The following is a 223706-nucleotide window of genomic DNA, read 5'->3' as shown; positions in this document are numbered from 1 at the left end:
TTCACGACCATGGCAGCCTTCGGCGACACGCCCGAACACCGGCGTGCGCTGTACGACTTGAACAAGACGTGCTCCGCGGACATCCCCGGACGGGGTGAGTTCTATACGTTCGAGGAGTACGTGGCCCAGCGCATCGAGACCCCCACCTATGATCCCCACGGCGTCGTCCTTGCCCTGGACGGCGGGTCGTGGATCGGCATGGCAACCACATCGATCCAGCCCGAAGGCCATGCCTTCAGCGAGATGACCGGGCTGCTGGCCGGCCACCGGGGCAAGGGGATCTCCCTGGCCATGAAACTGCTGGCCATCGGCTTCGCACGCTCACAGGGCATGCACTGGCTGCGGACCCTCCACCACCCCGACAACGCGGCGGCCATCGGCATGAACCGTCGACTCGGCTTCGTCGACGACGGGCCACGAGCCACGACCACTTGACGGTCTCGAACGTCACGCCCAGCCGACCTTGCCCAGCCGACCCCGCCCAGCCGACCTAGCCCCGCTCCGGCTCAGGGACGCGGAGGTCGGGGGAGGGCGTATGGCTCACCCCGTAGACGCGGGCGAACCGGTTGGCGGGGCCCGGTGATCCACTGAGGCGCTCAAGGAAGAACGCGCGCGCCATCGACTGCATCTGCTCGCCGTTCACATATACGACCCACCTGTTGGAGGCGGCGTTGAAGCGGGCCGCCTCCACCGCTGCCCGCAGGCCGGACGCGGGCCCCTGGTGCAGTTGCCCACGCAGATCCAGGAACCGCCTCACGGAGTCCAACTCCGAGCGGCGCAGGCCCACTTGCTGCAGTCCCGGAGCCGGTTCCCCTGCGGGTGGGGGAGTGGCCCGTACCTGCGCGTAGAGGAGTGCGTCCCACCCGTCGGCCGTCAACTGCACAGCCCACGGGGTCGGTTGGCCCGCCTTCGCGGAGAGCTCCGACTGTTCGTCGCGAGGTGCCACCCGAGCCAGTCCCAGTTTCACCAGGGGGCCCGTGGTGCGTTCATCGAGGCCGGGCCCTGCCGCGGCCCAGCCATCGATGGTGCGCTGCACGTCAGCCACCCGTTGCAGCAGCGCGAAATGTCCAGCCGAGCGCCGCATACCTGCCCCTCCCGCCGAACAGTGCGTTGCCGCGACGCTAGCGTGCATCCCGGCCCGAAGGGGCGTTGTTGGCAGGGTCTCCCTCCCAAAGCGGCGTGGGGTGCGGAACGGTCGAACGGGCGATCGGGCCGGGCTCGGTGGTGCGGCTCAGGGCTCCCGGCGTGCCGTCGCAGCCAGTGAGCCGAGGAGCGCGAGCGCCTCGCTGCTGGGGGAGCCGGCCTCCGCGTGGTAGACGACGAGTTCCTGGCCCGGCGCCGCGCGCACGTCGAACGTCTGCATGGTCAACGTCAGCGGCCCCACGTCGCGATGCTCGAAGTCCTTGCGCTCCAGGGTCTTGCCCCGGGCGTCGTGGCGGGCCCACAGGCCGGCGAACTCCGGGCTGCTCTCCAGGAGTTCGCCGAGCACCTGACGTACCCGCGGATCGTCCGGCGCCGCGCCGTGGCCGAGCCGGAAACCGGCCACGGAGTTGCGCGCGACGGCGTGCCAGTCGCGGTAGAAGGCGCGTGCGGCCGGGTCGGTGAACACGACATGCAGGAGGTTGCGCGAGTGCGCCCAGCCGTGGAAGAGCGCGTCGGCGATCGTGTTGGAGGCGAGGACGTCGTACGCGCGGTTGTAGACGACGGCCGGATTGTGCGGCCAGGCATCCATGAGGGAAAGCAGGCTCGGCTCGACCCGGTCCGCCACGCCGGCGGCCCTGGGGCGCGGGCCGATGCCGGCCAGCCGGAACAGGTGCAGCCGACCGTCCTCGTCCAGCCGCAGGGCGGTGGCCAGTACGTCGAGCACCTGCCCGGAGGGTGCCCGCTCCCGGCCCTGCTCCAGGCGAACGTAGTAGTCGGCGCTGACCCCCGCGAGGATGGCCACCTCCTCGCGCCGCAGCCCCGGCACCCGGCGGTATCCCGTGACGATGAGGTGCGCATCGGCAGGGGTGACCAGGGCGCGCCGTGCGGTGAGGTGGGCGCCGAGCTCTGTGCGTGCCATGCCCCCATGCTAGGTCGCGGTCCGCCGCGCTTCCTGGGTGCGCCGCACCCAGGAGAACGCCGCCTCTGCCACGGACGTTCCGGCCGGTCCAGTCTCAAGGACATGACCACACAGCACAGCGAAACCATTGCGCCGAGCGACCGCAAGGTCGTCCTCATCACCGGCGCCAGCAGCGGTATCGGCGCGGCCGTCGCCACCCGGCTCGTGACCGAGGGACACCTGGTGGTGGCCGGTGCACGCCGCACCGACCGCCTGCGGGAACTGGCGGACGGTACGGCCGATGCGGCAGCCCGCTCCGGTGGCGGCCTGCATCCGGTACGGGTGGACGTGACGGACCGTGCGGACGTAGCCGCCTTCGTCCGGACTGCCCACGACCGCCATGGCCGCGTCGACGTCCTCATCGGCAACGCGGGTGTCATGCCGCTGTCGAGGCTGGACTCCCTGCTCGTCGACGAGTGGGACCGGATGATCGACGTGAACGTCCGCGGCCTGCTCCACGGGATCGCCGCGGCCCTGCCCGTGTTCGCCGCGCAGGGCTCGGGACACTTCGTCACGGTCGCGAGCATCGGCGCCCACGAGGTCGTTCCCACCGGAGCCGTCTACTGCGGCACGAAGTACGCGGCCTGGGCGATCACCGAGGGTCTTCGCCAGGAGCTGGATCCCTCGATCCGGGTCACGACCATCTCGCCGGGTGTGGTCGACTCCGAGCTCGCCGACACCATCACCGAGGCCGGCGCCGCCGAGGCCATGCGCGCCTACCGGGCTCACGCCATCGGACCCGATGCCGTGGCGAGCGCTGTCTCCTACGCCCTCGCACAGCCCGCCGACGTCGACGTCAACGAGATCGTCGTACGGCCCGTCCGCCAGCGCTGAGCCCACCGGGCTCGGCTGCCCGCGTTGTCAGAGGCGCCGCGTACGGTCGTCGCATGGTTGATCACAGCTCCGTGCCTGCGGTGTGCCAATTCGCGACCTGGGAGCCCCTGTTGAGGCTCTTTCAAGACAGCGGGGCGCAGGAGCAGGCTGCCCCTGCCGTCCGCGTGTCGGGGCGGATCAGCCGGGAGAGCTGGAGTCTGCCCCTGCGGCGACGGCTGCAGGCGTCCGGCCGGGCCGCTCAAGGCGAGGACATGCGGGACGAGACGGAGGCGGCGGAGCGGGTGCAGCGCGCGCTGGCGGATGCCGGTGTCGACACTGTCTCGTTCACGGGGAAGATAGCGCCGGACGGGAAGGCCGTACTGCGCCTGCTCGGCCCCAGCCCCGCAGTGGAGCCCGGCAGCAGCCCGCCGGGAACGCTCCTCCTGGTCGAGGGCGCCGTTCCGCAGCCCTGGCGCCGGCCTCCCGACCCGGTGGCAGGAGCTCAAAGTGCTCTACCGGGTGGCACGGCCATGGCCGCAGGGGCTGGCCGCCGATGACGAGGCCTCGGAACGTGCGTGCGAGGCGGTCGGCTGTGAACTCTTCGCCCTGGACGACCTGCACGTGGCCGATGCGTCGTCCCGCCCGTGCCCCTGGGCGTTCGCCGCGAAGGAAGCGGCCGTCACCCCGCCCGACGCGGCTGTGCAGGGCTTGGTCGGCTCGCCGGGCTGGATCGCCTTCGGGGACAACGGCGGTGGCGACCGCCTGGCGGTCGATCTGACACCGGGACCACGCGGACACGCAGGACAGATCATTCTTCTCAGCCATGAGGAGCACGTCGGGGCGTCCCTGGTCGCCGACTCGCTCACCGACCTCGTGAGGGGCCAGGACAACAGGCAACATCACGACGGGGACGGAGACCGGCCGCCGGCCGTGGCGCACGTCAACATCCGAAGGCTGCCGAGCGTCGAGGCCGCCGCGCACCCCGGCTTGGAGGCCCTGTCCATCGGCCTCTGGGACGCCGAGCCGCTGAGCCTCGCCCCGGTCGCCGCACTGCCCCGCCTGCGAACGCTCGCCGCCTACCCCGGCACGCTCGCCGACCCGCTGGAGATCGGCGAGCTCACCGCGCTGGAGTTCCTGGAGATCGGCCCGGCCGAATGGCGCGTCCTGCTCGACGCGGGAGCCGTCCCGCGCAGCCTGTCGGCCGCCGCCATCAAGGTGCACGGCGACGAGGACCGCCCATCGTGGCCCTCGCCAACGAGATCCTGGATCTCTGGGCCCGGCCCCACATCATCCAGCACCGCCTCGAAGGCACCGTCGGCCCCAAGCCTTGGCGGGCGGGGGAGTACCGGCACACTGTGTCCGGGTCTGCCCAGACCTCGCACGATCGGCCGACGAGGCCAGAATTGCGTCCGTTTGAGATCAACGCAGGTGGCTACCCGATCGCTGCGGAAGCACAGCGCTGTGCGACGTAGGCGCCGGTTGGTTGGGACAGACAGCCACCGGCGCTGCCGCATGCGCGGAATCGCAAACTATGGCCACGGATGTGGGGAATCTGCGATGCTCGATTCATCAACGGTTCTGCCGGCCCGACAGAGGCGGCCCGAGTAGACGAGAGGCGGAGCGGGTGGCTTCCTCACCGGACTCTCTCAACACATCGGCACTGACCCCCCGTTGCGATCCGGAGCAGCAGGCCCCGAACGATGACTGCGCGGAAGAGGTCGCCGAGATCAAGGCGCTGCGCACCGAGGTCAACGACCTGCATCGCGCCATGGAGTCCCATCCGCCCATAGACCAGGCGCGGGGCATGCTGATGACCCTGGGGCCGTGCACCGCGGAGGAGGCGTGGGAGATCCTGGTCGAGGTGTCGCAGCACTCCAACACCAAACTGCGCGCGGTGGCGGACGAGCTGATAGCGACCACGGATGGCGAGCCGTTGCCCAGCCCGATCCGCACGGCTCTTGCCAAGGCACTGAGCAAGCGCCAGGCGGCTACGGGCTGACGCGGGCGTCACCGGACGGAGGAGAGCTGCTCAGGCCCTCCGGCGCCCTCAGGCCCTCAGCTCGGCCAGGTCGGTGGCATCCAGGTGCAGACCGGCCGCCGCGAGGTTTTCGGTGAGGTGGGCGGGGGAGCCGGTGCCGGGGATGGCCAGCATGTTCGGCGAGCTCGCGAGCAGCCAGGCGAGCGCGACCTGTGCGGTCGTCGCCTCATGCCGCTTGGCGACGCTCTCCAGGCGGCCGTGCTCGATCGGGTCGAAGCCGCCGCCGAGCGGAAAGAAGGGCACGTAGGCCATGCCCTGCTCCACACAGCGCGCGAGCACGGCGGCATCATCGGGACGATGCACGTGGTACTGGTTCTGCACCGCGACAACCGGCGCGATGACCCGTGCCTCGTCGAGCTGCGCCACGTCGACATTGCTGACCCCCAGGTGCCGGATCAGCCCCTCCTCCCGCAGCTGCGCCAGCGCCGCGAACCGGTCGGCCACGCTCTCGCCGCCGGGCTCGCGCATGCCGCCGACCCGCAGGTAGACGAGGTCGAAGCGGTCGAGACCCAGGGCGCGCAGATCCGCGGTCACCAACTCGCGCAGCTGCTCGGGTCCCGCCTGGCCGGTGGGCATGCCGTCCGCTCCGGGCAGCGGTCCCACCTTGGTGGCGATCACCAACTCCGCCGGGTAGGGCGCCAGCGCCTTGCGGATCAGGTCGTTGGCGCGTACGTCCCCCCGAGCGTAGAAGCCGGCCGTGTCGATGTGGTCCACGCCCGCCTCGACCGCCTGCCGCAGCACCGCGGTGCCGGTCTGCGGATCACGTGCCGGCCCGGTGAACGTGCCGGCCGGAAGCCGCATCGCGCCGAAGCCGAGCCGGTTGACGCGGAGGTCGTCGCCGAGTGTGAACTGGCCGCTCGCGGCGGCCGTGATCTGTGTGGTCATGTCCCCAGCCTCAGCCCTCAAGGACCGTTGACGGGCCGAATGGCAACCTGTTGCCACGATCCTGAGTGAGACTGGGAGGGTGACGACCGACCAGATGACCCTGACGGTGCACGGCGAGAGGGAGCTGGCCGCGCGGACCGCCCAGTTGTTCGGCGAGACGACGCGGGAGTTTTTCTGCGCCGCCAACGACCTGCACACCTGGTCGCGGCCCGAGGCCAGGGCGGCGCTCGCGCGCCGCCTGCGCCCGCGGATCGCTGACGGCACGGTGGTGCGAAAGCTCTACACACCCGCCGTACTGGCCGACGAGGAACAGCGTCTGCACCTGTTCGCCATCGAGGCGGCTGGCGGGCAGGTGCGGGTCCGCGCTGCGACGCTGCCCCACGAGACGATCATCATCGACCACAGGCTGTTGATCCTGGCCGGTCGCAGCGGTGCCCGCGGCCGTGAGTTCACCATCACCACCGCGCCGGCTCTCGTCGGGGGTGTACTCGCGCTGATGCGTGCCACCTGGGATGCCGGCACCCCTCTCGCGGATTACCTGCGGACCGAGACCGAGGGGCTGGACGCCGACTCGCTCGCCGTGTTGCGCGCGCTGGCGGCCGGACTCACCGACGTCGTGGGCGCGCGCCGCGTCGGCATGTCGGTGCGGACCTACCGCAGAAGGGTCGCCGAGTTGATGACGGCACTCGAAGCCGACTCACGCTTCCAGGCAGGCGTCAACGCAAGCCGACGGGGCCTCACCGGCAGCTGACGACGCCCAACACCCGGTAGATCGCGCGTCGTTGCGCCGCGCTCCCCAGGGTGTCAGCCTGCCCGCCCACGCCGTATACGGAGAGCTGAACCAGACGACGCAGGTCCGCAAGCCGCGTCCTACGTATCCCAGTAATTGAGCGGCGCAGAGCCCACGCTGTGCCCCCTGCGATCCAGCACCCGCCCCACGTGCTTGACCGTGCGCAGCACCACCGCGCGCTCCGTGATGCGCAGATCCAGGTGTGCGAGGCGGCTGTTGAGGAGGGACTCGGTGGTGTGGACCTCGGACAGGGCGGGCAGCCAGATGTCGAGCACCAGATTGTGCGCGCCCGCGGTGATGCTGCACATGCGCAAGCCGGGCAGGGTCCGCAGCGCGCTCACCGTCTCGTCGAGATGCTGGGCGGGCACCGAGCCGAAGTAGACGACCGAGACGGGGAAGCCGGTCAGCGGTCTGGCCAGCGCGCAGCGCAGCGAGAGCCGCCCGCTGCCGGTGAGGATGCGCAGTCGGCGCCGGACGGTCGCGGCGGAGGCGCCGACCGCCTCGGCAAGGTCCGTCAGGGGCATCCGGCCGTCCGCGCCGAGCGCGAGGGCGATCCGGCGGTCGAGGGGCCGCAGCGGTTCGTCGGGCACCGCGGGCCGCTCCACGGACAGGGCGCTCCGCTGCCGCCGGGTGAGGCTGCGCAGCCGCCAGGAGGCCCCCTCGAAGGGCGCCGCGGTGATGACATGGCTGCGCACGGCACGTACACCGGGCAGGTGCGAGACCCGGTCGCCGGAGAGCCGGGCGAGACCGTCGAGGTCGGCGGCGCCGACGATCGCGAGCAGATCACGCCCGCCCGAGGTCTGCTTCAGGCTCAAGACATGCGGGTCGCTGGCGAGTTGCCCGATGGTTTCCTCGCTCAGCCGTCCGCCCATGTCGATCTCGACCTGGGCGTAGACCCCCTCGTCGTGGCCCGGCGAGAGGTAGCCGTCGACCCAGGCCACGCCCGCACGCACCATGCGCTCCCAGCGGCGGGCGACCGTCACCGCGTCGACCTCCAGGACCTCGCCCATCCGCACCCAGGGGATCCGTGGCTGGATCTGGAGCGCATGCACGATGGCCAGGTCCAGTTCGTCCAGGGTGTGCGCTCGCTGCGTGTCCATGGGGTGTGCCGAATCCTGCGTCGAGGGCGTCATGGTGAAGGATTCCGGCGATTTTACACAGCCGTGATCCCTGATACCGAGGATCGTCGGCCATGAGCCACGCACAGTTCTCCTCCCTGCGCATCATCCGAGCCCGCCTCGTCGACGGCACCGGCGCGGCACCCGTCACGGACGCCGTGATCGACATCGACGAGGACGGCACCATCGTCCACGCGGGACCGGCCGCCGCGGCACCGGAGGCGCCCGCCAGGGCCCGCACCGTGGACGCGGCGGGACGCACGGTCCTGCCGGGCTTCATCGACACCCATGTCCACCTCGCCATCGAATCGCCCCGGCAGATGGTCCGGCGCCACGAGACCGACCCGACCCTGGAGACCTTCCGCACCGCCGAGCGGCTGCGCATCACCCTGGAGGCGGGCATCACCACCGCCCGTGACCTGGGCGGTCTGCCGGCCGGCTACCGGGACGCGGTCGCCGCGGGACTCACCACCGGCCCCCGGCTGCACACGGCGGTCCGCATCCTCAGCCACACCGGCGGCCACGCCGACTTCCGTTCGGATTGCGGCTTCGACCCCAGCGCCGGGGTGGGCGAGATCGCCGACACCCCGGACGAGGTACGGGTCGCGGTGCGCCGCCTGCTGCGCTCCGGCGCCGACGTGATCAAGGTCTGTGCGACCGGCGGCATGAGCAGCCCCTACGACCAGCCCGACGACGAGGGCCTGACCGTCGAGGAGATCCGCACGGTCGTCGACGAGGTGACCCGGCACGGCGGCCGCCCCGTGGCGGCCCACGCTCAGGGCACCGCGGGCATCGTGAACGCGATCCGCGGCGGCGTCAGCAGCGTCGAGCACGGCTACGGCCTCACCGCGCAGGCCCGCGAACTGGCGGGCGAGCACGGCACGTTCGTGGTGCCTACCCTGTCGACGGTGTTCGACGGAATCGACCGTTCGACCATGCAGCCCTTCCACTACGAGAAGAAGGTCCGCTGGTCCGGCATCACCCGGGAGAACATCGCGGCGGCCATCTCCGACGGCGTACGGATCGCGATGGGCACCGACGCGGCGATGGTCCCGCACGGCCGCAACCTGCGCGAGCTCTCCCACCTCGTTTCCCTGGGCATGACCCCGGAACGGGCCATCGAGGCGGGTACCCGCAGCGCCGCCGAACTCCTGGGCCTCTCCGCGGAGATCGGCACGCTCGAAGCGGGCAAACACGGCGACCTGGTGCTGTGCGACGGCGATCCGCTCGCGGACATCTCGGTGCTGTCCGACCCGGCCGGCATCGTGCTCGTCGCCCAGCGCGGCGCCGTACGCAAGGACACGCTCGGCCTGGCGCTGACCGCCCCCACGGCGAGCGGCACACCATCGCAGGGAGTCGCCGGATGAGCACCTCGGTCACCCCCGCGAAGACACCGGCCGGCGGGCCACCGCGGTCCGTCCTCGACAAGGTCATGAACGGCATCGAGCGCGCGGGCAACAGACTGCCGCACCCGGTGCTGCTCTTCCTCGGCCTCTTCCTGATCATCGGCACGGTCTCGACGGTCCTCGCGGCCATCGGCACCACCGTCACGGTGCCGGGCGAGGACAAGACGCTCGCGGTCAAGGGCCTGTTCAGCGGCGAGGGCGTGCGCTGGCTGCTCGAGAACTTCATCCCGAACTTCACCGGCTTCCCCTCGCTCGGCACCGTCCTGCTGATGATGGCCGCGGTCGGCGTCGCCGAGAAGACGGGCCTGCTCGAGACCGCCGTACGGGCCTCCATCGCGCGGGCGCCCAGGAGGCTGCTGCCCTACCTGGTCGCCTTCGTGTCCTGCCAGGCGCACCTGATGAGCGACGTGGCGATCCTGGTGATCCCGCCGCTGGCCGCACTCGCCTTCAAGAACGCGGGCCGCAACCCGATCGCGGGCCTCATCGGCGGCTTCGCCTGCGTCTGCGCGGGCTACGCGGCGGGCTTCTCCATCGGCGCGCTCGACGCCCTCTACACCGGCATCACCCAGCAGGCCGCCGCCGTCGTGCCGGGCGGCGAGAGTGCCCCCACGCACATCCTCATCAACTACTTCTTCACCGCAGCGGCCAGTTGCCTGCTCGCCCTGATCGGCGGGTTCCTCATCTCCCGCGTCCTGGAGCCCCGACTGCCCCAGCCCCAGCCGGAGCCGGACCCGGACGCCGATGCGGAGAGCGGCACCGAGGCCGAGCAGGCTTCGCAAGAGCCCACCGCCCCTCCCGCCATCACGGTCACCGTCACCGCCAGACAGCGCACCGGCCTGCTGCGCTCGGGCCTCGCCGTCCTGCTGTACGCGGCCGTCGTGGTCACGTGCTGGCTGCTGCCGGGCTCCCCGCTGCGCGGCGAGGGCGGTGCGCTGGTCCCTTCACCGGTCCTCAACGGCATCGTGCCGCTGCTGTTCGTCGCGTTCGTCCTCGCGGGCGTCGTCTACGGCCGCACCGTCGGCACCCTCAAACGCGCCGACGACGCGCCCCGCATGATGGCCGAGTCCATCACCGGAATGTCCGGCTACATCGTGCTCATCCTGGTGATCTCACAGGTCATCGGCGTCTTCGACTGGTCGAACGTCGGCACCCTGCTCGCGGTGAACGGCGCGAACCTCCTTGAGTCCGCAGGTCTGACCGGCTTCACGGGTCTGGTCCTGTTCGTGCTCCTGGTGTGCGTCCTGAACCTGTTCGTCACCTCGGGCTCGGCGCTGTGGTCCCTGGTCGCGCCGGTCTTCGTTCCGGCGTTCATGCTCATCGGCATGGAACCCGCCGTCACCCAGGCGGCGTTCCGGATCGGTGACTCCGCGACCCAGATGATCACGCCGCTCAACCCGTACGTCTTCCTGATGCTGACGATCCTGCGCCGCTACGAACCCGGGGCACAGCTCGGCACGGTCCTGGCCCGGCTCTCGGTGTTCGTGGTCCCGTTCCTGATCGCCTGGCTGGCCGTACTCGGCCTCTTCTACGGCCTGGGCCTGCCCTTGGGCCCGGGAGCGGACATCCAACGCTGAACCGCTGAAGCGCCGACGTCTCGCGGTGCGCACCGGTGCCGCGTCGATGCGGAATTGCGGTTGCCGGTCCCGGCGGTGTGCAGCAGGATGCGGGGATGCGATTCTCGGTCAACATCCCGAACTTCGGTGACTTCGCAGATCCCAGGACCGTGGCGAAGCTGGCCGTGGCGGCGGAACAGGCAGGGTGGGACGGGCTGTTCGTCTGGGATCACGTGCTGCATCGCAAGCATGCGGGAAGGCCCTTCGGGGACCCCTGGATGCTGCTGACCGCCGCCGCGCTCGCGACCTCCCGGATCAGGCTGGGCACGCTGGTCACCCCGGTCGCCCGGCGGCGCCCGCAGCAACTCGCCCGCCAGGTGGCGACCCTGGACGTCCTGAGCGGCGGCCGGGTCACCTTCGGCGCGGGCCTCGGCGGGCCCATCGAGGACGAATACGGGAGCTTCGGCGACACCACCGACCCCAAGGTACTGGCCGAGCGGCTGGACGAAGGCCTTGACCTGTTGCAGCGCTACTGGTCGGGCGAGCCGGTGAACCACGACGGACGGCACTACCAGGCACATGACGTGGCGCTGCGGCCGGCGACGGCGCAACAACCCCGGCCGCCGATCTGGGTCGCGGGCTTCTGGCCGAACCGCCCGCCCATGCGCCGGGCCGCCCGCTGGGACGGCGCGGTCCCGCTGTTCGCGGACGCCAAACACGGGCATGTGCCACCGATCGGTCAGGTCCACGACCTGGTGAGCTACGTGGAAAAGCAGCGCGAGGGCCGGTCCGGCACCCCCTTCGACATCGTCCTGGGAGGTGCGTCGCCGGGCCACGACGCCGCCAAGACGCGCGACCTGATCGGCCCGCTGGCCGACGCCGGAGTCACCTGGTGGGACGAGCGGCAGATCCAGACCAACGAAGGACTCGACCAACTCGAACCGGTCCTGCGCCGCGTCGAGCAGGGCCCGCCGGTGTTGTAGAGGGGGCGACGGCCAGGGTCGCCCGGCCATCCGCTCATCAACGCCCAGGGTGGAGCAGGGCAAGACCGGCCGCCGGGCCCTTGTTCTCCGCGAGCGGTCAGGTCAGGCGGCTGCCCGCAGCGTGGTGGCTCCCGGCCCGTCCAGCTCGCCCAACGCCTCGCTTCGACCGGAGATGGCCAGAAGCAGGGAGAGTGCGGTTCCGCGCACTTCCGGGCCGTCGCCGATCGACAGGTCGGCGTCCGTCGGGGTCAGTCGGACCCCGGCGATCTTCTCCTTGGCTCCGCCGAAGGACGCCGAAGTACGAGCCTGCAGGCGGAGCGATCTGACGACAGCCTCCGGTCGGTAGGAGTGAGTGAGCCCCAAAGGGCGGCGGATGTCCTCGCCGTGGACGACCTCCTCGACGAGCCGGGTGTCGAGGGGCGCGGGAGGAGCCGACGTCCGCGAGGCCACCTGACGCAGGCGCTCCAATGTCTCCTGCGGTGAGGCGCCGCGCTCGCGCTGCATCCCGCGTGCGTTCTGACGGTCGAAGTCGAAACGAGCCCGGACCATGGAGCCCACGAATCCGAGGCGCGTGGTGCGAGCGGTGTCGATCAGATGGGCGACCACGTCGTGCACGGTCCACCCCTCACACAGCGATGGGTGATCCCACTGCTTGTCATCGAGGTGCGCGAGATCCTCGATCAGCGCCGCACGCTCCGCATGGACCAGTGGCCAGACATCATTCTTCACGGCTGTTCCTTTGCTCGGACCCCAGTGTCTGTCAGGGGAGACTCACGGCACGGCAGGAACTCATCGCGGGGTGACGAATCATGCTCAGACCCTCCAGGGTGCCGGGCGAATCCCGCGACGGGGGCAGGTCTAGGCTCGAGCTCGGGGAGTGCGCTCAGCGACCGAGGGGGAAGCCTGATGAAGGTAGTGCTGGCCGGAGGCACCGGACAGGTCGGGGCCGTGCTGGAGCTGGCGCTGACCGCTGCCGGGCACGATGTCGTCGTTCTGACCAGGAACCCCGTGCGCGCCCGCCAAGTGGCTTGGGACGGACGGACAGTGGGCCCCTGGGCCGCGGAGATCGACGGCAGCGATGTCGTGATCAACCTGGCGGGGCGCAGCGTGAGCTGTCGCTACACCGAGGCGAATCTGCGGGACATGATGGACTCGCGGGTCGAGTCGGCCGAGGCCGTCGGCAAGGCCATCGCCGCCTCGGTGAAACCGCCGGAGCTGTGGCTCCAGATGAGCACAGCCACCATTTACGCGCACCGATTCGACGCACCTCACGACGAGGCGACCGGTGTCATCGGCGGCACGGAGACCGGGGTCCCTGACTATTGGGAGTACAGCGTCCGGATCGCCAAGAACTGGGAACGCGCCCAGCAGGAGGCCGCCACCCCGCATACCCGCAAGGTCGCCCTGCGTGCCGCGATGGTGATGAGCCCCGACCGGGGCGGTGTCTTCGACGTCCTGCTGCGGATGGTCCGGCTGGGCCTCGGCGGCCCGGTCGCGGGCGGAGCCCAGTACCTGTCCTGGATCCACGACCGGGACTTCGTGCGCGCGGTGGAGTTCCTCATCGCCCGCGACGACATCGCGGGCCCGGTGAACCTGGCCGCGCCCGGTCCGCTCCCGCACCGCGCGTTCGTGCGCGACCTGCGGGCCGCGGCAGGCGTCCGGGTGGGCCTGCCCGCCACCAAGTGGATGGCGGAGATCGGCGCCTTCGTGCTCCGCACCGACACCGAACTGCTCCTCAAGAGCCGCCGGGTCGTCCCGGGCCGGCTGCTCGAAGAGGGCTTCGTCTTCGAGCACGGGACCTGGCCGGACGCGGCGACCGACCTCGTACGGCGCGCACGGGACGGCCGCTGAGCAGCCACACCCAAGGGCTGGTCACATCTAAAGGCGGGTCACACACCGAAGAGCCTGGCCGCGCACCGGATCTGCGAGGTGGGCTGTCCACCGGTGGTTGGTGGACAGCGTCCGGATCCACCTCTGGTGCGGCCGATTCAGCTGGTGGCGTTCTCCGACTGGGGTGCGGCGGCAGTGTCAGCCGGGGCGGCTGCTGCCGTGTAGAAGACGGAGGAACCCTGCTTGGTGCGCTGGGCCCGGCCCTTGGCGACCAAGCCCTCCACCGTGGTGCGCACCACGGTGGTCTTGATGGTGCGGTCCGGTCGGTCCTGCGTGAGTGCGGTGGTGATCTCAGCGGCGGAGCGCGGCTCGCTCTGCTTGCTGAGGTGGCTGTCGATCAGCTCGACGAGCGTCGGTCCTGTCGTCGGCTCGGCGGACTTCTTCGCCGCGGCCTTGGGCGCAGCCTTGGCTGCCTTGTTCTTGGTCCCCTCCTTGGCTCCGTCCTTGGTCACGTCCTTGGCCTTGGCCTTGGTGGCCGTGGGCTTCTTCGTTCGGGCCGCGGCGGAATTGTTCGTACTTGCCCGGGGGGCGGGTACGGCCTTCTTGCCGGTTGACGCGCGGCTCGACGCCTTCTTGGCGGTGGCTGCCGGCGTACCGGGGGAGCCCAGCGCCTGCTGCATGCTCAGCAGCACCGCGTGGTCACTCTGCAGCGCGTGCAACTGCTCCTGCAGCGCTGTCATTTCCACTCCGAGGCGTTCCTGTTCCTTGCTGTTGGTCTCCAGGTCCGCGGCTACGCGGGCGGCGTATTCGGCCTGAACTCCGGCGGTTTCCGACTGTACGTCTGGCATGGCAGTGACCTTTTCGTGAGCGCACATGGTCGTGCGGTTGGCGGATCGTGCTCACGACTGAGCACTCCTGATTGGGGGCACACATGGTGCACCCTTGAGTGTTGGCTGCCCAACCTGCAACAGCAGTAACTCATGTGTGGGCAATGAAGGCTACGTTCTGACGTCCGTCGACGAATGCATGAGATGAAAAGTGACCCTCACTTCCGCGTTAAGTCGATCCCGCGTTCGAAATTGACGGAGTTGGTGGGCCGAAAGGCAACGGAAGGCTTTGGGAGGCGGCGGAAGGCATCCGAAGGCAGTGGAAGGCGTGTGCCATGGGGGAGTTGGGCGGGGGAGTTACTGAAGTCGGTGGTGGTTTGCCCGCCATCAGTCGACCGCCGAAGCCATGCGCCGGACTGCCTCGGTGAGTACATCCGGGGAGGCGGCCAGGTTGAGACGGACGAATCCCTCGCCGCCGGTCCCAAAGGTGCTCCCCGAGTTCAGGGCGACGCGACCGCGCCGCAGGAGGACCTCGGCCGGGTCGTCGCCCAGTCCCAGCTCCCGGCAGTCGAGCCAGGCCAAGAAGGTGCCCTGCGCAGGCGTGTAGCCGACGGCGGGCACATGCTCGGCCAGCAGCGAGGCCAGGAGCCGGCGATTGTCGTCGAGGCCTGAGAGCAGCGCGTCGAGCCAGTCACCGCCGTCACGCAGGGCGGCCGTGTGGGCGATGATGCCCAGATGGCTGGGTCCATGGCTGACCTCTTCGGGGAGGCGGGCGAGGTCGGCGGCGGCCTCGGGTCCCGCGACGGCGAGGGCGGCCTTGATTCCTGCCAGGTTCCAGGCCTTGGACGCCGACATGAGTGACAGCCCGTTCTCCGCCCCTGGCACGCCCAGGAAGGGTACGAACGACACGCACGCCGCCACGATCGGGGCGTGGATCTCGTCCACCACGACGCGTACGCCGTGCTCCCGCGCCAAGCGTGCGACCTGCGTCAACTCGGCGGCGGTGTGCACGGTGCCGGTCGGGTTGTGCGGGCTGCACAGCAGATACACCGGGTTGTTCGCGTCCCGGGCCGCACGGCGGAACACGTCCTCCAGCACGGCGAAGTCGATCCGCAGCTCGGCCCCGAGCGGCGCCTCGACGACGGGGCGGTCCAGGTTTCCGACGAACTGGTAGAAGGGAGGGTAGACGGGCGAGTTGACGATGACGGGGTCGCCGGGCGCGGAGACCAGCTTGAGCATCTCTACGATGCCGAGCATCACATCGGGCACGATCGCCGTGCGCTCGACGGCAAGGCCGTCCCAGTCCCACCGCTTGTGGGCGAACTCGGCCAGCGCCTCGGCGTAGGCCGTCCCGGCCGGATAGCCCGTGTCACCGAGCGCCACGGCCTCGGTGATCGCCTCGGCGACCGGCTCGGCCAGCGGGACGTCCATCTCCGCCACCCACAGTGGCAGCACGTCGTGCGGATGCGTCCGCCACTTCAGGCTCGTACGCCGACGCAGCTGCTCCAGCGTGAGCTGACACAGCGGATTCGTGCTGTTCGGCACGACGGGATCACGCGACACATTGTCCATACGTCAAAAGTAGGCAGACTCGCGCAGATGCCTGCCCGCTTCGACGGGATCAGACGTCGTCCCGGGGCGATTCCACTGACTCACGGTTCAAGAGGGGGCACAGGCGGCTGCGCCTTTTCGGTCCAGTAAGGTGAGCCTAACCTGCCTGCTCGCCCGCATGTCCGCCTGCCTGCCGACCTTCGAGGAACCCCTGTGCCCGACGCCGCGACACCCGTAACCGTTCCGCCGTCGGGCGGTAGCGCCACGGCGCCGTACACCTGGCAGGAGCTCCGCTCGGACGACGAGCTGACCGAGCTGCTCGGCGAGCCGCACCCGATCGTCATCGACAAGGTCCACGACGAACTGACCGCCGACGACCTGGGAATCCTCTCCCGCTCCTCGTTCTGCCTCGTCTCCACCTCGGACGCGGAAGGGAACTGCGACACCTCCCCGCGAGGCGACGCACCGGGTTTCATCCACATACTCGACGCGCGCACCATCGCCCTGCCTGACCGCCCGGGGAACCGGCGCGGTGACAGCTTCCGCAACATCCTCGAGAACCCGCACGTGGGTCTGCTCCACCTGGTGCCGGGCAGCTCCGAAATCCTGCGCATCAACGGCCGGGCCCGCATCCTGACGGACGCGCCGTTCTTCGACGCGATGACCGTCAAGGGTCAGCGGCCCCGACTGGCGGTCCTCGTCGAGATAGATGAGATCTACCTGCACTGCTCACAGTCACTGCGACGCGCCGGCCTCTGGCGGCCGGAGACGTGGCTGCGGGACTCCTCCCGTCCTTGAGGCCCTAAGGCCTTGACGGCGACTGTTCCGCCGTCCCCGCTTCGGGCGTCGTCCCGGTGAGCAGGCTCCGTAGCGCGGAGGCGGCGTCGTCGGCAATACGGGTGGGTTCGTACGACTCCTGGGTCCACGGTCGGCCGTCCGAGACCCACACGCTGCGCAGGCCGAGGGCGTTGGCGCCCGCGATGTCGGCGCGCGGGGAGTCGCCGATGACCCAGGCATCGGAGAGGGAGCCCCCGACGGCTGCCGCCGCGGCACGGAAGATCTCCGGCTCCGGCTTCTTGTGACCGACTCCCTCGGAGATGACCCAGCCCTGCACGAGCCGGTCGAGTCCGGTACGACGGATCTTGGCTTCCTGCTGTGCGACGCGTCCGTTGCTGACGATGGCGCAGGTCCAACCGCCGGCCTGCGCTCGGCACAGGGCCTCGCGAGTAGCGCCCGCCAGTACGACGCGATCGGCGCCGCCGTCGTCAAGCAGGGCACGGACGGCGGCGGTTGGCACCGAGGCGCCGTACCGATCGGTCATGGACGAGGCGACATCGGCACGGGCCCTGTATCCACTGGCGTCGAGGGCCATCACCCACGTGAGTTCGGCGTCAGGCAAGCCGTGCTCGGCCAGAAATGCCCGGACCGCGGCGCGGAAGGCCGCATCGCGATCCACAAGGGTGTTGTCGAGGTCCAGCATCAGCAGCGACACGAGCGGCATTGGACCACACGGGCGCCGCGACCGGCCCGTCGAATTGCACCGAACTCAAGAAGTCCCGATAGGCAGGGAAGAAGTTCCCCTTGCCCGTGGGGCCGGAAGACGTCACGACCGTACAACCGGTTCCAGTCCGATCTGCCCCGGTCGTCCATGCCCAGCGCCGCGAGATCCGGGGTGCTTCCCTTGAGGGCGATCATGTCGCCGGTTCCGTCGAGGCCCGAGAACATGCAGTAGGAGCCGACGGCGAGCTTGATCATGGTGTTTGCCCTGCGCATACGGATCCGCCTTCGTCATCAGGCCCGCGGTCCGCGAGGTGCGGGTTCGAGGACAACGGCACGGCGGACCATGTGTGGCGACTGACCTGATTCCGACACATGCCGTTGGGGCGGTCCCTCCATGGAGGGACCGCCCCAACGGCATATGACGCGTGTATCGAGACCGTAAGTGCTCACTGCTCACTGCTGAGAGCTGAGCGTTCAGTGCTTGCCGACGTCCTTGGCCTTTTCCTTGGTCTCGCGGGCGTCGCCCTTCATCTGCTGGGCGCGGCCCTTGGCAGCCAGGCTTTCGTTGCCCACGGCGCGTCCGGCGGCTGCCGCGGCGGCGCCGGTCGCCTGCTCGAACTTCGCCTTGGCCTTCTCGTTGGCGGTCATGGTCCGCTCACGCTCCTTGGCATCGACGTCATGTGCTGTCAGTACGCCTGGCCGCTCAGTGCCCCGGCAAACATCATCACCACAGGAGATCGTCCCCAGGAGATTCCCGAGAAATTCCGCGCCGCGGATGTCGAGAACGTCCGGGCGGCTCCGTCCCAGGGGCACGAGCGGCCACGGACAGGTCACTCGACGACGACACCGCCGACGAAGGAGCGATCACCATGCAGCCGACGGAGATCACCGAGATCCTGAACCGACCGATCAGCCAGGAGCTGCTGGCCCGCGACCTGACCCGCCTGGCCTACGTCGCCAAGGACGGCACACCGCGCAGCATCCCGATCGCGTTCACCTGGAACGGCTCGGAGATCGTCCTGTGCACCGCGACGAATGCCCCGAAACTGCCCGCACTGCGCGCGAACCCGATGGTTGCCCTGACCATCGACACCGAGGTGCACCCGCCGAAGATCCTGCTCATCCGCGGGCGGGCCGAGCTGGACGTCGTCGACGGCATCCCGGACGAATATCTCCAGATGAACGGCAGCTACCAGATGACACCCGAGCAGCGCGTCGAGTGGGAGGCCGAGGTCCGCTCGCTCTACGAAGGCATGGTCCGGATCGTCGTCACCCCGACCTGGGCGAAACTCATCGACTTCGAGACGACCCTGCCCACCGCGGTGGAGGAGCTGATCCGGCAACGGGCCGAGCGCCGGCAGACCTGAGATCACCCGGCCGGATCTTTGTGTGTTTGTGGGGCGGATCTGCGAGCACTTGGTGGTCTGGAGGTTGATAACAATGGTTCCCCTGATTCTGGTGCTTCTTCTTGCTCTGCTCCTCTTCGGCGCGGGTTTCGCCCTGAAGGCGTTGTGGTGGATCGCCGTCATCGTGCTGGTCGTGTGGCTGCTCGGCTTCGTGGTCCGACCCGCGGCGAGTGGCGGTCGGAAGGGCCGCTGGTACCGATGGTGATGCACACCGCGCGTACTTGAGAGCCGCATAGAGCAGCACAGAGCGGCACGACGCCACGGGCGGTGGCGCGCGTGCCTGAAGGGTGGGCCCGGCCTGGGACGGCCGGGCCCACCCTTCTTCGTTCGAGTCGGCCCGGGGCCCTCAGGACGAGTGAAGCCGCCGGGATGCCCGGTCGGCCGTCAGGCGCGGCAGCGCAGCATCTCCAGCGGCAGGTTGGCGTTGAAGTCGGCCCAGTGCTCCGTACCGAACTCGCGCACGCCGGCTTCCGAGACCGTCAGCGGCACCCAGGTCAGGTCACTGAACCCGGCCGCCCCGAGGCACTTCTGGTAGACGTCGCGGCGCGGCAGGTTGGCGATGAACGAAACAGGTGCCGGATCGAGCAGCGCCGTGGTCCTCACCTGCGGCCCCGTCTCGCCTTCCTCGCCGGTCAGCTCGCTGCGGAAGCCGTACTTGTCCGGGCCGGGACCCTCGAACCGGAAGTCGGGCGACTGATTCAGCAGGAACAGCTCGCCGCCCGGCTTCATGTTCCGGCGGATGTTGCGACACATGCGTTCCGTCGTGGCGATGTCCGGTGCGTAGTTGAGCAACTGGACGGCCAGTACGACGTCGAAGCGCTCGCCGAGCGGCCGCAGTTCGGCCACGTCACCGACCTCGTAGCGCACACCCAGCGGATCACTTTCCTCCAACTGCTGCGCCACGGCCACCATCTCACCGGAGATGTCGATGCCGAGGACATCGGCGGCTCCCCGCCGCTTGAACTCCCTGCTGTAGAAGCCGGTGCCGGATGCCAGGTCAAGGACAGACTTGCCGCGCACGTCCCCGACCAGCGCCAGGAAGCTGGGCACTACCGCGTACTGCTCCAACGGCAGCGCCTTGAAACCCTCGTACGCCTCACCGATCTCGTCGTACTGTTGCTGCGCGCTCATGGTGCTGTCCTCCTCGGCTTGCACTTGGCCAGGGCCCCCGTCGCCGGGGCATGCCACGGCTCTTGCTTGGCAGTCTCTACGAGGCCAGGCGGGCGTCCGTATTGGCGGAAGACACGAAGATCCGGGCATCGTCCCGGCTCGGCGCACAAGGCGGTGGAGGCAGAGGGGCGGATGACACGCGCTCAGGGCATCAGGATGCCGGGGCGGGCTTGGGTTCGCCGGGGTTGACGACCACGACCCCGTCTCCCTCCAGTTTCAGCTGCACTGCCTCGCCGGAGCCGCCCTTCACCATCGACCCCACGCTCTGGGAACGGTGCAGCGACGTGCGCAGTTGCGGGGTCCAGGCGACGACGGCGTCGGTGTCCACGTGGACGGGCGCGTCCGGGGTCACCGGCAGCACCAGCGGGATGCCCGCGCTGGTCAGCGCCAGCCGGCCGGTGCCGGTGAACGTGCAGTTGAACAGGCCGCCGCCCGCCATGCCCGCGCCTTTGACGGTGGTGATGTCGTAGTCCAGCGAGGCGTCGAAGCACAGGATGTTCTTGCCGTTGACCGTGAGGCCGCGGTTCTCGTCCACGTCGACGAGGAAACAGTGCGCCGCGTCCGACGCGAACCATGCCTCGCCCTCACCGCTGACCGTCATCAGGGCCAGGCCCTCGCCGGTCACCGCCCGCTTGAGGAAGTTGCCCACGCCCTGACCCTGCCGCTCGAACTCCAGGGAGCCCCGCCAGGCGACCATCGTCCCTTGCCGCGCCCGTGCCTCGCCCTTGACGGTGTAGCGCACCGCCATGGAGTTTTCCTGCGTGAGCCCGGGGGTCGACGAGGGTTGGATGAAATTCTCGGGATCGAAGAGATTTCGCATCATGCATCTCCCGGTACCCCCTCAAGTAGCCCTCAGGCACGCCGAGTTGAGCCAGCCCCTTTCCGACTGGTCCTCGATCCGCGTTCTACGGCCCCATCCGGTGAACGGTGGCCGCGCGTAAAGCAGTTCGTGCCCATCGGGGCGGACGAGAACGCCTCGGACCTCGGGGCCCGGACACCACCACAACGTGCCCTCAAGCCGTTCAACGGCGTCCCGCTGGCGCTCCCGGTCGCCAGGACGATCAGCGGGCACAGCTCACCGGACGGGTCACGCAGGACGATACCGAGCCGAGCGCCCACGCCTTCCGACCACTCGATGCCGCTGACCGATCCTGTCCAGGTCGCGACGGCGAACACGGTGGTCGCGACGGCGCTGGTCACCAGCCACCGCAGGGAGCGGTTGCGATGGCGGGCCAGGGCATGGGCAGTACGCGGGGTGTGCGGAGCGGGTGGGCCCGAGCCGTCCTCCGCGTGGTCGGGAGCACGGGCGCCCGACTGCCACAAGCTGGGAGAGCCATGAGCGAGCGCAACGACGGTCTGACGAGATCGCACGTGCGGTGACGACAACACGCATGTGGCCGCCGTCGTGACGTGTCGTCGCGCTGTTCGCGGGTACCTGGTCGGGCCAAGAACCGAAGGGCCAAGGAGGAGACATCGTGGGCGAGGAATGGATTCCGTCTTCAACCGGCGAGGACGGCAGCACGCCCGTTCCCAGGGATCTCCCCGACCAGCAGGCGACGGACGAGCCGGACGCCTGGGATCTGGACGTGGGCAAGGCTGCCGACAGCGGCGGCGACAGCGACAAGGCGGCCGAGGTCCCCGATACGGACGAGGGGGGCACCGCAAGGCGCGGCGAATCCCGGGCCGTGGAGAGCCACGCGGAGGAGCCGGTTCCGGACGAGCCCACCGGGTGAGTACAGGTGCCACCGAATTCTCTTCCGCTCCCGAAGGCAATCCGACCCGGATGCAGCTCCGAACTCCCTCTGATCAACAGCAGCGGGGACATCGTCCACAACTGGTGGTGCCGCACACCTGAAGCCCGGGGCCTGACCTGACGACGGGCGGACCGCGACCGACTTCCGTCGGCGTGTGTCCGCCCGTCTGTGTGTCGGCCCCTCCGTGTGGTCAGGAGTGCCCGCCTGCCTCCAGTCGCCGCAAGCAGTCCTCCCAGCGCTCGCGCCGTTCGGCCGGTTCCTGTTCCCACCAGGCCGTACCGCGTTCCCCAAGTCCCGTCTTCGCGAGCTGCACGCGCGCTCGGGCCGCCTTCCGCGCGTCCTCGTCGTCGCCCGCGGCGGCGACGGCCCGGCGAGCCGCCATGAGGTGGTGAGTCAGGCGCTTCGCCTCATCGTCGGGTACGAGGGGGTCGGTGGCCCGCCAGCGTCGGCCCTTGATGACGATGAAATGGCCGTCCTCGGTGTACTGCGTGTCATCTGTCGCCACGAAGCCATCATCACCCGGCAATGACCCACTGCCGGGTGATCGCGGACATCGTCGGTCGCGTCATGCCCCCGACCGGGCGCCCCGTCATTCCTTCAGGTTGCCGACCGGAATTGCGTGAGCGAGCTTGGTGACAGCAGAGAGGGCTCTGGAGAGTGCGCCCTGCCCCATCCCAGCCCTTCGATTCTCAGGAGGAACGATGAGCAACCCCGAGCAGGATCCGAACCAGCAAGAGGGCCCTGCGGACGGCGGCGCGGCGGGTACGCCCGGCGTTCACGACGGAGGTGCCGACGGTGGCGCCGAGGGTCCCGCGGACGGCGGCGCGGACGGCGGTGCCGAGGGTCCCGCGGACGGCGGCGCGGCGGGTACGCCGGGCGTTCATGACGGAGGTGCCGACGGCGGAGCCGGCGTGTCCGACAGCGGCTCTTGAGCATCCCCGCGACTGAGCTCCAGGACGTCGGCGCAGCGAAAGGCGCCAAGGGCGCGAAAGGCGCCACGGACGCCACGGGCGCCGACGTCCTGGAGACACGGCTGACCGGCCTGAGCCGGGACGATTTCGCCCGCGACATCTGGGCGCGCACAGCGCTGCTCACGCGCCGCGCGAGCGACTTCTCGGACCTGTTCTCCGCTGACGCCGTGGACGAACTGACCTCGCGTCGCGGGCTGCGTACACCCTTCCTCCGCGTGGCCAAGGACGGCTCCACGCTCCCCGAGTCGTCCTTCACCTCCCCCGCCGGTGTCGGCGCCACCATCGGTGACCAGCTGGACGACACCGCTCTGTGGCGCACGTTCGCCGACGGCGCCACCCTGGTCCTGCAAGCCCTGCAGCGCACGTGGGGGCCGGTCGCGGACTTCACCGCCCGGCTGAGCACGGAGCTGGGGCATCCGGTGCAGGCGAACGCCTACGTCACTCCGCCGCAGAACCGCGGATTCGACGACCACTACGACGTCCACGATGTCTTCGTGCTCCAGATCGACGGCGCCAAGCGCTGGCTCGTCCACGAGCCCGTCCATCCCGATCCCCTGCGCGACCAGCCCTGGACGGACCGCCGCGGCGCCGTCGCCGAAGCCGCGAAGGGCGAGGCGTACATCGACACCGTTCTCGAGCCCGGTGATGTCCTCTACCTGCCGCGGGGCTGGCTGCACGCCGCCCGGGCGCAGGGCGAGGTCTCGATCCACCTGACGCTGGGGATCCACACCTGGACGCGCTACACACTGGCCGAACAGCTCGCCCAGTCGGCACTCGCGATGTTGCGTGACGACCCCCAGATGCGCGGCACCTTGCCCCTGGGCGTGGACGGGCCGGACGGCGAGCTCGACATCGTCCGCGACCGCCTCGTCGCCGCCCTCACCCAGGCTGATTCGGCTCCGCTCTTCCACCGCACCCGGCGAAGTCAGGCACGCCCCGCGCCGCTGGGACCGCTGGCCCAGCTCAAGACCGTCGACGGCCTCGGCCCCCACTCACGGGTGCGCCTTCGCGGGCAGCTGGAAGCGCGGCTGGAGGGCTCGCGCCTGTCCACGCGCGTGGGCTGGCTCGACTTCCCGGAGACCGAACTGCCGTCGGTGACCAGCATGCTCGACGGCGAGGCCCGCACCGCAGGCGAACTGGGCGTCGACCTCGTCGTCAGACTGCTGCGCGCGGGCGTACTGGTGCCCGCAGAACAGTGACGTGGCCACGGTGACCGCGGCAGAACGCTTCTTCTGCGCCGACGCTGCGCGCACACGCGGCGACTCACTGGCGGGCACGGCACCGTACGGCTCCGTCTGGGTACTCATCGAGCACCGCGGAGGCTGGCCGCCCAACGGCTTCGACGGCCTCGACCTCGAACCGCACACCAAGGGAATCGTGTTCGCCGCCGCCCACGCGGTGCGGGCCCGCGTCCTGCTGATCCGGAGGCACGGACGCCGCAGCCCCGAAGGCCCGAGCCGCTGGGCCGTGCTGCGCCACGAGAACTCCGGTGCCCACCGCCAGCAATGGGGCACATGGCACCGTGATCAGGACTTGGCGGAGATCGCCGACGCCCTTGATGCCTCCGCCCCCGGAGAGCTGGGCGGCCCGCCCGTCGTTCTGGTCTGCGCCCACGGTCAGCACGACACCTGCTGCGCCGTGCGCGGCAGGCCCGTGGGACGTGCCCTCAGCGAGCGCTGGCCGAACCTGGTGTGGGAATGCACGCACGTCGGCGGTGACCGGTTCGCCGCCAACGTCGTCGTCGCACCCGACGGCGTCTACTACGGCAATCTCGACGCCACGTCGGCGGTTACCGCAGTCGAAGGGCACCTGGCCGACCGGATTCACGCGGACCATCTGCGCGGATACACCGATCTCTTCCCACCGCAGCAGACCGCTGTCGCAGCTGTGCTCAAACGCTTCGGCCCGGCAGGCAGGCACGATTACGCGGTCGTCGACACCCACCGCGAAGACAACTGCTGGCGCATCCGCATCACCGGCCGCCCGCCCCTTCCGACGGCCCTCGACGTCGAGGTGCGGTCCCACCGCACACCGCCGAGTCAGCTGACCTGCCGAGGACTGTCGATGAGCTCCGCGGCCGTGTACGAGGTCACCGCCATCAGCGTTACCACCGACGTATCTCAACGACCAAACAACTGAGCGAGCGTGCCACCGAAAAGGAGGGTCGGCGGCACACTCGCTCAAACCGTTTCGAGCCGACAGGCTCTTCTACGGTGCGATACGGCTGATCAGCGGTTGACGCAGGTGTTACCGAAGGCCGGGTTCAGCAGGCCGATGACGTCGACGGTGTTGCCGCACACGTTCACCGGGATGTGGACCGGGACCTGGGCCTGGTTGCCCGAGAGCACACCCGGCGAGCCCACGGCAGCACCCTGGGCGCCGGCGTCGGCGGATGCGAGACCAGCAGCGCCCATCACGAGGCCACCGGTCGCCAGCACCACGCTCATCGTCTTCTTCATGGCAGACATACTTCTTTCTCCTTGGGTTCGTTCAGCCGGAAGGCGCCAAGCCAGCCTCAACAGACCTCGCGAGGCCGGAGCACCCCGCTTCGTTGGCGCCTGGGCTGATCAACGCCCTATCTGGTCTCCGGACACGCTGATTCCCCCAAATGCCGACTTCGGGGCTGAATCGTCCCCCGAGCGAGCAGCGCCATCAGCCGATCGGCCTGCCGTTCCACGGTGCCGGGCGGGTTCCTGACGTGCTCGTGATCGAAGGCCAGGAGAAACAGCCAGACCAGGGCGAGGAGCCGCCGGCACTCCCACAGCCGGGCCTCCTCGGCCGCCGTGAGCTCGAAGTGGCCCAGAAACGTGGGGACATCGAATGGGTGCTCCACCCAACTGCCCACATGCTCCGTGATCTCCGCGAGTTCGAAGGCGCGATCGCTGCGGCCCGAGTCCTCGAAGTCGACCACGCGAACCCGGGAGCCGTCCCACAGGTAGTTGGCGAGGTTGCCGTCCCCCGGGCCAAAGACCGGCCCGACCTGCGACGCACCTTCAGTGCCAAGGCCCGACCCTCCAAGCCATTGCAGTCCGAGGCCCATGGCTCGACCCACCGGTCCACCGACCCGGGGATGGACGGTCACCGCCCACTCATCGAGCTGGGCCACGAGATCGCCTTGCTGCCCGGGCCCGACAGGGACGTGCCGCAGCGCGTCGGCGGGCACTGCGGCATGCAGCTCGTTCAGCGCTGCCGCCAGCGCCTTGACCTGCTCTTCGTCCGGGGAGCGGCCCCGCAGGGGAGTACCGGCAAGACGGGACATCACCACCGTCGGTACTCCGGCTGCAAGGTGCATGCTCCTCGGGGCAGGCGCCAGGCCGGGTGCGTACTCGCCAAGCAGTGTCAGAGCACGCCATTCACGTTCCGCGCGCTTCTCGTCCCCGCGTGAAAACCGCTTGACCACTTGGGCAGCAGTTACCTCGACCGCATGCGTGCCCCACCCGTCCGGCCCCATGAGCAGCGATCATCCCAGGCAACTCGGCGTTGGTTCAACATCCTTGAGCCCCACGCCCGGGCAGTGTGATGTGCGTTCCCTCAGGCGCCAGGCCGGGTGCCGGTCCCGCTGGGCTCGTGGTCGGGGGCTTCGGCGCGGTCGGGATCGCTGAGCGGTGACCGACCCCGGGCGGCCGAGCAGTGGGGCAGCAGGTATCCGGTCAGCGCGGTGGTCAGTCCGGCCAGTCCGGCCAGTCCGGCCGCCGCGAAGCCGGCTGCCGGCACGGAGGCGTCGATCGCCACTCCGACGATCGGGGTCCCGAGCGCGAATCCCGCGCTCAGCGCCGAGGATCGCAGCCCTGTCGCCTCGCTGCGCACACCGGCGGGGGCGAGTTGCACCACCGCGGCGGCCACCGTGGAGAGGGTCGGCCCGGTGAGCAGTCCGGCACCGACCACGGCCACGCACAACCAGGGCGCGTCGTGGGCCAGTCCCGCGGGAAGGGTCACGAGTCCGAGCAGGCCGAGCAGCAGCCACGTGGGCAGGTGCCGGGACAGCGCGCCGTAGACAAGACCGCCGACGACGGAGGCCACGCCGTACGTCGCCACGACCACGGCGGCCCAGGACACCTGGCCGGCTTGTTCGAGGGTGGCGATGATGGCCAGGTCGGTGCCGCTGAGGAGCATCGTGCTGCCGAATGCCATCAACAGTGTGGCGATCATGTGCGGGCCCAGCCACTCCCGGCGACGGGGGCGGGTGCCGGTGTCGGCAGCCGCCTCGTCCTTGGTGCGCAGTGGCGGGTTCAGCAGGGCGATCCCCGCGCCCCCCACCACGATCGCGGCGCCGACTCCCCACGCCACCATGCCGGGAGACGCCTTCGCCGCGCAGAGGATCACGATCGGCGGGCCCACGATGTAGGACAGTTCGCCCTGCACCGACTCCAGTGCGAACGCGGCACGGCGCTGTCCCGTCGTGGTCATCGCGGCGATCGCCTGCCTGGTCACCGGCTGGGTCGGCACCATCAGCAGCCCCGCCACGAAGGCGGCGCCCAGCAGGATCCCGTACGGCAGGATCGGCACGCTCAGCCAGAACACGACCTGCACCGCGACGGTGACCAGCAGCACCGTTCGCAGACCCCGACGGTCGCGCGGTGTCAGCATCGGCCTCAACCAGGCGGTCCTGCGCTTCGGTTCGACGCTGACGCTGTTCTTCTTCCCCATCCTCAGCAGCGGCCTCGGCACGCATGTGTACTGGGTCATCCTCGTCGCCCCCGTCGTCGGTCTCGCCGCGCTCCTGGTGAAGCGCTGGGAACCGGTCGGCTTCGACGCGGACGCGGAGGAACGGGCCTGGCTGGAGACCACGCAGTCCAAGAGCTGAACCGACCCGCAGGACTCCGCCGTCAGGCCGGCTCGCCCTGCAGCGCGCGGGTCCCGGGCGCGCAACTCCTGCGCAGCTCGTCGAGCTCGGCGGCCGTCAGCTGCTTCTCGGCGGAGCCGCGGCGGCTGTCGTCGAGGCGGGCGCGGGCGCCCTCCAGCCACTGCGGCGATGGCTCGACGCCGACGAATGCCGCGAGGCGGGCTAGTTCCTCCCGAGGGGCGTCGAGGAGGTCCTCGTAGGAGAGGGTCATGCGCTGATCGGCAGGCAGGCCGTCGAGGAATTCCGTTCCCTGGATGACCAGTTCGGACCACAACGCGCCGAACCGCGACAGGGGAAATTCACGATCCCGTACGAGGGCGGGGTCGAAGCGCTCGTCGAGCAGGGGCGCCAGGTCCGGTGGCAGGGAGCGCACATGTTCTTCCGTCAGGTCGCTGAAGCTGTCGATGCCTGTCCGCTCCCTGATCTCGCGGATCAAGGTGATCGTGCGGTAGCCGGTGTGTCGGCTCATGGACAGGGCACAGTCCGGCCCGTCGCGATAGAGGTGCACGAACTTCGCGTACGGGAAGGCAGCCCGCAATCCGGGTGCCCAACCCGTCGAATACCCGGAGCGTTCCACGACGGCGGTGCCCCCCGTCCGTGCGCCGAGGAACTCGAAGAGCGCTTCGTGGTGTGCGGTGGCGGGACGGTCGGGCCAGTCGACGACCGCTGCGCGGATCTCGTCGAGGAGACCGTCGGGGTCGTCGGTGAGATGGGGCAACACCATGAGGGACAGCGCGGGGATGCCGGTGGTCTCGGCCGTGTAGCGCCCGGGACCGCGGGTGTAGAGGAACTCGGGCATCAGCAGGCCGCTGCGGATCATGTTCGCGAAGTACGGGGTGGGCCGGAAGAGGGCATCCCAGAACTCCGCTCCTGACACGAGGCCTTCGGGGAAGGCCGCGTCACCGACCGAGGCCAGGTACTCGTTGAGGCTGAGCACGTCGGGGTGGGTGTTGAGGATGCGGGACAGCGCGGTGGAGCCGCTGCGGCCCGTGCCGATGACGAAGGTCAGGCTGCGCAAGGTCACTCTCCGAGGCACAGGGCGGGTGTTCCAGGGCTTGGTGCACCTCAGCACACTCACGCCGGGGGCACCAGATGGCAGCGGCGTACGGGGTGGGACGTACGGAGTGCGGCGTCGTGCAGCGACCTACGCCATGGAGGTCATTGCCAGAACTGAGCGAGCACGCCCTCCTTGAAGGGAGCCGGAGAAACCGCGAGGTCGCCGGCGAAGGGATGATCCAAGGTCAGGCACAACAACAGACTCACACCGATCAGCGCCGCGACCGACACGACGAACATCAAGTTCGCGCGCAGGCTCTTGATGCCGTAGAGGAAGGTCAGGGGCAGCATGATGAGCGCGCCGCCGTAGACGAGGATGTTGAGGAGCGAGGGGAGGGACTGCTGGGCATCGGCGAGCCGGGTACGGCGGGCGCCGGCGATCTCGCCCAGCGTCGAGACCGACTGTTCGTAATAGGTCGTCTCGGCCTCGGTCTGCGGCTCGTAGTCCTGGAACACCTGGTAAAGCTGGGTCACTTCATGGTTGGTGACGCCGGGGTCGGGCCGTCCGTCGCGCATCAGCGGCCATTGCTTGTCGACGACGACATGGACGTAATCCCCAACGGCGCTGATCACTCGACGTTCCTGCGGGGGTGGGAACGCTGCGGCATCGCGCAGTACCTCGGCGGTCTGGCTGGCCTCAAGCGCGACGTTGGTCTCCGCCTCGTTGAGGCCTTCCCATTCGGCCACGACGACGAAGGCCAGGATGATGCCGTAGATCGCGGCATACATGCCGAGCACGACGCCGATCATGTCGTTGTGCGTGCCGTTCGCGTGGTGGGGAAATCTGCGCCGCAGCAGCAGTATGCCGCCCGCGGCAGCCAGTACGGCGCCGCCGCCGAGCAGCCCGGCAAGCGCGAGAGTGCTGAAGTTGTTGAGCAGCCAGATACCCACGGCCTCATAACGCCGGAGGGCCGTCCGGGTCACACCTTTGCTGTTCCGTTCCCCTGCTGTTCCCTTCCCAGCAGGAGGGGATGTCGGCGCAGGCTGTTGACCTCAGGGAGGGAAGCGGGGCGGGTTCGGCCCGGGCCGGCGCACGGGCCGTGTTGCTCGGCGTCCCGCCCGAAGGCGGTGCGAGGGCCGTCCGCGCTTACGGATTCACCGTGAGACCGATTCGATGTCACCCATGGCGATCACGGGGTGCATTCGGGGATCGAGCCATTTCAGGAGTTCGGACATCTTGTTGCGGGGGAGTGCGACGCATGCCTGTGTCGGCCCACCGTGTTCGATGTGGATGAAGATGCCTCCACCGAGTTCGGATCCCATGGGCCGATCGAGGTCTCTCGGCGGGGTGCCGGGAGTTCGGTTGTAGTTGATGGCCACCACGTGGTCGAAGGCTCCTCTGAGGGATTGCCCCATGGAGCCGACGCCGTCCTCCTCGTAGACGGGGGACTGGTCGTAGGGCAATTTGGAACCCGGGTCGGGCAGAAGCCCCCCGGCGTCGCTGAGGCCGAATACCCCCACGGGAGAACTCAAGTCGCCTGCCGTGTGCCGCGTGGTCCAGCCGCGTTGGCCGTTGCGGGCCGGCCATGGTTCGAAGACTCTGCGCCACTCGCCCTGGGCCCCGCGCTCGTACAAGTGAACCGTGGCGTAGCTGGAGTCGGGTGCGTCTCCTGACACCAGGACGACTTGCTTGGCGCCGAGCCGGTCCACGGACCTTTGCATCCGCTGGCCGAGCTGGGGGATTGTGCTGCTTCGATTCCTGAAAGAGAGGCTGCCATGGGCCTTGGGCGGCGCCGCTTTGGCATGGTTGCCCGACCGGCTGTCGTCCTGGCCGCTTTCGTTGCCGCACGCGCTGAGGGAAACCGCACAGAGGAGCAACGGAATGATCAGCCGGGGCAGCGTGGTATTGAGCACTCCCGCATTGTCTTCGGGTTCTACGATTTAGCGCGGAAGCGGACAGCGTGTCGACGCGAATGGCCACGGGTCATTCGTCCGTCCGACGGCCGGTCGCGAATGAAATGGCGGAGGAGGGCCCGGGGGTCTTCCTCACGGGCGCGGCCACGGGCGCCCGTCGATACGTTCGAGGTCGGTGTTGAAGCGCCGTAGGTAGTGGGCGAACGCGGAGATGTCTTCCTTCGGCCAGTCGGTCATGACCCTGCCCAGAGAACGGATCATGCCCTCGCGCTCCTCGTCGAGCAGTCGGGCGCCCTCGTCCGTGATACGGAATTTGCGGGCCATGCCGCCCGCCGGATCGGGGATCCGCCCCACGAGACCGGCACGCATCGCGGCGGAGGTCTGCCGCTGAAGGGTCGAGGCGTCCAGGTCGAAGGCGTCGCTCAGCTCGCCGATGGACATGGGGCCCTGGACGCGGATGCGGCTGAGGAGAACGTAGGCGCTGCGCTCCATCACGCCGTCCACGCGGCGACCTTTTCTGCGGGTCAGCAGCCCGTGACGGCTGAGCAGCATCTGCTCGTACTCGACCTCGCTCGTGGCCTTGTCCATGTGGTGGTGCCTCTCCTTGTAGCCGGGCCACCGCACTGTCCCTGGGCCTGTGGCTCCGCCCTCATCCCCCCACGTCCCCCGGGGCATGTATCGACCATATCTTATGCATAATACAAAAGGCGTGTACGGTGCACATTCGTCAACCCCAACCAACCCCTGAGGACTCGCGTCATGAACGCCTCTCAGCCTGCCGTCAGAACCGGCGGCGTGGTCACCACGCTGGCACTCGCCGGCACGGTGGCCGCAGTCATGCAGACCCTGGTCACCCCGCTCATCGCGGAACTGCCGCAGATCCTGGACACGTCGTCCTCCAACGCGGCCTGGGTGGTGACCGTCACGCTGCTCGTCGCGGGTGTCTGCGTACCCGTCTCGGGCCGTCTGGGTGATCTGATCGGCAAACGCCGGATGCTGCTGATCTGCGCCCTGCCCCTGGTCGTCGGCTCGGTGGTGTGCGCCCTCTCCTCCACCATCGTGCCGATGATCGTCGGGCGAGGTCTGCAGGGCATGGGCATGGGCATGGTGCCCCTGGGTATCGCCCTCCTGCGGGACGTGGTGCCCGCCGCGAAGCTCAGCGGCTCGATCGCGTTGGTCAGTGCTTCCATGGGCATCGGCGGAGCACTCGGCCTGCCGATCTCCGCAGCGGTCGCCGAATACGCCAGCTGGCGCGTGCTGTTCTGGGGCTCCGCGGTCCTCGCACTGATGATCGCCGCCCTGATCTGGTTCTTCGTCCCGGATGTCCCGGCCGGGGCCAAGGGCCAGCGCTTCGACGCCCCTGGCGCGACAGGCCTCGCGATAGGCCTCGTGTCCCTCCTGCTCGCCATCTCCAAGGGTGCCGACTGGGGTTGGGGGTCGGGCACCACGCTCGGCCTGTTCGCCGTCGCGGTCGTGGCGCTCGGCGTCTGGGGGCTCTACGAGCTGCGTACCCGTGACCCCCTGGTCGACCTGCGGACCACCGCCCGCCCGCGCGTGCTGTTCACCAACATCGCCTCGATCCTGGTGGGTGTCGGCATGTACGCCTTCATGCTGATCGCCCCACAGCTCCTGCAGTTCCCCGAGACCACCGGCTACGGCCTGGGGCAGTCGATGCTGGCTGCCGGGCTCTGGATGGCGCCCGGCTGCGTCATGATGATGATCGTGTCCCCGCTGGGCGGAAAGCTCATCAACGCCCGTGGTCCGAAGCTCGCCCTGGTCCTCGGCGCACTCGTGATCGCCGCCGGATACGGCCTGTCGCTGATGCTGATGGGCACCGCCTGGGGCCTGATGATCGTGGGACTCGTCATCAACAGCGGCGTGGGCCTCGCCTACGGCGCGATGCCCGCCCTGATCATGAGCTCCGTCCCGCTCTCCGAGACCGCCGCCGCCAACGGGTTCAACACCCTCATGCGGTCGTTGGGCACGACCATCGGCTCGGCCGTGATCGGCGTGGTCCTCGCACAGATGACCATCAACCTCGGCGGTGGCCACACCATCGCCTCCGAAGACGGGTTCCGGGTCGGACTGGCGATCGGCTGCGGGGTCGCACTCCTTGCCGCCGCGGTCGCCGCCGTCATCCCGGGCCGCGCCCGCCCCACGGAGGACGAGACCGACCGCGCGACCGCGGTGGAAGAGGCCACCGCCCGGAGCTGAGCGTCGCACTGTGAGGAGCGACAACTGAGCGCCGTATCAGACCCGTTCGGTCAGGTGCGGCGCTCAGCCTCCGCAGCGTGATGAGTGGCGCGGCAGCCGCGTGATCAGTTCGTCGGGCTCAGGGCGGCGTCGTACTGCTCGTCGGAGACCGGTTCGAGCCAGGTTGTCGCCGTCGCCGTCGCCGTCGCCGTCGCCGTCGCCGTCGCCGTCGCCGTCGCCGTCGCCGTCGACCATGGCCAGGTGGGCCGTGAGGCGGGAGCCCGGATCCGGGCGTCCACGGAGCCCTGGGCAACGCACCCATGGCGAACGCCTTCCTACGTGCCGGAAAGTCAACGTGGGGCGCGAGATCAACATGACGTGGAACTGACCCGCGCACGGATGTTCCAGGACGGTGTCAGCGGGACCCGAGTGGCGCGTGGTGTTCAGGGGTAGAGCGCGTTAGACCGGCGACAGTGACGAGACGACTGCCGGACACCTTGGCACCGCACGACCGCGGGGATCCCGGCGGCGTGCCGTGTGTCATGAACTGGACATGCGCATCCTCGTGATGCGCCTGGAGAAGGGCGACGACGCCATGAACAGATCCGTCTTCAAGGGCTCGTTACGGATGAGCCTCGCGCTCGGTGCGGCCCTGGCGTCGACCGTGCTCTGCACCCCCGCGAGTGCGAGCGCGGGCGTGCCCGGGTACGTCAGCGCCGGTACGGCAGCGGCCTCCGACGCCCGGGTGAGCACTGAACGCGACTGCCCCGTCGTGTACTTCGACCTGGGCGAGACACTGGTGCACACCGCCGACGACGGCAGCATCACCTATCAGCCCGGCGCGGCCACGTACCTGCGCGCCCTGCGTGAACGCCACATCAGGATCGGCCTGATCACCAATGTCCCGCCCTCCTGGGGTGCGACCGACGCCGAGCGCGCCGCCAGGCTGAAGAAGGAGGTCGACGCCACGTGGCGGGGTGCGCAGCCTTTCGCCTGGAAAGACTTCGGCGACCGGATTCTCACTCCCCGCACGGAGGCGGAACGTAAACCGGCCCCTGCCCTCTGGGAGCGGGCGAAGGCGGGCTCGGGCCACTGCCGGCTCGTCTACCAGGCGGAGACGGCCGAGGAGGTCCAGGTCGCGGCCTCGCTCGGCTATGTGCCGTACCAGGTGGACCAGCCGCACCGGCCCACGTTCCTCCCGGTCGGGCTGATCGAAGTCCTCGGCCGCCGGTCCGGCTGATCGACTTCCGCGCGCAGCGCTGCCGCTGAGGTGTGCTCCCTTCCCGGGTGCGCACCTCAGCGGGCGGTAACCGCTCCCCAGCCGTTACCTGTTGGCCCGCGGCCCGCCGCGCCTGCCTCCGGTCAGGCGGCCCGCGTCGTCGGCGTCCGCCGTCTCCGGAGGCGGCACCGCGGCCCGCTCCACCACCCCGCTGCGCAGGAGCAGTTGGAAGACCCCGAGCAGCACCGCCGTCGCGAGCGCGCTGTGCCACAGCAGGACGTTCAGATGCCCGGCGGAGAGATAGGCGCCCGCGGCGACCGCGGCCAGTGCGCACACCCCACGGTCCACGATGCTCTCGATCGACAGGAGGGTGGCGCGCGGTGCGTGCGCGGGCACCGCGTCGTTCACCAGCTTGCGCTGGATGGGGTACGCGAAGCCGGTCGCGGCGGCGAACAGGCAGAGCAGGGCGACCACGGCCCATGGCCCGCCCAGCGTCATGGCCGCCAGGGTGCCCGCGAGCGCCAGGCTCAGGATCGAGACCCAGGCGACCGGTGGCAGGCGGCGGCTCAGCCACTGGGGGCGGGCCGAGGCCACCGCCTCCGCCACCGTCATCGCGGCCAGCACTCCGCCGTGCGAGGCCTCCGCGATGCCGTGGTCGAGCAGGATCGGCTGGAAGAGGTTGACCTGGCAGATACGGGACAGAGTGAAGACCGCCACGCCCTGGACCATCACCAGGGTCAGCCACCGCGAGGAGGCGACGCAGCGCAGCGCATGACCCGCGTCACGCAGGAACGCGCCGCCTCTGCGCCCGCCGCCGGCCTTCTCCGTACCGCTGCCGCCGGCGCTGCCAGCCCCCGCCAGCCGGGGCAGCGCGATGGCGCAGGCGAGGGAGCCCGCCGCGCTCGCGGCACTGAGCACGTACGGCGCCGCGTGGGCGAGGGACATCAGGGGCCCGACCAGCGGCCAGCACACGACCTTCGCCGCGAGCCCCAGGGCCCGCGCGGTGCCCTCCGCCTTCAGATAGTGCTCGTCGCACTTCTCGGCCCGCAGCCCGTCGTACAGATAGGCGCTCGCGGCACCAGACGTGAGGGAGCGGCCCGCGGCGATGGCGAGGAAGTGGACGAGGAAGCCGGTGTACGAGGCGCTGAGGACCGGCGCCAGATTCGCCGCCGTCATGACCACCGCCCCGGCACGCAGGCAGTTGCGGGTGCCGATCCGGTCGGCGATCAGGCCGGTCGGGATCTCGAACAGGCAGAAGGCCACGTAGTAGATGCTCTGGATGCCGAAGATCTGCCCGTCCGTCAGCCCGGCCGCCTTCTGGTAGGCGTAGAACACGGGCATCCACCACAGCAGGTTGAACAGCAGCTGGAAGCCGTAGTTGAGCCGGATGATGCGGCGGGCGGTGTCCGTCAGGCCGTGGCCCGGCTCGCTGCCGATGCGCGGTCGGCCCAGTCGCGGGCTCACAGCGCGTACGGGCGGATCTGGACCAGCCGGAAGTCGCCCTGCTCGGTCATCAGCCACTCGATGTCCAGCGGCTTGTCCACCTCGGCACCGCCGAGCTCCGACCCGCTGAAGTGGGACTGCAGGAGCCGCCCGGCCAGGGAGAGGTCGGCGAGCCGGGCGCGGGTGGCGGCGGACAGTGCCTCGCCAAAGGAGCCCAGGGCGACGGTGCGGCCGCCGCCCTCCACCGTGTTGTAGAGGTATTGCTGCGGCAGGACCGATCCGTCGACGACCTGCTCCGGAGAGCCGGGGGAGCAGTTGAGGTAGACGTTGCGGAAGTCCTCGCGCCGTGTCGGGTTGCAGGTGACCAGGACACCGCCGAGGGAGGCGGGCACGTACTCCTGGATGATCACGCCCATGTAGGTGTCGTCCAGGGAGATGCCGACCTGGTGGCGCAGTCGCACGCTGCGGGGCGAGAGCAGGGAGGCCCACACCTGGCGTACGGCGTCCAGGAGTTCACCGGTGCCGTGCACGGTGGTCACGGAGTCGTAGACGCCCGCGGCGGAGAACCCGGGCAGGTCCTCGGCGTTGGACGAGGAGCGCACCACCAGGCGTCCGCCCGGGGTGGCGGGGAAGGCCTGGCTGATCTGCCGGGTGACGGACTCGGGGAGGGGAGTGTGCCGGATCAGGTGCTGGAGCTGTAGGCACAGGGAGTCCAGGACGTCGGTGGCGTCGAGTTCGAGTGCCATCTTGAGCTTGCCGATGCCCTGCTGGAGGGCGGGGGAGGAGGCGAGGAAGTGCTGCTGGAGCGCGAAGGGCAGCGCCACGCCTTCGGGGGCGCCGACCGTCGTGGCCACGAAGTCGGCCGCGCGGGCGCGTAGTTCGGCAGTGGAGGATGCGGCGAGGCCGAGGCGCGCCGCGAGGTGTCCGTGCAGGTCCTCGCGCGGGGGGCGGGGCTGCCCGTAGAAGGCGATCAGGTCGGCGCTGCGGCTGTCGAGTACGTGGTGCAGTTCGCCGAGGTTGGCCGCCTTGGTGCCGTAGCGGTCCCGGTCGGCGCTGCGCAGCCGGTGCAGGGCCAGCACCGGGGTGTCCTCGAGCAGGGGCGGCTCAAGGCGTATGCGCTGCTGGTGCCAGGCCGGGGCTCGCAGGTCGGGCTCGTGGTCGAGACGCTCAAGGAGGATCTCGTCCTCGCGCACCCGGTAGCGGACCCACGCGTCGCCCAGCTGGTCCCTGTCGACGAGCTGTTCCAGGTCGCGCACGATGGCGTTGGGTATGCCCCAGCCGGAGGCCAGTACGTTGGTGTGCGAAAGCGGCGTGATCGGGGCGGTGTTGAGGAAGCCGGCCACCCGGGGCACGTCGTCCGGCAGACACGGCATGGCCACGATGTCCGCCCAGCCGAGAGCGGCCTCGGCCGCCGCGTACTCCTCGTGCGTACGGAAGTACCGCAGGCGCCCGGTGGCATCGCCGGGGTTCAGCGGGGTCCGGGTCCGGGAGCCGAAGAGCTCGTGGCTCAGGATGCGCGGCACGCGCAGTTCGCTGATCGCCGCCAGCTCCTCCTCCTGCCCGTGGTTGGCGGGCTTGAGGAGTACCGGCAGCCTGCTGTCGACCCGTTCGCGCGTGAACTCGTAGAAGAACGCGAGCAGTTCGCCGTGCATGGTGTCGGCCTCGGTCGTTTCCAGGACGAGGAAGGTGCGTTCGCGGCCCTCCGTGTCCTGCTCGGTGTGCAGGGAGAGCACACCGAGCAGGAAGCGACGTCCGGGGTCCATGTAGACGGAGGCGTTGAACGCGTCCAGGTCCGCGTCCAGGGCGGCGAGTTCCATGCCCAGGACGCGGGTGGCGATGTAGTTGACGTGGAAGGGGTGCGCGGCCGTGTCGAGCAGGTGCCAGGTGTGCTCGGCGCGGTCGACGACGACCTTGAGGTACGGGTGACCGGCCAGGACACCGGAGAGGGTGCGGAAGAGCGGCAGGGAGAGGTGCTCGCCGATGACGGTGCGGTCCGTGCCCGGTTCGGCGGCGCCGGTGAACAGCTGGGTGGTCATGGGGAAGCCTCCTCGGACGGTGCGGGCTGTGTGGTCTGTGCGGATGGCGTGGTGTGCGTGGCCTGCGTGGACGGTGCGGCGGGCAGGACCTGCGGCAGCGCGTCCACCAGGGTCCTGAAGTCGCGGAGCACCGTGCGCGGGTCGGTGGCGGACAGCAGGCACAGGGCTGCCATGGTGTTGGCGCCCGCGGCCGGGTCGTAGACCGGCACGACGCTGCCGTCGGCGAGCGAACTCTCCGCGACCACCGACAGCTCGCTGCCCTCGCTCAGCGGTACCTCCGCCTCGACCGCGGAGAAGTCCCAGAGCCTGCGGTCGTGCCAGGCCTCGCCCTTGCCGTCGACCGCCAGGACGACGAGGGAGCCCGCCGCGCCGTCGGCCTGCGCCGGGGTCAGAGCCTGCTCGGGCCACGCGACCGTGCGGCCCAGGAGGTGGTCGACGAGCATGCCGACGAGGTCGAGTCCGAAGACCTCCTCGACCTGCGGCACCGTCATCGCGCCGCCGAACCGGGCAGCCGTCTCGATCAGCCACATGCCGCCGTCCGCACCGAGCTTGATCTCGGTGTGGATTCCGCAGTCGCGGAGACCGAGGGCGTCCACGGACTCCCGGGCCAGGGCCACGATGCGGTCCTGGGCGTCCTGGGGCAACAGGGCGGGGGTGATGCCCGCCCGCTCGGTGAACGGCTCGACCGTGGGCATCCGGCCGCTGAGGCAGACCGGGCGGAACACGCCGTCCGCCACGACGCCCTCGACGCTGACGTAGTCACCCCAGCCGGGCTCGTCGAACCAGTGCGCGGCGGAACCGGTCACGATCTGCTCGACCACGAAGTCCGCGTCGGCCTCGGCGACATGCAGCTCGGAGTATCCCAACTGGGCGGATTCGGCCATCACTTCGCGCGAGCGTCGCCAGGCGGCGGACACCTCGTGCGGGGAGCGGATGATCTGGTGCGCGGTGGAGCCCGCGCTCCAGGCCGCCTTGAGGAGGAGCGGGAAGGGCAGACGACCGGCTGCCGCGTGCAGCTCGTCCTCCGTGGCGACGGGGCTGAACTCGGGCTGCGGCAGGCCGTGTTCCTGCCAGGTGCGCCGCATCAGGCGCTTGTCACGGGCGAGCGCGGCGGCGCCGCCCGCCCCGGCGAGGCCGAGCTCCTCGCACGCCTCGGCGACGGCCACGACCGCGTACTCGGAGAACGTGAGCACCGCTTCCGCGCCCACGGCCTTGGCCTGCGAGACGATCAGGGACACCAGGTCGGAGCGCTGCGCGTCGGTGGGTGTGACCACCGAGGCGCACAGTTGCCGGGCGGTGCTCGCCACGGCGGGAGGAAGAGCGCTGAGCGCCAGCAGGTGTATCTCCGCCCGCACGGCCGCCCTGGAGAGGACGTGACCGAGCGGCGGACCACCCTTGGCATGCACTAACAGCACCTTGCTCACTGAAGTTCGTCTCCATTCGTCCGGTTGGTACGGGTCCTCGTACGCGTTGTCGTACGGACTGGTGACGCGCGTAGAAGGCGGGACATCACCAGGGGTACGTTGCGGGGCGTGTTCACCCGCACACTCAAGGGGACCAGGTGGCAGGTGCTCGTGGGGCCACCGTGGGCACTCGCTGCTCAGGCAAATGCCTGAGTCGCAGGCCGCGTTGGGATGTCTGCACGCTCCGCCGGGGCGTGTCGGCTTGCCGATGGGTGCGCGCGAGTGCCTCCCGGGCCGAGTGCCACTTCGGCCGAGAACTGAGCATGCGCGTGATCGGGACGGGATACGCATCGCGGGTGACTGCGCGTCAAAAGCCGTATACGGACGGAGAGAACCCTGTGGACGATTCCAGCCTCAAGGCACTGCTCGAGCACCTTCCCGTGTTCTGGTGGGAGGTCGAGGAGCCGTGGCAGGTGCTGGAGAGGGGAGGCGGCGCCTTCGCCGACACGGGTACGGCACAGCGCTTCCTGGACCGCATGCACCAGGAACTACCGGCCCCGGGGAGCCCGTTGGAGGACGGACGTCATCAGGCCCGCTTCGACGGCCGCACCTTCGACGTGAGCTGGACCCTGGACGAGAACGTCGCCCACAGCCGTACGCGTGGTCTCGCGGTGGAGGTCGACGCCCACCCCGAGGCCCCGCGCCGGTACGCCGCCTTCGCCGACCTCGTGGACCTGGCCCCGGCCGCCGCCTTCATCCGCGACCGGCATGGACGCTACCTATGGGCCAACCACGCCTACGCGCACCTCTACGGCACCACGGTGGAGGACCTCGCCGGCAAGTACATCGAGGACTTCGACGCCCCCGCCGAGGCCGACCAGTTCCGCGCCCTCGACCAGGAGATCCTCACCCGGGGCACGCCGGTGCGCCACACCCTCGGCTACCGGCGCCCCGACGGCAGCGCGGGCCAGGCGGTGGGCCACCGCTTCCCGGTGCGGGAGAACGCGCAGACCTGCGTCGCCGGAATCTACGTGGACATCACCGACCACCTCCGCACCATGGTCCAGCGGCAGGAGGCCGAGGAGAACCTGCAGGCGCTGCGCGACCACAGCGGACTGCCCTGCGCCCTGCTCTCGGCCGACGGACGCGTGATCGAGGCGAGCGCCGCGGCCGCCGAACTGTTCCACCTCGGCCTGCCCGACCTGGTCGGCCGCCGCGCCCACACCCTGCTCGCCCCGGCCCCCGCCCGCGACCTGGATCGACTGCACCGCAGATGGAACGGTCTGATAGCCCGCCGCACCAGACGGGTGGAGACCTCCGCCGTGCTCGTCGACACCCAAGGGCAGCAATGCCGCGCGCAGCTCCACCTCACGACGGTCGGTCACTCCGCTGCCCGCGCCCGGCACGTGTGGGCCGTCGTCACCCACCAGAGCCTGGCCCACGAAGCCCACCCCTCCCTCACCGCCGCGCAGATCCGCATCCTCTCCCTCCTGGCGGAGGGCAGCAGCAACAGCGACATCGCCACCTCGATGAAGCTGTCCCGCCAGACGGTCGACTATCACCTCAGCCGCCTGCGGCAACACCTGGGCGCCGCCACCCGCCCCGCCCTGGTTGCCCGCGCCTACGTCCTCGGCATCCTCGCCCCCCGCGCCTGGCCGCCGCGCTCGGCCACGGCGGCCCATCCGCTCAGCGCCGTCTGACGGGCCCGGGCTGTGTCAGTTCTCGGTGCGCGGGCGCAGGACGACCGGCAGCTCCCGGTGTCCATTGGAGATGAAGGACTCCCCGGGACGCAGTGCGGAGGCGGGGACGGCGAGGGCGAGGTCCGGGAAGCGGGTGAACAGCCCCCGAAGCGCGATCTCGCCCTCCATCCGGGCCAGGGCAGCGCCCAGGCAGACGTGGACGCCGTGACCGAAGGCGAGGTGCGTCTTGCTGACGCGGGTCACGTCGAAGGTCTCGGCGGTCGCGCCGTGGAGGTCGGGGTGACGGCCCGCTGCCGCGTAGGAGGCCAGGATCGCGTCACCCTGACGGATCGTGAGCCCCTGCGCCAGCGGAATGTCCTCGACCGCGAACCGCATCGGCAGGTGCGCGACGGGCGCCTCGTAGCGCAGCGTCTCTTCGACCACATCGGTCCACGCGCTCTTGCCCTCGCGCACCAGAGCGAGCTGATCGGGGTGGGTGAGCAGCGCCGCGATGGCCTGGTCCAGCAGGTTGACGGTCGTCTCGTAGCCCGCGCTGATCACGAGGAGGAGGGTGTCGAGGAGCTCCTGCTCGGTCAGTGCGGAGCCGTCACCGCCCTCGTCGTCGTCCCGGGTGGCGATGAGTACGGAGGTCATGTCCTCGCCGGGCCGGGCGCGCTTGGCGGCGACCATGTCGGCCAGGATCGCGTACAGCTCCTTGGTGTTCGCGGCCGCTTGATCGGGGCTGAGCGTGGTGTCGAAGACGCCGTCGACGGTACGGCGGAAGTCCGGCTGGGAGTGCTCGGGAAGCCCCATGAGCTCGGTGATGACCCGGATGGGCAGCGGATAGGCGAACCGCTCACGCAGATCGGCGGATTCCCCGGCGGGGGTGGCGGCGAGTTCGTCCAGCAGCGCCTGGGTTATCTCCTCGATGCGCGGCTGCAGGGCGGCCATGCGGCGCGCGGTGAAGGCGGGGCTGACCAGGCGTCGCAGGCGCCGGTGGTCGCCTCCAAAGGCGGTGAACATGTTGTCGACGGCCACCCACAGCGCGAGAGGCCAGGTGCCGAGGATCTGGTCGGGGAACAGCGGCCAGTGCTGGCGGGGGTCTTTGGAGACCCGCGGGTCGGTGAGGAGCTGTTTGAGCAGGGCCGGATCGGTCACGGCCCACGCCTCGACCCCCAGGACATCGACGCGTGCGGCCGGTCCGTGCGAGCGCAACGCGGCATCTTCGGCGTGCCGGTCGCTGCCGGCGGCGTCCAGGACGAGGATCTGCGGCTGGGCCATGGGAGAGCTCCTAGGGGGGTGCGGGCCTGGTGTGGAGAAGACGGGCAGAGCTGAGATCGGCTGACTGACCGATCGACCGTCTGGACCCTGTGGCGGCGGGCGGCACGGCACCGTTCAAGTCGTCCGATCGAGACGGGCAGGAGACACAGTAGTTGGCCATCTGCGCCTCGGTGAAGGGAACTTCGGGGCGCCTCGCGGGGGGTGGGAGCGGCTTCACCCTGCGTTTCCCGACGTCTCGCGGGCGGCCTGCGCTGTCCCCCCCCCGGCCACCCGGAGTGTTGGCGTAGGCCTGACGCTCTGTCACATCCATGCCGGGCATGAGCTGTGTCCCCGGCGGGCCCCGGGCAACGAGATCGGATCGCTGCGGCGCGTTGACCGTCAAGGGAAAGCAATATCGGTGGATCATCACAAGGTACGGCGCGGGCTCGAGCCCCCCGGTGACCTGGGAGGCGCTGGTCGAAGAGCGCCGCGAGAGGAACACGAAGAGAGCTGCGAGGGCGCCGAGCGCGACCGTCGCCGCGCGGAGGAAAGAGAATGCAATGACCGACGCCATCGTCGTGCTCGGAGTGGTCATCGGCCTTTCTGTGCAGATCCAGGCGGTGTGGGACCTGAGTCGTGCCCCTCTGGAGGGGGAGGACACCGATGCGGTGCAAGCGCAGGCCATCCTCCTGGCGGTGGCGGGAGGCCTGTTCGCCGTCGTCGCCCTGGCCGTGGCGCTGTTCGCCCCCACCGGGTCCTAGGGCCGCAGCTACGGGCTGCGGGCTACGGGCTACGGGTGGAGCACGATCTTGCCGTGGGTGCGGCGCTGTTCGAGGTCGTGGAACGCGTCCCGCACCTGGTCCAAGGGGTAGGTGCGGGCGATCGGCACCTCCAGCTTCCCGCGCGCGGCGAGCCGGGCCAGCTGCCCGATCACGACCGCGCACGCCGCAGCGCCTTCGCCGTGGGCGCGCGCACCGAACTTGGCCGCGGCCCGCCAATCGCGGATCGTATTGATCCGCTCCGGCCGCACCCCCAACGCCACCGCCAGCTCCACATAGCCGTCGCCGAACGTGTCGATGAACGCGTCGACCTTCCCGACGGAAGCCTCCCGGATCCGCTCGGCCACGCCCTCCCCGTGCGCGACCGGTATGACACCGCGTTCCTTCAGCCAGGCATGGTTCCGCTCGCTGGCCAGCCCGATCACCGTGGCGCCGGACCGCCGCGCGAGCTGCACGGCGATCGAACCGACGCCGCCCGCCGCACCGGAGACGACGACCGTGTCGTCCGCCTCTAGGTCCACCGCGAACACGCTGGCGTAGGCGGTCGTGCCGGCCACGTACAGCGACCCGGCCACATCCCAGGACAGCCCCGCCGGACGGGCGACCAAATTCACGTCGTCGACCACCACGAACTGCGCATGGCTGGCCCGCTTGTGGGTGAAGCCCAGGACCTCGTCGCCCACCGCGAATCCGCGTACCTGCGACCCGACTTCCACCACGACGCCGGCCAGATCGCTGCCCTGCCCGGAGGGGAATGTCGCCGGCCAGCGTTCGTGCAGCGCGCCTGTACGGATGTTCGCCTCGCCGGGCTGGATCCCGGCCGCCCGGACCTCGACCAGTACCTGCCCAGGGCCCGGCACCGGCCGCTCCACGTCCTCGACCCGGAGGACATCGATCCCGCCGTACGCGTGGAACCGCACTGCCTTCATCGCGTGATCACCGCACTTCGTCGTTCGGACAGGGCCTGGACGGTCATGTGCCGGATGGCCGGCAGCGACCGTGCCTTCGCATTCAAGTGCGCGGCAGGCGAAGGGTATTCCCGGGCGGTCACTGTCGGCGAGGGGCCGACCTCGCATACGGAGCGCACCCGACTGTTACCCGTGGGTAACTTGACGTAGGGTCTCCAGTCGCGGGCCGTCGGCCCGCCGGGCTGTACGACAGGCAGCCACCGCACGGCAGACGGGCTGCCGCACCACGCAGCCCGGGGAACAGAAAGGACCCGTCCTCATGACCGCCCCACGTCGGCTTCGCGCCACATTGCTCCCGCTGGCTCTGGTCGTCTCCGCAGCCACCCTGGGCGCCGGAGCCGCAATGGCCGTACCGCAGGACGAGACCTCCCAGAGCGCACCCAAGGCCGCCGCGCAACGCCCCACCTGGGCCATCGCCCACCGGGTGCTGACCACCGGCGGGGTGACCAGGGCGCTCGCCAACGGGGCCAACGCGCTGGAGATGGACGCCACGGCCTGGCGCAAGGGCTGGTGGGCGGACCACGACGGCACCCCCACCAGCTCCGGCGACACCATGTCCGACATGTTCGACCAGGTGGCCAAGGAGCACGAGGGCGGACGTCATGTCTCCTTCGTCTGGCTGGACATGAAGAACCCCGACTGGTGCGACAGCAGCGACCCCCAGTGGCGCCACTGCTCCGTGGCCGCCTTGCGGGACATGGCGCGCGAGAAGCTGGAGAGCAAGGGCATACGGGTGCTCTACGGCTTCTACGGCAAGGAGGGCGGCAGCGGTTGGAAGAACGTCCTCGGCGACCTGAACTCCAAGGAAGCGGTCAGCTACAGCGGCACCTACGCGCAGGTCCGGGACGGCTTCGCCGAGCACGGGCCGGATGTCCCCGGCGGCCAGCGAGTGATGGACAACGGGCTGTTCGACATGGCGCTGAAGTTCGGCAGCATCCGCAAGGAGCTCGAGGCAGGCAGGAAGGCCCGGGACGCCGGAGAACTGGCACAGACCGTCGGCTGGACGGTGGGCAAGGGCGACGGCGAGCGCACCGCCACCCTGCTCGACTCCTCCGACGGGAGCGCCGCCGTGGACAGCCTCATCTACGGCAACCGGATGTCGTGCTACCCCGACGGCGTCACCGGCCCCAAGGGCTGCGGCACCGACGACAGCGGGGTGCGGGAGTCACTCTCGTACATCACGGACTACGTGAAGGCCCACCCGGACACCCGCCGCATGGCCACCCCGAAGGACATTCCCTTCGGGAGCTGACACCACGAGCCGACTCGGGAGCTGACGCCGCGCGCCGCCCGCATGGAGCCGATCGGAGGGCAAAAAACAAAGGCAAGGAGAAAGAGCTCTCCTTGCCACTCTCAACTTATAGCGTGCTGGGGGGCTTGCCGCAAGGCCCCGGTCACGTCGCACAATCGTCGGCCGATGCCATAACCCCGACTCGGCAGAGGGACGGCAACCAGGGATGAGGACGTGCTCGACGTGAGGTTCGACAGTGTGGGAGGCGCCGGTCAGCCGATCGGCGACCGCAGGGCAACGGAGCACGGCTGCGTCGGAGGTAGCGCAATGGTCCAGCAGTACGTGTGCGAGCTGCAAGAGGCCGACGAGACGGATGTCGCGTTCGTCGGTGGCAAGGGCGCGCACCTGGGCGGGCTCTCGCGGATCGACGGCATCCGCGTGCCGGACGGCTTCTGCGTGACGACGGCGGCCTTCCGGCGGATCATGGCGGAAGCACCGTCGATCGACGACCGGCTCGACCGGCTGGCACGCCTGGACCCGGACGACCGGGAGACGATCCGCGCGCTGAGCGCGGAGATCCGAAGGACCATCGAGGACGTCGCCGTCCCCGAGGATCTCGCGGCGGCGATCACCCGCGCGCTGACCCGGCACGGCGAGCAGGCCGCCTATGCCGTCCGGTCCAGCGCGACGGCGGAGGACCTGCCGACGGCCTCCTTCGCCGGCCAGCAGGACACCTACCTGAACATCGTGGGACCGACGGAGATCCTCCGGCACGTCAGCCGGTGCTGGGCCTCGCTGTTCACCGAGCGGGCCGTGACCTACCGCCAGCGCAACGGCATCGACCACCGCATGGTCCACATGGCCGTGGTCGTGCAGCGGATGGCCTTCTCGCAGGCGGCCGGCATCCTGTTCACGGCCGACCCCGTCACGGGCAACCGGAAGGTCGCCACCGTGGACGCCGGATTCGGCCTCGGCGAGGCCCTGGTCTCCGGCCTGGTCAACCCGGACGTCTTCACGGTGCGGGATGGCGAAGTCCTCGCCAAGACGATCGCCGCCAAGGAGCGTGCCATCGAAGCCCTGCCCACCGGCGGTACGCAGGAAGTGGCGATCGACGCGCAGCGGCAGGAGCAGCCGGCGCTGACGGACGCCCAGGCCGTGCACCTCGTCGAGCTCGGGCGGCGCATCGAGGCGCACTTCGGCCGCCCGCAGGACATCGAATGGTGCCTGGTCGACGACGGCTTCCAGATCGTGCAGAGCCGGCCGATCACCACACTGTTCCCCATCCCCGTCCCCGAGGCGGGCGACGAGGAGAACCACGTCTACGTCTCCGTGGGCCATCAGCAGATGATGACCGACCCCATGAAGCCCCTGGGTTATTCCATGTGGCAGCAGACGGCCATGGTGGCGATGCACGAGGCCGGCGGGAGGCTGTTCGTCGACGTCACCCGGCGCCTGGCCTCGCCCGCGAGCCGCGCCGGTCTCCTGGACCTCATGGGGAAAGGCGATCCGCTGGTCAGGGACGCCCTGGAGACCGTCCTGGACCGTGACGACTTCATCCCGACGCTTCCGGACCCGGCTCCCGCCCCCGCCAGGCCGTCGACCGGCGGTGCGCCCGCCCCCATCGAGACCGACCCGGCCATCGTCACCGAGCTGATCGAGCGCAGCGAGACGTCCGTCGCCGCCCTGGAGCGCGAGATCCGCACGAAGAGCGGACCGGCGCTCTTCGACTTCCTGCGGGAGGCCTTCGACGAGCACAAGCGGGTCCTCGGCGACCCGTTGAGCATGCAGGCGATCATGGCGGGGATGGAGGCCACGTGGTGGCTCAACGACAAGCTGCGGGAGTGGCTGGGCGAGAAGAACGCGGCTGACACGCTCACGCTCTCCGCCCCCGACAACATCACGTCGGAGATGGGCCTGGCGCTGATGGACGTCGCGGACGTGATCCGCCCGCATCCGGAGGTCGTGGCCTATCTGCAGCACGCCAAGGACGAGGACTTCCTGGACGGGCTGGCGAAGGTCGCGGGCGGGACGGAGGCACGCGACGCCATCGAGGCCTACCTCGACCGGTACGGCGTGCGCTGCGTCGGCGAGATCGACATCACGAGGCCGCGCTGGAGCGAGAGCCCCGCCACGCTCGCGCCCGCGCTCCTCGACAACGTCAGGAACTTCGAGCCGGGCGCCGCCGAGCGCCGCTTCGAGCAGGGGCGACAGAAGGCACAGGAAAAGGAACAGGACGTGCTCTCACGCCTGCGGGCCCTGCCGGACGGGGACCGGAAGGCCGACGAGACCAAGCGGATGATCGACCGCGTCAGAACCTTCATCGGCTACCGGGAGTACCCCAAGTACGGCATCATCAGCCGCTACTTCGTCTACAAGCAGGCCCTGTTGGCGGAGGCCGAGCGCCTCGTGCAGGCCGGCGTGCTGCGTGACAAGGAGGACGCCTTCTACCTCACGTTCCCGGAACTGAACGACGTCGTGCGGTCGAACCAGGTGGATGAAGGGCTCATCCAGCAGCGCAAGGACGCGTTCCGCTCGTACCAGGCGCTGACACCGCCCCGGGTGCTCACATCGGACGGCGAGGCCCTCACCGGGGCGTACCGGCGCGACGACGTACCAGAGGGCGCCCTGGTGGGCCTGCCGGTGTCCGCCGGGACCATCGAGGGAAGGGCTCGCGTCATCCTCGACCTGGCGGACGCCGATCTCGAAGCGGGCGACATCCTGGTCACGACCTTCACGGACCCCAGCTGGTCGCCGCTGTTCGTCGGGATCGCGGGCCTGGTCACGGAGGTGGGCGGCCTGATGACCCATGGCGCGGTGATCGCCCGGGAGTACGGCCTGCCCGCCGTCGTGGGCGTGGAGCGAGCCACCCGGCTGATCCAGGACGGGCAGCGGATCCGCGTGCACGGAACCGACGGGTACATCGAGCTCCTGCCCTGACCTCGCCGCCGAGCGCTTCCCGTAGGCCGGACCTCAACTGAGGTTCGTCCATTGGGGTGCGGGGGTGGGTCCCGGCCGCGCGTCGATGGCCTCCCCCCGCCCCCACTGCCCGTACCGCACCCGGAAGGCGTCGTCGCCGGACCGTGAAGGCACCTCGATCTTCAGCGACTTGGGCAGGTCGTGCGTGGTGACGACGAGGGTGAAGCGCACGACTCCTTCGGGGCGCGCGGTCGCGTAGGGGCGGTAGAGGCCGCCGATGGTGGGGTCGGCGCCGAGTGCGTTCAAGGGGGTGCTTCCGGTGAGGGTACGGGTGGCGTCCGCCCGCTCGGTGTTCAGGTCGGTGGCGTGGTCGAGGAGCGCCACGATGTGCGCGGGCTGGGCCAGCCAGCGGGTCTCCAGGGCGTTGCGCACCGCGACGTCGTCCGCTGCCGCGGCGGACGCGTCGGCCTCGGTGCGGTACGCGCCCTGCGGGCCGAAATCGGGGCCGGTCATCTCCTTGGCCGGGGTGATGACGGCGCGGTTGCCGATCAGCACGATCTCCGGCGGGTACCAGGCGTGGCCTTCGCCCATGTCGTACAGGACGTGGGTCGCGGCCCTGGCGGTGGTGGCGTCGACCAGATCGAGGCGGGCCTGGCCGGTGAAGGAGTCGGGGTCACCGCCCTGGCGGGCGACGACCTCGACGCCGACCCGCCGCTCGGCCAGCATCGCGGAGCGGATGGGCTCGGCACGGGGGCCTGCCGTGGTTGCAGCGGTGGGGTCAGCCGTGGCGGCGGCCGACGGGTTCGCCCGGCTGTCGCCCTCAGCGTCGTCGGAGTCCAGCAGATGCGCGCCGACGCCTCCGAGGGCGCCGATCAGCAAGCCGACCGCGACGGCCACAGCGACCGCGAGGCGGCGTGGGCGTGTGGGTCTTTGAGGGATTCCTTCGTCGGACACGGTCCCGCCCCCGTTCGCACCGTCCCCGGCGACGCCGGAGAGGTCAGATCACCAAGAGGACTCCACGGTAAGGCTGTTCGAGGGGGTTTACGCCGCTTCCGGAACTTCCACCCTCTTCGTCATCGAGGGCGACCCGGGGATCAGGATTCTGCGGAGACGCCCTTCAGCCAGTGGCCGAGCACCCTTAGGTCGGTGTCCGTGAGGCCGGTCGTGGAATCGACGCGGTGAAGCAGGGCCTGTCCCTCGTGCCGTGCTGCCACCCACGCGCGATCGAGGTCGCTGATCTCGTCGTCGACCCAGAGGAAGGTGCGGCCCGCCGCGATCTCGACAAGAGCTCGCGTCTTCCAGTGCAGCACGCCCGTCGCGTCCTCCTCCGGAGCATCCGGCAGACCGGCCACCGGCAGTTCCGGCAGGCCGAGCAGTGGGGCGATCACCGCGTTGGCGTCGTGCATCCAAGCCGTGGCCCACATCAGGTCACAGGACAGGGCGAGGAGCCGCGGGCCGTGCCCGGGGATGACCTTGGCCAGCTGCGGGTTGGACGGGTGCTGCCACTGGCCCCACTGTTCGAGGGTCGACGGCAACTGTGCGCCGTCGTAGGGCAGGAGCGTTCCGTCGACGTCCAGGAAGAGCAGGGGGCGCTGCGCGGGATCGGCCATGACGGCACGGTATCGCCGGCAGTCCCGCACTGGCTTGAGGGCTGTGCGGGCCGCCCGCCTGGTGGCGGGCGGCCCGCAGGGAGAGTGAGTTCAGCTCGCGGGTTCGATCCAGACGTTGCGGAAGCGGACCTTGTTGCCGTGGTCCTGGAGCCTGATCGCGCCTGCTGCCGCGGACTCGGCGTCACCGGCTCCGGTCGGGCCGTCGACGGCCACGTTGTCGTGGACCTTCTTGCCGTTCCAGAGCACGGTGATCCTGGCGTCCTCGGTCTTCTTTCCGTCCGCGTCGAAACGGGCGGCGCGGAACGTGATGTCGTAGGTCTGCCAAGTCTCAGGCGCTGTAGAGGCGTTGAGGTCAGCGGCCTTCTTGGTGTAGATGGAGGCGGCCTCGTTCGCGGCGAGCTTCTCCACTCCGTATGAGTCCAGGATCTGGACCTCGTACCGCTCCTGGAGGTAGATCCCGCTGTTGCCGCGGTCCTGCCCGGTGACGTCGTCCGGCAGCTTGGGCACCCGGAACTCGGCGTGCAGCTTGAAGTCGCCGAAGGCCTGCTTGGTGCGGATGTCCCCGCAGCACACCTCGATCGACTTGTCGGCCGTGTGGGGCCATTCGACGCTGCGGCCGTCGGTGTGCTGCCAGGCCGAGGAGACGCTGCCGCCGGAGAAGAGGTCGATGCGGCCGCCGGGGCGGCGCACGTCGATCGCGTCGAGGTTGACGTGGCCCGTGTCTTCGGGCCGGTAGGTGTACTTGATGGTGTTGCGGCCCTTGCGCAGATCGAGTTTCTCGGTCTTGGTGGACCAGCGCTTCCACGTCTCGGTCGAGGGAAGGCTCGTCTGCCGCGCCGCCGCGCCGTTCACGCTGACCCCCAGGGTCTTGGTGCCGGCGGACGGGTTGGGGCCGTTGGAATAGCGCAGGCCCACGGCGTAGGTGCCCTTGGCCGGGACCTGGACGTCGAAGGTGGCGGAGGCGCCGGGTTCACTCATGCCGTCGACGAAGCCGCCGCCGGTGAATCCGGCGTGCTCGGTGTCGATGTCGGCGCCGCCGGACAGCCGCGCCGACTCGGCGTCATAGGTGGTGACCGGGTCGGTGTGGCCCGGGCGCGCGTTGAGGGTGTACCAGGCCTCGGTGGACCACAGCTGCTCGTCGTCGGCCGAGGAGAACGGGCGCGGGGAGCGCACGTGCACCACCCGGTCGCTCTTGAGGCCGGGGATGGTCAGGTGCACGGTCCGGCGGTCGTCGGAGACGCGGGCGTCGGTGACGGGCAGGGATTCCTCGTCGACCTTGGGGCCGCCGTAGGCGGGGGTGGGGGCGTAGCGCCACTGCTCGACGGAGTAGGCCCCGCTGGTCAGCTTCTCTACCGTCTTGTCCGACAGCGGCTTGGTGTAGGTGAGCTCGAAGCCGTCGCTGGTGGCGCGCATGGTCTTGATGTCGAAGGCGGTCTTGCCGTTCGGGGTGAGCTTCTGCAGACCGAAGCGGAGCTTGCCCTCCTGGCCCCAGTTGCCGTCCGCACCGAGCCCGCCCGTGTAGATGGCCCCGTCGGGCCCGGTGGAGATGCGGGTGATGCCCGACTCCAGGCCCTGGGTGTGGCGGAACACCGCGCCCTGGAACTCGCCGTTGACCTTCTCCAGGTCGGCGCGCTGCAGACCGCCGTAGGTGACGTCACCGAACATCAACTGCCCGGCGAAGGTCCCCTTCTTCACCGTCATGGGGGTGCTGGGGGAGTTGGCGATCTCGTTCTGCGGCAGCCACAGCACCGGCTTGGTGACGCTCTCGTCGTCGAACGGGCCCTCGGGGTTGGTGTAGTGGTTGAAGAACCGGTCCTGCTTGACGTGCACCAGCTTCGATGCGGGCAGCCAGCCGCCCTGGTTGTCGGTGACGAACAGCTCGTTGTCCGGACCGCGGCCGATGCCGTTGGGCGTGCGCAGACCGCCCGCCAGGTAACTGACCTTGCCGCTCTTCTTGTTCACCTTGATGGTGGTGCCGCGATTGGCGGCGGGCTGCGGATCGGTCGTCGCGCCGCCGTAGTTGATGGCGACGGACAGGTTCAGATAGAAGTCGCCCTTGTCGTAGAGCAGTCCGAAGGCGAACTCGTGGAAGTTTCCGCCGTACGGCCACTCGGCGATCTTCCGGATCTCGCCCGCCTCGTTGGTTCCGTCGAGGTCGGCGAGTTCGGTCAGCTGGTGCTTCTCCGAGACATACAGCTTCCCGTCCACGTACTTGATGCCCATCGGCTCCTTGAGCCCGTCGGCGATCTTCTCGTACGTGACCTTGTCCGGGCCCGTGTCGCCGGTGACGTTGTCCAGGACGTACACCGCGCCCTTGGTCTCCTGGCTGCCGCCCCAGGTGGTCACCGCGAGCCGGCCGTCGGGCAGCCAGTCCATCGCGGACACCTGTGGCTCGAATCCCTTGGGGCGCAGGTCGGTCAGCGTGTATCCGGGGTTGACCGACTTCAGCGGGAGGCCGTCGCCGGGCGTGTCGTAGGTGCCCTCGCACTCCTTGCGGCCCGGCGCGGTGACCCGCACGACGTCGGCGTCCGTGCTGAGCACGGAGTTCGGCACGAGGGTGAAGGCGTCGGCGCCCGGCGGCTTCCACTGCAGGGTGACCTGCTGGTCGTTGCCGCGGTCGAAGTGGTCGATGCGCAGGGGGTGGTAGCCCGGGTCGAGCGTGATCTCGCCGTCCTTGGGCTCGGCCCCGTGCAGTCCGTCGTGATCGATGACCTTCTTGTCGCCGATGAACAGACGGGAGCCGTCGTCGCTGATCAGGCGGAAGCTGTACGCGCCGTTGGCGGGCACGTTGATGTTGCCGATGATCTGCGACACGAAGTTGTCGGTGAACCCGAAGCCGTCGGTGGACGACCAGTCGATGGTGGGGATCAGCTTGTCGACGTTGGGGGTCTGGGCGGGCTTGAGGTCGCAGAGCTTGCTGAGCGGGGACTGGATGTCGAACACCCGCAGCGTGACGCCGGGTTCCTGCGGCGGCAGGTCGGCGAAGGGCTTCTCCTTGGCCCCGGCGGCCGGTGCGGTGAGGGCGCCGCCGGCGAGCAGCACCCCGAGGAGTACGCCGAGGGTCCTGCGTGGTCTCAGGCGCGTGCGTCGGTGGATGCGGTGTGGGCGCGGGGGGTTGTGGTGCTCGTGTGGCGTCACTCTGTCTCCTGCTGGGCGCTGCGAGGCGGCCCCGGGCCGCCTCGGCCCGCGTCCGCGGAGTGGAGGTGATGCACGTACCGGTGGTGCGGGCAGCGGCATTTGGCCGTGCCTTGCGCAGACTTCCGTACGAGAGCGACGCCCAGCGTACGAACAGTGCCGCACATCGTCCATACTTTGTCCTCAACAAGGAGAAAGTGGCGGGGAGTTGACCCGACGGGGAATCGCCTTCAACTCCTCGCGTGCGGCCGACGACACGGCCGTGCCGTTCAAGGTGCTGGCGCTCTACAGCGGCACCTGGAAGGCGGCGCACATCGACTTCGTCAAAGAGGGGAACGACTGGTTCCCCAAGCAGGCCGTGGCGAACGGCTTCACCTACAAGGCCAGCAACAACTGGGAGCTGCTCAGCAACGGCGGTGTCGACGCCTACACGACCGACGCCGCGAGCTGGCCCTGGTGCGGACATCGACACCCTGGCCTCCGTCGACCCCAGCAGCTTCCCCCTGGGCACGGACCCCGATCGGTCCTGGTGCAGCGGCTGCTACGAACCGGTTCCTGCTGGATGGCCGTCTCTGATCCGCCGTTCGTTGCGTCTCGTTGCTTGCCTCTACTTAGAGGTATCTCTACGTTTAGGGTCCTCTCTAAGTTTTGGAGGTGGGGCGGGGATGCCGGGAGATGGTGAGGGGCCGCGGGAGGGGCTGCGTGAGCGGCACAAGGCGCGGCGGCGGTCGCGGATCGTGGACGCGGTGCGTGAACTCCTGCGGGAGAGCCCGGAGTCGGCGGTCAGCGTCGAGCGGATCGCCGAGCGCGCCGGGGTTGCCCCGGCGACCGTGTACAACCTGATCGGGCCGCGCGAGAGGATCTGGGAGGCGCTCGCGGCCGGGTTCATGGAGGAGCTGGAGCGCCGCCTGACGGGGTCGGAGGCCGGTGACCCGCACGTGGTCGTCCGTACGACGGTGCAGCTGTTCGTGGGTGATCCGGTGGTCTCGCGTCGCATGGTACGCGCGTGGGATGAGAGCGGTCTGGTGCTCGACCGCAGTCCGCTCACCCGGCTCGCTGAGGCGATGGCGGAGGCTCGCACGCGGGGCCTGCTGCGTGCGGATGTCGACGTTGACGCGTTGGCCGCCGTGGTCGGCGCCGCGTGTGTGGGCGCGCTGCATCAGTGGGTGGCCGCCCTCATCGATGACGACCGGTTCCTCACGCGCGCGCTGTTCGCGCTGGACGTCGCGCTGGCCGCGGCGGCCTCGGATCCTTACCGCGAGGAGCTGGTGGCGCCGCTGCGATCCCGGGATACGGGGTGACGGCGGGGGCGCGGCCGAGGCCGCGAAGCTTCGTGGGCGGCGGCGGGGTCGTACTGGCGGCGGACGTGTGGGGTGAAGCGTCCGGCCCGCCGGTGGTCCTGCTGCACGGTGGTGGCCAGACGCGGCACGCCTGGGGTCGGACGGGGCCGCGACTGGCCGCGCTGGGGTGGCGGGTGATCGCCCCGGATCTGCGCGGGCACGGGGAGAGCGGGTGGTCGGCCGGCGGTGACTACGACCTTGATTTGTTCGCGCAGGACGTGAGGGCGCTGGTTGCCGAACTCGGCGGCCGACCGGTGCTCGTCGGTGCCTCGCTCGGCGGCCTGAGTGCGTTGCTCGCCGCCGGGGAAGCGCCCAGGGTGGCGGCTCGTGCTCTGGTACTCGTCGATGTCGCCCATCGGCCCGATCCCCGCGGGTTCCACCGGATCGTGGAGTTCATGCGCCGCGCTCCGAAGGGATTTGCCAGCGTGGAGGAGGCGGCTGCGGCGGTCGGCGCCTATCTGCCGCAGCGCTCGCGCCCGGAGGGCTCGGCGGGGATGGGGTACAACTTGCGGCGCCGGGGCGACCGGTGGGTCTGGCACTGGGACCCCCGCATGCTGGACAGCTTCGAGGGCCGGATGGACCCGCCAGGCATGGCGGAGCGCCTTCTGGCGGCCGGACGTCTCGCAGATGTCCCCGTCCTTCTTGTCCGCGGCCAGGTCAGCGACGTGGTGCGCGAAGACATCGCCGAGCAGTTCTGTGACTGGGTCCCGCGGGCGAGACGGGTGGAGGTGGCAGGCGCGGGACACATGGTGGCCGGAGACCGAAACGACCACTTCCTCGACGTGATCGTCCCGTTCCTGGACGGGCTCGGGTGAGCGCGGGACCGGGGCCTCGGTGCGTGGGGTTGGTGGCGGCGGTTGTGGGTGCGGCCGGGCGGCCACGGCGCGGCCGGGAGACCACGGTTCGGGTCCGGGGTGGGCCATCGATCGCCGCATCGGCAGGGCCGCGCCACCGGCCCTAGCCACGCCCGCCGAAACGTGCGGCGACCGCCTGTTCCAGGGACAGGCCGCTCGGGTCGTTCTCCGGTTCGAGGAAAGCGTGGATCACGGCGAGGGTGACGGTGCCGGTCAGGGAGCGGCGGCGGGCGTCGTCGACGACGCCGGATGCCGGGTCGCCGAGGGCACGCAGGGTGACGCCGTCGTTGGCGGCGGAGAGCGCGTTGGCCAGGTCGTCGAGGGTGAGGCCCTGGCGCAGGCGCAGGCCGCGCTCGCGCAGGACAGCGGCGTACAGCTCCTTCCATGAGCCCAGGTAGTCGGCGTAGATGCCGGAGGCGATCCGCGCGATCTCCTCGTCGGCGTCGGCCACCGTCATGAGGGCGAGGCCGAGCCGTACGGAGGGCATGTCCATCCCGTCCGTGGTGTGGCGGTGGGCGATGTCGTGGACGGCGCGCACGAAGTCGCGCCCGTCGCGTCCGTGCACGAGCCGTCTGGTGTTCGCGGCACGCTGGGTGCGGAACTCCGGGCGGTAGTTCTCCTTCCACATCGCGAAGTTGATCAGATCGACGATGTAATTCGAGTACGGCGTCCAGCGGTCCCGCAGCAGCCCCGCGCCGTCGCCGTGGCGGTCGAAGGGCTCGGGGTTGGCGCCGAACGCCTCGCCCACGCAGCGCTGCGACAGAGGGCCGAGGAGCAGGCTCTTGCTCGTGACCGGCCGCTCGGCGCACGGCCCGAAGTGCTGCTCCAGCAGCCGCATCCCTGCGGCCAGGAGCGATGCCGTCACACGGTGGTTGGCGAGCCGGGCACGGCCCCAGACGGTACGGCGGTTCAGGCGCGGCAGGATCCCTGACAGGTCCTGGTCGTAGGGGAAGGGCAGGTCCCGCTTCCTGCGGTGCGAGCGTGGCTCGCGCGTGTCGTCCAGGTCATCGCTGTCGTCCCGGTCCCAGTTCTCCATGCGCGCATGCTCTCCACCGCGGATGCGGCCAACAACCCCTCAGGCGCGTGGAGGTGGCACGGAGCCAGGGGTGCCCCCGATCCCGCGGAGGAACTCCACGCTCCTGCGGGGCATCGAACCGCGTGCCCACGGCGGTACACCAGGCAGCTCACCTCCCTCGTAGAAGGACGGTCAAGATGTTCACCTCCAGTACCGGCTGCCTCGCCCTGTGGCTCCTGGCCTGCGCTGCCGCGAGCCGCGCCCTGACCCGGCTGCTCATCGGCCTGCTCGCCGCACACGCCACCCGCAAAGCCCTCAGCCAGTCGGACACGCCCCGGGACGAGCCGGAGGCGGCGGAACGGCTCCGCACCCACCGCCTCGCGGTCCTGCGCACTCTCCTGAACGGCCTCAAGGCTCTCGGCCCCACGCACAGGCTTCGCCGGGGGGAATGAGTAATGGGCACATCGAGTGATCTACGACCGATCTCTAAAGCTAAACCTCAGCTTCAGTGTTGCCCGCATCCGCATCCGCATCCGCATCCGCATCCGCATCCGCATCCGCGTCCGGGTCCCCATCGAGCATGCCGACGATCCGCCCGAAGCGGGAAGTCATCTCCGCGGCGGTCTGCTCGGGGTGGTGGCGCCACCAGGCGACCGCTGCGCTCACCGTCCCGTACCAGAGGTGCGTGGCGAGGTCGGCGTCGAGCGGATCAGTGGCCGGGGTGGAGTGGAGGAACTCGGCGACTCCGACGGCTCCCAGGCGGTTGAGCTCGCGCCGGTGGACCGTGGCCGCGGTGTGGAGGTCGCCGTCGGCCGGCAGCGTCGAGTCGTAGACCAGTTCCCAGTCGTGCAGTCGCGATTCGAGTGCGTGGAAGATCGCCGCGAGGGTGCGGGCCGCGCGCGTGAGGTCGGACGGGCCCTCCTGCGCGCCCCGCACGGCCTCGACCAGGCGGGTGCCGGCCTGCTCCAGGCAGGTCAGGTAGAGGCCGTCCCTGGATCCGAAGTACTCGTAGATCATGGGCTTCGTGATGCCGGCCCGTGCCGCCACCTCTGCCGTCGACCCGCGCGCGTATCCCTTCCTGCCGAACTCGTCGGCCGCCGCGTCCAGGATCAGCCGCTCCCGGTCTTTGCGGGGCATTCCCTTCGTGCCGACGCCGCGAGCGGCGGCCTTCTCCTGCTTGCTCATGACCTCACCCTATGCCAAGGTGACCGCCAGGTAACTTACCCTGCGTTCAGATGGGCGGTGCGGGCCATGAGGGGCAAGACACGGTCGTGGTGGGGCTGGGGAAACGTCGAGGACGCCGTGTCCGGGGCGGAGCGCGACGAGCTCACCCGCCGCACGGCGGAACTGCTGCCGAAGGCCGATCTGACCGTCCATGAGGCGCCTCCGATCGAGGCGTTCGGCGTGCGCGCCAGCAGGATCGAGGCGCCCGGTCCCCTCGCCGCGATCGTCTCCGCGGACGTGCGCGACCGCCTGGCGCACAGTCACGGGCAGGCCTTCCGGGACGTCGTACGGGCGCTGCTGGGCACGTTGCCCCATGTGCCCGACCTCGTCGTACGCCCGACCTCGGACAGCCAGGTCATCGACGTGCTGGAGTGGTGCCACGACGCCGGCATCGCGGTCATACCCTTCGGCGGCGGCTCCTCGGTCGTCGGCGGTGTCGAACCCCGGGTGGGGGATCAGTACGCCGGAGTGGTCAGCCTCGACCTCACGTCGATGGACCAGGTGCTCGACGTCGATGCCACCAGCCGGGCGGCCCTCGTCCAGGCCGGTGTCCTGGGCCCGCACCTGGAGCAGCAGCTGCGGCCCAGGGGATACACCCTGCGCTTCTTCCCCCAGTCCTTCGAGTTCTCCAGCCTCGGCGGCTGGCTGGCCACCCGGGCCGGCGGCCACTTCGCCACGCAGCTCACCCACATCGACGACCTCACCGAATCACTGCGGGTCGTCACCCCCGCCGGAGTCGTCGAGTCGCGCCGCCTGCCCGGCTCGGGTGCCGGCCCGTCACCCGACCGCATGTTCCTGGGCTCCGAAGGCTCGCTCGGCGTCATCACCCAGGCCTGGGTCCGCCTCCAGGACCGGCCCCGGTGGCGGGCCGGTGCCTCGGTCGGCTTCGCCCACTACGACGCGGGCGTCCAAGCGGTCCGCGCCCTCTCCCAGTCCGGCCTGAACCCGGCCAACTGCCGCCTGCTCGACCCCATGGAAGCCCTGATCAACGCGGGTTCCGCGACCGCCGTCCTGGTCCTCGGCTTCGAATCCGCGGACCACCCCGTCGCCGCCTGGATGGAACGCGCGCTGGAGTTGTGCCGCGACCACGGCGGCACCCTGGCCGAGCCGCCGCGCCACACCGACAGTTCCGGCCGGGCCGCGCGCACCGCGGCCGTCGACACCTGGCGTTCCGCGTTCATGCGCATGCCGTACCAGCGGGACGCCCTGGCCGCCCAGGGCATGATCGTGGAAACCTTCGAGACGGCCTGCACCTGGGACCGGTTCGACGCCCTGCGCGCGGCCGTGAACGACGCCGCCCAGGACGCCATGCGCCAGGTCGGCGCCGAAGGTGTCGTGACCTGCCGGTTCACGCACCTCTATCCCGACGGCCCCGCACCGTACTTCGGCGTCTACGCGGCGGGGCGGTGGGGCAGGACCGTGGAGCAGTGGGACGAGATCAAGCAGGCCGTCTCCCAGGCGCTCATCGCCACGGGTGCCACCATCACCCACCACCACGCGGTGGGCCGTGACCACCGCCCCTGGTACGACCAGCAGCGCCCCGAGCTCTTCGCCGCCGCCCTGCAGGCCGGAAAGAGGGTCCTCGACCCGGCCGGGATCCTCAACCCAGGCGCGGTCATCGACCCCTTGCGCGCCGCCTGACTCCGCCGGCCCGCAGGGCTGGAAGGGGCTCTATGACTCCGTATGCCCGGCACCCACGGACGCAGCCGTTCCGCTCGGGTCCTGGTAGACGCGGTCAAGTGCCAGGTAGGCGCCGCCGCGTGCCGCCGCGCTGAAGCCCAGCGACGACAGCGTGATCTCGCAGCCGCCCGCTTCGGGGGCCATGACGCGGGCGGAGAACTCGGCGCGTACGCGGTCGATGAGGTAGTCGCCGAAGTGGGTGAAGTAGCCGCCCAGGACGACGGCCCGGGGATTGAGCACATCGGCGAGGAGCGCCAGTCCCAGTGCCAGACCGTCGGCGATCCGCTCCAGTGCGGCGAGGGTGGCGGCGTCGCCCGTGTCGGCGCGGCGGCGCAGCTTCGTCAGCCGCTGTTCCAGGTCGACGGTGGGGTCGTGGACCGGGTCGTGCGGCGGCGCGGCCTGGCGGAGCAGGGCCGTCAGGCCGACCAGGGTCTCCCAGCAGCCGACCCGGCCGCAGGCGCAGGGCAACCCGCCCGGGTCCAGGGGCATGTGGCCGATCTCGCCGGCGAACCCGGCCGAGCCTTGCAGCAGTCGGCCGTCGGAGATGATGCCGCCGCCGACGCCCGTCTCGCCGGTCACGTAGATCAGGTCGTGGATGTCGGACGACGCGGCGACGAGGTACTCGGCGATGGCGCCCAGCTTGGCGTCGTTCTCCAGGCCTATCGGTGGTGCTCCCGGGCCCAGCCGGGTGCGCAGTCCTTCGGTGACGGCGACGTCCTGCCAGCCGATGTTGGGGGCGTAGGAGACCACGCCGGAACCGGCCTTGATCACGCCGGGGGCGGCGACGGTCACCGCCACCGGGGTCACGCCCTGTGCGAGCAGGGTCGTGCGCGCCTCACCGATGGCCTGTGCCATCTGGTCGAGGACGGCGGCCGGTTCGGTGCCGCGGGTGTCCAGCGGGGTGCGGTGCCGGAGGGTGATCTCGCCGCGGAGGTCGATGGCGATCAGGCTCAGATAGGCGACGTTGATCTCGACGCCGATGCCGCAGACGGTGCGGCCGTCGATCTCGACGGTGCGGCTGGGGCGGCCGACGGAACCGTGGCGTTCCGTCTCTCCTTCGCGTACCAGGCCGCTCTCCATCAGCTCGGCGACCAGGTTGGTGATGGTGGCCTTGGGCAGGCCGGTCTCGGCGGCGATCCGGGTGCGGGGCCGTGGTCCGGCATCGCGCAGCAGGCGCAGCACCAGGCTGAGGTTGGACCGGCGCAACGAGGCGCGGTCGCCGGCTCGCGGTGTCCCCGTCCTGCCCAAGTCGCGTACGCCTGCGCCGCGTAGGTCTGCCTTCACCGGGTCCGCTCCTTGGTCCGTGCTGATGCTGATCGTCGCGTATAGCGGGTGCCCGTCAAATTACGTGGTGGGCGGGACGCGGGGGAGTGGGGGTGAGGTCGGAGCGCCGCATTTCTTGTCGTGAACCTGTTGACTAGGGAGTTTTTATTTTGGATCCTAGCCGAACTAATTACGGCTGAGGGCGTGTCAGCCGCGTTCGGCAAGGGGGCCCGCACAGATGGACACCGGCACGGAGCAGGGCCCGGCGAGGTCCCGGGCCGCGCGGCGAGCGCGCTATCACCTGCGGTTCCAACTGCGTCCCGGCGACGACCTCGCCGACCGTGCCCGCGCCCTGGCGAAGGTGTGCGGCGAGAACGGCGTGGAGGAGGTGGTGCTGTTGCTGGGCGCCGAGCAGCAGTACGCCGGGCACCTCGCCGGAGCGGACGAGGCGCGCTGGTTCGCGGCCGCGGGTGAGGCCCGTGACGTGCTGAGCGCGGCCGGTCTGGACGTCAGCCTCAACCCCTGGGTCACCGTCGGCCACGCGGACCGGGGCCGGGCCGGCACGCTCGGCTTCGCGCCCATGGTCTCGCCCACGGGCCAAGTCGCCGCCGCCCAGGCGTCCTTCGCCTGCCCCGCGTGGCGGCGCTGGCTCTATGCGCACTACGGGCTCGCCGCCGAGCTGGGCTTCCGGGTGCTGTGGGTCGAGGACGACTTCCGCTACCACAACCATGCCCCGCTCGACTGGGGCGGCGGATTCGAGCCGCTCATGCTGGAGCGGCTGGCCGCGGTCGTGGGCGAGCCGGTCACCCGGGAGCAGGCGGTCGCCGCCATCACCGCGCCCGGCCCGCCCCACCCCTGGCGCGCCCTGCTCCAGCAGGTGTGGCGCACCGCCCAGCTGGAGGTTGCCGAAGGCCTGGCGGAGGTGGTGAACCGGCGCTCCGGCGGCCGCTCCCACCTGGGACTCATGAGCTCGCTGCCCGCGATGCACTCCGTGGAGGGCCGCGACTGGCAGGCGCTGTTCACCGCGCTGTCCGTGGGGCGCGAGGTGACCCACCGGCCGCACTTCGCCCCGTACTCCGACACCCCCGCACGCGGCCTGGCCGCCGCGCTCTGGTCCCTTGAAGCGCAGCGCCCGCTCCGCCCGCGCGGCACGGCCTGCGAGCCGGAGATCGAGAACTGGCCGCACACCGCGTGGTCGAAGTCGGACACCCAGACCTGGTCGGAGATGGTGACCGCCCAACTCTGCGGAGCCGACGCGCTGTTGCTGAACCTCCACCCCACCCAAGCCGAGCACGCCGAGAACTTCCCGCGCATCGACCGGCTGCTGCGCCGCTCCCGCCCGGCCCTCGACTGGCTGGCCGCACACCGTACGGGCGAGGGTGAGGGGGTCCCGCTCGGCGTGGGGCTGCCATGGCGGCAGGACACCGCCGCCCGGCTGCCGGCCGAGACGGGCCGGATGCAGGACCTGGCGGCCGACCCGGCGCGGACCGCGGACTTCCTGCTCGGCTACGGAGTGCCGGTCACCGCGCAACCGGCCCCGGTCCAGGCCCTGTTCGGCCGCATGGTCCACGCCTTCGACGACGACGAGATGCACGAACTGCTGCGCGGCGGGCTGCTGTTGGACGGCGTGGCCGCACACACCCTGACCCGGCGCGGGTTCGCCGAACTCCTGGGCGGGCGGGCGAGTGAGCTGGTCGGTCGCGAGGACCCGGCGCTCCCCGGCCCGTACGCGATCGAGCAGGTCACGGGTGAGTGCGGCACGGAGGGGGGCGGTCCTCAGCGTCGACGTACAGCCCGCGCTGGCCCGCATCGAACCGCTGGCAGGCGCCCACGTCCTCACCCGGATACAGACGCCCGACGGCCGCCCCTGGGGCGCGGGCCGGTGCCACTTCGTCAACGCGCTGGGCGGGCGCGTCGCGGTCCTGGCCGCGACGACGCCCGCCGACCTGGCCCGCAGCGACGCAGGCCGCAGCCTGCTCCACACCACGGTCCGCTTCCTGGAGGGCGAACAGCCCCGCCTGCCCTTGGTGAGCGGCGCCCCGCACCTGATCCCGTACGCGACGCGTTCCGCCGAGGGGCACCGGCTCGCGGTGGCCAACGGCAGCGCCGACCCGGCGCACCCCCGCATCCACCCGCCTGGAACCGGCCACGACGTGAGCGCCACCCTGCTCGCACCGCTGGCCGAACCCGCAGAAGCCCGCATCGAAATGTCCGTCGCCCGGCCGGGCCCCGAAACGGCTACCCCCAGAACGCGGGCCGTCCCCGGGGCCGTTCCCGCCCTGGAACTCAAGACCCCGCTGCCGCACCGCGGCTGGGCGGTCTTCGCATGGTGAACCACCGCCTCGCGGGCGCACCGCCCCTGAGGTGTCCGGCCCCGAGAGGAGTCCTTGTGTCACTCCGTTCCAGAGCAAGAACCCTGGCCGCCTGCACGGCGGGCGCCGCCGTCCTGCTCGGTGTGGCAGCGCCCGCACCGGCAGCCTCCGACGCGCCCACCTACCAGGTCGCCGTCGGACAGAAGGGCCCCTGGACCCACCCCGACGACACCCCGGCCGCCACCTATATCGACAAGGACGGCTCGTTCCACTACCAGTCCGCACACGCCCTGTACGGCGCCAACGACCCGCGCAAGTGGACGTTCTACTCGGGCAAGGACTTCGACACCGCCACCCGTGACGCCAAGCTGAGCGACGCGGTCAGCCCCGCCAACTCCAAGGACCGCAACAACGACACCACCTGGCGCTGCAACAACAGCCCCACCGGCCGCGAGGCCACCTCGGCCCCGGACACCTCGCACTACGCGCAGAAGAACTACTGCGACCTCATGGGTGTGTGGGTCGACCCGGACACCGGCCACTGGTACGGCCTGGTCCACAACGAATTCACCCCGCAGCCCTTCGGTGACGGCCTGCACTACGACGCGATCGACTACGCCGTCTCCAAGGACCAGGGCAAGACCTGGAACATCAAGGACCACGTCCTCACCTCGCCGTACAGCACCAAGCGAGGCGACAACACGGCGTTCCCGCACGAGACGTACCACTATGGCAACGGCGACGCGCGCCTGTTCGTGGACACCGCATCCGGCTATTTCTACGTCTACTACAACTCCCGCGTCATCCCCAAGGGCGGCGTACCGGGCGCCTGGACGGACGGCAGCCGGGCCCATGTGGCCCGCGCCCCCATGTCCGCCAAGCTGGCCCCCGGCTCCTGGAAGAAGTGGTACGACGGCGCCTGGTCGCAGCCCGGCATCGGCGGCCTGGAGAGCAACATGGAACCGGTCGACGCCGACAACTCCACCGGCTACACCCCCGTGGAGCACGACTACGATCCAGTCACCGAAGGCTCCGTGCGGGAACAGCAGGCCGCCGGTGAACTGCCCGCCAAATCGGACCTGTTGACCATGAACATCGCGTACGACGCCCACCTCGGCAAGTACATCGGCCAGCCCGAGGCCCTCGTCCAGGACAGCACCCAACCGCAGCGCTTCTACGCCACCGACGACCTCGCCACCCAGAAGTGGGAGCTGATCGGCGACACCGGCGACTACCACTCCGGATCCTGGTACCGCTGGATGCTCGACTCGGTCAACAAGACCGGCTCGACGATCGTCGGCAAGAAGTTCCGCAGTTACTGCTCCTTCCAGTGCTCGGGCGGCACCGACGGCGAGTACTACGACACCACCATCGAGACCAGCAGCCCGGCCGCCCCCGTCGACACCGGCACCGCCTACACCATCAGCAGCGGCGCGGGACGTGTCCTTGCCCAGTCGGCCGGCGGCAGCGCTACGACCTCACGGCCGACCGGCGAGGACTCCCCGCGCGGCCACTGGCGCTTCACCTCCCAGGCCGACGGCTCGTACCGCATCGCCAACGCCGCAACCGGGCGGCTCCTGGGCGTCGACTCCACCACCGACGCCGGCCGCGCCTGGGCCGCCAAGCCCACCGTGACCGCGGCGCCCCAGGCCGGTCCCACTGTCGGCCAGCAGTGGTTCGTCGTCCCCGGCCGGGACGCCCAAGGCCGCGCCACGGACACCGCGCACCTGGTCAACCGCTACAGCGGCCTGGTCATCGGCCTCTCCGACGCCCGAGGGCGGCTGGCCGAGACCACCCCGACGCGTGCCTGGACCGACACCACCGGCGGCAGCGTCGGCGGAGGCAGGACCGCGGCCGAGCAGACACTCACCCTCAAGCCCGTGGGCTGAGCAATAGCACCCTTCCCCCCTCCTGCCGAGGGGGGAAGGGTGCGTCGGCCCCGCCCGCCTCAGGCCTCCGCGACGGCCTCCAGCGGGCTCAGCGCTGCCGCCCGGCGGGCCGGAAGAGCGGCCGCGAGCGCACCGATCGCCAGGGAGGCCAGGCATACGAGCGCCAGCGTCCCCCACGGCATCGACAGCGTGTACTGCTCCATCGCCCCGTTGGCCAGCGCACCGACCGCCCAGGCCCCGAACACCCCGCCCACCAGGCCGAGGAGGGTGCCGAGCGCGGCGACGGTCACCGCCTCCAGGCGGATCATCCGGCGGATTGCGGAGCGGTGCATGCCGATGGCGCGCAGTACACCGATCTCGCGGGTGCGTTCCGCGACCGACATGGCCAGGGTGTTCACGATGCCGAGCGCGGAGATCACGACACCGATGGCCAGCAGCCCGTACATCAGTGTCAGCAGATTGCCCACGGCTCCGGCCGCCTCGCGCACGAGTTCCTCGCGGTCCTGCACCTTCAGGAGCGGGCTGTCACCCACGGCCGTACGCAGTTCCTCTTGGGTCCCTGAGCTCGCGCCGTCGTCGGTGCGGACGAGGATGCGCTGCACGGACCCCGGCTTGAAGCTCTTCTGCTGCACCTCGCTGCGGGCGCCCAGCGCGTCGTGCGCGGTGGGGTTGTCCCGGTAGACACCCACGACGGTGTACTGCGTGACCTTCTGGTCGCGGCCCATGGACGCGGTGAACTTGCCGCCCACTCCCACACCTTGCTTCCGGGCGAGGGTGCTGGAGAGGGCGATCCGGCCCGGCCCGAGGCCGTCGAGCGAGCCGCTGACGAAGTCGAGCTTCATGGTCGCGCCGGCGGCCTGCGGATCGACGCCGGAGATCTCCTGGACGTGGCCGCCGACGAACAGGGTGGAGTCCGCGACCTCGGCCGCGGTCCGAACCCCGGAGGTGTCGGCCACCCGCCGCACGGCGGCCCGGTCGATGCCGGTCGTGGGGGTGCGGGTGCCGATCACGTAGTCAGCGCCGAGACCGGACGCGGTCTGGCGATCCAGCGCCTGCCCGGTGGAGTTGCCGATGACGGCGAGCCCGGCGACCAGCGCCGTACTGATCATCAAAGTGGCGGCGGTGGCAGCGGTGCGCCGCGGATCGCGCAGCGCGTTCTCCCGCGCGAGATGGCCACTCACACCGAAGCGTCCGGTGAGGCGCCCGGCCAGCCGGATCACGGGAGCGGCGAGCAGCGGCGCAAGGACGATCATGGCGACGACCAGGACGGCGCAGCCGAGCATCGCGCTCCGCAGGTTCTCCTCGGAAGCGTCCTCGGCCCCGGTGAGCGACACCAGCAGACCGGCGCCGAGAACCAGCAGGGCGAGCCCCGCCATGCCGCGCCGCCGGGATCGCGCGGCGCAGGGCGGCTGTTCGGCCACGCGCAGCGCCTCGACGGGGGCGACCTTGGCGGCCCTGCGCGCGGGCAGCCACGCGGCGAGCACCGTGACGCCCACCCCCACCCCGAGCGCCGCGAGGACCGGACGCGCGCCGATCACCAAGGGCCCGTCGGGCAGGGTGTCGCCGGTGGCGCTCAGGACGTCCGGGAGTACGGCGGCGATGCCCAGGCCGAGCAGGAAACCGGCCGCCGACGCGGCAAGGCCGGTCAGCAGGGCCTCCAGGAGGACGGAGCGCACCACTTGGCGGCGATCGGCTCCGATGGCCCGCAGCAGCGCGATCTCACGGGTGCGCCGGGACACCAGCATGGTGAAGGTGTTGACGACGAGGAACGAGCCGATGAACAGCGAGACCCCGGCGAAGATCATGGGCATCTTCTCGTAGCCACGGGTCATGGTGTCGATGTTCGTCGCCTGCTGGTCGGCCTGTGCGCTGCCAGTGGTCGCCAGGGCCCGGTCGGCGGGCAGGACGTCCTCTACGCGGCGCAGGAGCTCGAACGGGTCGGTGCCGTCAGCGGCGGTGAGGTCGATGCCGGTGTAGTGGCCGCGGGACGCGAACAGCCGCTGGGCGCTCGCCTTGTCGAACAGGGCGAGGGTGCCGCCGGCCGTCACCCGCGTGTCCTTGGTCGAGACTATGCCGACAAGTCGCTTTTTCATGACCGGGCCGTCGGTGGCCACCGTGACCAGGTCCCCGATGCCGAGGTGCCCGGCGGATGCCGTCCCGCTGTCCACGGCCATTTCCTTGCCGGTGCGCGGTGCGCGGCCCTCGGTCAGGGGATAGCGGTTGTCCTGGCCGTCCTTGCCCGGTACGTAGGCGGCGCCCAGGTTGGACCATGCCTTGTCGGCCCGCAGCGGCGTGCCGTCCGCCGCGTTCAGGACTGCCGAGCCGTCGGCCGCCGGGTGCGCCGCGGCGACACCGGGCACCCCCGCCAACTTCCTGACCAGGGCGTCGTCCAGTGCGGGGGAGTGCTCGTCGACAGGGGTTCCCGGCGGTGGGTCCTTCGGGGTCACGGTGACGGCGATACCCGCGAAGTTCTGGGAGGCGGTGGCGCGGTAGGCCGCGGCCGAGGAGTCGGCGAAGACGAGGGTGCCGCTGACGAACGCGACACCCAGGCAGACCGCGAGGACGGTCATGGCCAGGCGGGCCTTGTGCGCGAAGACGTTGCGCAGAGCGGTACGGAACATACGAGGCGGATCCTGGGAGGCAGGCTCGACGGGCGCGAGCGGTTGGCTGGTGGGGCGCGAGCGGCGCGGGTGGCGCGCTTCCGGGGTGCGGGTGTGTCAGCTGGTGCGCGGGCCGGTGTCGAGGGTCTTCATCAGGTCCAGGACCCGTTCCGGTGTGGGGTTCGCCATCTCGTCGACCAGGCGGCCGTCGGCCAGGAAGACCACGCGGTCCGCGTAGCCCGCGGCGACCGGGTCGTGGGTGACCATGACCACGGTCTGGCCCAGCTCGCGCACCGAGTCGCGCAGGAAGCCGAGCACTTCGGCCCCGGCCCGCGAGTCGAGGTTGCCGGTGGGCTCGTCGCCGAAGATGATCGCCGGCCGGGACGCCAGGGCGCGGGCCACCGCCACGCGCTGCTGCTGCCCGCCGGACAGCTGCCCGGGGCGGTGGTCAAGTCGCCCCGAGAGGCCGACCATCGACACCACGCGCCGCAGCCACTGCTCGTCGGGGCGACGGCCCGCGATGCTGAGCGGCAGCGTGATGTTCTCGATGGCGGTCAGGGTCGGCAGCAGATTGAACGCCTGGAAGATGAAGCCGATCCGGTCACGGCGCAGCTGCGTCAGCTGCCGGTCGTCGAGCGTGCTCAGCTCGGTCGTACCGATGCGTACGGAGCCGGAGCTGAAGGAGTCGAGTCCGGCGGCACAGTGCATCAACGTGGACTTGCCGGAGCCCGACGGACCCATGATGGCGGTGAACTCGCCCTCCCGGAAGGAGATGCTGACCTCGTCCAGGGCACGGACACGGGTGTCTCCGCTGCCGTAGACCTTCGACAGTCCGGTGGTGGCGGCCGCGATCCCGGTGGTCGCGTGCAGGTGGTGCGGGGCAAAGGATCCGGGGGTCACAGGAGAACTCCTCTTCGGTGCGGAAGGTGCACGTCGAAGGGTGTCCGGGGAACGTATCGGCGCCTGGGCCGCGACGTATCGATGGCCGCTTTGGTGTGCGTCGGTTGTGTAGTGGGTGGAGCGAGTGCGGTGCATGCGGTGTGCGCGGCTCAGGTGGGCAGGCGCAGGGTGGCGACGGCGCCGCCGTCCGGGGCGTTGTCCAGGCGAAGTTCGGCGCCGAGCAGCCGGGCCTGACCCAGCGCGATGGTCAGACCGAGGCCGTGTCCCGAGCCGCGCTCCGCCGCGCCGGTGTGGAAGCGCCGCGGCCCGTCGCGCAGTACGTCAGGGGGAAAGCCGGGACCGTGGTCGCGTACGACGACGGTGTGCCCCTCGACGGTGACCCGCACCGGGGTCTTCCCGTGCCGATGGGCGTTGACGACGAGGTTGCTGACGATGCGTTCGAGGCGGCGCGGATCGGTCTCCACGGTCTGCGAAGCCGGCTCTTGCCACGTCTTCTTTTGCGGCGCTCGCCGCTGGGGAGTGTGGCCCCCGGTTCCGTCGGCGACGGCGATCTCGGTGCCGAGGCCGGTGCGCGCCACCGCTTCGGAGACGACCGCGGCCAGCGGGACATGGGCCCGGACCGGCTGTTCGGCCCCCGCGTCGAGGCGGGAGATCTCGAGGAGGTCCTCGACCAGGCCGCGCAGATCGCGCACCCGGGCCCGCAGCAGATCCTCCGTCTCGCCCGCGGGCAGCAGGTCGGCGGCGGCCAGCAGACCCCCGACGGGGGTGCGCAGTTCGTGGGCCACGTCCGCGGTGAAACGGCGCTCGGAGCGCAGCTGCCGGGCAAGGCTGTCGGCCATGAGGTCGACGGTGGCGGCGATGTCGTCCACCTCGTCGCGGCCGTCGGCCGACCCGGTCCGGGCGTCCAGATCTCCGGCGGAGATCCGGCCCGCCGTCTCCGAGACCCGCCGTAGCCGGCGGCCGAGGAGCCCGGCCCCGTAGACCGCCAGGGGAACGGCCGCGGCGAGCGCCAGCAGCGAAGCCACCGCCATGACCACGTCGAGCCGCCGCAGCTCGTGCAGTTCCGGGCTCATGTTGACCCGGACGGCCAGCACCCGGCTGCCCGTACCGCCGACCCGCTGGGCACCCCAGTAGCTGGGCCCCAGGTTGTCATCGACGCGTTCGTCGTACGCCGTGTGCCGATCGCCGTCGGAGGGATGGCGCAGCGCGGCGGGCAGATCGTCCGGATCCAGCTCGGCGCCGTCCGCCAGTGACCCGGTGCGGCGGTAGACGTCCATCGCGGAGTAGACGGTGTTGAAGGCGGTCGCCTCTGCCCGGCTGCGGATGTCCTGCGCGGTCCACAGGTGCACCAGCACGCCCACCACCACCGCGACCAGACAGGCTGTGGCCGCTGCCAGCGCGGCGATCTTCCAGCGCAGGGCAACGCGGACCGGCCGCCGCCGACGGAACGATGACACGGGCCTCAACGCCTGAGCTTGTAGCCGAAGCCGCGGACAGTCTCGATGCGATCCCGTCCCAGCTTGCCGCGCAGCCGCTGCACACACAGGTCCACGACCCGGCTGTCGCCGTCCCAGCCGTACTCCCAGACGTTGCGCAGCAGAGTGTGCCGCTCCAGCACGATCCCTGGATGAGCGGCGAACTCGAGGAGCAGCTTCAGTTCGGTGGGGGTGAGTGCCACCGGCCGCCCGGACACCGATACCTCCAGGCCACCCGTGTCAATGGTGAGCTCCCCGAAGACCAGCATCCTCTCATCGGACGGCGCCGCCTCCTCGCCCCCGGCCGGGCCGGTCCCGTGGGCGGGCGCGTACGTCGCCCGGCGCAGCAGCGAGCGGATTCGGGCCACCAGGACGTAGGTGTCCACGGGCTTGACCACGTAGTCATCGGCCCCGCCCTCCAGACCGGCGACGACATCGAGGCCGTCGCCGCGCGCGGACATCATCAGGACCGGCACCAGGCTGGTCTCGCGGACCTTTCGGCACAGCCCGATCCCGTCGAGACCGGGCAGCATCACGTCGAGGATCAGCAGGTCGAAGCTCTCCTCGCGGAAGAGTTCGAGCCCGGCGAGCCCGTCGGCGGCGACCTTGACCTCGTAGCCGTAGCGCTCCAGGGCGACGGCGAAAGAGCGGCGCATCAGGTCGTCGTCCTCGACCAGCAGCACACGAACGGGCTGCGGGGCGGCAGGAGCCGGGGTGGGCGACGACACGGGGATCACTCCTGTTCGGACGGACGGACGGACGGACAGACGGCCGGTCGGCCGGTCGGACGTCGGGCGGGCCCCCGGGTACTCGCACCTGCGGCGACCGACGGCCCGCAAGGAACGATATGGCAGGCATCGGACGCGGCAACCGCGCCGCGCACCGGACACACACCGCACCTATGCCGGGTTCGCCGCTCGTAGACCCGCAGGTCAGGCGGACGAAACGGCACACAGACACCCGGCACGCGCTCCCTGGACCCCAGCCACCCAGGGGGCGGCGCCCCCGAACCGATGGCCGACCAAGCGCTCGTTGATACCCACTGGATACAAACCGCTGGACGGCGAGGGCCTACGGGGAGGTGGCCGGTGGTGCGAACAGTGCCTGGACGGTTTCGGTGGCCAGGTCGCGCAGCCAGGTGTGGGCGCGGTCGTCGTCGTGACGCTGGTGCCACAGCAGATACAGCGGCACATCGGGCATCTGGAGAGGCAGGGGCAGCGGCAGCGTGATGAGGCCGAGCCGGGCCCGGGCCGCGCGGGTGACCGCGTCGGGGAGGGTGAGCACCAGGTCGCTCTCGGGGGCGAGTTGCAGCGCGAAGGCGACGGTGGGCCCGGCGGCGACGACACGGCGTTCGAACCCGCACGTGGCCAGGGCATCGTCGATCGGGTCACGCAGCCGCCCGCGCCGCGAGACCGTGAGGTGCTCGGAGGCCGCGTAACGCTCAAGGCTCAGCGGGCCTTCGGTGAGGGGATGGCCGGGCCTGACGGCGACGACGAGCTGATCGTGGCCGACCAGGCGGTGGCGGATGTCGGGCAGGACCGGCGGACTGGAGCTCGATGCCAGGTCGACCTCGCCCCGGCGCAGCTCGGGGGTGTCCGTGCCGGGTTCGCCCGGCAGACGCAGCTGGACGCCGGGGGCTTGACTGCGGACGGCGGCGAGCAGAGCCGTCCCGCAGGCGCTGGTCAGGGCGTCGTGCCAGCGCACGGTGAACACCCGCTCCAGAGCCGGCAGGTCGAGCTCCTGCTGCTCGGACAGGAGGTGATGGGCCTGCTGCACGAGGGCGTGGACCTGGGTGCGGATGGCCAGCGCGCGGGTGGTGGGGACCATGCTGCGGCCGGTGCGGACCAGGATCTGATCGCCGGTGGCCTTTCGGATGCGGCCCAGCGAGCGGCTCATCGCGGGTGCGGTGACATGGAGGCGGGCCGCGGCGCCCGCGACACTGCCCTCTTCCAGCAGCGCGTCCAGGGCCGTGAGCAGGTTCAGATCCAGTTGCATGAGAGTAACTCTATGAGTGAAAAGCATGCACTTGTTGTTAATCACCGAGCGGCCTAGGTTCGAAGCACGGGAGCGGGCCAAGCCGCCCCGCCCGCACCACACCGAAACCCCTGGAGTCCGCCATGAGCACAGCCATGCCTTTCGACGCCGACGCGACGCTCATGTCCGAGGTGAAGGCCGCGGTGGAAACAGCCGGGCTGACGCTGCGCGAGCGCTACACCACGCACGCCCGAGGCGTGAGCCTGAGCGACGTCGTCGACGAGATCCACGCCAACGACGACGCGGTGCTGGGCGTGTTGCGCGAACCGCTGCTGCGGGCCCGGCAGGGATCGCGGTGGGCCGAGGACGAGCTGGCGGGCGGCGCGCTCCCGCCGGGGGAGTGGTGGGTCGTCGACCCCGCCGAGGGCAACATCAACCACGTACACGCCATGCCGGACTGGGCCGTCACCGCGACCCTGGTGCGCGACAACCAGCCGGTACTCACCGTCGTCCACCTGCCGCTGACCGGCGACACCTACACCGCCGTCGCAGGCGGCGGCACCCGCCTCAACGACCGTCCCCTGAAGGTGTCCGCCAAGACGGACCTGGGTGCCGCGCTCGTCGGCACCGGTCAGGCCAAGCCCGGTGAGGACAAGGACACCTTCCGGCGGATCGGCGACTCGGTCACCGCCATGCTCACCGGCGGACTCGTCGTGCGGGTGTCCGTTCCTGCCACGATGCAGCTCATCCACGTCGCCGCCGGACGCATGGACGCGTTCTGGCAGTTCTCCGACGTCCGCTCCGGCCTGGTCGCAGGTGCCCTGCTGGTGACCGAGGCCGGAGGCACCGTCACCGACCTGGCGGGCGAGCCCTGGAGCGCGGGCAGCCGAGACTTCCTCGCCGCCGCCCCCGGCATCCACGCCGCCGCCCTCGAAATCCTGAGGCCGATCGCCTGACCGCATCCTGGCGCCGATCGCCCGACAGCGCTGCGGCGTACTCCCGTCCCACCCGCACGACATCACCCGGGCGCCCAGGCATCTCACCCCGGGGCCCCGGCATCATCCCGGCATCACAAGGAGCATCACCTGATGACCAGCATCGGCATCCTCGGCGCAGGCCGCGTCGGCACCAACCTGGCCGACAAGCTCGCCTCGGCAGGCCACCACGTCACCCTCGGCGTCCGCAGCCCGAAAGGGCCGACCGCAGCGCCCGCCGCAGACACCAGCCCCCGCATCTCCTACTCCGACCAACGCACCGCCGCTCGCACCGCGGACATCGTGATCAACGCGACGCCAGGCGACAGCGCCTTGGACCGCCTGACCGATCTGCGTACGGAACTAGCCGGAAAGATCCTCGTCGACGTCTCCAATGCCACCCGCGACGCCGCCGACGGCCTGCCCGGCGACCTCTGCTACCCCGGCAGCAGCCTCGCCGAGCAACTCCAGGCCGCCCTCCCCGACACCCGCGTGGTCAAGACCCTCAACACCATGCTGTTCATGGTCATGACCGCCCCCGAAATCCTGGCCACCCCGCCGACCGCCTACGTCTCGGGCAACGACGAGCACGCGAAGGGGATCGTCACCGGCCTGCTCGCCGACCTGGACTGGCAGCCCGCGTGGATCGAGGACCTCGGGGACATCACCACGGCCCGTGCCACCGAGGCCATGATCCTGGTCGTGCCCCACCTTCTGCGCCGGGACGGCTTCAGGCCCTTCGCGGTCTCCCTCGCCCGCTGAGAGGCCCGGGGCGGACGGAGCGGCCCGGGAGGGACGGAGCGGTCCGGTGACGGACGGAGGGGAAGGGCCTATCGGGCCGCGTCACGCTCCTGGTTCCGCAGATAGGCATCATGCGCGGCAGGAGCGAAGAGTCCGGCGATGAACGCTGCCGGGCCGCCGTAGAGCAGCGGGGGCCCGACGTCGGAAATCCAGTCTCCGATGGCGAGAACCGCGATGGCATCTACGTAGCAGAACAGGAACAGAGCCCCCGAACCGACCTTCAGCATCCTTCACCCCGCTCGATCAGCGCATGCCTCCCATTGCATGCCCGGTCTGGTATCGACCAACACCGTTTGGAAGGCGGCTGGTTGACGCAGTGCCGTGGCGGCTACTTCGGGTCGCGGTTGAACTGGGTCATCGACCAGCGATAGCCGAGCGTGATCAGGGCGAGGCACCAGGCGAGCGCGATCCAGCCGTTGTTGCCGATCTCGGTGCCGAGCAGCAGCCCGCGGAGGGTTTCGATGGCGGGGGTGAAGGGCTGGTATTCGGCGATGGGCTGGAACCAGCCCGGCATCGTATCGGCCGGGATGAAGGCGCTGGAGATGAGGGGCAGGAGAATCAGCGGCTGTGCGCTGTTGGCGGCTGCTTCTGCGTTCGGGCTGGCCATGCCCATCCCGACCGCGATCCAGGTGAGCGCCGTGGCGAACAATGCGATGAGCCCGAAGGCGGCCAGCCACTCCAGGGTAGTGGCATCCATGGACCTGAAGCCGATGGCCACGGCGACGGCAGAGACGAGGACCACGCTGGCCATGCACTGCACCACGCTGCCGACGACGTGCCCGATCATCATGGAGCCGCGGTAGATCTTCATCGTGCGGAAGCGGGAGATGAGGCCCTCGTTCATGTCCATCGAGACGTGGACCGCGGCCCCGATGACAGTGCTGCCGATGGTCATCATCAGGATGCCCGGGACGACATAGGCGATGTAGTCGGAGCGGTCCGCGTCGCCGCCGCTGATGCCCGTGCTCATCACGTTGCCGAAGACGTAGACGAAGAGCAGCAGCATCATGATCGGCGTGAGCAGCAGGTTCAGGGTTCCGGACGGATAGCGCCACGCGTGCAGGAGGTTGCGGCGGAGCATCGTGGACGAGTCGCGCACGGTGAGGGAGAGGGAGCTCATCGGACGTTCTCCTTGGGCTGGTTGGGGACGGCGGCCGGGCCGGTGAGGGCGAAGAAGACGTCGTCGAGGTCGGGGGTGTGCACGGTCAGTTCGTCGGCTTCGATGCCTGCGGAGTCCAGCCAGTCGAGGAGGGAGCGCAGTTCGCGCTGGGTGCCGTCGCTGGGGATCTGCAGGGCCAGTGCTTCGTCGTCGCGGGTGACTTCGCGCAGGGTGGTGGCGGCGGACTGGTAGGCGGCCGGGTCGTCGAAGCGCAGGCGTACGTGGCCGCCGGGGATGAGCCGTTTGAGTTCCTCGGCGGTGCCTTCGGCGGCGATCTTTCCGTCGTTGAGTACGGCGATGTGGTCGGCGAGTTCGTCGGCCTCTTCGAGGTACTGGGTGGTGAGGAAGACGGTGACGCCGTCCGTGACGAGCTCGCGGATGATGGTCCACATGTTGTGCCGGGAGCGCGGGTCCAGGCCGGTGGTGGGCTCGTCGAGGAAGATGATGCGCGGGTTGCCGACCAGGGTCATGGCGATGTCCAGGCGGCGCTTCATGCCGCCGGAGTAGGTCGAGGCGGGCTTCTTCGCCGCTTCCACCAGGTCGAAGCGCTCCAGGAGTTGGGCGGCGACCCGGCGGCCCTCCTGCTTGGGCAGGTGGTGCAGGTCGGCCATGAGGAGCATGTTCTCCTCGCCGGTGATCAGGCCGTCGACGGCGGAGAACTGTCCGGTGACACCGATCGCGGCGCGCACCTTCTGGGGGTGCGTGGTGAGGTCGTGGCCCGCTACCTGGGTCTGTCCGCCGTCGGCGGTGATGAGCGTGGAGAGGATCTTGACGGCGGTGGTCTTGCCCGCGCCGTTCGGGCCGAGCAGCGCGAACACGGAACCGGTGGGGATGCGGATGTCGATGCCGTCGAGCACGGTCCTGTCGCCGTAGGACTTGCGCAGACCGACAGTGGAGATGGCAGCGGACGACGGTGGAGCGGCACCCTGTCTCGTTGTGGGCATGACAGACGAAGCAGAAGAAGGCATGGGCCCTCCCGTTCGGATCTTGAAGTTGCAAGGGGGTGGGGTGAGGTGAGGCATGAGGGGGCAGGGAATGGGGGGTACTCGGTTGCGCGGCGGCGGTATGCGCGGCGAGCGCCGCGAACGGTGCTCGCCATCACGGTCAAGCATCGCCACTGCGGAAAGGATGATCAACGACGTATCGTGCAACGAGAGTTAACTCAGCGGTTCACGAACCGCGGGCGGAAAGCGGGGAGCGGGGAACGTGGAGCTGCGGGAGATAGAGATCTTCCTGGCGTTGGCCGAGGAGCTGCATTTCGGCCGGACCGCTGACCGGTTGCACGTAACTCCGGCCCGCGTCAGCCAGGCCATCAAGAAGCAGGAACGTGTCATCGGCGCGGAACTGTTCAAGCGGACCAGTCGCAACGTTCAACTGACGCCCATCGGGAAGCAGTTGAGAGACGGCCTGGCGGATGGCTACCGGCAGATCCAGGAGGCGCTGGCCGCCGCGGCAGCCGCCGGGCAGGGCATGATCGGGGAACTCCACATCGGCTATGCCACCGCGTGGTGCGGCAATCTCATCGTGGCGGCCACCGACACCTTCCGGACCCGCCATCCCGACTGCCAGGTCCACATCTACGAGTCACCCATGCTTGACCCCCTGGGCCCGTTGCGCGACGGCAGTCGTGATCTCCAGCTCATCGAGCTGCCGATCGACGAGCCGGACATCGTCAACGGTCCGGTGCTCTTCTCCGAGCCGCGCGCACTGGTCGTCCCCGCAGACCACCCGTTCGCCGAGCTGGAGACGGTCTCGATGGAGGACCTCGCGGACGCCCCCTTGATCACCATCACCGGACAGCCCCAGTACTTCCTGGACCTGCACTACCCCCGGCGCACACCCAACGGCCGACGCATACCGCGCGGTCCGTCGACCACCGCCTGGCAGGAAGTGCTCGCGTTGGTCGGCGCCGGCAAGGGAGTTTCCCCGACCAGCGCACGCGCGGCCCAGTACTACTCCCGCCCGGACATCGTCTACGTCCCCTTCCGCGACGCACCGCCGGTGGAGTACGGCTTGCTGTGGTCGGCCACCGGGAACATCCCGAAGGTGCGCGCGTTCGTCCAGACCGTTCTGGAAACGGCCGCCGTGCGAACCGCTGCGGCGGGAGGTGGTTCAGCGGCGCCCAAGTCTCCCTGACCCTGGCGGTGGTTGAGATACCGGCACCGGCACGGCATCCTCGCCCGATGTGCTGTCAGCGGAGAGTGTGCTTGCACATGTGCTTGCCCTTGACGCCGCCGGGATCCTTGGCGACCTTCTTCCCGTCGACGGTGATCGAGCAAGGTGCTGCGGCGAACCGGCCGTCGGACAGCATGACCGATCCCGGCACGATGGACACGGTGATCCCGACCTTGCGTTCGGTGCTGTTCAAGGTGAGCGTGTCCGACTTCTTCCACGGCAGCGTGACCTGCTCGGAGTGGTTCGTGTCGAGGTTGTAGTAGACGTTGGACTTGCCCTTGCCGCCGACTTCGAAGGTGATCTCGTAGGACTTGTCCGGCCCACGGGGGGCCGGCTTCGACGGCGAGGCGCCCGTGCCCTTGTCGGCGCGTTCCGCCTTCGCACCGTCGTCCTTGGCGCCGCCGTCGCCACCGCCGCACGCGGTCATCAGCCCGGCCGCCGCTACGAGCGCCACTATCGTCGTTGTCCTGCGCATGTGTGTTGTCCCCCGTGGTGCGGATGTGACTTGGTGTGCGGCACTGAGCCGCACGAAGCATCGTATGCGTGACGCTTCCTGAGGCTGGCGGGCGGGCGGTCGAGTGCATCAGGCGCATTGCCAGGTGAACATGGCACGTTCGAAGCGTCGTTCGGCCAGGTCCTGCGGGCGGATCAGCCAGTACAGGGCTCCGCAGTCACCCCACATCATGTCCGCGGCGTTCTCGCTGTCGATCTGCGCCAGCAGCACCCAGCCACCCGCCTCGTCGGACAGGCGCGGATCGTCCCAGGACGTGTCGCCGCCCAGGGCCGCGTGCGCGATCTCGATCTCCACCGGGTTCTGGACCGGGTGGGCGTGGCCGCCTATCTGGTGGCCCACGGAGCCGTCGAAGTCCCACAGCGCTTCGAGGAACTCCTGGGCGCACACCGGGTGGTCGTATCGATGCCCCAGTGGAGCTTCCGGCGCGAACGCCTCCCGGACGCGTGGGTGCCAGGATTCGGCCGCCGTCATCTCCGGCCGGGCGGCCAGCGGTACCGCCGGATACGGCGTGAGCTCCTCAGGAGCGGCGCGCTCCACGGCCACCTCTCCGCCTGCCACGTAGAGCACGCGGGCGCCCGCCCAGCTCTCCGGGTCCTCGGGCAGGACGAGGGCATCCCCGTCATCAACCTGGCCGTCGAAGTAGAAGAACAGCAGGCACCCTTCCTCCGGCAGATCGATGTCCAGAACACCTGCGGGCAACATCGAGCAGTCGACCGAGGCGATGAAGGACAAGGGCCCGTACCCGTCCCACCACGGCCACTCCGCATGGGCCGGCAGCCTCGGCAGACCCCCCAGCTGACCGACTGCCTTGTCCGAACTCGTTCCAACGCCAAGACATACGCCGGGCCGGAGCAGACCGAGCCACCGTTCTGCCGTCTCGGGGGAGAGGTACTGCTGAGCGAGGGCGCGCAACTCCTCAGAGGATCCATGTGTCATGCCTGCGATCATGCACGGTGCCACTGACATGCAGGCGGCGCCCGTACTTGCCCCCCAGGGAAGCCGGGGAAGCCAGCGAAGCCCGGGGAAACCCAGGGCAGCCCACGAAGATCATGCGTAGGCTGCGCCAATGGTCACCCTGGAACCCGCGAGCACGGCTCTTGTCCTGGTCGACTTGATGCCCCGGATCATCGACCTGCCGCTCGGCCCTCGTTCCGGCACCGACACGCTGGATGCTGCCTGCGCTCTGGCCGAACGGTTCCGAGCCGGCGGTGCGTCGGTGGTCGCGGTGAGGACCGAACGACCGAACGTCGTGGAACAGCCGCCCGGCAGCGAACTGCACCAGCGGGTAGCGGCTTTGGCCGACGCAGTGGTCGTCAAGGGCACCATCGGCGGCTTCCACCACACCGACTTGCATGAGCTCTTGCAGGGGCGGGACGTCTCCACCCTCGTCCTTGCCGGCATCGCCACCAACATGGGCGTTGAATCGACGGCGCGCGCAGCATCTGACCATGACTACGGGCTGGTCTTCGTGGAGGATGCGATGACCGCCCTCACAACGGCGGAGCACCAGGCGGCGATCACCCTGAACCTGCCCCGCTTCGGCCAGGTGACGTCCAGTTCCGAACTCACCCTGAGGGTGGCCGCCACCCCGTCCTGAGATGTCCGCCGCGCCCTGCGATCCTCGATCGCCCCCGCTCGCCAGATGCGGCGCAGTTACCGTGGCCGTATGGATCAGGATGAACTGGTGCTTCACGCCTCGTCGTTCGGCGCAGCGGCGGCCGCATACGCCGAGCACCGTCCGGACTGCGCGCGGACCGCGGTGCGTTGGGCGCTCGAACCCGCTCCTGGCCCACGCGTGCTCGACCTGGGTGCCGGAACCGGCAAGCTGACGGCCACGCTGGTCGCGCTGGGCGCCGAGGCCATCGCGGTGGAGCCCGACGCGGCCATCTGTGGAACCTCATGGACGACGAGGTCGAGTGGGTTGCCGAGCTCGCACGTGTCAGCGGCAGCGCAGCAATCGGCCCACGTGGCACGCCCGCCAGCTGGCGCGCCGAGACAGCTGACGTGCACCTCTGCTCACCGGCGTACTGCGGGTCCGTCGGCCGTGAAAGAGGGTCGTTGGCACGAACAGGGCCCAGGAAGTGGCTCTTTCGGTCACTTTCACCCCCGCGTGGGGGTTGCTCGCCCGGCCCGTGCGGTAATCGCGCAAAGTACTCCGTATGACGACACCCGCAGAGCTGCTTCGTTCCTTCGCCCGCACCCGGGCCTCGCTCGACGGTGAGCAGGTCACGTACTGGTGGTCGGGAGACGTGTACTCCTGGGGCCCCGATGAGCCCTACCAGCGTCTCTTCGGCTTCGAAGGGCTCAACGTCGCCCGCCTCGTCCAGGACACCGAAGCCGGCCCCGACGCCTACCAACTGCTCACCCGCGAGGCCGCCTTCTACCTGGACCCCGTGTCGCGCGAGATCCTGGAGACCTGGCAGGACCTGCCGGTGGTGCACATTTGGAACGACCCGGCCAACCAGCGGTGGCGTCCCTTTCCCATACCGACGACCGATCTGGGCGGACAGGTCTGTTTCAGCCTGGAGATCCCGCTTGCCTACCCCTCTCCGCTGCCGGTCTCGGAGTACCCGCTGAACTCGGCCGACGACACGTACCGGGCCCTGGAGCTCTTCCAGTTCTTCGCGGACCGCGCCGACCTGGCGGGCTCGGCGCCCAGCATCCCGGCCAGCATGTCGTGGACCCGGATGTCCCAGTGGCTTCCGTGGATGGCACGCGGTCAGCGGCCCGGCGGCCTCACGTATCACTGCCGGGGTCGCAAGCTCGGCTCGTACGCCGAGGTCCCCGAGCGGACCCGGACCTACATCGCCGGCCACCACCCGCAGTTCGCCGAGGCCCCGGAGAAGTGGAGCGAGCCGAACGAGACGAGTTGGACGTACTTCCGGAAGCTCCACCCGCCGAAGTAGCCGAGACGCCTCACCGGCCCGGCGATGAGGCTCTCCGTCCGTCGGGGGCTGCTTCCCCTGGAAGTCGCTGTTCCGTGCCTGGAAGACGCCTCTATCGTGGTCACGATGAAGACTCGACTTGTCGACCCCCGGGACACCCAGTGGGAAGCGGACCGCCCTGCGTACCGTGTGTGTTTCTGGGACAGAACGGCCATGCACGCACACGAGCACGAAGTCACGGACGCTGATGCCGATGAGGTGCTGGCCTGGGCCAAGGAGCAGGCAGAGGCCGAGGGCTGGTCGTACACCGCGTGCGTAGTCGTGGAGTCCGACGGCGCGGTCGGGCTCGTACGGATCGGTGGCGTCGTCGGCGATCCGTGGGCTGGGCAATAGGACCGGCCAAGCGTTGGTGATGCCGGGACACCACGATGGGGGACATTGGCCGGTCGGGCTTATCTGGCCCTGAGTCGATCATCAACGCAGCCTTAAGGATCACGCTCTGGAGCCGACAGCGGGGGATCGGCGGCAAGTGGACGCTTACGTTCGGTCGTGTGAGTTTCCAAGCAGCAGTCCCAGACCCGTCCATGTACCCAGCGCTTTCCTCCTACCTGACGCGCACATCAGATCAACGTGTGCGCAAGGCGTTCGGGGCGTCACGCCCGGCGGACGGGCCCACGTACGCCGCGCCACCGAGCGGAGCACCCACTCCTGGCAGAGCTCCTGACAGCGCGGGCAAGGGACGCCATCGCGCAGCCGCCTCCGCACGTCGGCAGCCTCGCCTCCACGCCCTCCCTCGCCACGGTGCGATCAGACCCAGGAGAGGCATCCCACCGCTCTCCTACGGCTACGCCTCCGCAGCCCTGCTCGCCCTGACCGCCGCGCTCGTGGCCCCGCCCCACGAGCCCGCCCCCGTCACCCCGCATGCCGCGCCGCCCGCGCAGCAACCGGACGTTCCCCGTCACGTGTCTCCGCCCGCACCCGACAAGGAACCCTCCGCGCCCGCCCCGCCGAGCAAGCCCAGGCCACACCCGGGCTCCCCGGCGAACGCCGACGCCCCGCCAGCCCGATCGGCTGCGGCGGCCCACAGCGCACCGAGCGTGCTGCACCTGGGCAGCACGGGCAGCTCAGTACGGCAGTTGCAGGAGCAGCTGGGGCAACTGCGGCTCTACACAGGCCCCGTGGACGGCTACTACAGCCACGACGTCGCAGCCGCGGTCGCACGCATGCAACAGGCGCGCGCCATCCCCGAACCGCTGGGCGTCTACGGCCCGGGCACCCGCACCGCCATCACGACCGCGGCCATGTGACAGCGGCCGCATCCCGCCCGCCGCGCATGATCGCGACATGAGGTTCTACGCTGTGCCGAGGCTGCTGAGCAGGGGATCGACGATGAGCATGTACTTCGATGTCGGTGACGAGACCTTGTGGAACCCGTCGAATGGGGCGGGCCGCCTCTTCCTCCGGCACGTCGAGGTCTTCGAGGCGGAACTCGGGCTGCCCTCGGGAATCGGCCAGGGCGAGAACTGGTGCGATCCGGACACACTTGAGGTCGACCCGGTCGCCTACGAGGAGTTCGCGCGCGGCCTGGTCGCCTGGCACTGTCGGGTGGGCCACTCCGTGGTCCTCACACTCTCCGAAGGATTCGTGGCGACGGCACTCGCACTCGCGCGGCGCGCAGGAATCGAGGTCGAGTTGCCCGAACGGGGGGCTGGGGCCGACCGTGTTCATGATGGCGTCCAGCACGACGTGCAGTTCTCAGGCACTCCCCGGACCGCGTCGGAGGACTCCGTCACCGACGCGCTCGGCACCCTCGACGCTCTCGACGCCCGGGCGCGGCAGGTGGACAGCTGGATGCCTCGCTGAGCCCGTAGCCCATGAGCCCTCGCAGGCCGGGATCCGGTGTCGTGTCGTCGCCGGGTGGCGCACCATGGATCTCAGGGAACGACATCGCCTTGCGGGCGCGCCGAAGCGGGCGCCGTGGTGGAGGAGGCACGGTGGACGGGTATCGGTGGGAGGCGGCGGCCGCGGGACTGCGGGACGCGGTGTGTGCGCTGCTGAGCGTGCTGGAGCCGGAGCAGGTACGTGTGCTGCGCGCGGGGCCCGCCCACCTGGACGCACCCGAGCTGCGGGAGTGGACGTATCTGCCGGGCTCACGCCCGGGGCTGACCACTGAAGGCCTCGATGCTCGGCAGCGCGAGGCGGTCGCTGTTGTGCTGGCCGCGGCGCACAGCGCGGCGGGGGCGGAGTTGGCTCGCGGGGCGATCGAAGTGGAGCGGTATCGCCGCGCTGCGGCCGGCGGTACGGGTGCCGACCGCTACTGGGTGCGCTTGTCGGGCGACCCGGAGGGCGACGGGCCGTGGGGCTGGCGGATGAACGGCCATCACCTTGCCGTACACGTACTGATCACGGCGGTGGGCATCCGGGTGACGCCGCACTTCATCGGGGCGGAACCGGCGCGCATCGCGGACGGTCCGCAGGCCGGCCGCCGACTGCTGGGGCCGGAGGAGGATCTGGCGCGGCAACTGGTCACCGATTTGGACGACGGTCGGCGGGGCAAAGCTGTCTTCGCCGCTGCCCCGCCGGACGACATCTTGACCCGCCACGACCCATTCGCCGATCCGGACCTGCTGCCGACAGGCCTGGCCCATGGCGACATGACGCCCGACCAACAGCAGCTGCTCGAGCGCTTGGTGCGCCGCTACCTGGACCGTGCGCCCGCTGCGTACGCGCGGGAGTGCTGGTCCGACACCGAGGCACAGGGGCTGGATGCCCTCACGTTCGCCTGGGCCGGTGGCCGCGCGCCAGGGGACCGGCACTACTACTGCGTTCGCGCCCCGGACTTCCTCATCGAGTACGACAACACCCAGGACAACGGCAATCACGCCCACTCGGTCTGGCGGCACATGCGCCATGACTGGGGCGCCGACCTGCTGCGCGCGCATTACACGGAACAGCACAGGTAGACCGCGCCTGTTCGGCTGCTGGACCCTGACGGCGCTCCTGCACCGTGTGTACTGCAGGGAGCGTAGAAAGATCGCCTGAATGCGTGGGGTGTCATGCATGGGGCACTTGGGGCGCTGACCTGACACGGACTCAGTGCACCTATTGAGGAGTGGATTTGATGATCAGCGCAAAGTCCCGCACGTTCCGCCTGGCGCTGCTTGGCTCGGCCGGTCTGCTGGGGGCCACCGCGTTGACGGGCTGCGGTTCCGATGACGGTGACGGTGGCGATCGGGCGGCGCGGTCGGGGGGTGAGGGCAGCCCGCAGTCTGCGGCGCAGGTGGTCCAGGCGACGAACGCCAAGACGTCGAAGGCTGGTTCGGCCCAGGGGAAGCTGGAGACGACCGCCACTTCCGGCGGCCGCAGCGAAACCATCAAGGGCTCGGGCGTGATGGACTTCGGGGACGGTACGAGTCGGATCGAGCTGGGGCAGGAAGGCCAGCGGATCGAGCAGCGGATCGTGGACAAGGTGCTGCACCAGAAGCCCCCCAAGGGGAGCGGGGGACTGCCTGGAGGCAAAGCATGGATGAAGATCGACCTTGACCGGCTCCAGGCGGCGGGAGGGCCGGGCGGAAATCAGGTCAGCGATCCCGCGGACTCATTCGCCTACTCCAAGTCGCTGTCCGAGAAAGACGTGAAGAAGGTCGGACAAGAGCAGGTCGGCGGCGTGAAGACCACGCACTACCGGGTCGCGGTCGATGTGAGGAAGCTGGCCAAGGGCAGCCCCGAGCAGCAGAAGAATCTCCGTCAGCAGCTCGGCGACACGGTCCCGATGGACCTGTGGATCGACGGTAAGGGTCTGATGAGGCGCCAGCAGCTCAAGATGTCCATGCCGGGGAAGGCAGCTGGAGGCAGCACATCAAAGACGTCTGCCGAGAAGGTCAAAGCGGAGGTCGTGATGAACTTCAGCGACTTCGGCACCGACGTCACAGTGAAGGCACCTGAGCCCGCCGACACGGTGGACATGACGAACAAGGCCATCAAACAGGGCGAGCGGAACGCCTGAACATCCAGTTGCCGTCGGCCGGTGGTGGTGCCGAGAAGCGGAGCCTTGCAATGACTACGTTCGTGTTGGTCCACGGTGCCGGTGACGTCGGCTGGTACTGGCATCTGGTCGAGGCGGAGCTTCGGGCGCGTGGGCACGACGTGGTGGCTCCCGATCTTCCGGGTGACGATGACTCACTGACGCTGGACGACTATGCCGACGCAGTGGTCGAGGCAGTCGGCGACCGCCACGATCTTGTGGTCGTGGGCCAGTCGTTCGGCGCGTTCACCGCGCCCCTGGTCGCGGCCCGCCGTCGGGTCGAGGAGCTGATCCTGGTCGCCGGGATGGTCCCGGCGCCCGGCGAATCACCGGACCAGTGGTGGAGCAACACCGGCTACGCCGAGGCCGTGCGAAGCCAGGCCGCCCGGGACGGCGGGCTCACGGGCAGCGACGATCCTTACGTGGGGTTCTACCACGACGTGCCCCGCGCGCTTGCCGCGGAGGCGATGAGCAGGGAACGGGCTCACCCGTCGTCGGCGGCGTCAGCCCAGCCGTGGCCGCTCGATGCCTGGCCGGCGGTGCCGACCAGGTTCGTGCTGTGCACCCAGGACCGCTTCTTTCCTCCCGGTTTCCTGCGCCGGCTCGCGCTGGAACGTCTTGGAGTGGTCCCGGACGAGATCGCCGCGAGCCACTGCGTCGCGCTCAGCCACCCTGTGGTGCTCGCCGACATCGTGGCCGGTGCAGCCAAGAGCTGACGTGGTGGGGTGCGACTGCCGTCACCTGCGGCGTCGAGGATGCCGAGGCGGTTCACCGGTGCTGACCGCGGTAGCGAGGCGAGGTGAGTGCGCTGTTCCGCGTCAGGTGCTCCATCACACGACGCCGCAGACGCACGAGGAGGTACGCCGCTACCGAAGCCGGCACGAGCCGGCTGGTCAGCCAGATGAAGCGGTGCTCGATGTGCACCCAGGTCGTCCCTGCGTGCCAACCATGGGGGAGGCCCAGCAGGAGAGCTGAGGCAGCCAGGCACAGGGCCGTCGCAGCCAGTACTCCGAGGGCCAGGTACACGGCAAGTTCGATCCACCATGTCCTGCTGATGCGCTGTCTCACTCAGGCCCCCGTCGCCGTTGCGTGCCCCACCCGGCCGAGGCCCCAGCACCTCGCTTGTCCGGCACGGTACCGATGCGGAGCCGCGGATGGCGGGGAAACCGTTCAGCTCCGTACGGCTCTGTGCCTCCTGCCGGACCGCTGGGGGCGTCTTCGGCACCCAGGGTGCGATCGCCGTCATCTGCGGGCAAAGTTGATCGCGAGGTCATGCCAGTGGTGCACGTGGCGGAAGAGAGCTGAACTGACGCGAGGTGCTCTCGCGGAACCGGGGCGACCAATGTTCCGTTCGCAGGCGGCGGACGACGGTGACGAGCTGCTTGCCAGGCTCGGGGCGCTGACTGCCCGGGCACGGGAGCTCGCGGAGATGCAGCGCTCCCGGGTCGAGCTGGCGGTGGCCCTGCAGCGCGGCATGCTGCCTCACGACCTTCCGCACCCTCCGGGCGTCAGGCTGGCCGTGGGCTACATGCCCGCCAATCACGGGCTCAACGTCGGCGGGGACTGGTACGACGCCTTCACCATGCCGGACGGCCGTATCGGCCTGTCCATCGGAGATGTACAGGGGCACAACATCAAGGCCGCGGCGTTCATGGGGCAGGTCCGTGTCGGCCTGCGTGCGCTGGCCTCCGTCACGGGCGACCCGGGGGAACTGCTCGCTCGTACCAACGATCTCCTGGTCTCCCTGGGCGAGGACCTCTTCGCGACGTGCACCTTTCTCCGGCTCGATCCGGCCAGCGGCGTCCTGGAGTGCGCTCGGGCCGGCCACATCCCCCACATCTGGGCCACGGCCGACGGCCGCTCCGGTGTCGACGAAGGAGAGTGCGGCCCCCCGCTCGGCGTGCTCGAAGGCGCCGAGTATCCCGTGGTGTGCCACCGGCTCACCACGGATGGTGTCGTCGTGCTGCTGACCGACGGCGTGGTGGAGGGACCGTCGCTGAGCCTCGACGAAGGCCTGAGCCGGGTGATGCGGCTCGCCGAGATCACCACCGCTGCCGGGCTTGGCATCAACACTCTCGTAAGCGGTGTCATGCGGTTGGCGGACACGGTGGGGCATGAGGACGACGCCGCCGTCCTCGTCGTCGGCCACGACGGCGGCGCGCTGGGGTGATGCCCACCGGATTCCCGAGCCCGAGAGGGGCCGACAGGGGCGCGGACGGAGGCCCTCGCATGGCCGAAGTGGCCCGCTCGGTGTCTGATGGCTGCTGTGTTGGTGACTCGTCGGTTCCGGCTGTCCTTGGAGGTAGTGCTCAAGACACTGGCCGTGGCCGCCTGCTATTACGTGGCCGGGCGTCTGGGCCTGCTGGGCCGGCTCACGGTCGAGGGAGTCATCGTCACACCCATTTGGCCGCCCACCGGCCTCGCCGTCGCCGCACTGCTCGTCTACGGAATGTCGGTCTGGCCCGGTATCGCCGTCGGGTCCTTCCTCGTCATCGCCTCCCTCACCACTCCGCAGCTCCCCACACTCATCACGGTGGCGGGCAACACCCTCGCCCCGGTCTGCGCCTATCTCATGCTGCGGCGGGTCGGTTTCCGGGTCGGCATCTCACGTCTGCGGGACGGTCTCGCCCTGGTCTTCCTCGGCGGGCTCGGCGCCATGCTGATCAGTGCCACGGCGGGGGTCGGGCTGCAGGTGCTGACCGGTGGGCTGGCGAAGGGGGAGTTCTGGTCCGTGTGGCTGGCCTGGTGGGTGGGCGATGCGATGGGCGTCCTGCTCGTCACTCCGCTCCTGCTCGTACTGGTGGGAGCCACGGGGCCCCTGCGGCTGAGGCGCTGGAAGGAGATGCTGTTCCTGGGCCTCGCGGCCGTGATCGTCGTACCTCTGGCCGTGGTCAGCGAATTGAGCCTGCTTTTCCTCGTCTTCCCGCTGCTCATCTGGGTGGCGTTGCGCTTTCAACTGGCCGGGAGCATGTTGTGCGCGCTGTTCGCGTCCGTGATGACCACCCGCGCGGCGAACACGCAGCAGGGCGCCTTCCTCCATCTGTCGGCCATCGAGATCATGACCAAACTCCAGGCGTTCAACGGTGCCACCGCGCTGACGGCGCTCTTGTTGTCCGCCATGGTCGCCGAACAGCGCGCCACCCGACGGTCGGTGCAGAGTGCCTGCCGGGAGCTCGCGGAGGTACTGGAGCACCTGGCCGCGGGGGAGACCCCGCCCGAACTGTCACCCAGGCACGTCGCCGACCCTCAGGCCGACGAGAGGACGAAGGCGGCGACGGACCGCCTCCGGGAGACGTAGGACATGTACGAAAAGCTCGGCCACAGCGTTACCCATGCTCGGCGGTACGTGTGGTGAGGTCCTCGTCCGTGATGGGGCGGACCACTCGGCAAGGGGCTCCGACCGTGACGGTCATCGGGGGAATGCTGCGACTGACGACGCTTCCGGCGCTGATGACCGACCCGTACCCGATGCGAACGCCGGGCAGGACGACCGCGTTGGCACCGATCCACACCTTGTCCTCGATCACGATCGGTTCCGAGAACCGTCCGAAGTCGGCACGTCGCGAAGGATGCACCGGATGTCCCGTCGTCGTCAGTGTCACGCCGGGCGCGATCATGACGTCGTTGCCTTTGCGGATGTCCACGTCGTCGACGAACGTGAGGTTCACGTTCCCGAAGAAGCCGTCGCCGATATGGACGTCGCTGCCGAACCCGGCGGTGCGGCGGTGCGGCGGACCCGTGCCCGAGGGCTGCCTGTGCCCGAGTGGCTGAACGAAGGGGCGTACCGCTGTGACGCAAGCGGCGCAGCCAGGCCGCCCCGGGCTCGGCGAACATGCCGTCGGCGGCGAGCAGTTGGGTGCCGTACGTCCGGGCGAGCCTGCGCACGGCCTGCATCTTCGGGTCCAGGCCGATGCGCCATTCGCCCCGAAGTGCCAGTCCTCACCGACACAGGATCTCCCACCCCTCGCCGAGTTGGGGACACGAAGAGGCCCGGGGCGCGGGCTGATGCCGTGCCCCGGGCCGTAGCAGTGGCGTCCGGGCCCGCAGCGTGATGGTGAGCGGGGTCGTGCTTCGGACCCGCCATCACGCCGCGGTCGGTGGTTTGGTTCAGATGACGCCCTGGGCCAGCATCGCGTCCGCCACCCGCTCGAAGCCCGCGATGTTCGCGCCCGTCACGTAGTCGCCGGGGGCGCCGTAGCGCTCGGCGGTCTCGTGGCAGGTGGTGTGGATGTCGTTCATGATGTGCGTCAGTTCTTCCTCGACCCGGTCCGCCGTCCACGACGTACGCGCGTGGTTCTGGGCCATCTCCAGGGCACTGACCGCGACGCCGCCCGCGTTGGCCGCCTTGCCGGGCCCGAACGCGATACCCGCCTGCTGGAACAGGTCCACCGCATCGGGGGTAGTCGGCATGTTGGCGCCCTCCGACACCACCTTCACACCGTTGCCGATCAGGGTGGCGGCGTCGTCGCTGTTCAGTTCGTTCTGGGTGGCCGACGGCAGCGCGATGTCGGCCGGGACCTCCCAGACGCGCCCGCCCGGCACGAAGCGGGCGGAGGCGCCCCGGCGTTCGGCGTACGTGTCGACCCGGCCGCGCTCGACCTCCTTGATCTGCTTGAGCAGGTCGAGGTCGATGCCCTTCTCGTCGACCACGTAGCCGGACGAATCCGAGCAGGTCACGGCGTTGGCGCCGAGGGCGGCCAGCTTCTCGATGGTGTAGATGGCGACGTTGCCGGAGCCGGAGACGACCGCCGTACGGCCTTCGAGGTCCTCGCCGCGCTGGCGCAGCATCGCCGCCGCGAACAGGACGTTGCCGTATCCGGTGGCCTCCGGACGGATCAGCGAGCCGCCCCAGCCCTGGCCCTTGCCGGTGAGGACGGACTCCCAGCGGTTGGTGATGCGCCGGTACTGGCCGAAGAGGTAGCCGATCTCCCGGCCGCCGACGCCGATGTCACCCGCGGGCACGTCCGTGTGCTCACCGATGTGCCGGTACAGCTCCGTCATGAACGACTGGCAGAAACGCATGACCTCCGCGTCGCTGCGACCGTGGGGCTGGAAGTCGCTGCCGCCCTTGCCGCCGCCGATGCCGAGCCCGGTCAGCGCGTTCTTGAAGATCTGCTCGAAGCCCAGGAACTTGATGACGCCGAGGTTGACCGAGGGGTGGAAGCGCAGGCCGCCCTTGTACGGGCCGAGCGCACTGTTGAACTCCACCCGGAAACCGCGGTTGACGTGGACGCGCCCCCGGTCGTCCTGCCACGGCACCCGGAACATGACCTGCCGCTCCGGCTCGCACAGCCGCTCGATCAGTCCGGGCTCGGCGTACTCGGGGCGGGCCGCGATGACCGGCGCCAGCGTCTCCAGGACCTCGTGAACGGCCTGGAGGAACTCCGGCTGGGCCGGGTTGCGGTCCTCGATCTCGGTGAGCAACTGCGCGAGCGTGGTCTTCGTCTCGGATCGCGTGGTCAAGGGAGCCCTTTCTGGCACGGCTGACACCGGGGATCCGTCACGGTGCGCGGCGCACTGGCGGCGCACTCCGGAACGACCCGGTCGGGGCGCTCGGCGCCGTTGCCGTGCGCGGGACACTCAAGCGTTACGCGCATGTAAACACACTGACCAGCACCCGAGTCCAGGGTTCGACCACCATGCGAGACCAGGATCACGGCAGGCATGTGGTGGTCCACGTCAGGACGCCGACGCCGACGCCGACGGTGGCGACGGATCTGACGCGGGGTCCGTAGCCGTCTGCCTGCCAGGGGGAGAGGGAGGAAGCTCGGCGCCGGCCCCGGCGTCGAGGAGCGCGCGGAGTTTCCGCATCCCCTCTTCGCGGGTGTCCGCCAGGGGCAGGAAGCCGGTGACACCGGTGAGCTCGAGCAGGCGTTGGACGGCGCTGTGGAGGGGCCCGGCCAGGACGAAGGGGCGTTGTTCCTGCTCGTGGTCGATGCGCGCCTGCAGGATCAGGCCGAGCAGAGTGCTGTCCGCGAAGGTGAGCATGGAGAGATCGAGCAAGGTGGCGTCGGTCTCGCTGTGGCTGCGGGCGCGGTGGAAGACTTCGGTGACGGTGTGCGCGTCCTGGAGGTCGATCTCGTGGCGCAGTGCGACCACGGCGACCCGTTCGTGCGGGGAGAGTTCAACACTGTTGTCGTTGGGAAACATTTTACGACCTTGTCATACGTGCGCCTGAGTGCGCACGGACACCCCTGTTCCCAGCAGGGCGGAGTAGACAAAGTGGCGGCGCACCGGCGCATCCGGTACCCCGCGTACACGGATGAACACGCCGGACGTTGCTGGCGTCCTTTCGGGGGCCTCCTGAGCCACGTATGGACCACTAGGGAGGTCCTCAGTCACGTACATATGAACGGGGCTGGATCGGCTGTGTGGCCCACGTCTTGGCGTCGAGCGCCGCCACCTCTCCCCGGAGGGCCTGAACCAGTGTCATGACCTGGGGGTGATCGCGGCGCAGGATGGTGGCAACGCCGATGTGCCGTACAGGAGTTGGCGGAGAGATCGGGATGGTGCGTACGCCTGCGACCTGTGGGGTCTGTGCGATGGAGGGGATCAGTGAGACCCCCAGGCCCGCGGCGACGAGCGAGCGGGCGAAGAAGTAGTCGGTCGTCGTGCTGCGCACGTCCGGCTCGAAGCCGGCGCGCTCGGCGTAGCGGCGCAGATATGCCTCGGTCTTCAGACAGCCCAGCACCCATGGCTCGGCGGCCAGTTCGGCGATGTCGAGCGCCTCGCGGCCGGCCAGGGGGTGGACGTCGGGCAGGACGACATGCAGGGGGTCTTCGATGAGTGCCGTCCACGCCAGGCTGGAGCTCGGGCCGAGCTGACCGGGCAGCGGGCCGTCGAAGTGGTAGGCGAGGGCGACATCCACGGCACCTTGGCGGACCAGCGGCAGGCTGTGTTCGGGCTCGGCCTCCCTGACGTGGACCACGGTGTCGGGGTGGGCGGCGGTGAGGTGGGCGAGCGCGCCGGGCAGCAGGAGTCTGCCTCCGCTGGTGAAGGTGGCGATGGTGAGCTGGGTGAGACCGCTGCCGAGCTGGTCGACCTGCTGCTTGGCGTGCACGAGCTCCGCGGCGACCGATTCGGCGGCCCCGACCATGATCCGCCCGGCCGGGGTGAGGGTGACCCCGCGGGTGCTGCGCGCGACGATCTGGGCGCCGAGGCTGCGCTCGAGTGCGGCGATGTGCTGCGAGACAGCGGAAGGGGTGAGGTGGAGGGCCGCTGCCGCCCGGTTGAAGCTGCCGTGTTCGGCCACGGTCCGCAGCACACGGAGCCGCTGGACATCTATCAACAGTTTTCCTTAACACGTATCCAGTAGGTGGGTAGTTCTGCTGTCGACCCTAAGTGTTCAGGCTGGGGCGCATGCAAAAGATCTGCGTCATCGGCGGAAGCCGCTACTTCGGCAAACTCCTGGTACAGCGTCTGCGTGCGGCGGGCCACCAGGTCACTGTGATCAATCGCGGCTCCACGCCGCCGCCGGCCGGGGTCGAACACCTCGTCGTCGACCGCGATGACGAGGCAGTCCTGATCGCCGCGTTGGGCTCCCGCAGCTTCGACGTGGTCGTCGACCAGGTCTGCTACACCCCGGTGCAGGCCGCGATCGCCGCCCGCGCCTTCAGCGGTCGCACCCGGCGGTACGTCATGACCTCCACGATCGAGGTCTACGATCCGGCAACCGCCGCACTTCCCGCCCTCCCGCCGGGGACACCGGTGCCGGAGGAGACGGTGGACCCGGCCACGTGGCTGGTGCGGACGGACCTGCCCTGGCACAACGCGGCGTACCTGGAAGCGCATTACGCCGAGGGCAAGCGCCAGGCGGAGGCCGTCTTCGCGCAACACCAAGTGCTCGGCCACGAACACCAAGGATTCGACTTCGCCGCCGTACGCAGCGCCCACGTCCTCGGCGGCGGCTCCCAGGAGTTCACCGGCCGACTGGCGCACTACATCGAGCACATCATCCACGGCACGCAGATCCGGGTGCACGCCGAGGCGCTGCCCACGGTCTTCATCCACTACGAGGAGCTGGCGGAGCTGCTGGCATGGGCGGCCACGGCCACCGACTTCACCGGCCCGCTCAACGCCTGCTCCGACGGCCCGCTCGACGCCCGCGACCTGAGCGCTGTGATCGCCGCACAGATCGGCCGGGAGCCCCTATACCGCCTCATCGCCGAGGGGGAGCCGGCTTCGCCGTTCTCCTTCGACCGCCACTACGCCATGGGCAACTCCCGCGCGAAGAAGCTGGGCTTCGCCTTCTCCCACACCACCGACTGGCTCCCCGGCGCCGTCACCGCAGCTCTCGACACCTCCGAAGCCCCCGCCACCTGAGGAGCATCCACCATGCAGTACCGCACCATCGGAGACACCCCCGTGAGCGCCATCGGCCTGGGCGCCATGCCACTGTCCATCGAGCACCGCCCGGACCAAGAGCGGGCGATGGCCACCCTCCACGCGGCCCTGGACGCCGGGGTCACGCTCATCGACACCGCTGACAGCTACCAGTGGCACGCCGATGAGGTCGGCCACAACGAACTCCTCATCGCCCGCGCCCTGGCCCGCTACGGCGGCGACACCTCCCGCCTGCTCGTCGCCACCAAGGGCGGACGCGGCCGCCCCGGCGACGGCACCTGGACCGTCACCGCCACTGCCGCCCACCTCAAGCGCGCAGCCGAGGCTTCCCTCAAGCGCCTGGGGACGGAGACCATCGGCCTCTACCAGCTCCACAAGCCGGACCCAACCGTGCCCTGGTCGGATTCCGTCGGCGCGCTACGCGACCTGCTCGACGCCGGCACCATCCGTTCCGCCGGGATCTCCAACGTCACCACGGACCAGATCCGCGAAGCCCACGCGATCCTCGGCGACGGCCTCGTCTCCGTACAGAATCAGTACTCGCCCGCGGTTCGCGACAGTGAACCCGAGCTGCGGCTGAGCTCACAGCTGGGGCTGGCCTTCCTGCCCTGGAGCCCACTGGGCGGCATCTCCCGAAGCTCCCTCGGCGGCCCCTCCGGCCGGCAAGTCGCGGACACCGCCTTCCATCGCATCGCGGCCGAGCGTGGCGTCAGTCCCCAACAGATCGCCCTGGCCTGGCTGTTGACCCGCTCCCCGGCAGTGATCCCCGTACCGGGAGCCAGCCGCCCGGTATCGATCCAGGACTCTGCCAAGGCAGCCGATCTCAAGCTGAGCGAGGAGGAACAGACGCAGTTGGACGGCGCCGCATTGCCCAGCTGAACGGTGCGGGAGCGCGCTCCAGCAAATCCGCGGCGCAGCGCGCGCCCGGTCGTCAGCCGATGCGGAACTCGTCAGTCGATACAGAACTCGTTGCCCTCGATGTCCAGCATCGGGATGCACGAGTCATTGCCGTCGTACAGCGTTTGCACGTGTACCGCGCCGAGCGGGACCAGCCGTGATCGCTCGGCCTCAAGTGCGGCGAGGCGCTCTTCCCCCCTGAGGCCCGTGCCGACCCGCACGTCAAGATGCACCCGGTTCTTGGCGGCCTTTCCTTCCGGTACGCGCTGGAAGTACAGCCGGGGGCCCTCGCCTGAGGGGTCCACGCAGGCACACCACGCGTCCTGCTGCTCAGGTGGCAGGGAACGCTTGAAATCGTCCCACGTGGCAAACCCCTCCGGTGGCGGCGACAGGACGTACCCCAACACCTCGCACCAGAAGCGGGCGAGGCGCTCGGGTTCCGCGCAGTCGAAGGTGACTTGGAACTTCTTGATCGACATCATCGGGCCACCGTATGGGCACATGCTCCTCGGCAGGGAGGTGTCGGCACACTCAGTGGCTGTTCAGCGGGTTGCCGTACTTCTGAGCCGTGGAGAGGTACGGGAGGCCGAGTGTGCGGGGCGAGAAGGCCGCCGAGCCGTCGGCCGAGCCGTTGGGGAGGAGCCATGCGGCGCCCAGGGAGGCGTTCTCGCCCGGGGATCCGACCGTGACATCCGGTACGCCGCCGGTGTTGTAGCCGCCCGTGGCGACCGCCGTACCAAAGGCGTCGCCCGCCTCGGCGACGCCGGGGACACCGGGTGTGTCCTGGTTCCAGTCGACGGACGAGGCAGCGCCGTCGGCATCCAGCAGGCCCTTGGCGCCGCCGCGGAGCAGCCAGGCGGCGCCCGCCCCCGCTTTGCTTCCGATGGCCTCACCGGGAGCACCCGCGATCAGGTCGGAGCGGCCGTCGTGGTTGACGTCGGCGACGGCGAGGGCGGCGCCGAAGCGGTCGCCGTCCTCGGCCGTGCCCGGGACGCCCGCCGTGTCCTGGTTGAGGGTCTGGGTGCGGCCGAAGGGGCTGCCCTGGGGGCTTCCGTAGTGGATGTGGATGCCGCCCCCCTTGGCGAGCTTCTCGGGGCCGCACGGGTCGTCGATGTTCTCGTCGGCGATCTCACGGCATTCGCCGAGTGCCAGGTCGTCGCGGCCGTCGCCGTCGAAGTCGCCGACGGCCAGGGCGCTCACCCCGGCGTTGTCCGTGTTCCAGAAGTTGGCCATCTCGGACCGTTCGGGGTCCCACTTCCACAGGCGTACGTGGGACTGGGTGTTGGGGTCGCCCGCGGTCCAGTACGCCACGGCCAGCTCCGCCGTGCCGTCGCTGTCGAAGTCTCCGGTGGTCAGGACGGGGGCACGGCCGCCCATGGGGGCGGTGACGACGGTGGTGACCATGCTGTCCTCGCCCTGGATGACACGAGCGACGACCTTGTCCGTGCCGCCGATCACGATCGCTTTGTTGGCGCCGCCGGTCAGATCGGCCGCCACCACCGATTTGCCGTACGCAGCCGACGGCGACGGCCCGGTGAGGACCGTCGACCCCGGTCCCGGCCCGTCCTTCGAGCCGCCTACGGCGATCACCATGCCCGCGTCCGTACCGCGGTCGGTGACATCCTCGCCGGGGGCACCGGCGAGCAGCTCGGCGATGCCGTCGCCGTTGAGGTCCACCAGGGCCACGGACGCGCCGAAGCGGTCACCCGCCTCCGGGCTGCCGGGAACCTCGGCAGTGGCCTGCGTGACACGGATGCTCCCGTGGGCGCCGACGCCTCTCGGGCCGCCCCAGACGACATTCACGTACCCCGCCTTGGCCTGGCCGCTGACGGTCCCGTCCGGGACGCCGACAGCGAGATCCGCGTAACCGTCACCGTTGAAGTCGCTCGTGGCGGTACTCGGTGCGGCAGCGGTGGCGCCGGACGGGAACACGAACCCGGCAGTGGCCGCAGCGGCGGCCGCGACGGCGCATGCCAGGATGCGGCGGCTGTAAGACATGGAGGCTCCCACTCGGTCGACGGGGGTACGGACTACCTGGTGTGACCGCCGAAAGCCTGCGCCGGTTGTACGGATTCGAGGTGCGGTTCTTGCGCAGGATATCTGTGCGGCGAACTTCGCGAAGCCGTGAGCCCTGGCGCCCTGGCGCACTGCCGTGCTGCGGGAAGCCATGAGCCCTGCCCGGCCGCCGCGCTGCCCCGATACGGTGTGTTCCATGGTCGAACCTGACGGTGGCAGCGAATCGACGTGCCTACGTGGCATGGCAATCTTCTCCGCCGTTGTCACCGCTGCCCTTTACCTCCTGGGACTCTTGGCCATTGGCCTCGCTGTCAGCGAAGTAGGCGAGGGTGCGGATTCCACGCCCATGCGCGAGTGCCAGGAGGCCCCCCATGGCCCGCAGGGCGCACACGTGCTGGAGCACGAGGTGCGGTTCATTCCGTTGGACGTCATGTGCCGAACGACCGACGGCCGCCTGTTCGCCAGCCCGGTGGTGCCGTCCTGGCTCAACCCTGCCCTGGCGAGCTCCTTCGCGGGCACGGCCATCTTCACGGCCGGCGCTTTCGTGCAGGCGAACCGGCGGGCGTCGGCCCGCAACGAGGACCGTGGGGGGAGCGGCCCCGGGAAATCGCCTCGTCCGCGCTCACCTCAACTCCCGCTCTGAGAAAGGCCGTAGACCGCGGTTTCGCGCACGCACCTCCCGCCTACTGCTTGCGCAGCAGCGCGCAGACGAAGTTCTCCTCCACGGTCCGCAGCCGCTCAAGGAGTTTCGGCTTGTTCTTCTTGTTGACCTGGGTGGTGAGGGAGACGGTCAGCGACCGCTTGCCGTCCGGGGTGGCTGCGATCAGCTGCGTGTAACCGGGGAAGTTGCCCGTGTGGCCGTACACCACACCGCAGCGGGTGGCGTACCGGAAGATGGCCAGACCGGCCTTGTTCGTGCCGGGACCTGCGGGTTCGGATGCGCCGTTCACCCAGTTCCGCTGCTGATGGCGTGTCCGGTCGGAGATCAGCTTTCCACCGGCGTAGCCGCGGATGAAGGCCGTCATGTCCTTCGGTGTCGAGATGATCCCGCCCGACGCCCACACACCTGACGCACTCAGCACCTCGCTGAGGTCCTCGGGCGGATTCGGAGGGGTGACGTCGTAGCCGTGCATGTAGGGCTTGGGCATCCGGTAGCCCTGCGGCAGGCTGGTGCTGCGTAGACCCAACGGGCGGTACACGAGCTCGGCGAGCAGGTCTTCGTAGGGGCGGTCGGTCACTGCCTCCGCCATCAGTGCCACGGCGATGTTGTCGGAGTTGGAGTAGGTGTACCGACTCCCCGGGCGGAAGGCCAACGGCTCACCGGCCACGAAGTCCAGCAGCCGGCGGGAGTCGAAGTGGCGGCGCGGGTCCTCGGTCACCAGCTCCAGAAACTCCGGGTCCATGCTGAAGTCCGGGAGTCCGCTGGTGTGCTGCAAGAGCTGCCGCAATGTGACGCGATGCCATGCACGCGGCAGCCGGGGAAGAACCTTGCCGATGGTGTCGTTCAGGCGAAGCTTCCCGCAGTCGACGAGTTTGAGGGCGACCGCGCCGCTGTACGCCTTGGCCGTACTGGCGATGCGCATGTGGTCGGTGGCCTTGATCGGACGATCAGTGCCGAATTTGGCAACGCCGGCCCGGTAGACCTCGGTGCGGGACCCTCGCTTGAGGACGGCAATCGCACCGGGCGGTCCGCCGGGCGCGGTGGTCAGTTCCTGCAACTGCCGTCGCAGTGAGCCTGAGCGGTTGTCGTCGGCGGAGGCATCCGCGGCTTGGGCCGGGGCCTGCACCAACCCGGTGATGCAGGCAGCGGCGGCCAGCAGAGCGACAAGAGGCAGGCGGCCCTGCGGGGAGCTTGGAACCAGCACGGGAGGACTCCTGAAACGTGAGCGCGGTGGGACGTCCAGAGTCACCCGCGGTTCACGAACCCGCGCGCGACTGTGCTCCATCCAGCCGAGGGCGGTACGCGGGCACGGCCGGAGGCCGGCACCGTGCTGCTCTTCCCTGATGGCGTGCCAGTGACTGCACGTTCACTGCCGCCCTGACCGTTCGGGTGGCGTGTGCCGAGGGTGGTGTCGCCCTCCCGCCTTGCCGACAGGGCGGCGCTTTACAGTCGCAGGCGTGTCTCCGACCGCACACACCACGGCGCAGCGCTATCCCGAACGGGTCAACTACGACCGGGACGCCGTCTACGCGATCTTGGACGAGGCGCTCGCGGTCCATGCCGGGTTCGCCACCGACGACGGTCCGGTCGTCGTTCCCACTCTCCACATGCGCGAGGTCGACCAACTGCTGCTGCACGGCTCGGCCTTCGGCCGGTTCATGACCACCGCCGCTGGCGGCGCCCCGGGTCGTGGAGAGCGTGGTGCCGGGCCGGCTCTCGGGATGAAGGTACGTGCCGGGTTCGCCCGCGACCAGCCCAAGGACGACGAGATCGAGGCCTGGGTTGGTTACATCCCGCTGACCACCACTCCCGGCACGCCGTTCCCTGACGCCATCACCGGCACCCGCTTCATCGCACCTGTCTACGACCCGGCCGTGCACTGCTTCCGTCAGAACCCATGCCAGGCGGCCTGCCGGGCACACCAGCATGCTGCCGGTTGCCCGTCGGCGCGGTGCTGTGCAGAGGGAGCCGCCTGACGGAGCGAGCGCCGAACCGGGGCGGTGTGTATGGGTTGCACCTTCCGTAGCGGCATGTGGTCCGGTGGACTTACGCCCCGGTCCCTTGAGGAAAGGCCCCTGCTCATGCATTCGTCCTTCATGCCGCCTCGCCAGGTCAAGATCGGTGACGCGGCGGCCTTCGCGGGCAGCACGCCGCGGGCGATTCGCCACTACCACGAGATCGGCCTGCTCCCCGAGCCTGAGCGGGGCGGCGATGACCGTCGTCGCTACGGGTACGAGGACATGATCCGCCTGCTGTGGATTCGCAAGATGGCCGACGCCGGGATCGCCCTGGACGACATCCGTGACGCCTTTGTCACCGGCACGGATTCCGCCGGTGCGGACAGCGGAGACGGTATCGCGGGCATCCTGGAGCAGTTGGAGGAATCCCTCGCTGAACAGGAGGCCGAATTGCGGCGGCAGCGGACCGCCGTGCAGCGGATGCGCACCGAAGGCAGCCGGATGGGCCTGCTCTCCGACTTCGTCACCGACCGCCTCAAGAGCTTGCCCGATGGCTCCCTGCGTCAGGCGGACCTGGACAGTCTGCTGGTCACTGAGCGGATCTTCGGTCCGCTCGGCGCGGCCGTCCAGGCGACCCGCTTCGTCGTCCTGGCCATGCATCCCTCTCTGCGGGAGGATTCCGACCGGATCGATGGCGCCGAGGAGGCGCTCGATGACAGTGTCGCCGTCGATGATCCACGGGTGGCTCAAGTGGCCGTCGAGCGGCATGCCTTCGAAAGCGCCCTGCAGGCCGCCATCGAGGAGTCCGGCCTGGACAAGGACGACGATGCCCTCTTCGACGCCTGGGACACTTTGCACTCTGCCACCGCTGATGACGGCGAGGACGAGGCCGACCTCAGCTCCGGCAGGCGGAAGGCTGGCTCCATGAGCGCGTTCGAAGCCATTGGCAAGATGCCCTACGACTTCTCCCCGGCCCGCCTGCGCTGCATGGAACTGGCCGAAGAACTCTCCGCCCAAGACTCACCCCGTACCTAGAACACGGCCTGGGCCGGCCTGGGGAACAAACACGGTGTGTTCAGCGCCGAGCAAACCGTGGCGTGGCTTTCAAGGCTGTCGGGCCGCCAAGGCTGTGGGGCCGCTCGTCCGAATCCGGCGTCTAGTGCCCAGCGCTCTGTCCTCTTCAGCGCCGATGCCCTGCGATGCGCCCGTGGTGACGGTGACCTTCGGCCCCTGAACTCATGACTGAACACGACGCCGGCGATCGGATGGTCATGGAGACCGGCGCCGACGTGCCCGCGCCCACCACGATGAAGTCGAATTCCGGCACGTCCACCCCCACTTGGCCGCACGCGCCGACTCGGTCCGGCCATCGAACCACCCACCCCACAAACGCGGACGGAAAACGACGTCGCGTCTCAGGGGCCCGTCCCGTCGGTGCTGCCAAGGCATCGATTCTCCCGTTGCCCAGCGACGGGGCGCGAAGCCAAAACCGGCCAAGGGTCTGATGACCACGAGCCTTGGCGACCACGGGCCTTGGTGAGTGAGGCGTCGGGTCGCGAGCGTCAACGTCGACGTCAATGGCATGAGCTCAGCGACGGCCCTAACCGTGCCCCCATGTAGTGGAAGCGGCTGTGCATCGAACTCTTTGGGATGCACTTTCCCTGCCCCGCTGCCGACTCTCCCCGATGGTGCGCAAAATGCGACCATGGATCGGTTGGCTATCAGGGAGACATTGTCCGGTACCCCACAGTTTCTCACCCTCGTGCTGGTCGGTGAGTTGGACGTTTTCAACGTGAGTAAGCTCAGTGACACCGTCGTCCGTGAACTCGAAGCAGGCCAGCGGCACCTGCTGATCGACCTCGCCGGGGTCACACAGTGCGACAACGGCAGCCTCTACACCCTCCTTGGTATCCGGCACGCCGCGAGCCACGCCGGGGGCAGCCTTGCGCTCACTGCGGCGAGCGAGTGCGTCCAGGATGCCCTGGACCGAGCTGGATTACGTGCGCTGTTGCCCTTCGCAGGGCAACAAGGGGACCTTGACGCCGAACGTTGAGAATCCCCGGGGTCGCACGGTCACACCCATGCCTGCGCGTCGGCGCCGCCATGCCCGTCGGCCGCTCACGCACCATTCGGATCGCGCCTGAGGCAACTTCCCGCCGCTTTGTGGCAGCGGACGCACTAGGGGGGAGTCGCACATGTTGTCACAGGCGAAGCCGTCGAACTGGGCTCGGTCTCGCTGGTCGGGATGCGCCGCGTTTCGGTGCTCCGGGGCGAGGTCACATGGCCGCGGTGATGACGTTGATCGGGACCGGGTCGGGAGCCTTCAAGCGCGTGACCAGGCCTGACATAAATCGGCTGGGTGGACCCCGCCGGGGACATGAGTGCTGACAGGGGCATGATACTCCGTCAGCTGATGACCGAAAGAGCCCCCTGTGAGGTCACGGTTCCCGAGCGGCATGTTTGCATATGTTCATGATCATAGACGCGCAGAAGACAGATGAGCCGTGGACGTACGTGGACCACATCCTCGAGCACTGGCACCAGGATGAGGATGCCGAGGCGCTCGTCCAGGGCACGCAGCGGCTGACCCGGCGGGAGGCCAGGCAGCGCCTGTTCCGCTTGGGCCACGCGCTGCGCCGCCAGGGGCTCGAGCCCGGCGACGGAGTGGGCCTGTTCCTGGCCAACCGGGTGGACTCCGTCCTGGTGCAGCTGGCGGTCCACCTCGTCGGTTGCCGCGTCGTGTTCCTGCCACCCGAACCCGGGCCCGGCGAACTCGCCGCGCTGGTCGAGCAGTCCAGGGCGCGTGCCGTGGTCACCGACCCCCTCTTCGCGGAGCGGGCCGCCGATGCGGCCGGCCGCAGTGTCCACGCCCCTGTGCTGCTCAGCCTCGGACCTTGCGAGCAGCCGTGCGCGGACCTGCTGGCGCTGGAGGCCGAGTGCCCGGAAGTGCGCCCCGACGGTGTGCCCGCGCCGGGAGCGGACGAGGCCGTCACGGTGCTCTACACCGGTGGCACCCTGGGCCGCCCGAAGCTCGCCGCGCACAGCCACCGGCTCTACGACGCGCTGGTGGACCTGGTGAAGGGCGCCCCACAGGACTCCCGCCCGGCGGTCTTCCCGACCATGGAACCGGGCACGGACCGCGTGCTCGCCTCCACTTTGCTCACTCACGGCAGCGGGCACCTCATCGCGGTTCAGGCGCTGGTGACAGGGTCCGTCCTCGTCGTGCTGCCCGAGTTCGAAGCGAGCGCGGCGCTGACGGTGCTGCGCGAGGAGCGGATCACCGCCACCATGTTCGTGCCGCCGATGCTGTACGCGCTGCTTGACCACCCGGAGTGCGAGCCGGGGGTCCTCCCGGCCCTGCGGCGGATCGTCGTCGGAGGCGCGGCCTCGTCGCCCACCCGGCTCCAGCAGGCGGTCGAGGTCTTCGGGCCCGTGCTCAGCCAGGGCTACGGGCAGTCGGAGGCGCTCGGTATCGCAGCATTCGGTGCGGAGGACCTCGCCTCGGAGGGAGCTCAGCGGCCCGAACTCTGGCGCAGCTGCGGTCGCGCGATATCCGACACCGAGATCGAGATCCGTGCCGAAGGCAGCACGGCGGCGCTGCCCGCCAGGCAGGTCGGCGAGGTATGCGTCCGGGGCGAGACAGTGATGCTCGGCTACTACGAGGACCCGGAGCGCACCGCCGAGGCCCTTGACGACGGCTGGCTGCGCACCGGCGACTTGGGCTACCTCGACGCCGAGGGGTACCTCTTTCTCGTGGACCGGGCCAAGGACATCATCGTCACCGGCAGCACCAGCGACAACGTCTACTCCCGGGTCCTGGAGGACTTCCTGCTCACGCTGCCCGGTGTCCGCAACGCGGCCGCGCTGGGCGTACCCGACGAGGAGTACGGGGAAGCCGTACAGATCTTCCTGGCCACGGCCGAGGGCGTGGACGTCGACCCGGACGACGTCGCCGCCTTGGTGACCGCCGACCTGGGAGAGCTGTACACGCCCCGCAAGACGGTCCTGCTGGATCAGCTGCCGACGACCAAGGTCGGCAAGGTGGACAAGAAGGCGCTGCGCGCGGCGTGGACGAGCGCGACTCTGGAGCCGACACCGTAGGGCCGCTGTCGCCGGAGGCGCGGATCGCCTGCTGGGAGGAGGGGCGCTGACCGTCACCCCCGCCCGCGGGCGATCACGGCAGCGGCGATGCGCTGCGCCAGCGCGAAGGGCGCGTCGCGTCGACGTGCCCCCCGCATACGACCGGCGATGCCGTCCGAAGGCCGAACCGCATCGGAAGGCCTTCACGACGAAGCGCGGGCCTGCGCCCGGAACTGATTGCCCTGGGACGCGTCTTCAGAGTGGGATTGGCGGGTGATACTCGGCTACCCGTTCCGCCATGAGGTCATCGGGGATCCGTGCGGGCGTCGTAGACGGAGCGGGCATCGTCGATCCGGGCGAGGTGCGCGACGCTCCATTCGAGCAGGGGCGCGGTGGCCTCGCGCAGGGTGATGCCCATCTCCGTGAGCTCATAGCTGACATGTGGCGGCATCACCTCGTGGACGGTGCGGGTCAGGATTCCGTCGCGCTCCAGGCTGCGCAGCGTCACGGTGAGCATGCGCTGGCTGATTCCGTCGATGGCTCTTTTGAGCTCGGTGAAACGGCGCGGTCCGTCCCTGAGATTGCGCACGACCAGCAGCGACCACTTGTCTCCGACGATGTCGAGCACCACCCGGGTCCGGCACGCATCGCCGGGCTGCGCCGCCGACTGAGGATCGCCCTGTGCCGCGTCCATGGTTACCTCCAGAGAACCGGGGCACCGAAAAGTGCCTTATTGCCCGCGGCGCTTCGTGTGCACCAGCATGCTCTAGGTACTCAAACAGTACCGAGGCACGAAAGGTAACCGCCAGAGCCGCGAACCAGCGGCCTGCGCGTGACCGTGCTCTTCTGCTCCCGTGAAGGAAGATCGATGTCCACATTTCTGCTGGTACACGGTGCTTGGCACAACGGACGGTGCTGGGAGCGGGTGGTACCGCTGCTGGAGGCCGCCGAGCACCGGGTGTTCGCGCCGTCCCTGACCGGCTATGGCGACAAGGCACACCTGCTCGGGCCGGAGGTGGGTCTCGATACGCACGTCGACGATGTGGTCGGGCTGATCACCGAGGAGAACCTCAGCGACGTCGTACTCGTCGGGCACAGCTACGCAGGGCTGGTGATCTCCTCCGTGGCCAACCGGATTCCGGAACGCATCGCGCACCTGGTCTATCTCGATGCGATGGTCCCGGAGGACGGCGAGTCCGCAGTTGACGTCCAACCCGTGACACGGCAACTGATCGAGCTCGCTGAAGAGTCCGAGAGCGGCTGGCGCGTGCCGCCGATGCCCGAGCAGCCCGCGCCTTTCGGCCTGTTCGGCGTCACCGACCCGGTCGACGTCGCCTGGCTGCGCGGGATGCTCTCGGATCAGCCGGTGCGCTGTCTGCAGCAGCCGGTGCGACTGGGCAACCCAGCCGTCAACGCGATCCCGCGCACGCACATTCACAATGTCGGCGCCATGCCGGCGGGCGTCACCCGTCGTCCTGTCCCCTCGATCCAGCCCAACGGCACTGCCGCCCAGGTATGGGAGCTGCCGACCGGACACGACTGCATGATCACTATGCCGGGCGAACTCAGCGAACTGCTTCTCAAACTCTCCTAGCCAGGGGCTGTCATCAATGTGTGACGCCCACGTCAGGAACGCGGCGAGGGCTCGATGAAGTCTGCCGCTGACCTTTCGATGCGCATGCAATGGCGGGTAGAACCGACCCATGGAAGAGGAGCGACGTTTGCCCGGGGGCAGGACAGTTGGGGCGGTGCGCCGCGGTGACGCCGTGCACCGGCCCGTCCAGCCTTGGACACCCGCGGTGCACGCGGTGCTGCGCCATCTGGAGGCGGCCGGGATGGAGGGCGTACCCCGGGTCCTGGGAGTGGACGGCCAAGGGCGTGAGATCCTGACCCACCTCGAAGGCGAGACGGCGGGCGAGGACCTCCCGTGGCCTGCCTGGGTGTACTCGGAGACCGCGCTCGTGGAGGTGGGCCGATGGGCCCGCAGACTGCACGATGCGACCCGGTCCTTCGTGCCGCCGCCCGACGCTCGCTGGCTCGCCGGGCAGGCGTGGCGTCCCGGTCTGGTCATCGGCCACCATGACGCCGCCCCGTGGAACGCGGTCTGGCGCGAGGGAGGCCTGGCGGGTTTCTTCGACTGGGACACCGCCGGTCCGTCGACGCGTGAGTTCGACCTGGCCTTCATGGCGTTGACCTGGGTCCCGCTGTACGCGCGCCGGTTCGCCGAGCGGACCGGGTTCACGGCCTTCGAAGACCGCTCCCGGCGGCTGCATTTGCTGCTCGACGCCTACGGATACGAAGGCGACCGCTCGGCGTTCGGGACGGTGGTGGCCGCGCGGGCCAGGTCCAACGCGGACGTCATCCGCCGTATGGCCGCTGATGGCGACCCCGTCTACACCGCGCTGGAGCCGGTTGCCGCCGAGTTGGAACAGGCCGCCCGTGAAGTGGGCCTGCTGCCCGCCTCCTTCTGGGTCCCTCAGGCCCGCGGCTGACTGCCCTCAGACCGATTCGCACATCGTGATCGTGCCGAGAATCTTGGTGGGGCAGGCCCAGGGGCGGCGTGGCCACCGAGGCGGTTGCTGCCCGGTGTGACGCGTGCCCAGCGTGCCGCCGCCGAATGGGGGCTGTCGACCAACCGGCCCTGCCGCTCGGCGGAACCGGTTGGTCGACAGCCCGGAAGGCGCGACTCGGGTGTCGCCGGCTCGCTCCGCCAGAGCTAGTGGGAACCCTCCAAGCCCGGCCGATCATCGTTGTGCCGCCCAAGATCACCGTGCTCATCCGCACGGCCGCAGACTTGCGGGACGGGGTGGCCCAGGTGGCTGCCGCGTCCTTGTCCGTGACGACACCTGGGGCACCACACCATGAGCGAACGCGTCATCGCGCCCAAGAGCCGGGGCTTCCTGTTCCTCGACTCCCATCCCGGCGGCTGCCGACAGCTGGTGGACGACATGTGGCAGGCCGTTCCCACCCCGGTCGCCGCCGGAGGCGAAGGGCCGGTCGCTCTGGTCATCGGCTCGTCCGCGGGTTATGGCCTGGCCGCCACGATCGCGGGCCTGGCCCGTGTCGGTATCCGTGGCATCGGCGTGTGCTTCGAGAAGGCGCCCGGGCGGCGCACCGGCACGGCCGGCTGGTATCGCACCGCCGCCACCGCACGGCTCGCCCGACAGCACGGGCGGGACATGGTTTTCGTCAATGGTGATGCGTTCAGCGACACGGTGAAGGAGCAGGTCGCCGACATCCTCGCCGAACGGTTCGGCGGACGCCTCGACTTCCTGATCTATTCGGTGGCCGCGCCTCGCCGCACCGACCCGGACACCGGCAACGTGTATGCCTCGGCCCTCAAGCCGATCGGCTCGCCGTACACCACCAAGACCTTGGTTTTCGACGAGTCCGGTGCCCCGGAGGTGAAGGAGGTCACCACCGCGTCGGCCGAGGGCGACGATGTCGAGCAGACCGTGGCGGTGATGGGCGGCATCGACTGGGAACGGTGGATCACGTTCCTGGCCGACAAGTCCCTGCTCGCCGACGGATTCACCACCGCCGCCCTGTCCTACATCGGATCACCGCTCACCGCGGCGATCTACCGGCAGGGCACGATCGGCGCCGCGAAGTCTCATCTGGAAGCCACCGCACGCAAGTTGGACGAGCGCCTCGGCAAGACGCTGGGCGGCCGGGCCGTGACCTCGGTCAACGCCGCCGCTGTCACACAGTCCTCCACCGCCATCCCCGGCATCGCCCTGTACGTCGGGCTGCTGCGCGGCGTCCTCGGCGACGCCATGGTGGCTCCGATCGGTCAACTCGTTGACCTGTGGGCCCAGTTGACCGGATCCCGTCCCCTCGATCTTGACGACGAGGGCCGGGTCCGCCTCGACGGCTGGGAACTCGATCCCACCGTGCAGAACACCGTCGCCGAGCGCTGGAGTGCCGCCACCAGCGACACCATCACCGAACTCGCCGACCTCGACTGGTTCAGCAGCGAAGTCCGGCGCCTCTACGGCTTCTCCGTCCCGGGCGTCGACTACACCGCCACCGTCGAAACCGATGTCCCCTGGCCCACGCCCACCAGCTGACCCGCACGACGAACGCCCCGATCGCGTCGCATAGAGGCGGGCGGGGACGAGGCGCCGGAGCCGCGCTGATCCTGGCGATGGTCGCCGCCCTGGCCCTACTGCTGGGGCAGGCTTCGCCGGCGCTGGCGGCCGACGCGCCGCCTCGCGACGACAGTGTCGACGAACCGGTCATCATGATCCACGGCTTTCACGAGCGCCCCTGTCTGGGCAACCCGGTGCCCTGGGGATACGACTGCGCTGACTGGTGGAAGTCCGCTCGGGACGCGATGACCGCCCAGGGCTGGACCGGCGAGCTGCGCACCTACGGCTACTACCAGAGCGACGCGAACTGCGACTGGTCCTACACCGACGCCACTCCTGACGAGGAGAAGCAGCCCAAGCTCGGGGACCGCAACGGTAGCCGGCCGCGGCCACCCGAGCCCAAGCCTGTGACCACGAGATGGATCCGGCAGCCGTGATCAGTCACAAATCGATGGCCAGGCCATTACACGGCAGGAAGACTCAGCAGTATGCCGCGCTTCTTGTGTGACCACTGCCGACAGCCGCTCACCGGACCTGTTTCCAAGATCAAGGTTCCGCAGCTGGTCCCCATGTCAGAGGTACCCGGCGTCCGGACGCGGCCTGTACGCATGCCCCGCGGCACCTACGCCCCGAACTTCCGTCTGGAGGAGTTCGCCATCGACCTGCCGGGCTTCGTCGTCCATCCGGACGACGTCATCGGCACCGATCAACACCCCGACATCATGCGATGGATCGGTTGCTGCCAGGGGCCGGCGGGCGGTGACGGCCCGAACCTTGTCTGCTCGGGCTGCGGAGCCGAGGTCGCCACCCGACAGGCAGACTGCTACACCCAGGACCAGGTGGTCATGGAGCCTGCCGCGGTCTGCCTCTCCTTTGTCGACGACTGAACCCACGGACGGCAGCGCACGGCACGACCCGGTCCCCGAAGCTCAGTTCCCCGTCGGCGCAGAGGCCTCCACCGGCCGGGCCAGGTGCTCGGGTTCGAGTACGAAGACGGGGATCACGCGGTCGGTCTTCGCCTGATGGTCGGTGTACGGCGGATACGCGGTGACCGCGCGCTGCCACCACTGGGCCTTCTCGTCCCCGGTGATCTCACGGGCCACCATGCCCTGGCGTTCGGGACCGTCTTGGAGATCCACCTGCGGGTCGGCCTTGAGGTGGAAGTACCAGACCGGATGGCGCGGGAAGCCGCCCTTCGAGGCCACCGCCGCGTACTGCCCCTCGTGCTCCACGCGCATCAGCGGAATCTTGCGGAGCCTGCCGGTCTTCGCGCCACGCATCGTGACAATGAGGACCGGTGTCGCACCCGGTTCGTGTCTCCGCAGGGCATGACATCGCGAAGCGGCTTCCCTAGCATCGACGCACATGACAGCAGAGTCGCCCGCGCAGACCGTGCAACGCTTGTTCCCGCTGCTCGCCGAGGGGAAGACCGCGGAGGCGGCGGCCCTGTTCGCCGACTCGGTGTCCTTCTCGATTCCGCATCCACCAGGCATTCCGTGGGTGCCGGTGGTCGACTCGTCGGAGGGAATGCAGACGTTCTTCGAACTGCTGCGAACCCATGTCCAGCCCAAGGAGTTCGACCTGCAGCACGTCATCTCCGAGGGAGACGACGTGGTGTTGATCGGGCGCATGGTCTCCGAGGTCAAGAAGACGGGCAGGAACATCGACACAGCGTTCGCCCTGCACGCCACGGTCCGGGGCGGGCAGATCACTCGCTATCACCTCTACGAGGACACCTACGCCGTCGGCAAGGCCTACTTCGACGACTGACCGGCCAGCGGGTTCACTCACACGCCAGCCGCCCGGTCGATCTCCTTCAAGTTGGCCGCGTAGACCTCCGCTCCGGTGTGGTCCTCGTGTCGCCGGCAATCCTGCAAGGCCTTCCGCGTCCAGGCCCTGGCCTCGTCGTGTTCGCCCGCGTGGAAGTGGTTCAGCCCCATCAGGCCGCAGAGCTTGCCCAGGAAACGGCGGGCAGAGGCCTCCTCGGGGAGTGCGTCCAGCTCGTCGAGGAGCCGAAGCAGCACCTGGTTGCTTTCCGCGAACCAGGCTCGGTCGCTCAGCTGCTGCGCGTTTGTCAGGGTCTCCCGGCAGGCACCGAGCTGGCGTCCGTCGAGTGTGCCGCGCCGCAGTTCGCGGGCGGTGAGCAGGTCGTCCAGGACCGCCGCTGCTTTTTCCACTCCCTGATCCCCGGAGCGCAGCGCCAGGTCGTGAGCCAGGCGGGCATGGTCGACGGCCGTGTCGAGGTCGTCCTGCATGGCTGCGTTCCTGACCAGACGGGAGTGGATGGCTGCCCTCCGGACGTCGTCGCTCAGGCCCTGAGCGAGTTCTGCGTGGAGCAGCGCGTCAGCGGCCTCGTACTCCCCGTCCTCGGCGAGGATCTCCGCCTCCTGGATCTTCCCCAGCGGGTCTCCCGGCAAGTCGGCGCCCGACAGTTGACGGAGCGCGTCGGGGCGGCCCAGCTCGTCCAGCTCGCGCGCGAGCCGCTGAATGGTCTGGGGGTAGGCGAGCATGGCCTTCGTGTTGCGGCGGAGGGGCTCGCGCAGTTCCTCCGGAACCCGAAGCCACTCGTCCCGGCGGGCGTCGAGTTCGGAGGCGTGCTGTCGGCACAGTGCGCTGAAACCGACGCGGTCCCCGTCCCGGTCGGCCACGCTGAGGGCGCGCAGTACCCGTCCCAGCTCTCCCTCGACGAAATCCCCTACAAGTGGCGCCTTCACCGGACCGGGGCTCCCCACTGCAGCAGATGCTCGTACAAGTGCAGGTACAGCAGCCCGGCCGGATGTTCGTGCCCGGTGCCCCACCCGGACAGGAGGGCGCTGTGCGGCGCGTTGGGCGCGACGTCGCCGATGACCTGCTTCACGTTCTCGGCGGCGAGGTCCAAGGACACGGTGAGGACCGGGAGACGTGCCTCGTAGAGCACGCGGCACAGTGCCTGGCCCACGTCGTTCGCCACCAGCCCGGACTTTCCTGCCACCACCCATACGTCGGCCCGGACCGGCTGTGCCCGCAGTCGCCCATGCGGCAGATGCCCCACGGGGATGGGGTCCACGGCGGTCCAGCTCCCGGAAACGACTCTGACCCGCAGCAGCCTTTCGAGCTCCGCGTGATGCCGTCGTATCCAGGACGCGATGAGTACGGCCTCCCCTTCGCATTCGGCGACGACCGCGACGTGACAGGTCGGTGCGGTGCCGACGGCGTCCCGTCCCGGGGTGTGCCAGTACGGCGTTACGTCGGGAGCGCCGGCATCGGCGTGTCCCTCCTCGAGGTAACCGCGGAGGTTCAGACCGCCCCACGCATCCAGGGAGCCGATCACCTTGACCGGCAGCTTGCCTCCGATCGGCTGGGACCCTTTGTAGTCCGGTGCCGGAATCAAAACCCCGCCCTCTCCCATGTCAGGCAGCGGAACCACGCCCGTGACCAGGGCCTGCAGGCTCGTGCGGCCGTTCGGCACGGCAAGGGAGAGCATGCTGTCGTAGAGGTGGGGGAGGTCGCCAGGATCAGCCATGGACAGTCCGAGCCGGTGCACACACTCCTCGCGCGTCTGTAGCCGGAACAGTTCGGTGTCCAACAGCCCGCGCCAGATGACGAGTTGGCGGTCCTGTACGAGTCCGCGCAGCGACTCGGCGTGAGTGGTGGGGCCCGACGGCCGTGCCGGTCCGCCGGTGAGCAGGACGTCGGGGACTCCGCCCATCGTGTGCACCAGCGAGGTCGTTGCCTCCAGGCTGCACCAGGCCCGACTCAGGTAGTCGCCAACATCGTCCAGCAGTACCAAGGTGCGCGCGGCGAACTGCAGCAAGGACAGCGATTGGAGGGTGCGCCGGAACAGTGCTTGTTCCTCGGGGGTGCGCGGGGCCTGTGGCACGCAGCTGTAGTCGTACCAGAGATGGACCCGTTCCAGCAGCGGCCGCAGCGAGGGCAAGGCATCGAGCAGGCTGCTCAGGCGCCGCAGGCCGACGTCGTCGCATGCCTCAGCCGCACCGCGCTCGATCGCGTCCACACCTACCCGTTCCACCTCATGGGCCACCGGTGCCAACGTCGCGTCGTTCAACGTTTCCCGCAGGACCCCGACCAGCAGACACTCCGCCATGTCCGAACCGGCCATGCCGACCGGCATGTTCATCGCGGCGTGAGCCACCCGGCGAGGGGTGTGCAGTCCACGTCGGTGGGCGACTCGGACCGCCTCGCACAGCGCGGCGAACAGATGCCATGCGACCAGCCGTGCCTGGGTGCCGTCCGGGTCGGGCTGTTCGACGTCGAGCCAACGGTGCGAGACGAACACGTGATGCCGACCGGGGAAGACTCCGCGTGCCAGCCTGGAGGCCGCCTCGCGCATCGGGGGGAAGCGTGCGAGCCCGATGAGTTCGTCCAGGGGCAGCCAGCGCGATTCGGTCAGGTGCTGCCGGAGGGACATGGTGGGCTGAGGACGCATGTCCTGTGGCTTGGCGATGGCGTCCAGGGTGCGGTTGGGGACCGCCAGCGGAAACCTGCCGGTGATCTCGCCCCCGGGTTCGGCCATGACGTACAGCAGCCCTCGCTCGATGCCGAACCGGCTCTGTCCGTCAGGAACGACGAGGCGCCGGTGGGCCAGGAAGTCGTGCTGCTCTGCGAGCCGGGCGAGGTCAGGAGGCAGCCCCGCTCGCTGCGTGCGCCGTTCACGCACAGCGAGGCCCGCCAGAGTCTCGACGCCGAGGAAGGGAACCTGCGGGCAGGCGCTCAGGTAGCGGTGGGCGATGCCGTCGTACGTCCGTGGATTCCCTTCTTCGCCGGCGTCAGCGCCCTCGCGCCGCGCATAGGCCAGTGCCTTGGCTGCCGCCTCGCTGGCGCGCTCGACGTGCAGCAGCCTGGGATGCCTCCGCAACTTCTCCGGGGGGATGGACAGCATTGCCTCGACATCGTCGACCGGTTGTTCGCCTCGTGTCAATCAACTCACCTTCTCCCAGAGGGCATTGTGCCCTGCCCACCGATCAACGCACGTATCGTCTCAGTAGAGTTGGCGAACGTGACGACCGCGGGGAGATGCTGCCATGGCTGACATCAGTGAATCGCTGTGGAACAACGGTGTCGGTGCGGAGGACTACCGTGACGCGAAAGCCACTTATCACGCCGCGATCTTCGAGCAGTACAAGCTGTGTGTGGAGATGGCCGACCGGGTCAGCGCCCGGCGGAACCTCGCCAACACCTTTTTCCTGACCCTCCACACCGCCCTGCTCGCATTCTTCGGCGCGTGGCTGTCGCAGGATCCTCACCGTGAGGTGCCGGTCGTGGTCGCCCTCGCGGCTCTGCTGGTCCTGTTGGGGATGTGTGTCACCTGGTGGTTCACCGTCCGCTCCTATCACCAACTGAACCGGGGCAAGTTCGCCGTGATCGGAGCCCTGGAGGAGCGGCTGCCGGCCCGCACTTTCGTGGCTGCCGAGTGGCGAGCGCTCGGTGAGGGCCGGGACTGGCGCATCTATCTGCCGCTGAACCGGGTCGAGCGGTGGATCCCTTTCCTGTTCGCCGGTTCCTATGTGCTGGGTTTCGCTGCCGCTGCCGCACTGTGAATCCGGCCTACACGCGATAGCGCTAGATCAGCGCGCCACTGCCACGGGATAGAGTGACGGCCCCGTCGTCCGGTCCGGAAGGGGCCTACCGCGTGGTCACAGTCGCCGTCACCGGTCACATGGACCTGGCCACCGAGGCAACCGGGGTGGTGCGTACGGCGCTGCGCGACCTGTTGGTCGGCCTGCGCGGCGACGCACTCGTGGGGCGTTCCTGTCTGGCCTCCGGTGCTGACACCCTCTTTGCCGAGGAGATTCTGGCCCTCGGCGGCCGGCTGACGGCGATCATCCCCTGCAGGGACTACCGGGACGCCGTGGTGGCCCCGGCGGACCTCGTCAGGTTCGACGCGCTGCGTGATGCCGCCGACGAGGTGCTGGTCATGCCGTTCGAGCACGCGGAGCGCGCGGCCTACGAAGCGGCCAACCTCCGCCTGCTGCAGGGCGCGGACCGCCTGCTGGCCGTCTGGGACGGCAGCGCGCCGACCGGCCTGGGCGGCGGTACGGCGGACGCTGTGGCCGCTGCCCGCTCGGCGGGACTGACGGTCGATGTCGTGTGGCCTCCCGGTGCGCGCCGGTCCCGCGGATGAGGCTTCGCTCGGCTCCGGCGTCGGGCGGATCGTGCGATTGCCACAGCCCTTCATCCCTCCGGCAGGTGCCTCACTGGCTGATGGCCGCGAAGTTTCCGAAGCCCATCACCACCATGCCGTACAGGAGGAGCATGAGCCCCAGGCGCTGTGGATCGCCACCGAGGCGACCCGGGGCCTTGAAGTCCTGCGGAACACGGTGCCCTTTGAGGAGTTCCGTGCCCCACAGCATCCAGCGCAGTCCCCGGACGGCGACCACGGCTCCCCACCGGCAGAGGCTTGCGTGGTGCGGTCGGCACATCGGGGTCCTGGCCGCGCCGCAACCGCCACCACTCTTAACGTTTCCAAGCCCTAACACCACAGGGAAGGGCGATGCGCCCAATGCACCTCGCCATTGCGCGCCCTACCGCTGGTCGTTCCCATCTGAAAACGTGGTCAGCGTCGGAGCTGGCCGAGTTCGGTGACAGGGACAGCGCCGAACACGTGATGCCGAATCGGGTACACAGAATCACGCCAGCGTGCCTGTTCGCTGCACAAGCCTGCGCTGCCCCCGGGCTGCTGTGAGAAGAGGTGGAACGGACGGTCAACTTGTTCATGATGCGTAAGACATGTCCAGTAGTGATCACGCACGACTGCGTGACAGCAAGCTGTCGACCGGCTGCGGAGTCAGTCGAGGCCGGTTGCCCATGCCGTCAGCACGGCGAAGTCGGCGCTGGCAAGGCCGCGTCGCGGGTCGACCCGGTGCAGTAGGGCGGGACCGCCGTGGCGTTCCTTCACCCACGTGCGATCCGCCTCGGTGATCTCGTCGTCGACCCAGGCGAACGCACGGCCCTTCGCCCACGCGACGATCTCAGGCGTCTTCCAGAACACGCCACCCCCGGGCTCTGGCCGCGGCGAGGGCCAGGGAATGAAGGGCAGCTCGGGCAATCCGAGGACCGGTGCGACGAAGGCGTTGGCTTCTTCCTCCCAAGTCGTCGCCCACACCAGGTCGTAGGGGAGTCCGTCCAGGGCCGGGCCGTGATCGGGGTTGAGCCACACCCGCAGCGGCTTCACGGGCTTGTTCGGCAGCCCCCATTCAGTCAGCCGACGCCGCTCGGCTGCCTCCCACCGAGGGGTCAGCAAGCGGTGTGTCTCATAGCCCGCGGGTCGACGCTGCGGCTTTGCGGCGTACGGATTCAGCGGCCCGTCCACATCAACCATCAGCATGGGGCGCACCAGATCTTCCCCCCCCTCACCCTCCTTGGTCCTGCATCGCACCGTACCGGCCGGTGACGAGACTGCCGCACCGATTCCTGACAGGTGCTGATCTCCGAGACTGTGGACTTCGCCGCTATCTGCTGGGCGCAGCACGGCGGGATTATCCGGGCATGAGCGCGGTGGAGCGGATGAGTGACGATGATCCTGGGGGTCATCCGTCAACATGGCGGCGCTTCCGCGTATACACAACAGCGGTCGTGCGGTGGACACTTGGACGGTTGAGCCCTGCGTGTCACTGGTGCGACGGTATCTGTCGGGTCGGTGGTGCACAGGGGTGACAGTGGGCGACGCCTTGCAGGTCCCGGCTGGTTCCAGGGCAGGTCCCGGCAGGTCTCGAACAGACAGCACTGGTTTTCCGTCAATCGAAATGTCCCACTGAACGCACCGGCACGGCCGGCCGTATGGGCTCAGAGAAAGGGCGGCCGCGGGTTCGGTCGCCTTCGCTGTGCGGTCCTGGCTCATTGGCTCTGCTCACTGACCCTGCTCATTGGTCCTGGCTCATTGAATGAAGGGAATCCGAGGAACCATGCCCCCCGAGATTGTCAGTCATCAAGGCGCCCTGGCCGGTGAGCGGTTCGGCATCGGAGCGAAGCCCCTCACATTCGGCCGCAAGCCCGCGAATGACGTCGTGATCCGCGACGCGAGCATCTCGCGCTTCCATGCCGAGGTACGCCGCGAGGGCCACGGCTTCATGCTCTACGACCTGGGAAGCAGCAACGGCACGTTCGTCAACGGGGAGCGCATGACCTCCCGGGTGCTCCAGCCCGGCGATCTGATCACGATCGGCGAGGAAACGTTCCGTTTCCAGGCGGCCAGTCCGATGGAAACCATCATGGACCTCTCCGTGCTCGAGGCGCTCACGCCGCCGCCCGTCGAGCAGCCGGTGCCGGTGCTCAAGGTCACGGTGTCGGGCGGCGGGCCCGTGGGGCTGGCCTTCGCCCTGCTGCTCGAGTCCCTTCTCGGCCCCCGGGCCGCCATCACGGTCTACGACGGCCGATGGACCCGGGACGGGGGCAAGGTCATATGGAAGAACGAGAAGCAGGGCAACGTGCGGCGGCAGCAGGTCGTCACGGTCCAGAGCCGCCAGTACCTGGGTCTTCCCCAAGAGGTCCGGGACAGGCTGTTCAGGGATGGCACATACAGCGAGATGTGGCCTGCGGGCCCGGACTCGATCGACGGTCACAACCCGCGGAACATCCGCATCGCGTACGTGGAGGACACGCTGCTCGAGCTGGCCAACGAGAAGCCGGACCGCATCCGTCTGATCCCGGAGCGGTTCGACGCGGTCGGGAACCGCGAGACCGCGGCCGCGGACCATGTGCTCGCCATCTGCGAGGGAGGCCGCTCCCGGACGCGTGGGCACTTCGCCGAGAAGTTCGGCCAGGCCGACAAGTCCATCTACTCCCTGGAAGGCGCGCATCTGCAGGACGTGGTGCTCGGCCTCAAGGTGAAGTCCACGCTCCCGGATCCGATGTCCGTGCTGCTGACCGTGGCGCAGAACCGCTTCCTCCTCAACTCCCTGCGGGGCGAGGGCTTCCTCAACATGAGGCTCACCGACGAGGAGGCGAAGGAGGTCGTGGGGATCGACCCCGTACGGCAGGTGTTCGAGGAATGCATCGCCTCTCGCCCGTGTGTGATGAACCGGAGCGAGGACGGCGATTTCTGCTGTGACACCCACAGCACCCTGTTCCTGCCCGCCCTGATCAAGGGGTCGGCGCTGTGGAAGCGGGTCAAGGAGGGGCTGGCGCTGTTCGGCGTGCCCGAGTCCGACCTGACCGCCGTCACCGCATTCCGCCTCGACATGGTGCAGCGGCCGCGGTTCACCGCCCGGCTGTACCCCAGGACGTCCACCGACCCCGGCACGTACGGTTTCCTGCTCGGGGACGCCGCCAACGCCATCCACTTCTGGCCCGGGCGTGGCCTCAACAGCGGCTGGGGGTCGGTCATCTCGCTCGCCCGGTCGCTCAGCGGCACCTGGCGGGGGCGGCCGTTCCGCGACGCGGACTTCGTCCGCCATGAGGCGGCCATGTCGATGCTCCAGTACCGGCACAAGAGCCGCGCCTGGAACTCCATGATCACCACGGATGAGCACGGGGTGACCCGGGCCATCAAGGACAAGATCCAGCAGAGCATCTCGGAGTCCGCGGAGCGGGGCCTGGACCTGGACGTGGGCCGGCAGTCGGACCTCGAAGCACTCATGCGGCAACTGCGCGAGATCCGCGACCGACTGGCGCCGCGGCTCCCCGGGATGCCCGACGACGCGACGCTCCTGAAGCATCTGGACACGTTGAGCAGTCAGAGCCTGTACACCTTGGTCCGCAGCGGAGCGTGGGACACGCAGATCGTCGGTGGGGAAGAGGTCGACATCGACATCTTCTATCCAGCGGAGCGGCTGGACTCGGTCCCGGTGGGGTGAATCGGCATCAGGCAGCCCGCCTGGCTGTGGTCCACGGTCCTCGACCACTGGGTCTCGAATGCTGATCGAGAAGGCTGATCGAGAAGGCCGTGGGACACGGTCTCGATGAGGGTGGGTCGGGGGCGGCGTCGCGACGGTGGTCTCCGCGACGCGGCGAATGCCGCCTCGGAGGATGCCCGTCGCGACCTTGGGCGGGTTGAGGCTGAGCGGGAAGTCATCGTTCGCCCCCGCCCGGCTCGCTCGACTGATGTCGGGTGAGTTTCCGTCGATCCGGTGCTGTCGGCCGGAGTCGAGCGCTCGGTGGATCGGCTGGCTGCCGCCATCGATGAGCGCGCCGCTCGGCGGACCGAGGCCGCCGATGCGTTGCGGCCGATGGAGGCCAGCCGCGTCGCCGGGCGCCGAGCCCGGCCGCGTAGTCAGGTGACGCAGTTCCCGGCGTCCGCCCCGGCCGTCACTCCTGTCCCGCGGAGGGGGTCGGGAGGCGGTGAAGTGCCCCCAGGGCGTGACCCAGTTGCTCACCGTTCAGCGGACTACCGGGGAGGGGTTCGCTGTCCGCGTTGCGCAGCCCGTCGAGAAGCAGCGCCAGCAGCCGACGCCAGGATCCGGGGGCGGCCGCCTCGGTCGCGGGCAGGGCGCAGCCCAGCGCCGCGAGGGCGAGGAGCAGGTCCTCCACGGTCACGTCGTCCCGGACGGTGCCGTCGGCGCGGCAGCGTTCCAGCAGCAGGCGGTAGGTCTCCGCGTTGTGGGCGTGTAGCGCTTCGAGGGTGGGGACGCCGGTGATCCGTGTCGTCATGAGCTCGACGGCACCACGATCGGCGGCCAGGCCGGCGAAGACATCAGCGGCATACGAGGTGAGGCCCACCCATGCGTCGGTCGCGCGGCGCGCCTCCTCCCCAGCCTGCATCGCGGCCGTGAGGGCATCGTGAAAGACGGCTTCGACGAGCGCCGCGCGGTCGGGAAAGCGCCGGTAGAGCGTGGCGTTGCCGACGCCCGCGCGCCGGGCGATGACGTCGAGAGGAGCCTCGACGCCCTGCTCGGCGTAGACCTCCCGCGCGGCGGCCAGCACGAGTTCACGATTCCTCAGCGCGTCTTGTCTCACCGGCCCACCGTAGCGCAAGCGTGGAGGTGTCCCCACTTGCTGCTACGGTATGAACGACGGGAAGTGGGGAGTCCTCCCCACTTGTTCGTGAGCACCCCTTTGCCGCTCGCCCCTGGAGGACGTCATGCACGCACAGAACTCGGATTCGCCCGCTTCCGGCGGTGGGCCCGTGTCCGTCGGTGGGGCCGCTTCCGGAGGTGAGTCCGCGCCCGTCGGTGGGGCCGCACCCGGCGGTGCGGTCACCACGGAGGAGCTGCTGCCGCCCCTCTTCCCGGATCAGGCGCAGTTCACTGCTGACCCCCACCTCCGGTACGCACAGCTGCGTGCGACGCACCCCGTCCAGCGGGTCATGCTGCCGCAGGGCGCCCCGGCATGGATCGTCACCGGCGGCAAGGAAGTCCGCTCGGCTCTCACTGATCCGCGGCTGTGCAACGACATCAAGCACTCCGGCACCTGGGAGGCCGACGGCGGTTTCGCCATCGGCCTCAACATGCTGCAGGTCGATCCACCGGTCCACACTCGGCTCCGCCGCCTCGTGGCGGGTACGTTCACCCACCGCAGGGTCAAGGCGCTGGGGCCGAGGGTGGAGCAGATCGCCGAGGACCTGCTCGACGCACTCGCTCCCCTGAAGGGTGCGGACCTGGTCGAGTCGTTCGCCTTCCCGCTGCCGGTGACCGTGATCTGCGAACTGCTGGGGGTGCCCACGGCGGACCGCGCCGCCTTCCAAGCCTGGTCGGCGCTGATCGTCACGGCCACCGACCCGGAGGCGGCCGTGGTCGCCGGTCAGGAGATGACCAGCTATCTCACCGGTCTCATCAAGGACAAGATCGACGCGTCCACTCGTACGGTGAATGCCGACGCCGACGCCCCCGGCAAGGCGCAGACGGCGGCGTCCTCATCTCCATCCCCTTCCGCCACTTCCTCCGGCGAAGGCCACGACCTGCTCACCGCCCTCGCGCTGGCCGGAGACGGAGCCGATGCCGCGCTGACCCCGGAGGAACTCCTGGGCATGGCCTTCCTGTTGCTCGTGGCCGGACACGAAACGACCGCCAACCTCATCTCCAGCGCCGTATACCTGTTGCTGCAACACCCGGAGCAACTCGCGGCCCTGCGGGCCGACCCCTCACTGATCAGCGGCGCCATCGAGGAGACCCTGCGCTACGAACCCCCGGCCCTGGCCGTCACCTACCGCTACGCGTCCGAGCCTCTGACCCTGGGCGGCGTCGACATCCCCAAGGGGGACGCACTCATCCTCTCGCTCGCCGCTGCCAACCGGGACCCGGCGGACTTCCCCGACCCCGACCGTTTCGACATCCACCGCGACCCCGCCACCACGGCATCCCACCTGGCCTTCGGCCACGGCATCCACCACTGCCTGGGCGCACCACTCGCCCGGATGGAAGGCGCGATCGCCCTGCGCGCCCTCCTCCAACGCTGCCCGGATCTACGGCTCGACGGTACGAACGGCACTCCGGCCTGGCGCCCCAGCCTGCTGCGCGGGCTCGCGGCGCTCCCTGTGCGTTGGTGAGCCACGCGGAGATCGTTACCCGTTGCCGTCGTGAGCGCTGCCCGGAGTTTTCATCCGCGTAGTCCGGCTCCGCCGGCGGGGGAGAGGTCGATCCGCTCGGGCGGGCCAGCCAGGAGGGGGAGAGCTTGCCCGGTCAGTTCCTTGGCTCCGGCCGCGGACAGCGAGGCGGTGTGGTCGGCCTCGCTGCGCCAGATCTCGGTGACCCACACGATGTCTTCCTCGCCGGGTGCGGTGTTGACGATGTAGAGCTCACACCCGGGGGCATCCTGCGCGTGTTCCGCAGCCTCCAGGAGGAGCTTGACCAGGGCATCGCGTTGTCCTGGCTGGGTGCGGAACTTGACGTACAGCCCGACCTTGCCCATGTCTGTCTCCCGTCGCGTTGCGTATGAGGCTGCCGGGCCAGTCTCACAAAAACGGGGCACTTAGGTGACGTCAAGGCCATGGCCAGTCGCGGGGCCGGTCCCGGCGTTGTCGGTGATCCGTCGGTGGGATGTCGGTGGCCGTTGCGATCATGGTGCCGGGTTGCCCGCCGGGCGGCCGTAGCCGCCTTCAGCAGCAGGGGAGCCCCTCGCCATGTCGTCCACGTCCTCCACTCCGCCCTGGGACGTTCAACGGTTGCCTCGGGCCGACGGCAGCGTCGTCCTGGTCACCGGCGGCAACGCCGGCATCGGGTACTTCGTCGCGGAGCAGTTGTCAGCAACCGGGGCTGCCGTGGTGCTGGGCAGCCGGGACACCTCGAAGGCCGAGGTTGCGATGGCTTCGATCCGTGCGCGTGTTCCCGATGCCCGGGTGCGGGCCGTGCGGCTGGACCTGGCCGACCTCTCCTCGCTCGAAACGACGGTGGAAGCACTGGACGTGGAACGCCTCGACGCGGTGGTCCACAACGCAGGCGTCGCGCTCGACGACCCGCCACGAAGGGCGACTGCGGACGGTCACGAGCTCATGTTCGGCACGAACCACCTGGGGCACTTCGCGTTGACCCAGCGGCTCATGCCGCTGCTGTCGGCAGCGCCGACGGCCCGCATTGTGACCATGGGCAGCTTCGCGGCCAAGTCCGAGAGGCTGGATCTGGATGATCTGCAGTCCCAGAAGGAATACCAGCCCAAGCGCACCTATGGACGTTCAAAGCTCGCGCAGATGTACTTCGGTGTCGAGCTCGACCGTCGGCTGCGCGTCGCGGGCAGCACGGTGGCCAGCATCGTGGTCCACCCGGGCGGTGCGCTGGACTCTCTCACCCCGTCGCGACCGCCGCTCCACACGCGGACTCTTGGCGCACGGGTGAAGATGGCACCCGCGGCCCTTCTGGTCCAGGGCAAGGACGCCGGCGCCTGGCCCGCGGTACGAGCCGTGCTCGACCCGGCGGTGCGGGGAGGCCAGCTGTGGGGACCACGCGTCTTCGGTCTGCGAGGCGAGCCCCGACGCGAGCCGATGTGGAACCACCTCGCCGATACCTCAGTCGCGGCGCGGCTGTGGGAGGCGAGTTGTGATCTGACCGGCCTCGACCTCGATGCGGTTACTGAATAGCGCCGGCCACAAGCGCATTGACCAACGTGTGTTCACCGCGGCCGAGCTTGGCGAGCTGTGCGCCGACTGCGGCGGGCGGTTGGCTTCCCACGCCAGAAGGAACTGCGGGACTTCGACTTCGACGCCGACTCCGGCACGAACGAGAGCCCGGATCACCGGCCCGGGACCGCGCCGACCCGGGCCAGTACGTGGTCGGCCAACTCCCGTGGGCTCAGCTCGCCGTCCAGGAAGAGGGTGTCACGGGGCAGGGTGTCCACCGCGGCCATACACGTCTCGATCTTGGACTTGCACCACCCGCGCACCCGCTCATCCTGCGCGGGATCGTCAGGCGTGAAGCTTCGCCCGTCGATCCGCTTCACCAGCGCATCCTCGGAGACCTTGAGGAAGAAGTGGTGAACAGTTGCCCCCGTGTCCTGCAGCGCACCGAAGATCTCCTCGACATAGCCGGGGTCGACCAGGGTCATGGGCACCAGAACGGGCCGCTGATACTCCTCGACGAGTCCCTTGGCCAGGTCGGCGACCTGTCGCCTCCACAGCCGCAGATCCTGAAAATCGCCGGTCGGGACCTCCACGATCTCGCGCAGCACGAAGCCGACCATCTCGGGGTCGAAGACCAGCGCCTCGGGCAGGCGCGGACGCAGCTCATCCACCAGCGTGCTCTTCCCGCTGCCGAACGCGCCGTTCACCCAGATGATCACGGCATCTCCCCCTCGATGGATACCCCCACGGGCCACAGCCGTCCCCTGAACCACATACCGCGACGCCAGGGTGGGGCCAAAACACACTGACAGATCATGCCCGAACGATCGCCAAGTGGGTCCGAAACCTACTGACTGACGTGGTGCGGCGGGGGCTGTACTTTGGGGCAGAAGGTGATCGTGGGGGAGGTGGGGCAGGATCCCTGCTCGGAGTACCATCCCTGCGAGGTTGCCCGGTCGGCGCCCCGCAATGTGGCTTTCTCCGCACGCGCTTCGGGATCACGGCATCCGGCATCGACGCTTCGAACGGGCCCCCGCAGTGGCGCAGTCGTATGGGTATCCGTGTGAGAGGGCAGAGGGTGCAGAGGGCAACGAGTGTGGTGGAGAGCTGGTCCCGCGTGATGACTCTTCTTCGGCAGCACGCCCCGGCCGACCACGCGGATCTGCCTGGGCCCGCTACGGAACAGCTGCTCGCCGCCGCCGAGGAACGGATGGGTATCCCGCCGCCGCAGGATCTGCGGGCGTGGCTGGTGCAGAACAATCTGGATCTTCCTGAGGAAGATGTGGACGACGATGTGGCATGTTGCGGCTTCGCCGGGTTCCCAGATGAGGGAAGTTTCTTTCTGGGCATCCGGGCGATGGAGAAGCTCTATGCGAACCGCTCCATGCCCGGTGGATTCGACCCTCCGGACCAGCCGGACAATCCGTTCTGGCGTAATGAGTGGATCCCGTTCCTGTCGGACCAGGACGGCTGGACGGGAAAGTTCATCGACGTGCGGGACGGGCGCATCGGCAGGTGGTTCGTGGGCGAGACCACGGTCACGGGTGAGTACGAATCACTGGCTCACTACTTCGACTCCGTGGCGGAGATGCTGACGAAGATCTCCGATCGAAACCATCCGGTCTGTGAGGTCGCCGAAGGGCGACTCGTCTGGTCCTGAAACAACAGATCCCGTGTGCGTCCCAGTTCGGGCCGTCGCCCGTATGAACGCCGCGCCTCACCGCATGGCCGGGCCACGGCAACACGCCCGCCCAGTACGCCGGTTCACAGCCTTCCGTGACATGCTTCAGGTCTTGTGCCCCCAGGCGACCAGTCTGCATGTGCACGCGTGCGCCGCCCCTGGCGATGTGGCCAAGGTATTGACCCACACGGCCCCAGCCACTACTTTGCGGTGATCGTAGGTCCACGACTACCGAAGGAGGCGACCAGCGGATGTACACCAGCTCTGATCTCGGTCGCCTCGCCCAGTGCACCGTCTGGGTGCCGGGTCGGATCGCGCACGGCTGCTGACACGCCGTTCTGATGTGCCCGTCTGTGGCGCATTCCGGATTCTCCGTTGTCATCCACTTGTATTCACTGGCACGTCGTTGCTGCGTGCTGTCTTGCGCCCGCTCCTCTTGCGTGGCGCCTCTGAACACAGAAAGCTGCCTGACGTTGGCGAAGACGATGAATCGACCGCCCATGCTCCGAAAAGAAGGTTTGTGATGGTTGCGGCGCGTATCACGGTCAATGGGGAAGAAGCGTCGATTTCACCCGTTGCGCCCCACACCACAGCGCTGGACTTTCTGCGCGAGCGCGGGCTCACCGGCACCAAAGAGGGCTGCGCCGAAGGTGAATGCGGCGCCTGCTCGGTCCTGGTGGCCCGCCCCGGGGTGAACAAGCCCACCGACTGGGTGGCGGTCAACGCCTGCCTGGTCCCGGTCGCGGCACTCGACGGTCAGGAGATCGTCACCTCCGAAGGGCTGGCCACCGCCGACGCACCCGGTACGCCGCCCGTCCTGCACCCGGTGCAGGAGGAGATGGCGCAACGCGGCGGCTCCCAGTGCGGCTACTGCACGCCGGGATTCATCTGCAGCATGGCGGCCGAGTACTACCGGCCCAACCGCTGCGCGCACGCGGGCCCGGAGGGCAACGACAGCGCCGACGCCGACGCCGAGCATGGCCCCAACGGTTTCGATCTGCACGCGCTGAGCGGAAACCTGTGCCGCTGCACCGGCTACCGCCCCATTCGCGACGCCGCGTTCGCCGTGGGGACACCTGCCGACGAGGACCCGCTGGCGCAGCGTCGCGAGCTGGCCCCGCCCGCACCGGCCGCCACCGAATACACCCGGGACGGCAGCACCTTCGTACGCAAGAGCACTCTGGCCGAAACGCTGCGGCTGCTGCGCGAGCGGCCCGACGCGGTGGTCCTCGCCGGCTCCACCGACTGGGGCGTCGAGGTGAACATCCGCTCCCGTCGCGCGGATTGCGTGGTCGCCATCGACCGGCTGCCCGAACTGCGGGAGCTGACGGTCGCGTCCGACGTCATCGAGATCGGGGCGGCGTTGACGCTCACCGAGATCGAGCGTCGCCTCGACGGTGAAGTCCCCCTGCTGGCCGAGCTGTTCCCGCAGTTCGCCTCCCGGCTCATCCGTAACGGCGCGACCCTCGGCGGCAACTTGGGTACGGGCTCTCCCATCGGTGACAGTCCGCCCGCGCTGCTCGCGCTGGAGGCATCGGTGGTACTCGCCGACGCCGACGGTGAGCGCGAGGTCCCGTTGGCGGACTACTTCACCGGCTACCGGACGAGCGTGCGTCGTCCCGGTGAGCTGATCCGCGCGGTGCGCATTCCTTTGCCGCTGTCGCCGGTCGTGGCCTTCCACAAGATCGCCAAGCGGCGTTTCGATGACATCTCCAGCGTGGCCGCGGCCTTCGCGCTCGACGTCGAGGACGGGATCGTCCGCAAGGCGCGCATCGGCCTGGGCGGAGTGGCCGCCACACCGATCCGCAGCCTTGCCACCGAGGCCGTCCTGGAGGGCGAACCGTGGTCCGCGGAGACGGTCGAGTCCGCGGCCCGGGTGCTGCGGGACGAGGGCACCCCGATGAGCGATCACCGTGCCAGCGCCGCATACCGTTCCGCGATGCTGGGCCAGAGCCTGCTGAAGCTGTACGCGCACACCACCGAGGCGGTCTCGTCATGAGCCAACTGTCCCAGCGCCCCGACAAGCCCGTCGTCGGCGTCTCCATGCCGCACGAGAGCGCCACCCTGCACGTCACCGGCAAGGCGCTCTACACCGACGACCTGGTCCATCGCACGAAGGACGTGCTGCACGCCTACCCCGTCCAGGCCACAAAGGCGCACGGCAGGATCACCGCTCTGCGCACCGAGCCCGCGCTCGCCGTGCCCGGTGTGGTCCGCGTGCTGACCGGCGCCGACGTACCCGGCGTCAACGACGCCGGGATGAAGCACGACGAACCGCTGTTCCCCGACGAGGTCATGTTCTACGGGCACGCGGTCGCCTGGGTCCTCGCCGAGACCCTGGAGGCGGCCCGGCTGGGTGCGGCCGCCGTCGAAGTGGACCTCGACGAGCAGCCCTCCCTGATCACGCTGCAGGACGCGATCGCGGCCGACAGTTTCCACGGCGCCCGGCCCGTGATGCTGACCGGTGACGTCGAGGCGGGCTTCGCCGACTCCGCGCACGTGTTCACCGGCGAGTTCCAGTTCTCCGACCAGGAGCACTTCTACCTCGAGACGCATGCGGCGCTGGCCCATGTCGACGAGGGCGAGCAGGTGTTCGTCCAGAGCAGCACCCAACACCCCTCTGAGACCCAGGAGATCGTCGCGCATGTGCTGGGTCTGCACAGTCACGAGGTGACCGTGCAGTGTCTGCGGATGGGTGGGGGCTTCGGCGGCAAGGAGATGCAGCCGCACGGGTTCGCGGCCGTCGCCGCGCTGGGTGCCAAGCTGACCGGCCGGCCGGTCCGGCTGCGCCTCAACCGGACCCAGGACCTGACCATGTCCGGCAAGCGGCACGGCTTCCACGCCGAGTGGAAGATCGGCTTCGATGCCGAGGGCCGCATCCAGGCCCTGAACGCCACCCTGACCGCGGACGGCGGGTGGAGCCTGGACCTCTCCGAACCGGTGGTGGCCCGCGCACTGTGCCACATCGACAACACCTATTGGCTGCCCAACGCCCGCATCACGGGCAGGATCGCCAAGACCCACAAGGTCTCCAACACCGCCTTCCGCGGTTTTGGCGGACCGCAGGGCATGCTGGTGATCGAAGACATCATGGGCCGGTGCGCGCCGCTGCTTGGCCTGGACCCGATGGAACTGCGGGAGCGCAACTTCTACCGGCAGGACCAGTCGACGCCCTACGGCCAGCCCGTGCCCCAGCCCGAACGGATCTCCGCCGTCTGGAGGAAGACCCAGGAGAACGCCGCCGTCGCCGAGCGCCGCCGCGAGATCGACGCCTTCAACGCGACGCACCCGCACACCAAGCGGGCGCTCGCGCTCACCAACATCAAGTTCGGCATCTCCTTCAACCTCACCGCCTTCAACCAGGGCGGCGCGCTGGTGCTGATCTACAAGGACGGCTCGGTCCTGATCAACCACGGCGGCACCGAGATGGGCCAGGGCCTGCACACAAAGATGCTGCAGGTCGCCGCGACCACACTGGGTATCCCGCTGCACAAGGTCCGCCTGGCCCCGACGCGAACGGACAAGGTCCCCAACACCTCGGCGACCGCGGCCAGTTCCGGGGCGGACCTCAATGGTGCGGCGGTGAAGAACGCCTGCGAGCAGTTGCGCGACCGTCTGCTGCAGGTGGCTGCCACCCAGTTGGGCACGAACGCCGCGGACGTGCGCATCGTCGAGGGCCTGGCGCGCGGTCTGGGCAGCGACAAGGAGCTGGCCTGGGACGATCTCGTACGGGCCGCGTACTTCCAGCGGGTTCAGTTGTCGGCGGCCGGCTTCTACCGGACCGAAGGTCTGCACTGGGACGCGAAGACGTTCACCGGCTCGCCGTTCAAGTACTTCTCCTACGGCGCCGCCGCGGCCGAGGTGGAAGTGGACGGCTTCACCGGCGCGTACCGCATCCGGCGGGTGGACATCGTCCATGACGTCGGCGACAGCCTGTCCCCGATGATCGACATCGGTCAGGTCGAGGGCGGCTTCGTCCAGGGGGCGGGCTGGCTGACGCTTGAGGACATGCGCTGGGATTCCAGTGACGGTCCGCACCGCGGCCGCCTGCTGACCCAGGCGGCCAGCACCTACAAGCTGCCGAGCTTTTCGGAGATGCCCGAGGAGTTCAACGTCACCCTGCTGGAGAACGCCACGGAGGAAGGTTCGGTGTACGGGTCCAAGGCCGTGGGAGAGCCTCCGCTGATGCTGGCGTTCTCGGTGCGAGAAGCGTTGCGGCAGGCCGCCGCGGCGTTCGGGCCCAGCGGGGTCAGCGTCACGCTGGCCTCGCCCGCGACGCCGGAGGCGGTGTACTGGGCGATCGAGAGAGCACGCCAGGGCGATGCCTCCCGGGACGACCGTGCCGTGAACGGCGTCGACCCCGAGCGGCCGTCCGGCGACGTCACCATCCGCACCGGCGCAGTAGCGTTGAACAGTGCCTGACATGACGTGGGTCGCCGCGGTCGCACGGTTGCGAGCACGCCGGGAATCCGGCGTGCTGGTGACCGTCGTGACCGTGCGCGGTCACGCCCCGCGTGATGCCGGCGCGAAGATGGTGGTGGGGCGCAGCGAGACCTGGGGCTCGATCGGTGGCGGGAATGTCGAGGCTGTCGCGATCGACCGGGCCCGCGAGATGGTCACGACGGCGAAGCCTGAGCCGGAGCTGATCGACTTCGCCCTGAACGACAAGGTGACCAACGAGCACGGCGTGCAGTGTTGCGGCGGAACGGTCACCGTGCTGCTCGAACCGCTGTCCGTGGTACGGGCGGTGGCGATCTTCGGCGTCGGGCACGTCGGCCTGGAACTGGCGCGCATCCTGGCACGCCAGGACCTCGACCTCCATCTCATCGACACCCGCTCCGACATCCTCTCCGCGACGCGGCTCGAGGTGCTGGCCGACGCGGTGGCCCAAGTGCACGTACATCACACGCCGTTGCTGCCCGAAGAGGTACTTGAGGAGCTTCCGTCCGGCACCCACATCCTGATCATGACCCATGATCACGCCGAGGACGCCGCCCTGTGCGACGCAGCCCTTCGCACATCACATCTGGGGTCCATCGGTCTGATCGGGTCGGCGGCCAAATGGGTGCGGTTCCGCAAGCGCCTCGCCACCGAGGGCGATCACGACGAGGCCGCCATCGATCGCATCAAGACCCCGATCGGGCTGCCCGACGCCACCGGCAAGGAACCGGCGACCATTGCCGTGAGTGTCGCCGCCGATTTGCTGCGCACTTTTGAAACCGAGGAAAATTGACTCTGCGTTGATCGTTCCGCGAAGGGACGGGGGCCAACTCGCCGTCCTGCGCAGCGCGTTCGGGTGCACGCCTTTAGCGCGACGACCGGCGGGAACAAGGCCCGCACCCGGGTCACGCCTTCGCGTTGACCGCCGCCACGTCCCCGCCCGTCGTCCGTCGGTACCGCTGCGTGATGGCGGCGACCGAATCCCCGTTCGTCCTTTCGCGCATGCTCCGGTCCATCTCCCGATTCGCGCGCAGCACGTCCGCCGTCGGGCCGACTCGCGACGCCTCGTAACGGGTGAGCGCGGCGGGCACGCCGCCCCCGGCGGCCAGTTCCGTCGCGAGCGTCCGGGCGTCCAGGATTGCCTGGGAGGCACCGTTGGCGCCCGTCGGATAGACGGGGTGGGCGGCGTCGCCGAGCAGCGTCGCGCGCCCCCGACCCCAACGCGGCAGCGGATCGCGGTCCACCATGGGGTACTCGAAGATGGCGGGGGTGCTGGTGACCAGCCCTTGGAGGTCCACGCCGAGCGCGGCGAAGTCCCAGCCCTCAAGGTGGCGCAGTACGTCGTCGGCGCTCCCCTCGCGATTCCAGCCCACGTCCTCGATCAGCGGCCCCGGGCCCGCCTCCGGGGCCAGGCACACCCAGTTGACCAGCGGGCGCCGCGCCGAGATCGGGTAGACGACCAGTTGGATGTTCCGCGCGTCGTTCGCGATGATCGCGGACCGGCCCGTCAGAAAGGGTGCCGACTCCACGACGCCCCGCCACAACCGCACCCCCGACCACCGCATCGGCCCCTCGTTCGCGTGCAGCGCCGCCCGCACCGTCGACCGGGCGCCGTCCGCGCCGACCAGCGCCTGGGCCTCGATCACCGCGGGCAGCCCGGTCGCCCGGTCGGTTGCCCTGACTCGTACGGTGTCCTGTCCGTCGGCGAAGGACTCGAGCCGTGTTCCTGTGCGGACCGCGGCCGGGCCGAGCCGCTCCCGTACCGCGTCGAGCAGCAGGAGCTGCAATTCGCCGCGGTGGATGGCGTATTGCGGCCATCGGTACCCGGCCGCCATGCCGACGTCCTCGGCGAATCGGCGCCTGCCGCGTTCGTCGGCGTAGACCTGCTGGGCAGTGGCGACGCCGGTCGCGGCGAGCGTGTCCCCCAGGCCGAGCCGGGTCAGTTCGCGCACCGCGTGCGGCTGGAGGCTGATGCCCACGCCAAGGGAGGCGATCTGCCGCGCCCGTTCGATGACGGTCACCTTGACGCCTTGCGCGTGCAGGGCGAGCGCGGCGGTCAGTCCGCCGATTCCGGCCCCGACGATCAGCACGCCGGTCCTTTCCGCACTGCTGAGGTCGTTTATTTCCATGGACTCACTGTCGATCAGCAGGCGATCAGAAGTCCAAGTAGTTCTTCTTCGTCCAACTATGCTTCCCAGTTATGGAGTTGCGACAGCTCGAATACCTGGTGGCCGTGGTCGAGGAGGCCAGCTTCACCCGGGCCGCGGACCGGCTGCACGTCACCCAGCCGGGAGTGAGTTCCCAGATACGGCAACTGGAGCGCGAGCTGGGCCAGCGGCTGCTGGATCGCTCGGGCCGCACGGTCCGCCCCACCGAGGTGGGTGCCACCGTGCTGGAGTACGCGCGCTCCGCGCTCGCCTCGGTGGCGGGGGCCCGACTCGCGGTGGACGAGTACACCGGGCTGCTGCGTGGCCGGGTCGCGGTCGGCACGGTCACCATGGCGTCCGAGCTCGATCTGCCCGGGCTCCTCGCCTCCTTTCACCGCCGCCACCCGGGCGTGGACATCAGCCTGCGGGAGTCCAGCTCGGACGAGCTGGCCGCCGCCCTGACCGCCGGCGGGCTCGACGCGGCCGTGCTCGCCCCGGCCCATGCTCCGCCGCCCGGCATCCAGCTCCAGATCATCGCCGATGAACCGCTGGTGGCCGCGGTGAGCCGGGATGACCCGCTCGCCCTGTCCGGGCGGGACCAGCTCACGCTCACGGAGCTGGCCGACCGTACGCTGATCACCTTCACCCACGCCACCGGCACCCGAGGAGACATCGACGCCGCCTGCGCCGCAGCCGGCTTCCGGCCGCGCATCGCCTTCGAGGCGAGTGACCCGAGGGTGCTGGCGCGGCTCGCGGCGTACGGCATGGGCGTGGCGATCCTGCCCGAGCCGATCGCCCGTGACCATCCGGACGAGCTGCATGTGCTGTTCACCCACCCCGCCATCTGCGGTCGGCTCGCCCTGGCGTGGCGGGAGGCGGGTGCGCAGAGCCCGGCGGCGCGGGCGTTCCTGGCCCATGCCCGTACTGCCTTCAGGACTCCGGCCTGAGCAGGCGCGACATCAGTTCGGCGTTCTGCTGAGAGGAGGCCCGGATACAGGGCGTTCCGGGCCGGCGGTGACCGTCGGGGGTTTTCGGGTTGTCAGGCGCGGTCGTGGAGCGTGACGTGGTAGCCGTCGGGGTCGGCGAAGGTGAAGGTCCGGCCGAAGGGGCCGTCGATCGGCGCGGAGACGACGGTGTGACCGTCGGCGACGAGAGCATCGTGGATGGCCTGGACGTCCGTGGCGTGGAGCCAGATCGCGAGACCGATGCCGGGCTGGGCAACGGATGCGAGATCGGTGCCGGGGATGACGTCGCGGAGTGCGAACACGATCGGCTCCGTCTCGAAGACGACGGCGTGCGGAGGCCCGGCCTGTGAGCGGACAAGGCCGAGGTACTGCTCGTAGAACGCCTGCGAAGCGTTGAGGTCGCGTACCTGGAGCGAGATGAAATCGGGGCCGGTGACGGGCATGATGCTGCTCCTTCCGTCCGTGTCAGATTCCTGACACGGGTCAACGTATGTCAGACTTCTGACATGAGTCAAAAGGGTGTCGGCGTCGACCTGGACAAATCACTGGGCTACCTGCTGAAAGAGGCGTCGAGCGCTCTGCGCGCAGCCATGGAGGAGGTGCTGCGGCCGCTCGGGATGAGCGTGACGCACTACTCCTGCCTGGAGCTGCTGGCTCAACGGCCGGGCTTGTCGAACTCCGAGCTCGCGCGTGGCGCGTTCGTGACACGGCAGTCGATGAACGTGCTGCTCCAGAACCTGGAACGAGAGGGCTATGTGACCAGGCCTGCGGAGGCGCCCGTCGGGAAGGTTCTTCCCGCGCGACTCACGCCTCGCGGCCGACGGAGCCTGGAGAAGGCGAGCGTGGCGGTCCGGTCAGTCGAGGTCAGAATGCTGGCCGACATGACCGAGGCCGAGCAGTCAGACGCGTTCCGGATTCTGCAGGGCATGATCCATTCCCTGCGTGATGGCAACGACGGCGCATAGCTCGCTCCTCGGCGTACGTCTCGCCGGCCGCGACAGGCATAAAAACCGTTGGGATGCCCGACCTGCTTCAGACATGATCGGCTCGTGGACATCTACCTTCAGACCGAGCGGCTGACCCTGCGCCGCTTTACCGCCGATGACGCGGACCTGCTGATCGAGCTGGACAGTGACCCGGCGGTGATGCGCTACCTGACCGGCGGTAATCCGACCGCGCCGGAGGTCGTCCGCGAGCGGCACCTGCCGAACATCATGGCCGGCTACGACAAGTGGGGCGGAAACCTCGGACTCTTCGCCGCGCACGAGAAGGACGGCGGCGCGTTCATCGGCTGGTTCATCCTGCGCCCCGAGCCGGAGGGCCCGCTGGACGAAGTCGAACTCGGCTACCGGCTGCGGCAGCCGTCCTGGGGCAAGGGCTATGCCACCGAGGGCTCGCGGGCCTTGCTGGGCAAGGCGTTCAGCGAGCTCGGTGTGCGCATGGTGTGGGCTGAGACGATGTCCGTGAACCGAGGTTCGCGCAACATCATGGAGAAGCTCGGCATGACGCTCGCGGACACCATCCCTACCCCCTCCGACATGGAGATGGTCGAGGGCTCCGAGCACGGAGGCGTCCGGTACGAGATCACCAAGGAGCAGTGGGAGCAGCAGTAACCACGCTGCGAACGGCCCTTCTGCTTGCGAAGCCGACCACTTTCACTCGACCGGAACCGTGCCTCTCGATAGTCACGCGACGCATTGACCCCACAGCACCATCAAGGTTGCATGCTTGTGGCCCTCCGGTGGGGACCGGGAAGAGGGGCCATGACTTGTCTTGGGGGGAAAATGAGGGGAACCACGAACCGGCGCGGCATCAGACGTGTGCGGGCCGCCTTATGCGCCACCGTCGTGGTCTGCGCGGTCACGACGGTGCTGCCCGGAGTCGCTTCGGCCGAGCCCATGACCGTGGCGGGCGTCGCGAGCGAAAGCGGAGCCGGGGTCGAGCGGATCAGTGTCGCGCCCGACGGAACCCAGGGTGACGGTGACTCCACCGCCGCCACGATCACGACCAACGGCCGCAGTGTCGCCTTCTCGTCGTTGGCGAACAACCTCACACCCGACAACCCGGCGACACGGGAAAGGGTGTACGTCCGCGACCAGCGGATGAGCAAGACCACGCTGATGAGCACCCCCGTCCGCCCGGACCAGCCCCCGGTGATCAGTGGTGACGGGCAGTACGTTGCCATGTGGGGGCTGTGGATGAGAGACACGAAGTCCTTCCTGTCCCAGGTGAGTTCGGGAAGCACGATCGGCATGAACTGCGCGGGACTCAGTTGCAGCCAGTCATCGCTGAGTGCGGACGGCCGCTACATCGCCCAGGTCGCCACCTTCAACCGACCGCCGTCCCGGCAGCGCATCGAGGTACGGGACTGGCGCGCCAACACCACGGAGACCGTCTACGAGTTCGACCACACCGTCTCGTCCCGGCCCTCCATCAGCGGCGACGGCCGCTTTGTCGCCTACCAGGACGGCAAGGCGGAGGACGTCTTCGTGTGGGACCGGACCGACGACACCTCCGCCGGCCCGATCGAGGGCCCGTCCAAGGCAGCGAAACTCGTCCAGATCAGCAAGGACGGCAGCAAGATCGTCTACCTGTCGGGCTCCGACACCTACGTCCAGGACGAGAGCTCGGGCACCGACCAACTGGTGCCGAACGTACGGGGCCTGGCCATCGATCCCACCGGCCGCTATCTGCTGTACGCCCCGAACGACACGACCGGACCGTCGCTCGTGCTGCGCGACCTGCAGACGGGCACCGACGAGATCGTCTCGAACCAGCCCGCCACGGCCGGAACCGACACGGTCAGCGCCGATGGGCGCGACGTGGTCTTCCACTCCACGGCCGACGACATCGTGCCCGGCGACACCAACGGCAAGTCGGACGTCTTCGTCCGCCGCTTCTACTGATCGCACCACGACCGCCACGCTCTCCTGCTGCCCACCGCTCGTGCGCGAGCGGTGGGCAGCAGGGTTCGTATCGGAGCCCGCGCCGGTTCAGAGACCCGATCCGCACGGGGATTCTTCTACGGCTTGGGCACCGAGAAGCGGAAGAGCTTGCCGGACCAAGTGGCGTAAAGGGCGTCGCCGACGGCTTGCGCGGTCCAGGATCCGGAGCCGCCGGTGGCCCGGTAGTGCCAGACCTGCTCGCCGGTGTCCGCGCGGAAGGCATACAGACCCTTCGTGCCCGCGACGACGAACAGTCCGTGCAGGGTGACCAATTGGTCGAGGTCACCCAGTCCCGCCCCTGCCGTCCAGCGTTTCGCGCCGGTCTTGGCGTCGAGCCCGTGCAGGACCTTCTTGTCCAGGTAGCAGACGGTCGAACCGGCGCGTGCGTAACCGCGGTTGCCGCGGGCGGCGGTCTGTACCGTCCACAGGGTTTTGCCCGACGCGGGGTCGAAGGCGGCGAGCAAGCCGCGGGTCGAGCCGTTGAAGCCGGTGCTCGGGTAGCAGAACAGGGTGCCCCCGAGCAGGCTCATGGACCCGGCCCAGCCAAGGACCTCGCTGTTGGTGGGCGGGAGTTCGGTGGGTTTGCTCCAGAGAGTTCTGCCGTCGTCGGGATCAAGGGCGAGCAGCTTCATGCCGGCGTCGATGCCGTAGAGCACCTTGCTCTTGTCCTGCGGGCCCTCCGACGGGCGCTCGGGTGGGTACAGAGTGACGAGGTCCTTCGTCCATACGCGCTCGCCCGTCTTCCGGTCGAGGGCGGAGTAGCCCCTGAGCATCGCGGCCGGATTGACTTTCGACGCACCGCCCCAGGCGAGCAGCGCGCCTGCCGGTGTGGCGCCGATGACCATGCTGATGTCCTTCACGTCACGCGAAGTCCACCGCACCTCACCGCTCGACGCCTGAAGGGCCCGGAAGCGTCCGCCGCTCGTGGTCATGACCAACTCGCCGTCCGAGAAGTCCAGCTTGGGCGCGCTGTCTCCGGCCGGGGGCGCGTCCCACAGCTTCTTTCCGGACCGGCCGTCGAACGCGTGCACCTTGCCGTCGGTGCGCACGGTGTAGACGCGCTTGTCGTCCGGGAGGGCGTCGGTGTTCTGGCCTCCGAGGTCCTTCCACAGGAGTTTGCCGGTGCCCCGGTCGAAGCAGGCACCGGAGGCCTTCTCGGTGCACAGCAGCGTGGAGCTGGTGACCGCGCGCAGGAACATGCCGGGCTGCGGAAGCTCCTTCGCCCAGTCGAGAGCGGGGGCGGCAACCGTGTCCCCGCCGTCCTCGCCGCGTGAGCGAAGGAACCAGGCGGTACCGCCGGCTGCCGCGCTCACGGCGAGTACGGCGCCGCCGGTCAGCAACCGGCGGCGGCTGAGCAGCGGGGTGCGTAGGGCGCCCTGCAACATGCGCTGGTCCTCGGTCACCTGGAGCTCGACCGCGCCGAGCCAGCCGGCGGTGGTCTCCGGGCGCAGCCAGCTCTGGAGCTGCTCGACGGCGGGGCGGCGGGTGGGGTCCTTTTCGAGACAGGCGGTGATGATGCCGAGCAGGCCGTGGGGGACGCCGTTCAGCTGCGGCGCTTCGTAGGCGGCCCGGTAGAGCAGGGCGTGGACCGCGCCCGTACCGAAGGGCGGAACGCCGGTGGCTGCGAAGGCGAGTACGCAGCCGAAGGCGAACACGTCGCTCGCGGGGGTGAGTTCGCCCCCGCGCGACTGCTCGGGCGACATGAAGCCGGGCGATCCCGCGACCTGGCCCTCGGCGGTGAGCACGGTTCCGTCGACGGCCCGGCTGATGCCGAAGTCGATGACCCGGGGGCCGTCGCGGGTGAGGAGGATGTTGGACGGCTTGAGGTCGCGGTGGATGAGCCCGGCGCGGTGGATCGCGGCCAGCGCCTCGGCCAGGCCGCCGCCCAGGACGCGCAAGGTGGCCTCGGGCATGGGCCCGTGGGCGTCCAGGGCGTCGGTGAGGGAAGGGCCGGGGATGTACGCGGTGGCCAGCCACGGCTGGGGCCCCTCAGGATCGGCGTCGACGACCGGCGCGGTGAAGGCACCGGACACCGCGCGGGCGGCCTCGACCTCGGCCCTGAAGCGGCGGCGGAAATCGGGGTCGGCGGCCAGTTCGGGACGCACGACCTTGACGGCCACCGCACGGCCGCTGCGCGACGCGGCGAGGTGGACGCGGCCCATGCCGCCCGCACCGAGCTCTCGGATCACCCGGTAGGGGCCGATGTACGTGGCAGGGGCAGGGGAGGCGGCTTGCGGGGGAGGCGCGGACGGATTTGGTCCGGGCGGCGTTGGCCCAGGCGGTGTCGCTCCCGACGCCGCGGGTGCGGACGGCGGCACGGGTGGTGTGGGTGGCATGGTCACGGCGTGTCGCTCCGGAAGGCGTAAAGGGTGGTCTCGGATGCGGCGAAGAGGGTGCTGCCGGAGATCTGGAGCAGCCAGTTGCTCTTGCCCCCGGCTTTGGCGCCGGAGGGCTGGTGTGCCCATTGCGTCTTGCCGTCGGAGGCGCGCAGGACGACGAACCCCGGTACGTCACCGGTGGCCCAGGTAGGGATCGCCACTACGGACGAGGAGACGACGGGCCCCTGGTCCTGTGCGCCGCCGGTGGTCGTCAGGTGTACCGGGCTCTCGGTGTGCCACACCTGCTCACCGCTGCGCATGTCCAGGGCGAACACGGTGCCCGGTCCGTCGTGGAGATAGGCCCGCTTGCCGCGGACCCTGGCCGGGCTGATGGTGGTCGTCTCGTTGACGGCCGTCCACAGCTTCTCGCCGTCGGTGGCGCCGAAGGCCTGCACCTTGGTGCTGGTGACGAGCAGGGTCTTGCCGTCGGTGGACAGGTGGGGATAGGCGCCGGGCTTGATGACGTCCCGGACCTCCCACCGTTCGGCACCCGAGCGCAGGGCAAGGCCACGGAGCGTGCCGTTGTCCTGGAGGAAGCAGCGGCTTCCCACGGCGTGCGCCTGGAAATCGCTGCCCTTGACCTTGCGCGACCACAGCACCTCGCCCGAGCCGAGATCGACCGCGAGCACCCCATATCCCTTGTGACCGCTGGTGCCGACGACCGCCACCGAACCGGCGACGGACAGGACGCTCTCGACGAAGTCGGCGAACTGGGGGTCGGCGCCCTGCTCGGTGATCGCGTGGGTGAACTTCTGCTTGCCTGTGGCATCGACGCCGAACAGATAGCCGCGCTCGCCGCTCCAGGCCGAGGCGAACAGCGCCGGCCCGTGCACGCCCAGCCACTTGGGGTCCCCTGACGTGCCGGAGGGCAGGCGCAGCGACCCAGCCCAGAGTTCCTTCCCCGCAGTGGTGTCATAGGCGGTGGCGCGTCTCTGTTCCCAATGCACCAATACGTCGCCCAGGAGCTGGAGTTGGGCACTATCCAGCTTCTTCAGCGAGACCGTCCACCGCGGCTCCGGGCCATCCGGGACCTTGGGTTCGGGTCGGCCGGTGGTGCCCGCGCTGCCGCCGCCGCGGGCCGGTGTCGTGCTTGGCTTCGACCGCCACCCGGTCAGCGCCGCGGCCCCGCCGCCCGCGGCGACGGTGGTGGCGGCCGCGGAGATCCACAAGAACCTGCGGCGACTGGACCCCCTGGGGGGAGTGGTGGCGAACGGGTCCTCTGGCAGCCCAAGGGGCGTCATGGGTACGGGCGGCGCGGACACCAGAACGGCGGCGTGTGCCTCCCGCCGCGCCAGATCCTGCCGCAGGCCCTGCGTGAGCAGGGCGGCAGGGTCCGCGGTCCCCAGCGCGCCCAGCACTGAAGCGGCGGGCGGCCGGCGGGCGGGGTCCTTGTCCAGGCAGGCGCTCACCAGGGGCGTCAACGCCGAGGATATTCCGTCCAGTTGGGGCGGATGGTGGACGGCCCGGTAGAGGATCTCGGCCGTCCCTCCGGAGCCGAAGGGGCCGCGCCCGGTGGCCGCGAAGACCAGCACGCAGCCCAGCGAGAAGAGGTCGGCCGCCGGTCCGGCCTCGCGGCTCGAGGTGATCTGCTCGGGTGCCATGAACCCGGGCGTCCCCATTACGGCACCGGTCCGGGTCACCTGGGTGGCGTCCACCGCACTGCTGATGCCGAAGTCGATGACCCGGGGCCCGTCTTCGGCGATGAGTACGTTGCCGGGCTTGAGGTCACGGTGCACGATGCCGGCGTCATGGATGGCCAGCAGCGCCTCCGCGAGGCCGGTGGCAAGGGCCCGCAGGCCCGCCTCGGGCAGTACACCGAAGCCGCTGACGACCTCGTGCAGCGACGGCGCGGGGACGTAGGCCGTGGCCAGCCAGGGCTGCGGGGCGTCCGCGTCCGCGTCGAGCACCGGCGGGGTGAAGAAGCCGCTCACGCGGCGGGCGGATTCGGCCTCGCGCCGGAAACGCCCGCGGAAGTTCGGCGCCTCGGCGTACTCGGGCCGGATGACCTTCAGGGCCACCAGCCGCGAACCCGGCGACCGGGCCAGGAACACCCTGCCCATGCCGCCTTCGCCGAGGAGCTGGAAGACCTCGTAGGGGCCGATACGGGAAGGGCTCTGCTGGCCCGGGACTTGCCCCTGGACTTGCCCAGCGACCTGCCCAGGGATCTGACCGGGCGGCTGCGGGAGGCCGGTGAGAGGCCGGGTCGGGGCGACCGGAGGCTGGGGCACGGTGGTGTGCGCAGGCCGCGCAGCCGTGGGGTCGCTGCTTTCGTGGGGAGGTGTAGGCACGTCGTCGCCGCGGCGATCAGCTCAGCGAACCGAGCACATCACGGGCGGCGGCGATGGCGGCGTCCTCGGCCTGCTTCTTGGTGGTGTCGGAGTTCTCCCGGCTGTAGGTGAAGTCCACGCTGAGCGCGGCGTTGCCCTGCAGGACTACCACCTCTGACTGGGCCAGCGACCCGTCCCGGGCGTCGACGGTGTCCACGAGGAGGGACTCCTCGCCCAGCCCGCTCACCGGCCGGGAACCCTCCACCTTGCGTATGCCCTTGAGGTCGCTGGTAGCGGTCGTCTTCTTCGTGTCGTACTGGCCCTTGGCGCTCGCGCCGACCGTGAGGCTCACACTCAGGCTCTGATAGCTGCCGCCGTAGTCGGCGGGCTCCCACCTCGGCATCCTGCTGATCAGTGTCGGGAGATCCTTCTCGTCCATCAGGCCCGGCGTGCACTTGCCTCCGGGCGCGATCTTGTCGATGGTCGACGCCTTGATCAGCTCGCATCCCTTGGGGACCTTGGTGTACGCCTTGCCCCCTGACGGCGCCTTCGGCTTGGCGACGCCTGCCGGAGCGCCGGAGGGCTTGCCCTTCGCGGCGCTCTTGTCGTCGTCGTCCCCCGACGTGGCGACGACCACGCCGATGACCACGGCCGCGACGAGCGCCGCGGTGCCCCCGATCAGCCAGATGCGAGAACGGCCGCCACGAGGTCCCGAGCCGCCGGGGCCGCGGTGGCCGTCCGGTGGAACCGGCTGCGACCAGGCCGAGGGCGGGCCCGGCGCGTGCGGCGGGACCGGCGGCGGCGCCTGGCCGGGCATCGGGGGCGGCGCCTGGCCGGGGCCCTGAGGGCTGTCTCCGAAGCCCTGCGGGGGGCCCACCTGCGGGTTCTCGCTCACGAAACAGCTCGCTTTCCTACGGTCCAGGTCCTTGGGAGGGGCAGGAACCCACCCCAGGGGAAGTGGCCGGAACCGGTCGACCGGGACCGGACACGACGCGCCGAACCCTCTCGCGAGACACTGCAATGCTGATGAAATTCTGCTGAAGCAGAGGATTGGGTTTCCGCAGGGACTACGGGGAACCGCGGGAACTGCAAAGACCACGGGGGAGTTTGAAGTGGGCACCAACAGATTCGAAGTGGGCACGAACAGGGCTGACACAGCCGACACGGCCACGGCTCCTGATACGCCCGGTGCGCAAGGCGCGGAGAGCGCGGCAGGTCGGCTGCGTCTCGCCCTGCTCGGCCCGGTCGGCGCCCACCGCGGCGAGAAGCCCCTCGACCTGGGGCCCGTACGACGCCAGGCGGTGCTGACCGCGCTGGTCCTGCGGGCAAACACGCTCGTCACCCACCAGCAACTCCTGGACGACGTATGGGGACTTGAACCACCAGGAACCGGGCGCCAGGTCCTGCCCAGTTACGTCTATCCCCTGCGCAAGGCACTGGACGGGCCCGGCGCCCGCCCCACCACATCCGTGATCCGCGGCGAGCGGGGCGGATACCGCTTCATGCCCGGCGAAGCGCGCACGGACATCGGCGAGTTGACCGCACAAGCCGGCGTCATACGCGGCGCGAAGGCCGCGGGGGACCTCACTGCCGCCCTCGACGGCTGTACGCGGGCACTGAACCTGTTCCGCGGAGAGCCGTTGGCCGGCCTGCCCGGCCCGCTCGCCGACGCCGAGCGGCGGCGTCTCGCCCGGCAGCGGCGCACACTTCACCAGGAGCGAGTGGAGTGCCTGGTGCTTCTGGGCCGGTATACGGAGGCCCTGGACGAGCTTTTGGCCGCGCCCACGGCGCAGCCGTACGACGAACCACTCGCCGCTCTTCGGATGCGCGCCCTGTACGGCAGCGGCCGGCAGGCCGAGGCACTCGCCGCCTACCGGGAGACGCGAGACCGGCTGCGCGAGGAGCTGGGCGTGGAACCCGGCGAGGAACTGCAACGGGTGCACCAGGGCGTGCTGCGCCGTGATGACCCGCTGCTGCTGGGCCGGACCCCGCCGCCCCGCACCACGAACTCCACCACCTCGCAAGCAGCGTCCCCGGCAGCCGCCCCCACACAGCACACCCAGCCACCGGCGCCCGAGCGCTCCCCGTCCTCGCCGCGTCCCCGCCGTAACGAACTCCCCGGCGACACCGCCTGGCTCGTCGGCCGGGAGCCAGAACTGGCCCTGCTCACCGAACCGGTGCCCGCCGACTGCGTCTCCGTGGCCGCCGTGGACGGCACGGCAGGGGTCGGGAAGACCGCGCTGCTGGTCCGCGCCGCCTGGACGCTGCACGACCAGTACCCGGACGGCTGCCTGTTCGTGGACCTGCACACCTTTGGCGCTCCCCACGAGAGCCTGCGCCCGCAGCGCGCCCTGCATCAAATGCTCCGTGCCGTCAACGCTGCCGACGATGAACTGCCCGACGAACTCAACGAGTTGGTGTCAGCCTGGCGGGCGGCCACCAGCTCCTTGCGGCTGCTGTTGGTCGTGGATGACGCTCGCAGTGCGGAACAGGTGCGCCCCTTGCTGCCCGCGGGCCCCGGCAGCCGCGTCCTTGTGGCGGGCCGCCAGCGCCTGCCCGGCCTCGACGCCGACCGGCGGCTCACCGTGGAGCCGCTGGACACGGGTGAGGCGGTCACCCTGCTCACGCGCCTCCTTGGTCAGACGCGCGCCGGCCAGGAACCCGAGGCCGCGCAGGAACTCGCCCGCCGCTGCGGCGGACTGCCGCTGGCTCTGCGGATCGCCGGGGCCCGGCTGCAGAACCGCCCGTCCTGGACACTGGCCCACCTGGTCGGCCGGATGTCGGACGACGAACGCCGCCTGGGCGAGCTCCGGGCGGAGGACCGCAGCGTGGAAGCCGCCTTCCGGATGTCCTACGACCTGCTCGCCCCCGAACTGCGCCGCGGATTCAGGGCGTTGAGCCAGGCACCGACCGCTGAGTTCGACGGGCTCACCCCCGCCGTCATGCTGGGCCGCTCGCTCCAGGACACCGAGGACCTCCTGGAGCGTCTTGTCGACGCGAGCCTGCTGCAGCAGCCACGGCCCAGCCGCTACCGGTTGCACGATCTCGTACGCGACCACACGCGCCGCCTCGCCGCCGAGATGCCGGATGAGGCCGCCGCGGACCGCGCCGCCGTGCTGCACCTCTACACGGCCGCAGGGCGCATGGCCAGCGACTGGGGCCCCGAGGGCTACCCGACCGGCCCCGATGTCTCCAATTCCCCCTTCAGGGACTGGCGGGAAGCCGACGCATGGCTGGAGGCCGCGGGCGGCCAGCTGCTCGACGTGGTCGCTTTCGCGGCGGCCACCGGGCAGCGTGAGTACGCCTGCTGGATCGCCGAGTCCCTGGTCGACCCGCTGGTCCGCCAGGGCCGCTTCCACGAGTGCCGCTCGGCCCTGGAGCTCGCGCTGCCCGGCGCCGACCTGGCCGACGACCCGCGGATGCCCTCCTCCCTGCGCAACTGCCTGGCCATCGCGGACATCTATCAAGGACGCTTCCCACAGGCGCACGCCTGGTGCACCGATGCGCTGCGCCTCGCCCGTCACCAGGGCGACCTTCGCGAGCAGGCCCGGGCGACCGCCTCCATGGGCGCCGCGGAGCGTGCGCTGGGCCGTTTCCCTGAGGCGGCCGCGCACCTGAGCGAGGCGATGGGGCAGGCGGCCCGGCTCGACGACGACTGGCTGGCCGGGATGTCGAGCTGCAACCTCGGCGCCCTCCACGACCAGCAGGGGCGGCATGAGGAAGCGCTCGGGTACTACGCCACCTCCCTCACGTTCGCCGAGAAGATCGGCCGCCCCCGAATGATCAGCAAGACCCTGTGCTTCACTGCCGAGGCCCAGCTGGCACTGGGCCGGCATACCGAGGTCAAAGGCCTCGCACGGCGCGCGGCGGACCTGGCCCAGGAAGTCGGCGACCTGCAACTGCGAGCCACGAGCCTGTCCTTGCTGGGCGCCGCGGAACACGGCCACGGAGACCTGCCGTTGGCCATCACTCTCCAGCGGGAAGCCCTGGCGACGCTCACCGAACACACCAGCAGGCCCCTGGAGATGGAGGTCCGCCGTCGCCTCGGCCGCACCTACGAGGCAGCGGGCCACCCGGCCGAGGCCGAGCAGCAGTTCCACATCGCCCGGTCCTTGGCCGGGACGGCCTGATTCCCGCGCCGCGCGGGCGCCCGCTGCTGACCGGACCGCTCAGGAGAAGTCCGCGGCGGTGATGCCGTCGGGGTGTCCGGGGGGCCACTCCACCAACTCGATGCGGTAGCCGTCCGGGTCGGTGAGCCACGACGTCTTCGGGCCCGCGGGCCCGCCCGGGTACTGGACAGGCCCCGGCTCCAGGCCGGCGGCGGTCAGCCGCTCCAGGGCGGCGGCCAGTGTGTCCACCTGGATCGCGAGGTGGTCGAAACCTCTGCCCACGTCGACGCGTCCGCCGACGGGACGGTGGACCAGTTCGAGCGAGGCCGCCGGTTCGCCGGGGAACTTGAGGAGCACGAGATGACTCCCGTCCCCGGCGACGACCCTGCCCAGCTCGACGTAGCCCAAGGCGGTGTAGAAGTCGAGCGAGCGGTCCAGGTCGGTGACGCGGTAGGCGACGAAGAGCGTCTTCATGAGGCCTCATCAGGGCGGCGTACCTGGTAGCGGAGGTGCGTGACGTCTCGGTCCCGCAACACTCGGACGAGGTCGAGTTCGATGTGATCACCACCGAGGTGGTCGAAGAGCCGTCGGCCGCCCCCGAGAAGGACCTGAACCAGGTGGATCTCCATCTCGTCGAGCTGCCCGGCTCGCAGGAGCGCTTGGGCCGCGCCCGCCCCATGGACCATGATCGGCCGGTCCCCGGCGGCCGCGCGAGCCTGACGGGCGCAGTCCTCGACGTCGGTGACGAATCGGGCGTGGCCGGGTGGCACGTCCCCCTCGTCCGCATGGTGGGTGAGGACGAAGATCGGCACACCGTCATGGTGGTCACCCTGCCAACGCCCGGCGAGTTCGAAGGTGCGACGGCCTGAGATTACCGCGCCGGTCGCCAGCGCCTCGCGATAAACCTGTCCACTGGGACCGTCGGATTCCCGGTCGTCGAGCCAGTTGAAAAGACGTCCACCGGCGCGTCCGAGCTCCTGGCCCGGCCGATCGTCCGGACCGGCGACGTAGCCGTCGAGCGACATCGACATGTACAGCCGAATCGGATTGCTCATGCTGGCCTTCCTCCCTCTCTCCTCCATGACATGGGGACGCTCCCTCGCCCCGACGGGCGGTTATGTCACGTGGCGGACCTCAGGTAGCAGGCAAACTCATCGGCCCGTGGTGCTGAAGTCACTCCGGCCCTGGAGGGAGCCGGACGGCCCACGGGCGAATGCCACTCGCCGGGGCGCGCGGAGGTCACCTGGCGGGGCGCTCGCCTGACGGAGGCTGCCCGAGATGCGAGGCGAGGACCGCGGCCTGAACGCGGCGCTGGACGCCCAGTTTGGCCAGCAGCCGGGAGATATGGTTCTTCACGGTCTTCTCGGAGAGGTAGAGCTTCTTGCCGATCTCGCGGTTGGTGAGCCCGTCACCGATCAGGGCGAGGATGTCCTGCTCCCGCGGCGACAGGCTCGCCAGTTCCGGGGCGACCGCCGGTGCATCGGCGGGATCCGCCCGCAGGGAGCGCATGAGGCGCGCGGTCGTGGCGGGGTCGAGCATGGACTGGCCGGAAGCGACGGTCCGCACGGCCGAGACCAGGTCGGATCCCTTGATCTGCTTGAGCACATAACCGCTGGCCCCGGCCATGATCGCGTCGAGCAGGGCGTCCTCGTCGTCGAACGAGGTCAGCATCAGGACCGCGAGCTCGGGCATCTGGCTGCGCAGCTCGCGGCACACCGTGATGCCGTCGCCGTCCGGAAGGCGTACGTCGAGGACGGCGACGTGCGGTCGCAGGGCCGGGCCACGCACCAGCGCGTGCTCGACGTTCTCGGCGTCGCCGACCACCGAGATGTCCGGCTCGGCGTCCAGGAGGTCGGACAGGCCGCGTCGTACGACCTCGTGGTCGTCCAGCAGAAAGACCCGGATCGGCTCCTGTTCGGTGAAGGTGCGTGCCTCAGCCATGACGACCCCTTGTTCCCCGGCGACGGACGGACTGCGGGCTGTCCGTGACAACGATCATCACGCGTGGGAGGCTCACGCACTAGGGCCGACTGGGCCCTACACGCCACATCGAGCGCCCTGACCGGCCTCATACCCGTATCAGATCAGGGGACACAGAGACCGGTGGGCAGAAGGCCGCATCCCGTCTTTGCGCCATCGGGCCACGTCACCCCGGCCGACCGTCGCCCCCGCCTTCCCGCGCGTCCGCGTCCGACTCCCACGAGGAGCCGGGCACGGGGTCGCCGAGGTCGAAATCCACGTCCACGACGCCTTCGACGGCCCGGATCAGACGCGCGGCCACGGGGATCAGGGACGCGTCCCGGATGTGACCCGCCAGGGTCACCACGCCATCACGCACCTTGACCCGAACCGAGGGCGTCGGCGCGGGGAAGAGATACGACACCACCTCCCGGCGGATCTCCTCCGCCATCTCCTCGTCGGTGCGCAGGAACACTTTGAGGAGGTCGGCGCGGCTGACGATGCCTTCCAACATGCCCAGCTGGTTGACGACGGGCAGGCGCTTGACCTTGGACTGCGCCATGGTGCGGGCGGCCTGAGCCAGTGGTGTGTCGGCGTGGATGGTGAGGGCCGGGGAGGTCATCAGCTCGCCCGCCGTCAGCGCGCCGGCCTTGGCGAGATCAGCCAGGCGGCGCAGTTGCGTGTAGCGGTCGGGATCGCTGTCGCGGAACTCCTCCTTGGGCAGCAGGTCGGCTTCGGAGACGACGCCGACCACGCGGCCTTCGCCCTCCAGGACCGGCAGCGCACTGACCTTCCAGTCCTGCATCATGCGGACGATCTCCTTGAAGGTCGCCCCGCGGCCGATGGCGGCGACGGTATGGGTCATCACATCGCTCACGATGTGCGGGCTGCCGTGCATGGCCTCTCCTTGTCCTGGTTGCGGGATGCTCCCGGGCGGATTCGGGCAGCCGGTCAGCGGAGGTCGCCGCTGCCGTACGGGGCGTACAGGTCCAGCAGCCGGGTGCGGGCCGAACGCAGGCGGTGAGCGACGATGCCACCCACCCAGTGTGCGACCGCCATGCCGAGTGCCGGATCGTCCTGGCATGCCGAGCGGACGGCGACGGCATCGAACTCGTATGCCCGTACCGGCGTCGTCGTCTCGGCGCCGAGGTGCCACGCGTGGGGAGTGAACTGCCAGGACCAGCCGACGAGTTCGTTGTGGCTGAGGGTCTCGATGACGGCCGCCTTGCGGCCGGGCACGTGCATATCCAGTGCGACAGTTCCGGTGCGGATGATCCAGAACCGGTCGGCTCGTCCGCCTTCCTCGAAGAGGCGTGTGCCCTGAGGAAAGGACACCTCACGCGCCATCCGCATCAACCGCTGCTGGTGTTCGGCGGTCAACGCCCGGACCATGGCGTTCGCGGGGGGCGCGTTCATGATGTACCTCCAGGACGGGTGGACGAATCGGCCACTTCCAGGGTGTCGCCGTGCTGAGGGCGGGAACAGGGGCCACCAGGCCCCACAGCCGACCCGGCCGGCCTAGCGCGGAGGGCCGAAGGGGCCCAGGAAAGGGCTGTGCGGCCCCTGCACGCGCATCCGCTCCTGTACGAGGCTCGCCGGAAGGACAGGCAGAGCGCGATACGGGAGGTGTGCGTGATGCTCCGGCACGTTGTCACGGGGATCGACGGATCCACCGAGAGTCTTGCTGCCGCGCATTGGGCAGCCCGGGAAGCGCTGCGTCGCGGAAGTTCACTGACCGTGGTTCACGGCTGGGTATGGCATCCGCATGCCGGTCCCTCCGTACCTGCCGACAGCCTCCAGCGCGAGTGGGCCGAACAGACTCTGGAACGGGCGGAGAACAGCGTGCGGGCCGCGCACCCGGGACTGCAGATCGCCGCACAACTCGTGGGGGAATCCTCCGTCGCCGCTCTTCTCGCGGCGACGGAGGAGGCGGAGTTGCTGGTGCTGGGCTCACGTGGGCTCGGCGGTGTCATGGGATTCGTGATGGGGTCCGTGTCCCAGAGGGCCATCGCCAAGGCCACGTGCCCCGTCGTACTCGTGCGCGCCGGGGAGAGCGTTGCCGATGAGCATTTCCCGGCCCCGCACGGCATCTCGCCGGACGAGATAGTCGAGACCCCGTACCGCGACGTCGTCCTCGGCCTGGACACCAGCCACCCTTGCGACGGGCTGATCGAGTTCGCCTTCGACTCCGCACGGCGCCGCCATGCAGCACTGCACGCCATCCATGCCTTCGGTGCCGCACCGGATCACGTGTCTGACGGCGGGCCGGTACCGACGTCGGGACGGGAACTGCTCACGGAGAACGAGCGCACGGTGACCGCGGCACTGCGCGCCTGGCGCGAGAAGTATCCCGAAGTCCCCGTGACCGAGACCGTTTGCGAAGGCAGGGCCGCCACCGCCCTGGTCCGCGCGTCCGCCACAGCCGCGCTCGTCGTAGTGGGGCGCCAGCAACGAGACACCCGTGTCGGCATGCACGTCGGCCCGGTTGCGCACGCGGTGCTCCACCACGCGTCCTGTCCCGTCGCGGTGGTCCCGCACGCCTGAGTCCAGGGCTGTGGGACGTGCGATGAGCAGACCTCAGGCGGGCAGTTGCGTGTCGATGACGAAGCTGATCTCGATGACCTGGCCGGGCAAGGTCAGTTCAGTGACGCCCACGACCGTGCTGGCCGGGCGGTGGTCGCCGAAGTATCCCAGGTTGCCTGCCGCCGTCGCCGCGGCGTGCTGCCGCAGGTTCACCACGTACAGGGTCTGCGAGATGACCTGGTTCCGGGTGGCGTCGTAATGGTCCAGGATCCTGTCCATATTGGCGTAGGTCTGCTTGAGCTGGGCGGCGAAGTCGCCCGCGTAGAGGAACTCGCCCGCCTCATCGAACGAGAGCTGTCCGGAGACGTGGATCAGCTCGCCGGACTTGATCGCCTGTGAGTAGCCGAAGTCGCTTTCGGCCGGCACGTCGTAGGTGAAGACATCAACGGTGGCCACAGTGCTGGCCCTTCCTGTTCGCTCTCTTGTAGTTACTCGGAAACTGTAGGAGAGTGAACGTTGACCTGGAAGAACGCACTTTTCGGTGACTGAGGAACCTGATGGTGACCAAGCAGCTGCTCAAGGGCCTGCCGGAAGACGCTGACCTGCGGCGCGCGGACTCCCTGGCGCGGGAGATCTTCTCTGACGTGGCCAACAAATGGGCGCTCCTGATCATCGAGGCGCTCGGCGAGCGCACCCTGCGCTTCAGCGAGCTGCGCAACGAGGTCGAAGGCGTCAGCCACAAGATGCTCACCCAGAACCTGCGCATGCTGGAGCGCAATGGCCTGGTCGACCGGAAGGTGTACCCCACCGTCCCGCCGCGGGTCGAGTACACCCTCACCGAGCCGGGCAGGGCCCTGCGCACCGCTGTCGACGCCATATGCGGCTGGACCCACCAGCACCTCGGTCACATCGAGAGCGCACGCGGGCGTTTCGACGCCTGACGAGCACACGGCGACGTCCTCGCGCGTTGCGCGCAATTCCGCACGGCCAGGCCGTGTTGACGGTGCTGCGAAGAGTTGATCCTCGCGCGGGCGCCGGTGGTCGGGGCGAACGGTGTCCGGGAGCGTTCGTCGCCTTTACTCGGGCAGGCGGGCAAGGATCGCCTCCAGCCCGAAGGTGAAGCGGTCCTCGAAGGCGTCCTGCCGCATGTGCGCGGCGACCCGTTGCAGTGCTGGGTACGTACCGGCGTCCACGGCCTGGGCCAGCCGGTCGTCGGACTGGTCGGGCGCGGCCTGTTCTTCCTGGACCAGACCCAGGAGGAAGTAGATGACCGTCCACACCGTCCAGACTGCCTGTTCCTCGTCCGCTCCCGCTTCCAGCAGGGCGTCGACGAGGCGGTCGGCGAAACGCAGCGTGTGCGGCTCGGCCGGGTAGGTCCCGGTCACCAGGGCGGCGCCGTCGCGGTGCGCGAGCAGCGCTCGCCGGTATCGGCAAGCCAGTTCCCGCGCCCGCTGCCGCGGCTGGGAGGGCAGGCCCTCGTAGCCGATTCCGCCCACGACCGCGTCGGCCATGAGCTCCAGCATTCGCGCCTTGGTCTTGACGTGCCACAGGACGGTGTTCATGCGCACCCCCAGGCTGTCGGCCACCGCCCGGGTCGACAAGCCCTCCAGTCCCCGGTCCTCCAGCACCCGCAGTGCCGCATCGACCACGGCCGTGCGCGTGAGCTGGCCTGCGGCGTCTTCCCTGCCTTGCTTCTTGGTCACTGACCTAGTTTACTTCAGAACAGGTCTTGGTCGCTGACCAAGGCGATGGATGAAGGGGAAGAATCATGAACTACCAGGTCGCCGTCGCCGGAGGCGGGCCTGTCGGCCTGTGGCTGGCCGCCGAACTGCGCCGCTGCGGAATCACCGTTGCGGTCATCGAAACGCGCACCGAGCGCGACACCCGCTCCCGCGCCCTGACCGTGCACCCCCGCACCATCGAGACGTTCGCCTCCCGCGACGTGCATCACCCCTTCATCACCGAGGGCATGCCGCTGCCCGGCGGGCACTTCGGCGCACTGGACTCCCGGCTGGACTTCCGCCGCCTGTCCAGCCCCTTTCCGTACACGCTCGCCCTGCCGCAGGAGCGCACCGAGGCCCTGCTGGAGCAGCAGGCTCTCGAACTGGGGGCGACGATCCTGCGCGGTCACGAGGTCACCGGACTGAGCGAGGGGCCGGACGGCGTCCGCGTCCAGATCCAGGCCCCCGACGGCCCCTTCACCATGGAGGCGGCCTACCTGGTGGGCTGCGATGGCGCACGCAGCACCGTGCGCGGCGCGGCCGGCATCGACTTCCCCGGCACGCCGTCCACCGTGCTCGGCTGGCTCGGCGACGTCATCCTCGATGCGCCCCCGGCCCCCGGCCACAGCTACTTCGGGCCGGCAGGCAGCCTGATGGCCGTCCCGATGCCCGGCGGCCTCCACCGCATCGTCGGCATCACCCCCCGCGACATCACCACCACCTGGCCCGGCGACCTGACCCTGGAGGAACTGCGCGATAAGGTCATCACCATGGCCGGGACCGACTTCGGCATGCGCGATCCCGTCTGGCTCTCCCGCTTCGGCAACGCCACCCGCCTGGCCGCCCAGTACCGCAACGGCCGCGTCTTCCTCGCCGGTGACGCCGCCCACCAGCACTTCCCCGCCGGCGGAGTCGGCATGAACGTCGGTATCCAGGACGCCGCCAACCTCGCCTGGAAGCTCGCCGCCACCCTCAACGACTGGGCCCCCGACGCGCTCCTGGACACGTACCACGCCGAACGCCACCCCGTCGGCGTCACCCTCACCGAAACCAGCCGCGCCCAAGTCGCCCTCATGACCGCCTTCACCCCAGAAGGACTCGCCCTGCGCAGCCTGCTCAGCCAACTGATCACCACCCTGCCCGAGCTCAACGACCGCCTCGCCGCACAGGTCAGTTCCCTCGACGTCACCTACCCCCCGAGCGCGCCCGGCGCCCAGCAACTGACCGGGACCCGCGCCGACGGCCTCGCCGTTGACGACACCAGCCTGTTCGCCCTGCTGCGCGCCGACAGCCACCTGCTGCTCGACCTCACCAGCAGCCCGGACAAGCCCCTCCACCACCTCGTCCGGCCCGGCCTGCGCGTGCACACCGGCACCCCGCACCTGCTCCCGGCCCACTGGTCCGGCATACGCGCCGCCCTCATTCGCCCCGACGGCCACGTCGCCTGGGCAAGCGCGGAGGACCACGACACCACCCTCGTCGACGACCTCACCACCATCCTCACCACCACCCACCGGACGTAATCCGGCCCATGCACGCCCACCCTGAGAAGGCCCGGTGTCCGAGCTCAGACACCAGCCGCAAAGTAGGTCGCAGGTAGCAGGACGCGCCCCGCTTCGCGCCGGGCGAGCACGAGTTCGCCGTCACCACCGCCGCCCGACGCCTCGCCAGCGGGCGGCGTCTGTGGCCGAATCTCGGTAGTACGTCGGCGAGGGCCTGGGCCCGTTACACAACCCTTCCCGTGGATGGCACTCAGTGTCACAGTGTGGGCATGACTTCTCCCATCATCTCGGGGGCCTCGCAGGCTTGGGCGGCACTGGGTGCCGATTCTTCGCTGCTCGACCGGGTGTCCTACGGCGGTCCATCCGGAGGGCTGCCTGCGCGGCTGCCCGTCATGGAGCTGGCGCGGGCCACCGTCGCGGTGTGCTCGCTCGCGGCCGCCGAGCTCACTTCCGTACGCACGGGGCGCCCCGTGCCCCGCGTGCGGGTCGATGACGAGGCAGTGGCGACGGCGTTCCTCAGCGACCGGTTGGTGCGGGTCGACGGGCGAGCGTGGTCGACCTTCTCGCCCCTGTCCCGGTTCTGGCGGGCGACCGATGGATGGGTTCGTACGCACGCCAACTACCCGCATCACCGGGCCCGACTGCTCGCCGCGCTCGGGGTGCCGGAGTACGCCGACGAGGAGGCGGTGGACGCGGTATCCCAGGCGATCGCAGGGCTTACCGCGCTAGAAGTGGAGGAGACCGTGTACGCGGCGGGCGGTTTGGCCGTCGCGGCGCGCGGCCCCGAGGCCTGGGCCAAGAGCGAGCAGGGGGTCATGGCTGCCGGGCAGCCGCTGCTGACGACGGCGCGCATCGATGATGCCCCGGATCGACTGCTCGCTAATGCCGCCCTGCCGTGCGCGGGGCTGCGCGTCCTGGATCTGACCCGAGTACTGGCCGGACCGGTCGCCACCCGAACAATTGCGTTGCTCGGCGCTGACGTGCTGCGGATCGACGCACCACAGCTGCCAGAGAGTCAGGAGGCCCACAACGACACAGGGATGGGGAAACGCTCGACCACCTTGGACCTGCGCCAGGCCGCCGACCGTAGGCTCTTCGAGGAACTGCTCGATGCGGCAGACGTGGTGGTCACCGGTTACCGGCCGGGCGCGCTGGAACGGTTCGGACTGACGCCCGAGGCGCTCGCCGAGCGCCGTCCAGGTCTCGTCATCGCCCAGCTCTCCGCGTGGGGCCGTTACGGGCCGTGGCGCGAGCGGCGCGGCTTTGACAGCTTGGTCCAGGTGGCCACCGGCATCGCCGTGCTGGAGGGCTCGCCGGACTCGCCCGGTACTCTGCCCGCCCAGGCGCTCGACCACGGCACCGGCTATCTCCTCGCGGCCGGTGTCCTGCGCGCGCTCACCGAGCAGCACCGCACGGGCGGCACCCGGCTGGTCCGCCTGGCGTTGGCGCAGACCGCGCACTGGCTGGTCCACGACCTGGCACCCGCTCCGGGCGAGGATGAGGGCTTCGACGCCGAACACTGGCTGACCGAGACCGACACCCCCATGGGCCGACTGCGGCACGCGCTGCCGCCGGTGTCGTACGACGGGGGCCCGGCGAACTGGGCACGTCCGCCGGGCCCATGGGGAACGGACGCCCCGGTCTGGGGCGGCGCCTGACGCATACCTTCGAGGCGTGCGCCCGCCACACCGATGCAGTTGTCTCACGGCCGCCGGGAGATCGAACTCGCCGTGCTCGCCAACGAACTCCAGGCAGGTTGATCGATGCCGAAGCACGCGGGTTCGCCGAGGAGACGGTGATGGTCGTCCTGACGGAAGTGGACCGCCCGTTGTGGGACGCCAGGACTGTCGACGAGCGCGTACTCAGCGAACTCCGCCGCCACTGCCCGGGGGCAACGGACCTCTGAGCGGGGCACTTCACACAGGGCGGAGCCATAGGCGGAACGAGGCCACGGTGACTGTCTCATGGAAGACGTACGCCTTCTCCTCGTAGCGCGTGGTGATGGCTCGGAAGTTCTTGAACCTGTTCATGGTCCGCTCGACTTCGTTGCGGCGCGAGGAGTACGCCCTATCGTCCCCCGGCATGGTCGGGTCGGGGGCGCGGTCGCCCTCCAGCCTGCCGGGGCACCGGATCTCTTCCGACGCGGGAGCACCAGCGATGCCCTCCTCTGGCCGGGCGTGATGACAGACCCGTCGTAAGCCCAGCTATGTACGCGTCCACCGTCCGCAGGACGCTCGCTTGCCTCCATGGGCCGACCGGCCCCAGATCACGTCCGCTCAGCCCATCGGCCCCGCCCCGGCTCCGTCGGATGCTCGAAGCGTCGACTCCGGAAGAGGGTGCGGGGGAGGGCTGAGTACAAGGACGGCCTGCTGACCATCAGGGTTCCGGACAGCAGTTGGACTTCGGAGCGGCGCTCGTCACCCATCGGTTCGATCTGCACGAAATGCGGGAGGTGTCATGGCCGGTCGCGGGCGGGTGGGATGAGTGACCAGGCGGATGTAGCGTCCGACGGCCTTCCGGGCCAGGCGGGACAGTCCGCTGATGCGTGGCCGCCTTGGTGGACGGTGATACGTGGCCTCCTGCGGAACAGCGATAACGGGGCACCGGGCGTGACGCAGCACGCGACCGAGCACCGAGCCGAGCGGCGATCGGCGCGCATGGCGATGACTCCGGAGCCCCACAATCAGCCCGAGTGAATGCGCGGACTCCTGGGCCAGCACGTGCGCCACGGGGCCGTGGAGCAGCGCGTGATGGACCTTCACGGCTGGATGAAGGGTCTGCAGACCGGCCACGGTTTCCGAAAGCAGGCGGCGGCATTCACGCAGAGCCGCCCGCTCGTCCAGCACACCTGGGATCGGGGGATGCCACACGTGTACTACACGGAGTTCGGCACCGTGGTCTGCGGCCCTTGCGAATCCATGGTGGAGGGCGGCTGCGGAGGGTCGGCGTCCGAACCAGGCGACATCTGTACCAACGACGAAGAACGGCTGGTGACCACGTTGACCGTGGTGGGCGTGTTCGGGCACGACTGCAACCGGACACGGTGCGTGAGCTATGACAGCCAGGGCGTCGCGCCGTGGGCCGAAGGGGCTTCCGCGCCGATTGGGTCGCTGCGAGTCGAAGACCAAAGTGGTGGCGGTGCGGGCCTGTTCGCGAAGAACCGAAACAGGTGCGTCTGTGGCCAGCAGTGTGGAGACCTCCACCTGGGGGTGCCGGTTCTTCACGAAGGAGACGGCGTCGTGGAGAGTCTCTTCCGCGGTGTCAGAGGCTCGTTGTCCGGAAATGTGCGCGGGCTCTGTCGGCTTCCGGTGAGCCGAATGCCCTTGGGCGAAGACCAGTTGGAGTGGCAGGCTGAGCCGTAAGGCCTCATCGGCTCCCCAGGCCAAGGCGTGGCGGCGGGACGGGTCGGCATCAACCCTGACCACGATAGGTGCGCGCACGGCTGCCATGGCCTTCTCCGTCGTCGTCTCGGCGCCGGACCGCACAGGTCGGATCCGAAGGGCGAGCTCGTTCGCGACACTGCCATTCCCGGGCACCGGTGATTGAGGCGGTACGTGTGCCCGAAGAGGGCAACGTTTACGCATCATTGGCTTGTCGCGGTGGTCGAGTCCTGAGGCTTGTCAGCCCCCAACAGTCGGCGGAGACCGGGGGAGGGGCCGGGACCGGAACGCTGCCACCGTAGAGCGCGCGGCCAGGCCTGGCCAAGGTCGTTCTCGGTCAGCGTGCTCACGGTATACGACAAGGGACCACGCGGCCTGCATCTGACACACATGAACCAACTCAACGCCGATCTGCTGGAGTTCGTCAGCGGAACGGTGAAGTAGTTGAAGCAGTCGTCTCCGCATCGACGTCCGGCCCTGAGAAAGTAGGTCTCCCCGTACCCCCTGGAAGGCACGGCATGCTGAACCGGTTGCTTTACCGAGGTCCATCAATGGAAGTCCTGCATGAGGAGTATGCAAAGAAGAGGCGTCTGCGTACCGAGGAGTCCATGGGCGGACCGTTCCTCATCCTGTTCTTCTCTGACGCCAAACTGCACACGGCCCTGGAGAAGTGGCTGAAGGGCCTCAAGAAGGCAGTCGAAGCGTGAGAGTCGCCAAGCCGGGTCCCGTGAAGGACCGCAAATGGACCCCGCTCACCATCGCCAACGCGGCACTGGCCCTCGCCCTGGAGGGCGGGCTCCTGGTGTCACTGTTTCTCTGGGGCATGGCCACCGGTCCGGGCACCCTCTCCGGGATCGTCATCGGCGTGGCGAGCGCGGCCCTGGCGGCAGTGGTGTGGGGGACGTTCCTCGCGGCCGGGGGACCGAAGATCCCGCTGCCGGTCGGCCCGGAGATCATCATCAAGCTGGCGGTCTTCGGCGTGGCCGCATTCTCCCTTTCCGGCTTCGGGCACGGCACCCTGGGACTGGTCTTCGCGGGGCTCGCGGTGATCAGCGTCGCGGTGGAGTACACGGCAGTGGCTCCACCGGCGGAGCCCGGAGTGACGCCTCCCGAGGGTTCCTAGGTTGGACTTCAACTCGTACGTCTGTGAGGGCGCCGCTGCCGTGGGCGGAATCTGCGTATGAGGTGTGGCTCGGCAGCACGGCGCAGCCCCAGGACGTGGACTCGGCTGATCGAAACCACGTCGTTGTTGGAGGACCTCACTTCCCTGTATCCGTCCAGCCGGAGCGGTCCTGTTACCTTCGCCCGTCGGCGCTCGTCATAGGTGTGACGACCGAATACGAACGGTCGTCGGACCCACGAGTGAATCGAGAACCGGATGCTGACCAACATCATGTACGTGACGGTCTACGTCACCGATCAGGACCGCGCGCTGGAGTTCTACACCGAGGGGCTCGGCCTGGAAAAGCGGATCGACCATCCCGGACCTGACGGACGTTTCCTCACCGTCGGTGTTCCCCACAACCCCGTACAGATCAATCTGTGGTCGCAGGCGGCGGTCGCGGGACAGCCGGTCGGCGTGCCCGGTCCGCTGATCCTCGAATCCGACGACCTGCGAAAGGATTGCGAGGCCATGCGCCGACGCGGTGTCACCTTCGATGAGGCCGAACCCCAGGAGTATCCGTTCGGGCTCCGCATCGAGACGGTGGACCCCGACGGCAACCGGGTCTCCCTGCGACAGCCTCGCAAGCCGTGACCGCCCACCCGTCCGGCCTCCTCACCGAGGCGTTCGAAGCCCAGCGCGATCGGCTGCGCGCCGTCGCGTACCGCGTGCTGGGCTCGCACGCCGACGCCGAGGACGTGGTCCAGGAAGCCTGGATGCGTCTCGTCCGCCAGGACCAGACCACCATCGGCAACCTGGCGGGCTGGCTGACCACCGTGGTCGGCCGCATCAGTCTGGACCTCCTCAGATCCCGCCGGGCCCGTCCGGCAACCGACTACGAGCAACAGTTCGCGAACCTCGTGGTGACACCAGACGACGACCTCTCGCCGGACGAACAGGTGGCGCTGGCCGATTCGGTCGGACTCGCGCTGCTCATCGTGCTCGACTCGCTCACCCCGAGCGAACGTCTGGCGTTCGTCCTGCACGACATGTTCGCTGTCCCGTTCCACGACATCGGCCAGATCCTGGGGAAATCCGCCGACGCCACCAAGATGATCGCCAGCCGCGCCCGCCGCAAGGTCCGCGCCACGGACCGGCCTGCGGGCTCTGACCGTGAGCACCGACAGGTCGTCCAGGCATTCGGCGCCGCTGCCCTCAGTGGCGACTTCGAAGCACTCCTGCGCGTCCTCGACCCGAACGTGAAGCTGAGTGTCGACACCCCCGATGGCATGGTGGTCACGCTCGGCGCCACCAAGGTCGCCTCCGGTGCCCGCATGTTCTCCGGCAAGGCCGCCCGCCAACGACCTGTGCTGGTCAACGGCATCCCCGGCCACATGTCCTGGCGCCCCGACGGAAGTCCTCTCTCCGTCATCGCCTTCACCGTCGCAGAAGGCCGGATCATCGGCATCCACATCGTCATCGACCCGGCCAAACTCGCCTCGATCCAGCTGCCCGCCCCAGCCTGAACGGGTGTCGTCAGGCCTGCCCCCGCATGCGCAGGTCGGCCGTGGCCGAGCGGGCGTTTAACCTCGACTAGTGACAGAACGTCACATGCGTGATCGAAGTGTGTCGAGGGATCCAGTGTTGGAGCCGGTGTCGGATGACGATTCGCTGGGCGGTATGCGTCCGATCCTGGACGGGGATGATGCCGTCTTGGGTTATGAGCCCCAGGAAGGTTTCCCGGACCGTTGCTGGGTGCTGCACACCGTCACGGTGAGAGGCGAACGAGTTCGGTGGAACGACGTGTTGGCGCACGTCGGCAAGCACCTGGAGGACTGGAAGTACACCCCCTCCTTCAGGGTCTTCCAGGGGCGGGGCCTGCCCGAAGCCTTTGAGAAGCCGGACCTTGGGGAAATCGACCGTGGCAGCCTGGCACGCCTGGTCGAGGTCCTCACCCGTCACAGCCCTGAAGGGCCTCGTACGGAGTGCTACTGGGCCCAGGCGGCGATCGAAGACATGGGCCGCCCGGTTTTGGCCCGTCGGGGGCGGCTGGGTGAGGCACTCGCCCACCACGATGCCTGCCGATGGCCCGACCGGACGACCGGCACCCAGTTCCCCGCGCACTGGTGGCCGTTGGAGGGTTCCTGGTTCGTCCTGACCGACCGCGACCTGAGCGCCACCGAGGTCTTCGGTCCCCCGGCCCTGATCGCTGACCTTCTCGCCGATGACGGCCTGGATGCCGTGCGTCACCCGAGCATCGCCGAGGTGCAGGGCAACCGCGCGGAATGGCGCGACACTGCCAACTGAGCCCGGTCTATCCGGCCGACCTGCGTGATCTCGAACGGTGAGTCGTACGGGATCACTCACCTGAAGAAGGATCCCTATCGCTGAAATGCGCCTGGGGATGGGCCTCCTGGCACATGCCCAGACGACCACCGTCGCGGGCGCGGCTCAGGACCGCCGTAATCGCGGGGGATGACGCACGACGAACCGGGCGACGAGCGCCCCTTCGGCGTCCGCAGCCCGGGCGGGAAGCGCGTCGTCGTGCGGCTCATCAATGCAGTGCCCGACGAAGCCGGCCATAGTGGACATTGCATCGTGGGCTGGAGTGCGGCACCTCCGTAATCCCCGGTGCTCAGCGCTGCATCGGAAATTGCGTATGGCGCGTGCCGTCGAACCCCGCTCGGCAAGCGTGCCGTCGGTTGTGCGAGGAACGAGGACGCTTATCCTCGGTGCCTCCTCGCACGGGATGGCCTCCACGGTGGCGAGGCTGCGGGTTGCCCGATCGACACCGAGAGGACAGCGACTGGAGCCGCGCTGTCGGCGATGCGGCTCCAGTTGGCCCTGGCTGGGTTGAGGGGCGCTCCGAGGGCCGCGGCCGCAAACCCCACCAGGTGCTTGGCGGGGCTGATGAACGGGGGAGGCCTGACATCCCGATACCTCATACCCGATTGCTGAGGCCGTCATTCAAGAGCCTGACCTGGTTGATCGTAAGAGCGCCCGACCACGGTGAGTTGAGGATGGGCGAGCCCATGTCGGGGCCCAGCAGCGGCACTTCCGGCAGGACTTCCATGGAGTCGACGGCGCGTGCCTGGCGGCCTGGAGGATTTCGCCTTCGCGAGGGCGCACCGACGCGGCGGGGCCGGCCGGAGACGGGCGGTAACGTGCTGAGCGCCGCTGGTACGCAGTGAGGGTCCGACCGGTGTATTCCGGTCGGACCCTCACGTTGTTGTTCTGACGGCGGCGTCTGCCCGTCGGTCAGGCTGCCGCAGGGGCACCGAGCATCGCGGAAGCCTCTTGCCAGGGGCTGAGGACGCGCGTGGGCACGGCGGCCGGGGCAAGGTGGCGGCAGGTGAAACCGAGCTGGGTCATGGCCCGCAGGACTTCGCCGGAGCTGAAGTCGCGACGGTCCTGACGCGTGATGACCTGTCCTACCTGCTTGACGGGGTAGGTACGGCGGCCGATGATCACGGATTCACCGGAGACCTGCTCGGGCTTGATCCCCTTCATCGATTCCAGGACGCCGCTCTTGGTGAGGTCGAACGGGAAGCGGGCGATGACACAGCGCATGATGCCTCACAGGGAGAAAACGAACGAGGGGAGTGGTTCTGCCGTGGCTGAGACCGCGGTGGAGACAGTTCAGCCGGCAAGGGCGAGGACGCCCAGGGCGTTGCCGTGTTCGTCGACCACAGGCAGGGCATCGAGTCGGCTGTAGCGCATCGCGTGCTGGGCTTCGGCCACGGTGGCCACGGGCGAAGTGAACGGGCCGCGATCGCCGAGGATGTCGCGCAGTTGGACCCGGTCCGTGTACGCGGAGCCGTCTCGGGCCGCCGTGAGCTTGGCCTGGGTGACAAGTCCGGTGCACAGGCCGTCGTCGTCACAGACGAGCAGGTGTCCGGTGCGGGCACTGGCCATGACGGACAGGGCGACCTCGATGGTCATGTCGTCGCACACCTGCGGTCCGCCGGCATCCATGGCCTCGGCCGCTGTCCTGTGCGCGGGGGCGGCACGTGCGGGGCGGGGCTGCATCTGAACCAGTGTCAAAAGGTGCCTCCTGCAGTGGTGCGTCAGATTCCTGATCACGAAGCTTCTAGGCTGCCGCGTCGAAGGTGGTCTGCCGCACGTTCGCGCGCCGCGCCGCCGAGGCAGGGCTGCGCCGGCCGCGTGAGGACGTACCGCGCTGACGTCGCTCGACCACCGGCGCGGTGATCGTCACGGGGATGCCGGAGGGGGTCTGGGCGCCGGTGATCCGGCTGAGTGTCTCCTCGCCGGAGCGGACCTGGGCGGTCTGCGGGGTGATGCCCGCGGCGGCCATCAGGCGGGTCATGTCGCGGCGCTGGTTGGGGGTGACCAGGGTGACGACGCTGCCGGACTCGCCTGCGCGGGCCGTACGGCCGCCGCGGTGGAGGTAGTCCTTGTGGTCGGTGGGTGGGTCGACGTTCACGACGAGGTCGAGGTTGTCGACGTGGATCCCGCGTGCGGCGACATTCGTGGCCACGAGCACGGTGACGTGCCCCGTCTTGAACTGGGCCAGGGTGCGGGTGCGCTGGGGCTGTGACTTGCCGCCGTGCAGGGCGGCGGCCCGGACACCGCTGTTCAGCAGGTCCTGCGTCAGCCGGTCGACGGCGTGCTTGGTGTCCAGGAACATGATCACCCGGCCGTCACGGGCCGCGATCTCAGTGGTCGTCTTCTGCTTGTCCGCGCCGTGCACGTGCAGGACGTGGTGCTCCATCGTGGTGACGGCACCGGCGGACGGGTCGACGGAGTGGACCACCGGGTCGGTGAGGTAGCGGCGGACCAGGCGGTCGACGTTGCGGTCGAGGGTGGCGGAGAACAGCATCCGCTGGCCCTCGGGGCGTACCTGGTCCAAGAGCGCGGTGACCTGGGGCATGAAGCCCATGTCGGCCATCTGGTCGGCCTCGTCGAGGACGGTGATCGCGATCTGGTTCAGCCGGCAGTCACCGCGGTCGATGAGGTCCTTGAGCCGCCCCGGCGTGGCGACGACGACCTCGGCGCCGGCGCGCAGCGCGTTGGCCTGCCTGCCGATCGACATGCCGCCGACGACGGTGGCCAGACGCAGCTTCACCGCACGGGCATAGGGGGTGAGGGCGTCGGTCACCTGCTGGGCCAGTTCACGTGTGGGCACCAGGACCAGGGCCAGGGGCTGGCGGGGCTCGGCGCGCTGACCGGCGGTACGGGCGAGCAGGGCCAGACCGAAGGCGAGGGTCTTGCCGGAGCCGGTGCGCCCGCGTCCCAGGGCGTCGCGGCCCGCGAGGGTGTTGGGCAGGGTCGCACCCTGGATCGGGAACGGGACGCTCACACCTTGCGCGGTCAGCGCGGCCAGCAGTGGGGCGGGCATGTCGAGGTCGGCGAACGCCTCGACCGCGGGCAGCGCGGGAGTGATCGTCTTCGGCAGGGCGAACTCGCCCTGGACCGCGGCGGGCCGGCGGCCGTGGCCGCCGGGGCGGCTCGGGGCGCCGGAACGGCGCGGGGCGGGCGCGCCGAAGCGGGTGTCTTGCCTCGAACCGGCGCCGGACCCGAAAGAGGGGTTCTCGGTCCGGCGGGGGCGGGAGGAACGAGTGTTCGTACGTGCGGGGTTCATCGAGAACCTTCCTTGATACGGCGCGCATCAAGGAATTCCCGCAGCGAAAGAGCAGCGCGGGGAATCACAAGCACGAACCGAATGGAATGCGAAAAGGGATGCGAAAAGGAATGCGAAAGAGAATGCGCCTTGCACTGCACCCGTGCTGGATGCAAGCCATGAAGAGGAGACGCCATGGGGGCATAAAACCCCGGATGTGGTCCGTCGTAATGTCGTAGTTACGAAAGACGCTCATCCCGAGGGTGGGGCTGTCAGGCGTTGTTCCACAGGCGACACCACTGTGGGAAATGTTCGCAGCTGGGGTCCGCACCCCTAGGGATGCGGGCCCCAGCTACGAAGTGTGCGTCACCGTCAGGCGAGAGCGATGTTCTCGGCCGTCGGGCCCTTCTGGCTCGGCGCGATGTCGAAGGTCACCTTCTGGCCCTCCAGCAACTCGCGGAAGCCCTGGGAGGCGATGTTCGAGAAGTGGGCGAACACGTCAGCACCCCCGCCGTCCTGCTCGATGAAGCCGAAACCCTTGGCCGCGTTGAACCACTTCACGGTGCCTGACGCCATGTCATATCTCCTCTGGGGGCAGAACGCCGGGATCCGCGATGTGCGGATTCCGGGTCGCCGCGATGATGCCCCGTCCGGAGGGAAACCGGAAATACAAAGAAGCTTGCAGTAACGGGAAAATCCGGTACTGCGGCTTGAAGTTTTTGGGAACCACAACTGCAACTGAGATCGACAGTAGCATGGGATACCAGGCCGCGTACGGAAAATAACGCTGCTCGATTCTGGACCGAAAAAACACTTCGCGCCCTGGGTGGTAAACCCTCATATCGCGGTCACAGATATTTCCCCGCTCGGGGTGCAGCGTTTCAGAAATTCAGGCCCTACCCACGACTCGGAGGGCGCGTCCAATCCGGTGGCACAGGGTCCGTCGGCTTGGAGCTACCGAGCGAGGGCGGCGCTCACTGTCTTGCCGCCCGCTGACTGGCGGGTGACGGCGGTGGAGCGGGCGAGGTGGTTGACCATGGGCCAGCCGAAGCCTCCCGTGCCGCCCTTCAAGTCCGGGGAGCGCGTCCGCGGTGCTTCCGGGCTGGGGTCGTCGACGGCCACCTCGAGCGTGTCGGGGCGGGCGGTCAGGTGGAGAGTGCAGGTTCCGCCGCCATGGCGCAGGGCATTGGTGACGAGCTCCGAGACGACCAGGACCACGGCATCCGCAACTTCCCCTGCGAGAGGGCGGGTGAGACCGTCGAGGAAGTCCCGGGCGCGCTCGCGTGCGCCGGCGAGGGACCCCGCGAAATGGGCGGTTGCGACATCGAGGTTCATCGTGTCCATCGGGATCAGGTCCCCCTGGTAGCTGGTCGTCGTCGGTCGGCCCTGCCTGCCAGGGTGCGTGTGCCCTGCATCTGTGGCGCCAACCCGGCGATGCCTGCCGGGTGCGCCGTAACCCAGTGATGCCTGTCTTCCGCTGTGCTGTTCGACGGCGACTACCTCACCGTCGAACGCGCGAAAATCTATGTTGGCTGGAGTAGACATTGGGTGGTGGTGTGGTTATGGTTTCTCTCGTAGCCGAGATCAAGCAGGGCCCGGCAGAGATGAACTGCCGGGCAGCAGTACCCGCAGGTGCAGTTCGCAGGACGGTGCGGTGGTGGAGTTTCGAAGCCAGAGCGGTTGCAGGACGGCGACGGGGCTGACGACCGGACCGGGTGGCCCGCAGTGATCAGGGGCCACCACCAGCAGGACCGCAAGTGCAGTACAGGTAAGTGCAGTTCGCATCACCAGCAGTACGCAGGAGAGCAGTACTCGCAGTAGGCAAGTGATTGATCCCAGAGGGAAGAACGGAGGAGCCGAGCGCCATCAGGATCGCCCGGGCGGAATTCTGAGTCCGGGTACCGCAGGACATCGATAGTGAGGTGGTCTCCGGTCAAGCAACCGCGATCCCCGCAGCTCCGACGGCAGTTCGGTCGGGCAGGCGGAAACAGAAGGCCGGCGCAGTCCTAGGGCCGGCAGATGGTGTAGCAGTTCCTTCGGGGCCCTGGTGCGAGTACGGCACCAGGGCCCCTCCACGCGTTCCAGATGTTCCGGGCACATAGAGAGGTGCAATGACAGCAGACGACACGTTCGGCCGTCTCGATGACGACGACTACCCCGCATACACCATGGGCCGGGCCGCCGAGATACTCGGCACCACCCAGGGCTTCCTCCGCGCCATCGGCGAAGCCCGCTTGATCACCCCGCTGCGCTCCGCGGGCGGCCACCGCCGCTACTCCCGCTACCAACTGCGCATCGCCGCCCGCGCCCGCGAACTCGTCGACCAGGGCACCCCCATCGAGGCCGCCTGCCGCATCGTCATCCTCGAAGACCAACTCGAGGAGGCCCAGCGCATCAACGCCGAACACCGCCGCGCTGACGAAGCGGCGCATTCATAGGCCACTCACTGAAGTGCCACCCGTGCCCACTGAAAGCCCGGCAAGCTGCCAGTAGGTGAGGTACCAGGTCGTCCGGAGTGTCGGATTGGCCATGTCTGATCGGCCCACCGCCGCCGACGAGCGCTTGGAGCAGGTGCGCACCGCTTCGTCCGAGTCGCGCCGAGCGCCGTGCCGTGTTCGCCTTGCCACGCGCGCCAACCCGTTCCTTTTTGGTCTGGCAGGGTGCTCCGGTCGATGCGCTTGCGGGCATCGCCGTTCCCGGGCCGTTGTCGCGCACCGTTCCTCCGTCAAATGGGGCGTGTTGAAGTACGGAGTACGCGCACTACGGGTGCAGTGCCCTTCGCCCATGGCGGCCGCGTCAGCCCTGCAGTGCTTGCAGGGTGGTGTGGAGGTCGGTGGTGCGGGGCTGGTTGTGGGGGAGTTTCGCGAGGGCGGCGGCCATGCCGCAGGTGTCGGTGGCGGCGGAGAAGACCAGGCCGGTGCCAATGGCGGCGGACAGCCAGCGTGCGGGGCGCCAGCCGGTGCCGGCGGCGAGGCCGAGGACGACGAGGGATCCGGCGGCGAGGCGGACCTGGCGTTCCATGGGCCAGACGGCTCGGGCGTTGTCGGGGTGGTGGAGGGTGTGGCCTTCGCCGGCCCAGGCGGTGGTGCCGCCGCTGAGGGTGATGGCGGGTATGTCGGCGGCGGCGAGTTCGGTGCAGGCGGTGGTGGAGCGGTTGCCCGAGGCGCAGACCATGAGGAGGGCGGCGCGGGAGGCTGCGGCTTTGAGGGCGGGCAGTGCGGTGTGCAGGTGGTCGAGGGGGATGTTGTGGGCGCCGGGGAGGTGGCCGGAGGTGTATTCGCCGGGGGTGCGCACGTCGATGATCGCGTAGTCCTCGAGGCGGGCGGCGGCCTTTGCGGGGGTGATGGCGGTGGGCGTGGTCATGTACGGGGTCCTTCCGCGATGTTCCGGGAGCGGTCGCCCGAACCCGGTACAATACCCCTAGGGGTATTGATGGAGGTGGATGATGGAGCTGGAAATGGCGGCCGACGAGCTCAAGTCGGTCCTCAATCGGCTGCGGCGGGCTCAGGGCCAGATCGCGGGGATCATCAAGATGATCGAGGAGGGCCGGGACTGCGAGGACGTGATCACGCAGCTCGCCGCGGTCTCCCGTGCGCTGGACCGGGCCGGGTTCGCGATCATCGCGACCGGTTTGCAGCACTGTATGGCCGAGGGCGGCCAGGCGGTCGGTGACCGCGATCAGATGCGGGCCCGGCTGGAAAAGCTGTTCCTGTCCCTGGCCTGAGAGTCGTGGTGGCCGTGGTGTTCATACGATCACGTCGATCAGCATGAACACGGCTACCGCCAGAAGCGCACCGGCGAAGACTTTTTGCAGGCTGTTGCCGGAGACTTTGGTGCTGAGGCGTTTCCCGTCCCAGGCACCGAGGATCGCCGCTCCGGTGAACGGCCCGATCAACGCCCAGTCGAGGCCGTCACCCGTCCCGGTACGGGCGACCAGGGCGGCGAGCGAGTTGACGGTGATCACGAGCAGGCTGGTGCCCACCGCCCGCCGCATGGCCAGGCCGAGAACGCTCACCAGGGCCGGGACGGCGAGGAAGCCGCCGCCGACGCCGAGGAAGCCGGTCACCGCACCGAGTCCGGCGCCTGCCGCGGCCGACTTGCCGGGCCGTATGCGCTTGGGCGGCCGGGAAGAGGGCGGACGGAACATCCGTACCGCTGCCAGTGCGGCGACCACGGAGAACGTGATGGTCAAGGTCGCTTCGGGTACGCGTCCAGCGGCTGCCCCCGCGAGGTAGGCGGGGATGATGCCGGCGGCGGTGAACAGTGATCCGGTCTTCCAGGCGACGTGCCCGTCGCGGGCGTGGGCGTACAGGGCGGTGGCGGAGGTGGCGGCCACGATGATCAGGCTCGCCGTGGTGGCCGCGGACGGACTGAAGCCGAGCAGGTAGATCAGGGCGGGCACGGCCAGGACGCTGCCACCACCCCCCAGCGCGCCGAGAGCGAGGCCGATGACGGCCCCGGCCATGAGGGCGAGAACGATCGCAGTCACGCTATCTGGCCGCTGTTTCCGCGTTCGTCGACGACCGGATGCCCGGCGGCGATCCACGCGTTCATGCCGCCCTTGACGTCGACCGCCTCCCGGCCGCGCTGGGCGAGGAGTTTCGTGGCCTGCTGGGAGCGGTGTCCGCTGCGGCAGATCACCACCAGCGGACGGCCGGAGGCTTCGGCCGGCAGGTCGGCGCCGGCCACCAGTTTCGACAGAGGCACGTGGACGGCGCCGGGAGCGTGGCCCGCGTTCCACTCGGGTTTCTCGCGGACGTCGAGCAGGACGGTGTCCGGCCTGTCGCCGCTGGTGCGGCTGCGGGCCTGGTCCACGCTGACGCGGGGCTGGCCGCGGCGGAAGAGGACCATTGCGTTTTCCCCTCTCCTTCATGTGCGGTGGGCGGGGTGTCAGCCGGTGGTCAGGGGCAGGTTTGCCTCGGTGGCGGCGTCGAATCCGTCGTCGACGGCGACGACGTCGCGGCCTGCGGCATCGAGCAGGGACGCGGCGATCGCGGCGCGCATGCCGCCGGCGCAGTGCACCCACACCGTCCCCGGCGGAACCTCACCGAGGCGGCCGTGGAGCTCGTGGACAGGGATGTGCACCGAGCCTTCGATCCAGCCGTCCGCCCGCTCGGAGTCACGGCGCACATCCAGGACCACCAACTCGTCGCCGCTGTGGGCGGCGAGCTCGGCGAAGGTGGAGCGCGGGAAGGAGGCCGGGGCCTGCCCGGCGGGCAGCCAGTCGGTGGGGGTGCCGGTGGCGGCGGCGGCCGGGCGGTCGATGCCCACCCGCACCAGTTCGCGCTGGGCGTCGGCGAGCTGCTCGGCCGATTCGGCGAGCAGGGTGACCGGCTTGCCCCAGGGGATCATCCAGGCCAGGTAAGTGGCGATCTTGCCGTCGGCCTCGAAGTTGAACGTCCCGGCCACGTGTCCTTCGGCGAACGCGACGCGGTTGCGCAGGTCGACGACCCATTCGCCGACCGCGAGGCGGGCGGCGATCTCTTCGGCGTCCGCGAGGTCGGGCGGTGTCAGGTCCAGCGGTGCGGGGCCCTCGGCGTTGGCCGGGCCCATGTGCGCGTAGTAGGCGGGCACGTCCTCCAGGCCGGTAAGCAGGTCCTGGACAAAGGTGTCCACGTCGACGGTGAGCGCGGTATTCGCACTCTTCTCCTTGCCGATGGTGGTCGCCTCTCCCTCCGAGGGGGCCGAGGAGCAGAAGCTGCCGAAGCCGTGGGTGGGCAGCACCGCCGTCTCGTCGGGGAGATCAGCGGCCAGCCGGTGGGCGGAGGCGTGCTGGGCACGGGCCAGTTGTTCGGTCAGCCGCGGCTCGACCAGGTCGGGCCGACCCACCGTGCCGATCAGCAGCGACCCGCCGGTGAAGACGACCACCGGCCGCCCCGCCTCGTGCAGTGCGTAGGAGGTGTGGTGCGGGGTGTGTCCCGGAGTCGCGATCGCTGTCAGGGTCAGCCGGCTGCCGGGATCGATGTCCGCCGTGTCGCCGTCGGCGACGGGGACGCGGGCGAAGGCGACGTTCGCGCCGGCCGGCACGAGGTACTGGGCGCCGGTGATCCGGGCGAGTTCGAGGCCGCCGGTGACGTAGTCGTTGTGGATGTGGGTCTCCACCACATGGGAGATCCGCACACCGTGCCGGGCGGCGACCGCCAGGATCTGGTCGACATCGCGCGGCGGGTCCACCGCAACCGCGGCGCTCTCACCGCCGGCCAGGTAGCTGCGGTTGCCGAGACCTTCCAGCTCGATGGTGTCAACGAAGAACACGCGGAGACTCCTTTCGCCTGAAAATTACCCCGGGGGGTATCTGCTTTCCACCGTAACACTTGTACCCCCGGGGGTATATTTCACACTGGGCCCGGACCTGATCGGGGACGCGGCGGACCCTGGCCTCCGCAGCGCGCGACGCGAAGGAGGGCAACGGCCAGGACCTACGCACCCTGCACGTGGACGGCGGTTTCGACAGACGGTCACTGCCGCGCGCGAGGCACTGGCCGAGCAGGGCTTCGGGATCCTGGCCGAGATCGACGTGCAGTCCACGTCGAAGGAGGAGCTGGGCCACGAGATGGAGGACTACTTGATCCTCGGCGCCTGCAGCCCACTCCTGGCCCACCGAGCGATCGAGGCGGACCGTTCCATCGGCCTGCTGCTGCCCTGCAACGTCGTCGTGCGATCCGAGGGCGAGCGCATCGCCGTCCAGGCTCTCGACCCAGGCGCCATGGTCACCCTGACCGGACGGGACGCCCTCAAGCCCGTCGCGGAGGAAGCCACCCGCCACTTGGACGCCGCCCTGTCCGCGCTCACCGGCGGCAAGGAATAGCACTCGCGAAGGTGTCCGGCGGAGTGAGGGGTGTCGTCATGGTCGGCGGGCTTCTTGAACAGCTTCTTGAACAGCTTCTTGAACACACCCGCAGATCAGGTGCTGGTCCGAAGCCGGGTCTCGCCCCGCCGCCCCTAGGACGGCTTTGAACGTACTGTTCCGTCTGTGTAGCACCACCAATGCCGCCCTCGACGACACCCGGCACACTGAGGTGACGGCGGCCGCGGTTCTTTGGTTAGGCGGAGGCGGCAACCGCGCTTCCGATTCCGATGAACAGCCACCCCGACACGATGTCCCAGCGCCGCTGGCTCCTCGGTCGGGCCAGCAGCACCCGAGCGCGGCCGGCCACGGCCACGATTGCGCACCAGTAGACGACGCCGATCGCGATGTCGGCGGCCCCCAGAAGAAGGATCTGCTGCGTCGTGGTGCCGCTGCTGGTGTCAACGAACTGCGGGAGAACGCTCAAAAAGAACAGCGCCGCCTTCGGGTTGAGCACGTTCGTCAGGAACCCCTGCGTGAAGCTGCGCCGCCGCCCGTCCGGAGCCGTGCCCCCACCAGACGGGAGCACGCTCTTCACCCGCTTTTCGTGCGGGGGCGTTTCGGCGAGACGGCATCGGGCGCGTCGCGCGGTGATCAGCGAGCGGACACCGAGATAGATGAGGTAGGCCGCGCCCAGCAACTTGATGCTCTGGAAGACGGCCGCGGAGCGGGCGGCAAGCACTGACAGTCCCAGCACCGCGGCCGCCATGTGAACGACCAGCCCGCTCTGAGCTCCCAGCGCGGCCGCGCGGCCCTCGGCCCGGCCGTGCGTCGCCGCTCGTACGACGACGAGGAAATCAGGTCCGGGGAGCAGATACGCCAGCAGCACCACCCCGAAGAAGCCCAGCAGGTCCATCGACATTGATCCCACTCCTCACCAACCGGTCGGAAGCGCAACGCACACGCTGCCCCTCCGGTGAGGCGCAGCTCCCTCATCCGTCTACCCCCGAAAGGGCTTCACCCCGCAACTGCCCAACCACAGCCAATCGTCGGCCGGAGCCGAGACCGCAGAGCGGACCACCCCCGCAACCCCCTCGCTGGCCGCCCGCTATGTGGTGAGCAGGAGCCCGTGGTCGTCCAGCACGGCGCGGACTTCCGGCACGTGGTCGAAGTCCTGAAGCCGCCGGAGGACAGGTTCACATCGGCGCCCGCGGCAGGGATGCGGAACGCCTGACGACGGGTCGGCTTTGACGATACGCGGCGATCCAGGCGGCGGTCGCGCCTTCGCGGCTGATGCATGAGCCGCAGGCTAAAGCCCCGGCTGCTTGCAGCGATACCGGATTTCTGCCTGATCGAGCCTGGCAAGCAAGGTCGCACGCGGCCACTAGGCGGCGATCGGGACGGGGTACGCCGGGAGCTGCCAGTCGCCGCCGCGGTCCTCCTTGGAGAAGCGCGCGACCAGGTCGGGAATGTGGAAGAAGCAGGCGAGAGCAGTGGCGGTCTGGAACGCGCTGATCGCGCGCCCACTCATGGGCATGCCGACGCGCAACAGGCGGGGGTTGACCTCGGCTTGGATCTCGTTGACGAAAGGCCGCAGGACGCGGTCGTAGTTCGCCAGGGCGGCCGGCAGGTCGTCGGAGTGCCGGTTGATCTCGCCGGCCAGGACATAGGCGCCGACCAAGCCGCCGGAGATGCCCATGCCGCTGTAGGGAGAGGCGCAGTGTGCGGCGTCGCCGGCCAGGACCACACGGCCCTTGGACCAGGTGTCGGTGCGCACCTGGGCGATCTCCTGGGAGTAGAAGAACGGGCTCGTCCTCATGCCCTCGATGAAGCGCTCGGTCTGCCAGCCGGCGTCGCGGAAGCGGTCGGCCCAGAACTCCTGCTGATGGTCGATGGCCGCGCGGTGGATCGCGGTGGCTTCCGCCGACTCCTCGCGCATCACGAAGTACACCTGGGTCTCCGTCGCGTTGTGACTGCGCCGCATGATCTGACGACCACCCGGGACCATGTAGGTGTCGCGGATGTTGCTGTCGGAGGCGACGCGCGGGACGAACCAGTACGCCATGTGGATACCGGCGCGCCAGTACGGGTCGAAGCTCTCCGGCAGGAGCGCCTGCCGGATACGTGAGCCCTGTCCGTCTGCGCCGATCAGCAGGTCGTACTCTCCGGAATCGCCGCCCGAGAAGTGGGCGATGACGTGGCGCTCGTCCTGGTCGAAGCCGTCGACGCTCTTGCCGAAGAGGTACTCGATGTCGTCCTTGGTCGCGTCGTGGAGGATGCGGACCAGGTCGCCGCGCATGATCTCGTACTCCGAGGTGAGAGTCTGTCGGCCCTTGCCGGAGGTGTTCGCCATGATCGTCGCTCTCGGCTTCCCGCGGGCATCGACGAACGCGACGCCCGGCTCGTCCACGCGCTGATTGCGCACGTGGTCCAGCAGCCCCATGCGTTCGACTGCTTCGATGCCCTGCCCGCGCAGGTCGACCTGGGCGCCCGAGGCGCGCAGCGCCGGGAAACGCTCGACGATCGTCACCTGGTGACCGCCGCGGGCGAGCCAGAAAGCCAGCGCCTGCCCGGCGACACCGCCACCGGCGATGAGAACCCGCAGGCCACGCTTCGTGATCTTGTCCGTCATGGCGACCACCCAAAATCTATCGGTGATTGATTCCTTTCCAGATTCTTCTATCACCGATAGATTGTCAACGTGACCAAGATGAACCGCGAGACCGTCGTCACCGAGGCGCTGGACCTGCTCGACGAAGTGGGCCTGGAAACCGTGAGCACCAGGCGGCTGGCCAAACGGCTCGGCGTCGAACAGCCGTCGCTCTACTACCACTTCCGGACGAAGAAGGATCTCCTGGCGGCCATGGCGGAGGCCGCCATGGCCCCTCACGCCACCGCACCGCTCCCGTCGTCCGGGGACGACTGGCGCGAGTGGTTCCTGGAGAACTCGCGCAGCTTCCGGTGCACGCTGCTGCAGCGCCGCGACGGCGCGCGCCTTCACGCCGGCAGCACCCCGACCGGCGACCTCGACCGGATCCGGCACAAGATGGCCTTTCTCATCACCTCCGGCGTGCCCGAGAAGGACGCGCAGATGGCGATGCTGGCCGCCGGCCGGTACACGGTCGGCTGCGTGTTGGAGGAGCAGGCGGACGCGGGCCCAAGCGGAGACCTGCCCGCCGACGTCCCGATCATCGATCATCAGGCGGCATTCGAGGCGGGCCTCGCCCTCATCCTGGGCGGTCTCATGCAGCACACTCCGACCGGGTCCACGCTTCCCCCGGAACGCGAACGCTGATCATCGGGCCACGCCAACCCGCCCTCGCGCCGCCGTCGGCGTGGGCGCCGGTCACACCGCGGGCTGTCGGCGAAGCCGAGAAGAGAGCCGGGCCGATGGGTCCCTGCTCGTAGTGCAGCCAGCCCCTGTGCATCTGCGGGTCAGGCATCCAGGCGGCGCCCCACGAGCCAGGTGACGATCTCGGAGTCGTGGTGGTCGAAGAACAGGGAGCTGCCGGTGTCGAGGGTGGCGATCTGAGCCATCTGCCCGCCGGTGAGCCGGAAGTCGAAGACCTCGATGTTCTCGGCCATACGCTCGGCGCGCACGGACTTGGGGATGGCGATGACGCCGCGCTGGGTCAGCCGGCGCAGCACGATCGGGGCCACGGACTTGTCGTACTCCTTGCCGATCCCGGCGAGCAGCACGCTGGTGAACAGCTCGTTCTTGCCTTCGGCGAAGCCGCCCCAGGACTGGATCTGCACCCCGTGCTCGCGCATGAGGTCCTGGTAGCGGGCGCGCTGGAAGAACGGCTGGGTCTCGATCTGGTTGACGGCCGGGGTGATCTCGTTGTTGACGATCAGGTCGATCAGCCGGTCGGGATGGAAATTGGTGACGCCGATCGCCTTGGCCACGCCCTCGTGGTGGAGCGCCTCCATGGCGAGCTTGGTGTTGTCCTGGGCGGGGGCCTCCTGGACCCACAGCTTGGTGGTGACGAACAGGTCCTCGCGCGGGACGCCGCTGGACTTGATGGCTCAACCCACGGCTTCTTCGTTGCCGTAGGCGGCGGCGGTGTCGAGCAGGCGGTAGCCGGCGGCGAGCGCATCGGAGACGGCGCGTTCGGTGTCCTCGGCGGGGGTCTGGTAGACCCCGAAGCCGAGGAGCGGCATCTCGACACCGTTGTTCAAGGTCACGTACAGCATGGGGTAAGTCTCTTGTGGTGCAGGTGAGTTGGGGGTCAGGGGCGGATGAGGGCCTTGAGGACCTGGCGGTCGGCCATGGCCTGGTAGGCGTCCGGGGTCTGGTCGAGGGTGAAGGCCTGGTCGAAGACGAGGCCGGGGGCGATGGTGCCGTCCAGGATGTCGGGCAGCAGCTGCTCGATGTAGGCGCGGGCGGGGCTGGCGCCGCCGGTCAGCGTGATGTTCCGCATGAAGAGGGCCGGGCCGATGGGTCCCTGCTCGTACTGGGGGACACCGAGTCGGCTGATGGTGCCGCCGTCCAGGACCGCGCCGAGCGCGGTGTCCAGGGCCTGGCGGGTGCCGACGGCCTCGATCACCTTGTCCACGCCGCCGGTCAGTTCGTGGAGGCGGGCGATGCCCTCCTCGCCGCGTTCGGCGACCAACTCGGTGGCGCCGAAGTGCCGGCCCAGTGTGGTGCGGGTTTCGTGACGGCCGGCGAGCACGATCCGTTCGGCGCCGAGCCGCTTGGCGGCCATCACCGCGCACAGGCCGACCGCACCGTCACCGACGACCAGCACTGTGTCGCCGCGGCCGACACCGGCGGTGACGGCGCCATGGTGACCGGTCGTCATCACGTCGCTCAGCGCCAGCAGGGACGGCAGGAGCGCGGAGTCGGCGGCCGCCGGCAGCTTGACCAGGGTGCCGTCGGCGTGGGGGACGCGGACGGCTTCGCCTTGGCCGCCGTCCACGCCGTCGAAGCCGTACCGTCCGCCGTTGCGGCAGGAGATGTGCAGGCCCTTGGCGCAGTAGTCGCAGGTGTTGTCGCTGTAGGTGAACGGGGCGACGACCAGGTCACCGGTCTTCAGGCCGGTCACGTCCGCGCCGGTCTCCTCGACGACGCCCAGGAACTCGTGGCCCATGGGGCGGCCGGTGTCGGTGGCGGGCATCGACTGGTACGGCCACAGATCGCTGCCGCACACGCACGCGGCGAGGGTGCGCACCACGGCGTCGGTGGGCTGGACGATCTTCGGGTCGGGCCGGTCCTCGACGCGGACGTCGCCGGCTCCGTACATGACTGCTGCACGCATGCGAGAGGTACTCCAGACGGGATTCGGGCGGGGTGACGTGGATGATCAGCGTTCGAGCATCTGTGCCTGAGCCGCGGTGTGGGTGGCACCGGCCGCGGGCGGCAGACTGCTGAGCTGGTGAAGCTGCTCATCGGTGAGCGTGATGGCGTCGGCGGCGGTGTTCTCCTCGACCCGGCTGACGCGCTTGGTCCCGGGGATCGGGGCGATGTCGTCGCCCTGGGCGAGCAGCCAGCCCAGCGCGACCTGCGCGGGCGTGGCACCGGCCTCGGTGGCCAAAGCCTTGACCTCGTCGGCGAGCGCGAGGTTGCGCTTGAAGTTCTCGCCCGTGAAGCGCGGGTTGTCGCGCCGGAAGTCGCCTTCGTCGAACTGGTCGGGGGAGCGGACGGTGCCGGTCAGGAAGCCGCGGCCCAGCGGGGAGAACGGCACCAGGCCGATGTTCAGCTCCCGCAGGACCGGCAGGACCGGCAGGACACGCTCCTCGAGGTCGCGCGTCCACAGTGAGTACTCCGACTGCACGGCGGTGACGGGCTGGACGGCGTGGGCGCGGCGGATCGTGTCCGGTCCGGCTTCCGAGAGGCCGAAGGCACGGACCTTGCCCTCGGCGATCAGCTCCCTGACTGCGCCGGCGGTCTCCTCGATCGGCGTATTCGGGTCGACGCGGTGCTGGTAGTACAGGTCGATGTGGTCGGTGCCCAGCCGCCTCAAGGAGCCCTCGACCGCGGTGCGGACGTTGGCCGGGCTGGAGTCCAGGTTCCACGCGCCCTCGCCACCGTGTGAGACCAGACCGAACTTGGTGGCCAGCACCACCTTCTCGCGGCGCCCCTTCAGAGCCCGCCCGAGCAGTTCCTCGTTGGTGTACGGGCCGTAGATCTCGGCGGTGTCGATGAGCGTGACGCCCAGTTCCAGCGCCCGGTGCACGGTCCGGATCGACTCCGCCTCATCGGTGCCCGAGCCGGTGTAGCCGTGGGACATGCCCATCGCGCCCAGCCCGATCCGGGAAACCTTCAGGTCACGCAGCTTGATGTACCGCATCTCGCCCTCTTTCGATCCGTGGTGTACCTGGCCGCCTCGCCCTCACCCAGCCCGGCGGTCGCGCCGGGGATGACGGGAAAGAGACCGGGATACCGGCGTCTTGCTCCTTCACCTTCGCCCGGACCGCGCCCGGGTGGCAGGGCGGGCTCTTCAGGGGTAATGACAGGGCCCCCCTCGGCCCTGCGCGCCAGGTACCGGGCGGGTGAGACTGGAGCCATGGCATCCGAGAGCGCGCACAGCGAGGGCGCCGAGCTGGGCCGCTACCTGCGCGCCCGCCGCACCCAGACAAGGCCCGAGCACGTCGGCCTCACCGTCGGCGCCGGCATCCGCCGCACCCCCGGCCTGCGCCGCGAGGAGCTGGCCACCCTCGCCGGCATCAGCATCGACTATTACGTGCGTCTGGAGCGCGGCAAGGAGACCCGCCCCAGCCCCGCCGTCCTCGACTCGCTCGCCCGCGCCCTGCACATGGACGACCAGGAGCATCAGCACCTGCGTGAGCTCGCCGCCCGCGCGGCCCGTTACGTCGCCGAACCCCCGCCCGCGCCCAGCCGCACCGTGCGCCCTCACCTCAAGCTGCTGCTCGAATCACTGCGTCCGAACCCGGCCTACGTCATCAGCCGCAGCATGGACGTGCTGGCCTGGAACCCGGGCGGCCTGGCCTTGTACGCGGGTCTGGAGGACTGGCCGGTCAAGCACCGCAATCTGGCCCGCTACCTCTTCCTGCACCCCGCGGCCCGCGACCTCTTCCCCGACTGGGACCGGCAGATCACCGCGTGCGTCGCCCGCCTGCGCGCCATCGCCGGCACCGCCCCGGACGCCCCCGACCTCACCCAGCTCGTCGGGGAACTGCTCTTGAAAAGCCCGGACTTCGCGGGCCTGTGGGAACGCTACGAGGTGACCGGACGCAAACCCGCCCACAAGACGTTCCAGCATCCGCAGGTCGGAACCATCACTCTCACCTCGCAGTCCCTGCACGTCGAAGGCACCCCCGGCCAGCGCATCGGCGTCTACACCGCCGAACCCGGCACCCCCGGCCACGATGCCCTGCTCCTCCTCGACATGACCGCTGCGTCCGGCGCGATGCCCAGCACCACACCCCACAGGAGTTGACTGCTGTCCCAGCACCATCGCCATCTGGCGTAGGTGAGGCTGAAGTGGCCGACCTTGGGACCCAGGAGCCTGCTCGCGGGCGGGAGCCCACACTGAGACGTCGAGGCTCGTCGCGATCGGTCCCACGCCGCTGGCCGGTCGGGCGGCATGTGGCGGGCCTCGGGGACTCGCGGTGGGGTGGGACTGTCCTAGGGGTTTTCCCCAGGTTCAGCCTGGTTCGCGCTGTCGGTCGGGGCCGAGCCGCCGAGCGCGGATCGCCCCGGGACCACCTCGCTGGCGGCCCGCTTTGTGGTGCGGCGTCGGCGAGGGCAACCGCCAGCCATGAACGGTAGAGGGCCAGTTCGCGCGCGTGGGTGGCGGCGTACCGATCGAGCACGGCGGTGAGGAGCGGTACGGCCCGCAGACGTCGAGACCCGCCTCAACCCGCACGTCGCCACCCGCATCCGCAACGTGCTCGACGCACCCCGCTGAGCCGCGGGCGAGTCAGGCGAGTCAAGGGGGGGCTCACCAACTCCACATGCGAAGAAGCGCAGAGTCGTGTCACGTGACAGCAGGGGGATCTCGCGCCCGCTTGGCGACCAGGGGTGGGTTCAGGGCGGTGTGAGGGTGTCGAGTCGGGCAGCAAGGTCGGGGTGGGCGGCGGCCAGGTGGGGGCGGGTGGCGGCCAAGGGGGCGATGAGGTCGGTGGGGTCGTCGTGGGCGAGGGCCGCGTGGAGCTTGTTGAGCGGGCGGCGAGCGGCGGCGGGGAGGTCGGTGAGGGCGGTGATCTGCCCGGCGAGGCGACGCAGGTCGGCGGCGTTGTTGCGGGCCCAGGCGGCGGTGGTGCGTTCGGTGGCCCGGGCCTGGCGAGTGGCCGTCACGCGTTGCTCGCCGGTGGTCCCGGCGGGGCCGGGGCGGCCGCGCAGATAGCGGCGTTCGGCGGCCTGGCGGCTGGCGACGCCGAGTGGGTGAGCAAGGTCCGCCCAGCTGGCGCCCGCGTCGCGAGCGGTCTCGATCAGGCCGGACTCCCATCCGGCGAGCTGCTCGCGCACCTGCCGCAGCAGCATCAGGGAGGCCAGCGCCCGCTCCGGTCCGGGGCCGGGGCCTTGGGGCGTGTCCGGAGAGTCCCGCTGGGCGTCGCGCAGGGCGTCGTCTATGGCGTCGAGGGCCGCCGCAGCGGCGAGGAACGATGCCGGGCTGTGGGGGTTCGTGCTGGTCGTGGGCGGTTGGTCGGCTGCGGTCACGGATACCTCCCTCAGGTTGTCATCATGTAGACGACATCATGTTTGTCATCCAATGGATGACATGTTACAACAGTGTCAGTGCAGCGCATTGGCAGCAACTGCCTGAACCTGCTGGAGGTGTTCTCACATGTTGATGCGCACTGACCCCTTCCGCGAGCTCGACCGGATGGCACAGCAGCTGCTGGGCCCGGGAACGTCCCCCCGCCCGTCGGTGATGCCGATGGACGCCTACCGCGAGGGCGACCAGTACGTGGTGGCCTTCGACCTTCCCGGCGTCAGCCCCGAGGCCCTTGACATCGACGTCGAGCGGAACATGCTCACCGTCAAGGCCGAGCGCCGCCCGGCGGCAAAGGCCGATGACGTGCAGATGGAGCTGTCCGAGCGGCCGGTGGGCGCCTTCTCCCGCCAGATCGTGCTCGCCGACACCCTGGACACCGAGCGCATCCAGGCCGACTACGACGCGGGCGTGCTCACCCTGCGCATCCCGATCGCCGAGCGCGCCAAGCCCCGCAAGATCTCCGTCGGCGTCGGTTCCGGCCACAAGGAGATCGCCGCCTGACACGTGCGGAGGGCGGGCACCTGAACTCACCCCTCACCTTCACCCCGCCCTCCGCGGCCCGTGAGCAGTCCGAAGAGGAAGAGGTGACGGCCGAGATGACTCTGCGACGCGAAGCGTTCCTCGATCACGTGAAGGAACGCGGCACATACGGCACCGCGGAGGAGGCCGAGCGCGCGGCCCGCGTGGTGCTCGCCCTCCTCGGCGCCCATCTGGTCGGCGACGTCCGCGCCCATCTCGCGGCGCGCCTGCCAGAGGGCTTCGCCCTGATCCTGCTCAACCCGCTGCAGAGCGCCGAACCGCTGCCTCCTGAGCGGTTCTTGCGGGCGACCGCCGCCTGGATCGAGGGCGCCACCGAGCAGACCGCGGCCTGGGATGTCAGCGCGGTGCTGTCCACCGTCGCCGACGCGGCCGGCGACGACCTGCTGGGGCAGATCCTGCTCCAGCTCCCCGTCGGCTACGACCTCCTCTTCGGCCGCCCCCAACCCACCTGACCATGACGAGGGGTGCCGCACGCCCGGTGCCACCCCGTCCATCCTGGCTCCATGAAAGGAATGCACCGCAGTGATCTCCGAGGCGCGCGTACCGCTCGGGCACCGGCAGCCGTACGGAACGGCGTATGAGCAGATGCTGGAGAAGGTCCGCCACGAAGGCGCCTACCCCACCCGCGAGCGGGCCGACGAAGCCGTCCGTTTGGTCCTCGGGGGGCTGGGGCGCCGGCTGACGGGCGACGAGCGCGTCGATCTCGCCGCACGGCTGCCGTTGGAGGCCGCCCGTGTGCTCACCGCGCAGATCCCCGACCCCCGACCCATGACCGGCTGGGCCTTCGTCAAGGACCTTGCCGCCCGCGCCGGTAGCTCCCTGGCCACCACCCGTTGGGACACCGGATCCGTCCTCACCGCCGTCGCCGCCCATGCAGGCCCCGACCTCATCACCCGCATCCTGGGCCAACTCCCCACCGGATACGCCCTGCTGTTCGGCCGCGCCGAACTCACCCCCGCCGCGTAGACGGCGAGCTGCGTACTCGGGGCGGGCGCAACGACCGCCGCGTCTGCTGCGCCCGCTGGCCGGAGGGACACGACCGCACCGAGCGCCGGCAGGCTGCCCGCGACCAGCTACGGGCGGACCGTCCTGCAGGCTCCTACAAGTCCTCCGGCCGCGGCGGCTTCGGTGCGCCCGCCGGTGGGGCGAACTTCGCGTACTCCCGGGTCGTGGTCGGGGCCGAGGTCTCCTGGGCCTCGAAGGTTTCCCGCGCCTGCGCAGGCAGGAGCTTGTCGCGCGCGGCTCCCGGGTCCCAGCCGGTGTCGACGACCTTCTTCTGCCAGGCGATCGCGGCCACGAGGACGGCGACGCCGATCAGGAGCATGAGGACGATGCCGGCCACCGAGCCCGCCTTCGCCGCATTGCCGATGATCAAGCCGAACCAGCCGAAGCCAGCGTCCCCGAAAGTGGTGTTGGCCGAGCCGAACGAGCCGAGCACCCCGAGCAGGAACGCCGGCAGGAGCGTGATCAGGACGCCGTTGAGGAACGCGCCGACGGGCGGCCCCGCAGCGGCCGCCCGTCGCGTTGCCGAAGACGCCCGCCGCGCCACCGGTGAAGAGGTGCGGGACCAGGCCCGGCAGGACGAGGGCCGTGCCGAACGCCGGGTTGATGACCCCGGCCAAGCAGCCCCAGCGTCACCAGGCCGCCGGTGAAGGAGCAGATGAAGCCGACCAGGACGGCGTTCTGCGCGTACGGGAAGACGATGGGCGCGTCCAGGGCGGGGATGGCGCCGGGCATGACCTTGTGAGCGATTCCCTGGAAGGCGGGCACGAGTTCACCCAGGATCGTACGGACGCCGAAGAGGATGACGGCGACGGCGATGGCGAACTGGAGGCCCTGACCGAGCGAGGACATCAGGTAGTTGCCGATGCCGGTCGAGCCGGGGTCCCCTTGCCCGGCGAGTACGCCTGGAACGCCTCCGCCCTGCCTACCTCGGCCAGGAAGACAACGGCCATGATCATGTAGATGAGGACCATGGACAGGGCTGTCGCCACCATCGAGTCGCGCAGGAAGCGCAGGCCCTCGGGGAGGGTTCATCTCCTCCGCGGAGCGGCTCTTCTTGCCGATGGCCTGTCCGTCGCTCCGGAGATGATGTAGCCGGCTGTCCCGAAGTGCCCTATGGCGACGGTGTTGTTGCCGGTGACGCGTTTGGTCCAGGGATGGGCGAAGGCGGCATCGCGACCAGCATGCTGCCGAGCAGGATGCCGCCGGCCACCACCACGACCCAGGAGGTGACTCCCGCCGACCGCGACATGCTCGGCTCGGGACTCGCGGCCGTTCGCCTCTCCCACGCGGGTGAGCAGGGAGGCGTCCCGACTGGAGGCCAGGCCCGCGGCGGGCTGCGTGTGCCAGAAGTCCGAGCCGTCGAGCAGCTCTGCCTTCTCCTTGAGCGTGAGCCGGGCGATCAGCGCCGGGATGTCGAGCCGCGTGGTGTCTGCATCGAGGGCCGCATCGTGCGCTTGGTCTGGATTGGTCGTGGTGGCCCGGGGTGCCATGACGCGAGGTTCGGGCATGGCGGTGCCTCCTTTGAGGGCGGGTGTGTGCGTGTGGGTGATGAGCGAGGGGTGGTGTTGCTGAGATGGGTCTCTTGCCTGCCGGGTGCTCCGTGCTTGAAGATGCTTACACGTGTAATCATCTCTGTGGAAGGCCTTCCATCGATGAAGCTGAACATTCATGACAGCGGTTCCCGCGACGGTGCTACCGCTGGTGACAAGGTCGCGCTGCTGATCCACGGCGGCATGTCCGACCACCGCACCTGGCATGCGGTCGAGGAGCACCTCATCGGCCTCGGTTACCGGGTTGTGGCCCCCGATCTGCGCGGCCACGGCCACAGCCCGCGCGGCGAGTACCGGCCGGAGCTCCTTGCCGAGGACTTGGTGGAGAACCTGCCGACCGACGCGGACGTGGCGATCGGGCACTCGTTGGGCGGTCTGTCCCTCGCGCTGGCGGCCTCCCGGCTGCGGCCCAAGCGCGCCGTGTACTCCGATCCCGGTTTCCTGCTGCGCAACGTGCCGACCGGGGCGACGGCGGGCATGCGGCAGATGGTCGCCACCGCCACCGCCGAGAGCGTCCGTGCCATGAACCCGCGCTGGTCGCAGGAGGATGTGGAGACGGAGCTGGCGGGCTTCGCGCTGTTCGACCCCGGGTTCCTGTCTTCCATGGAGCACTTCGAGCAGGCCTACCTGCCGGAGTCGGCCGTGGTGCCGTCGCTGGTGCAACTCGCCGACCCCAGCCTGTGCATCGACTCGCGGGGCATGGCGCAGCTCGAGGAACGCGGCTTCGAGGTGTGCCGGGTGTGGCGGGCGGGGCACTGCATTCACCGCGACGACCCGCAGGCCTTCCTGAAGTCCCTGGACGGCTGGATCTGAGCTCACCTCTGGCATCAGGTCCTCGGCACCACATCGCAGGCATCGAGCCCGTGGTGGTGAGGCCCTGATGTCGTGAAAGGGCCCGGGCGCCCCCCCGGAGCGCTCGGACCCCGGCTCGTGGTGGTGGGGGGTGGAAGTGGCGGAATGGGCCGCGCCGCTCCCACCCCGGCCCTCAGTGCCCGCCGCGCACGAAGCGCTCCAGACCCCGGGTTGCCGGGCCGGTGTGCGTACGGTCCGGGCTGATCGGTGTCACGGTGACGTAGCCCCGCTGGAGCAGCGCGAAGTCCGCTCGGGGCTTGGTCTCGGGGCGGCAGTCCGGTGAGCGCGGCACGCACAGCTCCGAGCCGATGGTGAACGTGTCGCCCTTGGCCGTGTAGTGAAGGCCGACGATCTTCTGCGTGCCGACGGACGTCCAGGCCGTCCCCCGCGGACGCTGCCGTTCGGCACGGTGCGGATAGTTCACGTTGACCACGTACTTGGCCGTGAGCAGGCCGTGTTCGCGCAGACCGGCGATGAGCTCGGCCCCGAATGCGGCGGTCCTGCGGTAGGTGTGGTCCGCGACCTCGAAGGAGTCGGTCACGGCGGGGTCGTAGGCGCTGTTGAGGGCGACGGCGGGTACGCCCTCGTCGATCGCGGCGAGCGCGGCACCGAGCGTGCCCGACTCGTTGACGACAGAGGCGACGTTCGGGCCGAAGTTGCTGCCGGTGACGACCAGATCCGGGCCGTCCTTCCAGCCAACTTTGGCGGCGAGCCCGCCGTTGATGCCAAGGCGCACGGTGTCCGCGGGTGTCGCGCTCGGCGTGGACTGCCCGCAGGGCGCCGCGCCCTTGCAGACCCCGTACACAGCGCCGCCACCGTGCGTTCCCGAGCAGTTGTTCGCGTACCCCGCGGGCAGCGTGGTCCGGCGCTGGACGGTCAGCTGGCCACCGCTCGTGGCGCTGGTGCCCGCGCCGCTCTGGTTGGCCCAGGGAGCCATGACGACGACGTCGGCGCCGGCCGCGCACAGCGCGCGGCGCACCTCGTACAGGCCCTTGCCGTCGGAGGCGTTGGGGCGGGTCATCTGCATGGAGTCGTCGTTGCTGAGCAGGACGCGCAGGCCGGCGAGCGCGGGCCGCTCAGGCGTGGATCCCGGCCGGCCGTGGGCGGCCTGCGCCTGGGGGCAGGCGAACAGCATGGCGCTCGTGGCGGTCAGGGCGGCGAGTGTCTTGCATCGGTTCACGGTGAAGTTCCTCAGAAGGCGGTGACGGACGGGCCAAGTTCGGGAACAGCAGGCGGTGTTGTACTGGAGGGCCGACGGTTCACCGGACACCGCGGACGCGCAGCACGCCCAGCGCGCCGATGAGTGAGAAGAGGGCGGCGATCGGGAAGAGGGCCTCGTAGCCACCGGCGGCGACGATCCAGCCGGCGATGGAAGGGGCCAGGATCTGCGGGCCGGCATTGGCGATGTTGATGACGCCCATGTCCTTGCCCGCGTCCTCGCTGCGCGGCAGCACCTTGGTGATCAGAGCCATGTCGACGGCCATGTAGACCCCGAAGGCCAGCCCGCCGACGATGTTGTACGCGAGCATGCCGCTCTCGGTGGGCCACAGCATCGGCAGGGTCAGGGCAAGCGCGGCGGCGATGCCGGAGGTGAGCACGAAGGGCTTGACCCTGCCGACCCGGTCGGCGATCGGCCCCGCCAGGACGGAGGCGACCACCGTGCACAGGGCGTTGACGATCATCAGGAAACCGACCGTCGGCAACAGATCCCGCGGCGGGATCTTGATGTGTTCGGCGAGCAGGAACATGTTGTACGTGAGGACGATGAAATAGCCGAGCATGACGCCGAGGCGCGACAGGAACGCCCAGCCGAAGTCGGGGTGATTCCTGGGGCTGACCCAGAAGTTGGCGAGGAACGCCCTGAAGGAGAATCGCTTCCGGGGCAAGGTGCGTGCGTCCCGGTCCGGCGATACGACCACGAAGATGACGGCGGCTGCGACGACGGCCGCCGCGATCAGGTAGTACCCGTTCTCCCCGGCGAACCGGCCGCCGAAGCCGCCGATCACTCCGTCCAGGCCGAACTTCACGCCCGGCACACCGCCGATCACCAGCGCCGCGACAATCGTGCCGAGCGGTACGCCGAGACCCACCAGGGCGGAGAAGGTGCCGTACTTGGCGGCCGGGACCCGGTCGGGCATCGTGGCGGTCAGGGCCGCCTGATAGCCGTTCATGATGAACTGCACCACGCCCCAGCTCAGTCCGAGCATGGCGATGCTGGCGGCGTGGGCCTGCGCCACCAGGGCCAGAGCTCCCAGGAAGGCACAGAGCAGGATCCAGGGGGCACGGCGGCCGAGCCGGGAGCGGGTGCGGTCGGAGAGCTGGCCGAAGGCCGGGTTGCCGACGGTCGCGAGGACCGCGCCGATGGTGCTGGCCGTGGACAGGGCGGCGGTGTCGTTCGTGCCGGTGATCCGCGCGACCTGGAGAGGCAGCAGAAAGCTGCCCACGCCGAACCAGAGCAGATAGAGGGCGACGTTGGCGACCGGCAGCGTGAGCCGGAGCAGGCGCAGCCGCGAGGCGACGACGGGCTCGTCGACGTGCACGCCCGCGTGATCGGCCACGGCGGTTGCGGGCGCGTCTGCAGGAAGTGAATGACTCATGAGGGCCCCTTGAAAGGCGATGCCTAAGAGAACGGGACGCGTCTGGGGGCACGCGTTCCGCAGGAGCGTAGATGACACGTGTAACCCTGGAAAGGTGTCGTACCGCCCGGGATGGTTTCGTTACTTAGAACGGGGGCGCGCTCGCGCCAGGGATCATGTTGAGAAGTTGAAGGCAGTAGGTGGCGCGAGGCTCGCCGGGCGTCAGGCTGATTCGCGTACGACGAGGCGCGCGCGGAGCATGTCGTGGGTCTCCGGCGGCGTTTGTGGGGCGCCGATCAGCCGGTCGAGCAGCTCGGCGATCTCGCGCGAGGGCATGTAGTCGAGACGGATCGTCGTGAGCCGGGGGCGGAGCAGCCTGCCGATCAGCAGATCGTCCGCGCCCACGACCGCGATGTCCTCCGGTACGCGCACGCCGCTGTCCTGCAGTGCGCGCACGGCCAGCGCGGCGTACTCGTCGTTGTACGCGTACAGGCCGTCGACCCCGTCCGCTGTGCACTGCTGAACCCATCGCCGTGCCGCTTCCTCGTCGAGCGCGAGGTCATGCCGTACGACGGTGCCCGCGCCATGGGCCCGCACGGCCCGCTCGACACCGGCCAGCCGGGGCTCGGCGAATCCACGCAGCGAGGAATCGGCGGGCATGATCACGCCGAGGGTTCTGCGGCCGGTCGCCAACAGATGGGTCGCCGCGTGGAAGCCGACCTGCTCCTCGTCGGTGACCAGGGCGTGTGCGCCCGCGACCGGTGCAGGACCGAAGCCGAGTACGACCTCGACGCCAGCCTGGTGCAGCACGGCCACGGCGTCCTCGTCCAGGCTGTCGTCCATCAGTGACAGCACGGCGTCGGGCCGCAGCTCGGCCCAACTGCGGCCGGCCGCCGCACCTCGGGTCCCGGTCGGGCCGTACAGCACAGCCGTGTGGCCCAGTTCCGACAGCGCCTGCTGCAGCTCGGAGAACGCCCGCGCGAACAGCTGCCCCACCGTCACCGCCGGTGCGGTCAGCAAGACGATCCCGCTGCGCCCGGACCGCAGGGCCCGCGCTGAGGCGTGCGGCACGTAGCCGAGCTGCCGGGCCGCCGCCCGCACCCGCTCGCGTGTCGCCTCGCCGACCCGCCCGCCCTCGGTGTTGTTGAGCACGTAGGAGACCGTGGCCCGGGACACTCCGGCGGCACGTGCCACATCACTACTGGTGGGCGGGGTGCGGACAGGGCGGGGCGGGGGCGGGGCCATGCTGGTCATCTTCGCAGAGGAGGGGGTGCAGGCCTCGAAGGAGGTCGCGCCGCCACGCAGAACTCGGCGCCACGTAAAACTTGCGCCCACCACTCTTTCGGGGCCGGGAACGAGGCCACGGGTCAGGGTTTCCGTGCAAGTGCACCGAACTGGGGCAGCACGGATCCGGAGTTGGGTTCACGGCGCCATTGCGAGCATGACACGAGGCCGGGGGTGACTAGGTCCAGGCCGTCGAAGAAGGAGCTGATCTCCGCGCGGCTGCGGGCGGTGATGGGCGGGGTGGCGTTCTCGTTCCAGAAGGTCATGGCCTCGACGTTGCCCTCGCCGCCCAGGTCGGTGTCGGTGGTGGGGTGAGTCAGGGCGAGATAGCTGCCGGAGGGGACCGCGGCCATGACTCGGCGCACGATGTCCCGTGCCTCGTCCGTGTCGAGGACGAAGTTGAGGATGCCCAGCATCATGACTGCGACGGGTTGGTCGAGGTCGAGGGTTGCCGACGCGCCCTCCATGACACCGGCAGGGTCGCGGACATCGATGTCGATGTAGTCGGTGGCTCCCTGGGCGGAACTGGTCAGCAGGGTGCGGGCATGGACCAGCACGATGGGGTCGTTGTCGACGTAGACGATCCGGGATTCGGGCGCGATGCGTTGGGCGATCTCGTGGGTGTTGTCGAGGGTCGGCAGGCCGGTGCCGATGTCCAGGAACTGCCGTACGGCACAGTCGGCCGTCAGGAACTGGACCGTGCGGCCGAGGAACTGGCGGTCGGCGCGGGCCACGTCTCGGATCACCGGGAACATCGTGGCGACCTGGTCGCCTACTTGCTGGTCGACCTCGTAGTTGTCCTTCCCGCCGATCCAGTAGTTCCACACACGTGCGTTGTGCGCGACTGTGGTGTTCAGCCTGCCCGACACATCTGACGGGTACTGGCTCTCACTCACGTTTTCCTCTTTTCTCGTTCGCCTTCTCGTTCGCCCACGAGGTGTTCCAGGCAGGTGTTCCGTGCGCGGGGTGTTCTGGACGGGCGGCCGCCGCGGCGGCGACGCATTGTTCGCCATTGTGGAGTACGTGGATCACGGCGTCCGGGGATTGGGTGTTCCCGAGTGGGAGTGGCCAGCAGAGTGCCACGGGGCTCTCGTGCTTCTTTTGGGATTGCCTCGCCTGAGGTCTTGACAACTCGATTGGTCTGGACCAGCTTTGCGCACAGTAGCGGTGGCCACCGGCTCTCACCTTCGTCCTTCGCTTCTCCCTGGAGGCATTCCGTGGACCGTGTACGTAAGGGCAGATCCGGCGTTCGGCAGAGAATCGGCGCGGCGCTCGCCGTCGGTGCGGCCGCCGCGCTCGCCGTCACCGGTCTCGCCGCGCCCGCGCAGTCGGCGGACGCCGAGGCGGCAGACGTCAACGTTGCCAAGAATGCGGGGTTCGAGTCGGACCTGAGCAACTGGACATGCGCCGAGAACAGCGGTGTCGCCGTCACCTCCCCCGTGCACGGCGGCGCGAAGGCGCTCAAGGCGACCCCGGCGGGCCAGAGCAGCGCCGAGTGTTCCCAGATCGTCAAAGTGAAGCCCAACTCCACCTACAAACTGAGTAGTTGGGTGCAGGGCAGTTACGTCTACCTCGGCGCCCGGGGCACCGGCACCACCGACGTGTCGACCTGGACGCCGGGCGCCTCGTCCTGGCAGCAGCTCTCCACCAGCTTCACCACCGGCGCGAACACCACGTCGGTCACCGTTTACACGCACGGCTGGTACGGGCAGAGCGCGTACTACGCGGACGACATAAGCGTTCTTGGACCCGACGGGGGCGGCGGCACCGACCCGGTGGAGATACCGGCGGTGCCGGCCGGTCTCAAGGCGGGCACGACGACGTCCACGTCGGTGGACCTGTCCTGGACCCCGGTGTCCACGGCCACCGGCTACACCATTTACCGCGACGGTACGAAGGTCGCCTCGACCAGTGGTGCCTCCACGACCGTCACCGGCCTCACGCCGGAGACCACCTACAGCTTCCAGGTCAGCGCCTCGAACGCGGCGGGGGAGTCGGCGAAGTCGACGGCGGTGTCCGCACGGACCACCAAGGGCGGCGGCGGAGACGGCGGCACCGTGCCCAAGCACGCGCTGACCGGCTACTGGCAGAACTTCGACAACGGCGCCACCGTGCAGAAGCTGCGGGACGTGTCGTCGCAGTACGACATCATCGCCGTCTCCTTCGCCGACGCCACCACCACACCGGGCCAGATCACCTTCAACCTGGACCCGGCCGTCGGCTACTCCTCCACCGCCGACTTCAAGGCGGACATCGCGGCCAAGCACGCCTCGGGCAAGTCCGTGATCCTCTCGATCGGCGGCGAGAAGGGCACCATCTCGGTCAACAGCGACGCCTCCGCGACGGCGTTCGCCAACAGCGCCTACGCGCTGATGCAGGAGTACGGATTCGACGGCGTCGACATCGACCTGGAGAACGGCCTCAACCCCACCTACATGACAAAGGCGCTGCGCCAGCTGGCGGCGAAGGCAGGCTCGAAGCTGGTGCTCACGATGGCGCCGCAGACCATCGACATGCAGTCCACCTCCGGTGGGTACTTCCAGACGGCGCTGAACGTGAAGGACATCCTCACGGTCGTCAACATGCAGTACTACAACAGCGGTTCGATGCTCGGCTGTGACGGCAAGGTCTACAGCCAGGGCAGCGTGGACTTCCTGACCGCGCTCGCCTGCATCCAGCTGGAGGGCGGTCTCGATCCCTCGCAGGTCGGGATCGGCGTCCCGGCATCGACACGCGGCGCGGGCAGCGGCTACGTCGCCCCGTCGGTCGTGAACAACGCCCTGGACTGCCTGACCCGCGGCACCGGCTGCGGCGCCTTCAAGCCGTCCAAGACCTACCCGGGACTGCGCGGCGCCATGACGTGGTCCACGAACTGGGACGCGACGGCGGGCAACACCTGGTCCAACTCCGTCGGCCCGAAGGTGCACAGCCTTCCGTAGCGAACGGCGCCCTTGATCTCGGCTTCGTCGGTGAGCGTCTCGATGTCCAGCACCTCGCCTTGGGTGAGGTGCTGGACCGGGGCGTCTAGCGCGGGGGAACTCGTACCGGGGTGGCCGGTCGGCAGCATCCGGAGACGCTGCTTCTGGGTCTCCGGGCGGAGCAGCGTCCCAGTGGCCAGGGTCTTGGCCCGGCGGCGCAGGTCGTGCATGTTCCAGATCATCGCCTCGGCCGCTCCGGCCCGACTGGGGTTCCAGTCGGTCGAGTACTCGACCTCACCGCTCAGCGTCTGGTCGAGGTGGGCCGGGTGGAGCACCCGCCGGTGAATGACGTCGACGAGCTTGAGCAGGGCGGTGACCGTGAAGGTCTTGGTCTCGCTGCCGATCCGTGTGTAGAGGCCGGTGGTCATCGGTTCACCAGTGGCGGTGTCGGCCACCCCGCTCGCGCGTACGTAGGGGGGCTCCTGCGGTAGGCGTCCTCGCAAGCCCACTCGATCGGACCGAAGCTCCTCCGGCTCCCGAAGCGATCCGACTGGGGTGCCACAGCACGCCAGCCGGACCAGCCGGACCAGCCGCGCCGAGTCGCCGAGTCAGGGGCGAGCGCGCGGGGCGTACGGTGCGGGGCCCGGCGAAAACGTTGCCGGGCCCGGCCGGTATCAGCGCGCCGCGCTGTTCAGGGCTGCGAGGACCGCGCCGTACGCCTCCTTCTTCTGATAGCTGCCGTTGAAGAGCAGCGGGGTCTCCTGGGCGCGCCAGGAGTACTTGTCGGTGACGCCCCACACGGTGATGCCGTTGCACCGGGCGACGGCCACGCAGGCCTGGGTGACCTGCCGATACACATTGGCCTGTGCCGCGCCGGAGCCGCCGACGTCCAGCTCGGTGATCTGCACGTGTACGCCGAGGTCGGCGAAGCGCTGCAGATTCTGTCGGTAGGTGCTGAGGTTTTCGTTCGAGGCCAGGTGGCTTTGGAAGCCGACGCAGTCGATCGGCACGCCCCGGGCGCGGAAGTCCTTGACCATCCGGTAGATGGCGTCACTCTTGGCGTTGATGCCGTCGGTGCCGTAGTCGTTGTAGCAGAGCTTGGCCTTGGGGTCGGCTGCCCTCGCGGTGCGGAAGGCGTCTTCGATCCAGCCGTTGCCGAGCTGCTTCTGGAGGTTGGACTGGCGTCGGCTGCCGTCCCATTCGAACGCCTCGTTGACCACGTCCCAGGAATCGACCTTGCCCGCGTAGTGTCCAGCGACCTTGGTGATGTGGTTGCGCATCGCCTGGCGCAGGCTGTCGCCGGTCAGTCCCTGTACCCAGCCGGGCTGCTGGGCGTGCCAGACCAGGGCGTGGCCGCGTACCCACTTGCCGCGCGCCTTGGCGTAGTTGACGAGTTCGTCGCCACCACTGAAGTTGAACTGGTTCGGGCTGGGCTCGGTGGCGTCCCACTTCATCGCGTTCTCGGCGACGACGCTGGAGAACTCCCGGCTGAGAGTGGACTCGTAGTCCGTTTCACCGAGGTGGGGAGCGACCGCGGCGCCGAAATACCGGCCGCTCTGGGCGGCCGCGGCGCCGAGGCTGTCGGCGGCGTGAGCGTTGGGTGAGAACGCCAGGACGGCGGCTGCCGCCAGGGCGCCGGTGGCCCCGGTGGTGATCGCGGTCCGGATGCGTCGCGGGGCGCGCTTGATGGAGGATCTGTCGGTCATTGCAGTCCGTCTCTGATGGGGGGTGGGGGGATGCTGGGTCTGGATAGGTATGGCTGGCGGCCGTCAGGCCAGGGCGGCTTCCCAGCGGGTGCCGTCGGCGGAGGCGTCGGTGGGGAGACGGTCGCGGGCGGCGGTGTCGTCGTACAAACGCCAGCGGAACCAGTCCACGAGGGTGTTCTGGGTCTGGCCGAAGGTGCGGAACCCTGGATTCAGGTACGCGGCGTGGTCCGCGCCGATGTGGGTGAGGAATGCCTTGGGCGCGGAGCGTTCCTCGTACGCCCGCCGGGCCAGGGCGTAGTCGCAGGTCGGATCCTTGTCGCCGTGGATGAAGAGCACGCCCGCGGGGACCGAGGGGGCGGGGGCGCCCATGTCCACGCAGGCGACCGGGACCGCGGCGGCGATGCGGTCGTCGGGCCAGGCGGTCACAAGACCGTGGGTGGTCATGCCGCCCATCGAGTGCCCGGAGACACCGACGCCGGCCTCGCGGGCGATGTGCCCGGCGAAGGGGCCGCCCGGGGCGTCGTGGAGCGCCAGGGTCCGGGTGATGACCTCGGAGACGTCCCTCGACCATTCGCCTCCGTACACGGAGCCGAGGTTGGTGTTGTCGGAGAACGAGGGGGCGGGGCAGATGAAGCCGGCGGAGGCTATCGCGTGGGTCTGCGAGGCGTAGGAGTCGCAGTTGCCGCCCATTCCGTGGCTCCACTGGGCGATGGGGAACACGCCGTCGGCGAGTGGCGCGTCGGGAACGGGCGTGCCGCCGGGGGTGCCGGGGGTGGGGTAGAAGACCTTGGTGAACAGCGAGCGGGTGCCGCGGCTCCAGTGGTACTGGCGTACTCCGACGGCGAACTCACCGGCGGGCGACGGAAGTTCGGCACCGGATGCGGGATGCAGTGCGGAGCCGAGCAGAGGGGTGCTCAGGCCCGCTGTCGCGGCCCCGGTCAGGCCGAGGAAGGTTCGTCGGTTCAACGACATGTGTGGCTCCTTGTGTGGGGGACAGGGAGGACTCAGCAGGTGGAGTTGGTCTGGGTGGCGAGTCCGAGCCGTTAGGGCAACTGGAAGTACTCGCCACCGGAGTTGGGGTTGCGGGCCTGGTGCCTGGTAGAGGAGTTGGAGCAGGCAGGGGTCGATGGTCATGGTCTGGTGGTTGGTGGCGCGGATCAGCTCGCCGTGGCTGATGTCCTTCGTCCAGGCGCCGCCGGGGAAGGTGACGTTGGTGGAGCGGGCGAAGGGGTTGGCCTCGGTGGCGGCGAGCGGCTGCCAGGTGCCGGTCAGGCCCTTGGAGGTGAAGGGGCGGTAGTACCGGTTGCCGTCGCCGCCGATGGCTTCCCAGATCAGCAGGTAGGTGTCGGTGCCCTTGACGCGGTAGACGGCGTCATGAAGACGTGCCATCTGCCGTTCTTGTCCCGGACCACCGACGGGTCCTTGACGGCGACGGAGTTGCTGCCGTCCTGCTGCGGTGAGATGACCGGTCCTGTGGAGGACCACCGGAAGGGCATGGGCAGCTCCATGGCGGCTCGAATGGGACGCATGCGTCGTGCGGTTTGGCCGGCTGTACGGCCAGGGCCGGCTAGCCCTACGCGTGGTCGAAATACCGAACAGTGGCCGGGTCTTCGGACGTGAAAATAATGGTGCCGTTGACGGGGCCCGGTCAATGCTGTGTGCGCAACATTTTCGGCGATCATCCGAAAGTTTTGCGCTCCCATTTCCAGTGCGAAAGCTTCAACCCCTGTGGTGAGCGGGTCAGTTGGCGTACGCCTGGCCGCACCGGAAGCCCCGCCCGGGACGCCGCCGCGCTCAGCTCGCCGGCAGGGCCGCGCTCCGGCGGACCGCGAGCTTCGTGAAGATCTCCGGGCCGAGCTGCGGCACCCTCTCCCCGTGGTCGAGTGAGAGAGCCAACTCGGCGGCGGAGGAAGCCATTTCACTCAACGGCTGATACGCCGTCGTCAGCGGGGACCGGCCCAGACCGCGACCGGCATGTCGTCAAAGCCGACCACGCTCAGGTTTTGTGGGACGCGGCCCGGCCCCACGGGACGCCTGGTAGACACCAAGTGCCTGCATGTCGTCCACCGGGTCGAAGTACGCATGCGAGAACATCCCGCGCAAGCGCAGCCCAGCCGGAACTGCACCGGCTCATCGTCGGTAATGGGGGTGAGCGGCCGACGGCCGACGGTATGTTCTACGGTTTCCGGAAGGCGCTCGGAGGCTTTCGGGTGCACAGCTACGGAGGTGGGGACTGTGGCCGGGAAACGTGCCCAGCGCGATACAGGTACGCGGAGCCCGGTCGGGGCGGTCAAGGTGACGATCAGCGAGATCGCACGGGAGGCCGGGGTGTCCGTGCCGACCGTCTCGCGTGTCGTCAACGGGCGCTCCGACGTCTCGCCCGCCACCCGGGCCCGCATCGAGGACCTCCTGCACCGGCACGGCTACCGCCGCCGCCCGGTGGCACCAGGGGCCCGGGCGGCCCTGCTCGACCTGGTCTTCAACGACCTCGACAGCCCCTGGGCGGTGGAGATCATCCGCGGTGTGGAGGAGGTCGCGCACGAGCAGGGCGTGGGCACCGTGGTCTCCGCGATCCACGGCCGGGCGGGCGCTGCCCGCCAGTGGATGACGAACCTGCGGGCCCGCGCCTCGGACGGCGTGATCCTGGTGACCTCCGCGCTCGAACCCGGGCTCCATGACGAACTGCGGCGCCTGGGCGTGCCGTTGGTGGTGATCGACCCGGCCGGATCGCCTGCCACCGACGCACCCACCGTCGGCGCCACCAACTGGGCGGGCGGCATGGCCGCCACGGAGCATCTGCTCGGGCTCGGCCACCGCCGGATCGGGTTCATCGAGGGCCCGCCCCGGCTGCTGTGTTCCCGGGCCCGCCTCGACGGCTACCGTGCCGCGCTCGATGCGGCCGGGGCGCCGGTCGACGGCGAGCTGATCGTGCCCGGGGACTTCTACCACGAGTCCGGGTTCACCGGCGCGAACCGGCTGCTGGACCTGGACGTACCGCCCACCGCGATCTTCGCCGCCAGCGACCAGATGGCGCTCGGCGCGATCGAGGCGCTGCGCCGGCGCGGCCTGCGCGTGCCGGAGGACGTGAGCGTCGTCGGCTTCGACGACCTGCCGGAGGTGTGCTGGTCGTCCCCGCCCCTCACGACGGTGCGTCAACCCCTGGCGGACATGGGCAAGTTGGCGGCCCGTGCCGTGCTCGACCTGGCCCGCTCCGTGGAGCCGGCCTCGCCGCGGGTGGAGCTGGCCACGGAGCTGGTGATCCGCGCGAGTACGGCCCAGCCGCGCCGCGCGTAGCGGAGGGGCAGCCTCCCGGGGGTGTCAACGGCCCATGTTGGTAGGGACGTTGATGCACCTGCCGTTGACGCACCCTTCCTATGCCCGCAACTTCCGAGGCCATCGCCCGACAATTTTCGGATCGCTTCCGGAAGACCACTGTGCGGGTACTCAATACCCCTCACGGACGCCGGCCGCTGCCCCGTGCCGCAGTGGTGCCGGGGCGCGGGGCAGCGGCCCGACGACGGCGGGTCAGCCGCCGATCTCCGAGTCCTGCGCGGCGGCGACGATCGCGGTCGCGTCCTCCGGCAGCAGGTATCCGGCGTTCACGGACGTCTGCGCGGCCGTGCGCACCTTGCCCACGTAGCCGGCGTGGGTCGGGTAGAGCCGGCTGAGCACCGGCTCCGTGGTGGCCGGGAGGGACGGATCGGAGGGGTCGCCGTCGTCGTGCCGGTCCCAGGCGTCCGTGTCGCCGTTCCACGGGTCGCGGGCTCCGTACAGGCCGCAGAAGACGCCGCTGCCGGTGGTGTCGCGCGAACCGGTGAGCGTACGGGTGGGCACCGTGACATCCGGCAGGCGGACACCGCCGGTGGCCAGGCCGGTGGCCGGGTCACGCAGCACGGTGCTCAGCGGCTGACCGCTCGGCGGCCGCGCACCGCCCCGCGCCCAGACGGCCAGGTGACGCAGCGCCGCGTTCATCGCCCAGTGGCCGGGCCCGTCATTGAAGGGAGCCGAACCAGCGGCGCAGTCCGGCGACGGCGCGGCCGAGCCCGCCGATTTCTGTACGGTCGCGCTGCCGAGGTCGAAGGCCCACTGGTCGCCGTGCGCGGTGCCGGCCAGTTCCCAGTGCACGACGCTGCTGGTGTCCGGCTGCCGAGCGGTCGCGGCGCCCGGCACGTCGGTCTCGGTGAGCACCACGAAGGTCGGCACCGCCAGGTCGGTCCTGATCCGGGAGGGGTTGGGCATCAGCAGGGTGTCGGCGAGCACACCGCTGATCGGGGCGGCGATCGCGCTGTTGCTGTGCACCATGAAGCCGTCGTAGACCTTGGAGACCGGCTGGACGGCGTTGACATACGTCGTCATGAAGCCCGCTGACTGTGACTCGCCGTCGGCGAGCAGTGTGCGGACCGGGAGCCCGCCGAGCGGGTCCGGCCCGTTCGGGGTGCGCAGCGCCTGGCCCGCCTGGGAGAAGATGTCGTAGGCGAAGGCGTCACCGGGGTGGACGAGGCCGGAGTACCGGGCCGGGTCCCAGCCCTTCAGACCCTTGATCTCGCCCCGTCCGCCGTTGACCCCTACGGCCTGCGCCGAGACGCCGACCCAGGCGTAGCCCTCACGCAGCAGCTCGTCCCGCTCGAACCAGTAGTCCGGGGAGAGGTCGAGCTGGCCGCTGACGTTGAGCCACTCCACCACTACGGTGCCGTTGAACTTCGCCGGATCGGTGGGACGGCGCACCAGCAGACGGCTCTTGTAGTCGGCGGTGCCGGACGCGCGGACGTTCCACCGGCCGTCCGAGGTCCACAGGCCGGACTTGGCGTACGAGGTGGCGGTGCCCGAGAAGAAGTACTCGCTCTCGGTGTAGCCGAACGAGGCGAGGTCCTCCGCCGCGGCGAGGAACGGGAAGCCGTGACTGCCGGCGGGCGGGACGGTGACTGTTGGGCTCGCGGTCGTGGCGGGGGAGGCCGCGGCCGGGAGGGCCAACGGGTCGACGAGGAGGGCGCCGCAGAGCAGCGCCCCCAGCGCGGTGGCGGTGACGGACCGCCGGAATAACCGAGCAAGCATGCGCACGGGTTGCCTCCGTGAATGCGTGTCCCAATGGGTTGAGACCGCAGTCTCGACGGACCGTGCAGGGCTGCCATCGGCAAATCCACCGGTGTCCCGGGAGCGGTGACAGATGGCCGATGGCCGGTGACGGCCCGGCAGAGCGAAGGTACTTCTGGCAGACGTAGGCTGACCGGAGGGCTGGGTGGGTTGGCTGGGGTGGCGAAACATTGAGGTCAGCGCCGGGAACGCCGACGCTGAACACCTCAACTCCCGTCAGGAGAAGACCCCTCATGAGCAGCCTTCCCGCCACCTCGCACAACACTTCCAGCAGCGACAACGCTCCTGTTGGCTCCGATGTGTGGTTCGTGACCGGCGCCTCTCGCGGCTTCGGCCTGGCGATCGTCCGTGAGGCGCTGGCTCGCGGACACAAGGTGGTCGCCACCGCCCGCCGCTCCGACCACATCGCCGCCCTGCTGCCCGGGGCGAGCCAGAACCTGCTCGCGCTTGACGTCGATGTGACCGACGCAGCGGAGGTCACGCGGGCGGTCGACGCGGCCACCGAGCACTTCGGCCGGATCGACGTCGTCGTCAACAACGCCGGCCGTGGCCTGCTCGGCGCGGTCGAAGAGGTCTCTGACCAAGCGGTGCGTGCGGCCTTCGACGTCAACGTGTTCGGCGCGCTCAACGTCCAGCGCGCCGTCCTGCCGCAGCTGCGCGAGCAGCGCTCCGGGCACATAGTCAACATCAGCTCTGTCGCCGGAGTGGTCGGCATCCCGGGCTGGGGCCTGTACAACTCGACCAAGTTCGCCATGGAGGGCTTCACCGAGGCGATGTCCCACGAACTTGCTCCGCTCGGCATCAAAGTGACCCTCATCGAGCCCGGATACTTCCGCACCGACTTCCTCGACACTTCCAGCCTCAGCACGGAGCACAACGTCATCGACGATTACGCCGACACCGCCGGCGCCACCCGCACCCATGCCCAGGACGTGAACCACGCGCAACCTGGTGACCCGGTCAAGGGTGCCGAGGCGATCGTGAACCTCACCGAGCTCGCCCAGCCGCCGCTGCGGCTGGTCCTCGGCTCCGACGCCTACGGCTTTACCCAGGCCAAGCTCGAGACCCAGGTCGCCGAACTGCACACCTGGCGGAAGGTCTCCGAGTCCACCGACCACGAGGACCAGGCAGCCCATGCCTGATAGGCGGCCAGGGCCAGGCGCCTGGTGACGGCCGGCGGTTGCAGACAGGTACCGAGGAGCAGTCACGCTCTTCCGTTGCGTACGCCCACTGCCCGGCGCCGCACCAGATAGGCGCCGGCGGCAGCGGCCAGCAGCACCATGACGCCGATGAAGACAAGCCCGGCCTCTTCGAGCCCCAGTGGTTCGGAGAGCACGCCGATGCCGATGACGGGGATGGAGATGCCCGTGTACGCGACCACGAAGAGCGACGAGATGACGCCTGCCCGGTGCGTTTGGGGAGCGGCGTCCGCCACGGCTGCCACCGCGGCCCGCAGGGCAAGTCCCTGACCCGCACCGCCCACCAGCGCACTGACCACCACCAACGGGAGCTTCTCCCAGGCCAACGCCCCGGCCAGCAGGCCCAGACCGGCGATCAGCGCCAGGCAACCGAGCGGCAGCGCCCTTGCCACACCGAGCCGGCTGACCAGGAGTTGGCCGATGGTGGACGCGAAGAACGCCAGGAAGACGATCAGGCCGATGAGGGCCAGGTTCGTGACGTCGAGCGTCCGGGTGAGGAAGGCGGGGGACACCGAGGTGAACACCCCCAGCAGGGAGAAGCCGACGAACGCCGCGAGTGCGGCGGGCACGAAGACCGGCCGGACCTCCGGCGGCAGGCTGGGTCCCTGGGGGCGTGCCGTGCGCAGGGGCCGCGGGTCGCGCACGGTCTCGGCCAGTGACCAGATCATGGCGAACGCGACCGCCACCAGGACGAGATGAGTCACGAACGGCAGGGACAGCGGCATCGGCGCGTATTCGGCGAGCAGCCCCGCGAGCAGCGGGCCGCAGCCGAGGCCTCCCATGTTGGCCGCGGTCGAAGCGAAGGCGGCCCGCCCCTCTTTCCCGGGCGGGGCGCACTCCATCACATATGCGGTCGCCGCGCCGGTGAACAGTCCGGCGGAGAGCCCCGACAGCAGCCGTCCGAGGTAGAGGAACGGCAGGCCGCCCTCGGACAGGAAGCACACGGCACTGAGCGCGGAGAGCCCAAGGCCGCAGAGCAGGACCGGTCTGCGGCCGACGGTGTCCGAGACGTTGCCCGCGAGCAGCAGGACACCGATCACCCCCAAGGCATAGACGGCGAAGACGACCGTCACGATCAGCTCGGAGAAGCCGAGCTCGTTCTGGTACAGACCGTAGAGCGGAGTGGGGAGCGTGGTGCCGGCCATGCACACGGCGAAGGCCCCGGCGGCCCGGAGATAGCCACCCCGTCGACGGCCCCGAATGGCATTCTGACGATCAGTCACATCAGGAACCGTAGTCGCCGTCGGGAGGAGGTGGGCGTTTTGAGATGCTGGCGTGGTGTCGTCCTCCTGCAGGCTGCAGGAGGCTGTTGCAAGAGGTCCGTGCGCGAGGCCGTCGGGTAGCTGGAGGCGGTCAGCCGCGTCGTCGCACGCAACAAACCTGGAGACGTCGGCGATCACTCCCGGGATACTGCTCGCCCATGGATGAGGTCAAAGTCGTCGTCGCCCATTCCGAGCGCGCGACCCTGCGCGTCGGTGACGTGTTCTTGAAGGTGGACGCCGATCAGGCGCGCATCGACGCCGAGGTCGAGGCGATGTCGTTCGCACCGGTCCCGACCCCGGAAGTCCTGTGGCGCAGGCCGCCCGTGCTGGCGATCGCCGCACTCCCCGGGACGACGCTCGGGCGCCTCGGCGGGCCGTCGACCGGGTCGCCGGCGGCGTGGGCCGCGGCAGGCGCCGCTATCCGGAAGCTGCACGACGCGCCCCTGCCACCCCGGCCGGGCCGGGCCGGCCGGAGCATCGTCGCGCTGGCGGCGGAACTCGACGATGAGTGCGAGCTGCTCGTGACGAAGGGCGTCTTGCCCGCCGATCTGGTCACCCGCAACCGCCAGGTCGCCGAGGCCGCGCTCCGGCCGTGGACTCCGGCGTTCACGCACGGCGACCTGCAGATCGCGCACGTCTTCGTCGACGGCGACGAGGTCACCGGCATCATCGACTGGTCCGAGGCGGGCCAGGGCGATGCCCTGTACGACCTCGCCACCTTCACGCTCGGCCACGAGGAGCACCTCGACGACGTCCTCGCCGGGTATGGCGCCGACATCGACCTCGACGTGATCCATGCGTGGTGGTCGCTGCGAAGCCTCCTGGCAGTGCGCTGGCTGATCGAGCACGGCTTCGACCCCTTCTTGCCGGGTTGTGAGGTCGACGTTCTGAGATCCCGGATGTGAGGCCGCGCGGGACCGACCGCTGTGCATGGCGTTCTGACGCATCGAGCAGGCCACGACCTGGGGCGACGGACCCTTCGCCCAACAAGTGCGGTGCGCAGGACTTGCCGGCCTCATGTGCCCGTCAGCGCCGACGTCGGCTCTGGTTCAGCAGGTCCGTCGGCTGATCCTTTGTTCCTGCAATGCGGTGACGGACCGCGCGTCGAGGGGCAGATAACCCGATCTGTCCGACAAGCGACCTACATTTCCTCGACAGTGCAGGGTCCCGGACTCCGCTCGGGGCTCACCGCTTCAAGGAGATGGAAATGCTGGTTCGCAATGCCGTCAGCGGGTGTGTGGCCGTAGCCGTCGCCTCCGTGGCGATGACCGGTCTCGCACACGCAGATGCTCCCACCGGGCCGACTCCCCATACGGCGCCAGCCCCGCGGGTCACGGTCACTCCGACGGTGGCCAAGCAGAAGGCCACGGTCGCGGTAAAGGTCGTCGGCGCCCCGAAAACGTGTCGTTCGGTATCGGCGCGGTCCGATGCCTTCGTCAAGCCGGTGACGCTGGCGAAGAAGGGCAACCCGCCGGTGTACTCGGGCCCTGCAGGGGTGAAGGCGAATGCCGCCCCTGGTCCTCACCAGGTCATGGTCGGGGGAGTCGGCTGCGGAAAGTGGACGGCGAAGGCCAAGCTCACCGTTCTCGCACCGTCCCCGAAGCCGGTGAAGGGCAAGGTCATCTCAAAGACCGGCGTGCACGTACGCCAGCAGCCGACCTCCAGCTCGCGTATCACTGGCGCCTACCGGAAGGGTCAGTCCATCGACCTGATCTGCCGCAAGGTCGGTCAGCCCGTCGGCGGCAACCGCACCTGGTACCAGGTCAAGACGCCCAAGGGATGGGTCACCGCTCGCTACGTGAAGGCCAACGGCGCGGTTCCTCCTTGCAAGTGACCGAATCAGCGACTCGGTAGCCGTTCCCAAGTGCGCAGGCGAGGTCGAGTCCAGGAGGTGCCCACCGGGCCCACCCCTGGACTCGACCGTGCCGCGCGTCGAAACCCGGTGTCAGTCCCGGCGGTACTGCGCGGGCGACCCCTTGGTGTCCTCGTCCTCGTAGGAGCCGGCCTTGCCCCGGTCCACATGGAACGTCGTCAGCGTACGGACGGGCGAGCGCGGGTCGCGGCGGTCACCGACGACCCGCATGTGTGCGCTGAACCGCTCCGGCGTCACCTCGTACACGTCGTAGCCGTACCGGTTGCCCTCGAAGTACTTCAGGTGGGGATTGGCCTTGCCCATCAGCGGGCCGTTGGCCGCGTTCCAGTCCGCGGAGTACGCACCCGAGGTCACCGAGTGTGCGGTGAACTCCGTTCCCAGCAAGGGGGATTCGGGCTCGTCGAAGTCGGTGCGGATGTCATCGACGAACGCCGAGTGCCAGTCACCCGTGATGACGACCAGGTCCTCCAGACCGCTCTCGTGCACATGCCCGAGGACCTCCTTGCGCTCGGCGAGGAAGCCGTCCCACTGATCGGTGAACATGTACGAGCCGCCCGGACGGCCCCGGAGCTGGCTCAGCATGATCGAGTTGGCCCATATGTGCCAGGCGTCGGGGGCGCGGTCGACGGTCTTCTTCAGCCACGTCTTCTGCTCGGCGCCCAGGATGGTGCCGTCCGGCAAGTTCTGCGCCGAGCGGTACGAGCGCAGGTCCAGGACGGTGAGTTCCACCAGGTCGCCCCAGCGCCGCACCCGGTGGATCTCCGGGTCGGGCAGTGCGGACCCGCCGAAGGAATCACGGTGCGGCATGTGCTCGAACCATGCCTGGTACGCGGCTGCGCGGCGCCGCATGAACGGGGCCCCGCCGCCGGTGCCGCTGTAGTCGTTGACGACCTCGTGGTCGTCCCAGGTCAAGAACCACGGGTGGGCGGCGTGCGCCTCGCGCAGCGACTTGTCGCCCTTGTACAGGGCGTGCCGCTTGCGGTAGTCGGCGAGGGTGAGGATCTCCGGGCCGTCGTGGTCCCGGACATGCTCTTCGGGTACGCCGCCGACTTGGCCGTGCTCATAGATGTAGTCACCGAGGTGGACGACGAAGTCGACGTTCTCGCGGGCGATGCCGCGATGAGCGGCGAAGAAACCGTCGTGGAACGCCTGGCAGTTGGCGGCCGCGAAGGTGACCTTCGAGATGTGGCCGCGCGGCGCAGTCTTCGTACGCCCCGTGCGGGATGTCTTTCCGAGTGCCTTGAAGGCGTACCAGTAGTGGCGGCCCGGAGCCAGGCCGCTCACCGGGACGTGCACGCTGTGGCCGAGTGTCGCCGACGCGGGTGCCGTGCCCCGGGCGACGACGTGGCGCAGCCGGGCGTCCTTGGCGACGACCCAATCGACCTCGACGACGTCGGGAAGTCTCTGCTCGGCGGCGAGCGGTTCGGGGGCGAGTCTGGTCCACAGCACCACGGAGTGCGGCTGCGGATCACCCGAGGCGACGCCGAGCGTGAAGGGCGCGTGGTCGTACTCGGCACCCAGGTTCTCGGCGGCCTCGCGGGCCTGCGCCGGGGTGAGGCCCGGGGCGAGTGGCCAGGCGACGCTGAGCGCGCCGACGGCCGCGGCGGACTTGAGCAGGTCACGTCGGTTGACGGTCATCGGCGGCCTCCGGTGGTGCTGAGCGTGAGGGAAAGGGCGTCCGCGTAACCGTCGTTGGAGGTGCCGCTGCCGCTGCGCGTGAAGACGAGAAGGACCCGCGCCGAGCGGGCGGTGGGCGGCACGGCGGCCTCAGCCGTGCGCTCCAGGAGCCCGGTCTTGCCCTGCCGGTCGGCCGCGCCGACCGGTCCGAGGACACTGAGGGCGATCGGGGTGCCCCTGGAGTCACGGAACTCCACGGACAGGCGTGCGCCGTCCTCCTGCCCGGCGAAACCGCCGAGCCAGCCGGCCAGCGTGTAGCGGACCTTGCCCGCGTCGACGGCGCGGCGTCCGGTGGGACCGCTCCTGGGCAGGTCGACGTCCTGCATCAACGCGGTACGCGGGCTGTTGCCACCCGAGAAGAAGCGGCTGCCGCGGTGGGCCGGGCCGGGGTCCGAGGCGGTCGGGTAACCGCCGCCGAGACTGTAGTCGATGAGGGCCGGGGCTCCCTGGGTGACCTTCCAGCCGCGGACCTTCGAGACGGGGTCGGCACTGCCGCCGGACCCGCTCTCCGCGTCGCCGTTGACGACGAGATTCACGCACGCCTCCTGTGATCGGTGAGTTGAGCGCGGTCAGCCCACCAGCCCCGCATGAACCAGGAGAAGCATTCCGGCGAATTCTGTTACAGCCGTACGTCGCTGTACATCGCCGTGCATGGCTGTATGCCGCCGGTTCCCGGGGTCGCGCGTGCTTCGATCCCCTGCCGCACGCCTACGCAGATCGCGTCACCAACGCTCCGTCGGGGTTGGAGGTGAGACCGGCCGCAGGCCTGTGCGCAGGGAAGGAGAGGGAAGGGGGCCGGGCATTGACGTGGGAGCCGGGCCATGCGGGAGCGTCTGCTCGTCCGCGTTACGGCGTGGGAGGCCGCTGCGGGGAGCGGAGTACGAGCAGGGTGATCTCGCTGGGAGCGAAGATGCGGAACGGTGGGCCCCAGAAGCCGGTGCCGCGGCTGGTGTAGAGGAGGGTGCGGTCGCCGTGGCGGCTGAGGCCGGCGAGAGCGGGCTGGTCGATGCGGACCAGGTGGTGGAAGGGCCAGATCTGACCGCCATGGGTGTGGCCGGAGAGCTGGAGGTCGACTCCGCCGGCCACCGCGCGGTCGACGAACTTGGGCTGGTGGGCAAGGAGCAGGACGGGCAGGTCAGGGTCGGCGCCGTCCAGGGCTCCGGCGAGGTGCGCGCGATGGCCGGCCAGGCCGGAGGACTCGGCGGTCACGTCGTCCACGCCGGCGACCACGAGGGTGTCGCCGCCGCGTTCGAGCAGCAGATGGCGGTTGCGCAGCGGTTCCCAGCCCAGCGCGTCCATCAGGTCGACCCAGCCCTGGGCCTCGCTGTAGTACTCGTGGTTGCCGGTGACGTAGACCCGGGCCCGGGTGGCCCGTACGGTGCCGAGTGGGGCGGCCTGGGCGCGGCGGCGTTCGGCGGTGCCGTCCGCGATGTCGCCGGTGTGGCAGACCAGGTCGGCCTCCAGGGTGTTCACCGTCTCGCAGACCCGTGAGGACCAGCGGGCGCGGTCGAGCGGGCCGTAGTGGGTGTCGGTGATGAGGGCGACACGGGTGCCGTCCAACCCGGCTCCCAGGCGGGGGAGTTGCACGTCGAGGTGGCGCACCCGTGGTACTCGGCGGGCCTCGGCGTACCCCCAGGCGAGCAGCACGGCGGCCGTGCCCAGGACCGCCCAGGTGACGAACCGGGCCCGGTACTGCCCGTCGCCTGCGCCGGCCAGCGTAAGGGCAAGGCGCAGCAGGACGCCGAGCAGGACGGACCAGGTGAACAACACCCAGCTGACCCCGAGAAGGGAGTCTCCGACGATGGCCGCCCAGTCCTGCTGCCGTCGGCCGTGGCCACGCATCATCGCCAGCGGCATACCGGTCAGGCCGAGGGCGAATACGGCGGTGCCGCCCAGCAGGACGGCGAGCGGCCAGTGCTGGCCTGCGTACAGCAGCACCCAACAAGGCACGGTCCACAGCAGGACCGGCGCGATCAGGGGGATGTAGCGCATCAGGCGGCGCAGCCGGCTCTGCTGGGCCGCGTGTGCTGAATCGTCCCCGGCTCGTGCTTCGCTGGTGTCGGTCACGCTGCCCCTCCTCAAGTAGCCACCCTGTCAACGCGCGCAATGTATCTGGTCGCTGCAAGTGGCGTCTGGTCGCCACTGTGGCGGGGCAGCCGGGGCGGGGGAGTTACTAGCGGCACGGGCCATGGGCCCCGGTGACGACCGCGGTCGACGACCGGGGTTCCGGGTGAAGCGCATTCACCTGCGCGGGGTCATTACACGGCGGTGATGTCGAGAACGACCTTGCCTGTTGTCCGCCCCGACTCGATCCGGCGGTGCACCTCGGCGACGTGTGCGAGTGGCGCTGTTTCGACCTGCAGGTGCAGGTCGCCGCCGGCCACGGCGGCCACCGCCCGACGCAGCGCCCGCCCCGTCTCCTGGGGGTGCGCGGCGGCGAAGGCGGCGAGGTTGAAGCCTGACACCGTCTTGTTGGTGAACCACAGTTCGTTCGCGGAGAACGGCACGTCGTCGGCGTCGGAGGCATTCCCCATGACCACCAGACGACCCAGCGGCGCCAGGCGTTCCAGGCTCGCTCGCCGGGCGGGTCCGCCGACCATGTCGATGACGACGTCGAACTCGCCGGCGGACGAGACATCCTCCCGCAGGACGACCTCGTCGTACCCGAACTCCTTCGCCTGTTTCACCTTGGCCGCGCTGCCGACAGTGCCCACGACGCGTCCGGCACCCAGGAGCCGTGCCACCTGGCCGAGTTGACTGCCGACGCCGCCCGCCGCGGCATGGACCAGCACGCGCTCCCCGGCGGCGAGACGAGCCACCCGCTCCAGCACCAGGAACGCGGCGGTGCTGTTGGAGGGCAGCGCCGCAGCGGTGGCAAGTGCGGTGAGGTCCTCGGGCAGCGGCGCGACGAGGTGTGCGGAGGTGACGACCACCTGGGCGTAGCCGCCGCTGTCGACGATGGTCAGCGCCGCCACCCGCTGGCCCACCTCCAGCCCGCTCACGCCCGTGCCAAGAGCACGGACGCGGCCGGAGACCTCAATGCCGGGAACGAAGGGCAACGGCACGTCCACCACCCCGCGCCGGTAAAGGATCTCGGCGAAGTTCGCCCCCGCGTAGGCGACGTCGATCGAGACCTGGCCCGGCCCCGGGTCGGGCACCTGGCGGGTTTCGAGGCGAAGGACATCGGCGGTGCCGAACTCGGGGATGGTGACGGCGTGCTGTTCAACGGTGTGGTTCGTCATGGGAAAGATGATGATGCGGTGGGCGAAGGCAAGCCAGGTGGGAACTGATCCTGGGTCTGCCACCACCAGGATCACCACCAGGCTGCTGACGTGGACGGTCCCTGGCTCCGACACGGCCCTCGGCCCGACACGAGGCCCGTTCCCGGGTGGTGGCCAGGCTGTCCTGCGGGGCGCGTCCGACCGTGCCTGGTCCGCCGTATTCCTCGTCAGCCCTTTCCCGTCTTTCCCGGCAAGGCCTGATCGAGGAGGACTTCCGCCGCCGCCCGTGCGTGTCGGCCGTAGTCCGCTTCGTCCAGCACCATGGCACGGCTGGCCGCCCCGTCCGCGAGGGTGGCCAGTTGCTCGGCGAGTGGAAGGGGCCCGCGGCAGCCCAGCTCAGTCACCACCGCGACGATCAGTTGCACCATGCGCAGCTTCTGCTCCCGGGCGTAGGAGTGCACCGCGCTCTCCGGGTCGGGGAACTCCGCGGCGGCATCGATGAACGGACACCCGCGCACCGGAGCCGCGTCCGCCACCGGCTGGTCGAACAACTTGCGGATCCGTTCTCGCGGAGGGATGTCCTCGCGGGTCAGCACGCCTTCCAGGGTCGCCCCCGACAGTGCGAGGCCCTGCAAGTGGGCGATGACCAGATCGTTCTTGGTGCGAAAGTGCGCGTAGAGCGTCCGCTTGGACACCGGCGCTTGCTCGGCGACCTGTTCCATGCCGGTCGCGCTGATGCCCTGGGTCGCGAACAGTCGGGCGGCGGCAGCCAGAATGCGCTCCCGCCCGCCGCGCCCTCGCCCCCGGGATGCCGTGGCCGTCGTACTCACGGTCGTGTTCATGAAGTAAGTATACGCAATCGTTTACTTCGGCTGCCGCGCCGCGTTACGGTGACCTCCGCATGTAAACGTGAGCGTTTACATGAACTCTGCTGTCACCAAGGAGCCCCATGAGCACGTCCTTCCCCACTGAGCTGAGCAGCTGCGCGGAGAAGCTGATACGCGGCCGTCACGCGTCCCGCGCGTTCCGTCCGGAACCCGTTCCCGAGGACACGATGCGCAGGATCTTCTCGCTGGCCGGCACCGCGCCGTCCAACTCCAACGCACAACCGTGGCAGGTGGAGGTGGTGAGCGGCGCGGCACGTCAGCGCCTGGCCGGTGCCCTGCAGACGGCCCACGCCGAACGGCGCACCTCGGTGGACTTCTCGTATTCGGAGGGGATGTACGCGCCGGTGCACCAGTCCCGTCGGGCGGCGTTCGGCGCCGAACTGTACGGGGCGCTGGGCATCGGCCCCGACGATCACACCGCACGTGCGGCCTACGACTCGGAAAGCCTGCGCTTCTACGGCGCGCCGCACGCGGCCTTCCTTTTCGTCCACGGCGACGGAGAGGCCCGGCTGGCCGCGGATGTCGGCGCCTACATGCAGACGCTGCTCCTGGCGATGACCGCGTACGGCGTGGACAGTTGCCCGCAGGGACTGCTGAGCTTCTATGCCGACACCGTCCGCACCGAACTCGGCATCACCGGAGGGAAGTTGCTTGTCGGCATCTCCTTCGGCTACGCCGACGAGACGGCGCCGGTGAATCGGGTGAAGGCCGAGCGGGCTCCACTCACGTCGACCACGGCCTTCCACGACTAGGCAGTTTGGTGCGAGCCGGCAGGCGGAAGGTCACGGTCGTCCCGGGCGACCGTCCAGGGTGATCACCCACGCAAGCGCGGCGTCCGCGCGGTGGTAACGAAACCGCCCAGGTGTCGAGGTGTGTGGCAGTGGGGGAGGGGTGGCTGGAGGTTCGCGGCGTGGTGCGGAGCAACGGCGATGTGTGGGGCAATGCGTCACGTGGCGTATTGAGGGCCACGGTTTCGGTCCTGGGGGAACGGTGTGCGTCGCGTCGGCCCACGAGGGCTGTCGCAGGGTCACGGGGCCGACGGGATGCCGCTGTGGGTGCACGTCATCCGCTCGCCGCATCCTCGGCCTCCCAGCGCAGCAGGTCGCCCGGCTGGCACTTGAGTACCTCGCAGAGCGCGGCGAGCGTCGCGAAGCGCACTGCCTTGGCGCGGCCATTCTTGAGCACCGCCAGGTTGGCGGGAGTGATCCCGACGCGGTCCGCGAGGTCACCCACGGACATCTTTCGCCTGGCCAGCATCACGTCGATGTCGACGACGATCGGCATCAGATCACCTCGTCCAACTCGGCCTGCATCTGCGCCGCTTGGACGTCGCGGGCGACGGCCTGGGCGAGCAGCATCCGCAGTACGAGCACGATGAGAGCGACCCCGAGGATGGCCAGGCCGACCCCGCCCATGATGACGGTGACGCCCGGGTCGTCCCGCTGGCCCGGCGCGTTGAGGGCCGTGACCGTGAACCACAGCAGGGCGGCCGCCACGATTGCGCCGATCACGGCGTCCACGTACCGGAAGGCGGCGTGAGAGAACACGGTCCCGCGCCGCACCATCGTCACCAGCCGCCAAACGCTGACCAGGGCGACCTGCCCCGACATCATGCCCAGAATGGTGATCACGCGCAGTGGGGTCAGCGGGAGCGCCCCGCCCTCCGGGTCGCTCCCGCTGACCAGCACCCACACCATCCCGGCCTGTACCAAAACGGTGCCCGCGAGCACCACCACGAGCACGGCGCGAAGCGCACGCACAGCCAGCTTTCCCATGCCTCGCCTTCCATCGAATTGCGATGTGAATCTATCGAATCTCGATAGGCGGGGCAAGGGTTGGTCCGAAGGGTTGGTGGCGGTTGGGCGCCGCGTCGGGACACGGTCGGCTGGCCGACCGTGCTCGCGGAAGCCCTGCGACCGGTAGAGGCGCAGGGCGTTTTGATGTCGTTGCTCCTGGCGCCGATGGTCCGCCCGATGCTCCTGGCTGCGTGCCTGCCGGGGTGGTGTGTCAGTGCGCGGGGAGCCGGTCCACCAGTAGTTGCAGCCTCGCCTCGGCGTCTTCCGGGAGCAGTCGTCCTGTCCGGGCCAGGGTTGCCAGGCCGTGCAGGGAGGCCCAGAACACCTCGGTGAACAGCCCCGGGTGGACGCCGTTGCCGGTGACCTGGCCGAGGGTCTCCTCCAGGGCGGCGAAGGCGTCCTTCAGTGGCTGGGGGGTGTCTTCCTGTGCGTAGGGCAGGCCGCCGTCGAGCTGAAAGAGGGCGTCGTAGACGGCCGGGTGGTGTTGGGCGAAGTCGAGGTAGCCGCGGGCCAGGGCGGTGACCTGGGCGCGCGGGCCGCTGGCGGCGGAGGTGGCGGCCCGCAGGGTGCGGGCCAGTTCGGCGGCGCCTTGCAGGGCGACGGCGCCGATGATCTCGCGTTTGCCGCGGAAGTGGCTGTAGAGGACGGGCTGGCTGTATTCGATGCGCTCGGCCAGCCGACGGGTGGTGACCGCGTCCCAGCCCTGCTGCTCGGCGAGTTCTCGGGCGGTGGTCACGATGAGGCGCTCGCGTTCCGCCCGTTCGCGTTCCTTGCGTTCCTTGACCGACATAACTCGGATCCTAGCACCGCTAGACAAGAGAGCGGCAGTAGTACTAGCGTTGCCTCATCACCTAGCGACGCTAGATTCCTGGAGGGGTCACCACCATGCTCAACGCACTCGAGGTCATCACCACCGTGCTCGTCGGCCTGATGGTGGGGGTGGAACTCTCCGTCGCCTTCGTCATGAACCCCATCCTCAACGCCCTGCCCGACGACAGCACCCAGCTCGGCAACGCCCACGGCGGCCGGATGCTCGGCGCCCTGATGCCCATCTGGTACATCGGCTCCCTCGCCCTGGTCACCACCTGGGCCATCACCGCCCGGCACCACGAGGGCACCGGCCTGGTCATCACCGCCGGCGCCCTGCTGCTCCTCAGCGTGATCATGTCGGTCCTGCTGCTCGTCCCGATCAACAACCGCAACAAGACCTGGACCCCCGACAACCGGCCCGCCGACTGGAAGCAGCAGCTGAACCGCTGGAACCGCTACCACTACGTCCGCGTCGCCGTCATCATCACCGCTTTCACCCTCCTGGTCACCGCCCTCGCCTGAGCCCACCAGCCGACACCGCGCCGGTGGCGCACCATGCCGCTCCAGTGCGTCAGCGGGCCACTCGGATTCCGGCATCCGGTAATGCATCGGCCGCTCGGCTCCCGCAGCGGAGACCCGACAGGCAACGCCCTTCGATCAGCCGCGTGCGCACAAAAGGAGGGCGGATGTCGAAGAGCCGTACGAGAAAGATCGGGACTGCCGTTTCGCCCGGGGGCGCGGGCGAAACGGCAGTCCCTCGGCGCGCCCTCCGACGCAGGCCGGACATCGATCCAGCTGCTGTAAGTCCCCTCTGCGAGACGCGAGTTGTAGTCGACGGTCAGCGGGGTGGGGGATGGGGTCGGCCAAGGGGGCCGAGGCGTCACCGCGCCGCACCTGGCCTGCACGCGGCGATCCATCGCGATGCGAAGGCAGGTCTAAAGAGCCATGTGTCTCAGCGGAAGTACGGAGTTGAGTTCCTGACTGCGCGGAAAGCTGTGTCGTCGGCTCGGCCGGAGCCGCGGACGAAGCTCCCGCCGCGGCCGACGCGGCTCAATACGAACAAGCCGGGTTGGTTCGAACGTTCTGGCAGGGGGCTCGGTGCTGTGCTGGTCCAGCAGGGGAGGGGCCCGATATTCGGTGTGCGGCGGGGCCCGGGTGTGTCGTATCGTGAGCGGGTTCCTGTGCCGAGCTGTCGGTGGCAGGGACCGGAGTTCCTGTTCCTTCTGTGTCGTTCTTGAGGTGACGTCCTATCAACCAGGCCATGTAGTCGTCCGCGTTCCCCACGTGCTGTTTTGTCGCACGTGTCCGGGGGCGGACGTCGCGCTGGCCTGAGTTGCGTCACCCCCCCCCGCAGTTTTCTGTCTTTTCCCGGGTGCAGCTCTGCCGTCTGCCCCGGGCGCCGTGGTTTCCGCCCCCGGTGCGGCTGTCGGCAGGGCTCCCCGATTCCTTTGGATCAGGAGTTCCCGTCGTGTCTTCCTCCGCGCTCGGCAACGAGCCGCAGCACACCACTCGGCCTCCGGGCCACCGAGCACCTCACCACCCGAAAATGGCCTTGGCGGCCCGGATCGCTCTCTTGGTGGTGCTGGTCGCCGAGCTCATGGACATCCTCGACCAGTCGGTCGTCCTGACCGCCCTGCCCGCGATCCAGGAGTCGACCGGGGCTGGACCGGTCGCGGTGCAGTGGCTGACCACCGGCTATTCACTGCCCGTCGCCGTCGGGCTGATCACCGGCGGGCGCCTCGGTGACCTCTATGGCCGACGCAAGATCCTCCTCATCGGCACCGTCGTGTTCACTGCGGCCTCACTGCTGTGCGGCCTCGCCACCGGCCCGGGAGCGCTGAACGGCGCCCGCCTGCTCCAGGGCGTGGCAGTCGCGCTCATGATCCCGCAGGTCCTGGCCACCCTCCATGTCACCTTCGAGGGGCAGAACCGCAGCAAGGCGTTCGGCCTCTACGGGGCTGGCCTTTCGCTCGCCAATGTTCTGGGCCCGGTGATGGGCGGCCTGCTCACCGAGGCCGACCTGTTCGGGCTGTCCTGGCGGCCGATCTTCCTGATCAACGTGCCCGTCGGCCTCGCCGTGCTCTTCCTGGGACGCCGGTTCATCCCTGAGTCGACCGCCCAGAAAGCCGACCGGCTCGACCTGCCCGGCATGCTGCTGTCCGCACTTGCCATCGTCCTGATCATCTTCCCACTGACCGAGGGGCACCTCCATCACTGGCCGCTGTGGTGCTTCACCATGCTGGCCTCCGGTCTCCTTGTGCTGGGTGTCTTCCTGAGCCACCAGCAGCGCAAGCAGGACAACGCACCGCTCGTACCTCTGACCCTTTTCCGGAGCAGGCAGTTCTCCGGTGGCCTGTCCGCGCAGCTGATGCACGGCCTGCTCTGCGGGCTGTTCTTCATGACCTGGACCCTCTACCTCCAGCGCGGCCTTGGCATGAGCCCCTTCCACGCGGCCCTGGCCTTCGTGCTGCTCTCCCTCGGAGAACTGGCGGGCGCGACGATCGCGGCGAAGAGCGCCGGACGCCTCGCCCGCCGCCTTCCCCAGACCGGAGCCCTCATCGCGCTCGCTGCGATGGCCGCATACGGACGCCAGGCCGACGCAGGTCAGGCGGACCTGACCCTGCTGGCGATGACCGCTCCGGTGGTACTGATCGGCTTCGGCCTCGGAATGGTCAGCGGCCCGCTCGCCGACATGTCACTCGCCCGCGTTCCGCATCAGGACGCCGGTGCCGCCTCCGGCCTGTTCAATACCGCCATGCACCTAGTAGGGCTTGGTCAGGTCGGTTGTGGTGGCGCGTGTCCTCTGGGTCCGGTGTGACGTTAGGAGGGTGTGACTCCGGACGAGATTGCGGTGGTGCGTGGTGAGTTGGAGGCATTCGCGGAGGAGGTGTTCGAGCCCTTCGCGCGCAATGACCAGCGCCGTTGGGGGCAGGTCTACCTGCGCGGGCTGCTGACCGACGGGCAGCGCAAGTCGGTCGAGCCGATGGCTGCCCGGCTGGGCGAGGACGGCAATCGTCAGGCACTGGCCAACTTCATCACCACCAGCCCCTGGGATCCCGCGCACATCCGGGCCCGGCTCGCTTGGCGGATGGAGGAGGCGATCGGACCCGAGGCCCTGGTCTTCGACGACACCGGGTTCCTCAAGGATGGGAGTGCGTCGGCGGGTGTGTCGCGGCAGTACACCGGCACCGCGGGCAAGGTCACCAACTGCCAGGTCGGCGCCTCCCTCCACCTCGCGTCCGACCATGCCTCGGCAGCGGTCAACTGGCGGCTGTTCGTGCCCCGGACCTGGGATCCTGCCTCACCGGAGGCCGATGCGGACAAGATCGCCCGCCGCAAAGCTTGCGGCATCCCGGACGATGTCGGGCACGTGGAGAAGTGGCAGCTGGCCCTGGACATGCTCGATGAGACCCGCTCCTGGGGACTGGAGGTGCCGCTGGCCATCGCTGACGCCGGATACGGCGACGCCGCCTCCTTTAGGCACGGACTGCAGGCCCGCGGCCTGAACTACGTGGTGGGAATCTCCACCACGCTCTCCACCCAGAGCGCCGACGCGGTGCCGGTGACCGTGCCGTACTCCGGGACCGGACGCCCGCCGGCGGCGAAGTATCCCGACAAGCCGAGATCGGTCAAGGAGCTGGTCATCGCGGCGGGCCACAAGGCGGCCCGGCCGGTGCAGTGGCGGGAGGGCTCGCGGCCCGGCACCGGCCGCTGGGGCCGCAAGCGGATGTACTCCCGCTTCGTGGCATTGCGCATCCGGCCTGCCGGGCGCGAGGTCCGCCAGGCCACCGACGGTCCGCACCTGCCCGAGTGCTGGCTGCTGGCCGAATGGCCTGCCGGCCAGAGCGAGCCGGTCCAGTTCTGGCTGTCCGACCTGCCCTCCGGCATGCCCCTGACCACACTGGTCCGCCTCGCCAAACTCCGGTGGCGCATCGAGCACGACTACCGGGAGATGAAGCAGGCCCTGGGACTTGCCCACTTCGAAGGCCGCACGTGGAACGGATGGCACCACCACGTCACCCTTGTCTCCGTCGCGCACGCCTTCTGCACACTCCAACGGCTGGCACGAGCCCCAAAAGACGCGGCGCCGGCCTGAGCCTCTACCAAGTCGTCCGCGAACTGCAGACACTCCTCGCCCTCTGGTCCGGTGCCTGCCCCACCTGCCACCGCGACATACCCACCCCGATACGAACCTGACCAAGCCCTACTAGGCATCGCCCTCGGAACCGCGCTGACCGCCCTGGTCTTCTTTGCCACCACCGGCGGCTCACCCGACGCCGGACTCAACCGCGGCGCGTTCATCGACGTGCTGTGGTGGATCGGCAGCCTCCTCGCCCTGCTGTGGGCCCTGATGTTCTGCCTGCCCAAGCAGGCCAACAATCGGGCTGAGTGAGCCACCCCCAGGTCCCGGCCACGACGCCGGCCGGGACCTGGTCCCTCAGCCGTCTACGTCCTCGCTGTCTTCGGTGTCGTCCGGACCGCAACTGCCGGGTGCGGTCGTGATGCCACAACGCACCTGGCCCCGCGGTCACGTGGTACAGCGGATTCGTCGGGGTGACTGCCGGACACGGCTCCCGGGCGGCCCTTCAAGGGGCGGAAGACCCGGATGCGCAGTTGGCGGAAGGCCCGCAGACGTTCGGCTGCGACGCAGCCGAAGCCTAGTACTCCAGCCGTAGATCGTGATCTTTATCCCGGACCCTTGACGGAGTGAGCACTCACTCCGATGCTTTTCGCATGGCAACAGCACCCAGTCGGCAGAGGGCACCGGCGATGGATCCCGATCACCGCCGGGAGATGATCGTTCGCGCTGCTCTTCCCCTTGTGATCGAGCGCGGCAGTGCGGTGACGACACGCCAGATCGCTCGGGCCGCAGGCATCGGGGAGGGCACCATATTCCGCGTTTTCGCGGACAAGGACGAACTCCTGGACGCATGTGTGTCCGAGGCGCTCAGCCCGGACAGCGCCCTCGCGGAACTGGCCTCGGTGTCCTTGGACCAGCCACTCACCGCCCGGCTGTCCGAGGCGGCCTCGGCGCTGCACGCCCACCTGGACCGGGTCGGCGCGGTGGTCGGCGCGCTCCACGCGACGGGCGGGCGCGGCCGGACGGGTCGTCCCGGCAGTGCTGGGGGCACGCCTGACCGTGAGGCCAGTTCCGCACGAGTGCGAGAGGCGCTCTCCGAACTCTTCGAGCCAGAGCGGGAGTCACTGCGCCTGTCTCCCGAGGAGGCTGCGTTGATCTTCCTCGGCCTCCAGTTCGTCGGTGCCGGCAGGCCCACGGAAGGAGATGAGCAGGCGAATACGTCGCCGCAGCTGAGTGTCCCCGACCTTGTCGACGTCTTCCTGCACGGCATCCTGTCCCAGCCGATCGAGACCTGAGAGAGGGATCATGTCAATCACGCTGAACCACACCATCGTTCCGGCCATCGATAACGAGGCGGCAGCGCGATTCTTCGCCTCCGTCATGGGCCTGGACTACGCAGGCCCAGACCGGCATTTCGCCCCGGTGCGGGTCAACGAATCCCTGACGCTGGACTTCATGTCCGTCGAGAACCCCACGGGCCATCACCTGGCCTTCGACGTCGACCCCTCAACCTTCGACGTGATCCTCACCCGGCTCCGCGCCGCCGGGGTGCCCTACGGCAACGACCCCGGAGAGCCCGGCAACAGCCGGATCGACCACCCGCTGTGCGCCCGCGGCCTGTACTTCGTCGATGATGCTCGCAATCTCTACGAGGTCATGTCCCCGAGGTGACAGCCCCCTGCAATCGAAACCGCAGGTTGACCCGTGCACAGTGACAATCGTGCTCAGTCGCGCGCGGCCTGCTGTTGACGGTAGTGGCTGGCGCCGGCCCGGGCTTGGTGGCGTCGTCGCCAGTGGGACCAGGCGAGGTGATGTGCGGCTGGGCGGACGGCTTTGGTGATGAGTGCTGTGAACAGGTGCTGAATCTCGTTGCAGGTCAACGGGATCAGCTCGTCCGGGGCTAGGTGGTGGTCGCGTTCGCGTGCGGTGGTCGCGGCCAGGAAGGCATGGGCGATCATCGCGAGGGTGACCCAGCGGTGCCAGGACGTCCAGCGTCTGACCTGGTGTTCGTCCAGCCCAGCCAGGTCCTTGGCGGCCCGGAACGTTTCCTCGACGGTCCATCTGCGCCCCGCCACCCGCACCAGCGGGGTCAGCGGCACCGAGTCGGCCGAGTAGCAGCGGTAGAAGGCGAGTTGACCACTGCCGCGGTTACGGCGAACGAGCAGATGGCGGTGACCGGGCCCCTCGTCTGCAACGTCGGCCAGGGCCCAGTCGTGGAAGCGGTGCCCCTTGGGGCAGGCGCCTGCGGAGAGCTTCTGCCAGGCCCGCTTCGGCAGCCTCTTGACCAGGGCATCGGCCGTCACCTTCCCCACCCGGGTGGGGATCTGGTGATCGCAGGCGACCGCGAGGACGTAACCGACCCGGCGGTCTTCCAGAGCGCCTCGCGGCTGCGAGTTGCCTCCGTAGACCTCATCCGCGGCCACCCAGGGCGCACGGACCCCAGCATCCAGGGTCCGGTCAATCATGCGGACAGCGAGTGCAGGCTTCGTGGCGAAGCGGACGGTGTCGGGGATCCCGGCCGCACGGCAGCGGACCGGGTCCTCGGTCCAGGAGCGCGGCACATATGGTTCCCGGTCGATCGCCGCGTGTCCGCGCGGGCTGGAATAGGCGAGGCAGACGGCCACCTGGACTGGCGCGGGGGCCGGATGCGGGGTGCAGGTGTCGGTCAGGGTGCGGTATGGGTCAGTGAAGTCGGGCGCGGACAGGGGCAGGTCCAGGTCGTCGTCGACGAACGCGTGATGGCGGAGACGGCGTCGTCCATGGCCGTAGCGATCACGGCTGACGCGAACGGAATCAGCGGGCGGGCGCAGGATGCGCAGGGTGGTCCGCATGGCAGCCGCACGGAGCGGCCTGGTCACCGAGTCAGATGCCTACACGAAGGGGCACGGCATCCGCACGTCCGTAGGCGAGCACCTGGGCGAGGACTTCGCGGAACTGGGACAGATCGGCGGGCGGCGCTTCGATGACGGCCTCGATGTCACTGTCCTTCAACCGCAGGGCTTCAAGCGCTTGCGGGTTGAGGGAGATCCGCAGGATGTTGCTTGTCAGCGTGGCCTCACGGACACAGCCGTACGCGGTGCCTTGTCCGGCTGTGACCAGGCAGTGGGTGTCCATCCCCAGGGCGACCTCTTGATCATCGGGTTCCTCCTCACCTGCCATGAACATCAAGATGAAGCCGCTTCCGTCTGTTCCTTCTGCAAGGGCGGCTTCTGTGAAGTAGCCATCGGGATCTATCTCCGTCGTGGCGGCACGGGCAGTGAATCGATGCGTCATGGCGGCGTTCTACCACCGCTGCTCCCTCAGGAGTCAGGCAGGTCGGGTTCCGGATCAGGCGGCCTTGCGAGTCGAGTCGTACGCCAATTGCACGCCGTGCCCGCACGCGTTGTTGGAAACCAGCTGTGATTCTTGGAACGGCCGCCGCGCCCCGGGAGGCCCGAGCGGAAGTTAAGCTCCGCTCATGTCCGAGCCCGGCCCCGACCCTCGTCTGCAGTCTCTGATCAACAAGCTCCGGCCAGGTCCAGTGAGACGTGTGACCGTCGCAGGGTTCGACGGAGCAGACGTCCTCGTCCTCCTCGGGGAGTTGAGCGGGGAGTTGAACGGGCACGACAATGAAGTCGGCCGTATCCCCCGGCATGAGGCGTCGATCCGTCGCGTCGACCACCCGTCCGAGATCCTCAAGGTGGGCCAGCAGATAGAAGCCGAGGAGATCGGACGCTGGGGAGAGCAGCTGCAGCTCTCGGCCCGTGCCTGCGAGAACCCAGAGCTACGCGCCTTCCTGGTGGCCATTCAGCCTGAGCAGATCATCTCCGGGACGGTGGCGGCAGTTCACAACTTTGGAGTCTTCGTCCACCTCGACGGCGAGCCCGACGGGCTCTGCACGGGGTTCATCCGCGTGCCCGACCTGTCGTGGTCGTGGATCAATCACCCGTCCGATGTGGTCGAGGTCGGCCAGCGGATCACTGGTGAAGTGATCATCTCTGAGACGCGTGATGGCCAGGTCACGATCTCCTTGAAAGCGCTGCTGGAAGACCCCCTCGTGGGGTTCGCTGATCAAACAGGCCATGTCCTCAAGGGGACCGTCACGAAGATCGTCCCGCTCGGCGTGTTCGTGCGACTCGCCCCCGGCATCGAGGGGCTGCTGCAGGTATCCGAGATGACCAGTTCGCCAGCCCAAACCCCAGAGCAACTCGTGAGTGAGGGCGAGCAGATCACGGTGCGGGTCGCGGAAGTCGACCTCCAGCGACGCCGCGTCAGGCTCTGCGCCCACGACTACTGAGTCCGGGGCGCCGGACGGCACTGCTCAGCAATGGGGGTGCCCGTTGACTGACCAACCCGGGGCGCCCTTGGGCTCTCAACGAACCACTTGGCAATGTGGTGTTGAGAGTTCGCGCTGCCCGCCTACCCGCCTGCCCGCCCCGGGGCAGCAGGAGCCACCGACCGGCCCCCGCCCCTTCGCCGACCAGCATGCGAGGCATCCGTATGCTCCGGTCATGAAATTCTTCGGACGGCGCGCCGGGCGGGCAACTATGTCTCCCGTTGCCCCGGACCAAGACCCTGTATGAGGCCGGGCGGTGTGCCGAGGCCCGCGCCGTGGCCCGGTCGCGGCCACGCGATTGGCCGGTCGCGCCAACTGGCTTAGTGCTTCGCCCTGCGAGGTGTGATGGATCCCAGGTCAGCTTCCGCAATGACCTTCCGCCTGGGCGGGGACGCGACGGGGTACAACGTTTGGAAACCAACGAGAGGGGTGCGCCGAGTGGACGCCAGCGTTGCAGCGATACTTGGTGCGGCGATCGGTGCTGTCGGCGGTGTAGGCGGCGGACTGCTCACCCTCAGCACGCAGCTCAGGAGCCTCGACGCTCAGCATCGCGCAGAGGAGAAGCGCTGGCTCGCCGATGTGCGCCGCGAGACCTATACAGGCTTTGTCACCTGCGCGAAGCAACTTTCCAATGCCGTCTGGAAGGCGTCCGATCTGCTTCACGGCGAAGGTGGTGTCGACGAATGGGAGAGTGCCCGCAGCAGTGTGCATGACGCCTGGACTCAGTTCAGTGCCGCGGCAGCGGCGGTCACGATGGCGGGCCCCCACACGGTGGCCGCGGCCGCTGAGGATCTGCGAGAAGCTCTGAGGCAGTGGGAGCTGTTGACTAGCACCTGGATTCGAGCCGCGATCCAGCAGGGTACGGGGCATCTCGAGGAGCACGACCGGCAATTCATGGCTGGGTTCGAGGCCAAGAAGCCCCTGGAGGTGGCGTTCCAGGTCGCCGCACGGCGGGCGTTAGGAACCGATACCTGAGTCGCCAGAAGCCGGGGTGGCTCAGAACGACAGCAGAGCCCGGATGCGGTTGCTGAGTGTTTCGCCTCGCCCCGATGTCTCAGCGGCACGAGTTGGTGTCAGAGGCGTCGGCTACCTTGCGGGTCATGGGAAATTCAGGCGGATCTTTGGCGACTCGGTCCACAGGGGAACTGCAACAGCTCATGCGGGGAGCCGGGTTCACGGACGTCGACGCCACGCATGCGTTGGCGGAGGGCTGGCAGGTCATGGACTTCGCCGACGCTGGACGGAACAGCCTGGCGAACCTCGTCCAGAGAACGGGGACACCGGCCGTCATGGTGTCCTTCCACGACAGCGATGTGGGATTCATTGAGGGCCTCACGCCGGACGGCAATAGCTGGGAAGGCCTACTCAACCGTGAGGTGGCGGAGAGTTACGAGGTACCGCTGGAGCATTTCCCCATCGAACCCGCAGTGGCCGGCGCACTCGCCTGGTCGGCCGCGGCCGGACTGACACCCGACGAGGAAGCCATCCGGCAGACGCTCACCGGGTCGGCCGTGTTCGCTGAAGAACTCTCCGCAGCCCTCATGGCTGCCCTGGGGCTACCCGGCGCAACCTAGCCTTCTCACGCCAGGACCTGGGGAATTGCGTGACCTTACCCCTGGAAGTGGCGCGATCGGTCACAAACAGTTCCTGGCCTGCCGGTTTGTCGTTGCCGGGTGCTGGCTTCGGGCAGTTCTGCTGCCCGCTTCCCCTTGCCCCCTATGCCCGAATCGCTGGGCGGTGGCGAATGCGCGGTGGGCCCCCACCTTGAAGGTGGGGGCGCTCACCGCCGTACCGCGAAGAGGAGAGGATCAGGCCGCGAGAGCCCAAGTCTTCACATAGCCAAGCATGTCGCTGACCGAGGTCGGATCCGAGGTTCGACCTTCGCACTGGCCACAGATGGCGGCATGCGCGCAAGCCTGCGGTTGCGCCGCCTCGGGCTGGGGCTTGCGTGCGGTCAGCCAGACCGCAATGTAGGCAGGCCCGGTCGTAATCACTGCTATGGCAATCTCGGTGAAGGCCATCGGTCTCACCCCCCGGCATGCTGTCGAGTTCGTACCACCATAGGGGCGGGGGGTGTCCACGGGAAGCGGCTGGCCGAAAAGGAACAATCGGGGCTGGATCAGGGCCCATACGTGGCTGGATGCGGGTGCAGAGGAGCGCTGGTCGCTCCTCCAACAGGGCACTTGCAGCTGGCCTTCGTGGGCAGCCAGGGAGCAGTTGCCGCTCAGCGCCGGTCGGCGCCCAAGGCTTCGCTCTCGCGCAGTACCACGAGTGCGAAAGCGAGACGCTTGTCCAGCCAGCCTTCCCGGTTGACGAAAACCCCGCACCGGCAGTCGGACGAAGAAGCCCATCCGCTGACCTGGCCGGGGCCGGAGCATGCTGATCCGGCCTGGCCGGTGTGTTTGGAAGCCGAGCAGCACTTGTGCGAGCCTGCTGCCACTCCTCCGAAAGGACCCTGATGCTCGGCATGGTTGTCTGGGACGTCCGTTCTCGCGCTTCGACGCGAGAGCGTTAACGGCCACCTGCCTCAACGCACACGCCTGTCCGATGGACAGGCGTGGGTCCAGCCTGCTCTTCGTCGAAGTGCTCTTCGTGCCCCCGCACGTTCGACCACGAGGAGTACGTGGTGTCCACCATTCACTGGACCACAGGCAACACCCAACAGTCCGCCCGCTGGCATTCCGAGAGCGCCGTTCCCCTTCCACACCGGACCGTCGCCGCCGACGACCGGATGAAGGCCAACGACGCCTACCGCCAGGCATGTGAGGGAACGGCCCTGCTCTGGCAGGGCGACTTCCACAACGCCCGGCAACTGCTGCAGGCGATGGGACGCCGCATCGACGGCAAAACGCCCAGGTCCGGCACTTCCCTGAGCGAGTCCTTCCACCTGCACCGGCGCAGCAGCAGTCACCGTGCCCGTGTCCTCGGCAAGCTCCTGGTGCTGCTGGACGACGACTACAGGCTGGCGTTGCGTCGGGCTCCCGACGTCCGCCAGGCGTGCGTGGAAGCCTATGGACCCCCAACGGGGTCCATGGCGGTCTCTCTCCGGGAACTGCTGGGAGTGATCGGCGCGCACCAATGGCGTCTTAAAGGGGTCGACGTGCCGGCGCTCGGCACCCGCATCCACCCCCATTTCGGCGTGTTCGCCCCGGTCAGAGGCGAGTACGTCGACCTGGTCGCCCACACGCCTCTTCCGTCGGCGATCCGGCTCGGTCCCGCCACCAGCACAGCGTTCGATCTCGGCACCGGAACCGGCGTCCTCGCCGCGGTCATGGTCCGCCGCGGAATCAACCACGTCGTGGCCACCGACATCAGCCCACGCGCCCTGGCCTGTGCCAGGGACAACGCCCAGCGGCTGGCACTGACCGACCGTATCGAGGTGTCGGGCCCCGGCCTGTTCCCCGAAGGCCGCGCCGACCTCATCGTGTGCAACCCGCCCTGGCTGCCCGCCCGTCCGACCAGTCCCATCGAACAGGGCGTCTACGACCCGGACAGCGCCATGCTCCACAGCTTCCTCGCTGGACTTTCCGACCACCTCCGGCCAGGCGGTGAGGGGTGGCTCATCCTGTCCGACCTGGCAGAGCACCTAGGCCTCCGAACACGTCAGCAACTGCTGGAGAGCATCCAGGCAGCACACCTCCGCGTGGTGGGCAAGATCGACACCAAGCCCCGACATCCACGCGCCAAGGACGCCACCGACCCACTCCACAAGGCACGAAGCGCCGAGACCACGTCCCTCTGGCGACTGACAACATGACCGGAAGCCCGATCACGCCACGGCATCTTGGCTCTCGCCATCCCCCTGGCGGGCAGCAGATCGCGACTGACTGGCCAAGGCCCGCGCGGCCACGGGTCCCGCCGGTCGGGAGGGAGCGGAGGGAAAATCGTTGCTGCCAGGGCGAGTTGAGGGGCCGCCCACGGAGAGACTCGGGGGCAAGACGCGAAACAGGAGGGACTGTCATGCGTATCCCGGGACCCGAGTACCAGGAGGACGGCGGGCTGAGCGCCGTGGCGGCTGCGGGCGGGCTGCACCGATATCAGTTACGCCTGCACGAGGCGTACGGACCCGTCGTGCGCTTCCAACTGCCGGGCGCCGACACGGCCGTGTCGGTCGCCGATCCCGTACTTCTGGAGGCCACGGCGCACCTCGACAAGCGGCCCGAGGATCTGTTCGCGTTCCTGGACCCACTGTGCGAGGCGGGCAACCTGCAAGTGCTACCCGCCGACGAGCACACGCCCTGGCGTCGACTGCTGCTCTCGGTACTCGCCGGACGGCCGGCTCATGAGCGGCACTTCGCGCGCTTCACCGAGCTGGCGAGTGAGCTTGCCGACCGCTGGGCCCGGCAGGCCGACGGCGAACCCGTCGAGCTGCAACAGGAGTTGACCGCGCTGTCGCTCCGTATGATCTGCGGGTTCGCGTTCGACGGTGCGGAGACCGATACGGACCGTGTCGTCGCCGCGTTCGAGGAGGTGCTCACCGAGCACCTCGGGCGGCTCTACCAGGTGCCGCGGGCCGACCCGCGCTCGGCGGAGCGGGCCGAGGCGGCCCTCGCGTTTCTGCGCGCGACGGTCGACCGCATGGTGGCGGCGCACCGCTCGGGCGGCCGAACCGACCCCAGCGACCTGATCGGGGCGCTCGTCGAGGCCGGTCAGAGCCCGGCGCGGATCCGGGACACCGTCATGGTGACGCTGCTGGCCGCCCACCACACCACCGGTGTCGCCGTCTCGTGGACGCTGCACCTGCTGGGCCGCCACCCCGACGCGGCCGATCGCGTGGCCGCGGAACTGGACCAGGTGCTGGGTGAGCGCGCCACGCCCGACTACGGCGATCTGCGGCGGCTGACGTATCTGGACATGGTGCTCAAGGAGTCGATGCGCCTGTTCCCGCCCGGCCCGTACGGAGCACGCGAGACGACCGAGGACATGGTTCTGGGCCCGTACGAGATCCCGGCCGGGACGACGGTGTTCTATCCGTTCTGGGCGGTGCATCTGAACCCTGAGCACTGGCCCGACCCGGAGCGGTTCGATCCAGAGCGGTTCACGCCTCGGGAGGTGGCCAAGCGGCCGCGGCTGGCGTACGTCCCCTTCGGGATCGGGCCACGCAGCTGCGAGGGCGCCGCTTTGGCCACGGTCGAGGCCCAGCTTGTGCTGGCGGTCCTCCTCAAGCGCCTGCGCTTTCGGCCCGCGCCGGGGCACGAAGTGACGCCGGTGGAACGGTTCGTACTGTGGGCGCGGGAGGGGATCCGAATGACGGTGCGGCCACGGGACCTCTAGGGCCTGGGTGATGGCGTGCCCCGCGTGCCGACGGAGCTGGGGGGGCGAGGTCGCCGAGGACGGCGTCCGCTCGGCCTCTTCGCGGTTCGCGTCGGGTGCGCGGACATCTCCGGCGGTGACCCCCTGTGCACCCGGGAGACCGGCGGGCCGTCGTACCTCATGACCCTCATGCCGGTTCTCCCGCTCACCCGGGCCGACCGGTGGCCCGCCCGATCCCACGCCTTCGCCGCGCACCCGCACCCCGGCTGAGCTGTGGGCCCGCTGGCGCGAGCACCGCCGCCGGCCACCGGTCTGCCCCGGAGGCGCCTCAGGCAGGGACGAAGACGTCCTCGTGGGCCCCGTCGAGGATGAATCCGTTGTCGAAGCGGACCCGCACGCTCACGCGAGGCGCCCGTTCCTGGAAGGCGGTCCACGCGGGTTCCAGAGAGGCGACCTTCTCTTCGAGCTGCCTCCTGCTCCCCGTGGGCATCCCGCCCCCGAAGGAGTCGAGCAGCGACTTGAGCCGTTCGTACTCGCGCACGTCGTCGCTCTCGTCCTGGTGGCCGACCACCTGCTCGACGGTCCCGCCGGTGCCCGCCGCCAGGGACAGGAACCCGACGACGACCCCCGATACCTCGGCCGAATCGGTCAGCGGGGTGTCCGCTGCCAGCACCACTCGCTGGCCTGCCTTCAGAGTCATTTACTTCCCATCTCCCCTGTGTCGGCTACGACCGCTCCCTCCGCTACGTCCGCGCGGTGCAGGAACGCCTCGACGAGGCGGTCGGTGAAAGCCTGGTCGACGGGTTCCGCCGTCACCAGGACGCGGTGGTAGACCGGTCCCACGAGTTGGTCGATCTCCGCCGCCATGTCGAGTCCGGCGGCGAGCTGGCCGCGTTCCACCGCGCGTTCCAGCGGGAGGCGGTCGCGTCGGCGCTGTTCGTCGAGGTACGCGGACCGCAGGGCGGCGGCGAACGCGGGGTCGTGCTGGGCGTGTCCGATGAGGGCCTTGAAGACGGCACCCGCGTCGGACCGCGTAAGGAACAGGGCCAGTTGGCGCAGGTGGGCGCGCAGGTCCGGGGCCAGGTCGCCGTGGTCCGGCGGCGTCAGGGCTTCGGCCGCGTCCTGGAGGAAGGCGTCCAGGAGGACGTCGGTCTTGGTCTTCCACCAGCGGTAGACGGTCTGCTTGGCGACGCCCGCGCGGGCGGCGATGCCCTCGATGGTGACGCCGGTGAAGCCCTTCTCGACCAAGAGGTCGTCGGCCGCCTCCAGTACTGCCTGCCGGGCCTGTTCGCTGCGGCCGTGCCTGTTGCCGTGGTGGCGTACCGCCGGTTGCGGCCCGGCCGCCGCGGCGGCCGTACTTCCTCGTTCCATGTCTGCCTCCTGGGGTCAGAGTAGGCCAGAACCTCTAGACGCTACGCAACGGTGCGTCTAGCCTAGGTGTATGACACCAACCAACACCCTCGAAGACCGCCGCGTCGTCTCCGCCCTCGACCGGATGTTCCGGGCCGCCGAGCAGGACGAGGCGACCAGCGGGCGGCTCCGGGCGGCGTGGCCCCAGGGTTCCGCGCCCCTCGGCGCGCAGGAGCAGGCCGACGCCAAGGCGGAGGTGTACATGCCGATTTCCGCCCAGGGTGGCCGCCTCCTCTACAACCTGATCCGGGCCGCCCGCCCCGCCACCGTCGTCGAGTTCGGCACGTCCTTCGGCATTTCCACGCTCCATCTCGCCGCCGCGGTACGCGACAACGGGACGGGGCGGGTGATCAGTACGGAAATGAGCGCCGCCAAGGCCGCGGCCGCCCGCCGGACGTTCACCGAGACGGGCCTTGACGACCTGATCACCGTCCTCGAGGGAGATGCCCGCGACACCCTCGCCGCCCTCGCCGACTCCGCGGACTTCGTCCTCCTCGACGGCTGGAAGGACCTGTGCCTGCCCGTCCTGCGACTCCTCGAACCACGCCTCGCGCCCGGCACCCTCGTCGTCGCCGACGACGTCGACCTGGAGGACCTCGCGCCCTACCTCGACTACGTCCGTGACCCCCGGAACGGCTACCAGAGCGTCACCTTCCCAGTGGAGGACGGAATGGAGATCAGCTGCCGCCTCTAGACCTCGTGTGACGTCGCGATCAGTTGTGGGTACCGCTGCCTTCGGAGCAGTTGTCAGCCCTGCGTATCGATGAGTGGGGTCGAAGGTGCTGGGAGGGGATATAGCGGTTGCGTCAGGAGCGTTCGATCTCGGAGGCATCGGCGATGGATCCGGCCGATGCTGAAGCCCTCTCCCGGGCGCGATCTACCGTCTGCTCAAAGGGGACGGACACGAAGATGCGCAGGTCCCACCGGTCGATGAGTTCCGGGCGCAGGAGGAAGACGCCGTCGAAGAGCAGGACGGCGTCTGCGGGGGCGGCCGTGACCGGCGGCGACGGTGGAGTGTCGGATTCCGTGTCGTAGGCCGCGTGTTGGAACTGTCGGTCTCCGCCTGGGCCCAGCGGATCGAGCAGGACCCGGCACAGCGCGGCGCGGTCGTGGGCGTCGAAGTAGCAGCCTTCGGCCGAGTACTGGCCGCGCCGGTAGCGCTGCGCACGGGGGAAGAGGAAGTCGTCGATGCTCGCGCGGATGACGTCGTGGTCCTGCGTGCGCAGGATGACGGCGAGCTCGTCGGCCAGCGTGGTCTTGCCGGAGGCGGGCGGCCCGTCGATGGCGACCCGCAGCGGGTGCGCGGTCCTGACGGACCTGATCGCCTCGGCCAGCCGACTGATGAGCTCGCTGCGGGTGCCTTGGTCCATTGCTGCCTCTCACGGCGTCTCTGTCTGGTACCGCACCAGGCTGAGGTCGCCGCCTCGCGTTCGACAAGGACGCCTTGTTCGAAGCGGGCGTTGGCGCGGACGAGGGCAACGAGTTGAGGTGCGGTGATCGCCCGTCGGCGTTGGCGGGGAGAACGGCCTGTGGCTCCATAGTCACCGAGTCACCGAGTCACCGAGTCACCGAGTCACCGAGTCACCGAGTCACCGAGCCGCCCAATCGCCACGCTGGCGCGAGTACCGGCGGGAGACTCTCCTCGGAAACTCACGCACCGGACTCAACAGAACAGCCCCGGCATCCCTTATGTACTCAGGACCGACAAGCCGACTGCTGGCAGCGTGCCAGAAGAGGCAAGGGAGAGAGGGAGGACGCGTTGGCTGACATCGTGGCTGTCGCTGGGCCCGTCACCATCATGGTGCTCACGATGCTCATCCGGCTTCGGAGGGGGCACGGGAGGATCGGGCCGTGGGAGGTGCTGCGGGAACTGGCCCGCGGTCGTTCAGCCACTGCGGCGGAGCGTGAATGCAGGGCCACTGCTGTCGAGGTTCTCGACCGTTTGCCCGCTGGCGGCAGATTGGACATGGTGGACGATCGCGGACACCGGCGCACCTACCATGTGTCCCCCCGGAGCGAGGGAAAACCCGTGACCTCGGCGCGCGCGAACCGTACGGCACAGTGAGGACCGCATGCCCCAAGGACCACCCGGATTCGAGGAGTTCTTCAGGTGTTACCACTCCGCGGTCTGCCGATATCTGCTCTGGCGTGAGGCGGAACAGAGCGTTCTGGAAGACGCCGCTCAGCTCACGATGCTCGCCGCCTACCGCTACTGGGAACGCGTGGGCGCCATGAAAGACCCCCGCGGCTGGCTGTTCAAAGTTGCCGGGCAGCGCCTCGACGACGCCCGGCAGGCACGCCACCGTCAGGGCCTGCTTCTCGACGCCGCGACGTTACGGGGCCGGATCGCCGCACAGGACGAGGTCGCCGCCTGCGATCTGCGCCTCGACATCGTCCACGCCGTCCGCAAGCTCCCGGCACGCCAGCAGGAAGCTCTCGTCATGCGGCTGCAGTTCGGCATGGGGTACGAGGAAATCGCGCAAGTGATGGAAGCGACCCCCGCAACGGTCCGCTCTCACGTCCACGCGGGCAGAAAGACCCTCAGGGTGATACTCGGGGACGGCGACACGGAAGGAGACCGCGCATGAGCATCGAAAGGCGTCTTCGGGCTGCTGTCGAAGCGGTCGACGAGCTGTGGTCCGGCGAGGAGGAGGCCGCCGAGCGGTACCGGCTCTTCCTCACGTCCCTGCAGCCCGGCCCGCTGCCGGATCCTGTCAGGGCGTCCATCGGCAGGCTGCTCGACGGACTGCGCGAGGAGGTAGGGGCCGCGTTGTACTTCGCGGTCTACGAAGAGGGCGAGGTGCGGGTTGTCACCGAGTCTGCAGGGCCTACTACTCCGGCCGTCAGCGAGTGGGTTGAATTCGCTCAGACCGCCCACGCCCACTCGTTCGGCAAGTGTCTACTCGCCCAACTCGACGCTGATGCCCGGCGCGACCACTTCGTGCGCCACAGGACAGCAAGGCTGACGTCGCGCACCATCACCGACGAACGCGTCCTCGTTCACAAGCTGCTCAAGGATTCCCCGGGCTCGCTCTTCCTGGACCTGCAGGAGTACGCCGTGGGCTCGGTCTCCGTCGCCGTCCCCGTCGGTGCCGCAGGCCGCATCGGAGCTGTGGCCGCCTATCTCCCCGTGGAGATGGCCCATCGCCTCAGAACCGTGGGCGATACCCTCCTGCGCCTGGTCTGCCCGGCACTCGACCTTGCTCTCACGGGAAGGGGCGACACCCCGCCGGAGAGCGTTCAATTGGAGGATCGCTTGTCGCCGGGCGGCGACCGAAGGGTCGCGGACGAGCCTTCCCAGGTCGGCGGGGCGATGGCCAAGGGCTGCTGAGGCGGGCCGACCCGGTGGAGCAGTGGCCGGCCGATCACGCCTTGGTGAGAACGGAGCCCTGAGCAGCAGTTCGCTCGGGCAGGCGGAAACAGAAGGCCGGCGCAGGTGTAGGGCCGGTAGATGGTGCAGCAGTTCCTTCGGGGCCCTGGTGCGACCGGTAGGCAGTACAGATTCCTCGCCTCCGGACTCCGTGCGGGGCTGGTCAACCGGCCACCACCGCCGCGAGTGCCACCACAATCACCACGCATGCAATGCCGAGCATCATGGTGCGCACCGAACTGAGCCGCTCGTAGACGGGCGGCTCAGTTCGGTAGCTGCACTCCTTGCCGTCGACGTGGGGTGAGTCGAGCCAGTGCGCAGCAAGGAGCGGGCCGTGGGCCGGTGGCTTCGTATCGCCGGTAGTCATGCTTTGGCAACGCTTCCGCTTGCCGTTGCGCTACGGGTGGTCAACCGTGGCGAAGCAGGCTCACGCATCTGGAGGACGGGCACTATTCCTCAGCGTGCCGAGCGAGCGGCCCGAGGCCCTGGTGATGAGTCCAGAAGCGAGGGCGCGTACCCCTGGTGGCGGCACCCCTTTGGGTGGGCGTTACGGTCCTCCTTCAGGGAGTCGGCGGGCAGGGGGGGGCTGGAGCCATGGTGGGGGCACGTATGGCAGCCGTGACATTGGCTGTGTGGGGGGCGCTGGTCGTCCTGTTGCTTGCGCCTTCGTTGCTGCCGGTGGAATGGCACTACTACATCTATTCGCCTGCAAGCGTGGGCTTGTGGATGCTTGCGATGCTCATCTCACCTTTTGTGGTGTGCGCCATGAAGTGGGACTGGATCAGGAAAGGCGGCACTCGGCGGATCTGATTCCGTGCAGTTCGCGTCGTGCGGTGGGGCCATGGCCATCGGACGGCTGGGGACTGTGCTGTGGGTACCGCGGAGGAGAACGACCACGGGTTTGCGGAAGGCCCAGCGTTCGTCTTGTGATGAACCCGGTGTCCTCCTCGGGGCTGTCAATGACCGGGCGACTGGGTGAAGTGCGCATGTGCAACGACGACGGGCCTGGGCATATAGCCGTCTATATCCTCGACAGCGAGAACCAGGGCCAGAGATCGGGATGTGTCGAATCGCCGGGTGAGGTCCCGGGCATAGGCCGGCTCAAAGATCACGGGCGCCGCCAGGGTCGCCAAGAAGCCACAACCCGCCATCATGAGCAGCCTGTTCTGCGTCGCGAAGGGGTTGCGAGCCAGCACTATCAGAGCGTGGTCTCGAACGTGCCCGCCCGAGCCGGAGATGCCGAAAGACGCACCACCTTCACGGGCTTCGATCCAGTATCCGTTGTCATCGCGCCGGAACTCATAGGGGGCGTTGACCCTGTCGGCATAAACGTTCCATACCTCGTTCATGGCAGGCCCGCCGATCAGGACGATGTTCTCTTCTGCGTGACCCCTCATGTCGAAGGCGGACGACCTCATGGTCGTGACCGAATGGATCCTCAGATCACGCGCGAGGCCCTGACGGATACTCATGGCTGCCAGGGCGTCCGACTCCCAGAGCGCCTCGCGATCATGGG

Annotated in this window: 220 protein-coding genes and 8 pseudogenes (2 of these 228 running past the window's edge); 109 read left to right on the top strand and 119 right to left on the bottom strand. The window is 69.4% G+C overall.

Annotated features, from left to right (window positions below):
* A protein-coding gene (locus tag OG302_RS03090) for a GNAT family N-acetyltransferase (protein ID WP_371525233.1) crosses the window boundary here: on the top strand, window positions 1-435 show its 3' portion. 99 nt of this gene lie to the left of the window's left edge; only the last 435 of its 534 coding nucleotides appear in the window; its start codon lies off the left edge, out of view; it ends in the stop codon at window positions 433-435.
* Window positions 436-490: 55 nt separating this feature from the next.
* Here the strand turns inward: OG302_RS03090 and OG302_RS03085 are convergent, their stop codons facing one another.
* Complete coding sequence (locus OG302_RS03085; protein ID WP_371525232.1) at window positions 491-1036, bottom strand: DUF6417 family protein; 546 nt, start codon at window positions 1034-1036, stop codon at window positions 491-493.
* Between the two features lie 195 nt (window positions 1037-1231).
* Window positions 1232-2062: a helix-turn-helix domain-containing protein gene (locus OG302_RS03080; RefSeq protein WP_371525231.1), complete on the bottom strand. Its 831-nt coding sequence runs from the start codon at window positions 2060-2062 to the stop codon at window positions 1232-1234.
* Between the two features lie 102 nt (window positions 2063-2164).
* Between OG302_RS03080 and OG302_RS03075 the strand changes: the two genes are divergently transcribed.
* From OG302_RS03075 to OG302_RS03060, 4 genes are all read left to right on the top strand, one after another.
* Window positions 2165-2935, top strand: coding sequence for an SDR family oxidoreductase (locus OG302_RS03075; RefSeq protein ID WP_371525230.1), 771 nt, complete (start codon window positions 2165-2167; stop codon window positions 2933-2935).
* A 110-nt stretch (window positions 2936-3045) separates the two neighbouring features.
* A complete protein-coding gene (locus OG302_RS03070) occupies window positions 3046-3471 on the top strand; it encodes a hypothetical protein (RefSeq protein WP_371525229.1) in 426 nt (141 codons plus the stop codon).
* A complete protein-coding gene (locus OG302_RS03065; RefSeq protein ID WP_371525228.1) occupies window positions 3422-4522 on the top strand; it encodes an SMI1/KNR4 family protein in 1101 nt (366 codons plus the stop codon). The genes OG302_RS03070 and OG302_RS03065 overlap by 50 nt, the downstream gene beginning before the upstream one ends.
* 16 nt (window positions 4523-4538) lie before the next feature.
* Entirely contained in the window at window positions 4539-4913 is a 375-nt protein-coding gene (locus OG302_RS03060; protein ID WP_371525227.1) for an ANTAR domain-containing protein, read from the top strand.
* A 48-nt stretch (window positions 4914-4961) separates the two neighbouring features.
* On the opposite strand, the gene OG302_RS03055 is transcribed toward OG302_RS03060, so the two are convergent.
* Window positions 4962-5837, bottom strand: coding sequence for an oxidoreductase (locus OG302_RS03055; protein ID WP_371525226.1), 876 nt, complete (start codon window positions 5835-5837; stop codon window positions 4962-4964).
* A 79-nt stretch (window positions 5838-5916) separates the two neighbouring features.
* Between OG302_RS03055 and OG302_RS03050 the strand changes: the two genes are divergently transcribed.
* The gene (locus OG302_RS03050; RefSeq protein WP_371525225.1) at window positions 5917-6588 is read left to right on the top strand and encodes a DNA-binding response regulator; all 672 of its coding nucleotides are present in this window, start codon (window positions 5917-5919) and stop codon (window positions 6586-6588) included.
* A 119-nt stretch (window positions 6589-6707) separates the two neighbouring features.
* Here OG302_RS03050 and OG302_RS03045 read toward each other — a convergent pair whose 3' ends face one another.
* Window positions 6708-7727 carry an Lrp/AsnC family transcriptional regulator gene (locus OG302_RS03045; RefSeq protein ID WP_371525224.1) on the bottom strand — a complete coding sequence of 340 codons (1020 nt, stop codon included), beginning with the start codon at window positions 7725-7727 and terminating at the stop codon, window positions 6708-6710.
* Window positions 7728-7819: 92 nt separating this feature from the next.
* Here OG302_RS03045 and OG302_RS03040 point away from each other — a divergent pair, with 92 nt between their 5' ends.
* The 3 genes from OG302_RS03040 to OG302_RS03030 all read left to right on the top strand — a co-directional run bounded on the left by OG302_RS03040 (window position 7820) and on the right by OG302_RS03030 (window position 11687).
* On the top strand, window positions 7820-9112 hold the full coding sequence (locus tag OG302_RS03040) for an amidohydrolase family protein (RefSeq protein ID WP_371525223.1): 1293 nt from the start codon (window positions 7820-7822) through the stop codon (window positions 9110-9112).
* On the top strand, window positions 9109-10725 hold the full coding sequence (locus tag OG302_RS03035) for an AbgT family transporter (RefSeq protein ID WP_371525222.1): 1617 nt from the start codon (window positions 9109-9111) through the stop codon (window positions 10723-10725). The genes OG302_RS03040 and OG302_RS03035 overlap by 4 nt, the downstream gene beginning before the upstream one ends.
* A 95-nt stretch (window positions 10726-10820) precedes the next feature.
* Complete coding sequence (locus OG302_RS03030; protein WP_371525221.1) at window positions 10821-11687, top strand: LLM class flavin-dependent oxidoreductase; 867 nt, start codon at window positions 10821-10823, stop codon at window positions 11685-11687.
* A 102-nt stretch (window positions 11688-11789) separates the two neighbouring features.
* Here the strand turns inward: OG302_RS03030 and OG302_RS03025 are convergent, their stop codons facing one another.
* A complete protein-coding gene (locus OG302_RS03025; RefSeq protein ID WP_371525220.1) occupies window positions 11790-12416 on the bottom strand; it encodes a maleylpyruvate isomerase family mycothiol-dependent enzyme in 627 nt (208 codons plus the stop codon).
* Between the two features lie 177 nt (window positions 12417-12593).
* Between OG302_RS03025 and OG302_RS03020 the strand changes: the two genes are divergently transcribed.
* Window positions 12594-13538, top strand: coding sequence for an epimerase (locus OG302_RS03020; protein WP_371525219.1), 945 nt, complete (start codon window positions 12594-12596; stop codon window positions 13536-13538).
* A 137-nt stretch (window positions 13539-13675) separates the two neighbouring features.
* On the opposite strand, the gene OG302_RS03015 is transcribed toward OG302_RS03020, so the two are convergent.
* Both OG302_RS03015 and OG302_RS03010 read right to left on the bottom strand, forming a co-directional pair.
* Window positions 13676-14365 (bottom strand): hypothetical protein, encoded by a 690-nt coding sequence (locus OG302_RS03015; protein WP_371525218.1) that lies wholly within the window; start codon window positions 14363-14365, stop codon window positions 13676-13678.
* Between the two features lie 366 nt (window positions 14366-14731).
* Window positions 14732-15916 carry a MalY/PatB family protein gene (locus OG302_RS03010; RefSeq protein ID WP_371525217.1) on the bottom strand — a complete coding sequence of 395 codons (1185 nt, stop codon included), beginning with the start codon at window positions 15914-15916 and terminating at the stop codon, window positions 14732-14734.
* Between the two features lie 192 nt (window positions 15917-16108).
* Here OG302_RS03010 and OG302_RS03005 point away from each other — a divergent pair, with 192 nt between their 5' ends.
* Window positions 16109-16693, top strand: coding sequence for an MSMEG_1061 family FMN-dependent PPOX-type flavoprotein (locus tag OG302_RS03005; RefSeq protein ID WP_371525216.1), 585 nt, complete (start codon window positions 16109-16111; stop codon window positions 16691-16693).
* Window positions 16694-16697: 4 nt separating this feature from the next.
* On the opposite strand, the gene OG302_RS03000 is transcribed toward OG302_RS03005, so the two are convergent.
* The 3 genes from OG302_RS03000 to OG302_RS02990 all read right to left on the bottom strand — a co-directional run bounded on the left by OG302_RS03000 (window position 16698) and on the right by OG302_RS02990 (window position 18043).
* On the bottom strand, window positions 16698-17396 hold the full coding sequence (locus OG302_RS03000) for an HAD family hydrolase (RefSeq protein WP_371525215.1): 699 nt from the start codon (window positions 17394-17396) through the stop codon (window positions 16698-16700).
* Window positions 17375-17650, bottom strand: a complete 276-nt coding sequence (locus OG302_RS02995) for a peptidase inhibitor family I36 protein (RefSeq protein WP_371525214.1) — start codon at window positions 17648-17650, stop codon at window positions 17375-17377. Before OG302_RS02995 ends, OG302_RS03000 begins: the two co-directional genes overlap by 22 nt.
* A 219-nt stretch (window positions 17651-17869) precedes the next feature.
* A complete protein-coding gene (locus OG302_RS02990; RefSeq protein ID WP_361834912.1) occupies window positions 17870-18043 on the bottom strand; it encodes a CsbD family protein in 174 nt (57 codons plus the stop codon).
* A gap of 221 nt (window positions 18044-18264) precedes the next feature.
* On the opposite strand from OG302_RS02990, the gene OG302_RS02985 reads away from it, so the two are divergent.
* Both OG302_RS02985 and OG302_RS02980 read left to right on the top strand, forming a co-directional pair.
* Window positions 18265-18762, top strand: coding sequence for a pyridoxamine 5'-phosphate oxidase family protein (locus OG302_RS02985; RefSeq protein ID WP_371525213.1), 498 nt, complete (start codon window positions 18265-18267; stop codon window positions 18760-18762).
* A gap of 73 nt (window positions 18763-18835) precedes the next feature.
* Window positions 18836-19006 (top strand): hydrophobic protein, encoded by a 171-nt coding sequence (locus tag OG302_RS02980; RefSeq protein WP_361834918.1) that lies wholly within the window; start codon window positions 18836-18838, stop codon window positions 19004-19006.
* Window positions 19007-19185: 179 nt separating this feature from the next.
* On the opposite strand, the gene OG302_RS02975 is transcribed toward OG302_RS02980, so the two are convergent.
* Window positions 19186-19932 carry a class I SAM-dependent methyltransferase gene (locus OG302_RS02975; RefSeq protein WP_371525212.1) on the bottom strand — a complete coding sequence of 249 codons (747 nt, stop codon included), beginning with the start codon at window positions 19930-19932 and terminating at the stop codon, window positions 19186-19188.
* 190 nt (window positions 19933-20122) lie between these two features.
* The gene (locus OG302_RS02970) at window positions 20123-20794 is read right to left on the bottom strand and encodes an AIM24 family protein (RefSeq protein WP_371525211.1); all 672 of its coding nucleotides are present in this window, start codon (window positions 20792-20794) and stop codon (window positions 20123-20125) included.
* Between the two features lie 652 nt (window positions 20795-21446).
* On the opposite strand from OG302_RS02970, the gene OG302_RS02965 reads away from it, so the two are divergent.
* Complete coding sequence (locus tag OG302_RS02965; RefSeq protein WP_371525210.1) at window positions 21447-21704, top strand: hypothetical protein; 258 nt, start codon at window positions 21447-21449, stop codon at window positions 21702-21704.
* Window positions 21705-21915: 211 nt separating this feature from the next.
* On the opposite strand, the gene OG302_RS02960 is transcribed toward OG302_RS02965, so the two are convergent.
* Complete coding sequence (locus tag OG302_RS02960) at window positions 21916-22230, bottom strand: hypothetical protein (protein ID WP_371525209.1); 315 nt, start codon at window positions 22228-22230, stop codon at window positions 21916-21918.
* Window positions 22231-22426: 196 nt separating this feature from the next.
* On the opposite strand from OG302_RS02960, the gene OG302_RS02955 reads away from it, so the two are divergent.
* The 3 genes from OG302_RS02955 (at window position 22427) to OG302_RS02945 (ending at window position 24835) form a co-directional block, all read left to right on the top strand.
* Window positions 22427-22657 (top strand): hypothetical protein, encoded by a 231-nt coding sequence (locus tag OG302_RS02955; RefSeq protein WP_371525208.1) that lies wholly within the window; start codon window positions 22427-22429, stop codon window positions 22655-22657.
* Window positions 22658-22746: 89 nt separating this feature from the next.
* The gene (locus tag OG302_RS02950) at window positions 22747-23895 is read left to right on the top strand and encodes a cupin domain-containing protein (protein WP_371750004.1); all 1149 of its coding nucleotides are present in this window, start codon (window positions 22747-22749) and stop codon (window positions 23893-23895) included.
* A gap of 10 nt (window positions 23896-23905) precedes the next feature.
* Window positions 23906-24835, top strand: a complete 930-nt coding sequence (locus OG302_RS02945) for a sucrase ferredoxin (RefSeq protein ID WP_371750003.1) — start codon at window positions 23906-23908, stop codon at window positions 24833-24835.
* An 89-nt stretch (window positions 24836-24924) separates the two neighbouring features.
* Here the strand turns inward: OG302_RS02945 and OG302_RS02940 are convergent, their stop codons facing one another.
* The 3 genes from OG302_RS02940 to OG302_RS02930 all read right to left on the bottom strand — a co-directional run bounded on the left by OG302_RS02940 (window position 24925) and on the right by OG302_RS02930 (window position 27247).
* Window positions 24925-25155 carry a chaplin gene (locus OG302_RS02940; protein ID WP_371750002.1) on the bottom strand — a complete coding sequence of 77 codons (231 nt, stop codon included), beginning with the start codon at window positions 25153-25155 and terminating at the stop codon, window positions 24925-24927.
* 116 nt (window positions 25156-25271) lie between these two features.
* Window positions 25272-26147, bottom strand: a complete 876-nt coding sequence (locus OG302_RS02935) for a phosphotransferase family protein (RefSeq protein WP_371525207.1) — start codon at window positions 26145-26147, stop codon at window positions 25272-25274.
* An 80-nt stretch (window positions 26148-26227) separates the two neighbouring features.
* Window positions 26228-27247: an MFS transporter gene (locus OG302_RS02930; RefSeq protein ID WP_371525206.1), complete on the bottom strand. Its 1020-nt coding sequence runs from the start codon at window positions 27245-27247 to the stop codon at window positions 26228-26230.
* Here OG302_RS02930 and OG302_RS02925 point away from each other — a divergent pair.
* Window positions 27234-27500 carry a hypothetical protein gene (locus OG302_RS02925; protein WP_371525205.1) on the top strand — a complete coding sequence of 89 codons (267 nt, stop codon included), beginning with the start codon at window positions 27234-27236 and terminating at the stop codon, window positions 27498-27500. The genes OG302_RS02930 and OG302_RS02925 overlap by 14 nt on opposite strands.
* Before the next feature lie 22 nt (window positions 27501-27522).
* Here the strand turns inward: OG302_RS02925 and OG302_RS02920 are convergent, their stop codons facing one another.
* The 4 genes from OG302_RS02920 to OG302_RS02905 all read right to left on the bottom strand — a co-directional run bounded on the left by OG302_RS02920 (window position 27523) and on the right by OG302_RS02905 (window position 31037).
* On the bottom strand, window positions 27523-28563 hold the full coding sequence (locus OG302_RS02920) for a sulfotransferase (protein ID WP_371525204.1): 1041 nt from the start codon (window positions 28561-28563) through the stop codon (window positions 27523-27525).
* A 134-nt stretch (window positions 28564-28697) separates the two neighbouring features.
* The gene (locus OG302_RS02915) at window positions 28698-29486 is read right to left on the bottom strand and encodes a DUF4239 domain-containing protein (RefSeq protein ID WP_371525203.1); all 789 of its coding nucleotides are present in this window, start codon (window positions 29484-29486) and stop codon (window positions 28698-28700) included.
* A 204-nt stretch (window positions 29487-29690) separates the two neighbouring features.
* Window positions 29691-30449 carry a hypothetical protein gene (locus OG302_RS02910; RefSeq protein WP_371525202.1) on the bottom strand — a complete coding sequence of 253 codons (759 nt, stop codon included), beginning with the start codon at window positions 30447-30449 and terminating at the stop codon, window positions 29691-29693.
* Window positions 30450-30581: 132 nt separating this feature from the next.
* Window positions 30582-31037, bottom strand: a complete 456-nt coding sequence (locus tag OG302_RS02905; protein WP_371525201.1) for a MarR family winged helix-turn-helix transcriptional regulator — start codon at window positions 31035-31037, stop codon at window positions 30582-30584.
* A 171-nt stretch (window positions 31038-31208) separates the two neighbouring features.
* Between OG302_RS02905 and OG302_RS02900 the strand changes: the two genes are divergently transcribed.
* On the top strand, window positions 31209-32663 hold the full coding sequence (locus OG302_RS02900) for an MFS transporter (protein ID WP_371525200.1): 1455 nt from the start codon (window positions 31209-31211) through the stop codon (window positions 32661-32663).
* Window positions 32664-32767: 104 nt separating this feature from the next.
* On the opposite strand, the gene OG302_RS02895 is transcribed toward OG302_RS02900, so the two are convergent.
* Window positions 32768-32941, bottom strand: a complete 174-nt coding sequence (locus OG302_RS02895; RefSeq protein WP_371525199.1) for a hypothetical protein — start codon at window positions 32939-32941, stop codon at window positions 32768-32770.
* Between the two features lie 254 nt (window positions 32942-33195).
* Between OG302_RS02895 and OG302_RS02890 the strand changes: the two genes are divergently transcribed.
* Entirely contained in the window at window positions 33196-33882 is a 687-nt protein-coding gene (locus OG302_RS02890; RefSeq protein WP_371525197.1) for a hypothetical protein, read from the top strand.
* A gap of 84 nt (window positions 33883-33966) precedes the next feature.
* On the opposite strand, the gene OG302_RS02885 is transcribed toward OG302_RS02890, so the two are convergent.
* Genes OG302_RS02885 through OG302_RS02875 form a run of 3 tightly spaced genes read right to left on the bottom strand, consistent with a single transcriptional unit; the run spans window position 33967 to window position 38764 of the window.
* Complete coding sequence (locus tag OG302_RS02885) at window positions 33967-35325, bottom strand: MFS transporter (RefSeq protein WP_371525196.1); 1359 nt, start codon at window positions 35323-35325, stop codon at window positions 33967-33969.
* Window positions 35322-37340 carry a PEP/pyruvate-binding domain-containing protein gene (locus OG302_RS02880; protein ID WP_371525195.1) on the bottom strand — a complete coding sequence of 673 codons (2019 nt, stop codon included), beginning with the start codon at window positions 37338-37340 and terminating at the stop codon, window positions 35322-35324. Before OG302_RS02880 ends, OG302_RS02885 begins: the two co-directional genes overlap by 4 nt.
* Window positions 37337-38764 carry an acetyl-CoA carboxylase biotin carboxylase subunit family protein gene (locus tag OG302_RS02875; protein WP_371525194.1) on the bottom strand — a complete coding sequence of 476 codons (1428 nt, stop codon included), beginning with the start codon at window positions 38762-38764 and terminating at the stop codon, window positions 37337-37339. Before OG302_RS02875 ends, OG302_RS02880 begins: the two co-directional genes overlap by 4 nt.
* A gap of 377 nt (window positions 38765-39141) precedes the next feature.
* Here OG302_RS02875 and OG302_RS02870 point away from each other — a divergent pair, with 377 nt between their 5' ends.
* The gene (locus OG302_RS02870; RefSeq protein WP_371525193.1) at window positions 39142-40443 is read left to right on the top strand and encodes a PAS domain-containing protein; all 1302 of its coding nucleotides are present in this window, start codon (window positions 39142-39144) and stop codon (window positions 40441-40443) included.
* Between the two features lie 15 nt (window positions 40444-40458).
* Here OG302_RS02870 and OG302_RS02865 read toward each other — a convergent pair whose 3' ends face one another.
* Window positions 40459-41703 (bottom strand): cytochrome P450, encoded by a 1245-nt coding sequence (locus OG302_RS02865; protein WP_371525192.1) that lies wholly within the window; start codon window positions 41701-41703, stop codon window positions 40459-40461.
* Window positions 41704-42242: 539 nt separating this feature from the next.
* On the opposite strand from OG302_RS02865, the gene OG302_RS02860 reads away from it, so the two are divergent.
* Complete coding sequence (locus tag OG302_RS02860) at window positions 42243-42443, top strand: hypothetical protein (RefSeq protein ID WP_361834984.1); 201 nt, start codon at window positions 42243-42245, stop codon at window positions 42441-42443.
* 29 nt (window positions 42444-42472) lie between these two features.
* Here OG302_RS02860 and OG302_RS02855 read toward each other — a convergent pair whose 3' ends face one another.
* Entirely contained in the window at window positions 42473-43390 is a 918-nt protein-coding gene (locus tag OG302_RS02855; RefSeq protein WP_371525191.1) for an NADP-dependent oxidoreductase, read from the bottom strand.
* 298 nt (window positions 43391-43688) lie between these two features.
* Between OG302_RS02855 and OG302_RS02850 the strand changes: the two genes are divergently transcribed.
* Both OG302_RS02850 and rph read left to right on the top strand, forming a co-directional pair.
* Entirely contained in the window at window positions 43689-44681 is a 993-nt protein-coding gene (locus OG302_RS02850; protein ID WP_371525190.1) for a phospholipase, read from the top strand.
* Between the two features lie 306 nt (window positions 44682-44987).
* Window positions 44988-47597, top strand: coding sequence for a rifamycin-inactivating phosphotransferase (gene rph, locus OG302_RS02845; protein ID WP_371525189.1), 2610 nt, complete (start codon window positions 44988-44990; stop codon window positions 47595-47597).
* A 33-nt stretch (window positions 47598-47630) separates the two neighbouring features.
* Here rph and OG302_RS02840 read toward each other — a convergent pair whose 3' ends face one another.
* From OG302_RS02840 to OG302_RS02830, 3 genes are all read right to left on the bottom strand, one after another.
* A complete protein-coding gene (locus OG302_RS02840; protein ID WP_371525188.1) occupies window positions 47631-48530 on the bottom strand; it encodes a hypothetical protein in 900 nt (299 codons plus the stop codon).
* Between the two features lie 140 nt (window positions 48531-48670).
* A complete protein-coding gene (locus tag OG302_RS02835) occupies window positions 48671-49186 on the bottom strand; it encodes an HAD domain-containing protein (RefSeq protein WP_371525187.1) in 516 nt (171 codons plus the stop codon).
* Between the two features lie 90 nt (window positions 49187-49276).
* Window positions 49277-52282, bottom strand: a complete 3006-nt coding sequence (locus OG302_RS02830; RefSeq protein ID WP_371750001.1) for a family 16 glycoside hydrolase — start codon at window positions 52280-52282, stop codon at window positions 49277-49279.
* A gap of 247 nt (window positions 52283-52529) precedes the next feature.
* Between OG302_RS02830 and OG302_RS02825 the strand changes: the two are divergent.
* The 3 genes and pseudogenes from OG302_RS02825 to OG302_RS02815 all read left to right on the top strand — a co-directional run.
* Window positions 52530-52866, top strand: a pseudogene (locus OG302_RS02825) (hypothetical protein); the annotation flags it as partial.
* 120 nt (window positions 52867-52986) lie between these two features.
* Entirely contained in the window at window positions 52987-53622 is a 636-nt protein-coding gene (locus tag OG302_RS02820) for a TetR/AcrR family transcriptional regulator (protein WP_371750000.1), read from the top strand.
* The gene (locus OG302_RS02815; protein ID WP_371525186.1) at window positions 53619-54476 is read left to right on the top strand and encodes an alpha/beta fold hydrolase; all 858 of its coding nucleotides are present in this window, start codon (window positions 53619-53621) and stop codon (window positions 54474-54476) included. The genes OG302_RS02820 and OG302_RS02815 overlap by 4 nt, the downstream gene beginning before the upstream one ends.
* 142 nt (window positions 54477-54618) lie before the next feature.
* Here the strand turns inward: OG302_RS02815 and OG302_RS02810 are convergent, their stop codons facing one another.
* A complete protein-coding gene (locus OG302_RS02810; RefSeq protein ID WP_371525185.1) occupies window positions 54619-55551 on the bottom strand; it encodes a hypothetical protein in 933 nt (310 codons plus the stop codon).
* Window positions 55552-55727: 176 nt separating this feature from the next.
* On the opposite strand from OG302_RS02810, the gene OG302_RS02805 reads away from it, so the two are divergent.
* Complete coding sequence (locus OG302_RS02805) at window positions 55728-55982, top strand: hypothetical protein (RefSeq protein WP_371525184.1); 255 nt, start codon at window positions 55728-55730, stop codon at window positions 55980-55982.
* A 40-nt stretch (window positions 55983-56022) separates the two neighbouring features.
* Here the strand turns inward: OG302_RS02805 and OG302_RS02800 are convergent, their stop codons facing one another.
* Window positions 56023-56715, bottom strand: a complete 693-nt coding sequence (locus OG302_RS02800) for a TetR/AcrR family transcriptional regulator (RefSeq protein ID WP_371525183.1) — start codon at window positions 56713-56715, stop codon at window positions 56023-56025.
* 66 nt (window positions 56716-56781) lie between these two features.
* Here OG302_RS02800 and OG302_RS02795 point away from each other — a divergent pair, with 66 nt between their 5' ends.
* Entirely contained in the window at window positions 56782-58395 is a 1614-nt protein-coding gene (locus OG302_RS02795) for an FAD-binding oxidoreductase (RefSeq protein ID WP_371525182.1), read from the top strand.
* A gap of 30 nt (window positions 58396-58425) precedes the next feature.
* On the opposite strand, the gene OG302_RS02790 is transcribed toward OG302_RS02795, so the two are convergent.
* Window positions 58426-59718 carry an ROK family protein gene (locus OG302_RS02790; RefSeq protein WP_371525181.1) on the bottom strand — a complete coding sequence of 431 codons (1293 nt, stop codon included), beginning with the start codon at window positions 59716-59718 and terminating at the stop codon, window positions 58426-58428.
* A gap of 217 nt (window positions 59719-59935) precedes the next feature.
* On the opposite strand from OG302_RS02790, the gene OG302_RS02785 reads away from it, so the two are divergent.
* Window positions 59936-63898, top strand: coding sequence for an RICIN domain-containing protein (locus tag OG302_RS02785; protein WP_371525180.1), 3963 nt, complete (start codon window positions 59936-59938; stop codon window positions 63896-63898).
* 59 nt (window positions 63899-63957) lie between these two features.
* On the opposite strand, the gene OG302_RS02780 is transcribed toward OG302_RS02785, so the two are convergent.
* From OG302_RS02780 to OG302_RS02760, 5 genes are all read right to left on the bottom strand, one after another.
* The gene (locus tag OG302_RS02780) at window positions 63958-66519 is read right to left on the bottom strand and encodes an ABC transporter permease (protein WP_371525179.1); all 2562 of its coding nucleotides are present in this window, start codon (window positions 66517-66519) and stop codon (window positions 63958-63960) included.
* Window positions 66520-66615: 96 nt separating this feature from the next.
* The gene (locus OG302_RS02775; RefSeq protein WP_371525178.1) at window positions 66616-67398 is read right to left on the bottom strand and encodes an ABC transporter ATP-binding protein; all 783 of its coding nucleotides are present in this window, start codon (window positions 67396-67398) and stop codon (window positions 66616-66618) included.
* 149 nt (window positions 67399-67547) lie between these two features.
* Entirely contained in the window at window positions 67548-68855 is a 1308-nt protein-coding gene (locus tag OG302_RS02770; protein ID WP_371525177.1) for a sensor histidine kinase, read from the bottom strand.
* Between the two features lie 5 nt (window positions 68856-68860).
* Window positions 68861-69529 carry a two-component system response regulator CseB gene (gene cseB / locus OG302_RS02765; protein ID WP_371749999.1) on the bottom strand — a complete coding sequence of 223 codons (669 nt, stop codon included), beginning with the start codon at window positions 69527-69529 and terminating at the stop codon, window positions 68861-68863.
* Window positions 69530-69944: 415 nt separating this feature from the next.
* On the bottom strand, window positions 69945-70868 hold the full coding sequence (locus OG302_RS02760) for a LysR family transcriptional regulator (RefSeq protein ID WP_371525176.1): 924 nt from the start codon (window positions 70866-70868) through the stop codon (window positions 69945-69947).
* 122 nt (window positions 70869-70990) lie between these two features.
* Here OG302_RS02760 and OG302_RS02755 point away from each other — a divergent pair, with 122 nt between their 5' ends.
* Both OG302_RS02755 and OG302_RS02750 read left to right on the top strand, forming a co-directional pair.
* Window positions 70991-71803 carry an inositol monophosphatase gene (locus OG302_RS02755; RefSeq protein WP_371525175.1) on the top strand — a complete coding sequence of 271 codons (813 nt, stop codon included), beginning with the start codon at window positions 70991-70993 and terminating at the stop codon, window positions 71801-71803.
* Between the two features lie 132 nt (window positions 71804-71935).
* Window positions 71936-72583: an NADPH-dependent F420 reductase gene (locus tag OG302_RS02750; RefSeq protein WP_371525174.1), complete on the top strand. Its 648-nt coding sequence runs from the start codon at window positions 71936-71938 to the stop codon at window positions 72581-72583.
* Between the two features lie 68 nt (window positions 72584-72651).
* Here OG302_RS02750 and OG302_RS02745 read toward each other — a convergent pair whose 3' ends face one another.
* The 3 genes from OG302_RS02745 to OG302_RS02735 all read right to left on the bottom strand — a co-directional run bounded on the left by OG302_RS02745 (window position 72652) and on the right by OG302_RS02735 (window position 74725).
* Window positions 72652-72849 carry a hypothetical protein gene (locus OG302_RS02745; protein WP_371525173.1) on the bottom strand — a complete coding sequence of 66 codons (198 nt, stop codon included), beginning with the start codon at window positions 72847-72849 and terminating at the stop codon, window positions 72652-72654.
* A 101-nt stretch (window positions 72850-72950) separates the two neighbouring features.
* Window positions 72951-73742 (bottom strand): ABC transporter permease, encoded by a 792-nt coding sequence (locus OG302_RS02740; protein WP_371525172.1) that lies wholly within the window; start codon window positions 73740-73742, stop codon window positions 72951-72953.
* Complete coding sequence (locus tag OG302_RS02735) at window positions 73739-74725, bottom strand: ATP-binding cassette domain-containing protein (protein WP_371525171.1); 987 nt, start codon at window positions 74723-74725, stop codon at window positions 73739-73741. Before OG302_RS02735 ends, OG302_RS02740 begins: the two co-directional genes overlap by 4 nt.
* 262 nt (window positions 74726-74987) lie before the next feature.
* Here OG302_RS02735 and OG302_RS02730 point away from each other — a divergent pair, with 262 nt between their 5' ends.
* A complete protein-coding gene (locus OG302_RS02730) occupies window positions 74988-75917 on the top strand; it encodes a LysR family transcriptional regulator (protein ID WP_371525170.1) in 930 nt (309 codons plus the stop codon).
* A 55-nt stretch (window positions 75918-75972) separates the two neighbouring features.
* On the opposite strand, the gene OG302_RS02725 is transcribed toward OG302_RS02730, so the two are convergent.
* Window positions 75973-76431: a hypothetical protein gene (locus OG302_RS02725; protein WP_371525169.1), complete on the bottom strand. Its 459-nt coding sequence runs from the start codon at window positions 76429-76431 to the stop codon at window positions 75973-75975.
* 108 nt (window positions 76432-76539) lie between these two features.
* Complete coding sequence (locus OG302_RS02720; RefSeq protein WP_371525168.1) at window positions 76540-77406, bottom strand: YwqG family protein; 867 nt, start codon at window positions 77404-77406, stop codon at window positions 76540-76542.
* A 130-nt stretch (window positions 77407-77536) separates the two neighbouring features.
* Here OG302_RS02720 and OG302_RS02715 point away from each other — a divergent pair, with 130 nt between their 5' ends.
* From OG302_RS02715 to OG302_RS02680, 8 genes are all read left to right on the top strand, one after another.
* Window positions 77537-78067 carry an isochorismatase family protein gene (locus tag OG302_RS02715; RefSeq protein ID WP_371525167.1) on the top strand — a complete coding sequence of 177 codons (531 nt, stop codon included), beginning with the start codon at window positions 77537-77539 and terminating at the stop codon, window positions 78065-78067.
* 562 nt (window positions 78068-78629) lie between these two features.
* Window positions 78630-79376, top strand: coding sequence for a DUF1838 family protein (locus OG302_RS02710; protein WP_371525166.1), 747 nt, complete (start codon window positions 78630-78632; stop codon window positions 79374-79376).
* Between the two features lie 105 nt (window positions 79377-79481).
* The gene (locus OG302_RS02705) at window positions 79482-79748 is read left to right on the top strand and encodes a hypothetical protein (RefSeq protein ID WP_371525165.1); all 267 of its coding nucleotides are present in this window, start codon (window positions 79482-79484) and stop codon (window positions 79746-79748) included.
* Between the two features lie 704 nt (window positions 79749-80452).
* The gene (locus OG302_RS02700) at window positions 80453-80662 is read left to right on the top strand and encodes a peptidoglycan-binding protein (protein WP_371525164.1); all 210 of its coding nucleotides are present in this window, start codon (window positions 80453-80455) and stop codon (window positions 80660-80662) included.
* An 82-nt stretch (window positions 80663-80744) separates the two neighbouring features.
* A complete protein-coding gene (locus OG302_RS02695; protein ID WP_371749998.1) occupies window positions 80745-81218 on the top strand; it encodes a DUF6086 family protein in 474 nt (157 codons plus the stop codon).
* A gap of 131 nt (window positions 81219-81349) precedes the next feature.
* Window positions 81350-82318, top strand: a complete 969-nt coding sequence (locus OG302_RS02690; RefSeq protein ID WP_371525163.1) for a DUF3500 domain-containing protein — start codon at window positions 81350-81352, stop codon at window positions 82316-82318.
* 158 nt (window positions 82319-82476) lie between these two features.
* Window positions 82477-83361 (top strand): hypothetical protein, encoded by an 885-nt coding sequence (locus tag OG302_RS02685; RefSeq protein WP_371749997.1) that lies wholly within the window; start codon window positions 82477-82479, stop codon window positions 83359-83361.
* A 50-nt stretch (window positions 83362-83411) separates the two neighbouring features.
* Window positions 83412-84095: an alpha/beta fold hydrolase gene (locus tag OG302_RS02680; RefSeq protein WP_371525162.1), complete on the top strand. Its 684-nt coding sequence runs from the start codon at window positions 83412-83414 to the stop codon at window positions 84093-84095.
* 52 nt (window positions 84096-84147) lie between these two features.
* On the opposite strand, the gene OG302_RS02675 is transcribed toward OG302_RS02680, so the two are convergent.
* The gene (locus OG302_RS02675; protein ID WP_371525161.1) at window positions 84148-84447 is read right to left on the bottom strand and encodes a hypothetical protein; all 300 of its coding nucleotides are present in this window, start codon (window positions 84445-84447) and stop codon (window positions 84148-84150) included.
* Window positions 84448-84721: 274 nt separating this feature from the next.
* Here OG302_RS02675 and OG302_RS02670 point away from each other — a divergent pair, with 274 nt between their 5' ends.
* The gene (locus OG302_RS02670) at window positions 84722-85549 is read left to right on the top strand and encodes a PP2C family protein-serine/threonine phosphatase (RefSeq protein WP_371525160.1); all 828 of its coding nucleotides are present in this window, start codon (window positions 84722-84724) and stop codon (window positions 85547-85549) included.
* 87 nt (window positions 85550-85636) lie between these two features.
* Window positions 85637-86677, top strand: a complete 1041-nt coding sequence (locus tag OG302_RS02665) for an MASE1 domain-containing protein (RefSeq protein ID WP_371525159.1) — start codon at window positions 85637-85639, stop codon at window positions 86675-86677.
* 28 nt (window positions 86678-86705) lie between these two features.
* Here the strand turns inward: OG302_RS02665 and OG302_RS02660 are convergent, their stop codons facing one another.
* The 4 genes from OG302_RS02660 to OG302_RS02645 form a co-directional block, all read right to left on the bottom strand.
* Window positions 86706-87047: a DapH/DapD/GlmU-related protein gene (locus OG302_RS02660; RefSeq protein WP_371525158.1), complete on the bottom strand. Its 342-nt coding sequence runs from the start codon at window positions 87045-87047 to the stop codon at window positions 86706-86708.
* Window positions 87048-87486: 439 nt separating this feature from the next.
* On the bottom strand, window positions 87487-88842 hold the full coding sequence (gene gdhA / locus OG302_RS02655) for an NADP-specific glutamate dehydrogenase (protein ID WP_371525157.1): 1356 nt from the start codon (window positions 88840-88842) through the stop codon (window positions 87487-87489).
* 216 nt (window positions 88843-89058) lie between these two features.
* Window positions 89059-89529, bottom strand: a complete 471-nt coding sequence (locus tag OG302_RS02650) for an STAS domain-containing protein (protein WP_371525156.1) — start codon at window positions 89527-89529, stop codon at window positions 89059-89061.
* A 184-nt stretch (window positions 89530-89713) separates the two neighbouring features.
* On the bottom strand, window positions 89714-90667 hold the full coding sequence (locus OG302_RS02645; protein WP_371525155.1) for a LysR family transcriptional regulator: 954 nt from the start codon (window positions 90665-90667) through the stop codon (window positions 89714-89716).
* Between the two features lie 71 nt (window positions 90668-90738).
* On the opposite strand from OG302_RS02645, the gene OG302_RS02640 reads away from it, so the two are divergent.
* Both OG302_RS02640 and OG302_RS02635 read left to right on the top strand, forming a co-directional pair.
* A complete protein-coding gene (locus tag OG302_RS02640) occupies window positions 90739-91701 on the top strand; it encodes an NAD-dependent epimerase/dehydratase family protein (protein ID WP_371525154.1) in 963 nt (320 codons plus the stop codon).
* 12 nt (window positions 91702-91713) lie between these two features.
* The gene (locus OG302_RS02635) at window positions 91714-92601 is read left to right on the top strand and encodes an aldo/keto reductase (RefSeq protein ID WP_371525153.1); all 888 of its coding nucleotides are present in this window, start codon (window positions 91714-91716) and stop codon (window positions 92599-92601) included.
* 71 nt (window positions 92602-92672) lie between these two features.
* Here OG302_RS02635 and OG302_RS02630 read toward each other — a convergent pair whose 3' ends face one another.
* Both OG302_RS02630 and OG302_RS02625 read right to left on the bottom strand, forming a co-directional pair.
* A complete protein-coding gene (locus OG302_RS02630; RefSeq protein ID WP_371525152.1) occupies window positions 92673-93101 on the bottom strand; it encodes a VOC family protein in 429 nt (142 codons plus the stop codon).
* Between the two features lie 49 nt (window positions 93102-93150).
* Window positions 93151-94617: an FG-GAP repeat protein gene (locus OG302_RS02625; RefSeq protein WP_371525151.1), complete on the bottom strand. Its 1467-nt coding sequence runs from the start codon at window positions 94615-94617 to the stop codon at window positions 93151-93153.
* Between the two features lie 214 nt (window positions 94618-94831).
* Here OG302_RS02625 and OG302_RS02620 point away from each other — a divergent pair, with 214 nt between their 5' ends.
* A complete protein-coding gene (locus tag OG302_RS02620) occupies window positions 94832-95278 on the top strand; it encodes a hypothetical protein (RefSeq protein ID WP_371525150.1) in 447 nt (148 codons plus the stop codon).
* A 40-nt stretch (window positions 95279-95318) separates the two neighbouring features.
* Here the strand turns inward: OG302_RS02620 and OG302_RS02615 are convergent, their stop codons facing one another.
* Window positions 95319-96500 (bottom strand): serine hydrolase domain-containing protein, encoded by a 1182-nt coding sequence (locus OG302_RS02615; protein ID WP_371525149.1) that lies wholly within the window; start codon window positions 96498-96500, stop codon window positions 95319-95321.
* A gap of 253 nt (window positions 96501-96753) precedes the next feature.
* Here OG302_RS02615 and OG302_RS02610 point away from each other — a divergent pair, with 253 nt between their 5' ends.
* The 4 genes from OG302_RS02610 to OG302_RS02595 all read left to right on the top strand — a co-directional run bounded on the left by OG302_RS02610 (window position 96754) and on the right by OG302_RS02595 (window position 101355).
* On the top strand, window positions 96754-97272 hold the full coding sequence (locus tag OG302_RS02610; RefSeq protein ID WP_371525148.1) for a pyridoxamine 5'-phosphate oxidase family protein: 519 nt from the start codon (window positions 96754-96756) through the stop codon (window positions 97270-97272).
* 105 nt (window positions 97273-97377) lie between these two features.
* Window positions 97378-98289 carry a MerR family transcriptional regulator gene (locus OG302_RS02605; RefSeq protein ID WP_371749996.1) on the top strand — a complete coding sequence of 304 codons (912 nt, stop codon included), beginning with the start codon at window positions 97378-97380 and terminating at the stop codon, window positions 98287-98289.
* A 670-nt stretch (window positions 98290-98959) separates the two neighbouring features.
* The gene (locus OG302_RS02600; protein WP_371525147.1) at window positions 98960-99307 is read left to right on the top strand and encodes an STAS domain-containing protein; all 348 of its coding nucleotides are present in this window, start codon (window positions 98960-98962) and stop codon (window positions 99305-99307) included.
* A gap of 419 nt (window positions 99308-99726) precedes the next feature.
* Window positions 99727-101355, top strand: a complete 1629-nt coding sequence (locus OG302_RS02595; protein ID WP_371525146.1) for a class I adenylate-forming enzyme family protein — start codon at window positions 99727-99729, stop codon at window positions 101353-101355.
* A gap of 283 nt (window positions 101356-101638) precedes the next feature.
* Here OG302_RS02595 and OG302_RS02590 read toward each other — a convergent pair whose 3' ends face one another.
* Window positions 101639-102028, bottom strand: coding sequence for a winged helix-turn-helix transcriptional regulator (locus tag OG302_RS02590; protein WP_371525145.1), 390 nt, complete (start codon window positions 102026-102028; stop codon window positions 101639-101641).
* Between the two features lie 174 nt (window positions 102029-102202).
* Here OG302_RS02590 and OG302_RS02585 point away from each other — a divergent pair, with 174 nt between their 5' ends.
* From OG302_RS02585 to OG302_RS02565, 5 genes are all read left to right on the top strand, one after another.
* Window positions 102203-102928 carry an alpha/beta fold hydrolase gene (locus tag OG302_RS02585; protein ID WP_371525144.1) on the top strand — a complete coding sequence of 242 codons (726 nt, stop codon included), beginning with the start codon at window positions 102203-102205 and terminating at the stop codon, window positions 102926-102928.
* Window positions 102929-103082: 154 nt separating this feature from the next.
* Window positions 103083-103826, top strand: a complete 744-nt coding sequence (locus OG302_RS02580) for a phosphotransferase (RefSeq protein ID WP_371525143.1) — start codon at window positions 103083-103085, stop codon at window positions 103824-103826.
* A 369-nt stretch (window positions 103827-104195) separates the two neighbouring features.
* Window positions 104196-105404: an enoyl-[acyl-carrier-protein] reductase FabV gene (gene fabV / locus OG302_RS02575; protein WP_371525142.1), complete on the top strand. Its 1209-nt coding sequence runs from the start codon at window positions 104196-104198 to the stop codon at window positions 105402-105404.
* A gap of 77 nt (window positions 105405-105481) precedes the next feature.
* The gene (locus OG302_RS02570) at window positions 105482-105862 is read left to right on the top strand and encodes a hypothetical protein (protein WP_371525141.1); all 381 of its coding nucleotides are present in this window, start codon (window positions 105482-105484) and stop codon (window positions 105860-105862) included.
* Between the two features lie 171 nt (window positions 105863-106033).
* On the top strand, window positions 106034-106312 hold the full coding sequence (locus OG302_RS02565; RefSeq protein ID WP_371525140.1) for a hypothetical protein: 279 nt from the start codon (window positions 106034-106036) through the stop codon (window positions 106310-106312).
* A 42-nt stretch (window positions 106313-106354) separates the two neighbouring features.
* On the opposite strand, the pseudogene OG302_RS02560 reads toward OG302_RS02565, so the two are convergent.
* Window positions 106355-106723, bottom strand: a pseudogene (locus OG302_RS02560) (nitroreductase family deazaflavin-dependent oxidoreductase); the annotation flags it as partial.
* 67 nt (window positions 106724-106790) lie between these two features.
* Between OG302_RS02560 and OG302_RS02555 the strand changes: the two are divergent.
* Window positions 106791-107195, top strand: coding sequence for a nuclear transport factor 2 family protein (locus OG302_RS02555; RefSeq protein ID WP_371525139.1), 405 nt, complete (start codon window positions 106791-106793; stop codon window positions 107193-107195).
* 17 nt (window positions 107196-107212) lie between these two features.
* Here the strand turns inward: OG302_RS02555 and OG302_RS02550 are convergent, their stop codons facing one another.
* Window positions 107213-108139, bottom strand: a complete 927-nt coding sequence (locus OG302_RS02550) for a hypothetical protein (protein WP_371525138.1) — start codon at window positions 108137-108139, stop codon at window positions 107213-107215.
* A complete protein-coding gene (locus OG302_RS02545; protein ID WP_371525137.1) occupies window positions 108136-110304 on the bottom strand; it encodes a hypothetical protein in 2169 nt (722 codons plus the stop codon). Before OG302_RS02545 ends, OG302_RS02550 begins: the two co-directional genes overlap by 4 nt.
* Window positions 110305-110446: 142 nt before the next feature.
* On the opposite strand from OG302_RS02545, the gene OG302_RS02540 reads away from it, so the two are divergent.
* Both OG302_RS02540 and OG302_RS02535 read left to right on the top strand, forming a co-directional pair.
* The gene (locus OG302_RS02540; protein ID WP_371525136.1) at window positions 110447-110962 is read left to right on the top strand and encodes a hypothetical protein; all 516 of its coding nucleotides are present in this window, start codon (window positions 110447-110449) and stop codon (window positions 110960-110962) included.
* A gap of 92 nt (window positions 110963-111054) precedes the next feature.
* Complete coding sequence (locus OG302_RS02535) at window positions 111055-111546, top strand: hypothetical protein (protein ID WP_371525135.1); 492 nt, start codon at window positions 111055-111057, stop codon at window positions 111544-111546.
* Between the two features lie 70 nt (window positions 111547-111616).
* On the opposite strand, the gene OG302_RS02530 is transcribed toward OG302_RS02535, so the two are convergent.
* A complete protein-coding gene (locus OG302_RS02530) occupies window positions 111617-111802 on the bottom strand; it encodes a hypothetical protein (RefSeq protein WP_371525134.1) in 186 nt (61 codons plus the stop codon).
* 407 nt (window positions 111803-112209) lie between these two features.
* Window positions 112210-112749 (bottom strand): hypothetical protein, encoded by a 540-nt coding sequence (locus OG302_RS02525; protein ID WP_371749995.1) that lies wholly within the window; start codon window positions 112747-112749, stop codon window positions 112210-112212.
* Between the two features lie 577 nt (window positions 112750-113326).
* Between OG302_RS02525 and OG302_RS02520 the strand changes: the two genes are divergently transcribed.
* Entirely contained in the window at window positions 113327-115216 is a 1890-nt protein-coding gene (locus OG302_RS02520) for an FHA domain-containing protein (protein ID WP_371525133.1), read from the top strand.
* Window positions 115217-115667: 451 nt separating this feature from the next.
* Here OG302_RS02520 and OG302_RS02515 read toward each other — a convergent pair whose 3' ends face one another.
* Complete coding sequence (locus OG302_RS02515; RefSeq protein WP_371525132.1) at window positions 115668-116315, bottom strand: TetR/AcrR family transcriptional regulator; 648 nt, start codon at window positions 116313-116315, stop codon at window positions 115668-115670.
* A 124-nt stretch (window positions 116316-116439) separates the two neighbouring features.
* On the opposite strand from OG302_RS02515, the gene OG302_RS02510 reads away from it, so the two are divergent.
* Entirely contained in the window at window positions 116440-117843 is a 1404-nt protein-coding gene (locus OG302_RS02510) for a cytochrome P450 (protein ID WP_371525131.1), read from the top strand.
* Window positions 117844-117893: 50 nt separating this feature from the next.
* On the opposite strand, the gene OG302_RS02505 is transcribed toward OG302_RS02510, so the two are convergent.
* Entirely contained in the window at window positions 117894-118205 is a 312-nt protein-coding gene (locus tag OG302_RS02505; RefSeq protein WP_371525130.1) for a putative quinol monooxygenase, read from the bottom strand.
* A 211-nt stretch (window positions 118206-118416) separates the two neighbouring features.
* On the opposite strand from OG302_RS02505, the gene OG302_RS02500 reads away from it, so the two are divergent.
* Entirely contained in the window at window positions 118417-119367 is a 951-nt protein-coding gene (locus OG302_RS02500; protein WP_371525129.1) for an SDR family NAD(P)-dependent oxidoreductase, read from the top strand.
* A gap of 152 nt (window positions 119368-119519) precedes the next feature.
* Here OG302_RS02500 and OG302_RS02495 read toward each other — a convergent pair whose 3' ends face one another.
* The gene (locus OG302_RS02495; RefSeq protein ID WP_371525128.1) at window positions 119520-120065 is read right to left on the bottom strand and encodes an AAA family ATPase; all 546 of its coding nucleotides are present in this window, start codon (window positions 120063-120065) and stop codon (window positions 119520-119522) included.
* Between the two features lie 380 nt (window positions 120066-120445).
* Here OG302_RS02495 and OG302_RS02490 point away from each other — a divergent pair, with 380 nt between their 5' ends.
* The 4 genes from OG302_RS02490 to xdhC all read left to right on the top strand — a co-directional run bounded on the left by OG302_RS02490 (window position 120446) and on the right by xdhC (window position 126260).
* Window positions 120446-121006 carry an SMI1/KNR4 family protein gene (locus OG302_RS02490; RefSeq protein WP_371525127.1) on the top strand — a complete coding sequence of 187 codons (561 nt, stop codon included), beginning with the start codon at window positions 120446-120448 and terminating at the stop codon, window positions 121004-121006.
* Between the two features lie 544 nt (window positions 121007-121550).
* Window positions 121551-123026, top strand: coding sequence for a xanthine dehydrogenase small subunit (locus OG302_RS02485; protein WP_371525126.1), 1476 nt, complete (start codon window positions 121551-121553; stop codon window positions 123024-123026).
* On the top strand, window positions 123023-125449 hold the full coding sequence (xdhB, locus tag OG302_RS02480; protein WP_371525125.1) for a xanthine dehydrogenase molybdopterin binding subunit: 2427 nt from the start codon (window positions 123023-123025) through the stop codon (window positions 125447-125449). Before OG302_RS02485 ends, xdhB begins: the two co-directional genes overlap by 4 nt.
* A 1-nt stretch (window position 125450) precedes the next feature.
* Window positions 125451-126260 carry a xanthine dehydrogenase accessory protein XdhC gene (gene xdhC, locus OG302_RS02475; protein ID WP_371525123.1) on the top strand — a complete coding sequence of 270 codons (810 nt, stop codon included), beginning with the start codon at window positions 125451-125453 and terminating at the stop codon, window positions 126258-126260.
* 112 nt (window positions 126261-126372) lie between these two features.
* Here xdhC and OG302_RS02470 read toward each other — a convergent pair whose 3' ends face one another.
* Entirely contained in the window at window positions 126373-127596 is a 1224-nt protein-coding gene (locus OG302_RS02470) for an FAD-dependent monooxygenase (protein WP_371525122.1), read from the bottom strand.
* 71 nt (window positions 127597-127667) lie between these two features.
* Between OG302_RS02470 and OG302_RS02465 the strand changes: the two genes are divergently transcribed.
* A complete protein-coding gene (locus tag OG302_RS02465) occupies window positions 127668-128561 on the top strand; it encodes a LysR substrate-binding domain-containing protein (protein ID WP_371525121.1) in 894 nt (297 codons plus the stop codon).
* A 92-nt stretch (window positions 128562-128653) separates the two neighbouring features.
* Here the strand turns inward: OG302_RS02465 and OG302_RS02460 are convergent, their stop codons facing one another.
* Complete coding sequence (locus OG302_RS02460) at window positions 128654-129022, bottom strand: VOC family protein (RefSeq protein WP_371525120.1); 369 nt, start codon at window positions 129020-129022, stop codon at window positions 128654-128656.
* Window positions 129023-129085: 63 nt separating this feature from the next.
* On the opposite strand from OG302_RS02460, the gene OG302_RS02455 reads away from it, so the two are divergent.
* From OG302_RS02455 to OG302_RS02445, 3 genes are all read left to right on the top strand, one after another.
* Window positions 129086-129544: a MarR family winged helix-turn-helix transcriptional regulator gene (locus OG302_RS02455; RefSeq protein ID WP_371525119.1), complete on the top strand. Its 459-nt coding sequence runs from the start codon at window positions 129086-129088 to the stop codon at window positions 129542-129544.
* Window positions 129545-129628: 84 nt separating this feature from the next.
* Window positions 129629-130192, top strand: a complete 564-nt coding sequence (locus OG302_RS02450) for a GNAT family N-acetyltransferase (protein WP_371525118.1) — start codon at window positions 129629-129631, stop codon at window positions 130190-130192.
* Window positions 130193-130399: 207 nt separating this feature from the next.
* Entirely contained in the window at window positions 130400-131485 is a 1086-nt protein-coding gene (locus OG302_RS02445) for a TolB family protein (protein ID WP_371525117.1), read from the top strand.
* A 116-nt stretch (window positions 131486-131601) separates the two neighbouring features.
* Here OG302_RS02445 and OG302_RS02440 read toward each other — a convergent pair whose 3' ends face one another.
* The 3 genes from OG302_RS02440 to OG302_RS02430 form a co-directional block, all read right to left on the bottom strand.
* Entirely contained in the window at window positions 131602-133713 is a 2112-nt protein-coding gene (locus OG302_RS02440; RefSeq protein ID WP_371525116.1) for a PQQ-binding-like beta-propeller repeat protein, read from the bottom strand.
* 149 nt (window positions 133714-133862) lie between these two features.
* Window positions 133863-136130: a PQQ-binding-like beta-propeller repeat protein gene (locus tag OG302_RS02435; protein WP_371525115.1), complete on the bottom strand. Its 2268-nt coding sequence runs from the start codon at window positions 136128-136130 to the stop codon at window positions 133863-133865.
* Window positions 136131-136206: 76 nt separating this feature from the next.
* Window positions 136207-137064 (bottom strand): hypothetical protein, encoded by an 858-nt coding sequence (locus OG302_RS02430; RefSeq protein WP_371525114.1) that lies wholly within the window; start codon window positions 137062-137064, stop codon window positions 136207-136209.
* A 217-nt stretch (window positions 137065-137281) separates the two neighbouring features.
* Here OG302_RS02430 and OG302_RS02425 point away from each other — a divergent pair, with 217 nt between their 5' ends.
* A complete protein-coding gene (locus tag OG302_RS02425; RefSeq protein ID WP_371525113.1) occupies window positions 137282-140299 on the top strand; it encodes a BTAD domain-containing putative transcriptional regulator in 3018 nt (1005 codons plus the stop codon).
* A gap of 39 nt (window positions 140300-140338) precedes the next feature.
* Here the strand turns inward: OG302_RS02425 and OG302_RS02420 are convergent, their stop codons facing one another.
* The 5 genes from OG302_RS02420 to OG302_RS02400 form a co-directional block, all read right to left on the bottom strand.
* Entirely contained in the window at window positions 140339-140752 is a 414-nt protein-coding gene (locus OG302_RS02420) for a VOC family protein (protein ID WP_371525112.1), read from the bottom strand.
* On the bottom strand, window positions 140749-141333 hold the full coding sequence (locus OG302_RS02415) for a dihydrofolate reductase family protein (protein WP_371525110.1): 585 nt from the start codon (window positions 141331-141333) through the stop codon (window positions 140749-140751). The genes OG302_RS02420 and OG302_RS02415 overlap by 4 nt, the downstream gene beginning before the upstream one ends.
* Window positions 141334-141517: 184 nt before the next feature.
* On the bottom strand, window positions 141518-142219 hold the full coding sequence (locus tag OG302_RS02410) for a response regulator (protein ID WP_371525109.1): 702 nt from the start codon (window positions 142217-142219) through the stop codon (window positions 141518-141520).
* Between the two features lie 205 nt (window positions 142220-142424).
* Window positions 142425-143135, bottom strand: coding sequence for a CBS domain-containing protein (locus tag OG302_RS02405; RefSeq protein ID WP_371525108.1), 711 nt, complete (start codon window positions 143133-143135; stop codon window positions 142425-142427).
* A gap of 53 nt (window positions 143136-143188) precedes the next feature.
* Window positions 143189-143653 (bottom strand): Crp/Fnr family transcriptional regulator, encoded by a 465-nt coding sequence (locus OG302_RS02400; RefSeq protein ID WP_371525107.1) that lies wholly within the window; start codon window positions 143651-143653, stop codon window positions 143189-143191.
* 219 nt (window positions 143654-143872) lie between these two features.
* On the opposite strand from OG302_RS02400, the gene OG302_RS02395 reads away from it, so the two are divergent.
* Window positions 143873-144781 carry a universal stress protein gene (locus OG302_RS02395; RefSeq protein WP_371525106.1) on the top strand — a complete coding sequence of 303 codons (909 nt, stop codon included), beginning with the start codon at window positions 143873-143875 and terminating at the stop codon, window positions 144779-144781.
* Between the two features lie 33 nt (window positions 144782-144814).
* Here OG302_RS02395 and OG302_RS02390 read toward each other — a convergent pair whose 3' ends face one another.
* Window positions 144815-145216: a RidA family protein gene (locus tag OG302_RS02390; RefSeq protein ID WP_371525105.1), complete on the bottom strand. Its 402-nt coding sequence runs from the start codon at window positions 145214-145216 to the stop codon at window positions 144815-144817.
* Between the two features lie 101 nt (window positions 145217-145317).
* On the opposite strand from OG302_RS02390, the gene OG302_RS02385 reads away from it, so the two are divergent.
* A complete protein-coding gene (locus tag OG302_RS02385) occupies window positions 145318-145701 on the top strand; it encodes a winged helix-turn-helix transcriptional regulator (protein WP_371525104.1) in 384 nt (127 codons plus the stop codon).
* 135 nt (window positions 145702-145836) lie between these two features.
* Here the strand turns inward: OG302_RS02385 and OG302_RS02380 are convergent, their stop codons facing one another.
* On the bottom strand, window positions 145837-146463 hold the full coding sequence (locus OG302_RS02380) for a TetR/AcrR family transcriptional regulator C-terminal domain-containing protein (protein ID WP_371525103.1): 627 nt from the start codon (window positions 146461-146463) through the stop codon (window positions 145837-145839).
* Between the two features lie 65 nt (window positions 146464-146528).
* Here OG302_RS02380 and OG302_RS02375 point away from each other — a divergent pair, with 65 nt between their 5' ends.
* Window positions 146529-148004 (top strand): FAD-dependent monooxygenase, encoded by a 1476-nt coding sequence (locus OG302_RS02375; protein WP_371525102.1) that lies wholly within the window; start codon window positions 146529-146531, stop codon window positions 148002-148004.
* A 248-nt stretch (window positions 148005-148252) separates the two neighbouring features.
* On the top strand, window positions 148253-149641 hold the full coding sequence (locus OG302_RS02370; RefSeq protein WP_371525101.1) for a CoA transferase: 1389 nt from the start codon (window positions 148253-148255) through the stop codon (window positions 149639-149641).
* Window positions 149642-149899: 258 nt separating this feature from the next.
* Here OG302_RS02370 and OG302_RS02365 read toward each other — a convergent pair.
* Together OG302_RS02365 and OG302_RS02360 are read right to left on the bottom strand one after the other, a co-directional pair.
* Window positions 149900-150110: pseudogene (locus OG302_RS02365) on the bottom strand (IS5/IS1182 family transposase); the annotation flags it as partial.
* Between the two features lie 290 nt (window positions 150111-150400).
* Window positions 150401-151432: a universal stress protein gene (locus OG302_RS02360; protein ID WP_371525100.1), complete on the bottom strand. Its 1032-nt coding sequence runs from the start codon at window positions 151430-151432 to the stop codon at window positions 150401-150403.
* Window positions 151433-151914: 482 nt separating this feature from the next.
* Between OG302_RS02360 and OG302_RS02355 the strand changes: the two genes are divergently transcribed.
* The 5 genes from OG302_RS02355 (at window position 151915) to OG302_RS02335 (ending at window position 154772) form a co-directional block, all read left to right on the top strand.
* Window positions 151915-152070 carry a hypothetical protein gene (locus tag OG302_RS02355; RefSeq protein ID WP_371525099.1) on the top strand — a complete coding sequence of 52 codons (156 nt, stop codon included), beginning with the start codon at window positions 151915-151917 and terminating at the stop codon, window positions 152068-152070.
* Window positions 152067-152486 (top strand): YrdB family protein, encoded by a 420-nt coding sequence (locus OG302_RS02350; RefSeq protein WP_371525098.1) that lies wholly within the window; start codon window positions 152067-152069, stop codon window positions 152484-152486. Before OG302_RS02355 ends, OG302_RS02350 begins: the two co-directional genes overlap by 4 nt.
* Before the next feature lie 255 nt (window positions 152487-152741).
* Window positions 152742-153119, top strand: coding sequence for a VOC family protein (locus OG302_RS02345; protein WP_371525097.1), 378 nt, complete (start codon window positions 152742-152744; stop codon window positions 153117-153119).
* On the top strand, window positions 153116-153991 hold the full coding sequence (locus OG302_RS02340; RefSeq protein WP_371525096.1) for a sigma-70 family RNA polymerase sigma factor: 876 nt from the start codon (window positions 153116-153118) through the stop codon (window positions 153989-153991). Before OG302_RS02345 ends, OG302_RS02340 begins: the two co-directional genes overlap by 4 nt.
* A gap of 127 nt (window positions 153992-154118) precedes the next feature.
* Window positions 154119-154772 carry a hypothetical protein gene (locus OG302_RS02335; RefSeq protein ID WP_371525095.1) on the top strand — a complete coding sequence of 218 codons (654 nt, stop codon included), beginning with the start codon at window positions 154119-154121 and terminating at the stop codon, window positions 154770-154772.
* Window positions 154773-155723: 951 nt separating this feature from the next.
* On the opposite strand, the gene OG302_RS02330 is transcribed toward OG302_RS02335, so the two are convergent.
* The 5 genes from OG302_RS02330 to OG302_RS02310 all read right to left on the bottom strand — a co-directional run bounded on the left by OG302_RS02330 (window position 155724) and on the right by OG302_RS02310 (window position 159390).
* Complete coding sequence (locus OG302_RS02330; RefSeq protein ID WP_371525094.1) at window positions 155724-156035, bottom strand: SCO5918 family protein; 312 nt, start codon at window positions 156033-156035, stop codon at window positions 155724-155726.
* A gap of 69 nt (window positions 156036-156104) precedes the next feature.
* Window positions 156105-156509, bottom strand: a complete 405-nt coding sequence (locus OG302_RS02325; protein WP_371525093.1) for a CBS domain-containing protein — start codon at window positions 156507-156509, stop codon at window positions 156105-156107.
* Between the two features lie 46 nt (window positions 156510-156555).
* Window positions 156556-158067, bottom strand: a complete 1512-nt coding sequence (locus tag OG302_RS02320; RefSeq protein ID WP_371525092.1) for a DEAD/DEAH box helicase — start codon at window positions 158065-158067, stop codon at window positions 156556-156558.
* A gap of 351 nt (window positions 158068-158418) precedes the next feature.
* Window positions 158419-158622 (bottom strand): cold-shock protein, encoded by a 204-nt coding sequence (locus OG302_RS02315; protein WP_361835254.1) that lies wholly within the window; start codon window positions 158620-158622, stop codon window positions 158419-158421.
* Between the two features lie 378 nt (window positions 158623-159000).
* A complete protein-coding gene (locus tag OG302_RS02310; protein WP_371525091.1) occupies window positions 159001-159390 on the bottom strand; it encodes an ATP-binding protein in 390 nt (129 codons plus the stop codon).
* 767 nt (window positions 159391-160157) lie between these two features.
* Between OG302_RS02310 and OG302_RS02305 the strand changes: the two genes are divergently transcribed.
* The gene (locus OG302_RS02305; RefSeq protein WP_371525090.1) at window positions 160158-160484 is read left to right on the top strand and encodes a MerR family transcriptional regulator; all 327 of its coding nucleotides are present in this window, start codon (window positions 160158-160160) and stop codon (window positions 160482-160484) included.
* 358 nt (window positions 160485-160842) lie between these two features.
* Here OG302_RS02305 and OG302_RS02300 read toward each other — a convergent pair whose 3' ends face one another.
* Window positions 160843-161409 (bottom strand): rhodanese-like domain-containing protein, encoded by a 567-nt coding sequence (locus OG302_RS02300; RefSeq protein WP_371525089.1) that lies wholly within the window; start codon window positions 161407-161409, stop codon window positions 160843-160845.
* A gap of 82 nt (window positions 161410-161491) precedes the next feature.
* Between OG302_RS02300 and OG302_RS02295 the strand changes: the two genes are divergently transcribed.
* Window positions 161492-161770 (top strand): metal-sensitive transcriptional regulator, encoded by a 279-nt coding sequence (locus OG302_RS02295; RefSeq protein WP_371749994.1) that lies wholly within the window; start codon window positions 161492-161494, stop codon window positions 161768-161770.
* Between the two features lie 21 nt (window positions 161771-161791).
* On the opposite strand, the gene OG302_RS02290 is transcribed toward OG302_RS02295, so the two are convergent.
* Genes OG302_RS02290 through OG302_RS02280 form a run of 3 tightly spaced genes read right to left on the bottom strand, consistent with a single transcriptional unit; the run spans window position 161792 to window position 164301 of the window.
* Window positions 161792-162535, bottom strand: a complete 744-nt coding sequence (locus tag OG302_RS02290) for a sulfite exporter TauE/SafE family protein (RefSeq protein WP_371525088.1) — start codon at window positions 162533-162535, stop codon at window positions 161792-161794.
* A complete protein-coding gene (locus OG302_RS02285) occupies window positions 162532-162897 on the bottom strand; it encodes a rhodanese-like domain-containing protein (RefSeq protein ID WP_371525087.1) in 366 nt (121 codons plus the stop codon). Before OG302_RS02285 ends, OG302_RS02290 begins: the two co-directional genes overlap by 4 nt.
* A 39-nt stretch (window positions 162898-162936) precedes the next feature.
* The gene (locus OG302_RS02280) at window positions 162937-164301 is read right to left on the bottom strand and encodes a rhodanese-like domain-containing protein (RefSeq protein ID WP_371525086.1); all 1365 of its coding nucleotides are present in this window, start codon (window positions 164299-164301) and stop codon (window positions 162937-162939) included.
* Between the two features lie 262 nt (window positions 164302-164563).
* Here OG302_RS02280 and OG302_RS02275 point away from each other — a divergent pair, with 262 nt between their 5' ends.
* Window positions 164564-164854: a DUF302 domain-containing protein gene (locus OG302_RS02275; protein ID WP_371525085.1), complete on the top strand. Its 291-nt coding sequence runs from the start codon at window positions 164564-164566 to the stop codon at window positions 164852-164854.
* Window positions 164855-165089: 235 nt separating this feature from the next.
* Here the strand turns inward: OG302_RS02275 and OG302_RS02270 are convergent, their stop codons facing one another.
* Both OG302_RS02270 and OG302_RS02265 read right to left on the bottom strand, forming a co-directional pair.
* Window positions 165090-165755, bottom strand: a complete 666-nt coding sequence (locus OG302_RS02270) for a LysE family translocator (protein ID WP_371525084.1) — start codon at window positions 165753-165755, stop codon at window positions 165090-165092.
* A 462-nt stretch (window positions 165756-166217) separates the two neighbouring features.
* A complete protein-coding gene (locus OG302_RS02265; protein ID WP_371525083.1) occupies window positions 166218-167465 on the bottom strand; it encodes an FAD-dependent monooxygenase in 1248 nt (415 codons plus the stop codon).
* Window positions 167466-167543: 78 nt separating this feature from the next.
* Between OG302_RS02265 and OG302_RS02260 the strand changes: the two genes are divergently transcribed.
* Entirely contained in the window at window positions 167544-168128 is a 585-nt protein-coding gene (locus OG302_RS02260) for a TetR/AcrR family transcriptional regulator C-terminal domain-containing protein (protein WP_371749993.1), read from the top strand.
* Window positions 168129-168268: 140 nt separating this feature from the next.
* Here the strand turns inward: OG302_RS02260 and OG302_RS02255 are convergent.
* The 3 genes and pseudogenes from OG302_RS02255 to OG302_RS02245 all read right to left on the bottom strand — a co-directional run bounded on the left by OG302_RS02255 (window position 168269) and on the right by OG302_RS02245 (window position 171123).
* Window positions 168269-169027, bottom strand: a pseudogene (locus OG302_RS02255) (aldo/keto reductase).
* 35 nt (window positions 169028-169062) lie between these two features.
* Window positions 169063-170091, bottom strand: a complete 1029-nt coding sequence (locus tag OG302_RS02250; protein ID WP_371525082.1) for a zinc-binding dehydrogenase — start codon at window positions 170089-170091, stop codon at window positions 169063-169065.
* Window positions 170092-170136: 45 nt separating this feature from the next.
* Window positions 170137-171123 carry an aldo/keto reductase gene (locus tag OG302_RS02245; RefSeq protein WP_371525081.1) on the bottom strand — a complete coding sequence of 329 codons (987 nt, stop codon included), beginning with the start codon at window positions 171121-171123 and terminating at the stop codon, window positions 170137-170139.
* Window positions 171124-171339: 216 nt separating this feature from the next.
* On the opposite strand from OG302_RS02245, the gene OG302_RS02240 reads away from it, so the two are divergent.
* Window positions 171340-172233: a helix-turn-helix transcriptional regulator gene (locus OG302_RS02240; protein ID WP_371525080.1), complete on the top strand. Its 894-nt coding sequence runs from the start codon at window positions 171340-171342 to the stop codon at window positions 172231-172233.
* A 590-nt stretch (window positions 172234-172823) separates the two neighbouring features.
* Here the strand turns inward: OG302_RS02240 and OG302_RS02235 are convergent.
* Complete coding sequence (locus tag OG302_RS02235; RefSeq protein WP_371525079.1) at window positions 172824-173456, bottom strand: type III effector protein; 633 nt, start codon at window positions 173454-173456, stop codon at window positions 172824-172826.
* A 127-nt stretch (window positions 173457-173583) separates the two neighbouring features.
* Between OG302_RS02235 and OG302_RS02230 the strand changes: the two genes are divergently transcribed.
* From OG302_RS02230 to OG302_RS02220, 3 genes are all read left to right on the top strand, one after another.
* On the top strand, window positions 173584-174015 hold the full coding sequence (locus tag OG302_RS02230) for an Hsp20/alpha crystallin family protein (protein ID WP_371525078.1): 432 nt from the start codon (window positions 173584-173586) through the stop codon (window positions 174013-174015).
* 95 nt (window positions 174016-174110) lie between these two features.
* On the top strand, window positions 174111-174506 hold the full coding sequence (locus tag OG302_RS02225; protein ID WP_371525077.1) for a DUF2267 domain-containing protein: 396 nt from the start codon (window positions 174111-174113) through the stop codon (window positions 174504-174506).
* Window positions 174507-174576: 70 nt separating this feature from the next.
* On the top strand, window positions 174577-175020 hold the full coding sequence (locus OG302_RS02220) for a DUF2267 domain-containing protein (protein WP_371525076.1): 444 nt from the start codon (window positions 174577-174579) through the stop codon (window positions 175018-175020).
* Window positions 175021-175153: 133 nt separating this feature from the next.
* Here the strand turns inward: OG302_RS02220 and OG302_RS02215 are convergent, their stop codons facing one another.
* The 5 genes and pseudogenes from OG302_RS02215 to OG302_RS02195 form a co-directional block, all read right to left on the bottom strand.
* Window positions 175154-175603, bottom strand: a complete 450-nt coding sequence (locus OG302_RS02215; RefSeq protein WP_371750394.1) for a hypothetical protein — start codon at window positions 175601-175603, stop codon at window positions 175154-175156.
* A 4-nt stretch (window positions 175604-175607) separates the two neighbouring features.
* Window positions 175608-175676 (bottom strand): annotated as a pseudogene (locus OG302_RS02210) (hypothetical protein); the annotation flags it as partial.
* A gap of 73 nt (window positions 175677-175749) precedes the next feature.
* Window positions 175750-175908 (bottom strand): annotated as a pseudogene (locus OG302_RS02205) (PTS transporter subunit IIC); the annotation flags it as partial.
* Window positions 175908-176051 carry a hypothetical protein gene (locus tag OG302_RS02200; RefSeq protein WP_371525075.1) on the bottom strand — a complete coding sequence of 48 codons (144 nt, stop codon included), beginning with the start codon at window positions 176049-176051 and terminating at the stop codon, window positions 175908-175910. The gene OG302_RS02200 and the pseudogene OG302_RS02205, both read right to left, overlap by 1 nt.
* 36 nt (window positions 176052-176087) lie before the next feature.
* Complete coding sequence (locus tag OG302_RS02195; RefSeq protein WP_371525074.1) at window positions 176088-176567, bottom strand: hypothetical protein; 480 nt, start codon at window positions 176565-176567, stop codon at window positions 176088-176090.
* A 144-nt stretch (window positions 176568-176711) separates the two neighbouring features.
* Between OG302_RS02195 and OG302_RS02190 the strand changes: the two genes are divergently transcribed.
* Window positions 176712-177422 carry an alpha/beta fold hydrolase gene (locus OG302_RS02190; protein ID WP_371525073.1) on the top strand — a complete coding sequence of 237 codons (711 nt, stop codon included), beginning with the start codon at window positions 176712-176714 and terminating at the stop codon, window positions 177420-177422.
* 172 nt (window positions 177423-177594) lie between these two features.
* On the opposite strand, the gene surE is transcribed toward OG302_RS02190, so the two are convergent.
* The 4 genes from surE to OG302_RS02170 form a co-directional block, all read right to left on the bottom strand.
* A complete protein-coding gene (gene surE, locus OG302_RS02185) occupies window positions 177595-178641 on the bottom strand; it encodes a 5'/3'-nucleotidase SurE (RefSeq protein WP_371525072.1) in 1047 nt (348 codons plus the stop codon).
* Between the two features lie 79 nt (window positions 178642-178720).
* The gene (locus tag OG302_RS02180) at window positions 178721-180058 is read right to left on the bottom strand and encodes an MFS transporter (RefSeq protein WP_371525071.1); all 1338 of its coding nucleotides are present in this window, start codon (window positions 180056-180058) and stop codon (window positions 178721-178723) included.
* Between the two features lie 201 nt (window positions 180059-180259).
* On the bottom strand, window positions 180260-181291 hold the full coding sequence (locus OG302_RS02175) for a LacI family DNA-binding transcriptional regulator (RefSeq protein ID WP_371525069.1): 1032 nt from the start codon (window positions 181289-181291) through the stop codon (window positions 180260-180262).
* 113 nt (window positions 181292-181404) lie between these two features.
* Window positions 181405-182217, bottom strand: a complete 813-nt coding sequence (locus tag OG302_RS02170; RefSeq protein ID WP_371525068.1) for an SAM-dependent methyltransferase — start codon at window positions 182215-182217, stop codon at window positions 181405-181407.
* 321 nt (window positions 182218-182538) lie between these two features.
* Here OG302_RS02170 and OG302_RS02165 point away from each other — a divergent pair, with 321 nt between their 5' ends.
* Entirely contained in the window at window positions 182539-184260 is a 1722-nt protein-coding gene (locus tag OG302_RS02165; RefSeq protein ID WP_371525067.1) for a chitinase, read from the top strand.
* Between the two features lie 98 nt (window positions 184261-184358).
* Here the strand turns inward: OG302_RS02165 and OG302_RS02160 are convergent.
* The 4 genes and pseudogenes from OG302_RS02160 to OG302_RS02145 all read right to left on the bottom strand — a co-directional run.
* A pseudogene (locus OG302_RS02160) lies at window positions 184359-184730 on the bottom strand (serine hydrolase); the annotation flags it as partial.
* Between the two features lie 183 nt (window positions 184731-184913).
* Entirely contained in the window at window positions 184914-185945 is a 1032-nt protein-coding gene (locus OG302_RS02155; RefSeq protein WP_371525066.1) for an endo-1,4-beta-xylanase, read from the bottom strand.
* Between the two features lie 63 nt (window positions 185946-186008).
* A complete protein-coding gene (locus OG302_RS02150; protein ID WP_371525065.1) occupies window positions 186009-187334 on the bottom strand; it encodes a non-reducing end alpha-L-arabinofuranosidase family hydrolase in 1326 nt (441 codons plus the stop codon).
* Between the two features lie 405 nt (window positions 187335-187739).
* Window positions 187740-187862 carry a hypothetical protein gene (locus tag OG302_RS02145; protein WP_371525064.1) on the bottom strand — a complete coding sequence of 41 codons (123 nt, stop codon included), beginning with the start codon at window positions 187860-187862 and terminating at the stop codon, window positions 187740-187742.
* 318 nt (window positions 187863-188180) lie between these two features.
* Between OG302_RS02145 and OG302_RS02140 the strand changes: the two genes are divergently transcribed.
* Window positions 188181-189239, top strand: a complete 1059-nt coding sequence (locus OG302_RS02140; protein WP_371525063.1) for a LacI family DNA-binding transcriptional regulator — start codon at window positions 188181-188183, stop codon at window positions 189237-189239.
* 231 nt (window positions 189240-189470) lie between these two features.
* Here the strand turns inward: OG302_RS02140 and OG302_RS02135 are convergent, their stop codons facing one another.
* Complete coding sequence (locus OG302_RS02135) at window positions 189471-190997, bottom strand: alpha/beta hydrolase domain-containing protein (protein ID WP_371525062.1); 1527 nt, start codon at window positions 190995-190997, stop codon at window positions 189471-189473.
* Window positions 190998-191269: 272 nt separating this feature from the next.
* On the opposite strand from OG302_RS02135, the gene OG302_RS02130 reads away from it, so the two are divergent.
* Window positions 191270-192178 (top strand): oxidoreductase, encoded by a 909-nt coding sequence (locus OG302_RS02130; protein ID WP_371525061.1) that lies wholly within the window; start codon window positions 191270-191272, stop codon window positions 192176-192178.
* Between the two features lie 62 nt (window positions 192179-192240).
* Here the strand turns inward: OG302_RS02130 and OG302_RS02125 are convergent, their stop codons facing one another.
* The gene (locus OG302_RS02125) at window positions 192241-193437 is read right to left on the bottom strand and encodes an MFS transporter (protein WP_371749992.1); all 1197 of its coding nucleotides are present in this window, start codon (window positions 193435-193437) and stop codon (window positions 192241-192243) included.
* A gap of 218 nt (window positions 193438-193655) precedes the next feature.
* Between OG302_RS02125 and OG302_RS02120 the strand changes: the two genes are divergently transcribed.
* The gene (locus OG302_RS02120) at window positions 193656-194402 is read left to right on the top strand and encodes a phosphotransferase family protein (RefSeq protein WP_371525060.1); all 747 of its coding nucleotides are present in this window, start codon (window positions 193656-193658) and stop codon (window positions 194400-194402) included.
* Between the two features lie 302 nt (window positions 194403-194704).
* Window positions 194705-195331, top strand: coding sequence for an SH3 domain-containing protein (locus OG302_RS02115; RefSeq protein ID WP_371525059.1), 627 nt, complete (start codon window positions 194705-194707; stop codon window positions 195329-195331).
* Window positions 195332-195442: 111 nt separating this feature from the next.
* Here OG302_RS02115 and OG302_RS02110 read toward each other — a convergent pair whose 3' ends face one another.
* From OG302_RS02110 to OG302_RS02090, 5 genes are all read right to left on the bottom strand, one after another.
* On the bottom strand, window positions 195443-197008 hold the full coding sequence (locus tag OG302_RS02110) for an alkaline phosphatase (protein WP_371525058.1): 1566 nt from the start codon (window positions 197006-197008) through the stop codon (window positions 195443-195445).
* On the bottom strand, window positions 197005-197583 hold the full coding sequence (locus OG302_RS02105) for a phosphoesterase (protein WP_371525057.1): 579 nt from the start codon (window positions 197581-197583) through the stop codon (window positions 197005-197007). The genes OG302_RS02110 and OG302_RS02105 overlap by 4 nt, the downstream gene beginning before the upstream one ends.
* A gap of 310 nt (window positions 197584-197893) precedes the next feature.
* Window positions 197894-199114, bottom strand: a complete 1221-nt coding sequence (locus OG302_RS02100) for a metallophosphoesterase (RefSeq protein ID WP_371525056.1) — start codon at window positions 199112-199114, stop codon at window positions 197894-197896.
* Between the two features lie 191 nt (window positions 199115-199305).
* Complete coding sequence (locus OG302_RS02095) at window positions 199306-200289, bottom strand: zinc-binding alcohol dehydrogenase family protein (protein WP_371525055.1); 984 nt, start codon at window positions 200287-200289, stop codon at window positions 199306-199308.
* 206 nt (window positions 200290-200495) lie between these two features.
* The gene (locus OG302_RS02090) at window positions 200496-201110 is read right to left on the bottom strand and encodes a TetR/AcrR family transcriptional regulator (RefSeq protein ID WP_371525054.1); all 615 of its coding nucleotides are present in this window, start codon (window positions 201108-201110) and stop codon (window positions 200496-200498) included.
* 107 nt (window positions 201111-201217) lie between these two features.
* On the opposite strand from OG302_RS02090, the gene OG302_RS02085 reads away from it, so the two are divergent.
* Window positions 201218-201907 carry a nitroreductase family protein gene (locus tag OG302_RS02085; protein ID WP_371525053.1) on the top strand — a complete coding sequence of 230 codons (690 nt, stop codon included), beginning with the start codon at window positions 201218-201220 and terminating at the stop codon, window positions 201905-201907.
* Between the two features lie 310 nt (window positions 201908-202217).
* Here the strand turns inward: OG302_RS02085 and OG302_RS02080 are convergent, their stop codons facing one another.
* From OG302_RS02080 to OG302_RS02070, 3 genes are all read right to left on the bottom strand, one after another.
* Window positions 202218-202439: a helix-turn-helix transcriptional regulator gene (locus OG302_RS02080; protein ID WP_147993614.1), complete on the bottom strand. Its 222-nt coding sequence runs from the start codon at window positions 202437-202439 to the stop codon at window positions 202218-202220.
* The gene (locus OG302_RS02075; RefSeq protein WP_371525052.1) at window positions 202439-202930 is read right to left on the bottom strand and encodes a DUF2975 domain-containing protein; all 492 of its coding nucleotides are present in this window, start codon (window positions 202928-202930) and stop codon (window positions 202439-202441) included. The genes OG302_RS02080 and OG302_RS02075 overlap by 1 nt, the downstream gene beginning before the upstream one ends.
* Window positions 202931-203162: 232 nt before the next feature.
* Complete coding sequence (locus OG302_RS02070; protein ID WP_371525051.1) at window positions 203163-203741, bottom strand: TetR/AcrR family transcriptional regulator; 579 nt, start codon at window positions 203739-203741, stop codon at window positions 203163-203165.
* 95 nt (window positions 203742-203836) lie between these two features.
* Here OG302_RS02070 and OG302_RS02065 point away from each other — a divergent pair, with 95 nt between their 5' ends.
* The 6 genes from OG302_RS02065 (at window position 203837) to OG302_RS02040 (ending at window position 209513) form a co-directional block, all read left to right on the top strand.
* Window positions 203837-204283: an anthrone oxygenase family protein gene (locus tag OG302_RS02065; RefSeq protein ID WP_371525050.1), complete on the top strand. Its 447-nt coding sequence runs from the start codon at window positions 203837-203839 to the stop codon at window positions 204281-204283.
* Window positions 204284-205307: 1024 nt separating this feature from the next.
* Window positions 205308-206579, top strand: a complete 1272-nt coding sequence (locus tag OG302_RS02060) for an MFS transporter (protein WP_371525049.1) — start codon at window positions 205308-205310, stop codon at window positions 206577-206579.
* A gap of 12 nt (window positions 206580-206591) precedes the next feature.
* The gene (locus OG302_RS02055; protein WP_371525048.1) at window positions 206592-207857 is read left to right on the top strand and encodes an IS701 family transposase; all 1266 of its coding nucleotides are present in this window, start codon (window positions 206592-206594) and stop codon (window positions 207855-207857) included.
* Window positions 207858-207908: 51 nt separating this feature from the next.
* Entirely contained in the window at window positions 207909-208154 is a 246-nt protein-coding gene (locus OG302_RS02050) for a hypothetical protein (RefSeq protein ID WP_371525047.1), read from the top strand.
* Window positions 208155-208495: 341 nt separating this feature from the next.
* Entirely contained in the window at window positions 208496-209137 is a 642-nt protein-coding gene (locus OG302_RS02045) for a TetR/AcrR family transcriptional regulator (RefSeq protein ID WP_371525046.1), read from the top strand.
* 10 nt (window positions 209138-209147) lie between these two features.
* A complete protein-coding gene (locus tag OG302_RS02040; RefSeq protein WP_371525045.1) occupies window positions 209148-209513 on the top strand; it encodes a VOC family protein in 366 nt (121 codons plus the stop codon).
* 53 nt (window positions 209514-209566) lie between these two features.
* Here OG302_RS02040 and OG302_RS02035 read toward each other — a convergent pair.
* Together OG302_RS02035 and OG302_RS02030 are read right to left on the bottom strand one after the other, a co-directional pair.
* Window positions 209567-210469, bottom strand: a pseudogene (locus OG302_RS02035) (IS701 family transposase); the annotation flags it as partial.
* A gap of 235 nt (window positions 210470-210704) precedes the next feature.
* Window positions 210705-211115 carry a hypothetical protein gene (locus OG302_RS02030; RefSeq protein WP_371525044.1) on the bottom strand — a complete coding sequence of 137 codons (411 nt, stop codon included), beginning with the start codon at window positions 211113-211115 and terminating at the stop codon, window positions 210705-210707.
* Window positions 211116-211371: 256 nt separating this feature from the next.
* On the opposite strand from OG302_RS02030, the gene OG302_RS02025 reads away from it, so the two are divergent.
* The 3 genes from OG302_RS02025 (at window position 211372) to OG302_RS02015 (ending at window position 213731) form a co-directional block, all read left to right on the top strand.
* Window positions 211372-212118 (top strand): S1 RNA-binding domain-containing protein, encoded by a 747-nt coding sequence (locus OG302_RS02025; RefSeq protein ID WP_371525043.1) that lies wholly within the window; start codon window positions 211372-211374, stop codon window positions 212116-212118.
* 477 nt (window positions 212119-212595) lie between these two features.
* A complete protein-coding gene (locus OG302_RS02020; protein ID WP_371525042.1) occupies window positions 212596-213132 on the top strand; it encodes a hypothetical protein in 537 nt (178 codons plus the stop codon).
* Window positions 213133-213377: 245 nt separating this feature from the next.
* Window positions 213378-213731: a hypothetical protein gene (locus tag OG302_RS02015; RefSeq protein WP_371525041.1), complete on the top strand. Its 354-nt coding sequence runs from the start codon at window positions 213378-213380 to the stop codon at window positions 213729-213731.
* A gap of 234 nt (window positions 213732-213965) precedes the next feature.
* Here OG302_RS02015 and OG302_RS02010 read toward each other — a convergent pair whose 3' ends face one another.
* The gene (locus tag OG302_RS02010) at window positions 213966-214178 is read right to left on the bottom strand and encodes a hypothetical protein (protein WP_371525040.1); all 213 of its coding nucleotides are present in this window, start codon (window positions 214176-214178) and stop codon (window positions 213966-213968) included.
* 605 nt (window positions 214179-214783) lie between these two features.
* Here OG302_RS02010 and OG302_RS02005 point away from each other — a divergent pair.
* Window positions 214784-215914: a methyltransferase gene (locus tag OG302_RS02005; protein WP_371525039.1), complete on the top strand. Its 1131-nt coding sequence runs from the start codon at window positions 214784-214786 to the stop codon at window positions 215912-215914.
* A gap of 203 nt (window positions 215915-216117) precedes the next feature.
* Window positions 216118-217431: a cytochrome P450 gene (locus OG302_RS02000; RefSeq protein WP_371525038.1), complete on the top strand. Its 1314-nt coding sequence runs from the start codon at window positions 216118-216120 to the stop codon at window positions 217429-217431.
* A gap of 307 nt (window positions 217432-217738) precedes the next feature.
* Here OG302_RS02000 and OG302_RS01995 read toward each other — a convergent pair whose 3' ends face one another.
* Both OG302_RS01995 and OG302_RS01990 read right to left on the bottom strand, forming a co-directional pair.
* On the bottom strand, window positions 217739-218110 hold the full coding sequence (locus tag OG302_RS01995; protein WP_371525037.1) for a hypothetical protein: 372 nt from the start codon (window positions 218108-218110) through the stop codon (window positions 217739-217741).
* Entirely contained in the window at window positions 218107-218781 is a 675-nt protein-coding gene (locus OG302_RS01990; protein ID WP_371525036.1) for a TetR/AcrR family transcriptional regulator, read from the bottom strand. Before OG302_RS01990 ends, OG302_RS01995 begins: the two co-directional genes overlap by 4 nt.
* A 70-nt stretch (window positions 218782-218851) precedes the next feature.
* On the opposite strand from OG302_RS01990, the gene OG302_RS01985 reads away from it, so the two are divergent.
* A complete protein-coding gene (locus tag OG302_RS01985) occupies window positions 218852-219514 on the top strand; it encodes an O-methyltransferase (protein ID WP_371525035.1) in 663 nt (220 codons plus the stop codon).
* 112 nt (window positions 219515-219626) lie between these two features.
* Here the strand turns inward: OG302_RS01985 and OG302_RS01980 are convergent, their stop codons facing one another.
* Complete coding sequence (locus OG302_RS01980) at window positions 219627-220190, bottom strand: cytidylate kinase family protein (protein WP_371525034.1); 564 nt, start codon at window positions 220188-220190, stop codon at window positions 219627-219629.
* A 702-nt stretch (window positions 220191-220892) separates the two neighbouring features.
* Here OG302_RS01980 and OG302_RS01975 point away from each other — a divergent pair.
* Both OG302_RS01975 and OG302_RS01970 read left to right on the top strand, forming a co-directional pair.
* Entirely contained in the window at window positions 220893-221408 is a 516-nt protein-coding gene (locus tag OG302_RS01975) for an RNA polymerase sigma factor (RefSeq protein WP_371525033.1), read from the top strand.
* Window positions 221405-222151, top strand: coding sequence for an IclR family transcriptional regulator C-terminal domain-containing protein (locus OG302_RS01970; RefSeq protein ID WP_371525032.1), 747 nt, complete (start codon window positions 221405-221407; stop codon window positions 222149-222151). The genes OG302_RS01975 and OG302_RS01970 overlap by 4 nt, the downstream gene beginning before the upstream one ends.
* Before the next feature lie 202 nt (window positions 222152-222353).
* Here the strand turns inward: OG302_RS01970 and OG302_RS01965 are convergent, their stop codons facing one another.
* Window positions 222354-222557, bottom strand: coding sequence for a hypothetical protein (locus OG302_RS01965; protein WP_371525031.1), 204 nt, complete (start codon window positions 222555-222557; stop codon window positions 222354-222356).
* 242 nt (window positions 222558-222799) lie between these two features.
* Here OG302_RS01965 and OG302_RS01960 point away from each other — a divergent pair, with 242 nt between their 5' ends.
* Window positions 222800-223000, top strand: a complete 201-nt coding sequence (locus OG302_RS01960; RefSeq protein ID WP_371525030.1) for a hypothetical protein — start codon at window positions 222800-222802, stop codon at window positions 222998-223000.
* Window positions 223001-223146: 146 nt separating this feature from the next.
* Here the strand turns inward: OG302_RS01960 and OG302_RS01955 are convergent, their stop codons facing one another.
* Window positions 223147-223706, bottom strand: partial view of a hypothetical protein gene (locus OG302_RS01955; protein ID WP_371750393.1) — the 3' portion only. Its footprint extends 160 nt past the window's final position; 560 of the gene's 720 nt are visible here — the last part of the coding sequence; its start codon lies beyond the right edge, outside the window — the gene reads right to left on this strand; the stop codon is at window positions 223147-223149.

This window comes from Streptomyces sp. NBC_01283, from assembly GCF_041435335.1.
GTDB lineage: Bacteria > Actinomycetota > Actinomycetes > Streptomycetales > Streptomycetaceae > Streptomyces.
Note: the sequence above shows the minus strand (reverse complement) of the source record. Positions and strands in the feature narration are given on the sequence as shown.

Excerpts from the sequence above, each read along its gene's own strand:
- OG302_RS01990 (WP_371525036.1), bottom strand. The coding sequence starts at position 218,781 with ATGGAACGAGGAAGTACGGCCGCCGCGGCGGCCGGGCCGCAACCGGCG.
- OG302_RS02145 (WP_371525064.1), bottom strand. The coding sequence starts at position 187,862 with ATGGCTTCCTCCGCCGCCGAGTTGGCTCTCTCACTCGACCACGGGGAG.
- OG302_RS02355 (WP_371525099.1), top strand. The coding sequence starts at position 151,915 with ATGGAAGTCCTGCATGAGGAGTATGCAAAGAAGAGGCGTCTGCGTACC.
- OG302_RS02195 (WP_371525074.1), bottom strand. The coding sequence starts at position 176,567 with ATGCCCGAACCTCGCGTCATGGCACCCCGGGCCACCACGACCAATCCA.
- OG302_RS02250 (WP_371525082.1), bottom strand. The coding sequence starts at position 170,091 with ATGCGTGCAGCAGTCATGTACGGAGCCGGCGACGTCCGCGTCGAGGAC.
- OG302_RS01980 (WP_371525034.1), bottom strand. The coding sequence starts at position 220,190 with ATGGACCAAGGCACCCGCAGCGAGCTCATCAGTCGGCTGGCCGAGGCG.
- OG302_RS03075 (WP_371525230.1), top strand. The coding sequence starts at position 2,165 with ATGACCACACAGCACAGCGAAACCATTGCGCCGAGCGACCGCAAGGTC.
- OG302_RS02395 (WP_371525106.1), top strand. The coding sequence starts at position 143,873 with ATGCTCCGGCACGTTGTCACGGGGATCGACGGATCCACCGAGAGTCTT.
- OG302_RS02375 (WP_371525102.1), top strand. The coding sequence starts at position 146,529 with ATGAACTACCAGGTCGCCGTCGCCGGAGGCGGGCCTGTCGGCCTGTGG.
- OG302_RS02725 (WP_371525169.1), bottom strand. The coding sequence starts at position 76,431 with ATGCGCAGGACAACGACGATAGTGGCGCTCGTAGCGGCGGCCGGGCTG.
- OG302_RS02310 (WP_371525091.1), bottom strand. The coding sequence starts at position 159,390 with ATGGACACGATGAACCTCGATGTCGCAACCGCCCATTTCGCGGGGTCC.
- OG302_RS02785 (WP_371525180.1), top strand. The coding sequence starts at position 59,936 with ATGGACACCGGCACGGAGCAGGGCCCGGCGAGGTCCCGGGCCGCGCGG.
- OG302_RS02570 (WP_371525141.1), top strand. The coding sequence starts at position 105,482 with ATGGTCGCCGCCCTGGCCCTACTGCTGGGGCAGGCTTCGCCGGCGCTG.
- OG302_RS02180 (WP_371525071.1), bottom strand. The coding sequence starts at position 180,058 with ATGAGTCATTCACTTCCTGCAGACGCGCCCGCAACCGCCGTGGCCGAT.
- OG302_RS02880 (WP_371525195.1), bottom strand. The coding sequence starts at position 37,340 with ATGACCACCCAGCTGTTCACCGGCGCCGCCGAACCGGGCACGGACCGC.
- OG302_RS02360 (WP_371525100.1), bottom strand. The coding sequence starts at position 151,432 with ATGGCAGCCGTGCGCGCACCTATCGTGGTCAGGGTTGATGCCGACCCG.
- OG302_RS02410 (WP_371525109.1), bottom strand. The coding sequence starts at position 142,219 with ATGGCTGAGGCACGCACCTTCACCGAACAGGAGCCGATCCGGGTCTTT.
- OG302_RS02665 (WP_371525159.1), top strand. The coding sequence starts at position 85,637 with ATGGCTGCTGTGTTGGTGACTCGTCGGTTCCGGCTGTCCTTGGAGGTA.
- OG302_RS02635 (WP_371525153.1), top strand. The coding sequence starts at position 91,714 with ATGCAGTACCGCACCATCGGAGACACCCCCGTGAGCGCCATCGGCCTG.
- OG302_RS02900 (WP_371525200.1), top strand. The coding sequence starts at position 31,209 with ATGAACGCCTCTCAGCCTGCCGTCAGAACCGGCGGCGTGGTCACCACG.
- OG302_RS02405 (WP_371525108.1), bottom strand. The coding sequence starts at position 143,135 with ATGCACGGCAGCCCGCACATCGTGAGCGATGTGATGACCCATACCGTC.
- OG302_RS02545 (WP_371525137.1), bottom strand. The coding sequence starts at position 110,304 with ATGCTGTCCATCCCCCCGGAGAAGTTGCGGAGGCATCCCAGGCTGCTG.
- OG302_RS02760 (WP_371525176.1), bottom strand. The coding sequence starts at position 70,868 with ATGCAACTGGATCTGAACCTGCTCACGGCCCTGGACGCGCTGCTGGAA.
- OG302_RS02510 (WP_371525131.1), top strand. The coding sequence starts at position 116,440 with ATGCACGCACAGAACTCGGATTCGCCCGCTTCCGGCGGTGGGCCCGTG.
- OG302_RS02755 (WP_371525175.1), top strand. The coding sequence starts at position 70,991 with ATGAGCACAGCCATGCCTTTCGACGCCGACGCGACGCTCATGTCCGAG.
- OG302_RS02820 (WP_371750000.1), top strand. The coding sequence starts at position 52,987 with ATGCCGGGAGATGGTGAGGGGCCGCGGGAGGGGCTGCGTGAGCGGCAC.
- OG302_RS02850 (WP_371525190.1), top strand. The coding sequence starts at position 43,689 with ATGACCGCCCCACGTCGGCTTCGCGCCACATTGCTCCCGCTGGCTCTG.
- OG302_RS03055 (WP_371525226.1), bottom strand. The coding sequence starts at position 5,837 with ATGACCACACAGATCACGGCCGCCGCGAGCGGCCAGTTCACACTCGGC.
- OG302_RS03015 (WP_371525218.1), bottom strand. The coding sequence starts at position 14,365 with ATGCCAGACGTACAGTCGGAAACCGCCGGAGTTCAGGCCGAATACGCC.
- rph (WP_371525189.1), top strand. The coding sequence starts at position 44,988 with ATGGTCCAGCAGTACGTGTGCGAGCTGCAAGAGGCCGACGAGACGGAT.
- OG302_RS02735 (WP_371525171.1), bottom strand. The coding sequence starts at position 74,725 with ATGCCCACAACGAGACAGGGTGCCGCTCCACCGTCGTCCGCTGCCATC.
- OG302_RS02625 (WP_371525151.1), bottom strand. The coding sequence starts at position 94,617 with ATGTCTTACAGCCGCCGCATCCTGGCATGCGCCGTCGCGGCCGCCGCT.
- OG302_RS02595 (WP_371525146.1), top strand. The coding sequence starts at position 99,727 with ATGATCATAGACGCGCAGAAGACAGATGAGCCGTGGACGTACGTGGAC.
- OG302_RS02620 (WP_371525150.1), top strand. The coding sequence starts at position 94,832 with ATGGTCGAACCTGACGGTGGCAGCGAATCGACGTGCCTACGTGGCATG.
- OG302_RS02295 (WP_371749994.1), top strand. The coding sequence starts at position 161,492 with ATGGAGCTGGAAATGGCGGCCGACGAGCTCAAGTCGGTCCTCAATCGG.
- OG302_RS03080 (WP_371525231.1), bottom strand. The coding sequence starts at position 2,062 with ATGGCACGCACAGAGCTCGGCGCCCACCTCACCGCACGGCGCGCCCTG.
- OG302_RS03020 (WP_371525219.1), top strand. The coding sequence starts at position 12,594 with ATGAAGGTAGTGCTGGCCGGAGGCACCGGACAGGTCGGGGCCGTGCTG.
- OG302_RS02320 (WP_371525092.1), bottom strand. The coding sequence starts at position 158,067 with ATGAACCCCGCACGTACGAACACTCGTTCCTCCCGCCCCCGCCGGACC.
- OG302_RS02995 (WP_371525214.1), bottom strand. The coding sequence starts at position 17,650 with ATGATCAAGCTCGCCGTCGGCTCCTACTGCATGTTCTCGGGCCTCGAC.
- fabV (WP_371525142.1), top strand. The coding sequence starts at position 104,196 with ATGAGCGAACGCGTCATCGCGCCCAAGAGCCGGGGCTTCCTGTTCCTC.
- OG302_RS02590 (WP_371525145.1), bottom strand. The coding sequence starts at position 102,028 with ATGGACGCGGCACAGGGCGATCCTCAGTCGGCGGCGCAGCCCGGCGAT.
- OG302_RS02715 (WP_371525167.1), top strand. The coding sequence starts at position 77,537 with ATGGTCACCCTGGAACCCGCGAGCACGGCTCTTGTCCTGGTCGACTTG.
- OG302_RS02420 (WP_371525112.1), bottom strand. The coding sequence starts at position 140,752 with ATGAAGACGCTCTTCGTCGCCTACCGCGTCACCGACCTGGACCGCTCG.
- OG302_RS02680 (WP_371525162.1), top strand. The coding sequence starts at position 83,412 with ATGACTACGTTCGTGTTGGTCCACGGTGCCGGTGACGTCGGCTGGTAC.
- OG302_RS02780 (WP_371525179.1), bottom strand. The coding sequence starts at position 66,519 with ATGTTCCGTACCGCTCTGCGCAACGTCTTCGCGCACAAGGCCCGCCTG.
- OG302_RS02555 (WP_371525139.1), top strand. The coding sequence starts at position 106,791 with ATGACAGCAGAGTCGCCCGCGCAGACCGTGCAACGCTTGTTCCCGCTG.
- OG302_RS02270 (WP_371525084.1), bottom strand. The coding sequence starts at position 165,755 with ATGTCGATGGACCTGCTGGGCTTCTTCGGGGTGGTGCTGCTGGCGTAT.
- OG302_RS02115 (WP_371525059.1), top strand. The coding sequence starts at position 194,705 with ATGCTGGTTCGCAATGCCGTCAGCGGGTGTGTGGCCGTAGCCGTCGCC.
- OG302_RS02305 (WP_371525090.1), top strand. The coding sequence starts at position 160,158 with ATGACAGCAGACGACACGTTCGGCCGTCTCGATGACGACGACTACCCC.
- OG302_RS03000 (WP_371525215.1), bottom strand. The coding sequence starts at position 17,396 with ATGCCGCTCGTGTCGCTGCTGATGCTGGACCTCGACAACACCCTTGTG.
- OG302_RS02505 (WP_371525130.1), bottom strand. The coding sequence starts at position 118,205 with ATGGGCAAGGTCGGGCTGTACGTCAAGTTCCGCACCCAGCCAGGACAA.
- OG302_RS02975 (WP_371525212.1), bottom strand. The coding sequence starts at position 19,932 with ATGAGCGCGCAGCAACAGTACGACGAGATCGGTGAGGCGTACGAGGGT.
- OG302_RS02200 (WP_371525075.1), bottom strand. The coding sequence starts at position 176,051 with ATGGTGGCGACAGCCCTGTCCATGGTCCTCATCTACATGATCATGGCC.
- OG302_RS02810 (WP_371525185.1), bottom strand. The coding sequence starts at position 55,551 with ATGGAGAACTGGGACCGGGACGACAGCGATGACCTGGACGACACGCGC.
- OG302_RS02865 (WP_371525192.1), bottom strand. The coding sequence starts at position 41,703 with ATGGCCCAGCCGCAGATCCTCGTCCTGGACGCCGCCGGCAGCGACCGG.
- OG302_RS02685 (WP_371749997.1), top strand. The coding sequence starts at position 82,477 with ATGATCAGCGCAAAGTCCCGCACGTTCCGCCTGGCGCTGCTTGGCTCG.
- OG302_RS02540 (WP_371525136.1), top strand. The coding sequence starts at position 110,447 with ATGGCTGACATCAGTGAATCGCTGTGGAACAACGGTGTCGGTGCGGAG.
- OG302_RS02585 (WP_371525144.1), top strand. The coding sequence starts at position 102,203 with ATGTCCACATTTCTGCTGGTACACGGTGCTTGGCACAACGGACGGTGC.
- OG302_RS02650 (WP_371525156.1), bottom strand. The coding sequence starts at position 89,529 with ATGTTTCCCAACGACAACAGTGTTGAACTCTCCCCGCACGAACGGGTC.
- OG302_RS02345 (WP_371525097.1), top strand. The coding sequence starts at position 152,742 with ATGCTGACCAACATCATGTACGTGACGGTCTACGTCACCGATCAGGAC.
- OG302_RS02750 (WP_371525174.1), top strand. The coding sequence starts at position 71,936 with ATGACCAGCATCGGCATCCTCGGCGCAGGCCGCGTCGGCACCAACCTG.
- OG302_RS02285 (WP_371525087.1), bottom strand. The coding sequence starts at position 162,897 with ATGGTCCTCTTCCGCCGCGGCCAGCCCCGCGTCAGCGTGGACCAGGCC.
- OG302_RS02470 (WP_371525122.1), bottom strand. The coding sequence starts at position 127,596 with ATGGAAATAAACGACCTCAGCAGTGCGGAAAGGACCGGCGTGCTGATC.
- OG302_RS02605 (WP_371749996.1), top strand. The coding sequence starts at position 97,378 with ATGCATTCGTCCTTCATGCCGCCTCGCCAGGTCAAGATCGGTGACGCG.
- OG302_RS01970 (WP_371525032.1), top strand. The coding sequence starts at position 221,405 with ATGAGCATCGAAAGGCGTCTTCGGGCTGCTGTCGAAGCGGTCGACGAG.
- OG302_RS02990 (WP_361834912.1), bottom strand. The coding sequence starts at position 18,043 with ATGACCGCCAACGAGAAGGCCAAGGCGAAGTTCGAGCAGGCGACCGGC.
- OG302_RS02630 (WP_371525152.1), bottom strand. The coding sequence starts at position 93,101 with ATGATGTCGATCAAGAAGTTCCAAGTCACCTTCGACTGCGCGGAACCC.
- OG302_RS01965 (WP_371525031.1), bottom strand. The coding sequence starts at position 222,557 with ATGACTACCGGCGATACGAAGCCACCGGCCCACGGCCCGCTCCTTGCT.
- OG302_RS03040 (WP_371525223.1), top strand. The coding sequence starts at position 7,820 with ATGAGCCACGCACAGTTCTCCTCCCTGCGCATCATCCGAGCCCGCCTC.
- OG302_RS03010 (WP_371525217.1), bottom strand. The coding sequence starts at position 15,916 with ATGGACAATGTGTCGCGTGATCCCGTCGTGCCGAACAGCACGAATCCG.
- OG302_RS02465 (WP_371525121.1), top strand. The coding sequence starts at position 127,668 with ATGGAGTTGCGACAGCTCGAATACCTGGTGGCCGTGGTCGAGGAGGCC.
- OG302_RS02240 (WP_371525080.1), top strand. The coding sequence starts at position 171,340 with ATGGCATCCGAGAGCGCGCACAGCGAGGGCGCCGAGCTGGGCCGCTAC.
- OG302_RS02460 (WP_371525120.1), bottom strand. The coding sequence starts at position 129,022 with ATGCCCGTCACCGGCCCCGATTTCATCTCGCTCCAGGTACGCGACCTC.
- OG302_RS01960 (WP_371525030.1), top strand. The coding sequence starts at position 222,800 with ATGGCAGCCGTGACATTGGCTGTGTGGGGGGCGCTGGTCGTCCTGTTG.
- OG302_RS02175 (WP_371525069.1), bottom strand. The coding sequence starts at position 181,291 with ATGACCAGCATGGCCCCGCCCCCGCCCCGCCCTGTCCGCACCCCGCCC.
- OG302_RS02110 (WP_371525058.1), bottom strand. The coding sequence starts at position 197,008 with ATGACCGTCAACCGACGTGACCTGCTCAAGTCCGCCGCGGCCGTCGGC.
- OG302_RS02640 (WP_371525154.1), top strand. The coding sequence starts at position 90,739 with ATGCAAAAGATCTGCGTCATCGGCGGAAGCCGCTACTTCGGCAAACTC.
- OG302_RS02565 (WP_371525140.1), top strand. The coding sequence starts at position 106,034 with ATGCCCCGCGGCACCTACGCCCCGAACTTCCGTCTGGAGGAGTTCGCC.
- OG302_RS02455 (WP_371525119.1), top strand. The coding sequence starts at position 129,086 with ATGAGTCAAAAGGGTGTCGGCGTCGACCTGGACAAATCACTGGGCTAC.
- OG302_RS02245 (WP_371525081.1), bottom strand. The coding sequence starts at position 171,123 with ATGCGGTACATCAAGCTGCGTGACCTGAAGGTTTCCCGGATCGGGCTG.
- OG302_RS02695 (WP_371749998.1), top strand. The coding sequence starts at position 80,745 with ATGAGCATGTACTTCGATGTCGGTGACGAGACCTTGTGGAACCCGTCG.
- OG302_RS01985 (WP_371525035.1), top strand. The coding sequence starts at position 218,852 with ATGACACCAACCAACACCCTCGAAGACCGCCGCGTCGTCTCCGCCCTC.
- OG302_RS02130 (WP_371525061.1), top strand. The coding sequence starts at position 191,270 with ATGAGCAGCCTTCCCGCCACCTCGCACAACACTTCCAGCAGCGACAAC.
- OG302_RS02500 (WP_371525129.1), top strand. The coding sequence starts at position 118,417 with ATGTCGTCCACGTCCTCCACTCCGCCCTGGGACGTTCAACGGTTGCCT.
- OG302_RS02085 (WP_371525053.1), top strand. The coding sequence starts at position 201,218 with ATGAGCACGTCCTTCCCCACTGAGCTGAGCAGCTGCGCGGAGAAGCTG.
- OG302_RS02670 (WP_371525160.1), top strand. The coding sequence starts at position 84,722 with ATGTTCCGTTCGCAGGCGGCGGACGACGGTGACGAGCTGCTTGCCAGG.
- OG302_RS02740 (WP_371525172.1), bottom strand. The coding sequence starts at position 73,742 with ATGAGCTCCCTCTCCCTCACCGTGCGCGACTCGTCCACGATGCTCCGC.
- OG302_RS02080 (WP_147993614.1), bottom strand. The coding sequence starts at position 202,439 with ATGCCGATCGTCGTCGACATCGACGTGATGCTGGCCAGGCGAAAGATG.
- OG302_RS02485 (WP_371525126.1), top strand. The coding sequence starts at position 121,551 with ATGGTTGCGGCGCGTATCACGGTCAATGGGGAAGAAGCGTCGATTTCA.
- OG302_RS02315 (WP_361835254.1), bottom strand. The coding sequence starts at position 158,622 with ATGGCGTCAGGCACCGTGAAGTGGTTCAACGCGGCCAAGGGTTTCGGC.
- OG302_RS02370 (WP_371525101.1), top strand. The coding sequence starts at position 148,253 with ATGACTTCTCCCATCATCTCGGGGGCCTCGCAGGCTTGGGCGGCACTG.
- OG302_RS02800 (WP_371525183.1), bottom strand. The coding sequence starts at position 56,715 with ATGAGCAAGCAGGAGAAGGCCGCCGCTCGCGGCGTCGGCACGAAGGGA.
- OG302_RS02705 (WP_371525165.1), top strand. The coding sequence starts at position 79,482 with ATGAAGACTCGACTTGTCGACCCCCGGGACACCCAGTGGGAAGCGGAC.
- OG302_RS02190 (WP_371525073.1), top strand. The coding sequence starts at position 176,712 with ATGAAGCTGAACATTCATGACAGCGGTTCCCGCGACGGTGCTACCGCT.
- OG302_RS02135 (WP_371525062.1), bottom strand. The coding sequence starts at position 190,997 with ATGCTTGCTCGGTTATTCCGGCGGTCCGTCACCGCCACCGCGCTGGGG.
- OG302_RS02010 (WP_371525040.1), bottom strand. The coding sequence starts at position 214,178 with ATGGCCTTCACCGAGATTGCCATAGCAGTGATTACGACCGGGCCTGCC.
- OG302_RS02155 (WP_371525066.1), bottom strand. The coding sequence starts at position 185,945 with ATGACCGACAGATCCTCCATCAAGCGCGCCCCGCGACGCATCCGGACC.
- OG302_RS02330 (WP_371525094.1), bottom strand. The coding sequence starts at position 156,035 with ATGCGCTGTGTCATCGCCCGCTTCCCGTTCGACCTCACCAAGAGCGGC.
- OG302_RS02095 (WP_371525055.1), bottom strand. The coding sequence starts at position 200,289 with ATGACGAACCACACCGTTGAACAGCACGCCGTCACCATCCCCGAGTTC.
- OG302_RS02415 (WP_371525110.1), bottom strand. The coding sequence starts at position 141,333 with ATGAGCAATCCGATTCGGCTGTACATGTCGATGTCGCTCGACGGCTAC.
- OG302_RS01975 (WP_371525033.1), top strand. The coding sequence starts at position 220,893 with ATGCCCCAAGGACCACCCGGATTCGAGGAGTTCTTCAGGTGTTACCAC.
- OG302_RS02525 (WP_371749995.1), bottom strand. The coding sequence starts at position 112,749 with ATGCTGATGGTTGATGTGGACGGGCCGCTGAATCCGTACGCCGCAAAG.
- OG302_RS02385 (WP_371525104.1), top strand. The coding sequence starts at position 145,318 with ATGGTGACCAAGCAGCTGCTCAAGGGCCTGCCGGAAGACGCTGACCTG.
- OG302_RS02075 (WP_371525052.1), bottom strand. The coding sequence starts at position 202,930 with ATGGGAAAGCTGGCTGTGCGTGCGCTTCGCGCCGTGCTCGTGGTGGTG.
- OG302_RS02805 (WP_371525184.1), top strand. The coding sequence starts at position 55,728 with ATGTTCACCTCCAGTACCGGCTGCCTCGCCCTGTGGCTCCTGGCCTGC.
- OG302_RS02795 (WP_371525182.1), top strand. The coding sequence starts at position 56,782 with ATGAGGGGCAAGACACGGTCGTGGTGGGGCTGGGGAAACGTCGAGGAC.
- OG302_RS02150 (WP_371525065.1), bottom strand. The coding sequence starts at position 187,334 with ATGGCACGTCTTCATGACGCCGTCTACCGCGTCAAGGGCACCGACACC.
- OG302_RS02265 (WP_371525083.1), bottom strand. The coding sequence starts at position 167,465 with ATGACGGACAAGATCACGAAGCGTGGCCTGCGGGTTCTCATCGCCGGT.
- OG302_RS02860 (WP_361834984.1), top strand. The coding sequence starts at position 42,243 with ATGACCGACGCCATCGTCGTGCTCGGAGTGGTCATCGGCCTTTCTGTG.
- OG302_RS02065 (WP_371525050.1), top strand. The coding sequence starts at position 203,837 with ATGCTCAACGCACTCGAGGTCATCACCACCGTGCTCGTCGGCCTGATG.
- OG302_RS02030 (WP_371525044.1), bottom strand. The coding sequence starts at position 211,115 with ATGACGCATCGATTCACTGCCCGTGCCGCCACGACGGAGATAGATCCC.
- xdhB (WP_371525125.1), top strand. The coding sequence starts at position 123,023 with ATGAGCCAACTGTCCCAGCGCCCCGACAAGCCCGTCGTCGGCGTCTCC.
- OG302_RS03030 (WP_371525221.1), top strand. The coding sequence starts at position 10,821 with ATGCGATTCTCGGTCAACATCCCGAACTTCGGTGACTTCGCAGATCCC.
- OG302_RS02225 (WP_371525077.1), top strand. The coding sequence starts at position 174,111 with ATGACTCTGCGACGCGAAGCGTTCCTCGATCACGTGAAGGAACGCGGC.
- OG302_RS02040 (WP_371525045.1), top strand. The coding sequence starts at position 209,148 with ATGTCAATCACGCTGAACCACACCATCGTTCCGGCCATCGATAACGAG.
- OG302_RS02000 (WP_371525038.1), top strand. The coding sequence starts at position 216,118 with ATGCGTATCCCGGGACCCGAGTACCAGGAGGACGGCGGGCTGAGCGCC.
- OG302_RS02720 (WP_371525168.1), bottom strand. The coding sequence starts at position 77,406 with ATGACACATGGATCCTCTGAGGAGTTGCGCGCCCTCGCTCAGCAGTAC.
- OG302_RS02045 (WP_371525046.1), top strand. The coding sequence starts at position 208,496 with ATGGCAACAGCACCCAGTCGGCAGAGGGCACCGGCGATGGATCCCGAT.
- OG302_RS02985 (WP_371525213.1), top strand. The coding sequence starts at position 18,265 with ATGCAGCCGACGGAGATCACCGAGATCCTGAACCGACCGATCAGCCAG.
- OG302_RS02520 (WP_371525133.1), top strand. The coding sequence starts at position 113,327 with ATGCCCCCCGAGATTGTCAGTCATCAAGGCGCCCTGGCCGGTGAGCGG.
- OG302_RS02855 (WP_371525191.1), bottom strand. The coding sequence starts at position 43,390 with ATGAAGGCAGTGCGGTTCCACGCGTACGGCGGGATCGATGTCCTCCGG.
- OG302_RS02070 (WP_371525051.1), bottom strand. The coding sequence starts at position 203,741 with ATGTCGGTCAAGGAACGCAAGGAACGCGAACGGGCGGAACGCGAGCGC.
- OG302_RS02955 (WP_371525208.1), top strand. The coding sequence starts at position 22,427 with ATGAGCAACCCCGAGCAGGATCCGAACCAGCAAGAGGGCCCTGCGGAC.
- OG302_RS02600 (WP_371525147.1), top strand. The coding sequence starts at position 98,960 with ATGGATCGGTTGGCTATCAGGGAGACATTGTCCGGTACCCCACAGTTT.
- OG302_RS02060 (WP_371525049.1), top strand. The coding sequence starts at position 205,308 with ATGGCCTTGGCGGCCCGGATCGCTCTCTTGGTGGTGCTGGTCGCCGAG.
- OG302_RS02980 (WP_361834918.1), top strand. The coding sequence starts at position 18,836 with ATGGTTCCCCTGATTCTGGTGCTTCTTCTTGCTCTGCTCCTCTTCGGC.
- cseB (WP_371749999.1), bottom strand. The coding sequence starts at position 69,529 with ATGCGCCGCTCTTTCGCCGTCGCCCTGGAGCGCTACGGCTACGAGGTC.
- OG302_RS02400 (WP_371525107.1), bottom strand. The coding sequence starts at position 143,653 with ATGAACGCGCCCCCCGCGAACGCCATGGTCCGGGCGTTGACCGCCGAA.
- OG302_RS02940 (WP_371750002.1), bottom strand. The coding sequence starts at position 25,155 with ATGAAGAAGACGATGAGCGTGGTGCTGGCGACCGGTGGCCTCGTGATG.
- OG302_RS02300 (WP_371525089.1), bottom strand. The coding sequence starts at position 161,409 with ATGACCACGCCCACCGCCATCACCCCCGCAAAGGCCGCCGCCCGCCTC.
- xdhC (WP_371525123.1), top strand. The coding sequence starts at position 125,451 with ATGACGTGGGTCGCCGCGGTCGCACGGTTGCGAGCACGCCGGGAATCC.
- OG302_RS02090 (WP_371525054.1), bottom strand. The coding sequence starts at position 201,110 with ATGAACACGACCGTGAGTACGACGGCCACGGCATCCCGGGGGCGAGGG.
- OG302_RS02970 (WP_371525211.1), bottom strand. The coding sequence starts at position 20,794 with ATGATGCGAAATCTCTTCGATCCCGAGAATTTCATCCAACCCTCGTCG.
- OG302_RS02835 (WP_371525187.1), bottom strand. The coding sequence starts at position 49,186 with ATGGCCGATCCCGCGCAGCGCCCCCTGCTCTTCCTGGACGTCGACGGA.
- OG302_RS03035 (WP_371525222.1), top strand. The coding sequence starts at position 9,109 with ATGAGCACCTCGGTCACCCCCGCGAAGACACCGGCCGGCGGGCCACCG.
- OG302_RS02015 (WP_371525041.1), top strand. The coding sequence starts at position 213,378 with ATGGACTTCGCCGACGCTGGACGGAACAGCCTGGCGAACCTCGTCCAG.
- OG302_RS02905 (WP_371525201.1), bottom strand. The coding sequence starts at position 31,037 with ATGGACAAGGCCACGAGCGAGGTCGAGTACGAGCAGATGCTGCTCAGC.
- OG302_RS02710 (WP_371525166.1), top strand. The coding sequence starts at position 78,630 with ATGACGACACCCGCAGAGCTGCTTCGTTCCTTCGCCCGCACCCGGGCC.
- OG302_RS02745 (WP_371525173.1), bottom strand. The coding sequence starts at position 72,849 with ATGCTGAAGGTCGGTTCGGGGGCTCTGTTCCTGTTCTGCTACGTAGAT.
- OG302_RS03045 (WP_371525224.1), bottom strand. The coding sequence starts at position 7,727 with ATGGACACGCAGCGAGCGCACACCCTGGACGAACTGGACCTGGCCATC.
- OG302_RS02230 (WP_371525078.1), top strand. The coding sequence starts at position 173,584 with ATGTTGATGCGCACTGACCCCTTCCGCGAGCTCGACCGGATGGCACAG.
- OG302_RS02890 (WP_371525197.1), top strand. The coding sequence starts at position 33,196 with ATGCGCATCCTCGTGATGCGCCTGGAGAAGGGCGACGACGCCATGAAC.
- OG302_RS02120 (WP_371525060.1), top strand. The coding sequence starts at position 193,656 with ATGGATGAGGTCAAAGTCGTCGTCGCCCATTCCGAGCGCGCGACCCTG.
- OG302_RS02260 (WP_371749993.1), top strand. The coding sequence starts at position 167,544 with ATGAACCGCGAGACCGTCGTCACCGAGGCGCTGGACCTGCTCGACGAA.
- OG302_RS02935 (WP_371525207.1), bottom strand. The coding sequence starts at position 26,147 with ATGGGGCCGGACGGGTGGGGCACGCATGCGGTCGAGGTAACTGCTGCC.
- OG302_RS01995 (WP_371525037.1), bottom strand. The coding sequence starts at position 218,110 with ATGACTCTGAAGGCAGGCCAGCGAGTGGTGCTGGCAGCGGACACCCCG.